Annotated in this window: 204 protein-coding genes and 6 pseudogenes (1 of these 210 running past the window's edge); 110 read left to right on the forward strand and 100 right to left on the reverse strand. The window is 73.6% G+C overall.

Features of this window, described 5'->3' with window-relative positions:
* Positions 1-39 precede the first annotated feature (39 nt).
* From ngcE to ACF07S_RS16590, 9 genes are all read left to right on the forward strand, one after another.
* Positions 40-1,497, forward strand: a complete 1,458-nt coding sequence (ngcE, locus tag ACF07S_RS16550) for an N-acetylglucosamine/diacetylchitobiose ABC transporter substrate-binding protein (RefSeq protein WP_391964803.1) — start codon at positions 40-42, stop codon at positions 1,495-1,497.
* Positions 1,498-1,576: 79 nt separating this feature from the next.
* Positions 1,577-2,506, forward strand: coding sequence for a carbohydrate ABC transporter permease (locus tag ACF07S_RS16555; RefSeq protein WP_391964804.1), 930 nt, complete (start codon positions 1,577-1,579; stop codon positions 2,504-2,506).
* A 15-nt stretch (positions 2,507-2,521) separates the two neighbouring features.
* The gene (locus ACF07S_RS16560; RefSeq protein ID WP_391964805.1) at positions 2,522-3,454 is read left to right on the forward strand and encodes a carbohydrate ABC transporter permease; all 933 of its coding nucleotides are present in this window, start codon (positions 2,522-2,524) and stop codon (positions 3,452-3,454) included.
* Positions 3,455-3,647: 193 nt separating this feature from the next.
* A complete protein-coding gene (locus tag ACF07S_RS16565; RefSeq protein ID WP_391965005.1) occupies positions 3,648-4,859 on the forward strand; it encodes an ROK family protein in 1,212 nt (403 codons plus the stop codon).
* Positions 4,860-4,993: 134 nt separating this feature from the next.
* Entirely contained in the window at positions 4,994-6,094 is a 1,101-nt protein-coding gene (locus tag ACF07S_RS16570) for a sugar ABC transporter substrate-binding protein (protein WP_391965006.1), read from the forward strand.
* 180 nt (positions 6,095-6,274) lie between these two features.
* Positions 6,275-7,066 carry an ATP-binding cassette domain-containing protein gene (locus ACF07S_RS16575; RefSeq protein ID WP_391964806.1) on the forward strand — a complete coding sequence of 264 codons (792 nt, stop codon included), beginning with the start codon at positions 6,275-6,277 and terminating at the stop codon, positions 7,064-7,066.
* Positions 7,063-8,355 (forward strand): sugar ABC transporter permease, encoded by a 1,293-nt coding sequence (locus ACF07S_RS16580; RefSeq protein WP_391964807.1) that lies wholly within the window; start codon positions 7,063-7,065, stop codon positions 8,353-8,355. The genes ACF07S_RS16575 and ACF07S_RS16580 overlap by 4 nt, the downstream gene beginning before the upstream one ends.
* Positions 8,356-8,615: 260 nt before the next feature.
* On the forward strand, positions 8,616-10,547 hold the full coding sequence (dxs, locus tag ACF07S_RS16585) for a 1-deoxy-D-xylulose-5-phosphate synthase (RefSeq protein WP_391974448.1): 1,932 nt from the start codon (positions 8,616-8,618) through the stop codon (positions 10,545-10,547).
* A gap of 149 nt (positions 10,548-10,696) precedes the next feature.
* Positions 10,697-12,199, forward strand: coding sequence for an amino acid permease (locus ACF07S_RS16590; RefSeq protein ID WP_391964809.1), 1,503 nt, complete (start codon positions 10,697-10,699; stop codon positions 12,197-12,199).
* Positions 12,200-12,232: 33 nt separating this feature from the next.
* Here ACF07S_RS16590 and ACF07S_RS16595 read toward each other — a convergent pair whose 3' ends face one another.
* The 5 genes from ACF07S_RS16595 to ACF07S_RS16615 form a co-directional block, all read right to left on the reverse strand.
* The gene (locus ACF07S_RS16595) at positions 12,233-12,604 is read right to left on the reverse strand and encodes an NTP pyrophosphohydrolase (protein WP_391964810.1); all 372 of its coding nucleotides are present in this window, start codon (positions 12,602-12,604) and stop codon (positions 12,233-12,235) included.
* A 235-nt stretch (positions 12,605-12,839) separates the two neighbouring features.
* On the reverse strand, positions 12,840-14,978 hold the full coding sequence (locus ACF07S_RS16600; protein WP_391974449.1) for a 3-hydroxyacyl-CoA dehydrogenase NAD-binding domain-containing protein: 2,139 nt from the start codon (positions 14,976-14,978) through the stop codon (positions 12,840-12,842).
* Positions 14,975-16,201, reverse strand: a complete 1,227-nt coding sequence (locus ACF07S_RS16605) for a thiolase family protein (protein WP_391964812.1) — start codon at positions 16,199-16,201, stop codon at positions 14,975-14,977. The genes ACF07S_RS16600 and ACF07S_RS16605 overlap by 4 nt, the downstream gene beginning before the upstream one ends.
* 314 nt (positions 16,202-16,515) lie before the next feature.
* Entirely contained in the window at positions 16,516-17,550 is a 1,035-nt protein-coding gene (locus tag ACF07S_RS16610; protein WP_391974450.1) for a LacI family DNA-binding transcriptional regulator, read from the reverse strand.
* Complete coding sequence (locus tag ACF07S_RS16615; RefSeq protein ID WP_391974451.1) at positions 17,547-19,964, reverse strand: glycoside hydrolase family 2 protein; 2,418 nt, start codon at positions 19,962-19,964, stop codon at positions 17,547-17,549. Before ACF07S_RS16615 ends, ACF07S_RS16610 begins: the two co-directional genes overlap by 4 nt.
* Positions 19,965-20,115: 151 nt before the next feature.
* Between ACF07S_RS16615 and ACF07S_RS16620 the strand changes: the two genes are divergently transcribed.
* Genes ACF07S_RS16620 through ACF07S_RS16630 form a run of 3 tightly spaced genes read left to right on the forward strand, consistent with a single transcriptional unit; the run spans position 20,116 to position 23,212 of the window.
* The gene (locus ACF07S_RS16620) at positions 20,116-21,432 is read left to right on the forward strand and encodes an ABC transporter substrate-binding protein (protein ID WP_391974452.1); all 1,317 of its coding nucleotides are present in this window, start codon (positions 20,116-20,118) and stop codon (positions 21,430-21,432) included.
* Positions 21,432-22,385, forward strand: a complete 954-nt coding sequence (locus tag ACF07S_RS16625) for a carbohydrate ABC transporter permease (protein ID WP_391974453.1) — start codon at positions 21,432-21,434, stop codon at positions 22,383-22,385. Before ACF07S_RS16620 ends, ACF07S_RS16625 begins: the two co-directional genes overlap by 1 nt.
* A complete protein-coding gene (locus ACF07S_RS16630; protein ID WP_391974454.1) occupies positions 22,382-23,212 on the forward strand; it encodes a carbohydrate ABC transporter permease in 831 nt (276 codons plus the stop codon). Before ACF07S_RS16625 ends, ACF07S_RS16630 begins: the two co-directional genes overlap by 4 nt.
* Before the next feature lie 16 nt (positions 23,213-23,228).
* Here ACF07S_RS16630 and ACF07S_RS16635 read toward each other — a convergent pair whose 3' ends face one another.
* From ACF07S_RS16635 to ACF07S_RS16645, 3 genes are all read right to left on the reverse strand, one after another.
* On the reverse strand, positions 23,229-24,518 hold the full coding sequence (locus ACF07S_RS16635; RefSeq protein ID WP_391974455.1) for an HRDC domain-containing protein: 1,290 nt from the start codon (positions 24,516-24,518) through the stop codon (positions 23,229-23,231).
* 157 nt (positions 24,519-24,675) lie between these two features.
* On the reverse strand, positions 24,676-25,335 hold the full coding sequence (locus ACF07S_RS16640) for a LuxR C-terminal-related transcriptional regulator (protein ID WP_391964819.1): 660 nt from the start codon (positions 25,333-25,335) through the stop codon (positions 24,676-24,678).
* 269 nt (positions 25,336-25,604) lie between these two features.
* Entirely contained in the window at positions 25,605-26,237 is a 633-nt protein-coding gene (locus tag ACF07S_RS16645) for a DUF3000 domain-containing protein (protein WP_391964820.1), read from the reverse strand.
* A 188-nt stretch (positions 26,238-26,425) separates the two neighbouring features.
* Between ACF07S_RS16645 and hemE the strand changes: the two genes are divergently transcribed.
* The gene (hemE, locus tag ACF07S_RS16650; protein WP_391964821.1) at positions 26,426-27,520 is read left to right on the forward strand and encodes a uroporphyrinogen decarboxylase; all 1,095 of its coding nucleotides are present in this window, start codon (positions 26,426-26,428) and stop codon (positions 27,518-27,520) included.
* A 135-nt stretch (positions 27,521-27,655) separates the two neighbouring features.
* Here hemE and ACF07S_RS16655 read toward each other — a convergent pair whose 3' ends face one another.
* On the reverse strand, positions 27,656-28,420 hold the full coding sequence (locus ACF07S_RS16655; RefSeq protein ID WP_391974456.1) for an alpha/beta fold hydrolase: 765 nt from the start codon (positions 28,418-28,420) through the stop codon (positions 27,656-27,658).
* 340 nt (positions 28,421-28,760) lie between these two features.
* On the opposite strand from ACF07S_RS16655, the gene ACF07S_RS16660 reads away from it, so the two are divergent.
* Positions 28,761-29,903 carry a Vms1/Ankzf1 family peptidyl-tRNA hydrolase gene (locus ACF07S_RS16660; protein WP_391974457.1) on the forward strand — a complete coding sequence of 381 codons (1,143 nt, stop codon included), beginning with the start codon at positions 28,761-28,763 and terminating at the stop codon, positions 29,901-29,903.
* Positions 29,904-30,038: 135 nt separating this feature from the next.
* Here ACF07S_RS16660 and ACF07S_RS16665 read toward each other — a convergent pair whose 3' ends face one another.
* Positions 30,039-30,314, reverse strand: coding sequence for a hypothetical protein (locus ACF07S_RS16665; protein ID WP_391974458.1), 276 nt, complete (start codon positions 30,312-30,314; stop codon positions 30,039-30,041).
* 343 nt (positions 30,315-30,657) lie between these two features.
* Between ACF07S_RS16665 and ACF07S_RS16670 the strand changes: the two genes are divergently transcribed.
* On the forward strand, positions 30,658-31,752 hold the full coding sequence (locus ACF07S_RS16670; protein ID WP_391964825.1) for a glutamate--cysteine ligase: 1,095 nt from the start codon (positions 30,658-30,660) through the stop codon (positions 31,750-31,752).
* 368 nt (positions 31,753-32,120) lie between these two features.
* On the opposite strand, the gene ACF07S_RS16675 is transcribed toward ACF07S_RS16670, so the two are convergent.
* A complete protein-coding gene (locus ACF07S_RS16675) occupies positions 32,121-32,942 on the reverse strand; it encodes a rhomboid family intramembrane serine protease (RefSeq protein ID WP_391974459.1) in 822 nt (273 codons plus the stop codon).
* Positions 32,943-33,072: 130 nt separating this feature from the next.
* Here ACF07S_RS16675 and ACF07S_RS16680 point away from each other — a divergent pair, with 130 nt between their 5' ends.
* On the forward strand, positions 33,073-33,393 hold the full coding sequence (locus ACF07S_RS16680; RefSeq protein ID WP_391974460.1) for a hypothetical protein: 321 nt from the start codon (positions 33,073-33,075) through the stop codon (positions 33,391-33,393).
* 12 nt (positions 33,394-33,405) lie between these two features.
* Here ACF07S_RS16680 and ACF07S_RS16685 read toward each other — a convergent pair whose 3' ends face one another.
* Positions 33,406-34,815 carry an FAD-dependent oxidoreductase gene (locus ACF07S_RS16685; protein WP_391964828.1) on the reverse strand — a complete coding sequence of 470 codons (1,410 nt, stop codon included), beginning with the start codon at positions 34,813-34,815 and terminating at the stop codon, positions 33,406-33,408.
* Between the two features lie 57 nt (positions 34,816-34,872).
* Positions 34,873-35,889, reverse strand: a complete 1,017-nt coding sequence (locus ACF07S_RS16690) for a DUF4349 domain-containing protein (protein ID WP_391974461.1) — start codon at positions 35,887-35,889, stop codon at positions 34,873-34,875.
* A 161-nt stretch (positions 35,890-36,050) separates the two neighbouring features.
* Here ACF07S_RS16690 and hemG point away from each other — a divergent pair, with 161 nt between their 5' ends.
* On the forward strand, positions 36,051-37,508 hold the full coding sequence (gene hemG, locus ACF07S_RS16695) for a protoporphyrinogen oxidase (protein ID WP_391974462.1): 1,458 nt from the start codon (positions 36,051-36,053) through the stop codon (positions 37,506-37,508).
* Between the two features lie 5 nt (positions 37,509-37,513).
* A complete protein-coding gene (gene hemQ, locus ACF07S_RS16700; protein WP_391964831.1) occupies positions 37,514-38,245 on the forward strand; it encodes a hydrogen peroxide-dependent heme synthase in 732 nt (243 codons plus the stop codon).
* On the opposite strand, the gene ACF07S_RS16705 is transcribed toward hemQ, so the two are convergent.
* The 4 genes from ACF07S_RS16705 to ACF07S_RS16720 all read right to left on the reverse strand — a co-directional run bounded on the left by ACF07S_RS16705 (position 38,246) and on the right by ACF07S_RS16720 (position 44,374).
* On the reverse strand, positions 38,246-39,871 hold the full coding sequence (locus ACF07S_RS16705) for an alpha/beta hydrolase (RefSeq protein WP_391974463.1): 1,626 nt from the start codon (positions 39,869-39,871) through the stop codon (positions 38,246-38,248). It lies immediately after the preceding gene.
* Between the two features lie 89 nt (positions 39,872-39,960).
* On the reverse strand, positions 39,961-40,743 hold the full coding sequence (locus ACF07S_RS16710; RefSeq protein WP_391974464.1) for a TIGR04222 domain-containing membrane protein: 783 nt from the start codon (positions 40,741-40,743) through the stop codon (positions 39,961-39,963).
* Between the two features lie 108 nt (positions 40,744-40,851).
* Positions 40,852-42,162 carry a DUF692 domain-containing protein gene (locus ACF07S_RS16715; protein WP_391974465.1) on the reverse strand — a complete coding sequence of 437 codons (1,311 nt, stop codon included), beginning with the start codon at positions 42,160-42,162 and terminating at the stop codon, positions 40,852-40,854.
* A gap of 151 nt (positions 42,163-42,313) precedes the next feature.
* On the reverse strand, positions 42,314-44,374 hold the full coding sequence (locus ACF07S_RS16720; protein ID WP_391974466.1) for a neutral/alkaline ceramidase: 2,061 nt from the start codon (positions 44,372-44,374) through the stop codon (positions 42,314-42,316).
* 436 nt (positions 44,375-44,810) lie between these two features.
* Here ACF07S_RS16720 and ACF07S_RS16725 point away from each other — a divergent pair, with 436 nt between their 5' ends.
* Positions 44,811-46,295: a glycoside hydrolase family 76 protein gene (locus ACF07S_RS16725; protein ID WP_391964836.1), complete on the forward strand. Its 1,485-nt coding sequence runs from the start codon at positions 44,811-44,813 to the stop codon at positions 46,293-46,295.
* A gap of 211 nt (positions 46,296-46,506) precedes the next feature.
* On the opposite strand, the gene ACF07S_RS16730 is transcribed toward ACF07S_RS16725, so the two are convergent.
* The gene (locus tag ACF07S_RS16730) at positions 46,507-46,878 is read right to left on the reverse strand and encodes a MerR family transcriptional regulator (protein ID WP_391974467.1); all 372 of its coding nucleotides are present in this window, start codon (positions 46,876-46,878) and stop codon (positions 46,507-46,509) included.
* Between the two features lie 131 nt (positions 46,879-47,009).
* On the opposite strand from ACF07S_RS16730, the gene ACF07S_RS16735 reads away from it, so the two are divergent.
* Positions 47,010-47,810: an aminotransferase class IV family protein gene (locus tag ACF07S_RS16735; protein ID WP_391974468.1), complete on the forward strand. Its 801-nt coding sequence runs from the start codon at positions 47,010-47,012 to the stop codon at positions 47,808-47,810.
* A gap of 130 nt (positions 47,811-47,940) precedes the next feature.
* On the opposite strand, the gene ACF07S_RS16740 is transcribed toward ACF07S_RS16735, so the two are convergent.
* The 4 genes from ACF07S_RS16740 to ACF07S_RS16755 form a co-directional block, all read right to left on the reverse strand.
* Positions 47,941-48,684: a peptidyl-tRNA hydrolase gene (locus ACF07S_RS16740; RefSeq protein ID WP_391974469.1), complete on the reverse strand. Its 744-nt coding sequence runs from the start codon at positions 48,682-48,684 to the stop codon at positions 47,941-47,943.
* Between the two features lie 33 nt (positions 48,685-48,717).
* Positions 48,718-48,945, reverse strand: a complete 228-nt coding sequence (locus tag ACF07S_RS16745; RefSeq protein WP_391974470.1) for a hypothetical protein — start codon at positions 48,943-48,945, stop codon at positions 48,718-48,720.
* Between the two features lie 18 nt (positions 48,946-48,963).
* The gene (locus ACF07S_RS16750) at positions 48,964-49,809 is read right to left on the reverse strand and encodes a polysaccharide deacetylase family protein (protein WP_391974471.1); all 846 of its coding nucleotides are present in this window, start codon (positions 49,807-49,809) and stop codon (positions 48,964-48,966) included.
* A gap of 99 nt (positions 49,810-49,908) precedes the next feature.
* Positions 49,909-51,432, reverse strand: coding sequence for an FAD-dependent oxidoreductase (locus ACF07S_RS16755; protein ID WP_391974472.1), 1,524 nt, complete (start codon positions 51,430-51,432; stop codon positions 49,909-49,911).
* Positions 51,433-51,518: 86 nt separating this feature from the next.
* Here ACF07S_RS16755 and ACF07S_RS16760 point away from each other — a divergent pair, with 86 nt between their 5' ends.
* Positions 51,519-51,917: an ArsR/SmtB family transcription factor gene (locus ACF07S_RS16760; protein ID WP_391964843.1), complete on the forward strand. Its 399-nt coding sequence runs from the start codon at positions 51,519-51,521 to the stop codon at positions 51,915-51,917.
* A complete protein-coding gene (locus tag ACF07S_RS16765) occupies positions 51,914-52,399 on the forward strand; it encodes an SRPBCC domain-containing protein (protein WP_391964844.1) in 486 nt (161 codons plus the stop codon). The genes ACF07S_RS16760 and ACF07S_RS16765 overlap by 4 nt, the downstream gene beginning before the upstream one ends.
* A gap of 61 nt (positions 52,400-52,460) precedes the next feature.
* On the opposite strand, the gene ACF07S_RS16770 is transcribed toward ACF07S_RS16765, so the two are convergent.
* From ACF07S_RS16770 to zapE, 5 genes are all read right to left on the reverse strand, one after another.
* Positions 52,461-53,855 (reverse strand): alkaline phosphatase PhoX, encoded by a 1,395-nt coding sequence (locus tag ACF07S_RS16770; RefSeq protein WP_391964845.1) that lies wholly within the window; start codon positions 53,853-53,855, stop codon positions 52,461-52,463.
* 89 nt (positions 53,856-53,944) lie between these two features.
* Positions 53,945-54,769 (reverse strand): slipin family protein, encoded by an 825-nt coding sequence (locus ACF07S_RS16775; protein ID WP_391964846.1) that lies wholly within the window; start codon positions 54,767-54,769, stop codon positions 53,945-53,947.
* Positions 54,770-54,919: 150 nt separating this feature from the next.
* Complete coding sequence (locus ACF07S_RS16780; protein WP_391964847.1) at positions 54,920-56,431, reverse strand: SulP family inorganic anion transporter; 1,512 nt, start codon at positions 56,429-56,431, stop codon at positions 54,920-54,922.
* Entirely contained in the window at positions 56,428-57,009 is a 582-nt protein-coding gene (locus tag ACF07S_RS16785) for a carbonic anhydrase (RefSeq protein ID WP_391964848.1), read from the reverse strand. The genes ACF07S_RS16780 and ACF07S_RS16785 overlap by 4 nt, the downstream gene beginning before the upstream one ends.
* A 395-nt stretch (positions 57,010-57,404) precedes the next feature.
* On the reverse strand, positions 57,405-58,508 hold the full coding sequence (gene zapE / locus ACF07S_RS16790; RefSeq protein ID WP_391974473.1) for a cell division protein ZapE: 1,104 nt from the start codon (positions 58,506-58,508) through the stop codon (positions 57,405-57,407).
* Between the two features lie 37 nt (positions 58,509-58,545).
* On the opposite strand from zapE, the gene ACF07S_RS16795 reads away from it, so the two are divergent.
* From ACF07S_RS16795 to ACF07S_RS16830, 8 genes are all read left to right on the forward strand, one after another.
* Entirely contained in the window at positions 58,546-59,349 is an 804-nt protein-coding gene (locus ACF07S_RS16795) for a pyrimidine reductase family protein (protein WP_391964850.1), read from the forward strand.
* Positions 59,350-59,568: 219 nt separating this feature from the next.
* Positions 59,569-60,042: an indole-3-glycerol phosphate synthase gene (locus ACF07S_RS16800; RefSeq protein WP_391964851.1), complete on the forward strand. Its 474-nt coding sequence runs from the start codon at positions 59,569-59,571 to the stop codon at positions 60,040-60,042.
* A gap of 71 nt (positions 60,043-60,113) precedes the next feature.
* Complete coding sequence (murC, locus tag ACF07S_RS16805) at positions 60,114-61,502, forward strand: UDP-N-acetylmuramate--L-alanine ligase (protein WP_391964852.1); 1,389 nt, start codon at positions 60,114-60,116, stop codon at positions 61,500-61,502.
* A 14-nt stretch (positions 61,503-61,516) separates the two neighbouring features.
* Positions 61,517-61,924 carry a peptide-methionine (R)-S-oxide reductase MsrB gene (gene msrB, locus ACF07S_RS16810; protein ID WP_391964853.1) on the forward strand — a complete coding sequence of 136 codons (408 nt, stop codon included), beginning with the start codon at positions 61,517-61,519 and terminating at the stop codon, positions 61,922-61,924.
* 234 nt (positions 61,925-62,158) lie between these two features.
* A complete protein-coding gene (locus ACF07S_RS16815; RefSeq protein WP_391974474.1) occupies positions 62,159-63,289 on the forward strand; it encodes an ABC transporter ATP-binding protein in 1,131 nt (376 codons plus the stop codon).
* On the forward strand, positions 63,286-63,984 hold the full coding sequence (locus tag ACF07S_RS16820) for an ABC transporter permease (protein ID WP_391964855.1): 699 nt from the start codon (positions 63,286-63,288) through the stop codon (positions 63,982-63,984). The genes ACF07S_RS16815 and ACF07S_RS16820 overlap by 4 nt, the downstream gene beginning before the upstream one ends.
* Complete coding sequence (locus ACF07S_RS16825) at positions 63,981-64,646, forward strand: ABC transporter permease (protein ID WP_391964856.1); 666 nt, start codon at positions 63,981-63,983, stop codon at positions 64,644-64,646. Before ACF07S_RS16820 ends, ACF07S_RS16825 begins: the two co-directional genes overlap by 4 nt.
* A gap of 74 nt (positions 64,647-64,720) precedes the next feature.
* Positions 64,721-65,677: an ABC transporter substrate-binding protein gene (locus ACF07S_RS16830; RefSeq protein ID WP_391974475.1), complete on the forward strand. Its 957-nt coding sequence runs from the start codon at positions 64,721-64,723 to the stop codon at positions 65,675-65,677.
* A gap of 45 nt (positions 65,678-65,722) precedes the next feature.
* On the opposite strand, the gene ACF07S_RS16835 is transcribed toward ACF07S_RS16830, so the two are convergent.
* Genes ACF07S_RS16835 through ACF07S_RS16855 form a run of 5 tightly spaced genes read right to left on the reverse strand, consistent with a single transcriptional unit; the run spans position 65,723 to position 70,586 of the window.
* Positions 65,723-66,319: an ATP/GTP-binding protein gene (locus ACF07S_RS16835; protein ID WP_391964858.1), complete on the reverse strand. Its 597-nt coding sequence runs from the start codon at positions 66,317-66,319 to the stop codon at positions 65,723-65,725.
* On the reverse strand, positions 66,306-66,665 hold the full coding sequence (locus ACF07S_RS16840; RefSeq protein WP_391964859.1) for a DUF742 domain-containing protein: 360 nt from the start codon (positions 66,663-66,665) through the stop codon (positions 66,306-66,308). The genes ACF07S_RS16835 and ACF07S_RS16840 overlap by 14 nt, the downstream gene beginning before the upstream one ends.
* 1 nt (position 66,666) lies before the next feature.
* A complete protein-coding gene (locus tag ACF07S_RS16845) occupies positions 66,667-67,098 on the reverse strand; it encodes a roadblock/LC7 domain-containing protein (RefSeq protein WP_145866524.1) in 432 nt (143 codons plus the stop codon).
* Positions 67,095-69,518 (reverse strand): nitrate- and nitrite sensing domain-containing protein, encoded by a 2,424-nt coding sequence (locus tag ACF07S_RS16850; protein WP_391964860.1) that lies wholly within the window; start codon positions 69,516-69,518, stop codon positions 67,095-67,097. Before ACF07S_RS16850 ends, ACF07S_RS16845 begins: the two co-directional genes overlap by 4 nt.
* A 51-nt stretch (positions 69,519-69,569) precedes the next feature.
* Positions 69,570-70,586, reverse strand: a complete 1,017-nt coding sequence (locus tag ACF07S_RS16855) for a substrate-binding domain-containing protein (RefSeq protein ID WP_391964861.1) — start codon at positions 70,584-70,586, stop codon at positions 69,570-69,572.
* Between the two features lie 602 nt (positions 70,587-71,188).
* Between ACF07S_RS16855 and ACF07S_RS16860 the strand changes: the two genes are divergently transcribed.
* From ACF07S_RS16860 to ACF07S_RS16880, 5 genes are all read left to right on the forward strand, one after another.
* Positions 71,189-73,006: a S8 family serine peptidase gene (locus ACF07S_RS16860; protein ID WP_391974476.1), complete on the forward strand. Its 1,818-nt coding sequence runs from the start codon at positions 71,189-71,191 to the stop codon at positions 73,004-73,006.
* A gap of 254 nt (positions 73,007-73,260) precedes the next feature.
* Positions 73,261-73,908 (forward strand): ScbR family autoregulator-binding transcription factor, encoded by a 648-nt coding sequence (locus ACF07S_RS16865; RefSeq protein WP_391964863.1) that lies wholly within the window; start codon positions 73,261-73,263, stop codon positions 73,906-73,908.
* Positions 73,909-73,946: 38 nt separating this feature from the next.
* Positions 73,947-75,125 (forward strand): damage-control phosphatase ARMT1 family protein, encoded by a 1,179-nt coding sequence (locus ACF07S_RS16870; protein ID WP_391974477.1) that lies wholly within the window; start codon positions 73,947-73,949, stop codon positions 75,123-75,125.
* Positions 75,126-75,220: 95 nt separating this feature from the next.
* Positions 75,221-77,371, forward strand: coding sequence for a germacradienol/geosmin synthase Cyc2 (gene cyc2, locus ACF07S_RS16875; protein ID WP_391974478.1), 2,151 nt, complete (start codon positions 75,221-75,223; stop codon positions 77,369-77,371).
* A gap of 29 nt (positions 77,372-77,400) precedes the next feature.
* Entirely contained in the window at positions 77,401-77,994 is a 594-nt protein-coding gene (locus ACF07S_RS16880) for a PDZ domain-containing protein (RefSeq protein WP_391974479.1), read from the forward strand.
* Here the strand turns inward: ACF07S_RS16880 and ACF07S_RS16885 are convergent.
* Positions 77,987-78,208 (reverse strand): annotated as a pseudogene (locus ACF07S_RS16885) (phosphodiesterase); the annotation flags it as partial. The gene ACF07S_RS16880 and the pseudogene ACF07S_RS16885 sit on opposite strands and share 8 nt — an antisense overlap.
* A 316-nt stretch (positions 78,209-78,524) precedes the next feature.
* On the opposite strand from ACF07S_RS16885, the gene ACF07S_RS16890 reads away from it, so the two are divergent.
* Together ACF07S_RS16890 and ACF07S_RS16895 are read left to right on the forward strand one after the other, a co-directional pair.
* Positions 78,525-79,649, forward strand: coding sequence for an aminopeptidase P family protein (locus tag ACF07S_RS16890; RefSeq protein ID WP_391964867.1), 1,125 nt, complete (start codon positions 78,525-78,527; stop codon positions 79,647-79,649).
* A 49-nt stretch (positions 79,650-79,698) separates the two neighbouring features.
* Positions 79,699-80,652 (forward strand): aminoglycoside phosphotransferase family protein, encoded by a 954-nt coding sequence (locus tag ACF07S_RS16895; RefSeq protein WP_391964868.1) that lies wholly within the window; start codon positions 79,699-79,701, stop codon positions 80,650-80,652.
* Positions 80,653-80,736: 84 nt separating this feature from the next.
* Here ACF07S_RS16895 and treZ read toward each other — a convergent pair whose 3' ends face one another.
* A complete protein-coding gene (gene treZ / locus ACF07S_RS16900; protein ID WP_391974480.1) occupies positions 80,737-82,482 on the reverse strand; it encodes a malto-oligosyltrehalose trehalohydrolase in 1,746 nt (581 codons plus the stop codon).
* 171 nt (positions 82,483-82,653) lie between these two features.
* Here treZ and ACF07S_RS16905 point away from each other — a divergent pair, with 171 nt between their 5' ends.
* Both ACF07S_RS16905 and ACF07S_RS16910 read left to right on the forward strand, forming a co-directional pair.
* The gene (locus ACF07S_RS16905; RefSeq protein WP_391964870.1) at positions 82,654-83,205 is read left to right on the forward strand and encodes an FHA domain-containing protein; all 552 of its coding nucleotides are present in this window, start codon (positions 82,654-82,656) and stop codon (positions 83,203-83,205) included.
* A 104-nt stretch (positions 83,206-83,309) separates the two neighbouring features.
* On the forward strand, positions 83,310-83,726 hold the full coding sequence (locus tag ACF07S_RS16910; protein WP_391964871.1) for an SSI family serine proteinase inhibitor: 417 nt from the start codon (positions 83,310-83,312) through the stop codon (positions 83,724-83,726).
* A 30-nt stretch (positions 83,727-83,756) separates the two neighbouring features.
* On the opposite strand, the gene ACF07S_RS16915 is transcribed toward ACF07S_RS16910, so the two are convergent.
* The 3 genes from ACF07S_RS16915 to glgX all read right to left on the reverse strand — a co-directional run bounded on the left by ACF07S_RS16915 (position 83,757) and on the right by glgX (position 89,780).
* Positions 83,757-85,007, reverse strand: a complete 1,251-nt coding sequence (locus tag ACF07S_RS16915) for a M14 family zinc carboxypeptidase (protein WP_391964872.1) — start codon at positions 85,005-85,007, stop codon at positions 83,757-83,759.
* Between the two features lie 122 nt (positions 85,008-85,129).
* Positions 85,130-87,550 (reverse strand): malto-oligosyltrehalose synthase, encoded by a 2,421-nt coding sequence (treY, locus tag ACF07S_RS16920; RefSeq protein WP_391974481.1) that lies wholly within the window; start codon positions 87,548-87,550, stop codon positions 85,130-85,132.
* A 94-nt stretch (positions 87,551-87,644) separates the two neighbouring features.
* Positions 87,645-89,780 carry a glycogen debranching protein GlgX gene (gene glgX / locus ACF07S_RS16925; RefSeq protein WP_391964874.1) on the reverse strand — a complete coding sequence of 712 codons (2,136 nt, stop codon included), beginning with the start codon at positions 89,778-89,780 and terminating at the stop codon, positions 87,645-87,647.
* Positions 89,781-90,051: 271 nt separating this feature from the next.
* Here glgX and ACF07S_RS16930 point away from each other — a divergent pair, with 271 nt between their 5' ends.
* Entirely contained in the window at positions 90,052-91,323 is a 1,272-nt protein-coding gene (locus ACF07S_RS16930; protein WP_391965007.1) for an SAV2148 family HEPN domain-containing protein, read from the forward strand.
* A gap of 130 nt (positions 91,324-91,453) precedes the next feature.
* Positions 91,454-92,176 (forward strand): 3'-5' exonuclease, encoded by a 723-nt coding sequence (locus ACF07S_RS16935; RefSeq protein ID WP_391964875.1) that lies wholly within the window; start codon positions 91,454-91,456, stop codon positions 92,174-92,176.
* A gap of 86 nt (positions 92,177-92,262) precedes the next feature.
* Here the strand turns inward: ACF07S_RS16935 and ACF07S_RS16940 are convergent, their stop codons facing one another.
* Positions 92,263-93,126 (reverse strand): phosphotransferase enzyme family protein, encoded by an 864-nt coding sequence (locus ACF07S_RS16940; RefSeq protein ID WP_391974482.1) that lies wholly within the window; start codon positions 93,124-93,126, stop codon positions 92,263-92,265.
* A gap of 270 nt (positions 93,127-93,396) precedes the next feature.
* Between ACF07S_RS16940 and ACF07S_RS16945 the strand changes: the two genes are divergently transcribed.
* The 3 genes from ACF07S_RS16945 to ACF07S_RS16955 are packed head-to-tail and all read left to right on the forward strand — an operon-like array spanning position 93,397 to position 96,445.
* Positions 93,397-94,335, forward strand: coding sequence for a carbohydrate ABC transporter permease (locus tag ACF07S_RS16945; RefSeq protein ID WP_391964877.1), 939 nt, complete (start codon positions 93,397-93,399; stop codon positions 94,333-94,335).
* Positions 94,332-95,165 carry a carbohydrate ABC transporter permease gene (locus ACF07S_RS16950; RefSeq protein ID WP_391964878.1) on the forward strand — a complete coding sequence of 278 codons (834 nt, stop codon included), beginning with the start codon at positions 94,332-94,334 and terminating at the stop codon, positions 95,163-95,165. Before ACF07S_RS16945 ends, ACF07S_RS16950 begins: the two co-directional genes overlap by 4 nt.
* Positions 95,165-96,445, forward strand: a complete 1,281-nt coding sequence (locus ACF07S_RS16955) for an ABC transporter substrate-binding protein (RefSeq protein WP_391974483.1) — start codon at positions 95,165-95,167, stop codon at positions 96,443-96,445. Before ACF07S_RS16950 ends, ACF07S_RS16955 begins: the two co-directional genes overlap by 1 nt.
* 354 nt (positions 96,446-96,799) lie before the next feature.
* Here ACF07S_RS16955 and ACF07S_RS16960 read toward each other — a convergent pair whose 3' ends face one another.
* Positions 96,800-97,564, reverse strand: a complete 765-nt coding sequence (locus ACF07S_RS16960; protein ID WP_391964880.1) for an SDR family oxidoreductase — start codon at positions 97,562-97,564, stop codon at positions 96,800-96,802.
* Positions 97,565-97,667: 103 nt separating this feature from the next.
* Here ACF07S_RS16960 and ACF07S_RS16965 point away from each other — a divergent pair, with 103 nt between their 5' ends.
* On the forward strand, positions 97,668-98,516 hold the full coding sequence (locus ACF07S_RS16965; protein WP_391964881.1) for a helix-turn-helix transcriptional regulator: 849 nt from the start codon (positions 97,668-97,670) through the stop codon (positions 98,514-98,516).
* Positions 98,517-98,581: 65 nt separating this feature from the next.
* Here the strand turns inward: ACF07S_RS16965 and ACF07S_RS16970 are convergent.
* The 5 genes and pseudogenes from ACF07S_RS16970 to ACF07S_RS16990 form a co-directional block, all read right to left on the reverse strand.
* Positions 98,582-98,830 (reverse strand): annotated as a pseudogene (locus ACF07S_RS16970) (MMPL family transporter); the annotation flags it as partial.
* A 252-nt stretch (positions 98,831-99,082) separates the two neighbouring features.
* Positions 99,083-99,574 (reverse strand): annotated as a pseudogene (locus ACF07S_RS16975) (transposase); the annotation flags it as partial.
* Entirely contained in the window at positions 99,561-100,724 is a 1,164-nt protein-coding gene (locus tag ACF07S_RS16980) for an alkene reductase (protein WP_391974484.1), read from the reverse strand. The pseudogene ACF07S_RS16975 and the gene ACF07S_RS16980, both read right to left, overlap by 14 nt.
* A 65-nt stretch (positions 100,725-100,789) precedes the next feature.
* Positions 100,790-101,392: an NADPH-dependent F420 reductase gene (locus ACF07S_RS16985; protein WP_391964883.1), complete on the reverse strand. Its 603-nt coding sequence runs from the start codon at positions 101,390-101,392 to the stop codon at positions 100,790-100,792.
* A complete protein-coding gene (locus ACF07S_RS16990) occupies positions 101,389-102,435 on the reverse strand; it encodes a zinc-binding dehydrogenase (protein ID WP_391974485.1) in 1,047 nt (348 codons plus the stop codon). The genes ACF07S_RS16985 and ACF07S_RS16990 overlap by 4 nt, the downstream gene beginning before the upstream one ends.
* 81 nt (positions 102,436-102,516) lie before the next feature.
* On the opposite strand from ACF07S_RS16990, the gene ACF07S_RS16995 reads away from it, so the two are divergent.
* Complete coding sequence (locus tag ACF07S_RS16995) at positions 102,517-103,116, forward strand: TetR/AcrR family transcriptional regulator (protein WP_391964885.1); 600 nt, start codon at positions 102,517-102,519, stop codon at positions 103,114-103,116.
* A gap of 217 nt (positions 103,117-103,333) precedes the next feature.
* On the forward strand, positions 103,334-103,882 hold the full coding sequence (locus tag ACF07S_RS17000) for a DUF1697 domain-containing protein (protein ID WP_391964886.1): 549 nt from the start codon (positions 103,334-103,336) through the stop codon (positions 103,880-103,882).
* A 203-nt stretch (positions 103,883-104,085) separates the two neighbouring features.
* Here the strand turns inward: ACF07S_RS17000 and ACF07S_RS17005 are convergent, their stop codons facing one another.
* The 12 genes from ACF07S_RS17005 to ACF07S_RS17060 form a co-directional block, all read right to left on the reverse strand.
* Positions 104,086-104,823, reverse strand: coding sequence for a sirohydrochlorin chelatase (locus tag ACF07S_RS17005; protein ID WP_391974486.1), 738 nt, complete (start codon positions 104,821-104,823; stop codon positions 104,086-104,088).
* A 150-nt stretch (positions 104,824-104,973) separates the two neighbouring features.
* Positions 104,974-106,308, reverse strand: a complete 1,335-nt coding sequence (locus ACF07S_RS17010) for a sulfate adenylyltransferase subunit 1 (RefSeq protein ID WP_391974487.1) — start codon at positions 106,306-106,308, stop codon at positions 104,974-104,976.
* A 2-nt stretch (positions 106,309-106,310) separates the two neighbouring features.
* Positions 106,311-107,246: a sulfate adenylyltransferase subunit CysD gene (gene cysD, locus ACF07S_RS17015; RefSeq protein WP_391964889.1), complete on the reverse strand. Its 936-nt coding sequence runs from the start codon at positions 107,244-107,246 to the stop codon at positions 106,311-106,313.
* A complete protein-coding gene (gene cysC / locus ACF07S_RS17020; RefSeq protein ID WP_391964890.1) occupies positions 107,243-107,779 on the reverse strand; it encodes an adenylyl-sulfate kinase in 537 nt (178 codons plus the stop codon). The genes cysD and cysC overlap by 4 nt, the downstream gene beginning before the upstream one ends.
* Positions 107,780-107,814: 35 nt before the next feature.
* Positions 107,815-108,525, reverse strand: a complete 711-nt coding sequence (locus ACF07S_RS17025; RefSeq protein WP_391964891.1) for a phosphoadenylyl-sulfate reductase — start codon at positions 108,523-108,525, stop codon at positions 107,815-107,817.
* Positions 108,522-108,701, reverse strand: a complete 180-nt coding sequence (locus tag ACF07S_RS17030; protein WP_190165876.1) for a hypothetical protein — start codon at positions 108,699-108,701, stop codon at positions 108,522-108,524. The genes ACF07S_RS17025 and ACF07S_RS17030 overlap by 4 nt, the downstream gene beginning before the upstream one ends.
* Positions 108,698-110,395, reverse strand: coding sequence for a nitrite/sulfite reductase (locus ACF07S_RS17035; RefSeq protein WP_391974488.1), 1,698 nt, complete (start codon positions 110,393-110,395; stop codon positions 108,698-108,700). The genes ACF07S_RS17030 and ACF07S_RS17035 overlap by 4 nt, the downstream gene beginning before the upstream one ends.
* A 138-nt stretch (positions 110,396-110,533) precedes the next feature.
* Positions 110,534-110,617 carry a putative leader peptide gene (locus ACF07S_RS17040; protein ID WP_349817346.1) on the reverse strand — a complete coding sequence of 28 codons (84 nt, stop codon included), beginning with the start codon at positions 110,615-110,617 and terminating at the stop codon, positions 110,534-110,536.
* Between the two features lie 127 nt (positions 110,618-110,744).
* Positions 110,745-111,317, reverse strand: coding sequence for a GNAT family N-acetyltransferase (locus tag ACF07S_RS17045; RefSeq protein ID WP_391964893.1), 573 nt, complete (start codon positions 111,315-111,317; stop codon positions 110,745-110,747).
* 60 nt (positions 111,318-111,377) lie between these two features.
* Positions 111,378-112,667: a hypothetical protein gene (locus ACF07S_RS17050; RefSeq protein ID WP_391964894.1), complete on the reverse strand. Its 1,290-nt coding sequence runs from the start codon at positions 112,665-112,667 to the stop codon at positions 111,378-111,380.
* Between the two features lie 260 nt (positions 112,668-112,927).
* On the reverse strand, positions 112,928-114,217 hold the full coding sequence (locus ACF07S_RS17055) for a GAF domain-containing protein (protein ID WP_391974489.1): 1,290 nt from the start codon (positions 114,215-114,217) through the stop codon (positions 112,928-112,930).
* Positions 114,218-114,465: 248 nt separating this feature from the next.
* Positions 114,466-116,100: an acyl-CoA dehydrogenase family protein gene (locus ACF07S_RS17060; RefSeq protein WP_391964896.1), complete on the reverse strand. Its 1,635-nt coding sequence runs from the start codon at positions 116,098-116,100 to the stop codon at positions 114,466-114,468.
* An 89-nt stretch (positions 116,101-116,189) separates the two neighbouring features.
* Here ACF07S_RS17060 and ACF07S_RS17065 point away from each other — a divergent pair, with 89 nt between their 5' ends.
* The 3 genes from ACF07S_RS17065 (at position 116,190) to ACF07S_RS17075 (ending at position 119,197) form a co-directional block, all read left to right on the forward strand.
* Complete coding sequence (locus ACF07S_RS17065; RefSeq protein WP_391964897.1) at positions 116,190-117,329, forward strand: YihY/virulence factor BrkB family protein; 1,140 nt, start codon at positions 116,190-116,192, stop codon at positions 117,327-117,329.
* 229 nt (positions 117,330-117,558) lie between these two features.
* A complete protein-coding gene (locus ACF07S_RS17070) occupies positions 117,559-118,494 on the forward strand; it encodes an AraC family transcriptional regulator (RefSeq protein ID WP_391964898.1) in 936 nt (311 codons plus the stop codon).
* A gap of 10 nt (positions 118,495-118,504) precedes the next feature.
* Entirely contained in the window at positions 118,505-119,197 is a 693-nt protein-coding gene (locus ACF07S_RS17075) for a helix-turn-helix domain-containing protein (RefSeq protein WP_391964899.1), read from the forward strand.
* On the opposite strand, the gene ACF07S_RS17080 is transcribed toward ACF07S_RS17075, so the two are convergent.
* A complete protein-coding gene (locus ACF07S_RS17080) occupies positions 119,177-119,581 on the reverse strand; it encodes a VOC family protein (protein ID WP_391964900.1) in 405 nt (134 codons plus the stop codon). The genes ACF07S_RS17075 and ACF07S_RS17080 overlap by 21 nt on opposite strands.
* A 290-nt stretch (positions 119,582-119,871) precedes the next feature.
* On the opposite strand from ACF07S_RS17080, the gene ACF07S_RS17085 reads away from it, so the two are divergent.
* Together ACF07S_RS17085 and ACF07S_RS17090 are read left to right on the forward strand one after the other, a co-directional pair.
* Positions 119,872-120,189: an SDR family oxidoreductase gene (locus ACF07S_RS17085; RefSeq protein WP_391974490.1), complete on the forward strand. Its 318-nt coding sequence runs from the start codon at positions 119,872-119,874 to the stop codon at positions 120,187-120,189.
* A 117-nt stretch (positions 120,190-120,306) separates the two neighbouring features.
* Entirely contained in the window at positions 120,307-121,050 is a 744-nt protein-coding gene (locus ACF07S_RS17090; protein WP_391974491.1) for an SDR family oxidoreductase, read from the forward strand.
* Here ACF07S_RS17090 and ACF07S_RS17095 read toward each other — a convergent pair.
* A complete protein-coding gene (locus tag ACF07S_RS17095; RefSeq protein WP_391974492.1) occupies positions 121,037-121,951 on the reverse strand; it encodes a LysR family transcriptional regulator in 915 nt (304 codons plus the stop codon). The two genes, ACF07S_RS17090 and ACF07S_RS17095, sit on opposite strands and share 14 nt — an antisense overlap.
* Before the next feature lie 301 nt (positions 121,952-122,252).
* Between ACF07S_RS17095 and ACF07S_RS17100 the strand changes: the two genes are divergently transcribed.
* A complete protein-coding gene (locus ACF07S_RS17100; RefSeq protein ID WP_391974493.1) occupies positions 122,253-122,900 on the forward strand; it encodes a ThuA domain-containing protein in 648 nt (215 codons plus the stop codon).
* Here ACF07S_RS17100 and ACF07S_RS17105 read toward each other — a convergent pair whose 3' ends face one another.
* From ACF07S_RS17105 to mmuM, 5 genes are all read right to left on the reverse strand, one after another.
* On the reverse strand, positions 122,901-123,794 hold the full coding sequence (locus ACF07S_RS17105; protein WP_391964905.1) for a transporter substrate-binding domain-containing protein: 894 nt from the start codon (positions 123,792-123,794) through the stop codon (positions 122,901-122,903). It abuts the gene before it with no gap.
* Positions 123,795-123,813: 19 nt separating this feature from the next.
* Positions 123,814-124,548: a hypothetical protein gene (locus ACF07S_RS17110; protein ID WP_391964906.1), complete on the reverse strand. Its 735-nt coding sequence runs from the start codon at positions 124,546-124,548 to the stop codon at positions 123,814-123,816.
* A 383-nt stretch (positions 124,549-124,931) separates the two neighbouring features.
* Entirely contained in the window at positions 124,932-125,789 is an 858-nt protein-coding gene (locus ACF07S_RS17115) for a phosphotransferase (protein ID WP_391974494.1), read from the reverse strand.
* A 126-nt stretch (positions 125,790-125,915) separates the two neighbouring features.
* Entirely contained in the window at positions 125,916-126,485 is a 570-nt protein-coding gene (locus tag ACF07S_RS17120; RefSeq protein WP_391964908.1) for a DinB family protein, read from the reverse strand.
* 243 nt (positions 126,486-126,728) lie between these two features.
* The gene (gene mmuM, locus ACF07S_RS17125) at positions 126,729-127,640 is read right to left on the reverse strand and encodes a homocysteine S-methyltransferase (RefSeq protein WP_391974495.1); all 912 of its coding nucleotides are present in this window, start codon (positions 127,638-127,640) and stop codon (positions 126,729-126,731) included.
* 114 nt (positions 127,641-127,754) lie between these two features.
* Between mmuM and ACF07S_RS17130 the strand changes: the two genes are divergently transcribed.
* The 5 genes from ACF07S_RS17130 to ACF07S_RS17150 all read left to right on the forward strand — a co-directional run bounded on the left by ACF07S_RS17130 (position 127,755) and on the right by ACF07S_RS17150 (position 133,247).
* Positions 127,755-128,588, forward strand: a complete 834-nt coding sequence (locus ACF07S_RS17130) for a class II glutamine amidotransferase (protein ID WP_391964910.1) — start codon at positions 127,755-127,757, stop codon at positions 128,586-128,588.
* A gap of 140 nt (positions 128,589-128,728) precedes the next feature.
* A complete protein-coding gene (locus ACF07S_RS17135) occupies positions 128,729-128,989 on the forward strand; it encodes a hypothetical protein (RefSeq protein ID WP_391964911.1) in 261 nt (86 codons plus the stop codon).
* A 1-nt stretch (position 128,990) separates the two neighbouring features.
* Positions 128,991-130,403, forward strand: coding sequence for an RICIN domain-containing protein (locus ACF07S_RS17140; RefSeq protein ID WP_391974496.1), 1,413 nt, complete (start codon positions 128,991-128,993; stop codon positions 130,401-130,403).
* Between the two features lie 616 nt (positions 130,404-131,019).
* Entirely contained in the window at positions 131,020-132,735 is a 1,716-nt protein-coding gene (locus ACF07S_RS17145; protein ID WP_391974497.1) for a PHP domain-containing protein, read from the forward strand.
* Positions 132,732-133,247, forward strand: coding sequence for a hypothetical protein (locus ACF07S_RS17150; RefSeq protein ID WP_391964914.1), 516 nt, complete (start codon positions 132,732-132,734; stop codon positions 133,245-133,247). Before ACF07S_RS17145 ends, ACF07S_RS17150 begins: the two co-directional genes overlap by 4 nt.
* Positions 133,248-133,424: 177 nt before the next feature.
* Here ACF07S_RS17150 and ACF07S_RS17155 read toward each other — a convergent pair whose 3' ends face one another.
* Positions 133,425-134,678, reverse strand: coding sequence for an FAD-binding protein (locus ACF07S_RS17155; RefSeq protein WP_391974498.1), 1,254 nt, complete (start codon positions 134,676-134,678; stop codon positions 133,425-133,427).
* A 155-nt stretch (positions 134,679-134,833) separates the two neighbouring features.
* Here ACF07S_RS17155 and ACF07S_RS17160 point away from each other — a divergent pair, with 155 nt between their 5' ends.
* From ACF07S_RS17160 to ACF07S_RS17180, 5 genes are all read left to right on the forward strand, one after another.
* A complete protein-coding gene (locus ACF07S_RS17160; protein WP_391974499.1) occupies positions 134,834-136,153 on the forward strand; it encodes a radical SAM protein in 1,320 nt (439 codons plus the stop codon).
* A 217-nt stretch (positions 136,154-136,370) separates the two neighbouring features.
* Positions 136,371-137,843, forward strand: coding sequence for a cellulose binding domain-containing protein (locus ACF07S_RS17165; RefSeq protein WP_391964917.1), 1,473 nt, complete (start codon positions 136,371-136,373; stop codon positions 137,841-137,843).
* Positions 137,844-138,136: 293 nt separating this feature from the next.
* Positions 138,137-139,228: a ribosome small subunit-dependent GTPase A gene (gene rsgA / locus ACF07S_RS17170; protein WP_391964918.1), complete on the forward strand. Its 1,092-nt coding sequence runs from the start codon at positions 138,137-138,139 to the stop codon at positions 139,226-139,228.
* A 9-nt stretch (positions 139,229-139,237) separates the two neighbouring features.
* Positions 139,238-140,683: a DNA-3-methyladenine glycosylase 2 family protein gene (locus tag ACF07S_RS17175; RefSeq protein WP_391974500.1), complete on the forward strand. Its 1,446-nt coding sequence runs from the start codon at positions 139,238-139,240 to the stop codon at positions 140,681-140,683.
* 5 nt (positions 140,684-140,688) lie between these two features.
* A complete protein-coding gene (locus ACF07S_RS17180; protein ID WP_391965008.1) occupies positions 140,689-141,189 on the forward strand; it encodes a methylated-DNA--[protein]-cysteine S-methyltransferase in 501 nt (166 codons plus the stop codon).
* 43 nt (positions 141,190-141,232) lie between these two features.
* On the opposite strand, the gene ACF07S_RS17185 is transcribed toward ACF07S_RS17180, so the two are convergent.
* Entirely contained in the window at positions 141,233-141,715 is a 483-nt protein-coding gene (locus ACF07S_RS17185; RefSeq protein WP_391964920.1) for a DUF456 domain-containing protein, read from the reverse strand.
* A 172-nt stretch (positions 141,716-141,887) separates the two neighbouring features.
* Between ACF07S_RS17185 and ACF07S_RS17190 the strand changes: the two genes are divergently transcribed.
* Both ACF07S_RS17190 and ACF07S_RS17195 read left to right on the forward strand, forming a co-directional pair.
* Positions 141,888-143,480: a protein phosphatase 2C domain-containing protein gene (locus ACF07S_RS17190; RefSeq protein WP_391974501.1), complete on the forward strand. Its 1,593-nt coding sequence runs from the start codon at positions 141,888-141,890 to the stop codon at positions 143,478-143,480.
* A gap of 554 nt (positions 143,481-144,034) precedes the next feature.
* Positions 144,035-144,439, forward strand: a complete 405-nt coding sequence (locus ACF07S_RS17195) for an ATP-binding protein (protein WP_391964922.1) — start codon at positions 144,035-144,037, stop codon at positions 144,437-144,439.
* A gap of 97 nt (positions 144,440-144,536) precedes the next feature.
* On the opposite strand, the gene ACF07S_RS17200 is transcribed toward ACF07S_RS17195, so the two are convergent.
* Positions 144,537-145,577, reverse strand: coding sequence for a DUF2637 domain-containing protein (locus tag ACF07S_RS17200; protein WP_391964923.1), 1,041 nt, complete (start codon positions 145,575-145,577; stop codon positions 144,537-144,539).
* A gap of 304 nt (positions 145,578-145,881) precedes the next feature.
* Positions 145,882-146,745, reverse strand: a complete 864-nt coding sequence (locus tag ACF07S_RS17205) for a (2Fe-2S)-binding protein (protein WP_391964924.1) — start codon at positions 146,743-146,745, stop codon at positions 145,882-145,884.
* Between the two features lie 166 nt (positions 146,746-146,911).
* Here ACF07S_RS17205 and ACF07S_RS17210 point away from each other — a divergent pair, with 166 nt between their 5' ends.
* Positions 146,912-147,751, forward strand: coding sequence for a GntR family transcriptional regulator (locus tag ACF07S_RS17210; RefSeq protein WP_391974502.1), 840 nt, complete (start codon positions 146,912-146,914; stop codon positions 147,749-147,751).
* Positions 147,752-147,799: 48 nt separating this feature from the next.
* Here ACF07S_RS17210 and ACF07S_RS17215 read toward each other — a convergent pair whose 3' ends face one another.
* Positions 147,800-148,567, reverse strand: coding sequence for a hypothetical protein (locus tag ACF07S_RS17215; RefSeq protein ID WP_391965009.1), 768 nt, complete (start codon positions 148,565-148,567; stop codon positions 147,800-147,802).
* Positions 148,568-148,726: 159 nt separating this feature from the next.
* Positions 148,727-150,415, reverse strand: a complete 1,689-nt coding sequence (locus ACF07S_RS17220; protein WP_391974503.1) for a PucR family transcriptional regulator — start codon at positions 150,413-150,415, stop codon at positions 148,727-148,729.
* 340 nt (positions 150,416-150,755) lie between these two features.
* Here ACF07S_RS17220 and ACF07S_RS17225 point away from each other — a divergent pair, with 340 nt between their 5' ends.
* The 4 genes from ACF07S_RS17225 (at position 150,756) to ACF07S_RS17240 (ending at position 155,907) form a co-directional block, all read left to right on the forward strand.
* Positions 150,756-151,646 carry an FAD binding domain-containing protein gene (locus ACF07S_RS17225; protein WP_391964927.1) on the forward strand — a complete coding sequence of 297 codons (891 nt, stop codon included), beginning with the start codon at positions 150,756-150,758 and terminating at the stop codon, positions 151,644-151,646.
* A complete protein-coding gene (locus ACF07S_RS17230; protein ID WP_391964928.1) occupies positions 151,646-152,218 on the forward strand; it encodes a (2Fe-2S)-binding protein in 573 nt (190 codons plus the stop codon). The genes ACF07S_RS17225 and ACF07S_RS17230 overlap by 1 nt, the downstream gene beginning before the upstream one ends.
* Positions 152,219-152,220: 2 nt before the next feature.
* Positions 152,221-154,605: a xanthine dehydrogenase subunit D gene (gene pucD, locus ACF07S_RS17235; RefSeq protein WP_391974504.1), complete on the forward strand. Its 2,385-nt coding sequence runs from the start codon at positions 152,221-152,223 to the stop codon at positions 154,603-154,605.
* 147 nt (positions 154,606-154,752) lie between these two features.
* The gene (locus tag ACF07S_RS17240; protein ID WP_391974505.1) at positions 154,753-155,907 is read left to right on the forward strand and encodes an XdhC family protein; all 1,155 of its coding nucleotides are present in this window, start codon (positions 154,753-154,755) and stop codon (positions 155,905-155,907) included.
* A gap of 25 nt (positions 155,908-155,932) precedes the next feature.
* Here ACF07S_RS17240 and ACF07S_RS17245 read toward each other — a convergent pair whose 3' ends face one another.
* The gene (locus ACF07S_RS17245; protein WP_391964931.1) at positions 155,933-156,373 is read right to left on the reverse strand and encodes an SRPBCC family protein; all 441 of its coding nucleotides are present in this window, start codon (positions 156,371-156,373) and stop codon (positions 155,933-155,935) included.
* 262 nt (positions 156,374-156,635) lie between these two features.
* On the opposite strand from ACF07S_RS17245, the gene ACF07S_RS17250 reads away from it, so the two are divergent.
* The 6 genes from ACF07S_RS17250 to ACF07S_RS17275 are packed head-to-tail and all read left to right on the forward strand — an operon-like array spanning position 156,636 to position 161,552.
* A complete protein-coding gene (locus tag ACF07S_RS17250; RefSeq protein WP_391964932.1) occupies positions 156,636-156,872 on the forward strand; it encodes a hypothetical protein in 237 nt (78 codons plus the stop codon).
* Positions 156,869-157,531 (forward strand): D-glycero-alpha-D-manno-heptose-1,7-bisphosphate 7-phosphatase, encoded by a 663-nt coding sequence (locus tag ACF07S_RS17255; protein WP_391974506.1) that lies wholly within the window; start codon positions 156,869-156,871, stop codon positions 157,529-157,531. Before ACF07S_RS17250 ends, ACF07S_RS17255 begins: the two co-directional genes overlap by 4 nt.
* The gene (locus ACF07S_RS17260; protein ID WP_391964934.1) at positions 157,528-158,562 is read left to right on the forward strand and encodes a glycosyltransferase family 9 protein; all 1,035 of its coding nucleotides are present in this window, start codon (positions 157,528-157,530) and stop codon (positions 158,560-158,562) included. The genes ACF07S_RS17255 and ACF07S_RS17260 overlap by 4 nt, the downstream gene beginning before the upstream one ends.
* A gap of 4 nt (positions 158,563-158,566) precedes the next feature.
* A complete protein-coding gene (locus ACF07S_RS17265; protein WP_391974507.1) occupies positions 158,567-159,793 on the forward strand; it encodes a glycosyltransferase family 9 protein in 1,227 nt (408 codons plus the stop codon).
* Positions 159,790-160,659, forward strand: a complete 870-nt coding sequence (locus ACF07S_RS17270; protein ID WP_391974508.1) for a glycosyltransferase family 2 protein — start codon at positions 159,790-159,792, stop codon at positions 160,657-160,659. The genes ACF07S_RS17265 and ACF07S_RS17270 overlap by 4 nt, the downstream gene beginning before the upstream one ends.
* Entirely contained in the window at positions 160,656-161,552 is an 897-nt protein-coding gene (locus tag ACF07S_RS17275) for a glycosyltransferase family 2 protein (protein ID WP_391974509.1), read from the forward strand. The genes ACF07S_RS17270 and ACF07S_RS17275 overlap by 4 nt, the downstream gene beginning before the upstream one ends.
* A 168-nt stretch (positions 161,553-161,720) precedes the next feature.
* On the opposite strand, the gene ACF07S_RS17280 is transcribed toward ACF07S_RS17275, so the two are convergent.
* From ACF07S_RS17280 to ACF07S_RS17300, 5 genes are all read right to left on the reverse strand, one after another.
* Positions 161,721-162,083: a DUF3040 domain-containing protein gene (locus tag ACF07S_RS17280; protein WP_391964938.1), complete on the reverse strand. Its 363-nt coding sequence runs from the start codon at positions 162,081-162,083 to the stop codon at positions 161,721-161,723.
* A gap of 56 nt (positions 162,084-162,139) precedes the next feature.
* Positions 162,140-163,078 carry a polysaccharide pyruvyl transferase family protein gene (locus tag ACF07S_RS17285; RefSeq protein ID WP_391964939.1) on the reverse strand — a complete coding sequence of 313 codons (939 nt, stop codon included), beginning with the start codon at positions 163,076-163,078 and terminating at the stop codon, positions 162,140-162,142.
* 433 nt (positions 163,079-163,511) lie between these two features.
* Positions 163,512-164,303 carry a S1 family peptidase gene (locus ACF07S_RS17290; RefSeq protein ID WP_391974510.1) on the reverse strand — a complete coding sequence of 264 codons (792 nt, stop codon included), beginning with the start codon at positions 164,301-164,303 and terminating at the stop codon, positions 163,512-163,514.
* Positions 164,304-164,501: 198 nt separating this feature from the next.
* Positions 164,502-167,312 (reverse strand): AAA family ATPase, encoded by a 2,811-nt coding sequence (locus tag ACF07S_RS17295; protein WP_391964941.1) that lies wholly within the window; start codon positions 167,310-167,312, stop codon positions 164,502-164,504.
* Positions 167,313-167,468: 156 nt separating this feature from the next.
* The gene (locus ACF07S_RS17300; RefSeq protein ID WP_391974511.1) at positions 167,469-168,323 is read right to left on the reverse strand and encodes a response regulator transcription factor; all 855 of its coding nucleotides are present in this window, start codon (positions 168,321-168,323) and stop codon (positions 167,469-167,471) included.
* 125 nt (positions 168,324-168,448) lie between these two features.
* Here ACF07S_RS17300 and ACF07S_RS17305 point away from each other — a divergent pair, with 125 nt between their 5' ends.
* Complete coding sequence (locus tag ACF07S_RS17305) at positions 168,449-170,119, forward strand: AMP-binding protein (RefSeq protein ID WP_391974512.1); 1,671 nt, start codon at positions 168,449-168,451, stop codon at positions 170,117-170,119.
* A complete protein-coding gene (locus ACF07S_RS17310) occupies positions 170,116-171,732 on the forward strand; it encodes an AMP-binding protein (RefSeq protein WP_391964944.1) in 1,617 nt (538 codons plus the stop codon). Before ACF07S_RS17305 ends, ACF07S_RS17310 begins: the two co-directional genes overlap by 4 nt.
* Positions 171,733-171,858: 126 nt before the next feature.
* Here ACF07S_RS17310 and ACF07S_RS17315 read toward each other — a convergent pair whose 3' ends face one another.
* Positions 171,859-172,095: a hypothetical protein gene (locus ACF07S_RS17315; protein ID WP_391964945.1), complete on the reverse strand. Its 237-nt coding sequence runs from the start codon at positions 172,093-172,095 to the stop codon at positions 171,859-171,861.
* Between the two features lie 297 nt (positions 172,096-172,392).
* On the opposite strand from ACF07S_RS17315, the gene ACF07S_RS17320 reads away from it, so the two are divergent.
* From ACF07S_RS17320 to ACF07S_RS17345, 6 genes are all read left to right on the forward strand, one after another.
* Entirely contained in the window at positions 172,393-172,644 is a 252-nt protein-coding gene (locus tag ACF07S_RS17320; RefSeq protein ID WP_391964946.1) for a thiamine-binding protein, read from the forward strand.
* Positions 172,641-173,009 (forward strand): helix-turn-helix domain-containing protein, encoded by a 369-nt coding sequence (locus ACF07S_RS17325; protein WP_391964947.1) that lies wholly within the window; start codon positions 172,641-172,643, stop codon positions 173,007-173,009. Before ACF07S_RS17320 ends, ACF07S_RS17325 begins: the two co-directional genes overlap by 4 nt.
* 142 nt (positions 173,010-173,151) lie before the next feature.
* Positions 173,152-173,670, forward strand: coding sequence for a 2-oxo-4-hydroxy-4-carboxy-5-ureidoimidazoline decarboxylase (gene uraD / locus ACF07S_RS17330; RefSeq protein WP_391964948.1), 519 nt, complete (start codon positions 173,152-173,154; stop codon positions 173,668-173,670).
* Entirely contained in the window at positions 173,667-174,074 is a 408-nt protein-coding gene (uraH, locus tag ACF07S_RS17335) for a hydroxyisourate hydrolase (RefSeq protein WP_391964949.1), read from the forward strand. Before uraD ends, uraH begins: the two co-directional genes overlap by 4 nt.
* A gap of 6 nt (positions 174,075-174,080) precedes the next feature.
* Positions 174,081-174,992: a factor-independent urate hydroxylase gene (gene pucL, locus ACF07S_RS17340; RefSeq protein ID WP_391964950.1), complete on the forward strand. Its 912-nt coding sequence runs from the start codon at positions 174,081-174,083 to the stop codon at positions 174,990-174,992.
* Between the two features lie 106 nt (positions 174,993-175,098).
* Positions 175,099-176,478, forward strand: a complete 1,380-nt coding sequence (locus ACF07S_RS17345; RefSeq protein WP_391964951.1) for an 8-oxoguanine deaminase — start codon at positions 175,099-175,101, stop codon at positions 176,476-176,478.
* Positions 176,479-176,569: 91 nt separating this feature from the next.
* On the opposite strand, the gene ACF07S_RS17350 is transcribed toward ACF07S_RS17345, so the two are convergent.
* The 7 genes from ACF07S_RS17350 to ACF07S_RS17380 all read right to left on the reverse strand — a co-directional run bounded on the left by ACF07S_RS17350 (position 176,570) and on the right by ACF07S_RS17380 (position 181,714).
* Positions 176,570-177,232, reverse strand: a complete 663-nt coding sequence (locus tag ACF07S_RS17350; RefSeq protein ID WP_391964952.1) for a peptidoglycan recognition family protein — start codon at positions 177,230-177,232, stop codon at positions 176,570-176,572.
* Positions 177,233-177,323: 91 nt separating this feature from the next.
* On the reverse strand, positions 177,324-178,208 hold the full coding sequence (locus ACF07S_RS17355) for a lysozyme (RefSeq protein WP_391964953.1): 885 nt from the start codon (positions 178,206-178,208) through the stop codon (positions 177,324-177,326).
* 311 nt (positions 178,209-178,519) lie between these two features.
* Entirely contained in the window at positions 178,520-178,942 is a 423-nt protein-coding gene (locus ACF07S_RS17360) for an acyl-CoA thioesterase (RefSeq protein WP_391964954.1), read from the reverse strand.
* Positions 178,943-179,000: 58 nt separating this feature from the next.
* Positions 179,001-179,630, reverse strand: a complete 630-nt coding sequence (locus ACF07S_RS17365; RefSeq protein ID WP_391964955.1) for a hypothetical protein — start codon at positions 179,628-179,630, stop codon at positions 179,001-179,003.
* Positions 179,627-179,836 (reverse strand): DUF397 domain-containing protein, encoded by a 210-nt coding sequence (locus tag ACF07S_RS17370; RefSeq protein WP_391964956.1) that lies wholly within the window; start codon positions 179,834-179,836, stop codon positions 179,627-179,629. The genes ACF07S_RS17365 and ACF07S_RS17370 overlap by 4 nt, the downstream gene beginning before the upstream one ends.
* Positions 179,833-180,663 (reverse strand): helix-turn-helix domain-containing protein, encoded by an 831-nt coding sequence (locus ACF07S_RS17375; protein WP_391964957.1) that lies wholly within the window; start codon positions 180,661-180,663, stop codon positions 179,833-179,835. The genes ACF07S_RS17370 and ACF07S_RS17375 overlap by 4 nt, the downstream gene beginning before the upstream one ends.
* A 166-nt stretch (positions 180,664-180,829) precedes the next feature.
* Entirely contained in the window at positions 180,830-181,714 is an 885-nt protein-coding gene (locus ACF07S_RS17380) for a helix-turn-helix transcriptional regulator (RefSeq protein WP_391964958.1), read from the reverse strand.
* Between the two features lie 142 nt (positions 181,715-181,856).
* On the opposite strand from ACF07S_RS17380, the gene ACF07S_RS17385 reads away from it, so the two are divergent.
* The gene (locus ACF07S_RS17385) at positions 181,857-182,762 is read left to right on the forward strand and encodes an oxidoreductase (protein WP_391964959.1); all 906 of its coding nucleotides are present in this window, start codon (positions 181,857-181,859) and stop codon (positions 182,760-182,762) included.
* 72 nt (positions 182,763-182,834) lie between these two features.
* Here the strand turns inward: ACF07S_RS17385 and ACF07S_RS17390 are convergent, their stop codons facing one another.
* Positions 182,835-183,326, reverse strand: coding sequence for an SRPBCC family protein (locus ACF07S_RS17390; protein ID WP_391974513.1), 492 nt, complete (start codon positions 183,324-183,326; stop codon positions 182,835-182,837).
* A 22-nt stretch (positions 183,327-183,348) separates the two neighbouring features.
* Positions 183,349-184,314 carry an MBL fold metallo-hydrolase gene (locus tag ACF07S_RS17395; protein ID WP_391964961.1) on the reverse strand — a complete coding sequence of 322 codons (966 nt, stop codon included), beginning with the start codon at positions 184,312-184,314 and terminating at the stop codon, positions 183,349-183,351.
* A 205-nt stretch (positions 184,315-184,519) separates the two neighbouring features.
* On the opposite strand from ACF07S_RS17395, the gene ACF07S_RS17400 reads away from it, so the two are divergent.
* Positions 184,520-185,386, forward strand: coding sequence for a helix-turn-helix domain-containing protein (locus ACF07S_RS17400; protein ID WP_391964962.1), 867 nt, complete (start codon positions 184,520-184,522; stop codon positions 185,384-185,386).
* Here the strand turns inward: ACF07S_RS17400 and ACF07S_RS17405 are convergent.
* Positions 185,383-185,709: a hypothetical protein gene (locus tag ACF07S_RS17405; protein ID WP_391964963.1), complete on the reverse strand. Its 327-nt coding sequence runs from the start codon at positions 185,707-185,709 to the stop codon at positions 185,383-185,385. The genes ACF07S_RS17400 and ACF07S_RS17405 overlap by 4 nt on opposite strands.
* 42 nt (positions 185,710-185,751) lie before the next feature.
* Complete coding sequence (locus ACF07S_RS17410; protein ID WP_391974514.1) at positions 185,752-186,960, reverse strand: pyridoxal phosphate-dependent aminotransferase; 1,209 nt, start codon at positions 186,958-186,960, stop codon at positions 185,752-185,754.
* An 83-nt stretch (positions 186,961-187,043) separates the two neighbouring features.
* Here ACF07S_RS17410 and ACF07S_RS17415 point away from each other — a divergent pair, with 83 nt between their 5' ends.
* A complete protein-coding gene (locus ACF07S_RS17415) occupies positions 187,044-187,670 on the forward strand; it encodes a winged helix-turn-helix transcriptional regulator (RefSeq protein WP_391974515.1) in 627 nt (208 codons plus the stop codon).
* 47 nt (positions 187,671-187,717) lie between these two features.
* Here the strand turns inward: ACF07S_RS17415 and ACF07S_RS17420 are convergent.
* From ACF07S_RS17420 to ACF07S_RS17430, 3 genes and pseudogenes are all read right to left on the reverse strand, one after another.
* A pseudogene (locus tag ACF07S_RS17420) lies at positions 187,718-187,996 on the reverse strand (hypothetical protein); the annotation flags it as partial.
* Positions 187,985-188,187, reverse strand: a pseudogene (locus ACF07S_RS17425) (alpha-1-antitrypsin); the annotation flags it as partial. The pseudogenes ACF07S_RS17425 and ACF07S_RS17420, both read right to left, overlap by 12 nt.
* A 66-nt stretch (positions 188,188-188,253) precedes the next feature.
* Positions 188,254-189,768 carry an IucA/IucC family protein gene (locus tag ACF07S_RS17430; RefSeq protein ID WP_391964966.1) on the reverse strand — a complete coding sequence of 505 codons (1,515 nt, stop codon included), beginning with the start codon at positions 189,766-189,768 and terminating at the stop codon, positions 188,254-188,256.
* A gap of 109 nt (positions 189,769-189,877) precedes the next feature.
* Here ACF07S_RS17430 and ACF07S_RS17435 point away from each other — a divergent pair, with 109 nt between their 5' ends.
* The 3 genes from ACF07S_RS17435 to ACF07S_RS17445 all read left to right on the forward strand — a co-directional run bounded on the left by ACF07S_RS17435 (position 189,878) and on the right by ACF07S_RS17445 (position 192,812).
* Positions 189,878-191,410: an IucA/IucC family protein gene (locus ACF07S_RS17435; protein ID WP_391974552.1), complete on the forward strand. Its 1,533-nt coding sequence runs from the start codon at positions 189,878-189,880 to the stop codon at positions 191,408-191,410.
* Positions 191,411-191,616: 206 nt separating this feature from the next.
* A complete protein-coding gene (locus tag ACF07S_RS17440) occupies positions 191,617-192,531 on the forward strand; it encodes a HipA family kinase (RefSeq protein ID WP_391964967.1) in 915 nt (304 codons plus the stop codon).
* Positions 192,528-192,812, forward strand: a complete 285-nt coding sequence (locus tag ACF07S_RS17445) for an Rdx family protein (RefSeq protein WP_391974516.1) — start codon at positions 192,528-192,530, stop codon at positions 192,810-192,812. The genes ACF07S_RS17440 and ACF07S_RS17445 overlap by 4 nt, the downstream gene beginning before the upstream one ends.
* A gap of 13 nt (positions 192,813-192,825) precedes the next feature.
* On the opposite strand, the gene aceB is transcribed toward ACF07S_RS17445, so the two are convergent.
* Both aceB and ACF07S_RS17455 read right to left on the reverse strand, forming a co-directional pair.
* A complete protein-coding gene (gene aceB, locus ACF07S_RS17450) occupies positions 192,826-194,451 on the reverse strand; it encodes a malate synthase A (protein WP_391974517.1) in 1,626 nt (541 codons plus the stop codon).
* A 210-nt stretch (positions 194,452-194,661) separates the two neighbouring features.
* The gene (locus ACF07S_RS17455; protein WP_391964970.1) at positions 194,662-195,285 is read right to left on the reverse strand and encodes an NTP transferase domain-containing protein; all 624 of its coding nucleotides are present in this window, start codon (positions 195,283-195,285) and stop codon (positions 194,662-194,664) included.
* A 199-nt stretch (positions 195,286-195,484) separates the two neighbouring features.
* Between ACF07S_RS17455 and ACF07S_RS17460 the strand changes: the two genes are divergently transcribed.
* Positions 195,485-195,799: a DUF5955 family protein gene (locus tag ACF07S_RS17460; protein WP_391974518.1), complete on the forward strand. Its 315-nt coding sequence runs from the start codon at positions 195,485-195,487 to the stop codon at positions 195,797-195,799.
* A 36-nt stretch (positions 195,800-195,835) separates the two neighbouring features.
* Here the strand turns inward: ACF07S_RS17460 and allR are convergent, their stop codons facing one another.
* Positions 195,836-196,642, reverse strand: coding sequence for an allantoin degradation transcriptional regulator AllR (allR, locus tag ACF07S_RS17465; RefSeq protein ID WP_391964972.1), 807 nt, complete (start codon positions 196,640-196,642; stop codon positions 195,836-195,838).
* Between the two features lie 235 nt (positions 196,643-196,877).
* Here allR and allB point away from each other — a divergent pair, with 235 nt between their 5' ends.
* The 4 genes from allB to ACF07S_RS17485 all read left to right on the forward strand — a co-directional run bounded on the left by allB (position 196,878) and on the right by ACF07S_RS17485 (position 200,902).
* Positions 196,878-198,218 carry an allantoinase AllB gene (gene allB / locus ACF07S_RS17470; RefSeq protein WP_391974519.1) on the forward strand — a complete coding sequence of 447 codons (1,341 nt, stop codon included), beginning with the start codon at positions 196,878-196,880 and terminating at the stop codon, positions 198,216-198,218.
* Positions 198,219-198,250: 32 nt separating this feature from the next.
* Positions 198,251-199,366 (forward strand): allantoicase, encoded by a 1,116-nt coding sequence (alc, locus tag ACF07S_RS17475; protein WP_391964974.1) that lies wholly within the window; start codon positions 198,251-198,253, stop codon positions 199,364-199,366.
* A gap of 341 nt (positions 199,367-199,707) precedes the next feature.
* Entirely contained in the window at positions 199,708-200,334 is a 627-nt protein-coding gene (locus ACF07S_RS17480; protein WP_391964975.1) for a dihydrofolate reductase family protein, read from the forward strand.
* 139 nt (positions 200,335-200,473) lie between these two features.
* Complete coding sequence (locus ACF07S_RS17485; RefSeq protein WP_391964976.1) at positions 200,474-200,902, forward strand: ribonuclease domain-containing protein; 429 nt, start codon at positions 200,474-200,476, stop codon at positions 200,900-200,902.
* A 55-nt stretch (positions 200,903-200,957) separates the two neighbouring features.
* Here ACF07S_RS17485 and ACF07S_RS17490 read toward each other — a convergent pair whose 3' ends face one another.
* The gene (locus ACF07S_RS17490; RefSeq protein WP_391964977.1) at positions 200,958-201,158 is read right to left on the reverse strand and encodes a hypothetical protein; all 201 of its coding nucleotides are present in this window, start codon (positions 201,156-201,158) and stop codon (positions 200,958-200,960) included.
* Between the two features lie 179 nt (positions 201,159-201,337).
* On the opposite strand from ACF07S_RS17490, the gene ACF07S_RS17495 reads away from it, so the two are divergent.
* Positions 201,338-202,588, forward strand: a complete 1,251-nt coding sequence (locus ACF07S_RS17495) for a histidine kinase (protein WP_391974520.1) — start codon at positions 201,338-201,340, stop codon at positions 202,586-202,588.
* A gap of 59 nt (positions 202,589-202,647) precedes the next feature.
* Positions 202,648-203,322 carry a response regulator gene (locus ACF07S_RS17500; protein WP_391974521.1) on the forward strand — a complete coding sequence of 225 codons (675 nt, stop codon included), beginning with the start codon at positions 202,648-202,650 and terminating at the stop codon, positions 203,320-203,322.
* 24 nt (positions 203,323-203,346) lie between these two features.
* On the opposite strand, the gene ACF07S_RS17505 is transcribed toward ACF07S_RS17500, so the two are convergent.
* Positions 203,347-204,369, reverse strand: a complete 1,023-nt coding sequence (locus ACF07S_RS17505) for a Gfo/Idh/MocA family oxidoreductase (RefSeq protein WP_391964980.1) — start codon at positions 204,367-204,369, stop codon at positions 203,347-203,349.
* A 129-nt stretch (positions 204,370-204,498) separates the two neighbouring features.
* On the opposite strand from ACF07S_RS17505, the gene ACF07S_RS17510 reads away from it, so the two are divergent.
* The 8 genes from ACF07S_RS17510 to ACF07S_RS17545 all read left to right on the forward strand — a co-directional run bounded on the left by ACF07S_RS17510 (position 204,499) and on the right by ACF07S_RS17545 (position 216,506).
* Positions 204,499-205,236 carry a GntR family transcriptional regulator gene (locus tag ACF07S_RS17510; protein ID WP_391965011.1) on the forward strand — a complete coding sequence of 246 codons (738 nt, stop codon included), beginning with the start codon at positions 204,499-204,501 and terminating at the stop codon, positions 205,234-205,236.
* 379 nt (positions 205,237-205,615) lie between these two features.
* Positions 205,616-206,764, forward strand: a complete 1,149-nt coding sequence (locus tag ACF07S_RS17515) for an ROK family glucokinase (RefSeq protein WP_391964981.1) — start codon at positions 205,616-205,618, stop codon at positions 206,762-206,764.
* A complete protein-coding gene (locus ACF07S_RS17520; RefSeq protein ID WP_391964982.1) occupies positions 206,761-207,339 on the forward strand; it encodes a sugar kinase in 579 nt (192 codons plus the stop codon). The genes ACF07S_RS17515 and ACF07S_RS17520 overlap by 4 nt, the downstream gene beginning before the upstream one ends.
* Positions 207,340-207,443: 104 nt before the next feature.
* Positions 207,444-210,371: a DEAD/DEAH box helicase gene (locus ACF07S_RS17525; protein ID WP_391974522.1), complete on the forward strand. Its 2,928-nt coding sequence runs from the start codon at positions 207,444-207,446 to the stop codon at positions 210,369-210,371.
* Positions 210,368-212,743: an SWIM zinc finger family protein gene (locus ACF07S_RS17530; protein WP_391974523.1), complete on the forward strand. Its 2,376-nt coding sequence runs from the start codon at positions 210,368-210,370 to the stop codon at positions 212,741-212,743. The genes ACF07S_RS17525 and ACF07S_RS17530 overlap by 4 nt, the downstream gene beginning before the upstream one ends.
* Before the next feature lie 280 nt (positions 212,744-213,023).
* Positions 213,024-214,136, forward strand: a complete 1,113-nt coding sequence (locus tag ACF07S_RS17535; protein ID WP_391964984.1) for an acyltransferase family protein — start codon at positions 213,024-213,026, stop codon at positions 214,134-214,136.
* 266 nt (positions 214,137-214,402) lie between these two features.
* Complete coding sequence (locus ACF07S_RS17540) at positions 214,403-214,531, forward strand: hypothetical protein (RefSeq protein ID WP_391974554.1); 129 nt, start codon at positions 214,403-214,405, stop codon at positions 214,529-214,531.
* Between the two features lie 373 nt (positions 214,532-214,904).
* Positions 214,905-216,506, forward strand: a complete 1,602-nt coding sequence (locus ACF07S_RS17545) for a peptide chain release factor 3 (protein ID WP_391964985.1) — start codon at positions 214,905-214,907, stop codon at positions 216,504-216,506.
* Between the two features lie 359 nt (positions 216,507-216,865).
* Here the strand turns inward: ACF07S_RS17545 and ACF07S_RS17550 are convergent, their stop codons facing one another.
* The 3 genes from ACF07S_RS17550 to ACF07S_RS17560 form a co-directional block, all read right to left on the reverse strand.
* Complete coding sequence (locus tag ACF07S_RS17550; protein WP_391974524.1) at positions 216,866-217,531, reverse strand: maleylpyruvate isomerase family mycothiol-dependent enzyme; 666 nt, start codon at positions 217,529-217,531, stop codon at positions 216,866-216,868.
* A gap of 328 nt (positions 217,532-217,859) precedes the next feature.
* Complete coding sequence (locus tag ACF07S_RS17555) at positions 217,860-218,558, reverse strand: hypothetical protein (protein WP_391974525.1); 699 nt, start codon at positions 218,556-218,558, stop codon at positions 217,860-217,862.
* Between the two features lie 106 nt (positions 218,559-218,664).
* Positions 218,665-218,973 (reverse strand): hypothetical protein, encoded by a 309-nt coding sequence (locus ACF07S_RS17560; RefSeq protein WP_391964986.1) that lies wholly within the window; start codon positions 218,971-218,973, stop codon positions 218,665-218,667.
* Between the two features lie 303 nt (positions 218,974-219,276).
* Here ACF07S_RS17560 and ACF07S_RS17565 point away from each other — a divergent pair, with 303 nt between their 5' ends.
* Positions 219,277-219,522, forward strand: a complete 246-nt coding sequence (locus tag ACF07S_RS17565; protein WP_391974526.1) for a hypothetical protein — start codon at positions 219,277-219,279, stop codon at positions 219,520-219,522.
* Between the two features lie 616 nt (positions 219,523-220,138).
* Here ACF07S_RS17565 and ACF07S_RS17570 read toward each other — a convergent pair.
* Positions 220,139-220,348 carry a hypothetical protein gene (locus ACF07S_RS17570; protein WP_391974527.1) on the reverse strand — a complete coding sequence of 70 codons (210 nt, stop codon included), beginning with the start codon at positions 220,346-220,348 and terminating at the stop codon, positions 220,139-220,141.
* Positions 220,349-220,605: 257 nt separating this feature from the next.
* Here ACF07S_RS17570 and ACF07S_RS17575 point away from each other — a divergent pair, with 257 nt between their 5' ends.
* From ACF07S_RS17575 to ACF07S_RS17590, 4 genes and pseudogenes are all read left to right on the forward strand, one after another.
* The gene (locus ACF07S_RS17575) at positions 220,606-221,043 is read left to right on the forward strand and encodes an NfeD family protein (protein WP_391974528.1); all 438 of its coding nucleotides are present in this window, start codon (positions 220,606-220,608) and stop codon (positions 221,041-221,043) included.
* 31 nt (positions 221,044-221,074) lie between these two features.
* Entirely contained in the window at positions 221,075-222,184 is a 1,110-nt protein-coding gene (locus ACF07S_RS17580; RefSeq protein WP_391974529.1) for an SPFH domain-containing protein, read from the forward strand.
* Between the two features lie 476 nt (positions 222,185-222,660).
* Positions 222,661-223,119 (forward strand): CBS domain-containing protein, encoded by a 459-nt coding sequence (locus tag ACF07S_RS17585; RefSeq protein ID WP_391974530.1) that lies wholly within the window; start codon positions 222,661-222,663, stop codon positions 223,117-223,119.
* A gap of 518 nt (positions 223,120-223,637) precedes the next feature.
* A pseudogene (locus ACF07S_RS17590) lies at positions 223,638-225,556 on the forward strand (NAD-binding protein).
* 525 nt (positions 225,557-226,081) lie between these two features.
* On the opposite strand, the gene ACF07S_RS17595 reads toward ACF07S_RS17590, so the two are convergent.
* Positions 226,082-226,273, reverse strand: partial view of a TerC family protein gene (locus ACF07S_RS17595; RefSeq protein ID WP_391974531.1) — the 3' end only. It continues 879 nt past the right edge of the window; only the last 192 of its 1,071 coding nucleotides appear in the window; its start codon lies off the right edge, out of view — the gene reads right to left on this strand; it ends in the stop codon at positions 226,082-226,084.

The raw sequence follows: 226,273 nt of genomic DNA on the forward strand, positions 1-226,273 counted from the left end.
GTTCACCGCCTGAGTCCTGGAGAAGGCGAGGACTTGAGCATGGGATCCACTTCCGCCGAGAACAACGGCACCGGTGACGACGCCCCGGCCGGCGTGGGGCGCCGCGATCTGATCAAGCGGTCCGCCGCGCTCGGCCTGGTGTCCGTGCCGACGATGGGCTTTCTGTCCGCGTGTGCCAGCGGGGGCGGGGAAGGCGACTCCGGCGAGAACGAGGGCAAGACCTCCGAGTCCAATCCGTTCGGTGTCAAGGAAGGCAGCAAACTCGACGTCGTCATCTTCAAGGGCGGCTACGGGGACGACTACGCCAAGGCCTGGGAGGCCGCCTTCGAGAAGAAGTGGGGCGTCACCTCCGTCCACACCGGCACCCAGGAGATCACCGGCAAGCTCCAGCCCCGCTTCAACGCGGGCAACCCGCCGGACATCGTCGACGACTCCGGCGCCCAGCAGATCCCGATCGACGTGCTGGCCAGGAACGGCCAGCTCCTCGACCTCGCCGAGGTGCTGGACGCGCCGTCGGCCGACGACCCGGACAAGAAGGTCCGCGACACCCTCATCCCCGGCACGCTGGACGCGGGCATGCAGGAGGGCAAGGTCGTCGCCCTCAACTACATCTACACGGTGTGGGGTCTGTGGTACTCCGGCAAGCTCTTCCGGGAGAAGGGCTGGGAGGCGCCCCGGACCTGGGACGACTTCCTCGCCATCTGCAAGGACGCCAAGTCCCAGGGCATCGGCGGCCTCGCCCACCAGGGCAAGTACCCGTACTACATCAACGTCGCCATCATGGACCTGATCGCCAAGAAGGGCGGCCTGGACGCCATGAAGGCGATCGACAACCTCGACCCCAGGGCGTTCGCCGGCTCCGACGCCGCCGCGGAGGCCGTCGAGGCCGTCTACGAGGTCGTCGAGAAGGGCTATCTGATGCCCGGTACGAACGGCCTGACCCACAACGAGTCGCAGACCCGCTGGAACCAGTACAAGGCCGCGTTCATCACCAGCGGCTCCTGGCTGGAGAACGAGCAGCTCAAGACGACACCGGACGACTTCGACATGAAGTTCCTGCCGATGCCGCCGCTGCCCGGCAGCGCCCTGCCCTTCGAGGCGATCCGGGCCGGCTCCGGTGAGCCCTTCATCATCCCGTCCAAGGCCAGGAACCTGCCCGCGGCCAAGGAGTTCATGCGGATGATGCTCTCCAGGGAATGGTCGACCCTGTTCGCCAGGGAGGCGAACTCGCTGACCATCCTCCAGGACGGCGTCGACCCGAACGTGCGGCTGCGGCCGGGCACCCAGTCCACCGTGGAGGCCTCCAAGGCCGCCGGCGACAACACCTTCCGCTACCTGTACACCGAGTGGTACAGCGAGATGAACACCGCCATCGAGAACGCCTCCAACGAGCTGATGGCCAGGCGCATCCAGCCCAAGGAGTGGCTGAAGCGGGCCCAGGCCGCGGTCGACAAGCAGGCCAAGGACCCGGCCTCGAAGCAGAACCGCCGCGACTGATCCGGCTCGCTCGACCGACCGTCGTCCGGGCCGGGAGGAATCCCGGCCCGCAGCGGCCACACCCAGGGGCAGGAACGCCATGCGCAAAGGGCAGTACCGGTTCGTCGCGGGTTTTCTCCTCTTTCCCGTGGCGCTCTATCTGATCTTCGTGATCTGGCCGTACATCCAGACGTTCGGTTATTCACTGACCGACTGGAAGGGCCAGTCGCAGACCTTCGAGTTCGTCGGCCTGGACAACTACACCGCGTTGTTCGAGGACGACGTCTTCATGGGGGCCATCCGGCACAACATCCTGTTCCTGGTGTTCATCCCGGTGATCACCATTCTGCTCGCCCTGTTCTTCGCCTTCATGGTGAACGCGGGCGGGCGCGGACGCGCCGGAGGCGTCGCGGGAGTCGCCGGATCCAAGTACTACCGCGTCGTCTACTTCTTCCCGCAGGTGCTCTCCCTGGCCATCATGGCGGTGCTCTTCGGAGCGGTGTACCGAAGCGACGGCGGCGGCATGCTCAACGGCGCCCTGATCGGACTCGGCCTGGTCGACGAGAGCAGCCCCGTGGAATGGCTCAACGAGCCCGGCTTCGTTCTGTGGGCGCTGATCGCGGTGGTCGTCTGGCACGGCGTCGGCTTCTACCTGGTGCTGTTCTCCGCCGCCATGCAGTCCATCCCCCGGGACATCTACGAGGCCGCGCTCATCGACGGCGCCGGCCGCGCCCAGTCCTTCTTCCGCATCACCCTGCCGCTGCTGTGGGACTCCGTGCAGACCGCGTGGGTCTACCTCGGCATCGCGGCGATGGACATGTTCATCCTGGTCTCCACCATGACCGCCGGGGACTACGGCGGCGGCCCCGACCACCACAGCGAGGTCATGTCGACCGTGATGATGCGCAACTTCCTGCTGTACGGCCGCAGCGGCTACGCCTGCGCGATGGGCGTGGTCATGCTGCTCCTCACCCTGATCGTGTCCGTGGTCATGCTGCGCGCCACCCGTCGCGAGCGCATCGAGTTCTGAGGCGGTAAGACGACGATGAGCGCATCTCTCGAGGAAACCGTCCCCACCGGGGACTCCGCCCCGCCCCCGCCGGTGGGCAAGGGCCCCGTCCGCCCCGGCGGCCGGCGCGGCGAAGGCGTCGTGCTGAACGCCTTCTCGCACGGCTTCCTGGCCCTGTGGGCGGTGCTGATCGTGCTGCCGCTGCTGTGGCTGGTGCTCAGCTCCTTCAAGACCGACGCGCAGATCGGCGGTTCGGCCTTCGGCTGGCCGCAGAACTGGGACCCCGGCGTCTTCTCCCGCGCCTGGGAGAAGGGCATCGGGGACTACTTCCTCAACACCGTCGTCGTGCTGGTCTTCTCCGTGCCGCTGACCATGCTGCTCGGCTCCATGGCGGCGTACGTGCTGGCCCGGTACGAGTTCTGGGGCAACCGGTTCCTGTACTACTTCTTCGTCGCGGGCGCGATGTTCCCCGTGTTCCTCGCCCTGGTCCCGCTGTTCTTCATGGTCAGACGGCTCGACATGCTGAACACCTACCAGGGCCTGGTCCTCGTGTACGTCGCGTACTCGATGCCGTTCACGGTGTTCTTCATGCACGCCTTCTTCCGGACCCTGCCCACGGCGGTCTTCGAGGCGGCGGTCCTCGACGGCGCCTCGCACACCCGGACCTTCTTCCAGGTGATGCTGCCGATGGCCAAGCCCGGCCTGCTCAGCGTCGGGATCTTCAACACGCTCGGCCAGTGGAACCAGTACATCCTGCCGACCGTGCTGATGCAGCCGCAGAGCGGTGACGACCCGGAGCGCTACGTGCTCACCCAGGGGCTGATCCAGCTCCAGCAGCAGCAGGGGTACGCCTCGGACCTCCCGGTGCTCTTCGCGGGCGTGACGATCGCCATGGTGCCCATGCTGGTGGTCTACCTGTCCTTCCAGCGCCAGGTGCAGGCGGGTCTCACCTCCGCGACTTTGAAGTGACGCTGCGGAACCGCCCGCGCACACGCCGCTCCCGTCCCTGGGAGCGGCGTCCGTGTGTGCGTCCCGGCGTGCCGGAGTACCCCGAAACGGTTCAACCTCTTGACGGAAGGCGACCCGAACGGCTCAGCTTAGAGTTCACTAGTTGGACATGACCGGGGCCCCGCCGATGCGGCCCCGCGCGCAGGAGGTCGTCGTGGAGACTCCGGGATCGCAGTCGTCGCTGCACCGAGCCAACCTGGAGCGGGTGGTCCGAGCGGTACGTCTTGCCGGTTCCCTCACCCAGGCCGAGATCGCGAGGACGACCGGCCTGTCCGCGGCCACGGTCTCCAACATCGTCCGGGAACTGAAGGACGGCGGGACGGTCGAGGTCACCCCCACCTCGGCCGGCGGACGCCGGGCCCGCGCGGTCTCGCTGAGCGGGGACGCCGGCATCGTCATCGGCGTCGACTTCGGGCACACCCACCTGCGGGTCGCGGTCGGCAACCTCGCCCACCAGGTGCTCGCCGAGGAGTCCGAGCCTCTGGACGTGGACGCCTCCGCGCCGCAGGGCTTCGACCGGGCGGAACAGCTGGTCAGCCGACTGATCGAGGCGACCGGCGTGGACCGCGCCAAGATCGCCGGCGTGGGTCTCGGCGTGCCCGGGCCGATCGACGTGGAGTCGGGCACCCTGGGCTCGACCGCGATCCTGCCCGGCTGGACCGGCACCCAGCCCGCCGAGGAGCTGCGGGGGCGGCTCGGCGTGCCCGTGCACGTGGACAACGACGCCAATCTCGGTGCCCTCGGCGAGATGGTCTGGGGCAGTGGCCGGGGCGTGCGCGACCTGGCGTACATCAAGGTCGCCAGCGGTGTCGGCGCGGGTCTGGTGATCAGCGGGAGGATCTACCGCGGCCCCGGCGGCACCGCGGGAGAAATAGGGCATATTACACTCGATGAGTCCGGCCCGGTCTGCCGCTGCGGCAACCGCGGCTGCCTGGAGACCTTCACGGCCGCGCGCTACGTGCTCCCGCTCCTCCAGCCCAGCCACGGTACCGATCTGACGATGGAGGGCATCGTGCGGCTGGCGCGGGACGGGGACCCGGGCTGCCGTCGGGTGATCGCCGACGTCGGCCGCCACATCGGCAGTGGAGTCGCCAATCTCTGCAACCTGCTCAACCCGAGCCGGGTGGTCCTCGGCGGTGATCTCGCCGAGGCCGGTGAGCTGGTGCTCGGGCCGATCCGGGAGTCCGTCGGCCGCTATGCGATCCCCAGTGCGGCGCGCCAACTGTCCGTTCTCCCCGGGGCACTTGGGGGCCGTGCCGAGGTGCTCGGAGCGCTCGCGCTCGCGCTGAGCGAGATGGGCGATTCGACCCTTCTGGACGGCACCGCGACGGGGTCGCTCACAGCCGCGACCCCTGCCTTCACTTAGAGAACGGATGGCACCGTTGCCATCTCGTTAAGGATTTACTTCTTGACGTCGCACGTGCGGCCGAGTTGACTTCCAGCCACCTCGGCCGCAACGACGCGGCCTCGTCAGGGAGGTTTGTAGAAGTGAACACGCGTATGCGTCGTGCCGCCGTCGCCATTGCCGCGAGCGCGATGGCCGTCTCGCTCGCCGCTTGCGGCAGCGCCGCCGAGTCGGGCGACAAGAAGGACTCCGGCGACTCCGCCGCCAAGGGTGATGACATCAAGGTCGGTCTGCTGCTGCCGGAGAACCAGACCGCGCGGTACGAGAAGTTCGACAAGCCCTTGATCGAGAAGAAGGTCAAGGAGCTCACGAACAACAAGGGCGAGGTCGTCTACGCCAACGCCAAGCAGGACGCCAGCGTGCAGAACCAGCAGGTCGACACGATGGTGACCAACAAGGTCGACGTGCTCATCGTGGACGCGGTGGACTCCAAGGCCATCGCCGGCTCGGTGAAGAAGGCCAAGGACGCCGGCATCCCGGTCGTCGCCTACGACCGCCTCGCCGAGGGCCCGATCGACGCCTACACCTCGTTCGACAACGTGACCGTGGGCAAGACGCAGGGCGAGGCCCTGCTCGAGGCGCTGGGCGACAAGGCCAAGGACGGCCAGATCGTCATGATGAACGGCTCCTCCACCGACCCGAACGCCGCCCTGTTCAAGGAGGGCGCGCACTCCGTCCTCGACGGCAAGGTGAAGGTCGGCCGCGAGTACGACACCAAGGAGTGGAAGCCGGAGAACGCCAACTCCAACATGGAGGGCGCCATCTCCGCCCTCGGCAAGGACAAGATCGTCGGCGTCTACTCCGCCAACGACGGCATGGCGGGCGGCATCATCACCGCCCTGAAGGCCGCCGGCATCGACGACATCCCGGTCACCGGCCAGGACGCCGAGCTCGCGGGCGTGCAGCGCATCGTCACCGGTGAGCAGTACATGAGCGTCTACAAGCCCTACCCGCAGGAGGCGGACGTCGCCGCGGAGATGGCCGTCCTGCTCGCCCAGGGCAAGTCGCTGGACTCCCTCGCCAAGGACAAGGTCGACAGCCCGACCACCAAGGGTGTCCCCTCCGTCCTCGTCCCGGTCGTCTCGCTGACCCAGGAGAACATCAACGACACCGTGATCAAGGACGGCATCTACACCGTCCAGGAGATCTGCACGGGCAAGTACAAGGCCGCCTGCGACAAGATCGGCCTCAAGTAAGCAGTCCGCGCCTCCCGTGACCAGGGAGAGCCCGTGACCCGGGCTCCCCCACGGGACCGGCTGCCCCACGCTCCGCCGGCGCCCCGCACACACCAGCCCCGCAAGCTACGCGGGGCGCCGGACGGAACACCCCCCCGAAAACTTCTGCACAACCTCCCGCCGGGTCAGGCGGCGAAGGAGATGGTTCACGTGTCCGCTACGCCCGTGCTGGCGTTGCGCGGGGTCTCCAAGCGGTTCGGTGCCGTTCAGGCGCTCACCGACGTAGAGCTTGAGGTCCACGCCGGTGAGGTGGTCGCCCTGGTGGGCGACAACGGAGCCGGAAAGTCCACGCTGGTCAAGACGATCGCCGGCGTGCATCCCATCGATGAGGGATCCATCGAGTGGGACGGCAGGCCCGTCCAGATCAGCCGGCCGCACGACGCCCAGAACCTGGGCATCGCGACGGTCTACCAGGACCTCGCGCTGTGCGACAACATCGATGTCGTCGGCAACCTCTACCTGGGCCGGGAGCTGCGCAGGCGCGGCGTCCTGGACGAGGTGGAGATGGAGCGGCGCTCCCGCGAGCTCCTCGACACCCTCTCGATCCGCATCCCCAGCGTCCGGATCCCGATCGCCTCCCTCTCCGGAGGCCAGCGCCAGGTCGTGGCCATCGCCCGGTCCATGCTCGGCGAGCCCAAGCTGGTGATCCTGGACGAGCCCACCGCCGCCCTCGGCGTCGAGCAGACCGCGCAGGTCCTCGACCTGGTCGAGCGGCTGCGCGAGCGCGGCCACGCGGTCATCCTCATCAGCCACAACATGGCCGACGTGAAGGCCGTGGCGGACAAGGTCGCCGTCCTGCGCCTCGGGCGCAACAACGGCGTCTTCGAGGTCAAGTCGACCTCGCAGGAAGAGATCATCTCCGCCATCACGGGCGCCACGGACAACGCCGTGACCCGTCGTGCGGCGCGCACCAATGGGGAGATCAAGAAGTGAGCACCGAAAAGACCTCCACCCCCACCGAGGACCACACCGTGGGGAACCCCGAGGCGGCCGCCGCGGCGGTCACCGTGGTCGACCCCCGACTGCTGGTGCGCGAACAGGGCCTCGCGGGCTACCTCAACGAGTTCAAGCGGAAGATGAAGGCCGGTGACCTCGGCTCCATCCCTGTCGTGGTCGGCCTGCTGGTCATCTGGGCCATCTTCACCAGCCTGAACCCCAACTTCCTCACCGCCGGCAACTTCTCCGACATGTCCGTCGCCATGGTCGGCACGGGCATGATCGCCGTCGGTATCGTCTTCGTCCTGCTGCTCGGCGAGATCGACCTCTCGGTCGGCTCGGTCAGCGGTGTCGCGGGCGCCGCCTTCGCGGTCATGAACGTCACGAACGGGATGAACGAGGTGCTGGCCCTGGTGCTGGCGATCCTCACCGGCACGGTGGCCGGCGCCGTCCACGGCTTCATCTTCGCCCGCATCGGGGTCCCGGCCTTCGCCGTGACGCTGGCCGGACTGCTGTTCTGGCAGGGCTTCATGCTGCAGATCCTCGGCAGCAACGGCACCATCAACCTGGACTCCGAGGGCCTGGTCGTCAAGCTGACCAGCTACTACTTCACCGACGTGGCCGCCGCCTACGGCCTGGCCCTCGTCGCGACCGTGGGGTACTTCCTCGCCGCGTTCTTCGACAACCGCCGCCGCGAGGCCGTGGGTGTGCCGTCCCGGCCGCTGAACGAGATCATCGTGCGGACCGTACTGCTCGCGATCGTGGCCTTCGCCGTCGCGATCGTGTTCAACCAGTACAAGGGCCTGCCGCTGGCCGTGGTGATCTTCCTGGCGTTCCTGGTGCTCACGGACTTCGTGCTGCGCCGCACCGCCTACGGCCGCAAGGTCTTCGCGCTCGGCGGCAGCGTCGAGGCGTCCCGCCGCGCCGGCATCAACGTGGAGCTGGTCCGGATCTCGGTCTTCGCGATCGCCGGCACCTTCGCCGCGATCGGCGGTCTGTTCGTCGCCTCGAAGATCGCCTCCGCCAACCAGGGCGCGGGCACCGGTGAGTTCCTGATGAACGTCATCGCCGCGGCCGTCATCGGCGGTACGTCCCTCTTCGGCGGCCGCGGCCGCACGTGGGACGCGCTGCTCGGCGTGATGGTGATCATCTCGATCACCTACGGTCTGGCCCTGGAGGGCATCGCCTCGCCGGTGCAGTACATGATCACCGGCGGTGTGCTGCTGGCGACGGTCGTCATCGACGCCGTCACGCGCAAGACGCAGAAGACCGCGGGGCGCGCGTAGGACGTACGCCGCGGGTCGCCGTGGCCCGTCGCGCCCGCGCGGCGGAGCCGCGGCGGCCCGGCCCCGCGCCCCTGACGGCGTTGCTGTTGCCCGGTGCCTTCCTGGCGCCGGGCAACAGTCGTGTCGTGGGACGGGCCGATCGCGGGTACCGCCGGAACGGGTGACGCACGACGCACTGCCCCGGGACCGTTCGGCGCGGCGGAACATTAGACTCGACCCGCCCGGCAACAGCTCGAACGCTCTACTGCAAGGAGGCACGGGTGCCGCTGCTGACCCGCATCAGGGGACCGCGCGATCTGGACCGGCTCAGCCCGGAGGAGCTCGACCGGCTGGCCGGGGAGATCCGGACCTTCCTCGTCGACGCGGTCTCCAAGACCGGCGGCCACCTCGGCCCCAACCTCGGTGTGGTGGAGCTCACCATCGCCCTGCACCGGGTGTTCGAGTCGCCCAAGGACAAGGTCCTGTGGGACACCGGCCACCAGTCCTACGTGCACAAGCTGCTCACCGGCCGGCAGGACTTCGCCAGGCTGAAGATGAAGGGCGGCCTGTCCGGCTACCCCTCACAGGCCGAGTCCGAGCACGACGTCATCGAGAACAGCCACGCCTCCACCGTCCTCGGCTGGGCCGACGGCATCGCCAAGGCCAACCAGATCAGGAAACGCGACAGCCACGTCGTCGCGGTCATCGGTGACGGCGCCCTGACCGGCGGGATGGCCTGGGAGGCGCTGAACAACATCGCCGACGCCAAGGACCGCCCGCTCGTCATCGTCGTCAACGACAACGAGCGCTCCTACGCGCCCACCATCGGCGGCCTCGCCAACCACCTGGCGACCCTGCGCACCACCGACGGCTACGAGCGCTTCCTGGCCCGCACCAGGGACCTCCTGGAGCGCACCCCGGTCGTCGGCCGCCCCCTCTACGACACCCTGCACGGCGCCAAGAAGGGCCTGAAGGACTTCATCGCCCCGCAGGGCATGTTCGAGGACCTCGGCCTGAAGTACCTCGGCCCCATCGACGGCCACGACATCGAGGCCCTGGAGTCGGCCCTGACCCGCGCCAAGCGCTTCGGCGGCCCGGTGATCGTGCACTGCCTCACCGAGAAGGGCCGCGGCTACCAGCCCGCCCTCGCGGACGAGGCCGACCGCTTCCACGCCGTCGGCAAGATCCACCCCGACACGGGTCTGCCGATCGCCACCTCCGGCGCCGACTGGACCTCCGTCTTCGGCGAGGAGATGGTCAGGCTCGGCGAGGAGCGCGAGGACGTCGTCGCCATCACCGCCGCCATGCTCCAGCCGGTCGGCCTCGACAGGTTCGCCAAGCGCTTCCCCGACCGGGTCTACGACGTCGGCATCGCCGAGCAGCACGGCGCCGTCTCCGCGGCCGGCCTCGCCCACGCCGGCGTCCACCCCGTCTTCGCCGTGTACGCCACCTTCCTCAACCGCGCCTTCGACCAGGTGCTGATGGACGTGGCCCTGCACAAGTGCGGGGTGACCTTCGTCCTGGACCGGGCCGGCGTCACCGGCACCGACGGCGCCTCCCACAACGGCATGTGGGACATGTCGATCCTCCAGGTGGTCCCCGGGCTGCGGCTGGCCGCCCCGCGCGACGCCGACCAGGTCCGCGCCCAGCTGCGCGAGGCCGTCGCCGTCGAGGACGCCCCGACCGTGGTCCGCTTCTCCAAGGGCGCCGTCGGCCCGGCCGTGCCGGCCGTGGGCCGCGTCGGCGGCATGGACCTGCTGCGCGAGCCGGGCACGGACGCCCCCGACGTGCTGCTGGTCTCCGTGGGCGCGCTCGCCCCGATGTGCCTGGAGATCGCCGCCCTGCTCGACCGGCAGGGCATCTCCACCACCGTCGTCGACCCGCGCTGGGTCAAGCCCGTCGACGAGGCCATGGCCCCGCTCGCCGAGAAGCACCGCGTCGTCGTCACCGTCGAGGACAACTCCCGGGTCGGCGGTGTCGGCTCCACGATCGCCCAGGCCCTGCGCGACGCCGGTGTGGACATCCCGCTGCGCGACTTCGGCATCCCGCCGCGCTTCCTCGACCACGCCTCCCGTGCCGAGGTCATGGCGGAGATCGGGCTGACCGCCCCCGACATCGCCCGCCAGGTCACCGGACTGGTGGCCAAGCTGGACGGACGGTACGAGCGCTCCACGGCCGGCGTCGTCGACTCGGTGGAACCCGCCCGCGACTGACCGGCCGCCCACGCGTCGCCCGGACGGGCCGCCCGTGCCACTGTGAAGAGTGGCGCGGGCGGCCCGTTCGCGTGGCGGCGCCCGTGCCGGGGCATACGACCCGCGCCCCCTCTCGATCATGTCGAGGACGACAAGCGTGGGAGGTACCCGTGACAAGCCCCCTCTTCCGGACGAAGAAGGTCGAGCAGTCCATCCGCGACACCGAGGAACCCGAGCACGCGCTCAAGAAATCCCTGTCCGCGCTGGACCTGACCGTCTTCGGTGTCGGTGTCATCATCGGCACCGGCATCTTCGTGCTCACCGGTACGGTCGCCAAGAACAACGCCGGACCCGCCGTGGCGCTGTCCTTCACCGTGGCCGGTGTCGTCTGCGCGCTCGCCGCGATCTGCTACGCCGAGTTCGCCTCCACCGTCCCCGTGGCCGGCTCCGCGTACACGTTCTCGTACGCCTCCCTGGGGGAGCTGCCGGCCTGGATCATCGGCTGGGACCTGGTCCTGGAGTTCGCGCTCGGGACGGCGGTGGTGGCCGTCGGCTGGTCCGGCTACATCCACTCGCTGCTGGCCAACGCGGGCTGGGAACTGCCCGCCGCGCTCGGCACCCGGGACGGCGCCGAAGGCTTCGGCTTCGACATCCTCGCCGCGGTCCTGGTGCTGGTCCTCACCGGCATCCTCGTCCTCGGCATGAAGCTCTCCGCCCGGGTCACCTCGGTCGTCGTCGCCATCAAGGTGACCGTCGTCCTCGTCGTCATCATCGCCGGTGCCTTCTTCGTCAAGTCCGCCAACTACGACCCGTTCGTGCCGGACGCGAAGCCGGTGGAGGCGGGCAAGAGCCTCGACTCGCCCCTGATCCAGCTGATGTTCGGCTGGGCGCCGGCCAACTTCGGCGTGATGGGCGTCTTCACCGCCGCCTCGGTCGTCTTCTTCGCCTTCATCGGCTTCGACATCGTCGCCACGGCCGCCGAGGAGACCAGGAACCCGCAGCGGGACATGCCGCGCGGCATCCTCGGCTCCCTGTTCATCTGCACGGCGCTGTACGTCGCGGTGTCGATCGTCGTCACCGGCATGCAGAACTACCGGAACCTGGACGTGAACGCGCCGCTCGCCGAGGCGTTCAAGGACACCGGGCATCCCTGGTTCGCGGGCTTCATCAGCTTCGGCGCCGCCGTCGGCCTGACGACCGTCTGCATGATCCTGCTGCTCGGCCAGACCCGGGTGTTCTTCGCGATGAGCCGGGACGGGCTGCTGCCCCGCTTCTTCTCCCGGGTCCACCCCCGGTTCAAGACCCCGCACCGGCCGACCGTCCTGCTCGGCGTCGTGATCGCGGTCCTCGCCGGCTTCACGCCGCTGAACGAGCTCGCCGCGCTGGTGAACATCGGCACGCTGTTCGCCTTCGTGATCGTCGCGATCAGCGTGATCATCCTCCGCAGGACCCGCCCCGACCTGCACCGGGCCTTCCGCACCCCCTGGGTGCCCTTCCTGCCGATCGTGTCGGTCGCCGCATCCCTGTGGCTGATGCTGAACCTGCCGGCCGAGACCTGGGTCCGCTTCGGCATCTGGATGGCGATCGGCATCGTCGTGTACTTCCTCTACAGCCGCGGCCACAGCCGCCTGTCCCGCGACCGGGAAGAGGCTCCCGTCCCGCCGGGCCGCTGACGGTCCCGCCCGGGACCGCCGGCGGCTGCGGGCTCAGCGGCGTACCGCACGCGGTCCCGTGACGTCCGCGCCCAGCGCGGTCACCCGCCGGCGCAGTTCGCGGTCCGCGGTGACGACCAGGACGGGGCGGTCGCCGGCCCCGGCCACCAGGGCGACCAGGTGGTCGTCGCCGCTGCCCGGGGCCGCGGCGACCCGCACGCCCGGGACCGGGGCCACCCCGCGGGCCGCCCCCTCCACCACCATGACGATCTCCACCGGCCCCGGGTGGCCGGGCAGGCCCTCCGCGGCCAGCCGGTCGCGCAGCCGCTCCGCGGCGCCCCGCCGGTCCCGCCACCACCCGTCGGGCACCGACCCGACGACGTTCGCGGCGTCGACGATCACGAGCGGGGCGGCGCTGTCGTTCATGCGCCCAGGGTCCCACGCGGCGGCCTGCGCGTCCGGCGTCCCGGCGGCCGGCCGGTGTCCCCCGTCACCGCGGCCGGTCCCGGTCCGGTCCCCGCCGTGTGCTGCGCCACCGGGGGCCACGGCCGGCCGCACGGTGCCCGCTCCCCGGGCGCGGCAGCCGGTCCGAGGGCTCGCGCCGGTCCGGCGACGAGGGCCCCCGCACGGCGCGGAGGCCCTCGTCGCCGGGGTACGGCCGTTACGCCGGAACCGAAGCCACCCCGGGCTCCAGGAACCGCTTGCCGTTCACCCGCTCGGAGACGCCCTCGCGGTCCAGGTACGGCGTGATGCCGCCCAGGTGGAACGGCCAGCCGGCGCCCGTGATCAGGCACAGGTCGATGTCCTGGGCCTCGGCGACGACGCCCTCGTCGAGCATGAGCCCGATCTCCCGCGCCACCGCGTCCAGCACCCGCGCCCGCACCTGCTCCTCGGTGAGGACGGTGTCGCCCTGCTTCAGCAGCGCGGCGACCTCCGGGTCCAGCTCGGGCCTGGCGGGGTTCTCGGCGGAGTAGACGTAGAAGCCGCGCTTGCCCGCCTCGACGACCGCCTTGAGGTTCGGGGAGACCGTGAAGCGGTCCGGGAAGGCCCGGTTGAGCGTCTCGGAGACGTGCAGGCCGATCGCGGGACCGACCAGCTCCAGCAGCACCAGCGGCGACATCGGCAGGCCCAGCGGCTCGACCGCCCTCTCGGCGACCTCGACCGGGGTGCCCTCGTCGATGACGTTCTGGATCTCGCCCATGAAGCGGGTCAGGATGCGGTTCACGACGAACGCCGGGGCGTCCTTCACCAGCACCGCGGTCTTCTTCAGCTTCTTGGCCACACCGAACGCCGTGGCCAGCGAGGCGTCGTCGGTGCGCTCGCCGCGGACGATCTCGAGCAGCGGCAGCACGGCGACCGGGTTGAAGAAGTGGAAGCCGACGACCCGCTCGGGGTGCTTCAGCTTCGACGCCATCTCCGACACGGACAGTGAGGAGGTGTTGGTGGCGAGGACCGCGTGCGCCGGGGCGACCGCCTCGACCTCCGCGAACACCTGCTGCTTGACGCCCATCTCCTCGAAGACCGCTTCGATGACGAAGTCGGCGTCGGCGAAGCCCTCGGCCTTGTCCAGGACGCCGGTCACCAGCGCCTTGAGGCGGTTGGCCTTGTCCTGGTTGATGCGGCCCTTGCCGAGCAGCTTGTCGATCTCGGCGTGGACGTAGCCCACGCCCTTGTCGATGCGCTCCTGGTCGATGTCGGTCAGCACGACCGGCACCTCCAGGCGGCGCAGGAACAGCAGCGCGAGCTGGGAGGCCATCAGACCGGCGCCGACGACACCGACCTTGGTGACCGGGCGGGCCAGGTTCTTGTCCGGGGCGCCGGCCGGGCGCTTGCCGCGCTTCTGCACCAGGTTGAACGCGTAGATGCCGGAGCGCAGTTCGCCGCCCATGATGAGGTCGGCCAGCGCCCTGTCCTCGGCGTCGAAGCCCTGCTGGAGGTCGCCGTCCTTCGCGGCGGCGATGATGTCCAGCGCGCGGTAGGCGGCCGGGGCCGCGCCGTGCACCTTGGAGTCGGCGACGGAGCGGCCCTTGGCGACGGCCTCGTCCCAGGCCTCGCCGCGGTCGATCACCGGGCGCTCGACGACGAGCTCGCCCTTGAGGACGGCCGCCGTCCAGATCAGCGACTGCTCCAGGAAGTCCGCGCCCTCGAAGATCGCGTCGGCGATGCCGAGTTCGTGGACCTGCGCGCCCTTGAGCTGCTTGTTCTGGTTGAGGCTGTTCTCGATGACGACCGAGACGGCCTTCTCGGCGCCGATCAGGTTCGGCAGCAGGGTGCAGCCGCCCCAGCCGGGGACCAGGCCGAGGAACACCTCGGGGAGCGAGAACGCCGGGATGGCCGCGGACACCGTGCGGTAGGCGCAGTGCAGGCCGATCTCGACGCCGCCGCCCATGGCGGCGCCGTTGTAGTAGGCGAACGTCGGCACGGCGAGCTGCGACAGCCGCTTGAAGACGTCGTGGCCGCCCTTGCCGATGGCGAGCGCGTCCTCGTGCTTCGTCAGCAGCTCGACGCCCTTGAGGTCGGCGCCGACGGCGAAGATGAACGGCTTGCCGGTGACGCCGACGCCGACGATCGCGCCGTCCGCGGCCTCCTTCTCGACCCGGTCGATCGCGGCGTCGATGTTCGCCAGCGACTGCGGGCCCAGCGTGGTCGGCTTGGTGTGGTCCAGACCGTTGTCCAGGGTGATCAGGGCGAACCGGCCGGCCCCCAGGGGAAGGTCGAAGTGGCGTACGTGCGCCCGGGTGACGACCTCGCCCGGGAACAGCTCGGCCGCACCCTTCAACAGCTCTGCGGTGGTGCTCACTTGCTGCCTCCGGCGTTCTCGAAGTGCGGGTTCTCCCAGACGACCGTCGCGCCCATGCCGAAGCCGACGCACATGGTGGTCAGGCCGTAGCGGACGTGCGGCTGCTCCTCGAACTGGCGGGCCAGCTGCGTCATCAGGCGGACGCCGGAGGAGGCCAGCGGGTGGCCGAAGGCGATGGCGCCGCCGTACTGGTTGACGCGCTCGTCGTCGTCGGCGATGCCGTAGTGGTCCAGGAAGGCCAGGACCTGGACGGCGAAGGCCTCGTTGATCTCGAACAGACCGATGTCGGAGATGGACAGGCCCGCCTGGGCGAGCGCCTTCTCCGTGGCCGGGATCGGGCCGTAGCCCATGACCTCGGGCTCCACACCGGCGAAGGAGTAGGAGACCAGGCGCATCTTGACCGGCAGCCCGTTCTCGCGGGCGAAGTCCTCGGAAGCGATGACCGAGGCGGTGGCGCCGTCGTTCAGACCGGCCGCGTTGCCGGCGGTGACCCGGCCGTGCACGCGGAACGGCGTCTTGAGGTTCGCCAGGTTCTCCAGGGTCGTGCCCGGACGCATCGGCTCGTCGGCGGTGACCAGGCCCCAGCCGGTCTCACCGGCCTCTTCGTCGGTGCGGCGCACCGAGACCGGCACCAGGTCGGCCTGGATCCTGCCGTTGGCGTACGCCTTGGCGGCCTTCTCCTGGGAGCGCACCGCGTACTCGTCCGCGCGCAGCTTGGTGATCCCCGGGTAGCGGTCGTGCAGGTTCTCCGCGGTCATGCCCATGAAGAGGGCCGACTCGTCGACCAGCTTCTCGGAGACGAAGCGCGGGTTGGGGTCCACGCCCTCGCCCATCGGGTGGCGGCCCATGTGCTCGACACCGCCCGCGATGGCGACGTCGTACGCCCCGAAGGCTACGGAGCCGGCCACCGTGGTGACGGCGGTCAGCGCGCCGGCGCACATGCGGTCGATGGAGTAGCCGGGAACCGAGGTGGGCAGGCCCGCGAGGATGCCGGCCGTGCGGCCGATGGTCAGGCCCTGGTCGCCGATCTGCGTGGTCGCGGCGATGGCGACCTCGTCGATCTTCTTGGGGTCGAGACCGGGGTTGCGGCGCAGCAGCTCCCGGATCGCCTTCACGACGAGGTCGTCGGCACGGGTCTCGTGGTAGATGCCCTTCGGACCCGCCTTGCCGAACGGGGTGCGGACGCCGTCGACGAAGACGACGTCCCTGACGGTACGAGGCACGATGGCTCTCCTCCAGGGTGCGGGATGCTGAGCGCTTGCTTACGGGCCATGCTACTTGTGGGTAACGTGACTGCACAGTCCCGCTGCCTGGAGCGGCGAACATCACACGTCCGGCCCTGTGCGGCGAGGGGTTTCCGCCCCCGCCGCCCCTCCCCGCTCCCGTCCCCGGGGCGGCGCCCCCAGGCCCTCGCTTCGGCCCTGAACGGGCCCTCGTCCCGAAACGCCGGACGGGCCGATTCCAGTCCCTCCGGCGTTCGAGGAGCGGGGTCCGGGGCGGAGCCCCGGGTCGGGACGGGAAGGGGCGGCGGAGGCGATCACGGTGGGGCCGTGGAGCCCCGCGGGGTCAGGAGCGGGGTCGGCACCGGGTGGGACCCCGGGCCCTCGCCGGTGATCACCCCGAACAGCGTCCGGGCCACCTCCGCCCCGAACCCGTGCACGTCGTGGCTCATCGCGGAGAGCGTCGGACGGGTCAGCCGGCACAGCTGGGAGTCGTCCCACGCCAGCAGGGACACGTCGTCCGGAACCCGCAGCCCCATCTCGGCGGCCACCGAGAGACCGGCCACCGCCATGATGTCGTTGTCGTACACGATCGCGGTCGGCCGCTCCGCCGGCGCGGCCGCGAGCAGCGAGCGGGTCGCCCGCGCGCCCGCGTCCCCGGAGAAGTCGGTGGCCACCTGCCACGCCCGGGCGGCCGGCTCCAGCGCCCGGACCGCCCCGTCGAACGCGGTCGTGCGGATGGAGGTGTGCCCGAGCGCCGCCGCGCCCCCCACCCGGGCGATCCGCCGGTGCCCGAGCGCCGCCAGATACCGCACGGCCTCGGTCACGGCCGTGGCGTCGTCCGTCCACACGGAGGTCAGCCCGCCCGTCAGCGACGGGTGCCCGACGGCCACCACCGGCAGCCCGAGCCGTCCGGCCACCGCCGGACGGGGATCGTCGGCGCGGAAGTCCACGAGGATCGACCCGCCGATCTGCCGCCCCCGCCACCACGACTCCATCAGCCCGACCTCCTCGTCCGGGCTGCGCACCAGCCGCAGCAGCAGCGAGCAGGACCGCTCCACCAGCACGCTCTCCACCCCGGAGATGAACTCCATGTAGAAGGGCTCCAGGCCGAGCAGCCGGGCGGGCCGGCACACCGCGAGCCCCACCACGTCCACCCGCGAGCCGGCCAGGGTCCGCGCGGTCGGGCTCGGCGCCCAGCCCAGCTCCCGCGCCGCCCGGAAGATCCGCTCCCGGGTCGCCTCCGACAGGCCCGGCTTCCGGTTGAAGGCGAGGGACACGGCACCCTTGGACACACCGGCACGGGCGGCGACGTCCTTGATGGTGACGCGAGGGGGCGGCGTTGCCGTCATCGGGTGGGCTCCACGCAGTACAGGGCGGAACGGGCGCTTTCCGGGTCCGGAGTCTTCCAGCCCCGCACCCCGATGGTCACCTCCTCGCCGGGAAGCAGTGTCACCAGCCCCCGGTCGGCCACCGCCCCGGGGTCCAGCCGGTCGGCCTGGAGCAGCAGGTCGCGCACCAGCGTGCGGGCCGTCACCGTGATCCCGCCCGGCGCGAGCGCGACGTCGAACTCCGGCCGGGGGTAGGGGATCTCCCGGTCCGGCACGGGGAAGTGCAGTGCCCTCAGGCCTCCCCCGCCGCCGGCTCCGCCCGGGCGGGGGGACTCCCACGCGTCGGCGACGAGGAACTCCCCGGGGCCCGCCGGCACCAGTTCCCCGGGGACCGGTATCCCGGCGACGGTCCGCCCCCCGGCGGCCAGTGCCGGGCTCGCCTCGGCGATCACCGTGCCCTCGACGGACATCCGGCGCAGCCGCAGCGTGCCGTGCCACTCCCCGGCGGCCTGGTTGACCGCCGCCAGCAGCAGACCGTCACCGTGCGCGCGCACGGTCAGCAGCCGGTCCGCGTACAGCCGCCGCAGTTCGTGGTAGAGCGGCTTCTCCCGTCCGTCCCCGTCGATCGCGGCCCAGGAGGTCACCGGCCAGCAGTCGTTGAGCTGCCACACCACCGTGCCCGCGCACACCGGCCAGTGCGAGCGCCAGTGCTCGATCCCGGCGGCGACCGCCCGCGCCTGGTTGACCTGCGTCAGATAGTGCCAGCGGTCGAAGTCCCCCTCCGGCAGGGTGAAACGGCGGGCCAGCCCGCGCCTCAGCTTGCCGTTGCCGTCGTCCGCCTTCTGGTGGTGCAGCATGCCGGGGGAGTCCGGCGCGAGCTCCTCCCCGGGCAGCGCCCGCCGCAGCGTGGCGTACGCGGGCGGCGCCTGCCAGCCGAACTCGGCCACGAAACGGGGGACGCTCAGCCGGTAGTCGGCGTAGTCGGTGCGGTTCCACACCTCCCAGGAGTGATGCGTGCCGTGCGCCGGATCGTTCGGGTGGTGCCGCCAGGACCCGGACCAGGGACTGCCCGCCGTGTACGGCCGCGTCGGGTCCGACTCGGCCACCACACGCGGCAGTACGCCCAGGTAGTAGCCCTCGCCCCAGGAGTCCCCGGCCAGTCCCTGCTCCCAGCCCCAGTCCCGGAAGCCCCACAGGTTCTCGTTGTTGCCGTTCCACAGCGCCAGCGAGGGGTGCGGCATCAGCCGTACGACGTTCTCCCGGGCCTCCGCCTCCACCTCCCCGCGCAGCGGCTGCTCCTCGGGGTAGGCCGCGCAGGCGAACGGGAAGTCCTGCCAGACCAGCAGCCCCAACTCGTCGCAGGCGTCGTAGAAGTCCTCGCTCTCGTAGATCCCGCCGCCCCAGACGCGGACCAGGTCCACGCCCGCTCCGGCCGCCTGCTCCAGCCGCCGCCGGTACCGCTCCCGGGTGATCCGGGACGGGAAGACGTCGTCCGGGATCCAGTTGACGCCCCGCGCGAACAGCCGCTCGCCGTTGACCACCAGGGTGAAGCCGGTGCCGTGCGCGTCGGCCGAGGTGTCCAGCTCCAGCGTCCGGAACCCGACCCGGCGCCGCCAGGCGTCCAGCGGGTCCCCGCCGTGCAGCAGTGTCAACTCGACGTCGTACAGCGGTTGTCCGCCGTACCCCCGGGGCCACCACAGCGCGACGTCCGGCACCTCGAGGCGTACGGTCCCGTGCGTGCCGTCGATCTGCGCGCGGGAGCGTACGCCGCCGACGGCCGCCTCGACGGCGAGCGGCGCCTCGACCCGGGAGCGCTCCACGTCGACGGCCAGCTCGACCCGGCCCACGCCGTCCTCCACGGTGACCAGCGGGCGCACCCGGGCGATCCGGGCCGTCGACCAGTGCTCCAGCCGCACCGGCCGCCAGATCCCGGCCGTCACCAGGGTCGGTCCCCAGTCCCAGCCGAACGAGCAGGCCATCTTGCGCAGGTACTGGTAGGGCTCGGCGTAGGCGCCGGGCCGCTCGCCCAGCGTGCCGCGCACCGCCTCCGCCTCGGCGTAGGCGGAGGCGAACCGCACCGTGAGCCGGCCACTCAGCCCGGTCACGTCGAAACGGTACGAGCGGTGCATGTTCCGCACCCGGCCCAGCGACCGCCCGTCGAGCAGGATCTCGGCGACGGTGTCGAGCCCGTCGAAGACGAGGTCCGTCTGCTCGTGCGCGGTGGACGCGGCCGTCAGATCCCTCTCGTACGTCCAGTCCCGCCGGCCCACCCAGGCCACCTCCGCCTCGTTCCGGCCGAGGAACGGATCGGGGATCAGCCCGGCCGCCAGCAGATCGGTGTGCACGCACCCCGGCACCGAGGCGGGGAGCGCGTCCCCCGTGCCGTCCGGGTGTCGCAGGATCCATCCGTCGGCGAGTGGTGTGACCTGACGCATGCACACTCCCTAAACCGGTTCACCCATACCTGGGCAGCCTTTTGGCATCGTTGGCGCAATAGAGACTTTACCGGTTCAGTGAGGTGCTGCCAGAGTGCCGAACCAGCCAACCCACTCGTGCTCGTCCGCCCCGTGAACGGAGCTGGTGCACATGAACCGACGCAAGGCACTCGCCGGATCGATCGCCGTCCTCGCCCTCCTGGCCCCGGCCTGCACGGGCACGGGAGGCTCCTCGAAGGGCGCCGACGCGAAGGCGCCCGACGACCCGTCCGAGGCCAAGGGGACCATCACGGTCCTCACCCACCGGACCGACCTGGTGCAGGACGGGACGATGAAGAAGTACGCCGCCGAGTTCAACAGGACCCACCCCGGCGTGAAGGTCGAGTTCGACGCCCTCACCGACTACGAGGGCGAGGTCAAGATCCGTATGAACACGGAGAACTACGGCGACGTCCTGATGATCCCCGCGGTGATCGAGAAGAAGGACTACCCGAAGTTCTTCGCCTCCCTGGGCGGCGAGGCGGAACGCGCCGCCAGGTACCGCTTCACCGACTACTCCACCGTCGACGGCAAGGTGTACGGACAGAGCTCCCTCGGCGTCGTCCCCGGCTTCGTCTACAACAAGAGGGTGTGGAGCGAGGCCGGCGTCACCGACTGGCCCGCCACCCCCGCCGCCTTCCTCACCGACCTGAAGGCGATCAGGTCGAGGACCGACGCGGTGCCGTACTACACCAACTTCAAGGACATGTGGCCGCTGACCCAGTGGACCAACGTCAACGGCTCCGTCGGCTGCGACACGAACGCCACCACGCGGCTCGCCGAGGGCGACCCCTGGGCGGAGGGCGCCGACCTGCGCGTGGCCGACACCCTCCTCCACGACATCGTGCGCGGCGGCCTCGCGGAGAAGGACCCGACCACCACCAACTGGGAGGCCTCCAAGCCGAGGCTGGCCAAGGGTGAGATCGCCACCATGTGGCTCGGCTCCTGGGCCGTCGTCCAGATGCGGGACGCCGCCGAGCAGGCCGGCACCGACCCCGCCGACATCGGCTTCATGCCCTTCCCCGCGCAGAAGGACGGCGCCTTCTGCGCGGTGACCTCCCCGGACTACCAGCAGGCCGTCAACGTCAACTCCGACGACAAGGAAGCCGCCCGCGCCTGGATCGACTGGTTCACCGACAAGTCCGGTTACGCGGAGGCCAACCTCGCCCTGTCCCCGCTGAAGGACGCGCCGCTGCCCGACGTGCTGAAGCCGTACGAGGAGCGGGGCGTGAGGCTGATCGACCTCGACGACACCAAGGGCGCCGAGGTGAAGACCATCGACAACCGGTCCGAGGTCGGCATCTACAAGCCCGACTACCGCCAGGAACTCGTCGACCTGGCCCGCGGCGCACGCGAGGGCGGCCTCGAGGACTTCCTGGGCGACCTCGGCGAGCGGTGGGCCGAGGCGCGCGCGTCCCTGGGGTCCTGATGGCGGACACCACCCGCAGGGCGGCGCGGCCGGTTCCCCCGGCCGCGCCCGCCGGGCCGAAGCGCGCGGCGCCCGCCCCGCGCCGCACCCGGTTCTCGCGCCGCATCACTCCCTGGCTGTTCCTGATCGCCCCGCTGGCCCTGCTCCTGACCTTCACCTACGCGCCGATCGCCAACATGGTGGCGTACAGCTTCACCGACTGGGACGGCGTCAGTCCGGAGCTGAACTACACGGGCACCGAGAACTACACCGAACTGCTCACCCGCCCCGAGCTGTTCGAGGTGTTCCTCGTCAGCGGCTACTACCTCGCCGCCTCCGCGGTGCAGATCGTCGTCGCCCTCTACTTCGCCACGGTCCTCAGCTTCGACGTCCGCTTCCGGAACTTCTTCAAGGGCGTGCTGTTCTTCCCGTACCTCATCAACGGGGTGGCGATCGGCTTCGTCTTCCTCTACTTCTTCCAGGACGGCGGCACCCTCGACTCCGTACTGGGCCTGCTCGGCGCCGGGACCGACCACGCCTGGCTGGGCACGCCGTTCTCCGCGAACACCTCGCTCGCCGGCGTCTCCGTCTGGCGTCACACGGGCCTGAACTTCGTGCTCTTCCTCGGCGCCATCCAGTCCATCCCGGGCGAGCTGTACGAGGCGGCCGAGATCGACGGCGCGAGCCGCCGGCAGCAGTTCCGGCACATCATCGCGCCCGGCATCAGACCCGTGCTGAGCCTGAGCGTCGTCCTGTCCGTCTCCGGCTCGCTGTCGGTCTTCGAGATCCCGTACATCATGACCGGCGGCGCCACCGGCACCGAGACCTTCGTGATCCAGACGGTGAAGCTGGCCTTCCAGTTCAACAAGACGGGGCTCGCCTCGGCCGCCGCCGTCGTGCTGCTGCTGATCGTCCTGGCGGTCACCTGGGTGCAGCGGCGCATCGTCCCCGACGAGAAGGTGGACCTCGTATGACCCGCCGTACCGTGGCCCGCACCTTCGTGTACCTGTCGCTGACCGTCGCGACGCTGGTCGTGCTGCTGCCGCTCGCCGTGGTCTTCCTGACCTCGCTGAAGTCCTCGAAGGAGATGGCGAACGGCAGCGGGGCGCTGGCGCTTCCCGACGACCCGCTGAACCTCGACAACTACGTGACCGCGTTCCGGGACGGCCAGATGCTGTCCGCCTTCGGCAACACGGCGATCATCCTCGTCGTCGCCGTCGGCGGCACGATCCTCATCGGCTCGATGACGGCGTACGCCATCGACCGCTTCCACTTCCGCTTCCGGAAGCTGGTCGTGGCGCTGTTCCTGATCGCCGCGCTGGTCCCCGGGGTGACCACCCAGGTGGCGACCTTCCAGATCGTCAACGGCTTCGGCATGTTCGACAGCCTGTGGGCGCCGATCGCGCTCTACATGGGCACCGACATCGTGTCGGTCTACATCTTCCTGCAGTTCATCCGGTCCATCCCCGTCTCCCTGGACGAGGCGGCCCGACTGGACGGCGCGGGTGCCTTCGCCGTCTACCGCAAGGTGATCCTCCCGCTGCTCAAGCCGGCGATCGCGACGGTGGTCATCGTGAAGGGGATCACCGTCTACAACGACTTCTACATCCCCTTCCTCTACCTGCCCTCCGAGGATCTTGGCGTGATCTCGACGTCCCTGTTCCGCTTCAAGGGCCCCTTCGGAGCGCACTGGGAGACGATCTCGGCGGGCGCGATCCTCGTCATCCTGCCCACCCTGATCGTCTTCCTCTTCCTCCAGCGCTTCATCTACAACGGCTTCATGAGGGGAGCGACGAAGTAGGGGGGGTGCGACCGTCCTACGCCGGCGAGGCGGAGAGTGCCGCGACCAGAACCGGCGTGACCTGCTCGATCTGCCAGGCCCGGGCCCCGAACCCGGCCAGCGCCTCCGCCACGGAGTCCGCGCCGACCGCCTTCGGCGGCTCCCAGCAGACCCTGCGCACGGTGTCCGGGGTGATCAGGTTCTCCTGCGGCATGTTCAGCCGCTCGGCCAGCGCACTCACGCCCGCCCGGGCCGCGGACAGCCGCGCCGCGGCCTCCGGGTCCTTGTCGGCCCAGGCGCGCGGCGGCGGGGGACCGGTCACCGGCTGCCCGGGCTGCGGCAGCTCGGACTCGCCCAGTGCCTTCGCCCGGTCGACGGCGGCCTGCCACTGCTCCAGCTGGCGCCGGCTCACCCGCTGCCCGAACCCGTTCAGCGCGGCCAGGGCGTGGAGGCCGGCCGGCAGGGCGAGCGCGGCCTCCACGATGGCCGCGTCCGAGAGCACCTTGCCGGGGGAGACGTCGCGGCGCCGGGCGATCCGGTCGCGGGTCTCCCACAGCTCCCGTACGACGGCCATCTGCCGGCGCCGGCGGACCTTGTGCATGCCGGAGGTGCGCCGCCAGGGGTCCTTGCGGGGCTCCGGCGGGGGCGCCGAGGCGATCGCCTCGAACTCCTGCCGGGCCCACTCCAGCTTGCCCTGGCGGTCCAGCTCCTTCTCCAGCGCGTCCCTCAGGTCGACCAGGAGCTCGACGTCCAGGGCGGCGTAGCGCAGCCACGGCTCGGGCAGCGGACGGGTGGACCAGTCGACGGCGGAGTGGCCCTTCTCCAGTACGAAGCCGAGCACGTTCTCGACCATCGCGCCGAGGCCGACCCGGGGGAACCCGGCCAGGCGTCCGGCGAGCTCGGTGTCGAACAGCAGGCCGGGCACCATGCCTATCTCGCGCAGGCACGGCAGGTCCTGGGTGGCGGCGTGCAGCACCCACTCGGCGCCGGACAGGGCCTCGCCCAGGCCGGACAGGTCGGGGCAGGCGACGGGGTCGATCAGCGCGGTGCCCGCGCCCTCGCGGCGCAGCTGGACGAGGTAGGCGCGCTGGCCGTAGCGGTAGCCGGAGGCGCGCTCGGCGTCCACGGCGACGGGGCCGGTGCCCGCGGCGAAGGCGGCGACCACCTCGGCGAGGGCGGCCTCGTCCGCGATCACGGGCGGAATGCCCTCGCGGGGTTCGAGCAACGGGATCGGCGCCTCCGAAGCAGAAGATCCGTCGTCGTCCGGAGGGGCGCCTCCGGTGGTTCGCAGGGAACTGTCTGCTGCGGTGTCGTGGGCGTCGGTCACCTGTCAAGGGTATCCGTGCCACGAAGGCGCCCGTCGACGGAACGTTCCGTCGACGGGCGCCGGTAGGTCGTATTCCGGTCAGGGGGGTGAAAGGACGGGTTCGCGTGCCCGTGGTGGGAACCGTACGGGCGGCGGGGGTCGGGGCGGGAGGGGGAGATCAGTGGATGATGCCCGTGCGCAGGGCCACCGCCACCATCCCGGCGCGGTCGCCCGTGCCGAGCTTGCGGGCGATGCGGGCGAGGTGGCTCTTGACGGTCAGTGCGGACAGGCCCATGGAGACGCCGATCGCCTTGTTCGACTGGCCCTCCGCCACCAGTCGCAGCACCTCCACCTCGCGGCCGGACAGCTCGCGGTAGCCGCCCGGGTGGCTCGGAGCACCCGGGGGGCGGCGGTGCAGGCGCGCGGCGGCGCCGATGGGGGCGGCACCGGGACGGGTGGGGAGCCCGAGGTTGGTGCGGGTGCCGGTGACGACGTAGCCCTTCACTCCGCCGGCCAGCGCGTTGCGGACGGCGCCGATGTCGTCGGCCGCGGAGAGGGCGAGGCCGTTGGGCCAGCCCGCGGCGCGGGTCTCCGACAGGAGGGCGAGGCCGGAACCGTCCGGCAGGTGGACTTCGGCGACGCAGATGTCTCGGGGGTTGCCGACGCGGGGACGAGCCTCCGCGACGGACGAGGCCTCGATCACGTCGCGCACACCGAGCGCCCACAGGTGGCGGGTGACGGTGGAACGGACGCGGGGGTCGGCCACGACCACCATGGCGGTCGGCTTGTTCGGGCGGTAGGCGACCAGGCTTGCGGGCTGCTCGAGGAGAACGGACACCAGGCCTCCTGGGGTGCGGGACGGGGCCGGCTCGTGGGGGGTGAAGCCAGGACGAACCGTGCTTTCAAGGTCACAGTCGTCTTCGGCACCAAACCTGGAGTCCTTTAGGAAGTGATCACGATCTGGTGAGTAACAATCCGTACAATTCGGACGCACGGTCGATCACTCGAAGATCGAACGGTTTCGGTATGCGTCGCAACACTTCCGGAAGTGGCCGTATCGACAAAGAGATCGGCATCGATGACTGCCGGGGGCACGGAGCGGGAGGCTCAGCGGGACTGCGGACCCCTGCGCTGCGGCAGCGACACCACCGACGCGTCCCCGGGGGCGGCCGGCGGCAGCCCGGCGACCTGCGCCAGCAGGTCGCACCACGCGACCAGATGGGCGGCCGTGTCCGGCACCCCGCCCATGCCCTCCCGCGGGGTCCAGGAGGCGCGGATCTCGATCTGCGAGGCGGCGGGCCGCGCGGACAGTCCGCCGAAGTAGTGCGAACTCGCCCGCGTCACCGTGCCGCTCGGCTCCCCGTACGTCAGTCCCCGCGCCGCGAGCGCACCGGTCAGCCAGGACCAGCACACGTCCGGCAGCAGCGGATCCGCCGCCATCTCCGGCTCCAGCTCCGCGCGCACCAGCGTCACCAGCCGGAACGTCCCCCGCCAGGCGTCGTGTCCGGCCGGGTCGTACAGCAGCACCAGCCGGCCGTCGGCCAGCTCCTGCTCGCCGTCGACGACCGCCGCCTCCAGCGCGTACGCGTACGGGGCCAGCCGCTTGGGCGCGGGAGCGGGGTCCACCTCGATCTGCGGCCGCAGCCGCGCGCTCCGCAGCGCCTCGACGGCGGTCCGGAAGGGCGGCGGTGGCGCGCCCCCGTGCCCGGTGTCCCCCGTGGTCCCCTTCGGTTCGTCCATATCGCCAGCGCCGTCCGACAGTCGTCCCTGAGCCGCAGCCATGCGGGGAAGATTAAGCGGAATGCGCCCCCCGCGCAGGGAGGGACACCCGCGCCGCCCCGCGCTGTCCGGATCCTGACGAGAGGGCGGGCCCGCGCCGGGTGCCCTGGGGTCCGGGGGCGGCGACGGGGCGTGCGAGACTTGCCGGTGTGAGTGCCAACGCAAGCCCGACGGGCCACACCCCGACAGCCGCCTCCGACCTCGTCAAGGACGACGCGGTCAGGGATTCAGCCTTCCTGAGGGCGTGCAGGCGCGAACCCGTGCCGCACACCCCGGTGTGGTTCATGCGGCAGGCCGGGCGTTCCCTGCCGGAGTACCGCAAGGTGCGCGAGGGCGTCGGGATGCTCGAGTCCTGCATGCGCCCCGAGCTGGTCACCGAGATCACGCTCCAGCCGGTGCGCCGCCACCACGTGGACGCGGCGATCTACTTCAGCGACATCGTCGTCCCGCTCAAGGCCATCGGCGTCGACCTCGACATCAGGCCCGGCGTCGGCCCGGTCGTCGAGGAGCCGGTCCGCACCCGCGCCGACCTCGCCCGGCTGCGCGACCTGACCCCCGAGGACGTCTCCTACGTCACCGAGGCGATCGGGATGCTGACCCGCGAACTCGGCTCCACCCCGCTGATCGGCTTCGCGGGCGCCCCGTTCACCCTGGCGAGCTATCTCGTCGAGGGCGGCCCGTCCCGTACGTACGAGAACGCCAAGGCGATGATGTACGGCGACCCCGAACTCTGGGCCGACCTGCTCGACCGCCTCGCCGACATCACGGCCGCGTTCCTCAAGGTGCAGATCGAGGCCGGCGCCTCCGCCGTCCAGCTCTTCGACTCCTGGGCCGGCGCGCTCGCCCCGGCCGACTACCGGCGCTCCGTGCTGCCCGCCTCGGCGAAGGTGTTCGACGCGGTGGCCGGCTACGGCGTCCCGCGCATCCACTTCGGCGTCGGGACCGGTGAACTCCTGGGCCCGATGGGCGAGGCCGGTGCGGACGTCGTCGGCGTCGACTGGCGCGTCCCGCTGGACGAGGCCGTCCGCCGCGTCGGTCCCGGCAAGGCGCTCCAGGGCAACCTCGACCCCACCGTGCTGTTCGCCGGCCGCGAGGCCGTCGAGGCCAAGGCGGGCGAGGTCCTGGACGCGGCGGCCGGTCTGGAGGGCCACATCTTCAACCTCGGTCACGGCGTCATGCCGTCCACCGACCCGGACGCCCTGACCGGCCTGGTGGACTACGTCCACACACGGACCGCGCGCTGATCCACGGGGCGCGCCCCGGGCACGGCCGGGGTGCTCACCCCGCGTCACGAACCCGGCGTTCCCGGCCGGACGGGCGGACGCGCCGCTTCCCGTCAGCGCCCGCGCGCCCCGGGATCCGCACCTGCCGGGACCGCGTCAGGACCGCCCTGCCCGCGCCGAGGCCAACAGGTCCGCGGTGACGGCGGGATGCGGATGGGGGAACGCGTGGGCTCCCGGCACCCGCACGGCGCGGCCGGACCGTGCCCGGCGCGTCAGGCGGTCGGCCCAGTCCGGCGGGCACAGCGCGTCGTCCTCTCCCGACACGACCGTGACCGGGCAGGTCACCGCCGGCAGGACGTCCTCGGGCGCGTCCGCCTGGGCGGATCGGATGCAGTTCAGGAGCCGCCGGGGGCCGGCCTTCAGGTACGAGGGCAGCACGACCGGCACGACGGCCGGGTCGTCACGGACAGCCGTGCGGGCGAACGCGCCGAGCAGCGGCCGCAACCGTCGCAGGTGGGGCGGGAACGTGGGGGCCAGCAGGACGAGGGCCCGGACCCGCCCGGGCACGCGCACGGCCGCGTGCAGTGCCGCCTGGGCACCGGTGGAGTGACCGGCGAGGACCACCGGTTCCGGCGGGACCTTGGCCAGCCACCGCGCCACCGTGTCCGCGAGCGCACCGAGCGTCTCCGGGCAGACCGGCCCCGAGGGACCACCGAACCCCGGAACGTCCAGCAGACGTGCCGGCCCCGACCGTGCGCAGTGCTCCAGGGTCCGCAGGAGATACCCGGGCGCTCCCAGGCCCGGCACCAGGACCACGGGAGCGTGCGGCTCGTCCAGGCGCGGCGTTCCCAGGCTGCGTACCGTTGCCCGTCCGACGCGGTCATGGCTGACGTACAGGGGGGACACCCGGCGCTGCGGCATGACGGGCGGGTACCCGCCCGCGCCGGACCCATGATCCGCGGAGAGGCCTCGCGGGCGCGGCCGACCGGGCGGGGCCGCTCCGCCGGCAACGGCGCGTCGGGCTGGCGGCCGGGAGCGGGCCCGCTCGGCGTCCCCTGCGGGTGCCTCCCGGACACCGGCGCCGCCGGGTGTCCTCCCGTGGCGTCCGCGGCTTCCGCGGGGGACCTCACCGCGCGGCCGGCCCGATCGCCCGCGCACGGGAGGGCCGTCCGCGTCGTGGCGGAGTCCCGGGGGATCCGCCGCGTGTCCCTCCCGGCCCTTCGGGCACTCGGCCGACATCAGGGACAAACGAGGAGAAGGCATGCAACTGTCATTTTTGGGGCCGTTGTTCGAGCGCCCCGGCCCGTGGGCCACCGTGTACTTCGATTCGGCTCGGAACGACGAGTCGGGGGCCAAGCGGCGCGAGTTGTCCGTACGGCAGGCCTGCCGGACGCTGCAGCAGGAGGGTGCGGACGCGGCGACCGTCCAGGCGGTGCACGACGCCCTGACGGACATCGGCCCCGCGGAGGACCCGGCGGGCCGAGTGGTCTTCGCCGCGGGGGGAGAGGTGGTGCTCAGCCACCGCCTCTCCCGGCCGCCGCGGCGTCAGGTCGCCTGCTGGGCTCCGCTGCCGCGGCTGACGCCCCTGCTGGAGCTGTCCGGCCAGGACCCCGCCTGCCTCGTGGCGTACATCGACCGGACCGGCGCCGACTTCGAGCTGCGCGGGGTGACCGGCCCGCAGGACGCCGGACACGTCGAGGGGCGGCAGCAGCCGGTTCGCCGTACGGCCTCGGCCGACTGGTCCGAGCGGCACTTCCAGCTCAAGGTCGAGAACACCTGGGAGCACAACGCCGGCGAGATCGCCCAGGCACTGTGCTCCACCTACGAGGAGTGCGGTGCCGACCTGGTCGTCCTCGTCGGAGACCCCCGCGAACGGCCCGCCGTGCACGAAAGGCTCCCCGAGGAGGTCCGCAAGGTCACGGTGGAGACCGAACACGGCGGCCGGGCCACCGGCTCGTCCTCCGTCCCTCTGGAGGAGGCCATAGAACGGGCGCGGCGGCAGTACACGCGCCGTCGCGTCGAGGAGGTACTCGACCGCTTCCGCGCCGGACGAGTCGGCACCGACAGGCCGACCGACGCGGTCGAGGGCGTCCCGGCCCTGGTCGAGGCCGCCCGCGAGCACCGCATCGACACGCTGCTCATCCGGCCCGACGGGCCGGAACTGGGTCGTGAGGCATGGGTGGGTGCCGAACCCGATCAGCTGGCGACACGCCGGACCGACGCACGGATCCTCGGTGAGAGCGACCCGGTCTCCGCACGCGCCGACGACGCGCTGCTGCGGTCGGCCGCCGTCACGGCCGCCGACGTACTGATCGTCCCGCCGTCGGACGAGGACGGCCCCGACGTCCCGGCAGGCGGCCTCGGCGCCCTGCTGCGCTGGTCGTACGAACCGAATCCGGTCTGACGGGACGCGCGGGAGGAGAGGGGGCCACGCAGCGGATGCCGGGACCGGCCGGCGTCGACCGGGTCCCCGGCGACCACCCCTCCCCCGGGGTCGCTGCGCACCGACCGGACGGGGAACGGCCGGTCACCCGGGCCGTCATCGCGCACCGTCGGCCGGTTCCCGGAACGTGGGGGCGAGCGGGCCCTCGTCCTGTGCGTCGTGTCCGGTGAAGGCGGCGGTGCCGGTGTCGTCGTCGACGGCCTTGCGCACGGGAGCCTCCTCCTCCAGGGCCTCGGCGGTCTCCTCGGGCAGCGCGTCGTCCACCGCTTCGGTGTGCCGGGGCCAGTCCGCGCCGGCTCGGGTGCGGTGGCCGTCGTGGTCCGCGCGCATGCCGGATGCCGGTGCGGACCGGTGGTCGTCACGGTCGGTCATGGGATTCTCCTCTGTCGGTTCCACGGGCCCCCGGCCGCTCGACGGTCCGGTCCCCGACGGTCCTCGGCACGGCCCGCTCCCGTTCGTGCGGTGGAGAAGGAGCCGGTGTCACGTCCCCGCGGTCCTCCGGATCTCCCCGGCCGGCCCGGGTACCCCGGCAGGGCCCGGCACACGCGCGACGGCGCTTTCCGGACGAGGCGGGACGGGTTTGCGGCGGACCGGTTGCGGCACTCGGGTGTACCCGACACCATTGCACCTCTGTGGAGGTGGTCATCGCCGTGAGGGGTGTCAGCCAGGTCACCGCGAGCCGGATCACGGCACCGGGCGGAACAGACGACCACCGATGACGACCGTCGGCGTGGAAGAGGAGTACCTGCTGGTGGACCCCGTCCTGGGTCTTCCGGTGCCACAGGCGGAGAAGGTGCTCAGGTCGGCCGGTCTGACGGATCTCGTGGGCGGCCAGGAGGTGCAGTTCGAGCTGCTGCAGGCGCAGCTCGAGGTGGCCACCCCGGTGTGCGCCGGCCTGGAGGAGGTCGGGGGCCACCTGCTGCGCCTGCGGTATGCCGTCGGGCTTGCCGCCGAGGCCCACGGCTGTCGGGTCGCGGCCGGCGCGACACCGCCGCTGCGCGGCGACGGTCCGGTGGCCGTCACCGACCGGACCCGTTACCGCACCATGCTCGCGCAGGCTCCCCAACTGGTGGCGGAGCAGCTGGTCAACGGCATGCACGTGCACGTCGCGGTGCCCAGCCGTGAGGCGGGCGTGCAGGTCCTGAACCGGCTGCGGGTGTGGCTGCCGACGCTGACGGCGATGTCGGCGAACTCTCCGCTGTGGGACGGCCACGACACCGGTTTCGCCAGCTGGCGCACCATGATCTTCAACCGCTGGCCCGTCGCCGGGCTGCCGCCGTACTTCCGTGACGCCGCGGACTACGACCGGCGCGTGGGCCGGCTTCTCGAATGCGGTCTGATCGCGGACACCGGGCAGGTGTACTGGCAGGCCCGCCTCTCGGAGCGGTATCCCACCGTGGAGGTGCGGTGCCCGGACGTCCAGCTGCGCGTGGACGACGCGGTCATGCTCACCGGGATCATCAGGGCGCTCGTGGAGACCGCCCTGGGGGAGGCGGCCGCGGGAGTGCCCGCACCGGACTGCGCTCCCGAACTGCTGCGGGCCGGCATGTGGCACGCGGCCCGCCATGGCCTGAGCGGCACCCTGATCGACCCCGGCGGCCGCCGGCGCCACGCCGGTGACGTGCTGAGCCGGCTCCTGCGGTACGTCGCCCCGGCCCTCGACGCCTCCGGCGACACCGGCGAGGTGACGGCCCTGGCCCACCGGCTCCTGCGCCACGGCACCGGCGCGGAGCGGCAGCGCGCCGCCCTCGCCGCGGGGGGCCTGCGCGCGGTCATCGACCTGATCACGAACGACAGCACCATGCCGTGACCCCGCGAAACGCCGGGCCCGACGAGTCCGCGGAAGGGCCGGCCGGGAAGAAAAGAAGCGGATGCACCGCCGGACGGCGGGATGCCGCCGGAGGCCGCCGCGTCTGTCCGGACCGGAGCGCTGGAGGAGACTTCCCCGCGCACGGGCGGCAGCCGACCACGGATTTCCCGGCGGCACAGGGGGGACGCACGGCTGCCGGGGGGTACCTGGAAGTCCTGCTCCAGGGCGCCGGGACACCGGCCTGCCTGCTCGAGGACCTCCCCGACCGCCTGCGCCCCCGACCGGCGGCGGACGGACGCCGGATCGTGGTCCCGCGTCCGGCGATCCGCCGCATCCCTCTGCGTGTCGCCCGCCGGTGCGGCGGGCCCTCACCGGGCCCGCCGGACCCGCCGTCCGAAGAGGATGCCGCGCGGTTCCGGCGGTGGGGGAGTGCCGGGCCTGAGCGGCCGGGCGAGGAGCATGCCGGCCGCGAACCCGGCCACATGGGCCGCGTAGGCGACGGTGCCGGCGTCGGAGACGCCCTGGCCGGCGGAGTAGAGCGCCTGGAGCACGAACCACAGGCCCAGCACGATCCAGGCCGGCAGTCGCAGCGGCAGGAAGACGAGGAACGGGACCAGTACCCAGACGCGTGCCGTCGGGTACAGCACCAGATAGGCGCCGAGCACCCCCGCGATCGCCCCGGAGGCGCCGATCAGGGGTTCGCCCGAGCCGGCGTCGAGCAGGGCGAAGCCGTAGGAGGCCGCGTAGCCGCAGACGACGTAGAACAGCAGGAAGCGCACGTGCCCCATGCGGTCCTCGATGTTGTTGCCGAAGATCCACAGGAAGAGCAGGTTGCCCAGCAGGTGCGGCCAGCCGCCGTGCAGGAACATCGCGGTGAGGACGCTCAGTTCCGGGGACTTGTCGTATCCGGGCGGCCCCACCACGCAGCCCGGGCCGTGCGGCCCCGTCCCGGTGTCGCCGGTGGGGACCAGCGGCGGCATCCGGTGGTGGATCAGTTCCTGCGGCACCACCGCGTACCGCTCCAGGAACGCCTGGAGATCGCAGAGTTGCGCGAGATGGCTCGCACCGGCCGGCGAACCGGGGCCGCCCGGCGTGAGGAACACGAAGACGACGAGGTCGGCGGCGAGCAGCGCGTACGTCACCCAGGGGGTGCGCCGTGCCGGGTTCACGTCATGGACGGGGATGACCACGTCCCCCTTGTGCCCGGGCGCCGGTCGGTGAATCCGCGACGGGCTGAACACCGCCGTCCGGCCGTGCGTATCACCCGTCGACCGCCCACGGCGCCGGGAAGGGGCCGCGGACCGACGTGAAGGACAGGCGATGAACGACCGAGTGACTCCCGCGATGCACGCGCTGCCCGACGGCGAGGCCGAGCTCACGCTCGTGGTGCGCCTCCCTTGGGAGGACGTCGCCCGGCTCGGCCAGGAGGCGGCGCGGCTCGCCTCCCAGACGCAGCGGCCGGTGACGCTGGAGGAGGCGGTGAGCCACCGGCTGCGGTCCGCGCGGGCGGCGGCCCACGCGAAGCCGGCGGGGGAGCAGCCGCCCCCGGTGCCCTCCGCCAGCTCCGTGTCGTCGCTGCCGTCCCGGCCGCCGGCCGAGCAGGCGCGGCAGGCCATCGAGCGGATCAACGGGACGGCGTAGCCGCGCTCCGGTTCAGGCGGAGCCGCGGATCTTCGCCGCCGCCTTGCGGGCCGCCACCAGCACCGGGTCCCAGACCGGGGAGAACGGCGGGGCGTAGCCGAGGTCCAGTGCCGTCATCTGCTCCACCGTCATCCCGGCCGTGAGGGCGACCGCCGCGATGTCGACCCGCTTGCCCGCGCCCTCGCGGCCGACGATCTGGACGCCCAGGAGACGTCCGGTGCGCAGTTCGGCGAGCATCTTCACCGTCATGGGGGAGGCGTTCGGGTAGTAGCCCGCGCGGCTGGTCGACTCGACGGTGACCGTCTCGAAGCGCAGGCCCACGCGGCGGGCGTCCTTCTCCCGCAGGCCGGTGCGCGCGATCTCCAGGTCGCAGACCTTGCTCACCGCCGTGCCGACCACGCCGGGGAAGGTGGCGTAGTCGCCGCCCACGTTGGCGCCGATGATCTGGCCGTGCTTGTTGGCGTGCGTGCCCAGCGGAATGTGCCGGAGCTGTCCGGAGACCAGGTCGAGCACCTCCACGCAGTCGCCGCCCGCCCAGACGTTCTCCTGCCCGCGCACCCGCATCGAGCGGTCGGTGAGCAGCCCGCCGTGTTCCCCCAGGGGAAGTCCCGCGGCCCGCGCCAGGGTGGTCTCCGGGCGCACCCCGATGCCGAGCACGACGACGTCCGCCGGGAACTCGGCGTCCCGGGTGGCCACCGCCCGTACCCGGCCGTCGTCCCCCGTGAGCAGCCCGGTCACCTCGGCGTCGTTGACCATGGTGATGCCCATGCCCTCCATGGCCCGGTGCACCAGGCGCCCCATGTCGGCGTCGAGGGTGGCCATGGGTTCCTCGCCGCGGTTGACGACCGTCACCTCGTAGCCGCGCTTGATCATCGCCTCGGCCATCTCCACGCCGATGTATCCGGCGCCGACCACCACCGCGCGGCGACCCCGGGTGCGCGCCAGCGTGTCGAGCAGGGCCTGCCCGTCGCCCAGGGTCTGCACGCCGTGCACCCCGGGGGCGTCCACGCCGGGCAGCTCCGGCCGGACCGGGCGTGCGCCGGTCGCGATCACGAGCTTGTCGTACGACGTCCAGGTCTCGGCCCCGCTGTCGAGGTCACGCGCGCGCACCCGGCCCCGGGCGGGGTCGAGTTCGGTGACCTCGGTGCGCAGCCGCAGATCGATGTCCCGCGCGCGGTGCTCCTCGGGGGTGCGGGCGATCAGCGCGTCCCGCTCGGTGACGTCACCGCCCACCCAGTAGGGGATGCCGCAGGCCGAGTAGGAGGTGAAGCGGCCGCGTTCGAACGCCACGATCTCCAGCTCGTCCGGGCCCCTCAGCCGGCGGGCCTGTGACGCCGCGGACATCCCCGCGGCGTCACCGCCGATCACCACCAGGCGTTCCCCCGTGCCCCGCGCACCGTCCGTGCCCTCGCTCATACTCATGCGAACACGCTACGGCGCCGGGGGATTTCGGGCCCCGCCGGCCCTCCTCGCCGCCGCTCAGCCCGCTCCGTCCCGCCGTGCGCCGCCGCGCTCCGCGGCCGGGCCGGGAACGGGCGGGGCCACGGGCAGCGACCCGGGGACGCCCACCGGGGGCGCGGTCCGCGGACGCCGGGGCAGCCGGGGACGTACGGCCTTCAGCCAGAGCAGGACGAGCAGCGCCGTCACCGCCGCGAACGGCAGCACCGCGCCGAACGCCACCGCCAGCCAGCGCAGCATCGTCACGAACGCGTTCCAGCCGCCCGCGAGCGCGTCCACGAAGCCGGGATCGCCGTCGTCCCTCGCCGCCTTCTGCGCCGGCGCCTCGGACAGCGACAGGGTGATGGTGGCCAGGCCCGTGCGGTCCTTCAGGGACGCCTGCCGGGCGAGCAGGGACTCCAGGTCGGCCTGGCGGGTGCTCAGTTCGCCCTCCAGGGTGACCACGTCGCTGAGCCTGGTGGCGCGGTCCATCAGCTCGCGGATACGGGCCACGCTGGCGCGCTGCGTGGTGATCCGGCTCTCCACGTCGACCACCTGGTCGGTGACGTCCTGCGCCTTGGCACTGCGCTCGATGAGCTTGCCGGTGCCCTCCAGTTCGGCGAGGACCTCCTCGTACGCGGCGACCGGCACGCGCAGCACCACGCGGGTGCGCTCGTGGCCCCGCCCGTCCCCGGTAGTGGTCTCGTCGCCGATGTAGCCGCCCGCGTCCTCGGCCGCCGCGCGGGCCTGGTCCAGCGCCTTCGGGGCGTCCTCGACCCGCACGGTCAGGGAGGCGGTGCGGATGACGTGGTTCGCGGCGGCTCCCGGTGGCGCGGTCGCCCGGGAACCGTCCGCCGAGCCGCCGGGGGCGCCCTGCCGCGCGCCCTCCTCCGACGCCCCCGCCCGCTCCTCCGCCGGGGCGGCGGCGGCCCTGTCGCCGGCGGCCGCCGAACCGCTGGAGGCGTCGTCCGCGCCGCTGCAGCCGGTGACGGCGAGGACCGCCGCGAGCAGGACCCCCGCCAGGGCGTGGGCGGGTCGTACGGATCGTGGTGTGCGCATGCGGGATTCCCCCCGGGGCCTGGTGACAACTGACGTACCTTCGACGCCGCGGGGGGTGCGGAACGTTTGCGCCGGACGGTCCCGATGCGGTCACGGTAGGGACTCGGCGGGGCCACACGGCCCCGGTGGGACGGCCGGTGGCGGTCTGAGAGGGTGGAGCCATGAGCGGATCACATGCGGGCGAGGGCCGGCGGGTCGTCGTCGTCGGAGCGGGGATCGCCGGGCTGGCCGCCGCGCACCGGCTGCTGGAGCGCGGGGCGCGGGTGACGGTGCTGGAGGCGTCGGACCGGGTCGGCGGCAAACTGCTGCCCGGTGAGATCGCGGGCGCGCGCGTGGACCTCGGCGCGGAGTCGCTGCTGGCCCGCCGCCCCGAGGCGGTCGGCCTCGCCCGCGAGGTGGGCCTCGCCGACCGGCTTCGGCCGCCGGCCACCGCCACGGCCGCGCTGTGGACCCGCGGCGCCCTGCGCCCCATGCCCAAGGGCCACGTCATGGGCGTACCGGGCACCGCCGCGGCCCTCGCCGGGGTGCTGTCCGACGAAGGGCTCGCCCGGATCGGGCGCGACGCCGACCTGCCCCGCACCGAGGTCGGTGAGGACGTGGCGGTCGGCGGGTACGTGGCGGCGCGCCTGGGCCGAGAGGTCGTCGACCGGCTGGTGGAGCCCCTGCTGGGCGGGGTGTACGCGGGCGACGCGTACCGCATCTCGATGCGCTCGGCGGTCCCGCAGCTGTTCCGGGCGGCGCGCGCCCACACCTCCCTGACCGAGGGCGTCCGCGAGATCCAGGCGGAGGCCGCCGCCTCGCCGCGGACCGGCCCCGTCTTCATGGGCATCGCGGGCGGCGTGGGCACGCTGCCGCTCGCCGTCGCCGACGCGGTGCGGGCGCGCGGCGCGGAGATCCTCACCGGCACGCCGGTCACGGAGCTGCGCCGCGCACCCCAGGACGGCTGGCGGGTCGTCGCCGGGGGCCGGGTCCGGCACGCCGACGCGGTCGTCGTGGCCGTCCCCGCCCCGGCCGCCGCCCGGCTGCTGCGGGCCGAGGCGCCGGGCGCCGCCGCCGAACTCGCCGGCGTCGAGTACGCCTCCATGGCGCTGATCACCCTCGCCTACCGCCGCGCGGAGACCGAGCTGCCCGAGGGCAGCGGATTCCTGGTGCCGCCCGTCGACGGCCGCACCATCAAGGCGTCCACCTTCGCCTCGCACAAGTGGGGCTGGATCGCCGAGGAGAACCCGGACCTGGTCGTGGTGCGCACCTCCGTGGGCCGCCACGGCGAGACGGAGATCCTGCGCCGCGACGACGCGGACCTCGTGGAGGTCTCCCGGCAGGACCTGCGGGCGGCCACCGGCCTGGCCGCCGTCCCCGTGGCGACCCGCGTCACCCGCTGGCGGGACGGCCTGCCCCAGTACCCCGTCGGCCATCACGCGCGCGTGGCCCGCGTCCGTGAACACCTCGCGGGCCTCGCCGGGCTGGCCGTGTGCGGCGCGGCCTACGACGGCGTCGGCGTCCCCGCGTGCATCGCGAGCGCGTACGCCGCCGTCGACCGGATCGACGGTGACCTCGGCGGTGTGCGGCGGCTCACCGCCGACCCGGTGGAGAGCCTCCACGGCGGAGCGGGAGAATAAGGGACATGAGTGACGACGCCACCACCCCCGCCCCCGACCGGATCCCCCACAAGGGCAAGCTGGCCAAGGACCTCAACGAGGTCATCCGCTACACCCTCTGGTCCGTCTTCAGGCTGAAGGACGTGCTCCCCGAGGACCGCGCCGGATACGCCGACGAGGTCCAGGGGCTGTTCGACCAGCTCGCCGCCAAGGACGTCAAGATCCGCGGCACGTACGACCTGTCGGGCCTGCGCGCGGACGCCGACGTCATGATCTGGTGGCACGCCGAGACCGCCGACCAGCTCCAGGAGGCCTACAGCCTCTTCCGCCGGACCAGGCTGGGCCGGGCGCTGGAGCCGGTCTGGTCGAACATGGCGCTGCACCGCCCGGCCGAGTTCAACCGGTCGCACATCCCGGCGTTCCTCGCCGACGAGACACCGCGCGACTATGTGAGCGTCTACCCCTTCGTGCGCTCCTACGACTGGTACCTGCTGCCCGACGAGGACCGCCGCCGCATGCTCGCCGACCACGGCAAGATGGCCCGCGGCTACCCCGACGTGCGCGCCAACACGGTCGCCTCCTTCTCCCTCGGCGACTACGAGTGGATCCTCGCCTTCGAGGCCGACGAGCTGCACCGCATCGTCGATCTCATGCGCCATCTGCGCGGCTCGGAGGCCCGGATGCACGTCCGCGAGGAGGTCCCGTTCTTCACCGGCCGCCGCAAGGACGTCGCGGAGCTGGTCGCGGGCCTGGCCTGATCAGACGGCGGGCCGGACCTTCCCGGCCCGCCGGTCCGCCGTCCGCGGCTCCGGTTCCGGGCGCGGGGCGCAGGAGGCGCGCCGCCCCGGGACGCGGCCGGTGAGCAGGTACGCCTCCAGGTGGCCGTTCACGCAGGCGTTGGGCCCGCCCGCGATGCCGTGGCTGCCGGCGTCCCGCTCGGTCACCAGCGCCGACCCCGCCAGCCGCCGGTGCAGCTCCAGCGCACCGTCGTAGGGAGTGGCCGCGTCCCGCTCGGCCGCCAGGATCAGCGTCGGCGGCAGCTCACCGCTCCCGGCGCGCACGTCCAGCGGCCGCTGCCTCGGCGCCCGCCAGTAGGCACAGGGCAGATTGGTCCACACGTTGGCCCAGGTCTCGAAGGGCGCCCGGCGCGCCAGCCGGGTGTTGTCCCGGTCCCACACCGCCCAGTCCGTGGGCCAGGGCCCGTCGTTGCACTCCACGGCGAGGTACACCGCCCGCGCGTTCTCCGCCTCCGCCGCCGCCTGCGGATAGGCCTGGGCCTGCTCGACCAGCGGCCCCGGATCACCCTTCAGGTACGCCGACAGCGCGTGCGCGCGGTGCGGCCAGTGGTCGTCGTAGTACCCGGCGCGCAGGAACGCCGCCTGCAACTGCCCCGGCCCGACCCTCCCGCCCGCCGGTTCCTCCGCCAGCCGCGCGCTCGCCCGGTCGTAGGCGTCCTGCACCTTCCGCGCCGTGCCGCCCAGCCCGTACACGTCGTCGTGCCGGGCGACCCAGGCCCGGAAGTCCGCCCAGCGGTCCTCGAACGCGGCCGACTGGTCCAGGTTGTTGCGGTACCAGATCTCCTGCGGGGCCGGGTCCACCGCCGAGTCGAACACCATCCGCCGCACGTGCGAGGGGAACATCGTGGCGTACAGCGCCCCGAAGTAGGTTCCGTAGGACGCCCCGAAGAACGTCAGGCGGTTCTCGCCGAGCGCGGCGCGCAGCACGTCCAGGTCACGGGCGTTGTTCAGCGAGTGGTAGTGCCGCAGCGCGTCCCCGGCCCGCTCGGCACACCCCCGCGCGTACGCCTTGGCCCGCGCGACGCGTTCCCGCTTGTACGCCGGTGAGGGGTGGACCGGTGCCTCCGCGGGGCCCTCGGCGAACGTCCCGGGGTCCGTGCAGGACAGCGGCGCGGAGCGGCCCACCCCGCGCGGGGCGTAGCCGACGAGGTCGTACGCCGCCGCGACGCGCTTCCACTCGGGGAGCACGCCCGTCATCGGGAAGTACAGGCCGTCGGCGCCCGGACCGCCGGGGTTGTGGACCAGGGCGCCCTGGCGGGGCACCTTGCGCCTGTCGTTGTCCGGGTCCTTCCCGGTGGCCCGGACGCGGCTGACGGTGAGTTCGATCCGCCGGCCGTCCGGGCGGGCGTAGTCGAGCGGGACGCGGAGGGTGCCGCACCGGACGGTGCCCGGCAGTTCCTGTCCCCCGGGGCACGGGCCGAAGTCGATGCCCTCGTCCGCGGCGCGCGCGGCGGCCACGGCGGTGCCGCGCAGTTCGGCCGCGCCGGCCGCGGCGGCCGGCGGGTGCGGGGCGCCGCCGGCCGGGGCGGCGGCCAGGGTGGTGAGCAGCAAGGACCCGGCGGCCGCGTGGACGGCGGCTGTTCTCATGGACTGTCCCTTCGGTGCACGGTGGCGACAAAAGGGATGTTTCGTTCGATGGTGGTGTGAGGCAAGGACCGTCGGCCGCCGTGTCGGTGTCAATGCCTCCCGGGGGGCGTGCGGTGCGCGAAGGCGGCGCGCAGTTCCGGCTCGTCCACCGCGCGGATGCCGCGCACCGCCACACGGGTGAGGTACGCGCGGTCGTCGCCGGTGTCGCCGGTACCGGAGGGCAGGGTGTCCAGCAGGCGCTGTCCGGCCGGGGAGGCCCAGCGCGCGTACGGGTGGACCTCGAACCGGGCGATGGCCAGGCAGCCCACCGCCAGGGTCAGCGGCAGCGCGAACCATAGGGCGAGCAGATGGCGCGGCAGGTCCAGCGGGACGGGCATGAGCAGCGCGGCCGCGCCCAGCCCGGCCACGGCCGTCGCGGCGAGCCGCACCTGCCGTACCGCGTCCGCGACCGTCGTCCCGGCGCCGTCGGGCACCGCCAGTCCGGCGGCGGCCAGCCGCTCGGCGATCCCGCGCACGGGGTCCGCGGTCGCCGCGGCGGCCCGCACCGGCGCGAGGGGCGACTGCCCGTCCGGCCCTATCGCCCCTATCACCGACCGTTCCATCTCGTCCCGCCCGTGCGGATCGACCACCGTCGCCCAGCCGGTGTGCGCCAGCAGCAGCCGCCGCCGGCGGGCCATCGCGACGAGGGCGACGTCGGCGACCCGCCCCGGGCCGCCGGAGAGGAACGCGGCCTCGTACAGCGTCAGGTCGCGTCCCCCTCCCGTGTCGGAGCCGGGCGCGGCGGCGGCCCCGCGCACGGCGGCCAGACACAGCCGCAGGCACGCCGCACCGGCGACGGCCCAGGCCAGGAGCAGAAAAGGGACCCAGAACATGACTCGTTTGTAAGGGACACGGTCGTGGGAACACCATGCCCTGTTCACCATCCGGGCGGAGTGTTGCCGGTATGTGACGTTCCGTCCGGTGCCCCCGGGCGATGCCGGTCAGCGCCGCAGCAACACCCGCCGCGTGGCCCGCGCGAGCCGCACCGCCGGCCCGCGCGAGCGCGGCTTCGGCCCGGACCGCTCCAGCCACCACGCGCGCAGCTCCCGCCGCGCCCGCGCGTCCCCCGGCCGCCCGGCCCCCAGCAGGTGCTCGGCGAAGTCCAGCGCGTCCCGCCGGTAGCCGCCGGTCATCGGCCGCTCCTGGGCGTACGCGAGGAAGGCGGTCCGGTACTCCTCGCCGAGGATCACCGGCACCTCGGGCGCCACCTTGGCGACGACGTCGGCCCGCTTGGCCGCGAGCGCCCGCGCCTGCACCCCCATCCGCACCCGGTCGAAGCCGTCGGGCACGGGCGTCCCGGCGACCAGCGCGGACAGCACCGCGGTCTGCGCGAGCGCGAGCCGCTGCCGGGCGGCCTCGGCGGAGCCGGGCCCGGACCGGGCGGGACGGACGCGCACGCCCCGCGGAGCCCCGTCCTCCCGCTTCCGCGCCCCGTCCTCCACGGCCCCGCGGATCGCCCCCAACTCCCGCTCCATCTCGTCCGCGCCGGGGAAGTTCTCGTCCCGCTCGAGCAGGACGCCGGGCGGGGAGACGCGGGAGGCGAGGTCGGTGAGGATGTCGAGCACGGGCCGCGGGACGGGGTGGGCGTGGCTGTCGTGCCACACGCCGTCCCGCTCGAACCCGCCCGCGACATGGACGTACGCGACGGCCTCCAGGGGCAGTCCGGCGAGCGCCCCGGCCGGGTCCTCGCCCCGGTTGACGTGGTTGGTGTGCAGATTGGCCACGTCGACGAGCAGCCGTACGCCGGTACGGTCGGCCAGCTCGTACAGGAACTGACCCTCGGTCATCTCCTCGCCCGGCCACGAGATCAGCGCGGCGATGTTCTCCACGGCGAGCGGCACGGGCAGCGCGTCCTGGGCGATGCGGACGTTCTCGCACAGCACGTCCAGGGCGTCCCGGGTGCGCGGCACGGGCAACAGGTGCCCCGCCTCGAGCCGCGGGGAGGCGGTCACCGGCCCGCCCGCCCGCACGAACGCGATGTGCTCGGTGACGAGCGGCGACCCGAGTACCGCGGCCCGCTCGGCGAGGGCGGCCAGCCGTCCCCCGTCGGGCCGCTCGGCACCGCCCAGGCCCAGCGACACCCCGTGCGGCACGACGGTCACCCCGCGCTCGCGCAACCGCAGCAGCGAATCGGGCAGATGCCCGGGGCAGACGTTCTCGGCCACGACCTCGACCCAGTCGATCCCCGGCATGCCCTCGACGGCCCCCGCGATCTCCGGCCGCCACCCGATGCCCGTCCCCAACCGCACCATCGTCCCCTCCTCCACCGGCCGTCCGGCCCCCGTACACGCTCCGGACGTGACGTGGGTATGGCCCCGGAGCACGCCCCCGAACCGCGCCGGGGCCACCTTCAGAGCAACATTTGAGGTTCGCGGGGAGGGGCGGCCCCGGCCGCCGGCCGGGTCAGCGCACCAGGAAGGCCGGTGAGGTGCCGGTGAACGGGGTGACGGCGCCGGCGATGCCGCGCGCGTCGCCGTGGTAGACGATCCGGTAGGCGCCCGGGGCGGTCCCCCGCGGGACGTCCCAGACGACGGTGACCTGGGAGGCGGCGACTCCGTCGCGTCTCCAGTGGAAGCGGGTCGACCAGTCGCCGTCGTCGGCGACGGTGCGCCAGGTCCCGTCCGGCTCCCGGCGCTGGACCTCCAGGTACGTCTCCCCGCGGTGCAGGTCGTTGCCGGGGTGGGCGCCCGCGAAGACCGCCTCGGCCCGTTCCCCGGCCCGGTAGGTCTCCCGAGGCCGCACCAGCACGTCCCCGAACTTCCGGAAGGCCGGTGGCGCGTCCAGCACCACCCCCGGCTGCAGGGAGAGCACCGTGCCGGACAGGTCCGGCGGCTCGGGGCCGAGGGGCAGGTCCGTGCCGTCGCGCAGCGCGGTGGCCAGTTCGGCGGCGGTCTGCTGGAGCGCCGGGAGCTGCCAGCGGCCGAAGAGGGTGCTGCCGCCCTCGTACTGCTGCGCGTCGTACTCCTCGGGCGTGGTCACGTAGTGGAAGTACGCGTTGGCGTACCCGGCCACCAGCACGTCGTCGAGGTCCGCGCCGACGATCCCGGCGACCGTGCGCCGCAGCCGCAGGCCCGCGCAGACGGTGACCTCGCCCGGGATGCCGATGAGGTGGAGGCGGCCGATGCGGACCAGCATCACGGGCACCCGCTCCTGCACCCACGGGTAGAGGCGGTTCACCTCGCCGATGGGCACGAACACGTCCTTGGGCGCCTGCGCCTGCGCGAGCTCCGGGGAGACCGTGTAGACCAGGGAGTCGGAGACGGCGTCCCAGAACGGGTTCTCGCCCTCCTGGAACCCGGGGAAGGCCGGCCCGTCCTCCGTGCTGCCCGCCGCCATGGAGGCGCCGACGCAGGGCTTGGAGGTGCGGTGGGTCCGCCCGTCGCCGGTGAACTCGGGGCGCACGGTGACGTCGGAGAGGTCGACGTACACCAGGCGGGAGTCCACCGGGCCGGTGAGCCCGACGCCCGGCAGGTCCACCTGGGCCGCGGCGGCCTCGTACTGCCGGAGCCCACTCGCGCGGGTGTGCTCGAAGTCCGCCGGTGTGGTGGGCGGCTTCAGATCGAGGTTGGGCGACATGTCGCCGCTGTTGGTCTGGGCGAACGCCGCGACGAAGGCCGGGGAGCCGCCGGACAGGTAGTCGACGTCGTGGACCTCGCGCTCCCAGTGGTAGGCCGCGTACCCCTTGTTGTCCGCGCTGATCAGGCGGTTGTCCCCGGACATGCCGGTACTGTGCACGGGGAACCAGTTGACGGCGCCCACCGTCCGGCCGGCCCGCTCCACCCGCAGCAGCGTGGTGTGCGGGTCGACGGCGTCGGGGAAGTGGTCGCGGTCCGCCTTCGGGTTCCGGTCGAAGGCCGGACGGGAGCGGTTGACGCTGGCGCCGGTCAGCGTGCCGTGGCTCAACACCAGTTCGGACGGCGCCAGGTCCTCGTGGGCCCGCTGCGCGGCTTCGAACAGGCCGGCCGCCACCGCGTCGAAGGTCTTGCGGTGGAAGCCGAACGTGGTGGTGTTGTACAGCAGATGGTGCGAGTAGCCCCCGGGACCGGCGTGGGTGTGGGTGGCGGTGACGAGCACGTTCTGCTCGGTGTACAGCTCGCCGTACGCCTCGGCGAGCCGGCGCAGCACCGCCCGGTGCACGCTCTCGAAGATCATCGGCGAGTCGGCGACGATCAGCATCACCCGCCGGCCGCTCGCCTCGTCGACCACGGCGAACGCGCGCGCCCGCAACCGGGTGTGCAGCCCGGCGGCCTGCTGGTCGAACCGGCCGTACCCCATCATGCCGACCTCGGCCACCTCGCCGGTGGCATCGGACAGACCCCGGCCGACGAGATAACCGGTGCCCCGAGCGGGGGCGGCCGCGGCCGGGCCGGGAGCGGCCACCCGCGCGCCCGTCAGCCCGAGGCCGGTGAGAGCGCCCGCGCGCAGGACCGTACGCCGGCGGTGAACGGAACGTTCCGCGGACATCTGCTGCTCCTCCGGCTCGGTCGCCCCGGTGGTGCACGGACGACGGGCGGGCGCACGCGTGCCGGCGGGACCGCCCGCACGCGCCCCGGGACCTGACGGTTCGTGACGTGAGCAACGTTCAGGTTCTGCGCCGCCATTGGACACCGCACGCCACAGCCGCCGCAAGGGGCGTGCGCCTCGGTCACGGCTTTCGGGCTCCGGCGTCCCAGCCGGTCCGGCCGCACGGGCCCGGACGTCCGCGACCGGTCGCCGCACCGCGAGCCGGCTCCCGTACCCGCCCGGCACATTGACGCTCCCCCTGCCCGGTACTACGGTGCGGAAGCGCTCTCATCCCCCCACCTCCGCCGACCCTCCTGCCCCGTGCGCCGGGCCGGCGCACGATCGCGCCAGGTGACTCCGGGGCAGGAAGGCGTCCCCGACAGGGAGCAGTCCGCCCATGAAGCCCTTCGGAAGACTCCGCCGGTGGCAGCCCGCCGCTGCCCTCGCCCTCGCCCTGTGCGCGCTGCTGCCGCAGACCGCGGTGGCCGGTGACACCGGGAGCGGGGCGGGAACGGCCGCCGCGGCGGACATCTGCAACAGGCACTGCGACGGCCGCGACCCCGCCCTTTCCCCCGGCGACCGCGTGCCCGTCACGGCGACCGTCCACGCACGGTCGGTCGCCCTGCACTTCGACGACACCGACGCGATGGGCTGGGCTTCCCTCGGCAACGGCGGCCCGGGCGACGAGGTCTGGCTCGACCGCTCCTTCGACGGCGGCCGGACCTGGAGTTCGGGGAGCCGGCTCGGCCACACCACCGTGCCCTCGGGGCAACGCGCCTGGCGCACCCTCATGTACAACGTGGACGACTGGGGCGCTCACGGCGTCGGCGCGCTGCGGGCCTGCGGCAAGGCCGGCGACCGCCCCGAGATCGCCTGCACCGCCTGGGCGCGCACCACCTGGAACGCCGGCGACCGGCGCACTGCCGCGGCCACCGGACTGATGACGCTGTACAACCACTCGACGGGCCTGTTCGACACCACCGGCTGGTGGAACTCGGCGAACGCGCTCACGGCCGTCGTCGACAACATCCGCGTGTCGGGCATGGGCAGTTACCGGTACGCCATCGCCCGCACGTACGACCTGAACCTGGGCGCCCAGGGCGGGCAGTTCCGCAACGACTACATCGACGACACCGGCTGGTGGGGGCTGGCCTGGGTGGCCGCCTACGACCTGACCGGCGACCGCCGCTATCTCGCCACCGCGCGCGCGGACGCCGACCACATGGCCTCGTACTGGGACTCCAGGTGCGGCGGCGGGGTGTGGTGGAGCACCGCACGCACCTACAAGAACGCGATCGCCAACTCCCTGTACATCCAGCTCAACGCCGCCCTGCACAACCGGATGCCGGGCGAGAGCACGTACCTGGCCAGGGCGCGGGCCGGCTGGGCCTGGTTCCAGGGCACCGGCATGGTGAACGGCTCACACCTGGTCAACGACGGCATCGACCTGAGCACCTGCCGCAACAACGGCGACACGGTGTGGTCGTACAACCAGGGCGTGCTCCTCGGCGCCCTGACGGAGCTGTACCGGGCGACGGGTGACGGCGCTCTGCTCACCGGCGCACGGCGGATCGCCGACGCCGCCACCACCTCCGCCGGCCTCCACACGGCGGACGGCATCCTGCGCGATCCGTGCGAGAACGGCGACTGCGGAGCGGACGGACCGTCGTTCAAGGGGGCGCACGTACGAGGGCTGGGCCGGCTCAACGCGGTGCTCGCGGACCACCCGTACACCGCCTACCTCCGGCGGCAGGCCGACCGCGCCCACGCGAGCGGTCGCAACGCCCTCGACCAGTACGGGCTGCGCTGGTACGGGCCGCTCGACAGGGTGGACGCGGCGCGCCAGCAGAGCGCCGTCGACCTGTTCAACGCCGCGCCCTGACCGGCGCGTCCGGCAGGCCACCCTCCCCCCGGACCGGCGCCGCAGCGGAGGAAGGGAGGGAGGACGATGTCCGGCGGTCCCGCCCGGCACCGGCGGGACCGGCCCCGTCACCGCAGCGCCGGATGGTCCGGGACCACCGTGCAGGAGCCCGGGGCGATCCCACCCGGGGCCGCATGGTGCCCACCTCTCGCGGCGCCGGGCGGCGTGCTCCTCAGCGGGTGGGACCGGCGGGGGAGCGCGCCAGGTAGCCGGCGAGGGTGCCGCGGGTGCGTCGGAGCTCTTCGATGTGGTCGTCCATGGCCGTCAGCTCCTTCTGGAGGACGGCCCGCAGGTCCGCGCACCAGTCGAACTCCGGCATCTCCTGCACCTCACCCCGGACGCAGGGCAGCACCGAGCGGATCACCTCGGTGGACAGGCCCGCGTCCAGCAACGCGCGCACTCGCCGCACGGTGACGACCGCGTCCTCGTCGTAGTCGCGGTAGCCGTTCCGCTCACGCCTGGCGTCCAGGAGGCCCTGCGCCTCGTAGTACCGCAGCAACCGCGCCCTGACTCCGGTACGCCGGGACAACTCCCCGATCAGCATGGTCCCCGCCCGTCGTGCCTGAGCTTCACGCCTTGACCTTCGCACCGATGTTAAGCCTTAACGTCGCCCCACCGAGCGGGCAGTGCGCACAGGTGCCTGACCGACCACCGAGCGATTCCGGGTGATGCAGGATGACTTTCGTTGTTCAACTCAACGGGCTGGCGGCGACTGCCGAGGAGCTGGCGCCCCTCGCCTTCGCGGGCTACGCCCACTTCACCGCCCTGCAGGTCCGCGACGGCCGGGTCCGGGGCCTCGACCTCCACCTGGAGCGGCTGCGCTCCGCGTCGCTGGAGATGTTCGGGCGGGCGCTGCCCGACGGCCGGGTCCGTTCCTGCCTGCGGACGGCGTTGCGGGCCGGCCCGGGCGACCTCTCGCTGATCGCCACGGTGTACTCCCCGGCAGGCGAGTTCACCGTGGCCGGGCCCGAGGTGGAGCCCCGGCTGCTGGTCCGCACGGGACCGGCGGCGACCGGCCCCGAGGGCCCGCTGTCCCTGGCGGTGGTCGAGCACGAACGGGAACTTCCGGCCGTGAAACACGTCGGCGAGGTGGCCAAGACGTATCGCCTCCGCCAGGCCGTCGAACAGGGGTTTGACGATGCGGCCTTCGTCGACCGGCGGGGCCGGCTGAGCGAGGCCACGATCTGGAACCTGGCCTTCTGGGACGGTGACGGCGTGGTGTGGCCTGCCGCCGAGATGCTGACGGGCACGACGATGGGCGTCATCCGCCGCCGACTCGAACACCTCGGGGTCCCCCAGCGCACCGAGGAGGTCTCCCTCGACGACCTGCCCGCGCTGGCCGGAGCGGTCGTCATGAATTCCTGGACCCCGGGAATCCCGGTACACCGCATCGGACCGGTCCCCCTGCCGGACGCCCCCTTCTTCCTGAAGCAGCTGCACCGGGCTTACGAGGCGGAACCTCCCGTGCCGCTGTGACGGGCGCAGTGCCGGAAGCGATGCCCATGCGCCGGATCGCCCGGGAACGGCCCCCCCACCTGGCGACGGTGGTCCGGCGCCCGTACGCGGGCATCCCCCGTACGGGCGCCGGAGCGCGCAAGTGGCCTGCCTACGGCCGCCGCGGTCGCGGGAGAGGGCAGAAGCGATCACCTCCCTCGACCACAAGGGTTCTCCCGGGGGCGATCTCGGTGAAGCCCGCGTCGTGGACCGTGGGGAGGCCGGCGGTCGTCAGGCCGGGCCAGCGGGAGGCGTCGGCGGTGCGGACGGCGAGGGGGAAGCCCGCGGCGTGCCAGGCCGCGCGAGACTCGTCCGGCAGCTCCCACCAGGCCAGTTGCGCGCCATGGCCCGCCTGGGCCATGGCCTTGCCGGCCGACATGCCGAGGGCGGGGTTCAGCCAGAGGACGGGGGTGCCCGGATCCGCCGGGGGAACCGGGTCCGGGTCGTCGAGGTCGGTCCCGGAGACCTGGAGGCGGGCCAGGTCCCTGGGCCAGCCGTCCAGGGGGACGGGCGGGAAGACGCGGACCTCCGCGGACTCGCCGGTGACCGTGATGCCGGGCAGCGCCTCCGCGCGGCGCCATTCCGCGCCGCGCGCCCGGCGCACCACCTTGCGGATGCGGGCGTCCTGCCAGTCGCGCACCGCCCGCGCCCACTCGCCGCCGCCCACCGAGCGCTCGTCGGTCAGCATCACCAGGACCGCGCGGGCCGCCGTCTCCAGGGCGTCCGTGCGGGGCGGGGGCGCGGCCCGCTCGATGCGGACGACCAGGGGCAGCACGAACTGGGGTGCCTCGTCGTGGGCGCCCGGGCCGGGGCGGGAGGGGCGGTCGGGGGCGGGTGCCGTTCGATCGTTGCTCACGGGATCAGTGTGCCAACCCGCGCGGCCCCGCCGTCAGCCCGAGCAGGACGTGCGCTCGGCCTCCCGCCATTCGCAGACCGGGCACAGGGTGATGCCCTTGTACGACTCCGGGTACTCCGTCGGCTCCCGGCACAGCACGCACCGCGCGTACGGAGGCCCGTCGGCCCTGGGCGGCCGGGACGCGTCGATCAGACAGTAGTCGCCGGAACTCTCGGTGCCGGTGCCGGTGCCGGTGCCGGTGCCGGTTTCGGTGTCGCTCATGCTTCCAGCGTAGGACGCTCAGCCCCGGCCGCCGGCCGCCGAGATCAGCTCGGACACCTTCACGAAGCGGTAGCCCTGGCGGCGCAGCTGCGGGACGATCGTGCGGACGGCGCGTTCCGTCGCCGGGGCCGCGCTGCGGGTGCAGTGCAGGACGACCACCGAACCCGGGCGCACGCCGTCCACCACCTGCCGGGCCACCGCTGCCGCGTCCGTGGCGAACGCGTCGCCGCCGACCACGTCCCACTGCACGGCCGTGACGCCGGTCGGGGCCAGTGCCCTGAGCGCCCGGCGGTCGTAACAGCCGCCGGGGAAGCGGAAGTACGGCATCGGGGCCGGCACCCCGATCTCGCGGAAGGCGGTGTACGCCCGTTCCACGTCCGTACGCATCCGGTCCGCGGAGACGGTCGGCAGGCCGTAGCAGCCGCCGGTGAACGCGTGGTGGCTGTAGGAGTGGTTGGCGACCTCGAAGAGCGGGTCCCGGCCGATGGAGCGGGCCTGGTCCGGGTACTCCTCGGCCCATCGGCCCGTCATGAACACCGTGGCCGGCACGCGCAGCGCGCGCAGGGTGGCGATGAGCCGCGGGTCGTCGAAGCGTTCGCCCGCCGCCGCCCTGGGCCCCTGGTCCGCGGTCATGTCGGCGTCGAAGGTGAGGGCCACCGTCCTGCCGCCGGTGCGCGGGCCGTTGCGGAACACCGGGGTCAGGCCCGAGGGGCCGGGGGCGAGGGTGGGCGGTGACGACGGCGCGGCGGGGGAGGCGGAGGGGGCGGGGCGGGGTGGCTGCGGGGAGGTCCGGGCGGTGGCGCAGGCGGCGAGCACGGCACCCAGCGCGCAGACGGCGACTACACGATGTGTAAGTGTGATCACCGTATGAAGGTAGGGGGTGGTGTGCGGCGGCCGATGCGGTTCGCGCGTCGGCGCGGTGGGGTGTCACCCGGCCGGCGGGACCGCCCCGCGCGGGGCGGCTCAGATGTCGCGCCGCTCCAGCGGCCGTGTCGCCGGGCCCTGGACGACCTTGCCGTCCGTGTCGAAACGGGAGCCGTGGCAGGGGCACTCCCAGGCCCGTTCGGCGGCGTTGAAGTCGACCAGGCAGCCCAGGTGGGTGCAGCGGGCGGAGACGGCGTGCAGGGTGCCGTCCTCGTCGCGGTAGACCGCGAGCCGGCCGCCCTCGGCGCGGACCACGGCGCCCTCGCCCGGCGGCAGCGCCTCCACCGGCGGTGAGGGGCGCAGCCGGTCGCCGACGAAGTGCCTGGCGACCTGCGCCTGGTGCTTGAGGAACGACGGCGCCTCCCGTACGGCGGAGGCGAGTCGGCGCGGGTCGTACAGCGCGCTCCAGGCGCACTCCTCGCCGGTGATCTGCGCGGTGAGCAGCCGGCCGGCCATCATGCCGCCGCTCATGCCCCAGCCGCCGAAGCCGGTGGCCACGTAGGTGTGCCGGGCACCCGGGTGCAGCGGCCCGACCAGCGGCACGGTGTCGGTGGGGTCGTTGTCCTGGGTGGCCCAGGAGTGGGTGAGCTCCACCCCGGGGAAGTTCCGGCGGGCCCAGTCGGAGAGGCGGTCGAAACGGGCCCGGGTGTCGCCGGTGCCCGGCGTGAAGTGCTCACCGGTGATCACGAGCAGGCGCCGGGTGCCGTCCTCCCCGTGGGGGGCCGTGCGCACCGAGCGCGTGTTCTCCTCGGTGGTGATGTACATGCCCCCGGGATCCTGGTCGGCCGGGACCGGACCGGCGACGACCAGCTCGCGGCGCGGGGAGAGACGGGTGAACAGCAGGGCCCGGTCGAAGACCGGGTAGTGGGTGGCGACCACGACGTCGCGGGCCGTCACCGTGGCCCCGGTCGACGTCGACAGACGGCACGGCGAGCCCTCCTCCAGGGTGAGGACGGTGGTGTCCTCGTGCACGCGCCCGCCGCGCGCGATCAGGTCGGCGGCGAGGGCCAGCAGGTACTTGCGCGGATGGAACTGCGCCTGGTCCGCCACCTCGACCGCGCCCGCCACGGGGAACGGCAGCCCGGTCGAGGTCACGAACGAGGCCGGCAGACCCGCCTCCCGCGCGGCCCGCGCCTCCGCGCGCAGCTCCTCGACCCGGCCCGGGCCGCGGACGTAGGTGTACGCGCTGCGGCGCTCCCAGTCGCAGTCGATGCCGAGCTCCGCCACGACGTCGGCCGTGTGCTCGATCGCCTCGGACTGCGAACGCGCGTACAGCCGCGCGCCCTCGCTGCCCCGGGTGCGGCGCAGTTTGTCGTAGACCAGCGTGTGCAGGGCGGTGACCTTGGCGGTGGTGTGTCCGGTGACGCCGGCCGCGATCCGCCCGGCCTCCAGCAGCGCCACGCTCCTGCCGGCCCGGGTCAGTTCGAACGCCGTGCACAGGCCGGCGATGCCCCCGCCGACCACGGCCACGTCGACGTCGAGGTCCTCGGCCAGTGCGGCGTGCCGGCCGGCCGGCGTGGTCTGGAGCCAGTAAGAGCCGCTCACCCGCTGCTTCTCCGTCATGCGGGGCCGAGTACCCCGGTGCGTCGGGTTCACCGTCGAGGTCGCCCCCTTGCGCGGGGGGCGGTCCGGAGCTAACGTACAACCAAATGATTGTAGATGGATCGACCGACGAGACCGTGGACCGGCTGTTCCGCGCCCTGGCCGACGCGACGCGTCGCGACATACTCCGTCGCTGTGCACGGGATGGGCTGTCCGTGTCACGTCTGGCCGCGGCGTACCCGATGAGCTTCGCCGCGGTGCAGAAACACGTCACGGTGCTGGAGCGGGCCGGCCTGGTCGGCAAGGAGCGACGCGGACGGGAGCAGCTCGTGCGCACCGATCCCGACGCGGTGGGACGCGCGCGGCAGGCCCTGGACGAACTGGAGTCGGCCTGGCGGGCCCGGGTGGACCGGATGTCCGGTCTGCTCGCGGACGACGCCGGCCCGCCGAGCGGTCCCGCCGCCCCCGCCCCCGACGAGAACACGAGCAAAGGACCGGACGGATGACTGTCACCAGCGTGGACAAGGACGTCGAGACCCTCACCCTCACCATCGTCGCCGACTTCACCGCCCCGGTGGAGCGGGTGTGGCGGCTGTGGGCCGACCCGCGGCTGCTGGAGCGCTGGTGGGGCCCGCCCGGCTACCCGGCGACCTTCGAGGAGCACGACCTGACGCCCGGCGGCGGCGCGAAGTACCACATGACCGGCCCGGAGGGCGAGAAGTACGGCGGCTGGTGGCGGATCTCCTCGGTCACGCCGCCGGCCGCCCTGGAGTTCACCGACGGCTTCTCCGACCAGGAGGGCGAGCCGAACCCCGGGATGCCGACCACCTCGGTACGGATGACGCTCACCGGGCACGACGGCGGCACGCGGATGGAACTGCGTTCCGCCTTCGACACCCGGGAGCAGATGGAACAGCTGGCCGAGATGGGCATGGTGGAGGGGATGAGCCAGGCCGTCGGCCAGATGGACGCCCTCCTGGCGGGCTGAGACCCGCGCCGGGGCGGCCGGGACGCGGGTGGGACACCCGGCCGGCCCGGCCGCCGGGCGGCTACCCGCGCCAGGGGCCCGTCACGGCGAACGTGGTGCCGGGCGCGTAGCAGTTGACGTACATCGTGCGGCCGTCCGGGGAGAAGGCGACCCCGGCGAACTCGCCCCACTCCGGCTCCTCGGGGGTGCCCGTGTTCTGGCGGTTGCGGGCCACCGCGTAGACCTCGCCGCGCCGGGTGACGCCGAAGACGTGCTGGGCGCCCGCCCCGTCCTCGCACACCATCAGCCCGCCGCCGGGCGCCAGGCAGATGTTGTCCGGCGACTCGCCGGGCAGTCGCACGTCGGTGTCCGGGCCGAAGACGATCACGAGGGTGAGGCGGCGGCGCTCCGGGTCGTACCGCCAGACCTGCCCGTGGTGGTCGCCCGCCGACCCCTCCGCGCCACGGGCGAAGGAGGACACGAAGTACACCGAGCGGCCGCCCCAGTAGCAGCCCTCCAGCTTCTGTGCGTGGGTGATGCCCCGCGGGCCGAAGTCCTGGTGCCGGATCGGGGTCCCGGCGGCCGACGGGTCCGGTACGTCCACCCATTCGACGCCGTCGAAGGACGCCCCCGTCTCCTGGATCGAGGACAGGTCGGGCACCCCCGGCACCCGCATCGCCTGCAGCCGGCCGCCGGCGCGCAGCGAACCGGTGCCGCCCAGCGGCTTCTCGGGCAGGAAGCGGTAGAACAGGCCGAAGGGCCGTTCGAAGGCGTCCTCGGTCTCGTAGACGATCCCCCGCCCGGGGTCCACGGCGACCGCCTCGTGCTGGAAGCGGCCCATCGCGGTCAGCGGTACCGCGCCCGTGCGGCGCGGGTCGGCGCCGTCGACCTCGAAGACGTAGCCATGGTCCCTGGTGTAACCGCTGGTGCCCGCCTTCTCCTCGGTCTCCTCGCAGGTCAGCCAGGTGCCCCAGGGGGTCGGTCCGCCCGCGCAGTTCACGGCCGTACCGGCGATCGCGACGCGTTCCGACAGGACCCGGCCGCGGGAGTCCAGGGTCAGCGCCGTGCAGCCGCCCTTGCCCGCCGGGTCGTAGGTCAGGCCGTCGACCGCCGGGACCGGGATCCGGCCGGTGGCGCGGTTCTCGTGGTTGCGGACCAGGTGGACGCGGCCGTGCCGGCCCGCGAAGGCGGCCATGCCGTCGTGGTTGGAGGGGACCGGCCCCTCGCCGGAGCGCATCGGGTCGCCCTCGCGGGAGAGCACCCGGTAGCGGAAGCCCTCCGGCAGGTCCAGCAGACCGCCGGGATCGGGGACCAGCGGGCCGTGGCCGCGGTGGCCGGGTTCCCGGGCGGCGGCGGTGCCGGTGAAGAGTTCGGAGAGGGCGCCGGTGAAGGCGACGCCGATGCCCACGGCACCGGAACGGGCGAGCAACTGGCGCCGGGTCGCCGGGGATCCGGTGGGGGACTCGGTTTCTGACATGGGGAACCTTCCTGCTGGCGGACAGGAACTGCGACCCGGCCGTGTCTATCACCCGCGGCGGGTCCCGGGAACCACGCGCGTCGCTCGGGTCACGCAGCCCGGGTGCGGCCGCCGGACTCCTCGGGGGCCTCCACGCCCCGGTCCGGGGCCGTCTGCTGGGCGGCCCGCTCCAGGAAGCGCAGCAGCTCCACCGGGAAGGGCAGCACGAGGGTGGAGTTCTTCTCGGCGGCGACCGCCACGATGGTCTGCAGCAGGCGCAGTTGGAGGGCGGAGGGCGTCTCCGCCATCTGCTGGGCGGCTTCGGCCAGCTTCTTCGAGGCCTGGAGTTCGGCGTCGGCGTTGATGACGCGGGCCCGGCGTTCGCGGTCGGCCTCGGCCTGGCGGGCCATGGACCGCTTCATCGTGTCGGGCAGGGAGACGTCCTTGATCTCGACCCGGTCGATCTGCACGCCCCAGCCGACGGCCGGGCTGTCGATCATCAGCTCGAGGCCCTGGTTCAGTTTCTCGCGGTTCGACAGCAGATCGTCGAGGTCGCTCTTGCCGATGATCGACCGCAGCGAGGTCTGCGCCATCTGGGAGACGGCGAACCGGTAGTCCTCGACGTTGATGATCGCCGCCGCCGCGTCGACGACCTTGAAGTACACCACCGCGTCGACCCGCACGGTCACGTTGTCCCGGGTGATGCCCTCCTGGGCCGGCACGGGCATCGTGACGATCTGCAGATTGACCTTCCGCAGCCGGTCCACACCGGGCACGACCAGATTGAATCCGGGCCGGCGCACCTCCCCGTGCAGCCGGCCGAGCCGGAAGACGACCCCGCGCTCGTACTGCTTGACGACCCGCGCCGCCGCGGCGACGTAGGCGGTGCCCGCGGCGCCGGCCGAGACGGCGGCGGTGAGCAGTTCCTCCAGCATGACGGCCTCCCGTCCAGAGGTCCGCTGTGTGCGCTTTCGTCCGCTCCTGCCACGATAGGCCCGCCATCCGGCCCGGGGCCATGCCGCCCGTCCGTGCGACGGGCGGCATGGCCGTGGTCCGGGCCGGTCCCGGCCGGCCGGTGTCCCGGGCTAACCCGCCCTGACGGGGGAGTCCTCCCCGCTCGGGGCGGTCCTCGCGCCCTCGGTGAGCTTCACCGGTGCCGTGTCCGCCGTGCTGTGGCGCTCGGCCCAGCTCGTCAGCGCCGTACGGCAGGCGTGGTCGAGATGATGGACCCCGGACAGATCCAGCTCGACCGGGCGGTCCTGGGGCAGCGCCTCCAGGGTGTCGAGGATCTTCGGCAGTCGCAGGAACGTCGCGTTCCCCGACACGTACACCTGGACCGGTCCCGCGCCCTTGTCTATGACCTCCAGCTTCGCGTGCGAGGCCTCCCAGGCGGTCTTGACGATCGACAGGGCCAGACCGATCAGCACGCCCTCGAACATGTTCACCACGACGATCGACACGGCGGTGACCACCAGGATCAGCGCCTCGCCCCGGTGCCCCCGCCACAGCGCGACGACGCCGCGGAACGGGATCAGCTTCCAGCCCGCGTGGATCAGGATGCCGGCCAGCGCGGGCAGCGGGATCAGCGCCAGGGCGGCCGGCAGCAGCGCGGCGAACAGCAGCAGCCACACGCCGTGCAGCACCCGGGAGGCCTTGGTCCTGGCGCCCGCCTGGACGTTGGCCGAGCTGCGCACGATGACCGCGGTCATCGGCAGCGCGCCGAGGACACCGCAGACCGTGTTGCCCGCGCCCTGCGCCATGAGCTCCTTGTTGTACTCGGTGCGCGGACCGTCGTGCAGCCGGTCCACCGCGGCGGCGCTGAACAGGCTCTCGGCGGAGGCGATCAGGGTGAAGGCGACGATCGTGCCGAGGATGCCGATGCCCGCCAGTTCGCCGAAGGCGTCCGCGCCGGGCGGCTGGATGGCGTCGAACAGGCCCTGCACCTCGACCGTCGCGACGGGCGCGCCGAACGCGAGGGTGACCGCCGTCGCCAGCAGGACCGCCGCGAGCGCGCCCGGGACCGCCCCGGCCGGCCCCGGCATCCGGCGCCACAGCACCATCACCACGACGGTGCCCGCGCCGACCGCGAGCGAGACGAGCGCCTCGGTGCTGCCGGCCGCGTCCGCGGCCGCCCCGGGAAGTCCCAGGATCTTGTCGATGCCGGAGGCGGGCGCCTCCAGCCCGGCCGCCGCGTACAGCTGGCCGGCGATGAGCACGAGACCGATGCCGGCGAGCATGCCCTCGACCACCGAGAGCGATATGGCGCGGAACCAGCGTCCGAGCCGCAGGGCGCCCATGACCAGCTGGAGCACCCCGGTGGCCAGCACGATCACACCGAGCGCGGGCAGTCCGAAGGTGTCCACCGCCTCGAAGACCAGGACGGTCAGCCCGGCGGCCGGACCGGACACCTGGAGGCTGCTGCCCGGCATCAGACCGGTGACCAGGCCGCCCACGATGCCGGTGACCAGGCCCAGTTCGGCCGGGGCACCGGAGGCGACGGCGACGCCCACGCACAGCGGGACGGCCACCAGGAACACGACGAGCGAGGCGGCGAAGTCCTGCCTCAGATGGGGGAACCTGGACACGGCGGTGCTCACAGCGCCTCGAACGTGTCGCTGCCGGTGCGGTGCGCGCGCACCGCACCGGTGTGCACCTCGTAGTACCAGCCGTGCAGCCGGAGCCGGCCGGTGGCCAGCCCCTGCTCCACGCAGGGGTAGGAGCGCAGCCGCAGCAGCTGGGCGAGGACGTGGTGCTGCACCGCCTCGGCGCAGGCCGGGTCCGCCGCGTCGGCCGAGGCCGGCTCGTCGGCGGCGTGCGCCAGCCAGTCGCGCACCGCCGGTACGGCGTCGAGGTCGTCGCCGCGCACCAGCGCGCCGACGGCCCCGCAGTGGGAGTGGCCGCAGACCACGATGTCGCTCACGCCGAGCACCTCCACGGCGTACTCGACGGTGGCGGCTTCGGCGGTGGGACGCTCGGAGGCGTACGGCGGGACGATGTTGCCCGCGGTGCGCAGCTCGAAGAGCTCGCCGGGCCGGGCGCCCGTGATCAGGGCCGGTACGACCCGGGAGTCGGAGCAGGTGATGAACAGGACGTCGGGGGACTGTCCCTCGGCGAGGCGGGCGAACTCCTCAGGGCGCTGTCCGAACGTGCGGGCGTTGTCGATGAGGGGCTGCATCTGGTGTTTCCTCCTGGCGCGCGTGGGGGCGCGTCGGACGGGCATGACAGGGGTCGGTTTCGCGGAGACCTGTGGCCCTTGCTTTACGGACCGTATAAGCGGATGTGAGGACCGCGGGGAATATGAAGAACTGATGTGAAGGTAAAGCGACGGCGGGGGCCGAGGGTGTGGCCGTGGTCGCCCGACCTTGGAACATGCGTCCTTCCGGGCACGGTTCGCGTCCCTTCCGCATGTCAACTCTTGGTCAACGGTTGGTCAAGAAACACATTAACCCCGCAAAGTCCTTTGCGGGGTTAACTCTGGGTCTCGTGCTGGAGAGAGCCCGAAAAGAAGGGTGTGTTGGCGCGAATCAGCCTTTGACCAGGCGGGAGTGGTTCAGGTGTGGGAAACCCGGCTCACGGGGCTTCGGCGAGCCGTCCCGCGTCCCGGGCCAGCGCGGTGAGCCGCGAGATCGCCCGGAAGTACTTCTTGCGGTAGCCGCCCTTCAGCATCTCCTCGCCGAACAACCGGTCGAAGGGCAGTCCCGAGGCGAGGACGGGCACCTCGCGGTCGTAGAGCCGGTCCGCGAGGACGACCAGCCTGAGCGCGGTCGACTGGTCCGGCACCGGCCCCACCCCGGTGAGGCACACCGCGGTGATCCCGTCGGTCAGGGCGCCGTAGCGGCTGGGGTGCACCCTGGCCAGGTGGTCCAGCAGGTCCGGGAAGGAGTCCAGGGAGGCGCCCCGGACGGCGTGCGCCGTCCTGGTCACCACGTCGTCGGAGCGGGGCGGGGGCGCCTCGGGCAGACCGCGGTGGCGGTAGTCCTCGCCGTCGATGCGCAGGGCGCGGAAGTGGGCCGACAGGCCCTGGATCTCGCGCAGGAAGTCCGCCGCCGCGAACCGGCCCTCGCCGAGCCTGCCCGGCAGCGTGTTCGAGGTGGCGGCGAGCGCGACGCCCGCCTCGACCAGCTTGCCGAGCAGGGTGGAGACGAGCACGGTGTCGCCCGGGTCGTCCAGTTCGAACTCGTCGATGCACAGCAGGCGGTGCTCGGAGAGGGTCTTCACCGTCTGCTGGAAGCCGAGGGCGCCGACCAGGTTGGTCAGCTCCACGAAGGTGCCGAACGCCTTGAGCGAGGGCTCGGCCGGGGTGGCGTGCCACAGGGAGGCCAGCAGATGGGTCTTGCCGACGCCGTAGCCGCCGTCGAGGTAGACGCCGCGCGGACCGGCGGGCGCCGGCTTCGGCTTCCTGCCGAAGCCGAACAGCCCCCGCCTGCCCGAGCCGGCGGGCGCCGTCCCGTGGAGGCCCGCCGCGAACCCCTCCAGGACGCGCACGGCCTCGGTCTGGCTCGGCCGGTCCGGGTCCGGTATGTAGGTGTCGAAGCGGACCGCGTCGAACCGCGGCGGCGGCACCATCTCGGCGACGAGCCGGTCCGCGGGTACGCGCGGCTCGCGGGCGCACAGGGACAGCGGGGCCACGTCGGCCGGCGGGCCGGGGCGGGAGGCGGCGGAGGAGGACGACACGGTCCCCCATGCTACGGCCCGTGGAACACTGCACGGCATGCGACGCCTGTTCCCTGTGACCGACGAAACAGCAGCTCCCGCCGGGGAGAGCGAGATCCCGGACGGGTCCGCCCGCGAGTGGAGCCCGGCCGAACTGGCCGCCGCGTACGCCTACCCCGGACCGGGGACGGGCGGCGGCCGGCCGTGGCTGCGGGCCAACATGGTGTCCACCCTGGACGGGGCCGCCCAGCACGGGGGCCGCTCGCAGCCCCTCTCCTGCGCGGCCGACATGCGGATCTTCGGCGTGCTGCGGGCCCTCGCGGACGTGGTGGTCGTCGGCGCGGAGACGGTACGGCGGGAGGGGTACCGTCCGGCCCGCGCGCGCGCCGAGTTCGCGGCGGCGCGGGAGGCCGCCGGGCAGGGGCCGGCGGCCGCGATCGCGGTGGTGACCGCCGGCCTGGAGCTGGACTTCTCCCTGCCGCTGTTCACCTCCCCGGCCGTGCCCACGCTGCTCCTGACCGGGGCCGGGGCCGACCCGGAGCGGGTCGCCGCCGCGGAGCGGGCGGGTGCCCGGGTGGTGACCGCGGGGGACGGGGCCGCGGTGGACCCCGCGCGCGCGGTGCGGGCCCTCGCCGCCCTCGGGCACACCCGGCTGCTGACCGAGGGCGGCCCGCGGCTGCTGGGCGCGATGGTGGCGGCCGGGGTACTGGACGAGCTCTGCCTCACGGTCGCGCCGCTGCTGACCGCCGGTGACGCGCAGCGGATCGCCGGGGGACCGTCGGTGACACTTCCGAGTCGTTTCACGCTGAGGTCGATGTTGGAGGAAGACGGCTTTCTGTTCACGCGGTACCAGCGGAACTGATCCGAATCATTCGGGAGTGTCCGGGAATGTTCAGTAATGCGTCGGTGGTGGCCATCGGTCCGGCGATCGGCGGAGCCCAGCCGTCCACCTGGTGCGACGAGGGGTGAGACTGAATCCGGCGGTACCCGTGCGCATACGGGGCAGGATGGTTTCCGCAGGGGCCTGGCTCGGCCCACGGAGCGCAGGGCCCGCGGGCCCTCCGACGAGAAGGGGCGCCTGGTGTTCACCAGCGTACTGATGATCGAGAAGGCCCTGACCTCCGCCGACGTGGAGTTCGTCACCACCTTGCACGGTGACGAGCCGGTCGCCTTCCATGTGCTGCTCCAGCCGCGCGGCGAACAGGCCGACCGGCTGCTGAGAGCCATCGACGACGTCGCGCTCGGCGAGCTCGACGAGGCCGTCCGCGAGGGCGAGACCCCCGAGGGCGAGGAGGCCAAGAGCGTGGGGGAGCGGGCCCTGGAGGTGTCCCTGCAGGCGCTGCGCGCGACCGGCGACGAGGCCGGCGGCCGGCTCATCGAGGACCATCCCCTGGACGCGCTGAAGGCCATGGTCGAGGAGGTCGGGGCGGACGAGGTGATCGTCCTGACCGATCCGCACTACGTGGAGGAGTTCTTCCACCGGGACTGGGCCTCCCGGGCCCGGCACAAGGTCGGGGTGCCGGTGCTGAAACTCTTCTCCCACAGCAAGGCATAGGCTGGGGCGGCGCCTTCCCGCGAGGGCGCGAAGACCGTCGTCCCGCTCGTCGCACCACCTGGAGAACACGCATGGCACCCGGCCTTCCCCCCGCCATGGACCGACCGCACTTCATCGGCATCGGCGGCGCCGGGATGTCGGGCATCGCCAAGATCCTGGCCCAGCGCGGCGCCCGGGTGGCCGGCAGCGACGCCAAGGACTCCGGGACCGCCGACGCGCTGCGCGCGCTGGGCGCGACCGTGCACATCGGCCACGCCGCCGGGCACCTGGCCGACGACGCCAGCTGTGTCGTCGTCTCCTCCGCGATCCGCGAGGACAACCCCGAACTGGCGCGGGCGGCCGAGCGGGGCGTCCCGGTGGTGCACCGCTCCGACGCACTCGCCGCCCTGATGGACGGCCTGCGGCCGATCGCGGTGGCCGGCACCCACGGCAAGACCACCACCACCTCCATGCTGGCCGTCTCCCTGACCGCCCTGGGCCGCGGGCCGTCGTACGCCATCGGCGGCGACCTGGACGCCCCCGGCTCCAACGCGCTGCACGGCGAGGGCGAGATCTTCGTCGCCGAGGCGGACGAGTCGGACCGCAGCTTCCACAAGTACGCCCCCGAGGTCGCGATCATCCTCAACGTGGAGCTGGACCACCACGCCAACTACGCGTCCATGGAGGAGATCCACGAGTCCTTCGAGACGTTCGTCGGCCGGATCGTCCCCGGCGGCACGCTGGTGATCTCGGCGGACCACGAGGGGGCGCGGGAGCTGACGCGGCGCCTGGACGGCTCGGTGCGGACGGTGACGTACGGCGAGGCGCCCGACGCCGACGTGCGGGTCCTCTCGGTCCTCCCGCAGGGGCTGAAGAGCGAGGTGACCGTCGAACTGGACGGCGCCCCGCTCACCTTCACGGTGTCGGTCCCCGGCCGGCACTACGCGCTCAACGCGGTGGCCGCGCTCGCCGCGGGCGCGGCGCTCGGCGTCCCGGCCGCCGAACTGGCCCCGGCGCTGGCCGCGTACACCGGGGTGAAGCGGCGCCTGCAGCTCAAGGGCGAGGCGGCCGGCGTCCAGGTGATCGACTCCTACGCGCACCACCCGACCGAGATGACCGCCGACCTGGAGGCGATGCGCGCCGCCGCCGGGGACGGACGCATCCTCGTCGTCTTCCAGCCGCACCTGTTCTCCCGGACCCGGGAACTGGGCGCGGAGATGGGCCGGGCGCTGTCCCTGGCCGACGCCTCGGTGGTGCTGGACGTCTACCCGGCCCGCGAGGACCCGCTCCCCGGCATCACCAGCGAGCTGGTCATCGACGCGGCCCGGGCGGCCGGCGCGGACGTGACGGCCCTCCACGACCGGGCGGAGGTCCCCGACGCGGTCGCGGGAATGGCGAAGCCCGGTGATCTGGTTCTGACCATGGGAGCGGGCGACGTCACCGACCTCGGCCCGTGGATCCTGGACCGTCTGTCGAAGTAAGGGGCTGGAAGCTCATGCCGTACGACGTGGAGAAGCCGGACGAGCAGTGGCGCGCGGAACTGTCCCCGTCCGAGTACGCCGTTCTGCGCCGGGCCGGCACGGAACCCGCCTTCACGGGTGAGTACACGGACACCATGACCGAGGGCGTCTACTCCTGCCGTGCCTGCGGCGCCGAACTGTTCACCTCGGACACCAAGTTCGCGTCGCACTGCGGCTGGCCGTCCTTCTACGACCCGAAGGACACCGACGCCGTGGAGCTGGTGGAGGACCGCTCGCACGGCATGGTGCGCACCGAGGTCCGCTGCGCCCGCTGCGGCTCCCACCTCGGGCACGTGTTCGAGGGTGAGGGGTATCCGACGCCCACGGACCAGCGCTACTGCATCAACAGCATCTCGCTGAGGCTGCGGCCGGCCGAGGGCTGATCCGCCCCCGCTGCTCGCCGGCCGAGGTGTTCGCCGTGGACACCGGCCGGCGGGCGCTGCGGACGGCCGGGTTTCCCCTGGCGGAACCGGGGCAGGTGGCGGCGTAGCCCGAGGCCGCTCTGGCCGGGGGCGCGGGGTTCCGGGGTTCTGTCGGAGGTGCCGTCTACACTCGACCGGCGACAGAGCGTGCGACCTCGGTCAGAAACTTCCGCCACCCGAAGGGCAATCGGCGTCTTGATACGGATCGACTCAGTCACGAAGCGGTACCCGGACGGCACGGTGGCGGTCGACCGGCTGTCGCTGGAGATCCCCGACCGCTCGATCACCGTCCTCGTCGGACCCTCGGGCTGCGGCAAGACCACCACCCTCCGCATGATCAACCGCATGGTCGAACCCACCGGGGGAACGATCCTGCTCGACGGCGAGGACATCCAGCGGCAGCCGGTCACCACCCTGCGCCGCTCCATGGGCTATGTCATCCAGAACGCCGGGCTCTTCCAGCACCGCACGATCGTCGACAACATCGCCACCGTCCCCCGCATGCTCGGCTGGGGCAAGCAGCGGGCCCGGGAGCGGGCGGCGGAACTGATGGAGCGGGTGGGGCTGGACACCTCGCTGGCCAAGCGGTACCCGTACCAGCTCTCCGGCGGCCAGCAGCAGCGCGTCGGGGTGGCGCGGGCGCTCGCCGCGGACCCGCCGGTGCTGCTGATGGACGAGCCGTTCTCGGCCGTCGACCCCGTGGTGCGCAAGGGGCTGCAGGACGAACTCCTGCGCATCCAGGACGAACTGGGCAAGACCATTGTCTTCGTCACCCACGACATCGACGAGGCGATCAAACTCGGCACCATGGTCGCCGTCCTGCGCGAGGGCGGCCGGCTGGCCCAGTACGCGCCGCCCGCCGAGCTGCTGTCCGCCCCCGCGGACGACTTCGTCGAGGACTTCCTCGGCGCCGACCGGGGCATCCGGCGGCTGTCCTTCTTCGCCTCCGCCGCGCTGGAGCTCACCACCGACGCCGTGGTCCCGGCCGACGCCCCCGCGGAACGGATCGCCGCCGTGCGGGCCCCGCACCTCCTCGTGACCGACCCCGACGGCCGCCCGCTCGGCTGGGCCGAACGCGACGGGCTCACCGCCGGGGACCTCGGCACGGACCGGCTGCTGCCCTACGGGCGCCCGTTCGTGCCCGGCACCGACTCCCTCCGCGTCGCCCTCGACTGCGCCGTGCTCTCGCCCACCGGCTGGGCGGTCGCCGTGGACGACGGCGGCCGGGTGACCGGCGTCGTCTCCCAGCAGAGCATCGGCGAGGCGATCCGCGCCGCCCACACCGGGAGCCGGGCGCACCGGGCCGGGGCCGGGGTCGCCAAGTGAACGGTTTCTTCGACATCCCGAGCGACCTCCAGCACAGCTGGTCCGGTCTCGTCGGACTGCACCTGCGGGAGTCCCTGCTGCCGGTGGCCGCCGGACTGCTGCTCGCCCTGCCGCTGGCCCAGCTGTGCGTGCGCTTCCGCTGGCTGTACCCGCCCGTGCTCGGCCTGACGACCGTCCTGTACGCCATCCCTTCGCTGGCGTTCTTCGTCGTCCTCATCGACTACACCGGCCAGACCGAACTCACCGTGATGATCCCGCTGGCCGTCTACAGCCTGGTGGTGCTGGTCCCGGCGATCGTCGACGGCGTGCGCTCGGTGCCCCAGGAGACCCTGGCCGCGGCCACCGCCATGGGCTTCGGCCCCGTACGCCGCTATCTGCAGGTGCAGTTGCCGATCGCCGCGCCCGCCCTCATCGCCGGGCTCAGGGTGGCCACCGTCTCCGGCATCTCCCTGGTCAGCGTCGGCGCCCTGATCGGCAACCAGGGCGCCCTGGGCAACCTGCTGGCGGCCGCCCAGAAGTACGACCGGCCCGAACTCGCGGTGAACGCCGTGATCACGATGGCCGCCCTGGCGATCGTGTGCGACGCCGCGCTGGTCCTGCTGCGGGTGCTGCTGACCCCGTGGATGCCGCGCGGCGCACGGCCGAAGGCCGCCGCGCGGCGGGAACCGCTCACGGCCCGGGGAGCGGCCCGGTGAACGTCCTGGACTTCGTCAACGCCTTCTTCGGCGACAGCGCCCACTGGCACGGCTACGACGGCATCCCGCAGCGCTTCTGGGAGCACGTCCAGTACTCGCTGCTGGCCCTCGCCGTCGCCGCCGCGATCGGCCTGCCCGTCGGCCTGCTGACCGGCCACACCGGACGCGGCGGGAACGCGCTCGCCCTCATCGCCAACGCCGCCCGCGCGCTGCCCAGTTTCGGCCTGCTGGTGCTGGCCGTGCTCCTGATCGGCTTCGGCCTGCTGCCCGTGATGATCCCGCTGGTCGTCCTGGCCGTCCCGCCGATCCTGGTCACCACCTACGAGGCCGTCCGCTCCGTCGACCCCTCCCCGGTGGACGCCGCGCGGGGCATGGGCATGCGGGAGTCGCGGATCCTGTTCCAGGTCGAACTGCCGGTCGCCCTCCCGCTGGTCCTGAGCGGCCTGCGGTCGGCCGCCGTCCAGATCGTCTCCACGGCCACCATCGCCGCCTACGTCAGCCTCGGCGGCCTCGGCCGCTACATCGTCGACGGGCTCTACCAGCGCGACTACGAGAAGGTGGTGGGCGGCGCCACGCTGGTGGCCGTCCTGGCGCTGCTGACCCTCGCCCTGTTCTGGGCGGCGGGACGGCTCGCGGTGTCGCCCGGGGTGCGCAGGCGCTGACGCCCCGCGCTCCTCGGTGAACCGTGACCACAACGCTCTTGACTGACCGTGAAACGGCTGGATTGGATCGATGAATGACTTCTAGCGCGAAGAGCAGCAGGTCCAGGACGAGGCACACCGGCGCGGCGGCCGTCGCGCTCACCGCCGCCGCGGCGCTGCTCGCGGGCTGTTCCTCCGGGGACACCTCCGACAACCCCCTCGAGGGGGAGAAGGCCGAGGCGGGCACCGTCGTCGTCGGCTCGAACAACTTCGCCGAGAGCACCCTGCTCGCCGACATCTACGGCGAGGCGCTCCGCGCCAAGGGACTCAAGGTCGACTACAAGCACAACATCGGCAGCCGTGAGACCAGCTACGGCCTGATGAGGAACGGCTCCATCACGGTCCTGCCGGAGTACAACGGCTCACTGCTCGCCTACCTCGACCCCGGGGCCGGGCAGGAGTCCGCCGAGGCCGTGAACGAGGCCGTCAAGGCCAAGCTGGACAAGAAGCTGACGCTGCTCCGGTCCTCGCCGGCCGAGAACAAGGACTCGGTCAGCGTCAACGCCCGGACCGCGGAGAAGTACGGGCTCACGTCCTCCTCCACCCTCGAGGACCTCAAGGACGTCGCACCGGAGCTGGTGATCGGCGGCTCGCCCGAGTTCCAGACCCGGCAGCAGGGGCTCAAGGGCCTGGAGTCGGTCTACGGCCTGAAGTTCAAGTCCTTCAAGGCGCTCGACGCGGGCGGCCCGCTGACCCAGGCGGCGCTCACCGGCAACACGGTCCAGGCCGCGGACGTCTTCACCACGGACCCGACCATCGTCAAGGAGAAGTTCGTCGTCCTGAAGGACCCGGAGAACTTCTTCGGATTCGCGAACGTCACCCCGCTGGTGCACAAGGACGGGCTCCCGCAGAAGGGCGTCGACGCGCTCGACGCGGTCTCCGCCGAGCTGGACACCGAGACCCTCCTGGAGCTGGACGCCCAGGTGCAGCTGGAGAAGAAGGACCCCCTGGACGTGGCCAGGGCCTGGCTGAAGTCGGCCGGCCTGGCCTGATCCCCGGTGGGGGTGCGGCGCGCCGGCCGCACCCCCACGGGCACGTCACCGCGCCGGGGCCGCCTCGGCGATCAGCCGGTCGATCAGAGCGATCAGCACGTCCCGGCACGAGTCCCGCTCCCGGGCGTCGCACAGCAGCACGGGCACCCCCTCCGGCAGCGTCAGCGCGTCCCGGATGTCCTCGACCGGGTACGGGTGCTCCCCGTGGAAGCCGTTGACGGCGATCACGAAGGGGATGCCCCGGCGTTCGAAGAAGTCGATCGCGGCGAAGCTGGACTCGGGCCTGCGCACGTCCACCAGGACCACCGCGCCCAGCGCGCCGACGGCCAGGTCGTTCCACATGAACCAGAACCGCTGCTGGCCCGGCGTGCCGAAGAGATACAGCACGAGGTCGTCGGAGACGGAGATCCGGCCGAAGTCCAGCGCGACCGTGGTGGCACGTTTCTCCTCGACGCCCTGCAGGTCGTCGACGCCCAGGCCCGCCATGGTCAGCGGTTCCTCGGTGCGCAGCGGGACGATCTCGCTGACCGAGCCGACCATGGTGGTCTTGCCCACGCCGAAGCCACCGGCGATCAGGATCTTGACCGTGTCGGGTGCCGGACGGTCGGCGGACGCCTGAGCGATGGTGTCAGAGCCGGCCAAGGCCCTCCCTCACTTTCTGCAGCAGGTCCAGATCCGGGGTGGTGCGGTTGACGGGGTGCGGCGGGTGCGCGGTGATCCGGCCCGCCTCCAGCAGGTCGCACAGCATGATGACGACCACGCTCACCGGCAGGTCCAGACGCGCGGCGAGCTCGGCCACCGCGACCGGCCGCTCGCACATCCGCACGATGCGCAGGTGTTCGGGCTGCGGCCGGCCGGCCGCCTCGGGCTGCGGATCCGCCGCCGTCACCGTCGTGATGAGCGTGAAGTCGGCGCGGCTGGGCCGGGTCCGGCCACCGGTCAGGGTGAACGGCCGTACGAGCCGTCCCGCCGAGTCGCTTCCGCCCACCTCACACGCCGGGGTCGACGGCGGGCCCGGCGGTGCCCCGCGGGGCCGCGCTGAGGTGCTCGCCGATCTTCTTCACCAGCATGTTCATCTGGTACGCCACGACGCCGACGTCCGCGCCCGGGCCGGTCAGCACCACCAGGTGGGCGCCGGGACCGGCCGAGGTGAGGATCAGATAGCTGTGGGCCATCTCGATCAGCGCCTGGCGCACCGGGCCGCCGCGGAAGTCCATGCTGACGCCCTTGCTGAGGCTCATCAGACCGGACGCGGTCGCCGCCAGGCGCTCCGCGTCGTCGCGCAGGAAACCGGTGGACTTGCTGACCACCAGCCCGTCCTCCGAGAGCACCACGGCCTGGTTGACGTCGGCGACCCGTTCCACGAGTCCGGTCAGCAGCTGGTCCAGCTGGGTGTGGGTGGCGGGGATGGGGCGTGTCATGACGATGATCCTTCGTGTGCGGTCGGCGGTCGGCGGTCGGCGGGCTGAGTCGGGAACGTCGCGGAGGCGGCGGGAGCGTACGCCGCCGCGCCCGCGTCGTACGACGGTACGGCCTCGTCGCCGGCGTCGTCGTCCCGTGCCTGGAGCGTGCCGCGCTGGAAGCCGGAGAGGGAGGAGGCGGCGCGTTCCGCGGAGAAGTCGGCGGCGGAATCGTCCTCGGCGTCCGGCGCGGCCTCCTCGCGCAGCTCGGCGGCCAGGCTGGTCTGCGGCACCCGGCGGGGCAGCGGCGTGAGCCCGTCCCGGCGGGGGGCGGGCGCCTCGGCGGCCGGCGCGGGGCGGGACCGTACGGCGGCCGCCGGCCGGGCCGTCCGCGTGTCCGCGCCCGCCGGGGCGCTCACGGCGGCCTCCGCGCGCTCGTGCTCCGCCGGGCCGCCGACGGCCGCACGGTGCCCCGCGCTCCCGGTGTCCGTCGTCGCCCGTCCCGCGCCGGACGGCAGGTCGCGCACCACGATCTCGTGCGGGATCAGCACGATCGCCGTCGTCCCGCCGTACGGCGACGGGCGCAGGGTGACCCCGATGCCGTGCCGGTGCGCGAGCTGGGAGATCACGAACATGCCGAGCCGGAGGTCGTCGGCCAGCGCCACCACGTCGAACTGCGGGGGCTTGGCCAACTGGGCGTTGAGGGAGGCGTAGTCCTCCTCCGACATGCCGAGGCCCCGGTCCTCGATCTCGACGGCGAGGCCCTTGGCCACCATCGCCGCCCGCACCCCGACGGGGCTCGGCGACGGCGAGTACACCGTCGCGTTGTCGATCAGCTCGGCCAGCAGATGGATCACGTCGGCCACCGCAGGCGGGGCGACGGACACCTCCTCCTCGGTGTGCACCTCCACCCGCTGGTACTCCGCGACCTCGCCGACGGCGCTGCGCATGATGTCGATCAGCGCGACCGGTTCGCTCCAGGTACGGCCGGGGCGCTCACCGCTGACGATGACCAGGTTCTCCTCGTACCGGCGCAACTGGCTGGCCGTGGAGTCCAGTTCGTACAGCCCCTTGAGGACCTCGGGGTCGGTGTGCCGGCGCTCCAGCGCGTCCAGCTTGCTGAGCTGGAGGTTGACCAGGTTCTGGCTCTGCCGGGCGATGCCGAGGATGACCTTCTGGAAACCCCGCCGGGTGTCGGCGAGTTCGACCGCGGTGTGCACGGCGGTGCGCTGCGCGGTGTTGAACGCCTGGGCGACCTGGCCGAGTTCGTCGTGCCCGTAGTCCAGCGGCGTCGTCGCCGACTCCGGGTCGACCTTCTCGCCGCGCTCCAGCCGGGCCACCACGTCGGGCAGCCGCTCCTCGGCGAGCCCCAGGGTGGCCACCCGCAGGCCGCGCAGCCGGCGGGACAGCGAACGGGTGATGCGCCAGGACAGGCCGACGCACAGCAGCAGCGCGAGCAGTCCGCCGGCGCTCAGCGAGCCGGCCGTCAGCAGCAGGCTGCGGGCCTCGTCGGCGCTGCGGGTGAGCAGCCCGTCGGTCTGCTGCCGGATCATGGTGGCGTACAGCGGGGAGACCCGGTTCACGGCGTCGTCCCACCGGTCCTTCAGGTCCGGCAGCTCGATGGTGTGGTCGTCGGCCGTGGCGTGGGTGGCGAGCACCTGGTCCTCGACCGCCTCCAGGGCGCGCCACTCGGGGCTCTGCAGGATCCGCTCGGTCTGCGTCTTGGTCTCGCCGCGCAGGGAGGGCACGATCTGGTCCTCGACCAGCCAGCGGCGGGTGTGGACCAGCTCCGCGAAATCGGTCCAGTCCTGCTCGTCGAGGCTGCCGGACGGCCAGGCGAGGGTGAGCCGCGCGTTCTCCCGGGACACCAGCTCCGCCGCGTGCTCCAGCGCGATCAGCGGTCCGGCCTGGGAGGTCAGGTCCCCGTCGTCGACCTGCGACAGTTCCTGGAAGGCGTGGATCTGGTCGTCGATGATCGAGGTGTACTGGTCCAGCGCCTCCTCGGCGCTGATGTCGCTGGGGTTGTCCACCTGGCTGCGGTAGTACTCCAGGCTGCCCACCGAGCCGAGCACCGAGTACAGCCGGTCGGAGACGCGCGCCGGTGCCTCGGCGATGGCGTCCGCCTGCCCGGCCAGCTTGGCCACCGCCCGGTCGGTCTTCCCGCGCTGTGTCTCCAGGGCGGACCGGGAGCTCTTCGGCGCGGCGAGCCACGCGGCGGTCAGCCTCCGTTCCTCCTGCAGCGCGAGCGTGGCGTGGGTGCCCATCGCGCCGGTCGACCGGCTCAGCTGCGTCTGGGAACGCAGCTGCAGCCCCTCGGAGAACATCTGGATCGTCGTCAGACCCCACATGCCGGCGAGGGTGACGCTGGGCACCAGTGCGAGGAAGAACAGTGAGAGACGAATGGAGCCGAGACGGCGCCGGGCACCTGTCCGTGGAGACATCGTGGTCCTAGAGCGGTCGGATGGTGGGGGAGGTACGCACGGGCCCGCCGGTCAGCGGGTTCCGTCGGCGGCGAACCCGGCGACCGTGGCCGCGTTGGTCTTCGTGACGAACGCCGGCCCGGTGAGCACGGGCGCGACCCCGCCGCCGCTGATGTTGCCGTTGGTCCGGTACAGCCACAGCGCGTCGACGGCGAGGTAGCCCTGCAGATAGGGCTGCTGGTCGACGGCGAACTGGACGTTGCCGCCCCGTACCGCGTCCACCAGGTCCTTGTTCAGGTCGAAGGTGGCGACCTCGGCCTCGCTGTCCGCCTCCGCGACGGCCTCGACCGCGGCGAGCGCGTAGTCCGCCCCGTTGGTGACGACCTCGTCGATGGTCGGGTCCTGGCGCAGCCGCGCGGTGATGATGCCGGAGACGGCGCGCATGTCGGTGCCGTCCACGTAGAGGTTCTCGCTCGTCCCGGTGAACGTCTTCTTCATGCCGGCGCAGCGGGCCTCCACGGCAACGTTGCCGCGCTCGTGGACCACGCACAGCGCGTGTTCGGCCTTGAGCTCGTTCAGCTTGCTGCCGACCGCCCGGCCCGCCACGCTCTCGTCCTGGCCGAAGTACTCCAGCAGTCCCGCCGACTTCCAGCTGTCGATGCCGGAGTTGAGCCCGACCACGGGGATGCCCGCGGCCCGTGCCTCGTTGACCGCGCCCTTCATGGCCTGCGGCTTGGCCAGCGTCAGCGCGATGCCGTCCACGCCGTCCCGGACCGCCTCGCGGACCAGCTGCGCCTGCTCCGTCGCGTCCGGGTCGCTGACGTACGTCAGGTCGATGCCGTCCTTCTTGGCCGCGTCCTCGGCGCCGCGCTTGACCCGGTCCCAGAAGGCGTCGCCCTCGCTGCCGTGGGTGACCATCGCGACCTTCAGCCGTCCGGAGCCGGCCGGGCCCGCCCCGTCCGAGTCCGAGGACCCCCCGTCCGAGCCGAAGACGGAGCAGCCGGTCATCAGCAGACCGGCCGCGGCGGCCAGGGCCGCGAGGCGGACAGGGCGTCTCGTGAGGCGGTGGGACGGGGGACGATTCTTCATGAGGAGTGCAGACCTCGCTGTACGGCCGAGCCAGAGCAGGGGTGGAGAGCACGGACGGAACCGCGGGCGCGTGCGCCGACCGGGTGATCTCACTGGCCCGGAGCCAACCCTGTCAAACCACTGGTCGTCAAGTGAACAGCCACTTGAAGTGAGGTGCCGCTGCCGCATCGTGATGAACGGTGAGCCGTGGGACGAGGCGGCCGGTGCCGCACCGGCGCCCGGACCGAACGGACGGTACGGAGTCGCGCCTCGCGTCGCCGGGGCGGGCCGGCCGGCGACGCGAGGGGGCGCCGGGGGAGGGGACACCGTCCGGGGGCCCGCCGGTCCGGCGATGCGGGCATAGCGGTCCGTTCCTGGTCAACCGCCGTGCGCCGAGGGTGGGTTCCCGGCCGGATCGAGGGTTTCCCCGCTATCCGGGCGGGCTTCGCGCTGCCTATCGTTCGAGCGCAGTTGGCCCGTGGGTAACCCCCGAGCGGGTCGCTGCGCGCCCGGCCGGCCGATCTGCCGCAGTCCGATTCACCCCGCCGCTTCGAGGACGAAGCGAATCGACCCCCTCTCCCCGCTCCGCGTCGCTGGAGTCCCGGCACGAAAGGCACCCCCCCGTGCGCACCCTCTTGAGCTCATCCGGAAGTTCCTCCCCGAGACGGAAGCTGATATCCGTCGCCGCGCTCTCCGCCGCCCTGCTGACCGCCGCCTCCGCCCAGGTCGCCGTCGCCCGGGACGCTCCCTCCGGCCGGGCCGCCGCCGTCCCCGCGGCCGGTACCGGGGCCGCCCCCGCAACCCCCGTCGAGCGGCTCATCGTCGGCTACGAGTCCGGTGCCGCCGAGGCCCGGTCCGACAGGGCCGCCGCCGCCGACGCGGCCGCCAAGGGCGAGAAGGCCGGCGAGGACGTCGGCTTCCAGCGCCGCCTCGGTACCGGTGCCGCCCTCGTCGACCTGGGCGAGCGGCTCACCGGGGCCGATGTCGCCGACGTCGTCGCCCAGTACCGCGCCGACCCGCAGGTCGCCTACGTCGTGCCGGACCGCCTCAACAAGCCGCTGGCGACCCCGAACGACACCGAGTACACCAAGCAGTGGGACCTGTTCGAAACCACCGCCGGCATGCGCGTGCCGGCCGCCTGGGACCTCGCCACCGGCAGCGGTGTCACCGTCGCCGTCATCGACACCGGGTACGTCGCCCACTCCGACCTCGCCGCGAACGTCGTCGGCGGCTACGACTTCATCTCCGACACCGCCGTCTCGGCCGACGGCAACGGCCGCGACAGCAACCCGGCCGACCCCGGCGACTGGTACGCCGCCGGCGAGTGCGGCCAGGCCACCGGGAGCAACTCCTCCTGGCACGGCACCCATGTGGCGGGCACCATCGCCGCGGCCACCGGCAACGGCAAGGGCGTCGCCGGCATCGCGTACCACGCCAAGGTCTCCCCGGTGCGGGTGCTCGGCAAGTGCGGCGGCTACGACTCCGACATCATCGACGCCATCACCTGGGCCTCCGGCGGCACCGTCTCCGGCGTGCCCGCCAACACCAGCGTCGCCAAGGTCATCAACATGAGCCTCGGCGGGAGCGGCGCCTGCTCCACCGCCACGCAGAGCGCCATCAACGGCGCCGTGAACCGCGGCACCACGGTCGTCGTCGCGGCCGGCAACGAGAACCGGAACGCCGCCAACTCCTCCCCGGCCAACTGCGCCAACGTCATCACCGTCGCCGCCACCAACCGCGCGGGCGGCCGCGCCTCCTACTCCAACTACGGCACCGCCGTCGACATCTCCGCGCCCGGCGGCGAGACCCGGACCTCCGCCGCCAACGGCATCCTGTCCACGCTCAACTCCGGCACCCGGACCGCGTCGACCGAGAACTACGCCTCCTACCAGGGCACCAGCATGGCCGCCCCGCACATCGCGGGCCTCGCCGCGCTGATGAAGTCGGCCGACCCCGCGCTCACCCCGGACCGGATCGAGTCGGCGATCAAGTCCAACGCCCGTGCGCTGCCCGGCACCTGCTCCGGCGGCTGCGGCGCGGGCCTGGCGGACGCCGCGAAGACCGTCCAGGCGGTCAAGGGCGGTACCTCCACGGGCTCCACGTTCACCAGCACCACCGCCGTCCCCGTCCCGGACAACGGCTCCGCGGTCGAGTCGCCGATCACCGTGAGCGGCCGCGGCGGCAACGCCCCCTTCGCCCTCCGGGTGGGGGTGGACATCACCCACACCTACCGCGGTGACCTGGTCGTCGACCTGGTCGCGCCGGACGGTTCGGTCTACCGCCTGAAGGCCGCCGGTTCCTCGGACTCCGCGGACGACGTCAGCGCCACCTACACCGTGAACGCCTCCGCCGAGACCGCCGACGGCACCTGGAAGCTGCGGGTGCAGGACACGGCGGCTCAGGACACCGGCCGGATCAACGGCTGGCAGCTGACCTTCTGATCCACCTCACGAGCGGGCGGGCCGACCGGTGCGTACGGGCACCGGTCGGCCCGCCGTTCTCTTTTGCCGACACACCTGACACACTTAGATACCGGACGTGCTGTTTTCTTTGGGGGAGCACGTTTGTTTTGCCGGATGTGTCCAAGTCCCGTGGCATACCTGCGTGATGAGTGTCATCACAGGGTGAGCTATCGTGTACTGGGCGTCAAAACAAACGGCATGACCCGTTCCTTTCTGGCTCAGGAGTTCAGTCGATGGCGAGGCAGGTACGCGCCGAGCAGACCCGCGCGACGATCATCACGGCGGCCGCCGACCTGTTCGATCGGCAGGGCTATGAATCGACCAGTCTCAGCGACATCGTCGAGCACGCCCATGTCACCAAGGGGGCCCTCTACTTCCACTTCGCCGCGAAGGAGGACCTCGCCCACGCCATCCTGGAACTGCAGTCGGCCACCTGCCGCCGCCTGGCCCGGGACACCGAGATCCGGGGCCACACCTCCCTGGAGGCGCTGATGCGCCTCACCTTCTGCATAGCCAGGATGTCGGCCGAGGACCCCGTCCTGCGGGCCGGTCTGCGCCTCGCCACCGGCGGCGCCCGGCCGCGCCCGCCGCTCAGCCACCCCTTCACCGAGTGGCTCGACATCGTCACGGCCCGGCTCCTGGGCGCGGTCAAGGAGGCCGACGTCCACCCCGAGGTCGACATCGACGTCGTGGCCCACTCGCTGGTCTGCTTCTTCGTCGGCACCCGGGTCGTCGGCCGCTCCCGCGAAGGAGTGGCCCGCCAGCCCCGCCGTACGGCCGAGATGTGGCAGATCCTCATCCGGGGCCTGGTCCCCGTCACCCGGCGCGCGCGGTACCTCAGCCTGGCCGCGCGGCTGGAGCGGGAGATCGCCCCGGTGTGACGCGCGGCGCGCGCCGGCCCCGCGTTACGGTGAGCCGCATGTCCGACACCCCCACCGCGCCCGTGATCGTCGCCGACCGGCCGGGCACGTTCCCGCACAGCGTGCTGGCCGAGCGGCACCCCGCGATCGTCCGGCAGGTACGCGAGGCCTTCCCGTACGGGCCGGAGCAGCGGCGCGCCCTCGACGTGCTGCTCGCCGACTGCGCCGGGGGCACGGTCGAGCCCCTCCCGGCGGACACGCACGACCGGGAGCGCTGGGAGACCTGGGGGACGGGGACGTACGCCGGCCGCTCCTGGTACGACGTTCCCTGGCTGTGGGCCGAGAGCTGGTTCTACCGCCGGCTGCTGCACGCGGTGGGCTACTTCGGCCCCGGCCCCTGGCAGGGCATCGACCCCTTCCGCCCGTCCAAGCTCGCCGAACTCGGCTCGCCCGCCGCCGACGAGGAACTGGCCGCGGCGGACGACCTCGCCGGGCGCCCGGAGGACGAACGGGCCCGCGCCCTGCTGCACGGCTCCCTGTGGGGCAACCGCGCCGACCTCGGGTTCCGGCTGTCCGCCGAGGGGGCCGAGGAGAGAGCCGCCGTCCCCGCCCTGGTGGCCGACGACAGCGACCGGCTGTGGCCGCTGCTCGGCACCTCCGGCACCGGCACGCTGTGCCTGGTCGCCGACAACGCGGGCCGCGAACTCGTCCCGGACCTGCTGCTCGTCGCCCATCTGCTGGCACACGGCCGCATCGGCCGGGCGGTGCTGCACGTCAAGCCGTACCCGTACTACGTCTCCGACGCCACCCCCGCCGACGTCGTCGACGCCGTGCGCCGGCTCACCGGGGCCGAGGGGGCGGCGGCCGCGTACGGGCGCGGTCTGTGGGCCGCCCTCGGCGACGGCCGGCTCAGGGTGCGCGCGCACCCCTTCTCCTGCGCACCGCTGCCGTACCGGGAGATGCCGGACGACCTGCGCGCCGACTTCGCCGCCGCCGCGGTCACCGTCGTCAAGGGCGACCTCAACTACCGCCGTCTGGTGGGCGACCGGCACTGGCCCGCGGCCACACCGTTCGCCGAGGTCACCGGCTACTTCCCGGGCCCGGTCGCCGCCCTGCGCACCCTGAAGTCCGACGTGGTCACCGGGCTGGCCGCCGGCACCGAGGCGTCGCTCGACGCGACGGAGGGCCCGCGCTGGCGCACCGCCGGCACCCACGCGCTGATCCAGGTACGGACCTGAGCCGCACAACTCCCGTACGGGGCAGGGTTCACGCGATGGTGTGATCACGCACCGGCCGGCGGATGCGGACCCCGGGCCACGGGTAGCCCCCGGCCATGACGCAGCCGTTCGAACTCCCGCCCTTCTACCTGCCGCATCCCGCGCGGCTCAACCCCCATGTCGAGCAGGCCCGCGCCCATTCGGCGGCCTGGGCGCGCGAGATGGGCATGCTGGAGGGGAGCGGAGTCTGGGAGCGGGCCGACCTCGACGCGCACGACTACGGCCTGCTCTGCGCCTGCACCCATCCCGACTGCGACGGGCCCGCCCTGTCGCTCGTCACCGACTGGTACGTGTGGGTGTTCTTCTTCGACGACCACTTCCTGGAGAAGTTCAAGCGCACCCGGGACCGCCGCGGCGGCAGGGCCCACCTGGACCGGCTGCCGCTGTTCATGCCGGCCGACCTGGCGGCACCCGTGCCCGCACCCGAGAACCCGGTCGAGGCGGGCCTCGCCGACCTGTGGGCCCGCACCGTCCCGGCGATGTCCGCCGACTGGCGCCGCCGGTTCGCCCTCGCCACCGAGAACCTCCTCAACGAGTCCCTGTGGGAGCTGTCCAACATCGACGAGGGGCGGATCGCCAACCCCGTCGAGTACATCGAGATGCGCCGCAAGGTGGGCGGCGCGCCCTGGTCCGCCGGGCTCGTGGAGTACGCGACCGCCGAAGTGCCCGCCGCCGTCGCCGGGACCAGGCCGCTGCGGGTGCTGATGGAGACCTTCTCCGACGCCGTCCACCTGCGCAACGACCTGTTCTCCTACCAGCGGGAGGTCGAGGACGAGGGCGAACTCAGCAACGGCGTCCTCGTCCTGGAGACCTTCTTCGGCTGCACCACCCAGGAGGCCGCCGACACCGTCAACGACGTCCTCACCTCACGGCTGCACCAGTTCGAGCACACCGCGCTCACCGAAGTCCCCGCGCTCGCCCTGGACAAGGGCCTCGCCCCCGACCAGGTCGCCGCCGTGACGGCGTACGCCAAGGGACTGCAGGACTGGCAGTCCGGAGGCCACGAGTGGCATCTGCGCTCCAGCCGCTACATGAACGGGGGCGCGCGGCGGACCGGCCCGTGGGCGGGCGGGGCGGGAACCTCGGCCGCCGACGTGCGCGGCCTGCTGGCCGCCTCGGGCGCCGGACGCCTGCGCGCCCACACCCACGTGCCGTACCGGAAGGTCGGCCCGTCCCTGATCCCCGACATCCGCATGCCGTTCCCGCTGGAGCTCAGCCCGCACCTCGACGGCGCCCGCGGCGACCTGGCCGCCTGGTGCCACCGCACGGGCATCCTCGCCGAGGGCGTGTGGGACGAGGACAAACTCGCCGCCTACGACCTCGCGCTGTGCTCCGCGGGCATCGACCCGGACGCCACCCCCGAGGCGCTCTGCCTCAGCGCCCGGTGGCTCGCCTGGGGCACCTACGGCGACGACTACTACCCGCTGGTGTACGGCCACCGCCGCGACCTGGCCGCCGCCCGGCTGACCACGGCACGCCTGTCGGACTGCATGCCGGTGGCCGGCGAGCCGGTGCCGGCCCCCGTCAACGCCATGGAGCGCGGCCTGGCCGACCTGTGGGCGCGCACCACGGCGGCGATGACCACCGAGGCGCGCACCACGCTCAAAAGTGCCGTGAACGCCATGACCGAGAGCTGGCTGTGGGAGCTGGCCAACCAGGCGCAGCACCGCGTCCCCGACCCGGTCGACTACCTGGAGATGCGCCGCCGTACCTTCGGGTCCGACCTCACCCTGAGCCTGTGCCGCATGGGCCACGGCCCGGCCGTCCCGCCCGAGGTCTACCGCAGCGGTCCGGTGCGCTCCCTGGAGAACGCCGCCGTCGACTTCGCGTGCCTGCTGAACGACGTCTTCTCGTACCAGAAGGAGATCGAGTACGAGGGCGAGATCCACAACGCGATCCTCGTCGTGCAGAACTTCTTCGGCTGCGACTACCCGCGGGCCCTGGGCGTCGTCCACGACCTGATGAGCAGGCGCCTGGACCAGTTCGAGTACGTCGTGGACCACGAACTGCCGGTGCTGTACGAGGACCTCGCGCTGGCGGGCCCGGCGCGCGCGGTCATGGACGGCTATGTGGCGGACCTGCGCAACTGGATGGCCGGGATCCTCAACTGGCACCGCGCTGTCGACCGTTACAAGGCCGACTGGCTGGCCGGCCGCGTCCACGGCTTCCTCCCCGACCGCTCACCGGCACGGCCGGTACTCGCCTGACGCCCCAGCACTCCCGCCGGAGACGAACCATGGAACAGACAGCGTTGCGGCCCAAACCGATGCCGGGGGAGAGGGGAGGAGCGGCCGGATCCGACGACGGGCCCGGCTCCGGCCGGCCCGGACAGCACGCCGGGCGGAAGCGCGGGCGACGGCTGCTCTCCGCGTCGGCCGGGTTACTGCCCGGCGCGTTCCTGATGCTGTCCGGGATCGGGCTGGGGGCGACGGGTGCCACGCTCGCCGGCACGGGCGGACTCGCCGAGCCGGGGCGGCAGGCGGGGACGGCGCCGGTCACCGCGTCCACGTCGCCGCGTTCCGCCCCGGCCGCCGCCTCCGGCGCGCCGGCGCGGCCCGCGCCCGTCGGCGCGCGGCTGGGGGTGGAGGTGGCCGACGACGGGGGACCGGGGGCCCTGGTCGTCGGGGTGCACCTCCCCGGCCCCGGGGCCTCGGCCGGTCTCGTGCGGGGCGACGTGCTCCTCGCCTTCGGCACCACCCGGGTCGACTCGGCCGCCGCTCTGGCGCGCGCCGTCGCCCGCGCCCGCCCGGGGGAGGAGGTGAAGCTGACCGTGCGCCGCGGCAGCGGCGGCCACCAGCAGCTGACGGCCGTCCCGGGCATCGTCACATGACCACGCGGAAGGGGCCGGTGAGCCGCCCCTCGCCGTCCGGCACATGCGAGGCGGGCCCGACCGGAGCGTCCCGGTCCGCGACCTCCCCGCCCTCCCGGGACGGCCGCAGCGTCCAGGCCGGGCCGGGTCCCACCGGCACCGGGCGACCCGCGAACGCCGTGGCGGCCGGGGTGTGGGCATGAGCGGTGATCAGCCCGGCGGCCTCGGGCCCGCGCACCGGCGGGACGGCCGGCCGCCCCGCCGGCTCCCGCTGCCGGTCGCGCACCCGCCGGGGCGTTCGGCCGCTCGCGCGGTTCCGTCCGGGCGCAGGCCGCCGGTGTGCGCGCGGGCGCGCACGGTCGTGTGCCTCCCGGCCGGGGCCGCCCCATGGCCGCGGATGATCCGGACACCACCGCTCATGGCTGGACAACCGTTCTCCGTCAGCCGGATCGGGGCCGGGACGAACATCGTGAACCGGCTCGCGCCGCCCGCGCCCGCCGGGCAGGATGCTGCCCGTAGCCCCGCTGTCCGTCCGCCCCGGGAGGCCCGGAATGACCGGCACCGCGCCCGTGCCCTTCACCGCCGACGACTACAAGGCCCGCATGGAGCGTGCGGCGCGGCAGGCCGCCGAGGCCGGGCTCGCCGGCCTGCTCGTGGCCCCCGGCCCGGACCTGGTGTGGCTCACCGGCTACACGCCCGCGGTCACCGAGCGGCTGACCCTGCTGGTTCTGGCCGAGGGCCGGGACCCCGTGCTCGTCGTCCCCACCCTGGAGGCCCCGGACGCCGAGCGGGCCGTCGGAGCCGCCGCCCTCACCCTGCGGGACTGGACCGACGGCAAGGACCCCTACGCCGCCACCGCCGCCCTGCTGGACCCCGACGGGCGGTTCGGCATCAGCGACAACGCCTGGGCCGTGCACCTGCTGGGCCTGCAGCAGGCGCTGCCCTCCACCTCGTACGCCTCCCTCACCGAGGCGCTGCCGATGCTGCGCGCCGTCAAGGACGCGGCGGAGCTGGAGCTCCTGGCCGCTGCCGGTGCCGCCGCCGACGCGACGTTCGAGGAGATCCGGACCGTCCCCTTCGCCGGCCGCCGCGAGTCGGACATCGCCGCCGATCTCGCTGCCCTGCTGCGGCGGTTCGGGCACTCCCGGGTCGACTTCACCATCGTCGCCTCCGGCCCCAACGGGGCCGGCCCGCACCACGAGGCCGGGGACCGCGTCATCGAACGCGGCGACATGGTCGTCCTCGACTTCGGCGGCCTGAGGGACGGCTACGGATCCGACACCTCCCGCACCGTCCACGTCGGCGAACCCACCGACGAGGAGCGCCGGGTGCACGACCTCGTCCGCGAGGCGCAGGAGGCGGGCTTCCGCGCGGTGCGGCCCGGCGCCGCCTGCCAGGAGGTCGACCGCGCCGCCCGCGCGGTCATCGCCGGCGCCGGGTACGGGGAGTACTTCGTCCACCGCACCGGGCACGGCATCGGCGTCACCACGCACGAGCCGCCGTACATGATCGAGGGCGAGGAGCGGCCCCTCGTCCCCGGCATGTGCTTCTCCGTCGAGCCCGGTGTCTACCTGCCCGGCCGGTTCGGCGTGCGGATCGAGGACATCGTGACGGTGACCGAGGACGGCGGGCGGCGGTTGAACAACACCGAGCGGGAGATGGTCATAGTGGACTGAGCGGTTCCGCCCGTCCCCCGACCGCCTCCCGAACGGCAATGGCGCGACCATGACCCAGGCACCGACACCCACCGCGGACACCGTCCGCCGGCTGGCCCGTTCCCTGCTCACGGGCAGCGGGCCGGGCGCGGCGTCCGCGGTCGCCCCCGACGTACGGCCCGTCGCCGCGGGGCCCGCCGCCTGGTGGGTCGGCACCCGCCATGTGCTGCGCCTCGCCCCGGACCGTGAGACGAGCGCGCGCCGGCGCCGGGAACTGCGGCTGCGCGACCTCGTCCGCCCGCACGTCCCGGTCGCGCTGCCGTCGAGCGTGGCGCACGGCGAGTGGGCGCCCGGTCTGCTCTGCACCCTGGACACCAGGGTGGCCGGCGGGACCGGGGAGGAGCACGACGTGTCCGCCATCGGCGAGGCCGACCTGGCCGGACTGCTCACGGGGCTGCGCGGGGTGCCCGTACGGCAGGCGGAGGCGCTCGGCGTGCCGCGGGTGTCACCACGCTCCCTGGAGGCGCTGCGCCGGGCCGCCGCAGAGGCCGCCGGACGGCTCGCCGCGGCCGACGAGTTCGACCCCGCCCGGCTGCACCAGCTCGCCCCGCCCGCCGCGGTCCGGCTCGCCGCCCAGCCCGGCACGGCGGTCCTCGTCCACCACGCCCTCACCGAAGGGCATCTGGTGGTCGGCGGGGACGGCCGGGTGCGCGGCGTGCTGGGCTGGGACGCGGTGGTGATCGGCGACCCGGCCGAGGACATCGCGGGTCTCGCGCGGGCCGTCGGCGCCCCGGCCGCCGTACGCGCCGCCACCCTCGCCGGCTACGGCGCCCGCCCCTGCCTGCGTGGTCTGTGGCTGGCCCGCTGCGACGCCGTCCTCCACCTGGCCGAGGCCCTCACCGGCCGCACCACCGGCCCGCCGCACGCGCGGCGCACCCGGCTGCGGCGGGCCTGGGAACCCATCCTGCTGGAACGCGTGACGGACATCGAGGACGGCGCCGGGAACGACGACCCGGTCCCGTGACCCACGCCCGGGCCCGCGGGCCCGGGCGCCCCGCGTGCGGCCCGCGGACCGGGGTACGCCGTGCGCCGCCCCGCGGACCGGGCCTCACTCCTGGAGCAGCACCACCGCGGACTCCCCGGGCACATGCAGCACCCCGTCCGCGCCCGGCGTGTCCACCGGCTCCCATGCCGCGAGCACCCGGGCGCCCGGGACGCCCAGGGGGATGGCCGCGGGCCGGCCGGCGAGGTTCACGGCGATCCGGATGTCACCGCGCCGGAAGGCGAGCCAGCGCTGCTCCTCGTCGTAGGTCACCTTGGTGTCGCCGAGGTCGGGGTCGGTGAGGTCCGGCTGCCCGTGGCGCAGGGCGAGGAGCAGCCGGTACCAGGCCAGCACGCGCGCGTGCGGATCGCGTTCCGGCTCCGACCAGTCCAGGCAGGAGCGGTCGCGGGTGGCCGGGTCCTGCGGGTCGGGCACGTCCTCCTCGGCCCAGCCGTGCGCCGCGAACTCCCGCCGCCTGCCGTCGCGCACGGCCCTGGCCAGTCCCGGGTCGGTGTGGTCGGTGAAGAACTGCCAGGGCGTGCCCGCCGCCCACTCCTCGCCCATGAACAGCATCGGCGTGAAGGGAGCGGTCAGCGTGAGCGCCGCCCCGCAGGCCAGCAGGCCGGGGGAGACGAGCGCGGCCAGCCGGTCGCCCTGGGCGCGGTTGCCGATCTGGTCGTGGGTCTGGCCGTAGCCGAGGAGCCGGTGCGCGGCCACCCGGTCGCGGTCGAGCGGGCGGCCGTGGTGCCGGCCCCGGAAGCTGGAGTACGTGCCGTCGTGGAAGAAACCGCCGGTGAGCGTCTTGGCGAGGGCCGCGAACGGGGCGCGCGCGAAGTCGGCGTAATACCCCTGCGACTCGCCGGTCAGCGCGGTGTGCAGGGCGTGGTGGAAGTCGTCGTTCCACTGCGCGTGCAGCCCGAAGCCGCCGTTCTCGCGGGCGGTGACGATCCGGGGATCGTTCAGATCCGACTCGGCGATCAGGAACAGCGGCCGGCCCGTGTCGGCGGACAGGGAGTCCACGGCCCCGGACAGTTCCTCCAGGAAGTGGCACGCGCGCGTGTCCACCAGCGCGTGCACCGCGTCCAGCCGCAGTCCGTCGATCCGGTAGTCCCGCAGCCACGCCAGGGCGCTCTGCACGAGATACGCGCGCACCTCGTCGGAGCCGGGGGCGTCCAGATTGACCGCCGCGCCCCAGGGAGTGTGATGGGTGTCCGTGAAGTACGGGCCGAACCGGGGCAGGTGGTTCCCCGACGGTCCCAAGTGGTTGTGCACGACGTCCAGGACGACCCCGAGCCCCAGCGCGTGCGCCCGGTCGACGAACCGTTTCAGCCCCTCGGGACCGCCGTACGGCTCGTGCACCGCCCACAGCGAGACCCCCTCGTACCCCCACCCGTGCCGGCCCGGGAACGGGCACACCGGCATCAGCTCCACGTGCGTCACGCCCAGGTCCACCAGATGACCGAGCCGTTCGGCGGCGGCGTCGAAGGTGCCCTCGCGCGTGTACGTGCCCACGTGCAGCTCGTACAGCACCGCTCCGGGCAGCGGGCGTCCGGACCACCGGGCCCGCCACGCGAACCGGTCGTGCTCGACGACCGCGCTGGGTCCGTCCGGTCCGTCCGGCTGGCGGCGCGAACGCGGATCGGGCAGCACGGGACCGTCGTCCAGCACGAAGCCGTACCGGGAGCCGTCGTGCGCCTCGGCCTCCCCCCGCCACCATCCCTCCCGCTGCGGATCGCGCTCCAAGGCGCGCCTGACGCCGTCGCACTGGAGCGCCACTCGGCCGGCCTGCGGTGCCCACACCTCGAACTGCACGGACGGTTCCCCTTCGTCTGTTCACCGTGATGTAGCCCGTCCATCGTGCGCCATGGGAGATCGATGCGCTGGCGTATCCGCCCTTTCGCGGCGGAGTCGCCCGGTGCGCGCGGGGCGGCCGGTCGCCCGCTTCCTGGACAGCCCGGCCGTCGCTGACCGACAATCAGCGGCGTGACGTCGTCCTTCGAGTTCCCCACGTACCCCGCGCGGATCACCGACGCGGAGCGCGACAAGGCGCTGGACGTGCTGCGGGACGGTGTCGCCCTGGGCCGTCTGTCCCACGACACCTTCGTCCGGCGCATGGAACTCGTGCTCGTCGCCCGCCGCGCCGACGAACTCGCCGCGCTCACCGCCGACCTCCCCACGGAAGGGCGCCTGACGCGCCTGGTGCTCGGCACCGTGGCGGCGGTCTCCGGGTTCGGCGTGCGGCTGCGCGGGGCCTGGCAGGCGGAGAAGCTGCCCAGACTGCTGCTGCCGCACCCGGTGGCCGGTCACCCGCTGCGCATAGGGCGCGACCCGGCCAGCGGCCTGCGGCTCAGCCACGGGACGGTCTCCCGGGTGCACGCCGAACTCCGCCACCAGGGTGGCATGTGGGTGCTGCGGGACCTCGGCTCCACCAACGGCACGACGGTGAACGGACGCCGGGTGGTCGGGGCGGCCGTCGTCCGCGAGGGCGACCAGGTCGGCTTCGGGCAGGTCACCTACCGCCTCGCGGTCCGCTGACGCGCGGTGCGCCGGCCGCGGGGACGCCCGCCGCGCACGAAGGCCCCCTCCCGTTCGGGTGAGCGGGGGTGGGGTTCGGGGACCGCCGTGCCGATGCATCGGGCATGACGCACACCTCAGTGAAAACGGTACGGGCGGGGCTGCTCGCCGCCCTCGTCCTGCTCGCCTGTGCGGTACCCGCGCGGGCGCACACCGGGCACCCCTCCCCGGACAGCCGGCTGCTGCTCACCGTGAGCCACGGAGAGACCCCCTCCCCCGCCGCGCGCGGCCGCGTGCTGCACTGCGACCCGCCCGGGGGCCACCGGCACGCCGCCGACGCCTGCGCGGAACTGGCCGCGGCGGACGGGCGCATCGAGGCCATCCCGGCGAAGGACGTGATCTGCCCGATGGTCTACGCCCCGGTGACCGCACAGGCGCGCGGGACCTGGCGCGGGCGGCCCGTCGAGTACACCGAGACCTTCCCGAACTCCTGCATGCTGGCCGCGCGGACCGGTTCGGTGTTCGCCCTGGACGAGTCGTAGAGGCGGACGCGGTGCCGGCGGCCGGCGGTCTCAGACCGAGCGGTGACGCGCGTGGCGGGCCGCCGCCACCACCGTGCGGGACTGGTGCTCGACCTGGTGCTCCACGGGCACCCAGCGGGCCTGGAAGCGCGCGGCGAAGGTGTCGCTCCAGCGCGCGACCAGACGCTCCAGACGGGCCGCCGCCTCCGCGTCGGTCTCCAGCAGCGCCCGCCGCAGCATGGCCGCCGCCCGGAGCGGCACCCGGCGCGCGAAGGCGTCCACGCTGCCCACGTACGCCCGCGTGCCGTCGGCGGGCGGCGTACGGATCAGGTCGGCGGCCAGTCCCGGCACCAGGTCCAGCCCCCAGACGGCCGCCCGCAGCAGCGGGCCGTCGGCGTCCCCGTGCCGCGGTCGCGTGCCGTCCAGCACCCGGCGCACCTCGCCCGCGTCCCGCAGCAGCCGGTCCGCGAGGCGGTGCATCGCCGCGGCCGGCGCCGGATGCGGTGCCGGGTCGTCCACCAGGTCGCTGGCCCACATCGGCACCTCGATCACCGCGGTCACACCGCCGTACCGGTGCACGTCGTACCAGGTGCTGTGCCGCGCGTCGTCGGTGAGACTCGGATACGCCGGCGCCGCCTCCGGCGCCGGCATCACGTGCACCCCGGGGCCGGACGCCGGCCAGCCCGCCGCGTCGGAGGCACCCGTCTCCACCGGAATGTGCAGCCGGGCCGCGGACCTGGCGAACGGCTCGGCCAGTCCGGGCAGGTCCCCGGTCAGCTGCACCCAGCTGCCGCCCAGGTCGGTGCCGTGCAGGGTCACCTGCAGGTAGGGCCGCACCTCGTCGATGACGCCGGTCAGGGCGCGGGTCTCGGGCGGCAGCCGGTCCGGCGGCAGCACCGACGGCGCCCACTCCGGCTGCTCCGGCCCGGCGGGACGGAAGAACCCCAGGTGGTAGTCGTACAGACTGCGCGGCGCCGGCGTCACATGGAGACTCGCCCCGTCGGGGTCCGCGCACAGCAGGAAGTGCCAGGAGGTGCCGTCGCGCAGGTTCCGCTCCCGAAGGGTCCGCCGCGCGAGCGCGAGCAGGGTGCCCCCGCCGGCCGGCTCGTTGGCGTGGGCGCCGGCGACCACCAGCACGGCACGCCGGGCGTGTCCCACGGACAGCAGGTGCAGCGGCCGGCCCGAGCGGGAGACGCCCACCTGCCGCAGGACGCACAGGCCGGGCCACTGGACGGCCAGCGCGCGGGAGGCGGCGACCACTTCGGACACGGTCGGATAGCGCAGCTTGGGCAGCGGACCCACCCCCCGTCACACCTGAATCCGCTCTGCGCAGTACCCCACGGGCGGCAGAAGGTGTCAAGAGCGCGACGGGGAGGCCCCGGGGGCGCCGCAGGCACGTGGACGGCGCGGGCGCCGCGCGGGTGTCAGTCCGGGAGCCGTTCCAGCAGGGCCACCGGCAGCCGCTCGAACAGGTCCGCCGCGCGCGCGTGCCCGGTGAACTCCCGGCCCCGCCCCAGCACGTCGGTCCAGCGTCCCGGTGGCAGGGGCAGTCGCGTCCCGCGCCAGCCGCCCGCCTCCGCCAGCCGCAGCGACAGCCGGGTGACGGCGGTGAGCACCTCGCCGGAGCGCACGAACGCCGGACAGTGGGCCGCGGCGGGCCCCTCGGCGGTCAGCGGCGCGTAGGAGGCCGCGTCGCCGAACACCTCGGGCCGCCGTGCCCGCAGCCGCAGCGCCGCGCGCGTCACCGCCACCTTGACGTCGGAGGCGGTGGCGGCGTCGGCGGCGGCGTCGGCCTCGGTGCCGGGGCCGGCGGACGGCCCCGACGACCCGAGCGGCCCGCTCGGGAAGTCCACCGCGCGCCGGTTGTCCGGGTCGACCAGCGCCCGGTACTCGTGCTCCGTGCCCTGGTAGAGGTCGGGCACCCCCGGCATCGTCAGATGGACCAGGGCGGCGCCCAGCACATTGGCCCGGACGTGCGGTTCCAGCGAGGCGCGGAACGCCGTCACCCTTCCGCCCGGCACCCCGCACGGCCCGGCCGCCACGAACCGCGCCACCGCCTCCTCGTACGAGGGCTCCCGCTCGGTCCAGCTCGTGTACAGCCCCGCCTCGCGCACGTGCTTCAGCAGCGCCTCCCGCACCCGCTCCTCCTCGGCCGTCCCCAGCCCGAACACCGTCTGCCAGGCCGCCCACGCCAGCTGCGCGTCCGGCGCGCCCTCGCCGGCGCCGGTCACCCCCGCCAGCACGTCCGCCCAGCGCTCCGGGCACTCGGTGAGCACGTGCAGCGCCGCCCGCACGTCGGCGCTGCGCTTGGTGTCGTGCGTCGAGACGACCGTCCCGGTCGCGGGCCAGTCGCGCTGCACCCGCGCGCAGTACGCGTGGAACCGCTCCGGGGACACCGCCGGGCCGCCGGGATCACCACCCACCTCGTTCGCCGACAGCAGCGGTACGTAGCGGTAGTAGGCCGTGTCCTCGACGGACTTGGCCCGCAGCGCCGACGCGGTCTGCGCGAACCGCGTACGGAACTCCACGTGCCCCGGCCCGTCCCCGTACCGCCCGAGCACCAGATCCCGTACGACGTCCACCGCCCCGGCCTCCTCCGGGACGGCGAAGGCGAGCCGGGCCTCGGCGGCGGCCTCCTCGGTGACCACGGCGGAGGCGTCCACCGAGGCGTACGGGCGGTACACCTCCAGCCGGACCAGCAGTTCCAGGAGCGCCGTCCGCAGCGCCCAGGGGGCGCGGTCGCGCAGCGCGGGCTCCGGCGACGTCGCGCACAGCCGGCTCGCCACCCGGGTCAGCCGGTCGACCTCGGCCGCCAGCTCGTGCGTGAGCACCTGGTACGCGGCCCGTCGCACCGTGGCGTCCCAGTCGCCGCCGCGGTCCGGCTGCGGGCCCGCGAAACGCCGGTAGCGGCCGAGCAGGTCCCCGGACCCGGCCGGGTCCGTGAAGAGGCCGTCCACGTGCCGCAGGGCGTCGTAGCCGGTGGTGCCCGCGACCGGCCAGGAGGCGGGCAGCGGCTCCCCGTCGGAGAGGATCTTCTCCACCACCGTCCAGCGGCCGCCGGTCGCCTCGTGCAGCCGCCGCAGATAGCCGTCCGGGTCCGCGAGCCCGTCGGGGTGGTCGACCCGCAGCCCGTCGATCACCCCCTCCCCGAGCAGCTGGAGGATCTTGGCGTGCGTGGCCTCGAACACCTCCGGGTCCTCCACCCGCACCCCGATCAGCTCGGAGATGCTGAAGAACCGCCGGTAGTTCAGTTCGGTCCGGGCCAGCCGCCACCACACGGGGCGGTACCACTGCGCGTCCAGCAGCTCGGGCAGCGGCAGCCCTTCGGTGCCCTCGCGCAGCGGGAACGCGTGGTCGTGGTAGCGCAGCACGCCGCCGTCGGCCTCCAGGCGTTCGAGCTCCGCGCCGAGCGGGCCCCCGAGCACCGGCAGCAGCACCTGCCCGCCCTGCGCCTCCCAGTCGATGTCGAACCACCGCGCGTAGCGCGAGGCGGGGCCCTCGCGCAGCACCTCCCACAGGGCGGGGTTGTGGCGCGGGGACATCGCCATGTGGTTCGGGACGATGTCCACGACCAGACCGAGCCCGTGCTCCCGCGCGGCGCGCGCCAGCTCCCGCAGTCCCTCCTCGCCGCCCAGTTCCCCGCGCACACGCGTGTGGTCCACCACGTCGTACCCGTGCCCCGAGCCGGGCACGGCCTCCAGGACGGGGGACAGGTGCAGATGGGACACGCCGAGCGAGGCCACGTACGGCACGGCGCGCGCCGCCGCCGCGAACGGGAAGCCGGGCTGCAGCTGCAACCGGTAGGTGGCCGTGGGCACCGCCGGGTCAGGTCGCTCAGGGGTCATGGGAACCTACGTACCCGCCCCGCGGCCTTTCGTGTCATCGCTCGCCCCACCGGGTCACCCGCCGCCCGGGCGGGCGGCCCGGTGGGGCGGCCGGCTACGCCGGCCGCCGCAGCACCGTCATGCTGCGGTCGGTCAGCGTGAGCCGGGCGCCGGCCTGTACCTCCGGGCCGGTGCCCGGCGGGACGCCGTGCGCGCGGGCGGTGTCCACGACCACCTGCCACTGCCGGCCGTGGTCGACCGGCACCACGAAGTCCAGCGGCTTGTGGAAGGCGTTGAACATCAGCAGGAACGAGTCGTCGGTGATGCGCTCCCCGCGCGGTCCCGGCTCGGAGATCGCGTTGCCGTTGAGGAACACCGTCAGCGCGGACGCCTGCGCGGAGTCCCAGTCCCGCTGGGTCATCTCCGCGCCCTCCGGAGTGAACCAGGCGATGTCGGACAGGTCGTCGTGGGCGCCCTCCACCAGGCGTCCGTGGAAGAAGCGGCGCCGGCGCAGGACCGGGTGGTCCTTGCGCAGCCACACCATCGCGCGGGTGAACTCCAGCAGCTGCCGGCGGACGTCCTCCTCGTCCTCCGCCCGCCCGGGGTCGGGCCAGTCGAGCCAGGCCAGCTCGTTGTCCTGGCAGTAGGCGTTGTTGTTGCCGCGCTGGGTGCGGGCCACCTCGTCGCCGTGGCTGAGCATCGGCACGCCCTGGGAGAGCATCAGCGTGGCGATGAAGTTGCGCATCTGCCGGGCCCGCAGCCGCAGCACGTCCGGGTCGTCGGTCTCCCCCTCGACGCCGCAGTTCCAGGACCGGTTGTGGCTCTCGCCGTCCCGGTTGTCCTCGCCGTTGGCCTCGTTGTGCTTGTCGTTGTACGACACCAGGTCGTGCAGGGTGAAGCCGTCGTGGCAGGTGACGAAGTTGATCGAGGCCAGCGGGCGCCGCCCGTCGTCCTGGTACAGGTCGGAGGAGCCGGTCAGCCGGGAGGCGAACTCCGCGAGCGCCCGCGGCTCGCCCCGCCACAGGTCCCGCACGGTGTCGCGGTACTTGCCGTTCCACTCGGTCCACAGCGGCGGGAAGTTGCCCACCTGGTAGCCGCCCTCGCCCACGTCCCACGGCTCGGCGATCAGCTTCACCTGGGAGACCACCGGGTCCTGCTGCACCAGGTCGAAGAACGACGACAGCCGGTCCACCTCGTGGAACTGCCGCGCCAGGGTCGCCGCGAGATCGAAGCGGAATCCGTCGACGTGCATCTCGGTCACCCAGTACCGCAGCGAGTCCATGATCATCTGAAGGACGTGCGGGGACCGCATGAGCAGCGAGTTCCCGGTGCCCGTCGTGTCCATGTAGTAGCGGCGGTCGTCGGTGAGCCGGTAGTACGACGGGTTGTCGATGCCCTTGAAGGACAGCGTCGGGCCCAGGTGGTTGCCCTCGGCGGTGTGGTTGTAGACCACGTCGAGGATCACCTCGATCCCGGCCTCGTGCAGCGCCTTCACCGCCGACTTGAACTCCAGCACCTGCTGTCCGCGGTCGCCCCAGGACGCGTAGGCGTTGTGCGGGGCGAAGAAGCCGATGGTGTTGTAGCCCCAGTAGTTGTTCAGGCCCATGTCCACCAGGCGGTGGTCGTTCACGAACTGGTGCACCGGCATCAGCTCCAGCGCCGTCACCCCGAGCTCGGTCAGGTGCTCGATCACCGCCGGGTGCGCGAGACCCGCGTAGGTGCCCCGCAGCTCCTCCGGCAGCCCCGGGTGGCGCATGGTGAGGCCCTTGACGTGGGCCTCGTAGATCACCGTGTGGTGGTACTCCGTACGGGGACGCCGGTCGTCGCCCCAGTCGAAGTACGGGTTGACCACGACCGACGTCATCGTGTGCGGCGCCGAGTCGAGGTCGTTGCGCCGCCCGGGCTCGCCGAAGTGGTAGCCGTACACCTCCTCGCCCCAGCGGACCGACCCGCTGATCGCACGCGCGTACGGGTCGAGCAGCAGCTTCGCGGAGTTGCAGCGCAGCCCGCGTTCGGGGTCGTACGGTCCGTGCACGCGGAAGCCGTACCGCTGCCCGGGCATGACGCCGGGCACGTACGCGTGCCGCACGAACGCGTCGCTCTCGCGCAGCTCGATCGCGGTTTCCGAGCCGTCGTCGTGCAGCAGACAGAGTTCTACTCGGTCCGCGGCCTCCGTGAAGACCGCGAAATTCGTTCCGGCGCCGTCGTACGCGGCACCGAGCGGATACGCCTCGCCAGGCCAGACCTGCATGACTACGACTCTTTCAGGTGTACGGCGCCGGTGGGGGACGCCTGGGCTCCGAGTCTTGTCGAGTCTCCCCGAAAGGGCGGGAACCATCCCTCGCACCCGCTCTTTCCCCCGAGGAGGCGTGCCCGCGCCGGTCCCGCTATGAATCCGCTCACTTCCGGGTACCCGCGGAACGGAACGGTCGGGCGCGCGCGGGAAGTTGGGAAGTGACCCTGTCCATCGGGCTGCACCGCGCACCGCATGCGGAGTACTCTCCTTGATCGTCGGGACGGGAGTGCTCGGGGGAGCGGAAGGCGGTGCACGGGTGGGCGCGGGAGGGCTGGAACTGCCCCCTGGTGACGAGGGTCACGAGGGGAGCAGTTCCACGGACGTCCCGCCCGGTGCGGTGTCCCTGGCACGGCCGATGGACGCGGGCTCGATCGGACCGGAACTGGACTGGGGCGCCGACGCCTGGCGTGAGGTGCGCACCCGCGCCCAGCGGGCCGGCCGCGCCTACATCTGGCTCAACCTGGTCGAACAGCGGCTGCGCGCGGTCGTGGCCGCCGTGCTGCGCCCCGTGTACGAGCCGGTGCACGGCGACGACTGGGTGATCGCCGCCGCCGGGCCGGCCGGGCAGGAGTGGGTGCAGCGCGCGGCGGCGGTGCGCGAGGTCAGCCGCCGCAAGGGCTATCTGCTCGACCCGGCCGACGACAACGTCCTGTCCTTCCTCACCCTGCCCCAGCTGCGCGAGCTGATGGTGCAGCACTGGCCCTGCTTCGAGCCCTACTTCGACGACCGCCGGGACGTCGAGCTCGCCCTGGACGAGCTGGAGGTCACCCGGAACGTCGTCTCCCGCAACCGCGCGCTGTCCGAGGCGGTCCTCGGCCAGGCCGAGCGGGCCTCCGCGCGGCTGCTGGAGATGCTCGGCGCCGGCGGTGACGTGCCCTCCGCGCGCCGGCTGCCCGTGGACGCGGTCGAGGACCTGGTCGGCGACCGGTACGCCGATGTCGTCGCCGTCCACCCCGACCGGGTACGGCTGCTGCGCCAGTTCCCGGCCGAGGACATCTTCGGCGGGGCGCGGCGCCTCGACGCGATCGGCATCGGCCTCAACCTGCTGGTGCAGAACTTCTCCGGGCGCCGGCTGGTGCGGCTCGCCGAGTCCGGCTGCCGGGTGCGGCTGCTGTTCCTCAACCCCGCCTCCAGCGCGGTCAAGCGGCGCGAGCGCGAACTCGGCATCAAACGCGGGGAGCTCGGCCGCGCCGTCGAGATGAACATCCTGCACATGCGCCGCGTGCGGTCCAGGCTGCGTGATCCGGGCGCCTTCGAGATCCAGGTCTACGACGAGACGCCCCGCTGCACGGCCTACCTCGTGGACGGCGACGGGTCGGACGGCATCGCGGTCGTCCAGAACCATCTGCGCCGCGTCCGGGGGATGGAGGCGCCCGTACTGGTCCTGCGCAACGGGTCCAGAACGGTCAAGCAGGGCGAAGTGGAAGAGGGGGCGCTGTTCCCCACCTACCGTGAAGAGTTCGAGCTGATGTGGGCGGATTCGCGACCGGTGTCATGAACGCTCCACTGTGGGGCGGTCTGCGGGGAGGTGTTCCGGCCGATAAGCGGAATGCTTTCCTCTGATTGTCAGTGGTGCGTGCGAGGGTGGGAACCACTGGGGGAACGCACCACACGGAAGGGGGCAGTCCATGGGCTGGCACCGGGAGCTGCTGATCGGCTTCGACCTGGAGACGACGGGTACCGAACCGCGCGAGGCGCGGATCGTCACGGGGGCCGTGATCGAGGTCAGGGCGGGGGAACCGGCCGGGCGCCGCGAGTGGCTGGCCGACCCGGGCGTGCCGATCCCCGCCGACGCGGTGGCGGTCCACGGCATCAGCAACGAGCGGGCGGCCGCGGAGGGCCGCCCCGCCGGCGAGGTGGCCGACGCCATCGCCGGCGTCCTCACCTCCTACTGGAAGGCGGACGTCCCGGTCGTCGCCTACAACGCGGCCTTCGATCTCACCCTGCTCTCCGCCGAACTGCGGAGGCACGGACTGCCGTCCCTGCGTGAGCGTCTGGGCGGCACGGACCCCGCCCCGGTCATCGACCCGTACACCATCGACCGCACCGTCGACCGCTACCGCCGCGGCAAGCGCAACCTCGAAGCGGTCTGCGCGGAGTACGGCGTCGTCCTCGACGCCGCGCACGACGCGACCGCCGACGCCCTCGCCGCCGCCCGGCTGGCCTGCGCGATAGCCGTCCGCCACCCCAGGGTCGCGGCCCTCGGCCCGGCGGAACTGCACCGCCGTCAGGTCGAGTGGCACGCCGAGTGGGCGGCGGACTTCCAGGACTTCCTGCGCCGCAAGGGCGACGCCACCGCGGTGATCGACGGCACCTGGCCGCTGCGGGAACCGGCGGGCGAACGGGTCTGAGCCCGCGGGGGCGGGATCCGGGCCGACCGGGATCCGGGCCGACCGGGATCCGGGCCGGCCGGGATCCGGGCCGGCCGGGCGGCGGGTCAGAAGGGATACCAGCGCACGGTCTCGTCCCCGTCCCGCAGGGACGCCACCCGCCGTGCGAACTCGGCCAGCGCCTTCGGGTTGCCCGGCGCGTGCTGGGCCACCCAGGCGCAGCTGGCCGTCTCCCGGGCGCCGCGCAGCACCGGACACCCCTCCCACTCGCGCACGTCCCAGCCGTACGTCCCGGTGAAGGAGGCGTACGCCTCGTCCGGCAGTCCGTAGCGGTCGTGGGAGAGGGCCATCACCACCAGGTCGTGCTCGCGCAGATCGGCCGCGAAGGTCTCCAGGTCGACCAGGACCGGCCCGTCCGGTCCGATGTGCACATTGCGGGGCAGCGCGTCCCCGTGGATCGGGCCGGGCGGCAGACGGGGCGCGAGCGCCGCCGCGGCCGCCGCGAAACCGTCGCGCCTCTCGCGCAGGTACGCCGCGTCCGCGGGGTCGACCGCGTCGCCCGCGAGCCGCAGCCAGCGCTCCACACCGCCCAGCAGATCGCGCGGCGGCAAGGCGAAGGGGGGAGCGGGCAGTGCGTGGACCAGCCGGAGCAGTGCGGCCAGATCCCGGGGTTCGGCGGGCCGCACCGGTTCCGGCAGCCGGTGCCACACGGTCACCGGGTGCCCGTCCGCCAGCAGCGCCTCGGGCACGGCCGGACGCACCGCCGGCACGCCCGCCCCGGCCAGCCATCCCGCGACGGCCAGTTCCCGGCGGGCCCGGTCCAGCAACTCGGCGTCGCGGCCCACCTTGACGACCAGGTCACCGGCGGCGAACACGGCGTTCTCGCCGAGGGCGACCAGCCGCGCGTCCCGTGCCGCACCGGGCAGCACGCCCGCAGCGGCCAGTACGTCCCGCGCCCGTGCCTCGTCCATCCGTCCGCCTCCGTGTCCGTTCTCGTCCGACTGATCGGCCGGCCCGACCGGTCCGGCCGGGTCGGCCGGGCCGGTCCGCCCGCGCGGCCGGCATCGTGCCGGCCCGCGCGGACACCGCGTGGATCCGGCCGGCCACCGGCCGTTCACCGGCCACCCGCCCGCCAGTGTCCCATCGGCGCGGACCGGCCGGTGTGCGCGGTGCCTTGACGAGGCAGACCGCCTTCACGACCATGACCTGGCCCACCCGAGCCGCGCAAAGGGGCTGATTCCGTGACATCGCTGACCGAGGAGAGGAAGCCGGTGGGCCGTGTGCCCGACCCGGGCCCCCGGAAAGGACGCGCGGCCGACCACGGACCCTGGTTCCTGGTGCTGCCCGCGCTGATCCCGATCCTCGTCCTCAGCGTCGGACCGCTGCTCCACGGGATCCTGCTGGCCTTCACCGACGCCCAGTCCGGCCGCACCGAGCCCACCCGGTGGATCGGCACCCTCAACTTCCGGGACCTGTGGCACGACACGCTGTTCTGGGAGTCGTTCCGGATCGGGCTGGTGTGGGCGGTCGGGGTGACGGTGCCGCAGTTCCTGCTCGCCCTCGGCCTCGCCCTGCTGCTGAACCAGGACCTGAGACTGCGCTGGCTCGCCCGCGCCCTGGCGATCGTCCCCTGGGCCATGCCCGAGATCGTCGTCGGCGTCATGTGGCGGCTGGTCTACAACCCGGACGCCGGTGTGCTCAACGAGACCCTGCGCGACCTCGGTCTCGGCGGCGACCGCGACTGGCTCAGCGGCCTGGCGACCGCGCTGCCCGCCGTGATCGTGGTCGGGGTGTGGGCGGGCATGCCGCAGACGACGGTCGCGCTGCTCGCCGGACTGCAGAACACACCGCGCGAACTGCACGAGGCGGCGGCCGTGGACGGCGCCGGCGCCTGGCGCCGCTTCCGCACGGTCACCTGGCCCGCGATCCGCCCCGTCGCCCTCGCCGTCACCGCGCTCAACCTGATCTGGAACTTCAACTCCTTCGCCCTGGTCTACGTGCTGACCAACGGAGGCCCCGGCGGACGCACCCGGCTGCCCATGCTCTTCGCCTACGAAGAGGCCTTCCGCTACGGGCAGTTCGGCTACGCGGCGGCGATGGGCTGTGTCATGGTCGCCGTGATCTCCGTCCTGCTGGCCGTCTTCCTGGCCGGCCGTCTCAGGGGAGGTGACCGCGTATGAGGACCGGCAGGGGAGCCCGCGCCGGCCAGTACGCCGCGCTGCTCGCGTATCTCGTCTTCCTCGCCTTCCCGTTCCTCTGGCTGGTCTCGACGGCGTTCAAGTCGCCGCGCGAGCTGGGCGGTCCGCACCCCACCTGGATCCCGGACGACCCCACGCTCGCCAACTTCCGTCAGGCCTTCGACGAGCAGCCGCTGCTGCGCGCCGCCCTCAACTCGCTGCTCGCCGCGCTCTCCGCGGCGCTGATCGCCGTCGTCCTCGCCACCCCGATGGCGTACGTCATGGCCCGCCGCCGCACCGCGCTCGCCCGGGCCGCGACCGGCTGGGTGGTGGTCAGCCAGGCGTTCCCGTTCGTGCTGCTGATCATCCCGCTGTTCCTGGTGCTGAAGAACCTGCGGCTGATCGACTCCGTGCCCGGGCTGGTGATGGTGTACGTCGTGTGGGCGCTGCCCTTCGCCCTGTGGATGCTCACCGGGTACGTCCGTGCCGTGCCGGCCGAACTGGAGGAGGCGGCGGCCGTCGACGGGGCCGGGCGGCTGCGCATCCTGGTGTCGGTGACCGCGCCGCTGCTCGCGCCGGGCATCGTGGCGACCGCGCTGTTCGCCTTCGTCACCGCCTGGAACGAGTTCTTCTTCGCCCTGGTCCTGCTCAAGACGCCGGAGAAACAGACCCTGCCGGTGGTCCTCACCCACTTCATCGGTGCCGAGGGCGTCGCCGACCTCGGACCGCTGGCGGCCGCCGCGTTCCTCGCGACGCTGCCCTCCCTGGTCGTCTTCGCGATCATCCAGCGGCGGATCACGGGCGGGATGCTCGCCGGGGCGGTGAAGAGCTGATGCGGACCAGGATCCTCGTGGCGGCACTCGCCGTCGTCCTGCTCCTGGCGGGCTGCTCCTCCGGCGGCACCCGCGACGACGGCCGGATCGTCCTGCGCTTCCAGTCCCTGGCCTGGCAGCAGGAGTCGGTCGAGGCCACCAGGGAACTGGTGGCGGAGTGGAACGCCGCCCATCCGGACGTCCGGGTCGACTACGTCCAGGGCAGCTGGGGCAGCGTCCACGACCAGCTCCTCACCTCCTTCGAGGGCGGTGAGGCCCCCGACATCGTCCACGACGCCTCCGACGACCTCGCCGACTTCGCCTACGGCGGCTACCTCGCGGACCTCACCGGCCTGCTGTCCGAGCGGCTGAGGGCCGACATCCCGCCGCGCGGCTGGGAGACCGTCACCTTCGGGGACGGCGTCTACGGGGTGCCCTTCCTCCAGGAACCGCGCGTGCTGATCGCCAACGCGACCTGGCTGAAGAAGTCCGGCGTCCGCATCCCCACGCCCGAACACCCCTGGAGCTGGGACGAGTTCCGCCGGGTGACGAAGCGGCTCGGCGGCGACGGGAAGTACGGAATCGCCTGGCCGCTCAAGGAACCCGTGTCCGCCACGCTCAACCTGTCCCTCTCGGCCGGCGGCCGGCTCTTCCACCGGGGGGCCGACGGCAAGGTGACCGTGCGGTTCGAGGAGGGCGACGAGGTCGTCCCGCGCACCGTCCACGAGCAGGTGAACACCGACCGCAGTGCCTCGCCCGGCACGCTCGGCAGCGGCGGCTCCGACACCCTGCCCGGCTTCTTCGCCGGCCGGTACGCGATGGTGCCGCTCGGCTTCTCCTACCGCCAGCAGATCGTCCAGCAGGCACCGGAGGGCTTCGACTGGCAGGTGCTGCCCGCCCCGGCCGGTGCCGGCGGACTCACCCAGGGGGTCAGCCCGCAGACCCTCTCCATCGCCGAGGACTGCGCCCACAAGGAGGAGGCCGCAGCCTTCCTCGACTTCCTGCTCCGGCCGGAGAACACGGTCCGTCTCGCCCTCGGCGACTGGATGCTGCCGACGGGCCGCACGGCCCTCGCCGACCCCGCCCTGCGCACCGCCGAGCACGGCTGGGCCACCGGCACCGCGCTCGCCGGCCGGCTGCGTCCGGCGCCCGCGCAGACCGTGCGCGGCTACCCCGAGTGGAAGGACAAGGTGGCCACCCCGGCGCTGCAGGAGTACTACAGCGGCGCCATCGGCCTCGACGAACTGCGCGAGCGGCTGGAGGAGGACGGCAACCTGGTGCTGGCCCGCTACCAGCGCTGAGCGCCCCCGCCCGCACACCCGTTGCGCGGGGCCACGCACGGCGCCGTGCCCCGCTGCCCGACGCCGCCGTCCCGGACGGCCGGCGGCACCTGGCCGGCGCGGCGACGCCGGATCAGGGGCTGCGGCCGCACGAGGTGCCGGCCCGGTGAACACCAGACGATCGCACGAGACGTCTCGTCCGTGGCCGGGGCAGGACCGGTCCCGCTCGCATCGCCGTGTCCCATCGCCACCCACGGCCACGTGAGCCCCGGCCCGCAGCTGACCGAGGCCTGCGACGGGGACGAGCCCGGCCTCGTCCTGCACGTCATCACGTCATCCCGTCATCCCGTCATCTCGTCTCTTGTCCCACCCGGCCTACCGCGCGTGCGGGTCGGAGCCGTTGAGGGCCTCGACGACCCGGTCGTAGTCGCCGCGGGCCTCGCCGTGGCGCAGGAACTTCACCCGCTCGACCAGGATCTCCTTCGCGTCGGGCCGGGCCTCCAGCAGAGCGACCGCCTCGGCCACGAACTCGTCGAGCGGCATGGCCTGCTCATTGTCCTCGTGCCCGGGCAGCAGCGCGGTGCGGACGGCCGGCGGTACGAGTTCCACGACCTTCACCGACGTGCCGGCGAACTGCAGCCGGAGGGACTCGCTGAGCATGTGGATCGCCGCCTTCGACGCGTTGTAGCTCGGCGTGACCCTCAGCGGAGCGAACGCCAGGCCCGAGGAGACGGTCATGATCGTGGCGTCCGCCTGCGCCCGCAGATGCTCGATGAACGCGGAGATGAGCCGGATCGGACCGAGCACGTTCGTCGTCACCGTGGACTCGGCGGAGGCGAGGAACGACGCGGGATCGCGCCAGTCCTCCACGCGCATCACACCGGCCATCGTGACCAGGACGTTGAGATCCGGGTGCTCGGCCAGCACCCGCTTCGCGGCGGAGGCGATGCTCGCGGTGTCCGTGGTGTCGATCCGCACGGTGTGCAGGCCGGGGTGCTCGGCCGCGATCCGCTCCAGCAGCTCGGCACGCCGGCCGCCGACGATGACGGTGTTCCCCCTGGCCCGCAGTTCGAGGGCGAGGGCCAGACCGATGCCGCTGGTGGAGCCGGGGACGAAAACGGTGTTTCCGGAGATGTTCATGCTCCCGATCGTCACCGGTGAGCCGCCCCCGGGGGCAGAGACCGGTTGTCGGGGGATCGGCGATCCCTGGCTCGCGCGCCCGCGCCGGGCGACAATCGTCCCCATGGACCGTGCAGCACTGGCCGACTTCCTGCGCCGCCGCCGCGAGGCGCTCCGACCGGAGGACGTCGGCCTCCCCGCCGGCGCGCGCCGGCGGACCCTGGGCCTGCGGCGCGAGGAGGTCGCCTCCCTCGCCGTGATGTCGACCGACTACTACACGCGGCTGGAGCAGCGGCGAGGGCCGCAGCCCAGCGAGCACATGCTGGCGTCGCTCGCCCGCGCGCTGCGGCTGACCCGCGAGGAGAGCACCTACCTGTACCGGATCGCCGGGCACAACGCACCGCTGCCGCTGTCGGCCTCGCCCCAGGTCGCCCCCGCGCTGATGCGGGTCCTCGACCGCCTGGAGGACACCCCGGCGCTCATCCTGTCCGACCTGGGGGAGACCCTCGTGCAGAACAGGATGGCCGCCGCCCTGCTCGGGGACGCCTCGGCCCACACGGGCCTCGCCCGCAGCGCCGTCTACCGCTGGTTCACCGACCCCGCCGACCGGGCGCGCTACCCCGAGGAGGACCGGGACCGGCAGAGCCGCGCCCAGGTCGCGAGCCTGCGCGCCGCCCACGGCCTGCACGGCCCGCGCTCCCGGGCGGGCACCCTCGTACGGGCCCTGCGCAAGGAGAGCGAGGAGTTCGCCGGACTGTGGGAGCGGCACGAGGTCGCCCGGCGCTTCGAGGACCACAAGACGCTCATCCATCCCGAGATCGGGGCGATCGAACTGGACTGCCAGGCGCTGTTCACCGAGGACCAGTCACAGACCCTGCTCGTGCTCACCGCCCCGCCGCGGACCGAGGGCCACGAGAAGCTGCAACTCCTCGCCGTCCTCGGCCTGGACCGCTTCGCCGAGGCGGAGCGGTAGCCCGGCGCGGGCGCGGAGCGGGGCCCTGCGGAGACCGCCGGCCCCGCGTGCGGTGACCGGCCCGGTCAGACCGGCACCCGCTCGTCCTCCTCGTCCCGTGCCACCGGCGGCACCACCGCCTCCGGCGGCACCACCGCATCCTCGTGAGTCAGGTCGGGCATCCGGTGCAGCCACTTCGGCAGGTACCAGTTGCGCTCGCCGAGCAGTGTCATCACCGCCGGCAGCAGCACACCCCGGATGACCGTCGCGTCGATGAGCACCGCCGCCGCGAGGCCGACGCCCATCCGCTTCATGGACTGCGAGGCCGGCGGCCCCTGCGCCCACCGGCATCCCGGGGCCGTGCTCAGGGGCCGCGGCCGCGGTCGGTGACCGTCCGGCGCCCTTGCGCACCCTTTTGTTGAGTGGGTCACAGGTGCGCGTACCGGTTGATCCGCGCCCCGCCCGTCCGTCAGAGTTTCGCCCAGTCCGCCGTGCGCGGACCCGGCCGTCGTGCCCGCCCCCACGGGGCACGACGGCCGCCCTGCGCGGTTCCGTCCGGAACGGCGGGCGGACCAGGGGAAGACGCCTGCGATGTGGAGTCCGGCCGGGTGGATGGCCGCGGTCTTCTCGTAGCGGGTGGCGATGCCGCGCCATTGCTTCAGGCGGTTGATGCACCGCTCGACGGTGTTGCGTTCCGCCGCGGACCGGCCGATGGCGTGGTCGTCCGGCTCGCCGGCCGGGGCCCCCTTTCGCGGGCCCCGGCCGCATGCTGGTGAGCCCGCACGACCGTGGAGTCCACGGACACGGCCCAGCCGGCGTCCTCGTCGGCGTCGGCCCGAGCCACCAGGGCGGTGGACACCCGCTCCCACGTGCCGGCGACGGCCCACGTCCGCAGCCGGTAACAGACACTCGCCAGTTCCGTACTCCTGCGGCAGGTGCACCCACCGGGTCCCGGTCCGGAACTTGAAGGCGATCGCATCGGTCACCTCACGGCGGTCCCGCCACCGGCCACCCCGCCTCGGCGTCCGGTCCGGGAGCGACGGCTCGATCCGCGCCCACCGCGCATCAGCCGACGGCACACCCGGACCGACGACCGGCCGACCCGAACGAGATGGCCTGGGACCCGGTCGCGGTGGGGTAGTCCGTGTACCCCTTCGCACCACCGGCGTAGTACGTGTCGCGGTCGCCGGCGGCGACGGGATGACCGTGGGTGAACCGATCGACGAGGTCCGGATTGGCGATGAAGGGAGCACCGAAGGAAACCGCGTCAGCCAGCTCCCGTTCGAGCAGCTCGTTGCCGGTCGCCTGCGTGAAGCCGAGATTGGCGATGACGGCACCGCGGTAGTGGGTGCGGAAGCGGGCGAACGCGGTGAAGGCGTCGTCGGTGTCCGTGCGGGGTTCCGGCCCCAGGAGGTGGAGATAGGCCAGGTCGGTGTCGCTGAGGCGCTTGAGGAGCAGGTCGTAGTCGGCCAGCGTCTCGGCGTCCGCGGTGAAGGCCGGCTCGCGTCGCCAGTAGGGGGACAGCTTGACGCCGATGCGGTCGCTGCCCCACACGCTGCTGACGGCATCCACGACGTCGAACAGGAACCGGGCCCGCTTCTCACTGCTGCCGCCGTAGGCGTCGGTGCGCTGGTTCAGGCGGGGGTTGAGGAACTGGGCCACGAGGTGGGATGCCTGCGCGTGGATCTCCAGGCCGTCGAAGCCGGCGCGCAGAGCGTTGGCGGCGGCCTGCCGGTAGGTGTCGATCGTGGTGGCGATCTCCGCCGCGGTCAAGGCGCGGGGCGTGACCGTGTCCTTCGGGCCGTCGGGAGTGAAGGACATCTCCCGGGGGTTGATCGCCGAGGGACCGGCGGGGAGGCGGCCACCGAGGTGGTCGGGATGGGAGACGGCGCCGACGTGGCCGATCTGCGAGATGATCCTGCCTCCCGCGGCGTGCACGGATTCGGTGACCTTGGCCCAGCCGGCGGTCTGGGCGTCCGTGTAGATGCCGGGGACGTCGGTGAAGCCGATCGCGTCCGGGCTGACCCAGGTTCCCTCGCTGATGATCAGGCCGGCGCCGGCGCGCTGCGTGTAGTAGGTGGCGTGCAGGGCGGTGGGGGCCAGTTCCGCGTTGGTGGCCCGGGAGCGCGTCATGGGAGCCATGACGACGCGGTTGGGCAGTTCGAGCGCGCCCAGTCGAACGGGCTGCAGGAGGGGCTGGGTGCCGGATGCCGAAGTCGGGTCGGACATGAGGATCTCTTTCGTGGAGGAAGGCGCTCCTCGCGGACGCGGGGAGTACGAGCGGCTGGGTGGGATCAGTCCTGCTTGAGGGCGTGGAGGCCGGACAGGGGCCCGCCGAGCTGGATGAGGCGGCCTCCCTCGCGCAGCGTTCCGAGGTCGACGGGCGCGAAGCCGAACTGGGAGGCCAGGCCCATCACGGTGTTCTTGGCGTCCGTGTCGTCGCCGGCCAGGAACAGCACCTGACGCCCGGCCGCGTGGCGGGGATCGGGTGCGATGAACCGCGCGAAGAGGGCGTTGAAGGCCTTCACCACGCGCGCGCCGGGAAGCAGGGAGGCCACGTATTCGCTTCCGGTGAGAGCGCCCAGGTCGGCGATCCTCGCGTTCGGGGGAGGGGAGTCGAACTGGTTGGTGGCGTCGATGACGACGGTCCCGTCCAGGGGAGGGAGCCGGGCGGCGACGTCGGGGACGTGCGGCCAGCCGACCGCGAGCACGACGAGGTCTGCGACAGCGGCCTCGGCGGGGGTTGCGGCCGTCGCGCGTGCGCCGAGGTCCTTCACCAGCGGAGCCAAGGAGGCGGGTCCTCGGCTGTTGCTGAGCACGATCTCGTGGCCGTGCCGGATCGCGTGCCGGGCGATGGCCTGGGCGACGGTTCCGGCTCCAAGCGTTCCGATCTTCATCGGGCCGCCCCCTGCCCGGGGTCGGCCGCCTGCGGTGTGGTGAGCAGGACGGTCCCGGTCCTGGCCGGGCGGCGGGCGTGTTCGATGGCCGCCTCGAAGTCGGCGAGGTCGTAGCTGGCCGCGACTTCGAGCAGATCCGGTGTGTTCCGTGCCATGTCCAGGGCGAAGGCGACGTCCTGGGCCCGCTCCTGCGGGGTGCGGCTCATCCACTGCAACACGGTCACGCCCTGCACGGTCAGCGCCCGTTGGATGAGTGGCAGCCTCTCCAGCGGGGTGGTGCCGGAGCCCAGTTGCCCGTAGGAGATGAGGGTGCCGCCGTCGGCGAGCAGCTCGGCGAGGTCCCAGGTCAGGGCACCGCCGACGCAGTCGAGGACGACCCGAACGCCCTGCTCGCCGGCTTCGTGGCGGACCCGCTCCCGCCAGTCGTCGTCGCACGTCGCGATCACGGGCAGCGTGGGGTACAGCGTTCGCATCCTCTGGGCACCGGATGCGCTGCGTACGAGGTTGATCAGGGGCAGGCCGTGCCGGACCGCGGCCGCGCTGACCAGCCGGCCGACGGAGGAACCGGCGGCCGTCTGGAGGACGGGGCCCTGCCGGCCGCGCAGGGCACTGTCCAGCGCGCGGTACAGCATGAGCAGCGTCAGAGGATTGACCAGCATCAGGGCCGCGGTCTCGTCGCTGACCTCATCCGGCACCGCCACGGCCCGGTCGGCCGCGACCACGACATACTCGGCCCACGTCCCCAGCGCCGGGAAGACCGCCACGCGCTGACCGGGACCGAGTGTGTGCACGTCCGGCCCGACGCTCTCGACGACGCCCATCCCCTCCACTCCGGGAGTTCGGGCGCCCGACTGCTGTTCCGGGAGTCCCGGCAGTCCCTCCACACCGGCCAGGTCGCCCGGATGGACGGGCCGGACCCGCATGCGAACCAGAACCTGCCCGGTGCCGGGACGCGGTCGCTCGGGCTCCTCCCTCAGCGTGAGTACCTGTGCGGGTTCTCCTTGCCGGGTGTGCACCAGGGTGCGCATGGCCCCTCCACTCATCTATTAATGATGGACAACATTAAAATAATGATGAGGGGTAACCTTGAAAAGGTCAATCACAGTCGAGGCGGGAGGACGGGCATGCCGCGGATCACCAGGGAAGACAAGGCCAGGAATCGGCAGAACATCGTCGAGGCGGCCGGGCGCATGTTCCGCGCGCAGGGCATCGACACCGTCGGGATCGCGGACCTGATGAAGGAAGCGGGCCTGACCCACGGCGGCTTCTACAACCACTTCGCATCCAAGGACGACCTGGCCGCCGAGGTGTGCAACGCCTCGTTCGCGGCGTCCCTGGGCGTCCTGGAGCAGGCCGTCGAGGAAGGGGACGATCCCGCCGGCCCGCCGCTGAGGCGAGTGGTGGACGACTATCTCTCGGCCGCCCACCGCGACGCTCCGGACGGCGGCTGCCCCTCCGCCTCCCTGGTCACCGACGCCGGGCGGCACAACGACACGATCCAGCGCTCGTACGCAGCCGGCGTGGAAGGGTACCTCGCGGGCTTCGCCGCAGAACTCGCCCGTGAGCAGGACGGGGAGATCACCCCGCAGCAGGCGCGGGACCGGGCGGTGCTGCTGCTCAGCAGGCTGGTCGGGGCGATGGTGCTCGCCCGGGCGGTCCGCCGCGTCCGGCCCGAACTGTCCGACGAGATTCTGCGGACCTGCCGCGCTCACGCTCTCGACTGATCAGCTCGGGCGGCACGGCCACGGCGGCGTGCCCAGAGGACGCTTTCCTGCCCACGGGGCGACCGGGCACCTCATCAAGGTCGTCTTCGCGACGCCGGGGCGGCCGCATCCCTCCTCCGCCTTGCAGCCACCCGCACCGGACCCCGCTCACCGGCACTGACAAGGCACCGCCACCTCTCCGCGACCTGATCCGGACGACCGGCCCTAGGGTGTGGGCATGGCGAGGAGATACGCGGCGCTGCTGCGCGGGATCAATGTGGGCGGCAGCAGAAAAGTCCCGATGGCGGAGCTGCGCACCCTGGTGGAGGGCCTCGGGCACGAGGAGGTGCGCACCCATCTGCAGAGCGGCCAGGCGGTGTTCACCTCCGGGCACGGCGACGAGGAGTCGCTCGCCGCCGAGTTGGCGGCGGCGATCGAGCGGCACTTCGGCTTCGGGGTGGACGTGATCGTGCGCGACCACGCCTATCTGAGGGCGGTCGTCGACGCCTGTCCCTTCCCGGCCGCCACCCTGGCGGCCAAGCAGCTGCACGTCACCTACTTCTCCGCGCCCGTCACCCCCGAGCGCTTCGCCGAGGTCGACCGGGCGGCGTACCGGCCCGAGGAGTTCCGCCTCGGCGACCGCGCGCTCTACCTGTACGCCCCGGACGGCCTGGGCCGCTCCAGGCTCGCCGAGTACCTGGCCAGACCCCGCCTCACCAAGGGCGTCGTCGCCACCAGCCGCAACTGGAACACCGTCGTGAAGCTCGCGGAGCTCACCGGCGGCTGAGCGGGAACGGGGACGGCCGCGCCCGGCCGGTCACGGCCCCGGCGGGCACCGGTACGACGGTGAGCGGCGGGACCGATCGCTCAACGGCCCGGCGGCGGGTCCCGACGCTGCCGTACCGGACGATGCGGCGCCGGTCGGCGTCCACCTCCAGCAGGCCGGTGGCGACGCGTTCCCGGCCATGACGTCCGAGGCCCCGGGGCCGGTCAGGCGCCGACCGCCGTCGGCAGCGGCAGCCGCGCCCGGTCGTAGCGTTCCAGCAGCACCCGCGCCACCTCCGGCGCCGGACCCAGCACATCCGCCAGGACGTCCGCCTCGGCGGCCCCCCGGGCGATGCGGTCCGGGAGGAAGCCGGGGGCCAGGACGTAGGGCGCGACGGCGACACGCGCGCAGCCGAGGGCGCGCAGCTCGCGTACCGCCTGCCCGGTGCGGGGAAGGGAGGCGGAGGCGAACGCGGGCCGCACGGCGCACCAGCCGGTGTGCCGCCACTCCCGCGCGATGTCCGCGATCACCGCGATCGCCTCCGGGTCGGTGGATCCCGCCGAGGCCAGGACGACCCCGGTCGAGGACCTGTCGGCGGGCGTCAGGCCCGCCTCGTACAGCCGGCGCTCCAGCGCCGCGAGGAGCAGCGGGGAGGGGCCCAGCACCTCGGCCTGCCGGATCCGCAGCCGCGGCGGAGCCTCGGCCAGCACCGCCGGGATGTCCGCCTTGGCGTGGAAGGCGCGGGTCAGCAGCAGGGGCAGGGCCACCACGTCGCGGACGCCCTCCGCCGCGAGGGACTCCAGCACCTGCCGCACCGAGGGGACGTCGAAGTCGAGGAAACCGGTCTCCACACGTAGCCCCGGCCGCAGCGACCGCACCCGCCGCACCAGGGCGTGCACGGTCGCGGCGTGCCGCGGATCGCGGCTGCCGTGGGCGATGACGAGCAGAACCGGACGGCGCATGGTGTGCCTCAGCCCTTCACCAGCAGACCGCGGCTGCGCAGGACCCACCGCTCCAGCGGGCTGTCGAGGGTGATGTCGTCCAGCACGAGCTGCTGCCCGGCGGGGCCGCCCTCCTTGGTGGACAGGCGGTGGAAACCGGGGAGTTCATGCTCAGAAGTCCCACCCGTCCGCCTTGGCCTCGTCCTTGACCGGCTCCGGCGCGGCGAAGGACTCGCCGACCATGCCCGCGGTGAGCGTGGTGCCGTCGCTCGGGTCGATGAGGATGAACGATCCGGTGCGCCGCGAGTCCGAGTAGGAGTCGGCCGGCAGCGGCTCGGCGGTACGGATCTTCACCCGCCCGATGTCGTTGGCGACGAGCCGCTCCGGGTGCGGGTGCAGCGACAGGTCGTCCAGCGTCAGCCGGGACGGGATGTCCTTCACGATCGCCTTGACGGTGCGCGTGCCGTGCTTGAGCAGCACCCGGTGCCCGACGGTCAGCGGCTGGTCGGCGACGTGGCACACGGTGGCCTCGACGTCCTGCGAGATGGCCGGCGCGTCCTTGCTGGGGACGATCAGGTCACCGCGGGAGACGTCGATGTCGTCGGCCAGCAGCAGCGTGATCGACTGCGGCGTCCAGGCGACGTCGACGGGCTCGCCCAGCAGGTCGATCCCGCTGATCGTGGTCGTCCGGCCGGACGGCAGCACGGTCACCCGGTCGCCCACCCGGAACGTGCCCGCGGCGATCTGGCCGGCGTAGCCCCGGTAGTCCGGGTGCTCGGCGCTCTGCGGCCGGATCACGTACTGCACGGGCAGCCGGGCGTGGCAGTGCGCCAGGTCGTGGCTGACCGGCACGGTCTCCAGGTGCTCCAGCACGGTGGGGCCGCCGTACCAGTCCATGTGCGCGGACGGCTCCACCACGTTGTCGCCGACCAGTGCCGAGATCGGGATCGCGGTGACCTCGGGGACGCCCAGCTCGGTCGCGTACGCCGTGAACTCCCCGGCGATCGCGGCGAAGACCGGCTCCCGGTAGTCGACCAGGTCCATCTTGTTGACGGCGAGGACGACGTGCGGGACCCGCAGCAGGGCGGCGATGGCGGCGTGCCGGCGGGTCTGCTCGACCACACCGTTGCGGGCGTCGACCAGGACCACGGTCAGTTCGGCCGTCGAGGCACCGGTGACCATGTTCCGGGTGTACTGCACGTGCCCCGGGGTGTCGGCGAGGATGAACCGGCGCCGGGGCGTGGCGAAGTAGCGGTAGGCCACGTCGATGGTGATGCCCTGCTCCCGCTCGGCCCGCAGGCCGTCGGTGAGCAGCGCGAGGTCGGGGGTGTCCTGGCCGCGGCTGGCCGAGACCCGCTCCACGGCCTCCAGCTGGTCGACGAGGACCGACTTGGAGTCGTGCAGCAGCCGGCCCACCAGGGTGGACTTGCCGTCGTCGACGGAGCCGGCGGTGGCGAACCGCAGCAGGGTGGTGGCCGAGAGCTCCTCGGTCGTGACGGTGCTCATGTCTAGAAGTACCCCTCACGCTTGCGGTCTTCCATCGCGGCCTCGGAGAGCTTGTCGTCGGCGCGGGTGGCACCGCGCTCGGTGAGCCGGGAGGCGGCGATCTCGGTGATCACCTTCTCGATGGTGTCGGCGTCGGAGTCCACCGCGCCGGTGCAGGACATGTCGCCCACGGTGCGGTAGCGGACCAGCCGCTTCTCGACGGTCTCGCCGTCCTTGGGGCCGCCCCACTCACCGGCGGTCAGCCACATGTCGCCGCGCCGGAACACCTCGCGCTCGTGGGCGTAGTAGATCTCCGGCAGTTCGATGTTCTCGCGGGCGATGTACTGCCACACGTCCAGCTCGGTCCAGTTGGACAGCGGGAAGACGCGGACGTGCTCGCCGGGGGCGTGCCGGCCGTTGTACAGGTTCCACAGCTCGGGGCGCTGGCGGCGCGGGTCCCACTGGGAGAACTCGTCGCGCAGCGAGAACACCCGCTCCTTGGCCCGGGCCTTCTCCTCGTCCCGGCGGCCGCCGCCGAAGACGGCGTCGAACCGCTCGCTCTGGATCTTCTCGGTGAGCGGGACGGTCTGCAGCGGGTTGCGGGTGCCGTCCGGGCGCTCCCTGAGCACCCCGCGGTCGATGTAGTCCTGCACGGAGGCGACGTGCAGCCGCAGCCCGTACCGGGCGACCGCGCGGTCCCGGTAGTCGAGGACCTCGGGGAAGTTGTGCCCGGTGTCGACGTGCAGCAGCGAGAACGGGACCGGCGCCGGGGTGAAGGCCTTCAGCGCCAGGTGCAGCATGACGATGGAGTCCTTGCCGCCGGAGAACAGGATCACCGGCTTCTCGAACTCGCCCGCCACCTCGCGGAAGATGTGCACCGCCTCGGACTCCAGGGCGTCCAGGTGGGAGAGGGCGTACGGGCTGTCCGTGCCCTCGTCCACGGTGGCCACAGTCGTCATGCCAGTCCCCTTTCGCTGAGCAGGGCGTACACCGACGCCGCGGACTCCTGCACGGTCTGGTTCTGCGACTCGATCCGCAGATCGGGCCTCTCGGGCTCCTCGTACGGGTCGTCCACACCGGTGAGCCCGGTGAGTTCGCCCGCGGCCTGCTTGGCGTACAGGCCCTTCACATCACGTACGGAACACACCTCGACCGGGGTCGCCACGTGCACCTCGACGTACGGCGTGCCGTTGGCCCCGTGCCGCCCCCGGACCGCGTCCCGGCTGTCCGCGTAGGGCGCGATCACCGGCACCAGCGTGGTGACGCCGTGGCGGGCGAGCAGTTCGGCGACGAAGCCGATGCGCTGAACGTTGGTGTGCCGGTCCTCGCGGCTGAAGCCGAGGCCCGCGGAGAGGAACTCACGGATCTCGTCGCCGTCGAGCACCTCGACACTGCGGCCCCGCTCGCGCAGCCGGGCGGCCAGCTCGTGGGCGATGGTGGTCTTGCCGGCGCTCGGCAGACCCGTGAGCCAGACGGTGGCTCCGGTCGTCACGTCGGTCTCCTGGTTGGTAGAGGGCGCGGTCATGGTCAGCCGTGCAGTCCGCACTCGGTCTTGGAGCGGCCCGCCCAGCGGCCGGCGCGCGCGTCCTCGCCCTGGAGCACCCGGCGGGTGCAGGGTGCGCAGCCCACGGAGGCGTAGCCGTCCATCAGCAGCGGATTGGTGAGGACGCCGTGCTCGGCGACGTACGCTTCCACTTCTTCCTGTGACCACCGGGCGATGGGCGCGACCTTCACCTTCCGCCGCTTCTCGTCCCAGCCGACGACCGGGGTGTCCGCCCGGGTCGGGGACTCGTCGCGGCGCAGGCCGGTCGCCCAGGCCAGATAACCCTCGAGACCCTCCTCCAGGGGCTGCACCTTGCGCAGTTTGCAGCACAGGTCGGGGTCGCGGTCGTGCAGCTTCGGCCCGTACCGGGCGTCCTGCTCGGCGACCGTGCGGCGCGGTGTCAGCGTGATGACGTTGACATCCATCACCGCCTCCACCGCGTCCCGGGTTCCGATGGTCTCGGGGAAGTGGTACCCGGTGTCGAGGAAAAGTACGTCGACGCCGGGCAGCGCACGGGAGGCGAGGTGGGCGACGACCGCGTCCTCCATCGAGGAGGTGACGCAGAACCGCTTGCCGAAGGTCTCGGCGGCCCACCGCAGGATCTCGGGCGCGGAGGCGTCCTCCAGCTCCCGGCCCGCCCGCTCGGCCAGCGACTTCAAGTCCTCGGCGGCGCGCTCTTCCTGAACAACCGTCATGTCCGGTCCCCTCCCGTGTCGGATCGCTCAAGCCCGCGGGCGAGCAGCCCGAGGAACTTCAGCTGAAAGGCTCGGTTGCACGCGCCGCATTCCCAGGCCCCGTGGCCCGCTTCGCCCGGGCGCAGGTCCTCGTCGCCGCAGTAGGGGCAGTGGAACGGCGCCGCACGCTCGCTCACGACAGCGCCTCTTCCGACGCACGGCCGACCCAGGCCGCGAACCGCTCGCCGTCCTCGCGCTCCGCACGGAAGCGCCTGAGCACCCGCTCGATGTAGTCGGGCAGTTCGTCGGCGGTGACCTTGAGGCCGCGCACCTTGCGGCCGAAGCCGGCCCGGAGGCCGAGCGCGCCGCCGAGGTGCACCTGGTAGCCCTCGACCTGCTCGCCCTCGTCGTCGAGCATGAGCTGGCCCTTGAGACCGATGTCCGCCACCTGGATGCGGGCGCAGGCGTTCGGGCAGCCGTTGAGGTTGATGGTGAGCGGTTCGTCGAAGTCCGGGATGCGGCGCTCGAGTTCGTCGATCAGCGAGGCGCCGCGTGCCTTGGTCTCGACGATGGCGAGCTTGCAGAACTCGATCCCGGTACAGGCCATCGTGCCGCGCCGGAACGGGGAGGGCCTGGCGCTGAGGTCCAGCGCCTCCAGGGACTCGACGAGCGAGTCGACCCGTCCCTCCTCGACATCGAGGATGATCATCTTCTGTTCGACGGTGGTCCGCACCCGGCCGGAGCCGTGCGCCTCCGCGACGTCGGCGATCTTCGTCAGGGTGGTGCCGTCGACGCGGCCGACGCGCGGGGCGAAACCGACGTAGAAGCGGCCGTCCTTCTGGCGGTGCACGCCGATGTGGTCGCGCCACTGCCGCACCGGCTGCTCGGGCGCGGGTCCGTCGGTCAGTTCGCGCCCCAGGTACTCGTCCTCCAGCACCTGGCGGAACTTCTCCGCGCCCCAGTCGGCGACCAGGAACTTCAGCCGGGCCCGGTTGCGCAGCCGGCGGTAGCCGTAGTCGCGGAAGATCGACAGGACGCCCTCGTAGACGTCCGGGACGTCCTCCTCCGGCACCCAGGCGCCCAGCCGCACACCCAGCTTGGGGTTGGTGGACAGGCCGCCGCCGACCCACAGGTCGAAGCCCGGCCCGTGCTCGGGGTGGCGGACGCCGACGAACGCGACGTCGTTGATCTCGTGCACCACGTCCAGTGCGGGCGAGCCGGAGATGGCCGTCTTGAACTTGCGGGGGAGGTTCGAATAGGCCTTGTTGCCCAGGACGCGCCGCTTGATCTCCTCCAGCGCCGGCGTGCCGTCGATGATCTCGTCCTCGGCGATGCCGGCGACGGGGGAGCCGATCATCACGCGGGGGGTGTCGCCGCAGGCGGTGACCGTGGACAGGCCGACGGCCTCCAGGCGGTCCCAGATCGCGGGCACGTCCTCGATGCGGATCCAGTGGTACTGGACGTTCTGCCGGTCGGTGATGTCGGCGGTGCCCCGCGCGAACTCCTGCGAGATCTCGCCGACCACCCGCAGCTGCCGGGTGGTCAGCGCGCCGCCGTCGATGCGCACCCGCAGCATGAAGTACTCGTCGTCCAGTTCCTCCGGCTCCAGGACCGCGGTCTTGCCGCCGTCGATCCCGGGCTTGCGCTGGGTGTACAGGCCCCACCAGCGCATCCGGCCGCGCAGGTCGTTCGGGTCGATCGAGTCGAAGCCGCGCTTGGAGTAGATCGTCTCAATACGTGTCCGCACGTTGAGACCGTCGTCGTCCTTCTTGAACTGCTCGTTGCCGTTGAGGGGGGTGAAGTGACCCGCGGCCCACTGGCCCTCGCCGCGGTGACGGCTCACCTTGCGGCGGGAAGTCTCGGCGGCAGGCTTCGGCGGGGTGGCGGCCATGGGGGACACGTCCTTCGGGCAGGCGGGAATGCGGCTCTGACCTGCGCATACGGGCGCATGGGCAGGCATGCGCGTCATTGCGCGGGAGGTGGAGCGAGAAAGAGGATGTCGGGCGCTGTCGGGTGCTGCTGGTTGCTCTCAGCGCACCGGACAGATGGCGCTGGACATGCGGCCGAGGTCGACGTGCCGCCGACTCACCAAGGCGATTCCAGTTCCGGACATGACGGAAGCGTGTCACGGCGATCTGGACACAGTCCAGCTTCATCCATGATGCGGACACCTTGGTCTCGGATCACGAGACAAGGGTGTCCTTGGTCACAAGAGCTGCGGAAACTCTTGTCCGCGCAGGTCAGGCCGGGTAGGCGCCCGGCCACGGGCCCGGAGTGGGCACGTCCGGCTCCTGTCCGACCCGGGTGTCGAAGAGGGTGAAGCCCCGGCGCCGGTAGTTGTCCAGGGCGTGCTCGCCGTCCTTGCTGCACGTGTGCAGCCACACCCGGGCGGTCGGCTCCAGCCCCGGCCACCGCTCCGCCAGGTCCCAGGCCCGCGCCGTCCCGTACGACAGCAGGTGACCGCCGATGCGGCGGCCCCGGAAGCCGGGCAGCAGCCCGAAGTAGACGATCTCCACGCTCCCGCCGTCCTGCGCCTGGAGCTCCACGTATCCCGCGGGCGTCCCCCGTTCGTAGGCGACCCAGGTCTCCACACCCGGCCGGTCCAGATGCTCCATCCACTGCGCGTACGTCCAGCCCAGCCGGTCGGTCCAGCGGATGTCGCCGCCGACCGAGGCGTACAGGAAACGGCTGAACTCGGGCGAGGGCACCTCGGAGCGGACGACCCGCACCTCGCCCTCGGGCACGCCGGCCCGACGGAGATCGGTGGGCGCGGTCTGCTCCAGGGACCAGGTGGTCACGGCGATGGTCGTCATGCCCGAAAGGGAACCATCCGGCACGAGCCCGTGTCGAACGCCCGCCCGGGGAGGGGACGGCTACCGGTCGAGGGACCTCTCGACCGAGGCCAGCGGCAGGGCGAACAGCGCCCGGCCGGACTGGGACCACAGGACGCCGGTCTCCTGCCAGTAGGACAGCGACGTCGCCCCGCCGCTCCAGCAGCGGTGCGTCTCGTCCGCCCCGCAGCGGGTGGGCCGGGCCCCGTCGGTGTCCTGCCGCCACAGCGTGCCGCGCTCGTCCGGCGCCCCGGCGGTCCGGCCGAGATACCAGCCCGACCGGTACGACAGCACACTGTGCACACCGGTCAGCTCGGTCTCGTACGCCGCGACCGCGTGCGCGTGCGCCACCGGATCCGTCTCCAGCAGCCCTCTCCGCTCCGGGTCGGTGCTGAACGCGTACCGCCACAGCCGGGTGGGCCCGTCGTCGTCCGGGGGCGCCGCCTCGTGCGCGACCAGGCTGTCGGGCGCGGTGCTGCGATCCAGGGAGATGCCGCCCGGCCGGGGGGAGCCGGCCCCGTCCGCCCGGTAGGAGGCGACGGCCGGCAGCACGTAGCGCGCCCCGGCGGCCGACCAGCCGCCGGGCACCCGGCCCACCGGCGTGCCGTCCACGGTGGCCCGCTGGACCCGGTCCACGTCGTACACGTACAGCGTGCTGTTCTCGCCCCGGCCTGCGGTGACCAGCAGTTTGTCCTGGTACCAGACCATGCCGGACACGGCGGAGCCGAGCCCGCGGTAGTCGTGGCCGCCGTCCACCGGAACGGTCAGCAGGGCCCAGGTGTAGCTGAGGCGGTCCGGGTCACCGGCGTCGACGAAGGCGACGCGGGCGAGACCGCCCTCGGCCGTCGTGCCCGCCCGGCTCCAGCCGGAGAGGATCACCCGGTGCTCGCCCCAGCGGCCGTCGTCGTCGGCGTCCCCGGAGGTGGTCACCGCGCCGGACCGCCAGCCGTCGGTGTCGGCGCCCGGCCAGCAGTACGCCCGCGTCGCGGCCGGTTCGACCGGCAGGGCACGCCGGTCGTCGGCCGTGCAGTCGTCCGCGTCGCGCAGGGAGCCGTCGGGGTCGGCGAGCACGGCACCGACGCCGACGGGCCGGCCCATCCCTTCGGAGAGCCGGTCGAGCGTGCCGCGCGGGACGCCGCGCTCGGTCAGCCGCAGCGGAGTGGTCTCGGCGGACGCGGTCAGCGGTTTCAGCGCCCCGGGGTCGGCGGCGTCGGTGGCCTGCGAGGCACTGATCATCGTGGCGGCCGCGGTCAGCGCGAGGGCGGTCCCGGCCAGCGTCGCCCGCAACACCCTGCTCCGCCTGCGCCGGCGGTGTCTGCCGCGATGCTTCATAACCGTCCTCCCGAGGCGAGTCAACTGCGTCCGGTGAGCCGCGGGTTGACCGTGAAGCAGATGGGATGGCCCGTACCTGGATGCTACGTCAGACGCACCCGGCGGGTGACGAAGACCCCGTAATTGCACGCCGGCCGGCCGTCCGGAGCCCGCCCCCGGGCACGGGTGTGCGACAGCGGGCGGTCCCGGCGGGGGCCCGCCCACCGGGGGCGACGGCCCCGGTCACCCGCGGGGTCCGCAGCGGGACCGGCGTGCCGGGATCAGCGGTCCGGAGACGGCGGGTGGCGCCGCCTCAGGGCCGGGGCCGCAGAACGGGGGAGGAGGTCGCGGGGGTCGTCCGGAAGGAGGAGGTCGACCGCGGTGCCCTCCGCGAAACGGTACGGCCGGTGGTCCAGGAGGGTGCCCAGATAGCGGCGCACCCGGGACATCTCCGCGCGCACCGTCACCGTACGGGCCGGGTCGCCGAAGACGTCCCGGGCGAGGTCCGCGGCGCTGCGGCCGGCCCGGTGGACGGCCAGCAGGTACAGCAACTCGGCGTGGCGGGGGCTCAGTTCCCGGCTCCACGAACCCGTCCCGCCGGACACCTCCACCGACCGGCGGCGCGGGTCCCCGAGGTCCAGCACGATCCGGGTCGCGGCACGCGCCACCGGCTCGTCCGCCGCCCGCACCAGCCAGCCCCCGGCCAGCGGCTCCAGCGAGCACCGGCCCAGCGCCGGCAGCCACCGCATCCCCGCCGACGCCGACTCGGGCAGCGCGAGCCGCTCCGTGTACGGCGTCCCCGTCACCGCCGCCGTCCACCCGTCGCGGTCCACCACCAGCGCCCGCCCGTCGATCCGGGCCAGCACCGGCGTCGCCACCGCGCGCAGCCGTTCCAGCGACCGCGCGTGCGTCTCCCGCAGCCGCGCCTCGGCGAGCCTGGCCACCGAGTCGACCCAGGCCAGCGTGGCCGGATGCATCGTCTCCAGCGGCCCGCTCACATCCACCACACCGATCAGCCGCCCGTTCCGCGGGTCCGTGATCGGCGCCCCGGCACACGTCCACGCGGCGTGCGAGCGCACGAAGTGCTCGGAGGCGAAGACCTGCACCGGACGCCCCGTCACCGCCGGGGTGCCCACCCCGTTGGTGCCGACCACGTCCTCGCGCCAGTCCGCGCCGACCTCCAGGCCCAGCCCGTCGGCCCTGCGCAGCACCGGCGCGCTGCCCTCCCGCCACAGCACCCGGCCCTCCTCGTCGGCCACCACCATGATGTGGTGGGCGACGTCCGCGACCGACAGCAGCCCCTCCCGCAGCACCGGCAGCACCTGCCGCAGCGTCGAGGACTCCCGCCGCCGCTGCACCTCCTCGGCGGACAGCAGACCACTGCGCAAGCCGTGGTCCGGGTCCACGCCGCTGCGCAGCATCCGCTCCCAGGACTGCCCGATCACCGGCCGCGGAGCCACCGGCGCGCGCTGCCCGGCCAGCGCGGCGGAGCGGACCTCGCTGAGCACCCGGGCCGCACGGGTGGTGTCGAGGGCCGCCAGCTGCGTCACGTCCATCGGCGAGAGTGCCACCGGTCCTCCCGGGAGAAAGGGCTGTCCGTCCCATACTGCCGCCCGCTCCCGGTGTCCACGCCCGGTACGGCCGGTGCGGCGCCGAGTTGCAACCCACTGCAACCCTGGCGGGACGGCCCACGGCTGATCGAGACTTGAGCGACGCCGTCCCGAGCGGCGGCGTCCACGGCTCGCAAGGGGCCAAGTGCGGCGGGGGTGGTGCCGTGTCGGCGCAGCACCACCCCCGCGTCGCGCCCGCGCGCCGTCCCTCAGGAGACCGGCCGGGCCCGCTCCACCACCGCCGCCAGATCCAGCGTGTGCGGCAGCGTCCCGAAGGCCGCGCCCCCGTCCCCGCCCAGTCGCGCCGCGCAGAACGCGTCCGCCACCTCCGGCGGCGCGTACCGCACCAGCAGCGACCCCTGCAGCACCAGCGCCAGCCGCTCCACCAGCCGCCGCGCCCGCCCCTCGACGCCCTCCAGGTCCGCCAGGTCGGACAGCAGGTTCTTGATCGCCCCGTCCAGCCGGTGGTCGGCCCCCCGTGCCTGCCCGACCTCCCGCAGATACGCGTCCAGCGCCCCCGGCTCCCGGCGCAGCGCCCGCAGCACGTCCAGCGCCTGGACGTTGCCCGCGCCCTCCCAGATCGAGTTCAGCGGCGACTCGCGCACCAGCCGGGGCATCCCCGACTCCTCGACGTACCCGTTGCCGCCCAGGCACTCCGCCGCCTCCACCGCGAGCGGCGCGCACCGCTTGGTCACCCAGTACTTGGCCGCCGGCACCGCGATCCGCAGCAGCGCCCGCTCCTGCTCACCGCCGTCGTCGTAGGCCGCCGCCAGCCGCAGCGCGAGCGTGGTGGCCGCCTCCGACTCCAGCGCGAGGTCGGCGAGCACATTGCGCATCAGCGGCTTGTCGGCGAGCCGCCCGCCGAACGCCTCGCGGTGCGTGCAGTGGTGGACGGCCTGCGCCACGGCCTGCCGCATCAGCCCCGCCGAGCCCAGCACGCAGTCGAGCCGGGTCGCCGCCACCATGCCGATGATGGTGCGCACCCCCGCCCCCTCGTCCCCGACCCGGCGCGCCCACGTGCCGTCGAACTCGACCTCGGCGGAGGCGTTGGACCGGTTGCCCAGCTTGTCCTTGAGCCGCTGGACGAGGAACACGTTGCGCGTGCCGTCCGGCAGCACGCGCGGCACCAGGAAACACGTCAGGCCCCCGGGCGCCTGCGCCAGCACCAGGAAGGCGTCCGACATGGGCGCCGAGCAGAACCACTTGTGCCCGGTCAGCTCGTACGCGCCGTCCTCCGCCAGCGGCCGCGCGGCCGTCGTGTTGGCCCGTACGTCGCTGCCGCCCTGCTTCTCCGTCATGCCCATCCCGAACAGGACGCCGGCCTTCTCCCCGGCCGGCCGCAGGGCACGGTCGTAGACCATGGAGGTCAGCCGGGGTTCCCACTCCGCCGCCAGCGCCGGGTCGGCGCGCAGCGCGGGGACCGCCGCGTGGGTCATCGACAGCGGGCAGCCGTTGCCGGCCTCGACCTGCGTCCACACCAGGAACGCCGCCGCCCGCCGCACATGCCCGCCCGGCCGTCCCCAGGCCGCCGTCAGCCCCGCCGAGACGCCCTTGCCGAGCAGCCGGTGCCAGGCGGGGTGGAAGTCGACCTCGTCGACCCGGTGACCGTAGCGGTCGTGGGTGCGCAGCCGCGGCGGATGCTCGTTGGCCTGCACCCCCCACTCCTGCACCTGCGCGGAGCCGGCCGTCCGTCCGAGCCCCGACAACTCGGACCGGCCCTCCTCCAGCACATCCGGGTCCAGATGCCGCTCGACCGCCTCCACCAGGGCGCGGTCGGCGCCGAACACGTCGTACTGCACCAGCGGGGGAGCCTGGTTGGTCACGGTGTGCGTGGTGCCTGCCATGTCCCGAACCTACCCCGCGGTACGCCCGCCTCACCCGGCGAACCGGCCTGTGGGTGAGTGCGACCAGGCACGACGGATACCTTTAGGTCGTGCAGCCAGCAAGCGAATCCCCCGACGCGCCCTCCGGCCGCCTCCACCGGGCCCGGGCCCTGTACCGGAACGTCTCCAAACGCAGGACCGCCTGGCTGCTGCTGAAGGACACCGTCAACTCCTGCATCGAGTACCGCATCCTGGGCCTGGCGGCGGAGGCGGCGTTCTTCACCCTGCTGTCCGTGCCCCCGCTGCTGCTCAGCATGATCGGCCTGCTGGGCTACGTCGACGCCTGGACCGGCGCCGACACCATCCAGAGCCTGCAGCGCAACCTGCTCGACGCCTCCCGCACGGTCCTCTCCGACCGGGGCGTGAACCAGATCGCGGAGCCGATCCTGGCGGACGTGACGAAGGGCGGCCGGCCCGACGTCATCTCCCTCGGCTTCCTGCTCGCCGTGTGGTCGGGCTCCCGCGCGGTGAACGTCTTCATCGACACCATCACCGTGATGTACGGCCTCGACGGCGTCCGGGGCATCGTCAAGACCCGGCTGATGGCGTTCCTGCTGTTCATCGTCGCCCTGCTGATCGGCTCGATCGCGCTGCCGCTGATGGTCGCCGGCCCGGACGCGGTCGTGCGGATCGTGCCCTGGTCCACGACCGTCGTCCAGATCCTGTACTGGCCGGTCGTGATCCTGCTGTCGATCGCCTTCCTCACCACCCTGTACCACGTGTCCGTGCCGGTGCGCTCCCCGTGGATCGAGGACGTGCCCGGCGCGCTGGTCGCCCTCGGCATGTGGGTGCTCGGCAGCTTCCTGCTGCGGATCTACCTCACCAACACCGTCGAGGGACCCACCATCTACGGCTCCCTCGCCGCCCCCGTCGCCGTACTGCTGTGGATCGGTGTGGCCGCGTTCGCCGTGCTCGTCGGCGCCGCCGTCAACGCGGCCATCGACCGGGTCTGGCCGGCCGCCGCGACCGCCGCGGCCCGCGAGGCCAACGAGCGGCTGCGGCAGGCGCAGGTCGCCGAGTACGTGGCCCGCACCGCCGCGGCCGGCGGGGCGGACCCCGACATGCCCTCCGAGTTCCCCGAACGCTGGTCCCGCTTCCTGCCGCCGGAGGACGTCACGGCCCGCCTGCGCACCCATGCGCGGACCGCCCACCCGAGGAGCGGCGACGAACCGGACCACGAGGAGAAGTGAGCCCCGGCCGCCCGCGACGCGGCCCGCACCGTCGGCCCGGCCGCGCGGGCGGCGTGCGCCACCCGCGCGGCCGGCATCCGGCACGTCCCGAGGCGCCCGCGGCGACCGGGGGGATGCCCGCCGTGCCCGCGCACTCCGCCTCCGTGTCATGCGCCGGGTCGGCTGCCGTGCGCCGCGGGGAACCGCCGCCGGACGGCTCGTCCCACGAGCCCGCGTCTACGCTGACCCCATGGACGCACTCACCGGCCTGCTCGAGGGCCCCCGCGCCCGCGGCGCGTTCATGATCAGGGCGTGTTTCGACCCGCCGTGGGCGGTACGGGTGGAGGACCGGGCCCCGCTGACGGTGATGCTCCTCGCCCGCGGCGAGGCGTGGATCGTGCCCGACGCGGGAGAACGGCTGCGGCTGCGCCCCGGCGACCTCGCCATCGCGCGCGGCCCCGACCCGTACACCTGCGCCGACGACCCGGACACGGCACCGCAGGCGCTGATCCTGCCGGGCGGCGGGTGCCACCACCCCGACGGACGCCCCCTCGACGGCGTGATGGACCTCGGCGTCCGCACGTGGGGCGACCGGCCGGACGGCGAGGCGGTGATGCTGATCGGCACCTACCGGATGCGGGGCGAGACCGGCGGCCGGCTCCTCGACGCGCTGCCGCCGCTGCTCTCCCTCACCACCGACGTGTGGGACTGCCCGCTCACGCCCCTCCTCATGGAGGAGGTCGTGCGCGACGCACCGGGTCAGGAGGTCGTCCTGGACCGGCTGCTGGACCTGCTGGTCATCGCCGCGCTGCGGGCCTGGTTCGCCCGTCCGGAGGCGGAGCCGCCCGCCTGGTACCGGGCGCGGGCGGACCCGGTCGTGGGGCCCGTGCTGCGCCTGCTCCAGGACGATCCCGCGCACCCGTGGACGGTCGCCGCACTCGCCGCGAAGGCCGGCGTCTCCCGGGCCGCCCTGGCCCGCCGCTTCACGGAGCTCGTCGGCGAACCCCCGATGACCCACCTCACCGGCTGGCGCCTCGCCCTCGCCGCCGACCGGCTCCGCGACACCGGCGACACCGTCGGCGCGATCGCCCGCGGGGTCGGATACGGCAGCGCCTTCGCCCTGTCCGCGGCCTTCAAACGGGCCTACGGCGTCAGTCCCCAGGAGTGGCGGACGCGGGGCGCGTAGCCTGGGCCGCGTGTACAGGGAGCGGGCCTCACGGCTGCTGCCGGGCGCGGTCGTGTGGACCAGCACCCCGGCCGGGGACGGGCAGGGCAGGGTGCTGCCCGACGGCTGCATGGACCTGCTCTGGAACGAGGGCCGCCTGCTGGTCGCCGGTCCCGACACGCGCGCGCACCTCACCGGAGGGGCGCCGAGCACCTGGGCGGGCATCCGCTTCCGCCCCGGCACCGCGCCCGCCCTGCTGGGCGTCCCCGCGCACGAACTGCGCGACCGCCGCGTCGACCTGGCCGACCTGTGGCCGGCGGCCCGGGTCCGCCGGCTGGCCGCCCGCGTCGACGCGGCGGTCGACCCGGCGCACGGCCTGGAGGAGCTGGCGCGGCGCCGGGCGGCGGAGACCGCCCCGCCCGACCCCCTGCTCGACCACCTCGTGGCCGCTCTCGGCGCGGGCCGCCCGGTCGCCACGATCGCCGGCGAACTGGGCCTGGGAGCACGTCGGTTGCACCGCCGTTCGCTGACCGCGTTCGGCTACGGGCCCAAGACGCTGGCCCGCATCCTCCGTCTGCGCCGCGCCCTCGCCCTGGCCCGGGCGGGTGTCCCCCTCGCGGAGACGGCGGCCCGGGCCGGCTATGCGGACCAGTCGCATCTCGCCCGAGACGTACGGCAGTTGACCGGACTGCCGCTGAGGGACCTACTCGCCGCCCGCGGGTAGCGGCGCGAACAGGTCCACCCCGTTCCCGTCCGGGTCGAGGACGACGGCGTACCGCTGTCCCCACACCGCGTCCCACGGCTCGAGTTCGCCACGGCTGCCGGTGCCGGTCATCCCGGCGAACAGCGTGTCGACTTCCGCGGGACTGTCACACCGCAGCGCCAGGGACGCCCGGCCCCCGCCCTTCGGGGGCTCCCGGTCCGGGTGGAAGGACCGGACCACCTCCTCCGTGTCCAGCAACAGCCGCAGTCCTCCCGGAAGCGCGGCCTCCGCGTGTCCTTGCTCCTCGGCCCCCTCCGGGAAGGCGAACCCGAGCCGCCGGTAGAAGGCGACGGAGGCGGTCATGTCGGAGACCACCAGCCCGATGGCATCGAATCGTGCACTCATGCGGCCACCGTAGGACCGGCCCGCCGGACCGGTCTTGAAGGAATCGGACACCGGCCCCCGCCGCACCCGTCCACCGGAGCCACCCGGACGGGGCCGGAGGACCGCCATAGGACATCCCTATACCCCCTGCTCATATTTCGTCTTTGCCTCCCGTTCTTTCCCGAACGTACCGTGAAACCGCTCGACCGGGCGTTCGCCGTGGTGTCTCTCCGAATTCCGGAATTCGCGCTCCGCGCACGCCCGTCCTTTTCCGTCGAGCGCACGGATGAACGATCGAAAGGACCGGTGGCATGGCCACAACCGACAACGGATCGGGAACGCGGGAACTCGCCGGCAGGCGGGCCCTGGTCACGGGCGGTTCGCGCGGCATCGGAGCGGCCGTCGTGCGCCACCTCCTGGACGCGGGCGCCCAGGTGCTCACGACCGCCAGGTCGGCGAGGGGCACGGTGCCGGACGGGACCGCCGCCGCCACGGCCACCCCGCCGCTGGGGCGCGAGGGCCGGCCCGAGGACATCGCCCACGCGGTGCTGTTCCTGGTGTCCGACCGGGCGGGCTGGCTGACCGGAAGCAATCTCGTCGTGGACGGCGGCGAATTTCCCAGGGGATGACGCCGACTCCATTTCGGAACGTCGCCGATTTTCGCGCGATGGAATACGGCGACGTGCGCCCGACCGGTAATCGAGTACGGCACCGGTCCGCGAGAGAAAGAACGGAGGAACCCCGTCATGGGTGAATACAGCGACAAGAACGCGGTGATCACGGGCGGCGGCAGCGGCATGGGATTCGCGATGGCGCGGCTGCTGGTGGACGGCGGAGCGCGCGTGGTGATCACCGGCCGCTCCCGGGCCACGCTCGACGCCGCGCGGGAGCGGCTCGGCGGCAACGCGGTGGCCGTCCGGGGCGATGTGGCCTCCCTGCCCGACCTGGACGCCCTGGCCGACCGGGTGAAGGACGAACTCGGCACGCTGGACGCCCTGTTCGTCAACGCCGGCATCGCACCCCCCACGCCCTTCGGGTCGACGACCGAGGAGGCGTACGACGAGCTGTTCGCGATCAACGTCAAGGGTGCCTTCTTCACCGTGCAGAAGCTCGCCCCGCTGCTGGGCACGGGCGCCGGCGTCGTCCTCACCACCTCGGCCGCGAACGTGATCGGCATGCGGGAGACCAGTGTCTACGCGGCCGGCAAGGCGGCACTGCGCTCGATGGCCCGCAGCCTCTCCAGCGAGCTGCTGCCGCGCGGCATCCGCGTCAACGCGGTCAGTCCCGGTCCCGTCGACACCGGGATCCTGGACAGCGCGATGACCCCGGAGGCCGCCGAGCGGTTCAAGGCGGAGCGGGTCGCGGACAATCCCATGCGGCGCTTCGGCACCCCCGAGGAGGTCGCCAGGGCCGCCGTGTTCCTCGCCTTCGACGCCACGTACACCGCCGGCGCCGAGCTGGCCGTGGACGGAGGTGTCACCCAGCTCTGAGCCGGTCCCGCCGTACCGCCGCGGAGGCGGACTCCGACCAGGTCTCCTCGCGCAGGAGGCCGAGCAGAGCCGTCTCCGCCGGGCCCGCGTCCCGCCGGACCACGGCGATGACGGGGTGGGTCACCACCGGCGACACCGGGCGGGCCAGGTGCCGGTGAGCGTCGGGCACCACGGAGGCCGGGACGAGCGTCACCCCCAGTCCGTGGGCGGCCCAGCGCACGGCCGTCGCCGTCTGGGACACGCGGGCGGCCGTGACCGGGGTCAGGGCGTTGTCCCGCAGCACGTTCTTCAGTACCCCGTCGAGCGCGCTGTCACGGTCGAACCTCACCCACGGCTCGCCCTCCAGCGCGCGCAGCTCGACCCGGTCCGCGGCGAGCTGCGGGTGCCCGGCGCACAGCACCACGACGAGCTCCTCGTCACCGAGGTGGTGGGCGTCGGCGGGGCTCCGCTCGCACGCCGCCATCAGGGCGAGGTCCAGCACGCCCCGGCGGCACAGCCGGTCCAGCTCGGCGGAGCTCGGCTCCTCGAAGACGGTGACCTCCAGCCGCGGGAAGCGGCGGCGCAGCGTGCCCAGCGCGTTCGGCAGCTGCCGCGTGCCGAAGCCCATCTGCACCGCGACCGTCAGCTCGCCCACCAGCTCGTCGGCACCGGCCCGCGCCGTCGCCCTCGCCCGCCGCGAGGCGCTCACCGCGACCTGCGCCTCCCGCAGGAAGGCGCGGCCGACCGCGGTGGGCACCAGGCCGGCCGGCGTGCGGGCGAACAGCCGCACACCGAGGTCCCGTTCCAGGCCGCGGATCTGCTGGGACACCGACGGCTGGGCGACGCGCAGCCGCTCCGCCGCCGCCGTCACCGAGCCCTCCTCGGCGACGGCCAGGGCGTACTCGTACTGACGAAGGCTCATCGGCTCCCGTACCCTCCCCGCGGCGGACCGCCGGTCCGCCCCGTTGCGATCGTCGTCATCGTGAGTGGTCCTCCCCCTGGGGCGCCCGGCGGCGACGCGGGCGGAGGCCGGCCGGGCGGCAGCCGACGTCACGGACGAAGGCGTGCCACCGGGTTCCGGGGCGTGTCCGCCGTGTGCCGTGCGCCGTCCGCCGTGCGCGAGGTGATCCGGTTGCCGGTCGTCCGCACGGTCCGGGCGGTCCGGACGGTCCGGACGACCGTCCGGCGCCGGGTTTCCGCCGCCCTCGCATAGGCTCCGGCGCATGGCAGCCCCCGCACTCCTCGTCCACACCCGCACCACGGACTACCGGCACGATTCCATCCCGGCCGGTGTCGCCGCCCTGCGCGGCCTCGGAGCCTTCGACGTCGAGGCCACCGAGGACCCCGCCGCCTTCGAGGGCCCCCTCGACCGGTACGCCGCCGTCGTCTTCCTCTCCACCAGCGGCGAGGTGCTCACCCCGCCCGGCCGGGAGCGGCTCAGGTCGTACGTCGAGGCGGGCGGCGGCTTCGCCGGGGTGCACGCCGCAGCCTGCACCGAGTACGACTGGCCGTACTACGGCGAGCTGCTCGGTGCCCGCTTCGACCGCCACCCCGCCCTCCAGCCGGGCCGGGCCCTGGTCGAGGACCACGACCACCCGGCCACCCGGCACCTGCCGCGCGTCTGGCACGTCACCGACGAGTGGTACGACTTCCGCGCCGGCCCCCGCGGCCGGGCACGGGTCCTGCTCCGCGCCGACGAGTCCTCGTACGACGGTGGCGGCATGGGCGACGACCACCCCCTGGCCTGGTGCCGCGGCCAGGGCGAGGGCCGCGTCTTCTACACGGCCCTCGGCCACACCCCCGAGATCTACGCCGACCCGGACTTCCGCGCCCACCTGCTCGGCGGGATCACCTGGGCGGCCGCTCGCTGATCACGGCTTGCAGGAGGAGTACGTGTCCACGTCCTCCGGGTCGGGACGGAACCGGTTCTCCCAGTCGCCGGGGTAGGCGGCGACCAGCGCGGGCAGCTGGGCCTTGACGTCACTGGCCCACTCCTCGGTGAGGTACCCGCGCAGGGCTTCGCGGAGCCGGGCGCAGTTCTCCGGCCGGCCCTCCGGCAGCCCGATGCCGTACCGGTTGATGCTCCCGAACGAGACGTCCCGGACGACCTCGAGCGGCACCTTGCTGTTCCGGTACTGCTCCACGTATCCGTAGAGCAGCGCCTCGTCGGTGAACACCGCGTCCACGTCCTTCTGCTGCAGCTTGCGCACGCAGGTCGAGTAGTCGCTCTCCGTGTGCGGCGTCGTGCCGCCGGGCAGCTGCGCGATGGCCGACGTCGATCCCTCGACGGTGCAGACGACCTTGCCGGCCACGTCCTTCTCGTTCCTGATGCCCCGGTAGTCCGCACGGACCAGGAAGCCCTGCTTGGTGATGAAGTAGGGGCCGACGAAGTCGACCCGGTCATCCCGCTCCGGGGTGATGGAGTACGTGGCGATGATCATGTCCAGCGACTTGTTGACGAGCTCCTGTTCCCGCTCGGCGGACACCACGTCGTGGAACTTCGGGGCGAAGCCGATCTCCTCACCGAGGTAGGAGGCCAGGTCGACCTCGAAGCCGCGGTCGTTGTGTTCACGGTGCTGGCTGAATCCCGGCTGGTCGGTCTTGACGCCGATGTAGACCGTGCCGGTGAGGGACTTGTCGTCCGGTTGCGGGTCCGCCTGCTGGCAGGCCGCGGCGGTGAGCAGCAGCAGGGCGGTCACCGTGATGCGCGTGCGCCGGTGGCCGGGGGAGCGGCGCGGGAGCGGGTGACGTCGGGTACGGGTCATGGCTGTCACTGGGGCTTTCCTAATCATCCAAGTGCGCCGAGGCGACGGACAGGTTCAGTTCGCAGCCCTGTTCCGCCCGGAGCCGGACGGACAGTTCGGCATCGGTCGTCCCGCGCCCCAGGTCGAAGGTGAACTCGGTGCCGGGGGCGCCGCTCTGGATCCGGTTCTTCCCGGCGCCGCCCTTGAGGCGCACGGTCAACTCGCTGCCCGGCACGCACACCGGAGCGGCGGGGTCGTGCGGGGCCACGTCGAAGGTGATGGCGAGCCGCGGTTTCGGGTCGCCGGCGTGCACGGTGGCGACGGCGGTGTCGCCGTCCGTCAGGGGCGGGGTGAAGTCGAGGTCGACGTCATGCGTCACGTTCACGGGACGGCTGTCCCAGTACGCCCACGCGGCCAGGGCGGGCAGTCCCACGGTCAGGACGGCCAGCGGAATGACCACGAGGACGAAGGGCGGCCACTGGTGCGGCGCCCTGCCCGGGGCCCGGCGCTCGATGAGCGGCAGCATGGCGGCGGCGAAGGCCAGCAGGGCCCCGGCCGTCACGCCGACCACCGTGGGGTCCCCGCCGAGCGCCAGCCAGACGGCACCCGCGCCGAGGACGGTCACGAGATCGGCCAGGAGCAACAGGGTGAGCCCACGGGTGCCGGCGGTGGCGTCGCGCACCCGCCGAGCCGCGTCCTGGAGCCAATGGGCCGGCGGGTCGGTGCCGCTCGGGGGATCCTCACCTGCCGATGTGCTCGATGTGTCGCTGGTCACGCGGGCAGCATAAGGAGACACGAGGTGGCGCAACAGGCGAAGTCGGAAAAGTGGCTGGGTATGACGCGACATGACCCGTAATCGCGTGCCGATGTGCTACGAGGTGCCCGGTGGCGCCGTACTCGCGCGCTCCACCGGCCGCGTCGACGGTTCCGTGCGGGTGCCCTCCGGGTGGTGGCCGTCCCTCGTGCGCGGCAGGAGGTGCAGGGCCGTCGCCGACGGGTCCTCGAGGACCACGGCACCCGGGTGGAGCAGGTCATCGGTGCCTGGGTCCGGGTGCCACGGTGACCCGGACGGGTTCGTGCGGCTCCCCGTCACCGCGCGGCCGCCCCCTTGCCGCCGACGGCCTCGGGGGACGGCATGCCCGGCGGTGCCGTCTCCGGTCAGCTCCCCGTCGCGATGCCGAGGCCGTCGGGGCCGAGTGCCGCTCGGATCCGTTCGAGCCACCGCGTGCCCAACCGGTGTCCGTCCGGGAGCCGGTCGTCACGGTCCCAGCGCCATGTCGTGATGATCGCCAGTGCGAGCAACCGGCAGGCGCGCAGCAACTCCCGGTCGACGCCCGGATAGTGCTCGCCGACCTCCTCGGGCGCGTGGGCGAGGTCGAATTCGACGGGCCCACGGCAGCACGTCTCCAGGTCGACGAAGAGCAGCCCCTCCTCCGTGGTGAGCACGTTCCCCGGGTGCGGCTCGCCGTGCAGCAGCTGCTCGGCGCCGCCGCGCCCGGCGATCACCCGTCCCGTGCTCCGCAGGGTGTCACCGAGCAGTTCCCGGTCCGCGTCGGCGAGCGCCGGGGTGCGGTCGCGGTCGGCCAGGAGTTCCCGGGCGCAGGCGACCCGCTCCGTGAAGTGCGGCGCCGGGACGTCGAGCGTGCGCATGCCGGCGTGCAGCCGCTCGAGGGTGGCGGCGAAGTCGGCGGGCGGGACCTCGTGGGGGGCCGCGGGTGCGTAGTAGGTCCACAGCGTGATCACGAAGCCGTCGCGTTCGTGGACGCGTGGCTCCACCCGGGGGTCGAGGGCGGCCACCGGGCACCCGGACGCGACGAGCCGCCGGGCGAGGTCGACCTCGAACTGTGCGACCTGCCGCGCCGCCGGTGCGACCCGGGCCAGGACGTCACACGGCAGCAGCCGCAGCGTCACCTTGTTCGAGTCGTGGAGAACGGTCGCGCCCTCGGCCGTGAGGCCCAGTGCCGAGGCGGCCGACAGGGCCGCGGCCGTCGCACGCCGGACTTCCGACGCCTGCATGTCGCTGGTCCTTCTCTCCGTCGTCCATGGGTCCGAAGTCCGTGCCGCACCGCCGGGCAGGGGCCGGCCGGCGATCCCGCGGCCCCGGCGCCGTCGTGCCGGGACCGCGGTCACGGCACGGCGCGGTCACTGCCCCACCCGTCCGTCGACGCACTCGCGCAGCAGGTCGGCGTGGCCGCAGTGGCGGGCGTACTCCTCGATCCTGTGCACCAACAGCTCCCGGACCGCGATCTTCTCCCTCCCCAGGCGTTCACCCAGGTCCGGGTGCCGGGCCAGCGCGGCGTCGGTCGCGGCCTGCTCGCGCTCCAGGTCGGCGTAGGCGGCGTCGACCACGGCCTGGTCGGCGACGGCTCCGTCGAAGTCCCCGTCCCGCCTGCCGTACAGCTTCGGCAGCGGCTCCCCGTCACTGATCCAGTTGAGCCAGTCCCGTTCGGCCTCGGCGAGATGCCGCAGCAGGCCGAGCAGCGACATCGTCGACGGCGGTACCGACCGACGCGCCAGCTGCTCCGGGTCCAGTCCCTCGCACTTCATCCGCAGGGTCAGGCGGTAGTCCCTCAGTACGCCTTCCAGCGTGGGGAGTTCACCGTCCGGACCGGGCCCCTCGTTGTCGCGGGGATCGTCGTCGGGGTCGGTCCACATGTCGGGGTGGACGGTCGCCCGGGTCCAGCGTTCGGGTTGGTCGGTCATGCGGGCCATGGTCGTCGGCGCGGGCTCGGGCCCGCCAGTTCTTTTCGGGCGGCCGGGGGCCCGCGCCCTCGTCTGCCGTACGCCGACGGCTCGGGTGTACGCGTCGAGGGGACACGGCGGCGGGGGCGGTGTGCCCGCCTCCCGGAGGGGGAGGGCGGGCGTGGGCCGTTCCTCGCCGGCGAGCCGGCGAGCCGGCGGACGCGTGGGTGCCGGGGGAGCGGGCGCCCGGGAGGGTCGTCCGGTGCGAGTTCGCTACGGCGTCCGCAGGGCCGTCGCGACCGACGTGATCGTCTCCGGTCCCACCCGGCAGCAGCCCCCGATCAGCCGTGCTCCCGACGCCCGCCACGCCGTCACCCGCTCGCCCGTGAACGTCGGGCGGCCGGTCCACGCCCGCGCCCCGGCGTCCCAGCCCTCCCCGCTGTTGGGGTAGACCACGACGGGTCCGCCGGTGACCCGGGCGGCGAGGGCGACGGCGTGGCCGGCGTCCTCGGGGGTGCAGCAGTTCACGCCGACGGCGATCACCTCGTCCGCCCGCGCGGCCAGGGCGAAGGCGTCCTCCAGCGGCTGCCCGGCCCGGGTGCGGTCGCCGGCGGCCGAGTACGACAGCCAGGCCGGTACGCCGAGCCCGCGCACCGCGCGCAGCAGGGCCTCGGCCTCGTCCGTGTCCGGGATCGTCTCCAGGGCGAGGACGTCGGGGCCGGCGGCGGCCAGGACCTCCAGGCGGGGGCGGTGGAACGCCTCCAGTTCGGACACGGTGAGCCCGTAGCGGCCCCGGTACTCGGAGCCGTCCGCGAGCATCGCCCCGTAGGGGCCGACCGAGGCCGCCACCCACAGCGGGCGCGCCACCCGGGCCCGGCGGGCCGCCTCGCGGGCGCATCCGACGCTCAGGGCGAGCAGTTCGCGCGCCCGCTCACGGCCGATCCCGCGCCGGGCGAAGCCCTCGAACGTCGCCTGGTAACTGGCGGTGATCGCCACGTCCGCGCCCGCCTCGAAGTAGGCGAGGTGGGCGGCCGTCACCGCCTCCGGGTCCTCCGCGAGCAGCCGTGCCGACCACAGCTCGTCGCCCAGGTCGTGCCCGGCCGCCGCGAGCTGGTTGGACAGGCCGCCGTCGAGGACGACGGTGCCCGTGGTGAGGGTCTCGGCGAGGGAGGGGATGCCGCTCATGTCGCCGACGGTAGCCGAGGCGGCACACAGCGGCCCGCACGGCGCGCGCCCGCCCGGGAGGGCTGGAATCCTGAAGGGAAGAGGCGGCGAACCGCGCCGGGAGGGTGGTGGACCATGTGCCGTTGGCTGGCGTACTCGGGCGCCCCGATCCTGCTCGACGGCCTCCTCTACAAACCGGCGCACTCGCTCATCGACCAGAGCCTGCACGCCAAGATGGGCGTCGAGACCACCAACGGCGACGGCTTCGGCCTCGGCTGGTACGGGACGCACACCGTCACCCCGGCGGTCGTGCGGGACATCGGTCCGGCCTGGAGCAACCGCAATCTCCAGGAGATCGCCGGACACGTCCGCTCCTCCCTGTTCTTCGCCCACATCCGCGCGTCGACCGGTACGTCGGTGCAGCAGACCAACTGCCACCCGTTCCGCCACGGGCGCTGGATGTGGATGCACAACGGCGCGATCGCCGAGTTCCACCGCGTCCGGCGGGAGCTCGCCCTGACCGTCGACCCGGAGCTGTTCCTGTCCATCGAGGGGTCCACGGATTCCGAGCTGATGTTCTACCTCGCGCTCACCTTCGGCCTGGAGGAGGACCCGCCGGGCGCGGTGGCACGGATGGCGGGACTGGTGGAACGGGTCGGCCATGAGCACGGCGTGGAGTTCCCGTTGCAGATGACGGTCGCGGTGACGGACGGGCAGCGGCTGTGGGCGTTCCGCTACTCCAGCCGGAAGGCGTCCCGCTCGCTGTTCTACAGCACCCGGGTGGAGACGCTGCGTGCGCTCCACCCGGACCTGGAGCTGCTGCACGAGATGTCCGACGAGGCCCGCCTCATCGTGTCCGAACCCCTCGGCAGCCTGCCGGGCGTCTGGAACGAGGTCCCGGAGGGGAGGTACGGCGTCGTCCAGCCGGAAGGGGACCGGATGGGTCACTTCGAGCCGGTGGCGGCATGAGGGCCGGTTCCTTCTCCGTCCCGCCGGACCCGTTGACCTCCCCGTGAGACGCCCCTACCTTTCTCGGCGTTCGCGATGTCAGATGATGTTCGGCATGCCGGACGTCATGGATGTCGTCTTCCCCACGAGAGGCAGACCGCATGAGCCGCGCCGCCGACCTGCCCGACCCGCCGCCCCCCGCCCGCAGACTCCTCCTGAAGGGCACCCCCGCCGCCGCGCCAGCCGAGGACGGCCGCACCGACGTCCTCGGCCACCACGCCCGCCGGTACAAGGAGAACACCGGCGCCCCGCGGCACGACCCCGACCGGCGCACCCGGATCCGGGAACTCGGCTGGAAGGCGGACGGCACCCCCGACTTCGGCATTCCCGTGGCCGACGGCGCGACCGCTCGGGAGGCCTGACATGAGACGTGCGCACGCGGTGCTGCTCGCCCTCTGTCTCGCGCTCGCCGTCGCGCAGGCCACCGCGGGGCCCGCCCGGGCGGATCCCCGGACGGTCGCCAACGGCACACAGTTCACCGACGTCTCGGACAACCCCGTGCACGCCCACGGCGGCGGGATCCTCAAGGCCGGCGCGTACTACTACTGGTTCGGCGAGCACCGCAACGCCGACAACACCTTCCGCTACGTGGACGCCTACCGCTCCACCGACCTGAAGAACTGGGAGTTCCGCAACCACGTGCTGACCGAGGCCAGTCACCCGGAGCTCGCCACCGCCAACATCGAGCGGCCCAAGGTCATGTACAACGCGTCCACCGGCCAGTTCGTGATGTGGATGCACAAGGAGAACGGCAGCGACTACAGCGAGGCCCGCGCCGCCGTCGCCGTCTCCGACACCGTGGACGGGAACTACACCTGGCGGGGCAGCTTCCGGCCGCTCGGGCAGCACATGTCCCGTGACATCACCGTCTTCACGGACACCGACGGCGCCGGCTACATGGTCTCCGCCGCCCGCGAGAACTACGACCTGCACCTCTACCGGCTCACCGCCGACCACACCGGCATCGCGAGCCTGGTCGCCAACCCCTGGCCCGGCGGCCACCGCGAGGCCCCGGCGCTGTTCAAGAGGAACGGCGTCTACTTCATGCTGACCTCGGGCGCCACCGGCTGGAACCCCAACCAGCAGCGGTACGCCACCGCCACCAGCCTCTCCGGACCGTGGTCGGCGATGCGCGACGTCGGCGACCCGACCGCGTTCGGCTCGCAGACCGCCTTCGTGCTGCCCGTCCAGGGCTCCTCCGGCACCTCGTACCTGTACCTGGGCGACCGCTGGGGCAACTCCTTCGGCGGGAGCGTCAACGACTCCCGCTACGTGTGGCTGCCGCTGAGCTTCCCGTCCGCCACCTCGATGTCCATGTCCTGGTCCCCGGAGGTCACCGTCGACACGACCGCCGGGACGGTCACCGGCACCGGCGCCGCGTACGACACGCTGGCCGCCCGGCACAGTGGCCGGTGCGCGGACGTGACCGGCCAATCCCTGTGGCAGGGCGCGCAGATCAAGCAGTACGACTGCAACGGCGGGGGCAACCAGAGGTTCTGGTCCAGGTCCGTCGGCGGCGGCCACCACCAGCTCGTCGCCCGGCACAGCTCCCTGTGCCTGACGGAGAACGCGAGCACGGTCACCCAGGAGAACTGCTCCGCCACCGCCACCGCCCAGCAGTGGGCGCTCACCACCTCCGGCTCCTACGTGACCCTCAGGTCGCGGGCGACCGGCGAGTGCCTCGACGTGACCGGGGGGTCCACCGCCAACTCGGCCGCCCTCATCACGCACACCTGCAACGGCGGGGCCAACCAGCAGTGGACGCGGGGGACATAGACCGGGCCGGCCGAGCGGCCGGCGACCGCCCCGGTACCCGCGCAAGGGCCTGTCCGTGGCCGACTGCGCCGATTCCGGGGGGAGTACGGTCAGCCGTCTCGGGAACCCGCGGTCGTGGGGCACCGGCGGTCCGCTGCTCCGGGGCGGACGAAAGCGCTGGTGGAGTCCCTCGGCGCCGAGGGCTCCGGGGCGCTCCGCCTCCACGACGGGAAACGGGACGACACGCACGCCTCCGTCCACGGCGCCACCGTGTGCGCGAACCCGGTCCGCGAGGAAATCGCCCGCCCGCGTCCGGTGCCCGAGGGGGAGCCGGGGTGGGACGAACCCCTGGGGCGTTCCGACCGGAACCGGGGCGCCCCAGGCCCCGCGCAGCGGCCGTGACGAGCCGGCCGGCGGTGAGTCCGGCGCGGGACATGCGGCCCCCGGGAGAACCGGGGAAGTCTAGGGGACGAAATCCGGCCCCCGCACACCGAACGGGCGAGCCGCCGTGTGCGGGGCATGTGCCGCTCATCCGGTGGCCGTCCCGTGTTCATCCGTCGCCTTGATCCTCCACGAGCGGCGTGTTCACGCCGCGGAAGGCAGCCGCGCGCACACCGCGGCGATCAGGAGGCACTCCATGGGTCACGGGCACGCACACGGGCACCATCACCACGGACACGACCACCGGCACGAGACGACGGCGCCGCTGCCCGCCGCCTTCGACACCTCCGTGCCCGACGAGGCGCTCAACCCCGAGCAGAAGTCCCGCCGCACGCTGCTGCGCCGGGCCGGCCTGCTCGGCGCCGGACTCGCGGCCGGCACCGTGCTGTCCGCCGGCGCCGGTGCCGCCACGCCCGCGCACGCCGCTCCCGCCACCGGCAACGGCCGTCGCGGCAAGGGCTTCCTGTGGCTCGCCGGAGACCACCACATCCACACCCAGTACAGCAGCGACGGCAAGTACCGCGTCGTCGACCAGGTCCGCCAGGGCGCCAAGCACGGCATGGACTGGCTGGTCATCACCGACCACGGCAGCACCACCCACGCCAAGATCGGCGTCGAGAAGGTCAACCCGGACATCAGGGAGGCCCGGGCCGCCTACGAGGACACCCTCGTCTTCCAGGGCCTGGAGTGGAACATCCCGGCCGCCGAGCACGGCACCGTCTTCGTCCACCCCGGCCGCAACGAGGTCGCCGTCCTCAAGCAGTTCGAGAACGACTACGACGGCAGCGTCAGGGGCGCCGGCGACTCGACCCCCGCCAACGAGGCGCTCGCCGTCGCCGGCCTGAACTTCCTCGCCGAACAGGTCAGGCGGCGCAAGGTCGGCGACGCCCTGATGCTCGCCAACCACCCGGCACGGCGCGGTGTCGACTCCCCGCACGAGATCCGCGCCTGGCGCGACGCCACCGGCACGAACCCCCAGATCGCCGTCGGCTTCGAGGGCGCCCCCGGCCACCAGGCCGCCGGCCTGCCCAAGCCGCTGGGCATGGGCCGCGCCCGCGGCATCTACGACAACAACCCCAGCGCCAACTCCTTCCCCGGCTACCCGCTGGAGAGCTACCGCACCTGGGGCGGCTTCGACTGGATGACCGCCACCGTCGGCGGCCTGTGGGACAGCCTCCTCGCCGAGGGCCGCCCCTGGTGGATCACCGCCAACTCCGACTCCCACCAGGTCTACGGCGACACCGCGGCGCGCGGCACGGGCGGCGACTTCGCCACCGAGGGCAGGTACCGCGACCCCGTCTACGCCGGGCAGATCGACATCACCCAGGGCGACTACTGGCCCGGCCAGTACAGCCGCACCCACGTCGGCGCCGACGGCTTCTCCTACGCCGCCGTCATGGACGGCATCCGCGCCGGCCGCATCTGGGTCGACCACGGCCAGCTCATCAGCGGCCTCGACGTCCGCGTCTCCGGCGGCAGCCGCTGGGCCACGCTCGGCGGGGCGCTGCACGTGAAGAAGGGCACCAAGGTCACGCTGACCGCCGACGTGGCGCTCGCCGGCGGAGCCAACTGGGCCGGGTTCGTCCCCCGGCTGGCCCGCGTCGACGTCATCCAGGGCGACATGACCGGCCCCGTCGCCGACCAGGACACCTTCACCGCGCCCACGGCCAGGGTCGTCCGGTCGTACGACATCGACAAGTCGGCCGGCACCGTCCGCGTCACCTTCGACCTCGGCCGCGTCGACCGTCCGCTGTACGTCCGGCTGCGCGGCAGCGACGGCAACCGGTCCGCGGTCGGCGCCATGGGCGCCCAGGTCGACCCGGCGGGACCCGCCCTCGACGTCGTCGGCGACGCCGACCCGTGGCGCGACCTGTGGTTCTACACCAACCCGGTGTGGGTCCTGCCGTCATGACGCCGTACGCCCTCACCGTGGACGCGGGGACCGGCGACCTGCGCGCGGCCGACCACCTGCTGCACGCGATGGCGGCCGGACTCGCCCTTCCCGAGGGCACGTTCGGCTGCACCCACCTCGTGCGCGGCGACCGCCCGCGCGTCGCGGTGTCGCTGTCCCTGCCCTCGCGGACGCTCCTGGACACCCTCCGGGAGCGGCTCACGGCGGCGGGGTACGGCGCCGTCACCCCGGGACTGCCCGACGCCGTGGGGCGCGCGGTGCTCTACCCGGGGGCCACGGCCCTCACCGGCACCATGACGGTCGCCGAGCTGCTCGCGAGCTCCGCGATCGACCGGGTGACGGTGCTCGGCACACCGGAACCGCCCGGCCCGGAGACCCGGATGGTGACGCGCGACCACGTGCGGCCGCAGTGGCAGCGGGACGGACTCGTCCTCGCCGCCACTCCGGCCATGGGCGGCACCCTCGTCCCCTTCGAGGCCCCGGACCCCACCCCCTGCTGCGCGGACCACTGAGGGGACGGAGCGGGCACCGGGACCCCGGCCGTCCGGCACCGGGAGGACGAACGGGAACCCGGCGGACCCGGGCCACAGCCGGTACGGGGGCAGCGGGCCCGGGCCGCAGGACCGGGAACCGGCGCCGTGGTGCCGGTGGCCCGGCGCACCCACACCGTGTCCCCGCGGCGGGACCGGTCAGTCGCCCAGGACGTCCCGGACGAAGGCGTTGGCGAAGGTGCCCGCCGGGTCCACCTCGCGGGCGAGGGCCCGGAAGTCCGCCAGCCGCGGGTAGCGGGCGCGCAGCGCCGCCGCCGGGGTGGTGAACACCTTGCCCCAGTGGGGCCGCGCGTCGAACGGCGCCAGCGCCTCCTCCACCCGGCGCACCACCGGCAGGACCGCCGCGGTGTTCTCGATCCAGGTGAAGTGAACGGCCACCGTGTCCCGGCCGTAGGAAGGGCCGAGCCACTGGTCGTCGGCGGCGACCGTGCGTATCTCGCAGGTCTGCAGCACGGGGGCGACCGTCTCCCGGATCCCGTCCAGCGCGCGCACCATCCCGGCGGCCGACTCCCGCGGCATCAGGTACTCCGACTGCAGCTCCGCCCCGCTGCTCGGCGTGAACTCCGCCCGGAAGTGCGGCAGCCGCTCGTGCCAGGGCCCCGGCACCCCGAACTGCTCGGTGCAGTTCACCGCCGGCATGCCCGGCACCGGGTGCATCTTCTCGGCCGCCGGAGCCGCCCAGGGGAAGTCCGGCAGCGGCTGGTCGGTGCGCCGCTTCAGCCACACCTGCCGGAAGCCCGGCGCCCGCCAGTCCGTGAACACGCTCACGCTGTACGCCGCCGACATGACCGTCTCGAACCCGTCCCGGTCCAGCCCCTCCAGGGGCATCTCGGTGAACACGTGCTGCTCGACCTCGAACGCCGGCTCGAGGTCCAGCACCAGCGCGGTGACGACGCCGAGCGCGCCCAGCGAGGTGACCGCGCCGCCGAACCGCTCCTCGCCCCGCGCGAGGGCCAGCGCCGAACCGTCCGCCGTGACCAGTTCCACCTCCCGCACGGACGAGGAGAGCGGCCCGTTGCCGACCCCGGAGCCATGGGTGCCGGTGGCCACCGAGCCGGCCACCGAGATGTGCGGCAGCGACGCCATGTTCGGCAGCGCCAGCCCGTGCCGGTGCACCTGCCGGGCCAGCTCGGCGTAGCGCACGCCGCCGCCGACCCGCACCGTCCGGGCCGCCGTGTCCACGTCGATCTCGGGAGGCAGCGCGTCGAGGGAGAGCAGGACACCGTCCTCGCCGGGCTCGGCGATCTCGTTGAAGGAGTGCCCGCTGCCCAGGGCCCGCACCCGGTGGCTGCCGGCGACCAGCGCGCGCAGCGCGTCCAGGGTGTGCGGGCGGTGCAGCCCCGCGGCGGCGTACGTGATGTTGCCCGCCCAGTTGGTCACGGTCTCGGCCATCCCTCGTCCTTCCTGAGCACCGGGGCCGAAAAGGGCCCCCGTCGGAACCTACCCCGGGGACCGGCCGGCCCTCGGCGGGGGACCCGGCGCCACGGACGCCCGAGCGGGGGCATACCGTGAGGAGTCGTACGTCCGAACCGGGAGGAGACACTTCGATGGGCAGCCGTACCGCGCTGGTCGAGGATCTGATGGAGCGGTTCCCGCACGTGCCGCGCGAAGCCGTCCTCAAGGAGGACCTGCTGCGCGGCGGCGTGGCCTTCGACCCCTCCGCGCTCAGCGACAACGAGAGCGGCGAGGTCAAGCCGAAGTCGTACTTCATCTTCTCCTTCGACCACGGCACCCTGCCCGAGCTGGGCGAGGCCGCGCTGCGGCGCCCGCCCGAGGAGATCATCCTCACCGGCGGCCCGTACGGCCTGCGCCGCACCGTGGTCTCGGTGCGGGTGAACCCGTCCTCGCCGTACCGCGTCGCGGCGGACGCGGAGGGGATGCTCGGCCTCTACCTCGACGGGAAGCGGATCTCGGACGTCGGCGTGCCGCCCATGCCCGAGTACTACCGGCACACCCTCGCCAACGGGAAGTCGGTCATGGAGGTCGCGCCGACCATCCAGTGGGGCTACCTGATCTACCTCACCGTCTTCCGGGTCTGCCAGTACTTCGGCGCCAAGGAGGAGTGCCAGTACTGCGACATCAATCACAACTGGCGCCAGCACAAGGCGGCCGGCCGGCCCTACACCGGAGTGAAGGACGTCGAGGAGGTCCTGGAGGCCCTGGAGATCATCGACCGCTACGACACGGCGAAGACGTCCACCGCCTACACCCTCACCGGCGGCGCCATCACCAAGACCGTCGCCGGACGCGACGAGGCCGACTTCTACGGCCACTACGCCAAGGCCATCGAGGAGCGCTTCCCCGGCCGCTGGATCGGCAAGGTCGTCGCCCAGGCGCTGCCCAAGGACGACGTGCGGCGCTTCAAGGACTACGGCGTGCAGATCTACCACCCCAACTACGAGGTGTGGGACCGCCGCCTGTTCGAGCTGTACTGCCCCGGCAAGGAGCGCTACGTCGGCCGCGACGAGTGGCACAGGCGCATCCTCGACTCCGCCGACGTCTTCGGCGCGCGCAACGTGATCCCCAACTTCGTGGCGGGGGTGGAGATGGCCGAGCCGTTCGGCTTCACCACCGTCGACGAGGCCATCGCCTCGACCACCGAGGGCCTGCGCTTCTTCATGTCGCACGGCATCACGCCCCGCTTCACCACCTGGTGCCCGGAGCCGACCACCCCGCTCGGCAGGGCCAACCCGCAGGGCGCGCCGCTGGAGTACCACATCCGGCTGCTCGAGGCCTACCGCGCCACCATGGACGACTTCGGCCTGTCCTCGCCCCCCGGCTACGGCCCGCCCGGACCCGGCCGCGCGGTGTTCTCCGTCAGCTCCTTCATGGACAGCCTGTCGGCGCAGGAGCCCGCCGAGGTGTGAGAAGCGCTCCGGAGGAAGACCGGGAAGGCCGGAACCGAGACGTTCCGGCCTTCCCCGCGTATGGTCCCCGCGAGGGGTGGCCACGCCGCCACGGCATGTGACGGCGGCGCTTGTCAGGGGAGCGGAGCGCGTGCGAAGCTCTTCCACTGCCGCGAGGTTTACCCCAACTCCACTTTCGATGTAGCGAGTTGACCTCGTTCGTGGATGCAGGAGACTCATGCCCGACCTGCCGAGCCCTCAGGACGCCACCGAGGCGGCACTGTTCTCCGAGTGCTGGGACGCGGTGCTCTCCTACGCCGACCTGTGCACGGCCGGCTCCACCGCCGCCGCGCAGCTGGCCCGCGAGGCGTTCGCCCAGGGCATCCGGGAGCTGCGCGCGGCGGAGTCGGGCACCGCCCGCCGCGCGGCCCGGCTGCCCCGGATACCCCTGCTGCTGACCGCCGTTCGCAGTACGGCGGCGGCCTGGGAGGACGCGGGGCAGGGCCACGGACTCGACCCCGGCCTGCGGCTGTGGCTCCACTCCGACCGGGCCGCCCGCTACACCGGGCCGCCGCTCGAGCGCCCGGTCGCCCTGCGCGGACTGCGCGATCTGCAGCCGGCCGACGCCGAACTGCTGTGGCTGGCCGAGGCGGAGGCCCTGCCGCTGCCCCTGGCGGCCCGCCGGCTCGGCCTCGATCCCGCCACCGCGGACGACGAACTGACCCAGGTGCGCCTCCTGTTCCGGGACCGCTGCCACCGCGGCCACCTCGACTCCCCGATGGACGCCGAGTGCCGCGGCTACGCCCGGCTGCTCGACGCCGTGACCCGCTCGCCCGCCGCGGACACCCCCGACGACCTCTCCCGGCACCTGGCCGCCTGCCTCCGGTGCGCCGAGGCCGCCGCCTGTCTGCGGCTCGACGGCGGAGGACTTCCCGGGGCGCTGGCCGGCGGGGTCATCGGCTGGGGCGGCCTCGCCTATCTGGAACGCCGCCGGCGCGCCGCCGAGGTGCGGCTCGGTGCCGGCCGCCCGGACCGGCCCGACCCCGACAGCGACCCGGCCGACGGCGGGGGTGGGCCGCGCGTGGCCCGGCACGCCCTGCCGGCCGCCGCCGGCCTGGTCTCCCTGCTCGCGCTCGCGGTCACGCTGATGCCCTTCGGTGACAGGGCCGAGGAGCGCGCCGCCCACCCCGGCACCGGGAGCCGGCCGGTGGCCGGCCCCGGCCCCTCCCTGCCGCCCGCGCCCTCCACGCGGCCCGCCTCCCCCCGCTCCCCGGAGCCGGCCCCCGAACACACCCCCGAGCGCACTCCCGAGCACGCGAAGGACCCGGAGAACCCCGACCCGGAACCGCAGGGCACCGCCTCCGCCGCGCCCGAGACCGCCGACCGCGGCGGCCCGGCCGCCTGCCGCGCCGACTACGACCTGGTCAACCAGTGGCCCGAAGGGTTCCAGGCCACCGTCACCGTCACCACACGCGACCCCCTCGACTCCTGGCGCGTCGGCTTCGCCTTCCCGGACGGCCAGCGGGTCACGCAGATGTGGGACGCCTCGGTGAGCCAGCGCGGACCCCGGGTCACGGCCACCGCGGCCCACTACAACAGGACCGTCACCGCCGGCGGGAAACTCGCCTTCGGCTTCCTGGCGTCCTGGCACGGCACCAACTCCGCGCCCCACGCCATCACGCTCAACGGCCGGCCCTGTGCGACGGTGTGACGCGGCGGTCGGGCGTCGCCGGAAAAGGAGTTGACGGGCCACGGCGGCAGCGGGCTACTGTGACCGCAGATCACGCGGTGGCCGTGCGCCGCCGCACCGGAGCGTCGCCGGGGCGACGCGTGAGCGGAGCGAGGAGGTGTCGACCGATGGCTGTCACTGCGCCGGGCGCTGCCCGCATCCCGGAAACCATCACGTCCACCTCCGTGGCCACCGGCTGACCTCACCCCTTCCTGCCCGCGGACGCGCCTGCGTCCGGGCGGCCGCCGGGGCCACCCGCTCGAAGGGCCACCCCCTTGAGTTCCACCTCCGACCTCTCCGCGCTCGCCCCTTACGGCTGGGACGACGCCTGGGCCGACGCGTTCGCCCCGTACGCCGCCGAAGGGCTGCTGCCCGGACGCGTGATCCGGGTCGACCGCGGCCAGTGCGACGTCCTCACCGCCGGCGGGACCCTGCGGGCCGACACCGCCTTCGTCACCCCGCACGACCCCCTGCGGGTCGTGTGCACGGGCGACTGGGCCGCCGTCGAACCCGGCGGGAACCCGCGCTACGTACGCGCGTATCTGCCGCGCCGTACCGCCTTCGTGCGTTCCACCTCCTCCAAGCGGTCCGAGGGGCAGATCCTCGCCGCCAACGTCGACCACGTCGTCGTCGCCGTCTCGCTCGCCGCCGAACTCGAACTGGCCCGCGTCGAACGGTTCCTCGCGCTCGCCTGGGAGTCCGGGGCGCAGCCGGTGGTCGTGCTGACCAAGGCCGACCTCGTCCCGGACGCGGTGACCCGGGCGCACCTCGTCCAGGACGTGGAGACCAGCGCGCCGGGCGTGCCCGTGCTCACCGTCAGCGCGAGGGACGGGGACGGTCTCGACGTCCTCGCCGCGATCGTGTCCGGCGGCACGGCGGTGCTGCTCGGGCAGTCCGGGGCGGGCAAGTCCACCCTCGCCAACGCGCTCCTCGGCGAGGACGTCATGGACGTCCGGGCCGCCCGGGACGTCGACGGCAAGGGCCGCCACACCACCACCACCCGCAACCTGCTGGCGCTGCCCGGCGGGGGAGTCCTCATCGACACACCGGGACTGCGGGGCGTCGGCCTGTGGGACGCCGGCACCGGCGTCGGGCAGGTGTTCGCCGAGATCGAGGCGCTCGCCGGGGGCTGCCGGTTCCACGACTGCGCCCACGAGAGCGAGCCGGGCTGCGCGGTCCTCGACGCCATCGAGGACGGCACCCTCCCGGAACGCCGCCTGGAGAGCTACCGCAAGCTGCTGCGGGAGAACCAGTACATCGTCGCCAAGACCGACGCCCGGCTCCGCTCGGAGATCCGCAGGGACTGGAAGCGGAAGGGGGCGATCGGCCGGGCCGCGATGGAGGCCAAGCGGGGCCGCCTCCGATAGCACGCCTCCATGTCCGATTTCCGCCAGCCGGAAGGCGCCGGGTGGCGGAGACTGGACGGCGTGAGGGACGAGGACGGCAGGTACGAGGCGGTGCGCAGCCGGGACGCCCGGTTCGACGGGGCGTTCTTCTTCGCCGTGCGGACCACCGGCATCTACTGCCGGCCCAGCTGCCCCGCGGTCACCCCGAAGCGGCACAACGTGCGCTTCTTCGCGACGGCCGCCGCCGCGCAGGGCTCCGGTTTCCGGGCCTGCCGGCGGTGCCGCCCGGATGCCGTGCCCGGCTCCGCCGAGTGGAACGTGCGGGCCGACGCCGTGGGCCGGGCCGTGCGGCTGATCGCCGACGGCGTCGTCGACCGCGAGGGCGTCGCCGGACTCGCCGCACGGCTCGGCTACAGCGCCCGCCAGGTGCGGCGCCAGCTCACCGGCGAGCTCGGCGCCGGGCCCGTCGCACTCGCCCGGGCCCAGCGGGCGCACGCCGCGCGCGTACTGCTGCAGACCACCGAGCTGCCGGTCACGCAGATCGCCTTCGCCTCCGGGTTCGCCAGCGTGCGCCAGTTCAACGACACCGTGCGCGCCGTGTACGCGGCCACCCCCAGCGCCCTGCGCGCCGCCGCGCCCCGCGCCGGCCGCCGGGTGCCCACCCCCACCGCGGGCATCCCCCTGCGGCTCGCCCACCGCGGTCCCTACCGGACCGGACCCGTCTTCGACCTGCTGGAACACGAGGCCGTCCCGGGCATCGAGAACGTCAGCGGCCCGCCGGGCACCCGTACCTACCGGCGCACGCTGCGGCTGCCCCACGGCACCGGCATCGCCGCCGTCGACGAACGTCCCGGCACCGCGCGCACCGGATCGGGCGCCCACCCCGGCGGCTGGCTCGACGTCCGGCTCCACCTCACCGACCCCCGCGACCTGACCACCGCCGTGCAACGGCTGCGGCGGCTGTTCGACCTCGACGCCGACCCGTACGCCGTCGACGAACGGCTCGGCGCCGACACCCGGCTCGCCCCGCTGGTCGCCGCCCGGCCCGGACTGCGCTCACCGGGCACCGTCGACCCGGAGGAGCTGGCGGTGCGCGCCCTGGTGGGCCGCGACGAGGCCGCGCGGCTGGTCCAGCGCTACGGCAAGAGGCTGGACGCCCCCTGCGGGGGCCTCACCCACCTGTTCCCCGGGCCGGACGTCCTCGCCGGGGCCGAACCCGAGGGCCCCCTGGGCGCGCTCACCGCCGCCCTCGCCGACGGCGCCCTGCGCCTCGGGCCCGGGGCCGACCGGGACGAGGCCCGGGACGCGCTCGCCGCCGTCCCCGGTCCCGACGCCCGTACCGTCGCCGCGATCCGCACCCGTGCCCTCGGCGACCCCGACGTGGCGCCGCCCGGCGCGGACGTCCCCGACAGCTGGCGCCCCTGGCGCTCGTACGCCCTGAACCACCTGCGCGCCGCAGGGGAGTTGGAGTACTGATGACCATGACGACGACCACCGGAACGTACTGGACGAGTGTGTCCAGCCCCGTCGGGCCGCTGCTGCTCACCGCGGCCCCGACCGGCGAGCTGACCTCGCTCTCCGTGCCCGGGCAGAAGGGCGGACGGACCGTGCGGGAGACCTGGAAACGGGATCCGGGACCGTTCCGCGAGGCCGAACGGCAGCTCGCCGCGTACTTCGCCGGCGAGCTCGAGGAGTTCCGGCTGGCCATGAGCGCGGTCGGCACACCGTTCCGGGAGAGGGTCTGGGCCGCGCTCGACGACGTGCCGTACGGGGCGACCGTGTCCTACGGCGAGATCGCGGCGCGGATCGGCGCGCCCCGGGCCGCCGTACGGGCCGTCGGCGGCGCGATCGGGGCGAACCCGCTGCTCATCGTCCGCCCCTGCCACCGCGTGATCGGCTCCGACGGATCGCTGACCGGGTACGCGGGCGGACTGGAGCGCAAGGTGCGGCTGCTCACCCACGAGGGCGTGCTGCGCGCGTGACCCGCGGCGGGGCCGTGACCCCGGCGCGGGTCACGCGGGCGGGTCAGCCCCAGAACACGGCGCCCAGCCACGCCGCCGTGATCAGCTGGCAGGTGAACAGCTCCGCCAGCACACCGGCCCCGCCCGAGCGCATCGCCGTACGCAGCGCGGTGACGGCCTCGCCGTGACGGCCGAGCCGCAGCCGCTCGCAGAGGTAGGCGCCGGCGAGGAACCCCGGGACCGCGCCGACCACCGGCAGCAGCACGAAGCCGAGGAACGACCCCCAGCCCGCGTACGCCAGCATCCGGCCGTCGTCGCCGCCCGCCCGCAACCGGCGCGGCGGCAGCGCCCAGCGCACCACCTGGGACAGGAACAGGACGGCGGTCGCCCCCACGAGCACCCACCACGCGACCGGCCGGGGCTCCTTCAGCGCCCACCACAGGACCGCGGCCCACACCAGCCACGACCCCGGCACACCCGGCAGCAGCACTCCGCACAGGCCGAGCAGGAGCACCATGCCGACCAGCAGGAGGTCCCACGCTCCCATCTCTCCAGGGTGCAGGAGGCCGGGGAACGGCGCAGGAGGGACGGCGGCGGCGCATCCCGTGGCACGACAGCCGGCCCGCCGTTCACCCGGCCGGCACACGGGGCGCGGCACCGTTCGGGGATTTTCCCGATGCCCCCTGTCCACCGCGCCCGCGCGGTGGACAATCGGGGACATGAGTCAGCAGGGGGGAAGGCCCACCGGTCCCGACGACGACTGGTGGGGGCAGCTGTACGACGGCACCACCGGTGACACGGGTCCCGCGGCGGCGCCCGATTCCCTGGACGACCGCTTCGCCTCGGCGTCCGGCACGCTGGGGCCGGGGCCTGCCCCGGACCCCGCGCCGAAACTCCCCGCCCCCCGCGCGACACCGGCCTCCGGTCCGGGCCCGGCTTCCGGTCCGGGTCCGGCTTCCGGTCCGGACCCGGACCCGGCCCCCCGTCCTGACACCCCGCCCGAGTCCGCCGCCACCCCGCCCCGGGCGCCTTCGGGTCCGCCGGCCGCCCCTTCCGTGCCGCGCGCGCCCTGGGAGCCGCCGCCCGCCGCTCCGCCGGGCCCGGTGACGTTTCCGCCGACGGCCCGGGGGCCGCGCAGGCCGCCACCTCCCGCGAGCGCCGCACAGGGCACCCCGCCCGGCTCCTCGCCCCCGCCGGCCGCCCCCTCCGAGGATCCGTCACCCTCGTCCGCGGCCCCCTCGCTCCCGGCGGCCTTCGGCAACTGGACGCCCGCCCCGGCGCCTCCGCCCGCGTCCCCTCCCGCCAGCCCCCGCCCGTCCCGCCTCGACGTGCCGCCGGGCCCGCCGCCCTCCCGCGCCCACGTGGGCTCCCGGCCCCCCACCTACGACGCCGAACCCACCGCCCTCCCCGCCGCCGACCCCGACGCGCTGGACGATCTGGTACCGGACACCGTGCTGGACGGAGCCCGCTACGGGGCCTGCACCCTGCGCGCCGCCTCGGTGCGCGGGGACTCCGCGCGCTACCGGGGGGAACCGCGCCGCGACGCACTGCTGACCGCCCGCTTCGGCACGGGGGAGCGGGCACTGGTCCTCGTGGCGCTGGCGACCGGCGCCCGGACCGCCCCCGGTGCGCACCGTGCCGCCGCCGAGGCCTGCCGGTGGATCGGCGCGGCGGTGGGCCGCAGCCACGCCCGCCTCGTCGACGACATCAGGGCCGCCCGGCGCGGCGACCTCAAGTCCGGCCTGCACCGCCTCGTCGACCGCAGCCTCGGCAGGCTCCGCGCGAGCGCCGCCGAGCGGGGCCTCGAACCCGGCGCCTACGCGGCCACCCTGCGCTGCCTGCTGCTGCCCGCCGACCCCGAATGCCGCACCCGGGTCTTCTTCGGGGCCGGCCCCGGCGGGCTGTTCCGGCTGCGGGACGGCGAGTGGCAGGACATCGAACCGGAGGTCGCCGAGATCAAGGGCGAGCCCGTGGTCGGTTTCGGCTCGCCGCCCCCCGGCACCCCCGGCGGTGACCTCCTCACCGTGGACCTGGGCATCCCCACACCCCCGAGCCCGTACGAGCCGGCCCCCGGGCCGCCCCGCGAACCCTTCCGCTTCCGCACCTCCGTGGCCCGCCCGGGCGACACCCTGCTGCTCTGCGGCGCCGGACTCGCCGAGCCGCTGCGCGGTGAGGCGCAGCTGCGCGCCCACCTGGCCGACCGGTGGGCCGGTCCCGAACCGCCCGGCCTCGCGGCCTTCCTCGCCGACACCCAGGTACGGGTCAAGGGTTACGCGGACGACCGTACGGCCGCCGCCGTCTGGGAGGCGTGAACGCGCCCGGTGTGAATTCCCCGTCGGCATCGTCACCGATCCCGACGCGCTGTCCATCCCGCCGAAGATCAGCGCGGAGACGGTGACCGGATTCGCACTGTCGGCCTCCAGGACCGTGCTGGACCCAGGAGCCGGCCGGATGCCGCAGATGGCACGGTCCGACCTGCGCAACGTGCCCCGGCCGCAGGCGGGTTCACCCCGTCCGGGGCTTTTGGCCCCGGGCCGGGGCGCCGTACTCACAGCGCGGCAGGTCACCGGTGCCGCTGGTGCGCAACGGGCGGCTTCGAGGAGGCCCCGGCCGCCGCCTTCGGGAAGACCACGACGAAGGCCGCCGACCAGCTCCGCCGACACCGCGCGACCACCACGGAAGCCGGGCTCGTCCTCCCGCCACGGAGGTCGGGAGGACGGCCCCGCCCGCTCGCGTGGCAGCTGCACTTCGGCCAAGAACCGGTCGTTGACGGTTCGACATGACTGCCGCGTGGGTGACGGGGCAAGGATTCCCGTGTACGTGTTCGAGCGCAGGGGGAATCGACGTCGGCACGCGGGCGGGGGCCATGAAGAGTGAGGTGTCGGCGGCTCAGCTGAGGCGCACACTGGGGCGGGCGGATCTGCGGGCGGTGCCCGAGTCCCGCCGGGCACTGCGGGAACTGCTCAGGCACTGGGCCACCCCGGAACGGTCCGAGGTGGCGGAACTGCTCACCAGCGAGCTCGTCACCAACGCGATCGTCCACACCGACCACGAGGCGGTGCTGACGGCCGTCGTCGGACCACGGGGACTGCGGGTGGAGGTGCGGGACTTCGTGGCCCGCGAGCCCCGGCCGCGCCTGCCGTGCTCCGACGACGGCACCCACGGAAGGGGCCTGGTGCTGGTCGAGTCCCTGGCCGACGGGTGGGGGGTCAGGAGGCACGGGGTGGGCAAGTCCGTCTGGTTCGAACTCGGCGGGGGAGCCGCGGCCTGAAGCGCGCGCGGCCGGCCGGGAACGCGAACGGGACGGGGCGCGGCCCGAATGGACCGCACCCCGTCCCGTGGTACGCCGTGATCCGCCCGTCGCGAGGTCAGCCGAACTGCTGCTCCAGGTCCTTGAGCTTGCGCTCCAGGGAGTCCAGGCGCGGCAGGGCCTGGGTGTCGTCCTCCGCGGTGAGGTCGACGGTCATCGGGTCAGCGCCGGTGCGCACCGGCTGCAGGGAGTGGCGCGGGTGCACGGGCAGGGCCTCCTGCGCCGGTATGGCAGGCTCCGCGGAGACCACGTCGGAGGCGCGCTCCACCGTCGGCGCCTCCAGCTCGCGTCCGCCGCGGCCCACGAAACCGCGGTGGCCCCGGCTGATCGCCTTCGCCCGGGCCCGCTCCACGCGCTGCTGGTCCCGCCGGCGCTGCTTCGCCTCGTTCTTGCGGATCTTGTCCTCGCGTACTTCCTCGACCGCCTCCTCGAGGCTGCGCACGCCCTCCAGCAGCATCAGCGACCAGGCCCCGTAGGTCTCCCGGGGGGCGCGCAGCCAGCGGACGATACGGATCTGCGGAAGCGGACGCGGCACCAGGCCCTGTTCGCGCAGGGCGGCCCGGCGGGTCTGCTTCAGCGCCCGGTCGAACAGCACTGCGGCCGACAGGGACATGCCCGCGAAGAAGTGGGGGGCGCCGTCGTGTCCGATGCCCCGGGGCGCGTGCACCCAGTTGAACCAGGCCGCGGCGAAGGCGAACGTCCACACGAGTATGCGCGAGCCGAGGGCCGCGTCACCGTGGCTGGCCTCGCGCACGGCGAGGACCGAGCAGAACATCGCGGCGCCGTCCAGGCCGAAGGGGACGAGGTACTGCCAGCCGCCGGACAGGCCGAGGTTCTGTTCGCCGAAGCCGACCAGTCCGTGGAAGGAGAGCGCGGCGGCCACCGCCGCACAGCAGAACAGCAGGATGTAGGAGACCGTGCCGTACAGGGCCTCCTTGCGCCGGCGGCGCTCTTCGCTGCGCTCCCACGAGTCGTCCGCGCTCGTGTCCTTGACCGAGGAGCGCTTGCCGCGCGCCAGCACCGCCACCGCCGCCAGCATGCCCAGGAGCAGCACGGCGCCCGGAAGCAGCCAGTTCAGCGATATGTCGGTCAGTCTCATCTAAGGGGTCCCTTGCATTGGGATAGGGCGTAACGCCCGCCATAGTGGCCCAATCCCAGCAGCCCTCAGGGGGTTTCGGGGCAAGAGCCCGCCAAGGGAGTGCGAGGGGGTGTCCCAGGGCGGCGTTCTGCTCGAACGGCCGAGTGAGGGGCGGGAGTTGGGTTCGAATAAGACTACTCGTACGGGTGGTTCGACGGAAAGTTCCCGCGAGAGGTGAGGAAATTGTGAAGTACCTGTTACCTCTGCGGTGTACTCACCGGATGATCTTACGGTGCGAAAGGAGGTGCCGGTGTCCGGCGTGCCGTCAGCCGGCCTGCGCGGTCAGGGCGGTGGCCCGTTCGGCCGTCCGGCCGGTGGCGCAGGCGCGCGGGCAGGTGGCGCAGTAGTCGTCCGGGCGCAGGGTGTAGAACATGCAGCAGCTGACCCGGTCCCGGGTGGCGCGCGCCGGTTCCCCGCCGGACGGCCCGGCCGGCCGGCGGAAGGTGGCCGCGCCCACGTACGGCTTGGTCGCGCCCGGCAGCAGCAGCTCCAGCTCGGCGAGCCCGCGCTCCTCCTCGCCGAGCAGCTGGGAGACGTACCACAGGCTCTCGACGATCTCGTCGGTCGCCGTGGCCCACAGCGCCCGGCCGCGCCGGCGCATCAGCGGGCCGAACCCGCCCAGGACGGGCTCGAGGTGCTGGGCCACCGCCGCGCGCACCTCCGCCCGCAGCGCCTCCTCGTCGGGCACCACCCGGGCGCCGGGCAGCGCGGCGGCGGGGTCGCCGGGCAGGCAGGCGAAGCCGTCCGGCCGTACGGCCATGCGGCCCACGGCCAGGCCGGGGGCGGCGCGGTCGAACGAGACGTGCGTCACGGGGTAGCGCGGCACGCGGCGGTGCAGGAACCACGGCACGGTGATCAGCAGGCAGGCGGGCCAGGCGTAGCGGTGCAGTCCGAAGCCGGCGATCACGTCGGGGCGGGCCTGCTGTCCGTAGTCCCGCCGCACCTGCGTGTCGTCCCAGGCCAGGAACGCCTCCAGGGCGGTCCCGCCCTCGGCGAGCTCCGCCGCGGCCACCCAGCCCCCGCCCCGGGGCGTCTCCTCGCCGGCGGCGAGCTCGGTGACGGCCAGCGCGGGGAAGGCCTCCGCCAGGCGGGCGTACGCGTCCGCGACAGCCGAACCGGGCACGGGCATGGGAGCACCCCTTCACGTCTCGAGGAGCCGGTCGATAAAAGGTAAGGCTCACCTTACCCAAGATCGGTGAGATGTGAACTGGCGTCCGATGCGCTTATGGTGCTTGACGGACAGGTGACAACCCGCCGTAATGGCCCCAAGTGCCGACACGTCCCAGGAGGACCTCGTGAAGCAGGACACGCAGGGCTCCGCCGCAACGGGGGGCGCGGCGACCGGCCGGGACCGTTTCCGGGTGCCCGCCCAGCCGGCCGCGCAGGACGCGGCCCGGGCCTGCGAAGAGGTACGGGACCGGTGGCGCGGCCGGCCCGGCGACACCGGGGGCGGAGCCGTGCGCGGCGAGCACACGCACGGCGAACCGGCCCCTTCCCGGCCCCGGCCCGTCGTCCGGCGCTCCTCCGTACGCGGGCAGATCCTCACCGCGCTGCGCACCGCGCTGGTGACCGGCGACCTGCGCCCCGGCGAGGTGTACTCCGCTCCCGTGCTGGCCGAGCGGTTCGGCGTCTCCGCCACGCCCGTGCGGGAGGCCATGCAGCAGCTCGCCCTGGAGGGCGCGGTCGAGGTCGTGCCGAACAGGGGCTTCCGGGTCGTCGAGCGGGGCGCGCGGGAACTGGCCGAGCTGGCCGAGGTGCGGGCCCTGATCGAGGTCCCGGTGATGCTGCGGCTGGCCCGGACCGTGCCCCCCGAGCGCTGGGCCGAACTGCGCCCGCTCGCCGAGGCCACGGTCCGCGCCGCCTCCTCCGGCTGCCGGGCCGCGTACGCCGAGTCCGACCGCGCCTTCCACGGCGCCGTGCTGCGCCTCGCCGGCAACGAGGAGCTGGTCCGGATCGCCGAGGACCTCCACCGCCGCGCCCAGTGGCCCCTGGTCGGCAGCGTCCCCGGCGCCCGGGGCCGGGCGGAACTGGTCGCCGACGCCCACGAGCACACGGCCCTGCTGGACGCGTTGGTCGCGGGCGACCTCGACGTGGTGCGCGCGCTGGTCGGGGAGCACTTCACCGGGGCGGCCTGAACGAGGGCCGCCGCCGCGCCGCCGCTACGACGCCCCCGGTTGCCGTGGCTAAGCCGTCGCCGTCCCCGGGGCCGGCGGCGCCAGCTGGCGGGCCAGCCAGGTGGGGACGCCGCCCAGGAGCCGGAACAGCCGGCGGGCCTCCTCGCGCAGCCGGGACGCCTCGGGCTCGGTCTCCGTCTCGGCGAGCGAGACCAGGGCCGGAGCCGTGCCGACGAGATAGCCCAACTCCTCACGGATCCGCAGGGATTCGGCGAAGCCGTGCCGTGCCTCGGCCAACTCTCCCTCGCGCAGGGCGAGTCCCGCCAGGTGGCGCCAGGTCCCGGAGAGCAGCAGCGGGTCGGCGTGCGCGGTGGCGCCCGCGTGGGCGCGGCGGTAGGCGGCTCGCGCCGCCTGCGGGGACCGGGTGAGGTTCTCGGCGATCAGCCCGCGCCGGAAGTCCAGCAGCGCCCGCCCCGCCGCCCCCGGGGCGATCAGCGCGGCCGCCCGGCCGAACGCGGCCCGCGCCTCGTCGGCCCGGTCACGCACGGCGAACAGGGTGGCGGCGTAGGCCAGGTAACCGCGTTCACAAGCGGCGGCGCCCCGCTCCTCGTCGCTGTGCGCCAGCGCCTCGGCCGTACGCAGCGCGTCCTCGGCCTCCTCCCAGCCGGCCTCGGTGTACAGGCACCGCTCCACCAGCAGCGACGCCCGCTGCAGGGCCGCGCCGGGGGTGCCGGCCGTGAGCAGGGCGGCGGCGTCGGCCCAGCAGGCGCGGGAGCGCAGCCGCCACACCGCGGTCCGGAGGGCATCGTCATCGGCGGTCGTTCCGTCACCGGACATGGCGGTATGCGCCACGTTGCCCTCCCCGAGCACGCCATCGAGCTGTTGAGTGGTGGCCGCATCTCAGCACGAACCACGGGGCCCGGCCAAGAGGGCGGGTGAAGGATTTCACAAAGTCGTGGGCCGGGGGCCCGGACCCGCGGAACGGCCCGCGGCGGCTCAGCTCATGCGCAGGGCCAGGAAGAAGTCCAGCTTGTCCTCCAGGCGGGACAGGTCACGGCCCGTCAACTGCTCGATGCGCCCGACGCGGTAGCGCAGCGTGTTGACGTGCAGGTGGAGGCGGGCCGCGCAGCGGGTCCAGGAGCCGTCGCAGTCGAGGAACGCCTCCAAGGTGGGGATCAGCTCGGCGCGATGGCGGCGGTCGTAGTCCCGCAGGGGGTCCAGGAGGCGGGCGGTGAAGGCGCGTCGTACGTCGTCGGGGACGAAGGGAAGCAGCAGGACGTGCGACGCCAGCTCCTGGTGGCCGGCCGCGCAGACCCGGCCCGTGCGGGCCGCGGCCACGCGCCGGGCGTGCCGTGCCTCCTCCAGCGCCCCGCGCAGCCCCTCCGCCGAGTGCACGGCGGCGGAGACACCGAGGGTGAGCCGGCCGTCGTCGCGCAGGCCGGCCGTCAGCGGGCCGCGCACGGATTCCAGCAGCGCGTCGGCGAGGACGCCCGTGCCGGAGCCGTCGTGCTCGCCGGTCACGGCGGGCAGCGGCACCAGCGCGACCGCCTCGTCCCCGGTGTGCGCGACCGCGATGCGGTCGAAGTGCTCGGGCCCGGTGGACGCCGGGTCGACCAGGATCTCCTCCAGCAGTGCCTGGGCCACCGGCCCGCCCTCGACCTCCCCGCCGTCCCAGTCGACCCGGGCCACCACCACCTGCCAGTGCGGCGCGGTCCCGAGCCCGGGCAGCAGCACCGGAGCGGCCACCCGCAGCCGTGCCGCGATCTCGGCGGGCGCGGCGCCGGTCTGCACCAGCTCCAGCACCTCCTGCGCGAGCCGGCGCCGGACCGTGCGCGCCGCGTCCCGGCGGTCCCGTTCCACGGCGATCAGCTGGGTGACGCCGTGCAGCAGGTCCAGCCGCTCCTCGGCCCAGTCCCCGGCGTCCGCCTCGACCGCCAGCAGCCAGTCCGACAGCACCGTCTCGCGCACGTCCCGTGCCGCCGGCGCGGTGCGCCCGCCGCCGTGCACCGGGAAGAGGCTGTACGTCGTCTGGCCCAGCGTGACCCGGTGCGGTCCGCGCCGGCCGGTGCGGGCGGCCGCCAGCTGCTCCGCGGCGAGCCGCGCGCACACGTCGGCGGGCAGCACGGGACCCGCTCCCCGCGACCCGTCGGCCCCCGGGCCCGCGATCGGCCGGCCGGCCGGCGACAGCACCCAGGCCCGCAGGTCCAGGTCGGAGCCGAGCAGGTCGAGCACCACGTCGGGGCCGCCGCCGGCCGGACCCGAGGTCATCATCCGCCGGTGCCGGTCCACCACGGCCGCGAGATCGCCGGCGCGCTCCCCGGACACCTGCCGCACGACGTGCTCGGTGACGGTCGCGAAGGCGACCGACTCGTGCACCGCGAACAACGGCAGCCGGTGCCGCGCGCAGGCCACGACCAGGTCCTCCGGCACATCGCCCAGCTCCGCCTCACCGGCCGCGAGCGCGGCCACCCGGGCCTGCACCAGGATCCGTACGAACGGCTCGGAGTCCGCCGCGCCGCGGCGCCAGGCCAGACCGGTGAGCACCAGTTCCCCGCCCGAGAGATAACGGCTGGGGTCCCTGAGGTCGGTCGTCATCACCCCGCGCACCGTGCGGTCCAGCTCGTCCTCGCCGCCGAGCAGCTTCAGACCCAGCGCGTCGGTGTCCAGCAGTGCGCGCAGCCGCATTGTCGTCGCCGCCGTTTCTCGTCTCGGTACCTGCGATGGACCGTGGGGGATCGTCGGGTGAGGGCCCGGTGGGTGGCCGGGCAGGGGCGTCGGCCGTTTCCCGGACCGCGTCCTCCGCTTCCGGAGGAAGGTGGGAGGTGACAGACGACCCCCGTTCATACGAATCTACAAGATGGCCGTGCTGGCCAGCCAACTCCTTCATGGTTTCCGTGACTGACCCCGGCGCCGCGCCCGGCGGTGTACTGACCCCATCGCGAGTGCACCGCACAGGACGAGCCGGGCCCGCCGGATCCGGATCGGCTCGATCCGGACGCCCCACAGACGAAGAAGAGAGCCGGTCATGGACTTCCTTCGCCCCGCCAGCTGGGAGGAGGCGCTCGCCGCGAAGGCGGAGCATCCCACCGCTGTGCCGATCGCGGGCGGCACCGACGTGATGGTCGAGATCAACTTCGACCACCGGCGGCCCGAGTACCTCATGGACCTGAACCGCGTCGCCGACCTGTACGCATGGGAGGTCGGCGAGGAGAGCGTGCGGCTCGGCGCCTCCGTCCCGTACTCGAAGATCATGGAGCACCTGCGCGCCGAGCTGCCCGGGCTCGCCCTCGCCTCCCACACGGTCGCCTCCCCGCAGATCCGCAACCGCGGCGGCGTCGGCGGCAACCTCGGCACCGCCTCCCCGGCCGGCGACGCCCACCCGGCGCTGCTCGCCGCCGGTGCCGAGGTCGAGGCCGAGTCGGTGCGCGGATCGCGCCGCATCCCGATCGACGACTTCTACACCGGCGTGAAGCGCAACGCGCTGGCGCCCGACGAGCTGATCCGCGCCGTCCACATCAGGAGGGCCGACGGCCCCCAGCAGTACTCCAAGGTCGGCACCCGCAACGCGATGGTCATCGCCGTGTGCGCCTTCGGGCTGGCCCTGCATCCCGGGTCGCGGACCGTCCGCACCGGCATCGGCTCCGCCGCCCCGACACCCGTCCGGGCGAAGACCGCCGAAGAATTCCTGAACGCGGCGCTGGAGGAGGACGGCCTCTGGGACAACGGGAAGATCATCCCCCCGTCGGTCGCCAGGCGGTTCGCCGACCTGTGCGCCGCCGCCTGCAACCCGATCGACGACGTACGCGGCACCGCGAGCTACCGCCGCCACGCGGTCGGCGTCATGGCCCGCCGCACCCTGACCTGGACCTGGGAGTCGTACCGCGGCGCCCACCGCAGCACCGAAGGGGCCGCGTGATGCGACTCAACCTCACCGTCAACGGACGCCCCCAGGAAGCCGACGACGTCTGGGAGGGCGAGTCCCTGCTGTACGTGCTGCGCGAGCGGCTCGGCCTGCCCGGTTCCAAGAACGCCTGCGAACAGGGCGAGTGCGGCTCGTGCACCGTACGGCTCGACGGCGTGCCGGTGTGCTCCTGCCTCGTCGCCGCGGGCCAGGCCGAGGGACGCGAGGTCGTCACCGTGGAGGGCCTGGCGGACTTCGCCGGGGAACGCTCCCGCGGGTCCGGGGCCCGCGGCACCCCGCTGGACGAGGCCCGGCGGTGGCGGCCCGGGGGCACCGGTCCGGAGACCGGCGGGGGCACCGAACTGGCCCCCGTCCAGCAGGCGTTCATCGACGCCGGCGCCGTGCAGTGCGGCTTTTGCACCCCGGGCCTGCTGGTCGCCGCCGACGAGATGCTGGAGCGCAACCCCGACCCGACCGACGCGGACATCCGCGAGGCCCTGTCGGGCAACCTGTGCCGCTGCACCGGCTACGAGAAGATCATGGACGCGGTCCGCCTGGCGGCCGCCCGCCGGTCCGAGGGGGTCTGAGCATGGCGACGAACGGCGTTCCCACCAGGATCACCCAGGGCTCGGGGACCAAGGGCGGCATCGGCGAGTCCACCCTCCGCCCGGACGGCACCCTCAAGGTCACCGGCGAGTTCGCGTACTCCTCCGACCTGTGGCACGAGGACATGCTCTGGGGCCAGATCCTGCGCTCCACCGTCGCCCACGCCGAGATCGCGTCGATCGACACGAGCGAGGCCCTCGCACTGCCGGGCGTGTACGCCGTGATGACCTACGACGACCTGCCGACCGACGTGCGGAACTACGGCCTGGAGATCCAGGACACCCCGGTCCTCGCGCACGGCAGGGTCCGCCACCACGGCGAGCCCGTCGCGATCGTCGCCGCCGACCACCCGGAGACCGCGCGTCGCGCCGCCGCCAGGATCAAGGTCGACTACCGCGAACTCCCCGTCGTCACCGACGAGGCCTCCGCGCTCGCCCCGGACGCGATCCTGGTCCACGAGGACCGCGACGACCACCATGCCGGCCGCGTCCCGCACCCCAACGTCGTCCACCGCCAGCCCATCGTGCGCGGTGACGTCGGCGCGGCCCGGCGCCGCGCGGACGTGATCGTCGAGGGCGAGTACACCTTCGGCATGCAGGACCAGGCCTTCCTCGGCCCCGAGTCCGGCCTCGCCGTGCCCGAGGAGGACGGCGGCGTCCACCTCTACGTCGCCACCCAGTGGCTCCACTCCGACCTGCGCCAGATCGCGCCCGTGCTCGGCCTGCCCGAGGACAGGGTACGGATGACGCTGGCCGGCGTCGGCGGCGCGTTCGGCGGGCGCGAGGACCTGTCCATGCAGATCCACGCCTGCCTGCTGGCGCTGCGCACCGGCAAACCCGTCAAGATCGTCTACAACCGGTTCGAGTCCTTCTTCGGCCACGTCCACCGCCACCCGGCCAAGCTGTTCTACGAGCACGGGGCCACCGCGGACGGCAGGCTGACCCACGTCAAGTGCCGCATCGTCCTCGACGGCGGCGCGTACGCCTCCGCCTCCCCGGCCGTGGTCGGCAACGCCGCCTCGCTCGGCATCGGCCCCTACGTCGTCGACGACGTCGACATCGAGGCCATCGCCCTCTACACCAACAACCCGCCCTGCGGCGCCATGCGCGGCTTCGGCGCGGTCCAGGCGTGCTTCGCCTACGAGGCGCAGATGGACAGGCTGGCGCGGCGGCTCGGCATGGACCCGGTGGAGCTGAGGCAGCTCAACGCGATGGAACAGGGCGCGGTCATGCCCACCGGGCAGCGGGTCGACTCCCCGGCACCGGTCGCCGAACTCCTGCGCCGCGTCAAGGCGATGCCGATGCCGCCGGAGCGCCAGTGGGAGTCCAGCGAGGGCACCGACGTGCGCCAGCTGCCGGGCGGCCTGTCCAACACCACCCACGGGGAGGGCGTCGTCCGCGGGGTCGGCTACGCGGTCGGCATCAAGAACGTCGGCTTCTCCGAGGGCTTCGACGACTACTCCACCGCCCGCGTCCGCATGGAGGCGGTCGGCGGGGAGCCGGTCGCCACCGTGCACACCGCGATGGCGGAGGTCGGCCAGGGCGGTGTCACCGTCCACGCCCAGATCGCCCGCACCGAGCTGGGCGTCGCCCGGGTGACGATCCATCCCGCCGACACCCGGGTGGGCTCGGCCGGTTCGACCTCGGCGTCCCGGCAGACGTACGTCACCGGCGGCGCGATCAGGAACGCCTGCGAACTGGTCCGCGAGAGGGTGCTGGAGCTCGGCCGGCGCAGGTTCGGCTCGTACCACCCGGCGTGGGCGACCGCCGAACTCCTGCTGGAGGGCGGCAAGGTCGTCACCGGCGGCGGCGAGGTGCTCGCCGACCTGGTGGACGTCCTCGGCGACGAGGCCGTGGAGGTCGAGCAGGAGTGGCGGCACCGGCCGACCGAACCCTTCGACCCGCGCACCGGCCAGGGCAACGGCCACGTGCAGTACTCCTTCGCCGCGCACCGCGCCGTCGTCGAGGTCGACACCGAACTCGGCCTGGTGAAGGTGATCGAACTGGCCTGCGCGCAGGACGTCGGCAAGGCGCTCAACCCGCTGTCCGTCGTCGGCCAGATCCAGGGCGGCACCACCCAGGGCCTGGGCATGGCGGTCATGGAGGAGATCATCGTCGACCCGAAGACCGCGAAGGTGAGGAACCCGTCCTTCACGGACTACCTCATCCCCACGATCCTCGACACGCCGACCATCCCCGTCGACGTGCTCGAACTCGCCGACGACCACGCGCCGTACGGGCTGCGCGGCGTCGGCGAGGCGCCCACCCTGTCGTCGACCCCGGCGGTCCTCGCGGCCATCCGCGCCGCGACGGGCCTGGAGCTGAACAGGACCCCGGTACGCCCGGAACACCTCACCGGGACCATGTGACCCGCCCCGGCGCCGGGCGGCCCGGCCACCCCACGGCCGTCCCGGCGCCGGTCCCCGCCCACGCCGAGATCAGGACCGCCCGGGGCGAGGCCCGGGCGACCGGCGCCTCCACGTGGGGCTTCCACGCGATCCCGAGGAGACGGAGAGATGCTGGACATCGCCGAAGAGCTGAACCGGTGGGTGGAGCAGGGCCGTGACTTCGCGGTCGCCACCGTGGTGGCGACCGGCGGCAGCGCGCCCCGGCAGCCCGGCGCCGCGCTCGCGGTGGACGCCGAGGGCACGGCGATCGGGTCCGTCTCCGGCGGCTGTGTGGAAGGCGCCGTCTACGAACTGTGCGCGCAGGCCCTGCGGGACGGCGCGCCCGCCGTGGAGCGCTTCGGGTACGGCGACGGGGACGCCTTCGCCGTGGGCCTGACCTGCGGCGGCGTCATCGACGTGCTGGTGGCGCCGGTACGGGCGGCGGACCCCGCCCGGCCGGTGCTGGCGTCCGCGCTCGCCGCCGCCGCGCGCGGCGAGGCGGCGGCCCTGGCGCGGATCGTGAGCGGCCCGGCGGCGCTGGCGGGCCGGGCGCTGGTGGTCCGCCCGGACGGCTCCCGCGAGGGCGGTTTCGGCGCCCACCCGGAGCTGGACCGCACGGTGGCGGCGGAGGCCGGCGCCCTGCTGGACGCGGGCCGCACGGGCACCCTGGAGATCGGGGAGCACGGCTCACGGTGCGGAGCACCGCTGACGCTGCTGGTCGAGTCCTCGGTGCCGCCGCCCCGGATGATCGTCTTCGGCGCGATCGACTTCGCGTCGGCGCTGGTCCGGGTCGGCAAGTTCCTCGGCCACCACGTCACGGTGTGCGACGCGCGCCCGGTGTTCGCCACCCGGGCACGCTTCCCGGAGGCGGACGAGGTCGTCGTCGAGTGGCCGCACACGTACCTGGAGCGCACGTCCGTGGACGCCCGCACGGTGCTGTGCGTCCTCACCCACGACGCGAAGTTCGACGTACCGCTGCTGAGGCTGGCCCTGCGCCTGCCGGTGGCCTACGTCGGCGCGATGGGTTCCCGCCGCACTCACCTGGACCGCGCCGCGCGCCTGCGCGAGGTCGGCGTGACCGACCTGGAACTGGCACGGCTGCGGTCGCCCATCGGCCTGGACCTGGGCGCCCGTACGCCGGAGGAGACCGCCCTGTCCATCGCCGCCGAGATCGTGGCGAACCGGCGGGGCGGCAGCGGGGTGTCCCTGACGGGCGCCCGCACCCCCATCCACCACGAGGACGGCGGAACCGCGCCGACGGGCCGGATCGGGTCGGTGGCCTGAGCGGCCCCGTCCGCCGGCGGGGCCGTCAGGGGCGGCGGAGCAGCCGGTTCACCGCCCGTCCGAACACCTGGCGGCCGGCCCGCGCCACCACGCCGTCCATGGCGGCCGGCAGGAAACGGAGCCGGATCTCCTCCCGCCACCGCACCCGCGCCCGGCCACCCGGTCCGGGCCCCACCTCGATCTCCGCCCAGCCCAGGACGACGCGGCCGCGTTTCTCCAGGCGGCACAGTCCCGGGGAGCCGTCCACCGGGGGCTGCCACAGCGTCACTTCCATCGGGTCGTCGAAGGCGAGCGGACCGAGGCCCGTGCGGGCGAGGATCCTCGTGCCCTCGCCGGTCGGCGGGGGAGTGGTCACGGTGATCCGGGTGAGGGGGACCCCGTCGTCGTGCCGGGGCCACTCGGTGAGCCGGCGCCAGGCCTCGTCGACGGGGAGGGGTGCCGTGCGCTGCACGAGGAAAGTGGCCACGGACCGATCCTAGGGAATCCCCGCCGGACTCCGGCACGTCCCCGGTGGGCCTCACCCGGTCGGCCCAGTCACCGGCCCTCCGCACCCACCGGTACGCCTCTCCCGGCCCGGCCTCCCCGGGGACGAGGAGCGGAGGACCGCCCGCGCCGCGGGGAGCCCGCGGCCGGTGGACGCCCGCGCCGGTGGCCGCCGCCCCCGGCGACACGGACGAAGGACCGGGAAAGGTCGCACAGCGGCATCAATCATGCTGAGCTGTCTCCAAGTGTTTGAGACAGCTGCGAACGCGGCACCCGCCACCCCGCGGCACCACAGGTCCCGCGGGGACGGAGGAGCCGCCGAGTCCGCTCGCGCCCGCATCGTTCCCGGCCCGCGCACCCGCGAGGAGGTGACGGCCGTGCCGGCCACCAGCGTGGTCATCCCGCCCGCCGCGGCCCGGCCCCGGCCGGCCGGGGCCGGGCGCCACCGCGGCGCCCCCGCCCGGCGGGAGGCGGCCCGGTGAGCCCGGTGAAGGCGGTGCTGTTCGACCGCGACGGCACACTGGTCCACGACGTCCCCTACAACGCCGACCCCGGCCTGGTGCGGCCCGTCGAGGGCGCCCGCGAGGCACTCGACGAACTGCGCGCACGCGGTGTCCGCACCGGCGTCGTCACCAACCAGTCCGGCATCGCGCGCGGACTGCTCACCGGGGCGGACGCGCGCCGCGTCAACCGCCGCGTGGAGGAACTCCTCGGCCCCTTCGACGTGTGGGCGCTGTGCCCGCACGGCCCGGACGACGGCTGCCGCTGCCGCAAACCGCGGCCGGGCATGGTGCTGTGGGCGGCCGGCCGGATCTGCGTGCACCCCGCCGACTGCGTCGTCATCGGTGACATCGGTGCCGACATGGAGGCCGCGCGCCGCGCCGGCGCCCACGGCATCCTCGTCCCCACCCCGCAGACCCGCCCCGAGGAGATCACCGCCGCACCGCACCGGGCCCCGGACCTCACGACGGCGGTACGGCTGCTGCTGACCGCCCCACCGTGGGACCGCCCCGGGGCCATCCCCCCGCCGGGTGATCCCGGAGGCACCTCCGGCCCCGCCCGGACGACGCCGGCGCGGCGGCTCGGCACGGACCCGTCCGCGTCCCGCACGGGGCGTGCCGGGCAGGGGAGGCGGGGGTGAAGGCACTCGTGACCCGGCTCGACAGCTTCGGCGACGTGTTGCTCGCCGGACCGGCCGTGCGCGCCGTCGCCGCCCGCGCCGACACCGTCACCCTGCTGTGCGGACCGCACGGGGCCCCCGCCGCCCGGCTGCTGCCCGGCGTGGACGAGGTGCTCGTGTGGGACTCCCCCTGGACCGGGTTCCAGCCGCCCGCGGTCGACCGCGGGGCCGTCGACGCACTCGTCGCCGCCGTCGACGCCGACACCGCGCTGATCCTCACCTCCTACCACCAGTGCCCGCTGCCCACCGCCCTGCTGCTGCGCCTGGCCGGGGTCCGCCGCATCGCCGCCGACAGCGAGGACCATCCCGGCTCCCTCCTCGACGTACGCCACCACCGCGCCCCCCACGCCCACGAGGCCGAGGCCGCGCTCGACCTCGCCGAGGCAGCCGGTTTCCCCCGGCCCGGCGACGGGCGGCTGCGGGTCCTGGCGCCCCCGGCGACCGAGGCGCTGACCGGTCCCGGCCGCTACGTCGTCCTCCACCCGGGCGCCAGCGTGCCCGCCCGCGCCTGGAGCCCCGGCAGGTGCGCGCAGGCGGTGCGCGAACTCGCCGCCGCCGGGCGCAGGGTGGTGGTCACCGGCGGCGCGGGGGAACGGGACCTGACCGCGTACGTCGCCGGCGGCCGGGCCCTCGACCTCGGTGGCCGCACCGGCGCCGCCGAACTCTCCGGGGTGCTGGCCGGCGCCGACTGCGTCGTGACCGGCAACACCGGCCCCGCGCATCTCGCCGCCGCGGTCGGCACCCCGGTGGTCTCCCTGTTCGCGCCGGTCGTCCCCGCCGAGCGGTGGCGGCCGTACGGGGTGCCGTACGTGCTGCTCGGCGACCAGCACGCGCCGTGCGCCGGCACCAGGGCGCGGCGGTGTCCGGTACCCGGCCATCCGTGCCTGGACGAGGTGACCGCGCACGACGTCGTCGCCGCCGTCGACAAGCTCGTGGAGGCGCCGGGCTGTCCGGCTTCCTGGACGCCCCGGAACGGCCGTGCGGGGAGGTGAACCGATGAGGAGCGCCGTCGCGACGCCCCGCGGGCGTGCTGTGGCACCGCCGGCGTCACCGGGCGTCGGGAACCCGGCACCGGACGGCGCCGCGCCGGTGCCGGGCACCGCGGGGGCCGCGCGGGACGGCGAGCCCGTCGCGGCGGACGGCACCGCGCCCGCCGCGGCAGACGGGAACGATGCCGTGCCGGAGGGGCCGTGGGGGCCCCTCGGCCCCTTCGCGGGACCGGCCCCCGACGGTCCGGTGGACGGGGCCGCCGCGCCGCGGGCCCGGGTCCTGGTGCTGCGGGCCCTGGGGCTCGGCGATCTGCTGGCGGGGGTTCCCGCGCTGCGGGCCCTGCGGCGGTCGTTCCCCCGCCACGAACTGGTGCTGGCCGCGCCCGCCGGGCTCGCGCCGGTCGCCCGGGCCACGGGAGCCGTGGACCGCCTTCTGCCCGCCTCCGCCCCCGGACGCGCCGTACCCCGTGCCCTCGACTGGACCGGGCCGCCCCCCGACGTCGCCGTCGACCTGCACGGCGACGGGCCGCCCAGCCACCGCCTGCTGCAGCGGCTGCGCCCCCTGCGGCTGCTGGCGTTCGCGCACCCCGGGACCCCGGAGATCGAGGGCCCGCCCCGGTACGCGCGGGAACACGAACGGGACCGCTGGTGCCGGCTCCTCGGCTGGTACGGCATCGACGCCGACCCCACCGACCTGCTGCTGCCCCGCCCGCACACCGCGTCCCCCGCCCCCGGTGCCGTCGTCCTGCACCCCGGCGCCGGAGCCCCGGCCCGCTGCTGGCCGGTCGAGCGCTACGCGGCCGTCGCGACCGCGCTGCGCGGGCACGGCGTACGGGTCGTGGTCACGGGCGGCGCGGACGAGGACGATCTGGTGGCGCGGCTCGCCGAGCGGGCCGATCTGCCCGACACCGACGTCTTCGCCGGCGGCCCGCCCCTCGAGCTGCTCCGCGCCCTCGTCGCCGGCGCCCGCGCCGTCGTCAGCGGCGACACCGGCATCGCCCACCTGGCGGTCGCCCACGCCGCCCCGACCGTCACCCTCTTCGGCCCGGTCCCGCCCAGCCACTGGGGCCCGCCCCCGCACCCCCGCCACATCGCCCTGTGGCACGGCCCGCGGGGCGATCCCCACGGCCGCCGCCCCGACCCGGCGCTGCTGCGGATCACCCCCGAGGAGGTCCTGCGCGCCGTCCGCCGGCTGCCCGGCACCCCGAACCCGGGAGGAGGAAACGCGCCATGACCGACCACCGCACCCTCGGCGTCGTCATCGCCACTCGCGACCGGTGCGACCGGCTCGCCGTCACCCTCCAGCACCTCCTCGCCCTGCCCGAACGGCCCGAGATCCTGGTCGCCGACAACGCCTCCACCGACGGCACGCGCGCCATGCTCGCCCGGGACTTCCCCGAGGTGCGGGTACTGGCGCTGCCCGTCAACCACGGCGCCCTGGCCCGCAACCACGGCATCCGCGTCCTCGACACCCCGTACGTGGCGTTCAGCGACGACGACTCCTGGTGGTCGCCCGGTGCCCTGGCCCACGCGGCCGAGCTGTTCGACGCCCACCCCCGGCTCGGCCTGATCGCCGCCCGCACCCTCGTCGGCCCGGCCGCCGAGCCGGACCCGCTCAACGACGTCCTCGCCGGCTCCCCGCTGGGCCCGGCCACCGACCTCCCGGGCACCCAGGTGCTGGGCTTCCTCGCCTGCGGCGCCGTCGTCCGCCGCCGCGCCCACCTCGACGCGGGCGGCTTCCACCGGCTGCTGTCCATCGGCGGCGAGGAGACCCTCCTCGCCTACGACCTCGCCGCGCGCGGCTGGGGCGTCACCCACTGCCCCGACGTCGTCGCCCACCACCACCCGGCCCCCGCCCCCCGCCCCGGCCGCCCGGCGGTCCAGCGCCGCAACGAACTCCTGACCGCCTGGCTGCGCCGCCCCCTCCCCTACGCCGTCGCCCGCACCGGAGCCCTCGCCACCGAGGCCCGCGGCGACCACCAGGCCCGGCGCGCCCTGCGGGAGACCCTTCCCCGGCTGCCCGCCGCCCTGCGCGAGCGCCGGCCGCTGCCCCCGCACGTGGAACGGGCCGCCCGCCTGCTGGAAGGGGCGCCCGCATGAGCGACCCCCGCACCACCGTCGTCGTCATCACCCACAACCGGCGCCCCGAACTCCTGCGCACCCTCGGTCACCTCGTCTCGCTCCCCGAGCGGCCGGCGGTGATCGTCACCGACAACGGCTCCACCGACGGCACCGCCGAGGCCGTCGCCCGTCACCACCCGGGGGTCCGGCTGCTGTGCCCCGGCGGCAACCTCGGCGCCGTCGGCCGCAACCTCGCCGTCCGCGAGGTCCGTACGCCCTACACCGCCTTCTGCGACGACGACTCCTGGTGGTCGCCCGGCTCCCTCGCCGGTGCCGCCGACCTGCTCGACCGGCACCCGGCGCTCGGCTCGGTCACCGCGCGGATCATCGTCGAACCCGGCGGCACCGAGGACCCGATCGTCCGCGAACTGCGCGACTCCCCCGTGCCCGGCCCGCCCTGGCTGCCCGGGCCGGCCCTCGGCTCGTTCCTGGCCGCCGCGACCGTGCTGCGCACCGACGCCTTCCGCACCGCGGGCGGCTTCCACCCGCGCCTCTGGCTCGGCGGCGAGGAGGAACTGCTGGCCGCCGACCTGGCGGCCGGCGGCTGGTGGCTCACCTACGCCGACCACCTGACGATCCACCACCAGGCCTCCGTGGCACGCGACGCCACCCTGCGCCGGGTGCACGGCATCCGCAACACCCTGTGGTTCACCTGGCTGCGCCGCCCGGCCGGTCCCGCCCTGCGCCGCACCCTGGACCTGGCCCGCACCGTCCCGCGCGACACGGCCTCCCTGCGCGCCTTCGCGGAGGCGGCCGCCGCCCTGCCCTGGGTCCTGCGGGAACGCCGCGTCCTGCCCCGCGAGGTCGAGTCCCGGTTCCGCCTCCTGGAGCCCGTCCAACGTGCCTCCACGGCCCGCCGCTACATCGGCTGACACGAGAAGGGAACCGGGAACCCGGCGGGACACCGGCCGGTACGCGCCGTGCGGCCCGCGGGCCGCGCCACCCCTCGCCCTCCCGGCGTTCCCCGCCGACGGCCGCGTTCGCGTCCCGTCTCCCGGCCCCGCCTCCCGTCCCCGAACCCCGGCGTCCAGGTGCGGCCGTCACCCCCCGCCGCGCCGGACCACTGTCCCGGAGGGCACACGCTCGGCGCCCGACCACCGGCACAGCAGCCGGAACACGGCGAAGAGCGTGGGCGGCCACACCGCGGCGAACGCCCAGATCGCCCACGGTGCCGAGGTGACGATGCCGGTCACCATCAGCGTGACGGACACCGTGAGCGCAACGGCCACCGTCCGCCCGCGCGGGCGGTAGCAGGCCGCACGCACCAGCAGCCGCGTCGCGTGGGAGCCCCGGCGCGACCCGAACGTGCGCAGGCGCCGGTCGAGCCGGCGGTCGCGGCGCAGCGCCCGCTCGATCTCGTCGAGGATGTGCTGTTCGTGCTCGGGGAGCCGACCGACGGACACCCTCTCTCCTTCCAGGACCACCGTGGGGGCGTCCGAGTGCCCGGGCGGATCCCGGGCTAACCGGCGTCGGCGCGCGGTGCCAGCGCCTCCAGCAGCCGGTCCGCGCCGTCCGGCACGCGGCCCTCGCGGAAGGTGTCGCGGACCTGCCGGGCGGCCACCCGGCCCGAGGTCAGACACCAGTCCCACCACCGCTGGAGCCGGCGCGCGTCCACCTGCTCCGCGGCCAGCAGCGCGGGCCAGCCGCAGGCGCGGGCCTGCGCGGTCACCTTGGCACCGCCCGCCACCGGGTCCACCGCCAGCACCGGCGTGCCGACCCGCAGCGCGAGCACCAGTCCGTGCAGCCGGTCGGTGACCACGAGGTCCAGCCGGGCCAGCACCGACTGCACCTGCGCCGGCGTCGCGCTCAGATGCCAGTCCCGGGTGTCCAGCCTGGTGTCCAGCTCCAGCCGGGCACAGTCCTTGCCGGCCAGCCAGCGCGTCACCCCCTCCGCGACCTGTCCGTGCCGCCGCTGCCGCCCGTACTCCCGCTGGCCGTGGGTGAGGATCACCCCGACCACGGGCCGCGCCGGCAGGGCCGGGGCGCGGGCCGCCAGGTCCTCGGTCGGCTCGCCACCGGGGGCGTCCCGCGCCAGCACGCGGTGGAAACCGGTCACGGCCGCGCCCGCGGGGTCGATGACGGACGCCCCCACGGCGATCCGCACACAGTGCGCGAAGCGCCGGTGCAGCTCCTCGACCTGGGGCCCGTGCAGCGGGCCGCACACGAACACCAGATGGGAGTAGTCGGCGGGCCGCAGCCCGCCGAAGTGCGGGGCGTCCGGCCGGAACCCAGGGCTCCACACCACGTCGTACGGCATCCCGGCGGCCCGCAGCACCTCCTCCACCCGGCGCAGCGCCAGCACGTCCCCGGCGGTCACCTCCCCGTCGTGGAAGCTGAACCACCCGGTCAGCAGGATCCTTCGCGGTCCCGCGCGCTCGCGTCCGTGCACAGTGCGCACCGGGTGCCCCCGCCGCCGGAACACAATCGGCCCCGCCGCGCCTCCCGCCCGAGTACGCCGCCCGCTCCTCTCCCACGCCGGCCGCACCCGCGTCGTGCCGGCCGCGTTCCGGGGCCGCGGCCGGCAGGGCGACGCCGCCCACCGCGCCCTCCCGGCCGGCGGGTTCCCGGCGGGGCCGTGGCGGCCGGGGACACCCCCTCGTCATCGGGCCGTCCGGCCGGCTCGGCACCGCGCGGCGGCAGGAGGCCACCGCGGAGGGGGAGCGGACGCCGAAGGCGCTGCACCCGGGCACGGCGTACGACATCCGTTCCGGGACGGGTGCGCGTCCGGCCCCGGCCCGGTCCACGTGGAGAGGGGGCGCTGCGGGCTGCTCGTGGAAGCCCGCAACGCCCCCTGGTTCGCTGCCTGAGGGTTACTCAGGATGCTTGTGGGACTAAGAGTTGACCTGCGCCGTGACCTGGGAGGAGAAGGTGGTCAGGCGGGTGTAGACACCCGGGTAGCCGGCCGCCGCGCAGCCGTCGCCCCAGGAGGTGATCCCGGCGAGGCGGCCGCCGATCAGCAGCGGTCCGCCGCTGTCGCCCTGGCAGGTGTCCACGCCGCCGGAGGTGTATCCGGCGCACACCATGTCGCTCTGCACGAACCGGGAGCCGTAGGAGCTGCGGCAGCTGGTGTCGGAGACGGTCGGCACGGTCGCGGTGCGCAGCTGGTTGGAGGAGCTGCCGTTGGAGGAGGTGGTGCCCCAGCCGAGGACGCGGGCGGTGGCGCCGGCCGTGTACACCGAGGTGTCCGCCGACGACACGTACGACGCCGGGGTGTACGGCATCGACGCCGACAGCGTCAGCACCGCCACGTCGTCGCCCCGGGTGGCGCTGACGTAGTCCGGGTGGATCCAGATTCTGCTCACTCTGGCCACGGTGCCGTTGGTGCCGTTGCGGTAGGTGCGCCCCCCGACGACGCGCACGCTGCTGGTCGTCTCGCCGACCATGCAGTGCGCGGCCGTGACCACCTTGGTGGGGGAGACCAGGGTGCCGCCGCAGAACTGGTTCTGCGAGGCGTCGGTGATCTGCATCATGAACGGGTACGCCGATGTCGTGGTCGTCGTACCACCGACGATCGGCTGCGGAGCGGCGACGGCTGAGGGGGCGGCGAGCAGCGCGGTGGCGGCGGCGGCAGCGGCCGCGACGCCGACGGCGGCGGCCTTCTTGACACGGGTGAGCCCGAACATGGGTCTCCTCACGGGATTGCCGGTGGGGTTCGCACGGGGTGGGGGTCGAACACGAGGGCCCGGGGAGGCCTCCGTGTGCCCGACGAGCGGCACGTGACGACGCTACGATCCCCGGTCCGGCCGTCCCAATGAGGGAACCCCCTAGGGGAGTTGCACAGGGAAAACCCTCGGTCGCCCCGAACCGCCGCCGTGCGGAGGTCAGTTCGTGCGACGGCCTGCCGCCAGGCGGACGATGTCGACCCGTGAGCGGATGCCCAGCTTGCGGTAGACCCGGGTGAGGGTCGCCTCGACGGTCTTGACGCTGATGAACAGGCGGGCCGCGATCTCCCGATTGGTGGCACCCTCCATGACCAGCGCGGCGACCTGACGTTCCATCGAGGCCAGGCCGTCCAGGACGGCCGGAGGGGCGGCGGGCACGGTCTCCGCCTCCGCGGGGCCGGCGGCCACGGCCCGGTCGACCTGGCGCAGCCACGGCAGCGCCCGGCAGCGCCGGAACAGCCTGGCGGCCTCCTCGTAGGCGGCCGGTACCGGGCCCCGGGCGCGCAGCCGGGCCAGCGCGAACGCGGCCCGCGCCTCCTCCAGGCCGTACCCCAGCCGGGCGAGCCGCTCCTGAGCCGACATCAACTGGGCCTGAGCGGCCTGGTGTTCACCACGGGCCGCGCGCACCAGCGCCTCGGCGCGGTCGAGTACCGCCAGCACACTCGCGCGGTTCAGGCGCAGCGCGTGCACCCGGGTGACGTTGATGAGTTCCTGCGCCTCGCCCGGCTCGCCGATCCGCACCAGCGCCTCGGCGAGATCGCCCTGCCAGCGGCCGCGCGCCGGATCGATGATGCCCATGGCCTGCTCGAGATCCCGCACCCGGCGCAGCGAGCCGACCGCGGCCCGCGCCTCCCCGGCCACCAGCTGGGCGTAGCCGAGGGCGGCCAGGGCCAGGGAGAGGTACAACTGGTCGCCGTCCACCTCGGCGTGGTCCGCGGCCTCGCGGGCCAGCGTCAGCGCCCGGTCCACGTCCCCGCCCGACGCCTCCGCGAGCGAGGCGAGCATGGCGGAGGCGCTCTCGCCGATCCCGGAGTCCCGGGCCAGCCGCAGGCTCTCGCGGGCCAGGTCCAGGGCCCGGCCGCAGTGCCCGACGCGCAGCTCGGTGTCGGCGAGCAGGCGCGAGAAGTGCACCTCGCTCTCCACCATGCCGCGCCGGCGCGCCTCGCGCAGCAGCGAGGTGATGGCCGTACGGGCCTCCGGCAGCTGGTCGCTCATGAGCAGCCACCGGAACCTCGACATGGCGGCGCCGTTGTGATGGCAGGTCACATCGGGGTCCTGGGGCTCCTGGAGCGCCCGCTGGATCGTGGCGGGGGCGTCCGGGTGGCCCATCAGGGTCTCGGTGGACGACTGGAAGGCGAGGGCCATCAGCTCGGTGCGCCGGTCCCCGCCCCGGGCGGCCAGCTCCGCCGCGTGCGCCGCCTCCTGACGGGACTTGGCGAAGTCGCCGTCCACCACCACCTCCCGCCAGGCCAGCTGGTAGTGGACCAGCGCGAGCAGCCGGGGGTCGTCGCCGGCGTCGGCCAGCACCTGCGGGAACACCGCGTCGACCTCGCCGAGCGCCTGCCCGGCCGCCTCGATGACCACCATCCAGGCCCGCACCCGCTCCGCCGGAACCGTCGCCCGGGTCAGCACCTCCCGCGCTATGTCCCGGGCCAGGTCGGCCTCGCCCGCGGTGATCGCGTCCTCGGCGGCCTGGAGCCGCCGCTCGTCCGGGCCCGGCTCGCCGTCGGCCGGGGTGTGCCGGGCGGCCAGCAGCCCGAGCGAGGCGGCGACCGAGGGCGCGCCGCGGTCCCGGGCCAGCGCGGCGGCCTCGGCGAGCCGGGCCGCCACCTCCGGGTCGGGGCCGGTGGCGGCCAGCGCCAGGTGCCGGGCCCGCTCGATGGGGTCGGAGGCCGCCGTGGACAGCGCCGTGTGCGCGGCCCGCCGCTCCTGGGCCGGGGCCTCCGCGTAGAGGGCGGCCGAGATCAGCGGATGCGCGAACCGCACCGCCGACTCCTCCGCGTCCGTCGCCAGCAGCCCCAGCGCGGCGGCCTGGGCCGTCTCCGCCTCGGCGTGCTCCCGGCCGGCCGCGTGCAGCAGCGTCAGGGTGGGACGGGCGCCCGCGCTGGCCACCAGCAGGGTGCGGCGCGCCTCGTCCGACAGCATCTCCAGCCGGCTGAGCACCAGCGCCCGCAGCGAGGTCGGCACCGGCAGCGGCTCGCCCGGCCGGGGTCTGGTGGGGCTCTCCGCCAGGGCACGGCCCAGCTCCAGGGCGAACAGCGGGTTCCCGGCGCTGGTGCGGTGGATGTCACGGACCGTGGAGCGGGACAGGCCGGTGTAGCCGCGGTGGTCGAGCAGCGCGGACACCTGGGTGCGGGAGAACGGGCCCAGCCGCACCGCCACCGTGTCCGGCGGGCAGGCGCGCAGCTGACGGTCGTACTCCTGGCCGTCCGTGCGCACCGCGCACAGCATCCGCACCGGGCTGTCGCCGAGCCGCCGGGCGGCGAAACCGAGGAGTTCCGCGCTGGCCGGGTCCAGCCACTGCAGATCGTCGGCGACGACGAGGACCGGCCCCTCGTCGGCCAGCGCCCGCAGGGTGGACAGCACGGCGAGACGCAGCGCCAGCCCGTCCCGCTGGAGGCTGGACTCGCCGCGTCCGGTGAGCGCCGACTCCAGGGCGGTGCGCTGGGCGGCGGGCAGCCGCGCGGAGACCCGGTCGAGGACCAGACCGAACAGATCGGCCAGCGCCAGGAACGGCAGATGGGATTCGGACTCCGTGGCCGAGCAGCGCAGCACCGTGCGGGCCGCACCGGCGTTTTCGGCCGCAAGTGCCCGCAGCACGGTCGACTTTCCTATTCCCGCGGGGCCGTGGAGCAGCACGCTGCCCCCTCGGGCCAGCTGCTCCCGGGCGCCGGAGAACAGCTCCTCCCGGCCGATGACCAGGTCGGGGCGGCACCTGGCAGGCTCCTTGAAGTCCCGTCGCACGGTCACCGCTCCCCTCCGTGTGGCGTGTCCTGGCCAATATTAGGCAACGGGTTCCTTAATTCCGGGCGGACGGTGTAGTGAGGCAAATTACAGCGGGCGGGGCAACGGTAAATCCGAAGTCCTTCTGCCGGTAATGGCTCCTGATGGGAAAACACCGCAAATCTATGGCAACCACCCGGCCCGGCGGGCCGCGACCACGGCCTGCCCCCGGGTCCGCACCCCCAGCTTCCGCATCGCCGACCGCAGATACGCCTTGACGGTCTCCGCCGTCACCCCCAGCCTCCCGGCCGCCTCCCCGTTCGTCGCCCCGGCCGCCACGCAGGCGAGCACGTCCACCTCACGGGGCGCGAGCCGTACCGCCGCGGCCGGTGAGGGGCCGGCGGTGAGCAGGGCGCACGCGTCGAGCAGCTCGGCGCGCAGCACGGGATCCGCGATGCGCGGCGCCAGCGCCCGCAGCGCCGCGTGCGCCTCCCGCACCCGCTCCCGGGCGGCCCCGGCCCCGTCCGGCACCCCGGACACCGGCGGCTCCGGCCGGGCCGCCGTCATCAGCTCGGCCACCTCCTCCCGCACCACCAGGGCCTGCTCCACGTCCCGCGCGGCCTGGACCGCCGCGCCGAGCGTGCGGTCGCCGAGAGGCCGGGCCGTCCGCAGAGCGCCGTAGAGCACGGCCCGCACCCGGCGGCGTACGACCACGGGTACGGCGACGACGGCGCGCAGGCCCTCGGCGGCGACCGGGGCGTCGTACTCGTGGCTGATCCGCCGCGAGACCGAGTAGTCCGCCACCGCGCACGGCCGGGCGAGCGCCACCGCCTTGCCGCCCAGGCCGTTGCCCGGCGTCACCGCGAGCGCGCTCAGCGCGGGCGTCGCGGTGCCGCTCAGTTCGCTGATGCGCATCTGCCGCCGGCCGGGCTCCACCAGTCCCCCGAAGGCGACCGGCAGCCCGGTCGCGTGCCGCAGCCGGGCCAGCGCCCCGCGGATCTCCACCGCGTCGCCCGCCCCCACCGGATCAGCTGTCACCCGTTCGCCCCTTCACCACGACCCCCGCGCGGACCACACCCCCGTTCGGGGGTAGTGAGACACGCATCACGGATTACACGATGGGGGAGAGCCGCCCGGCAATGCCCGGGAACCGAGGAGGACAGATGACGGCGACGGAAGAGTTCCGCAGGGCCCGGGACTTCCTGCTGGAACACCGTGAGGACTACGCCACCGCCTACCGGGACTTCGCCTGGCCCCGGCCCGAGCGGTTCAACTGGGCGCTCGACTGGTTCGACGTGATCGCCGACGGCAACGGCCGCACCGCGCTGCACCTCGTCGAGGAGGACGGCGAGGAGACCCGGCTGTCCTTCGCCGCGCTGGCCCGCCGCTCCGACCAGGTCGCCAACTGGCTCCGGCAGCGGGGCGTGGGCGCCGAGGACCGGGTGCTCGTCATGCTCGGCAACCAGGCCGAGCTGTGGGAGACCGCCCTGGCCGCGATGAAGCTGCGCGCCGTGGTGGTCCCGGCCACCCCGCTGCTCGGCCCCGCCGACCTGCGCGACCGCGTCGCCCGGGGCCGCGTCCGCCATGTGATCACGCGCGCCGCGGACACCGGGAAGTTCGGCGAGGTGCCCGGCGGCTACACCCGGATCGCGGTGGGAGCGGGGGCCGGCGACGACTGGCTGCCCTACGAGGACGCCTACGGCGCCGCCGAGCACTTCGCCCCCGACGGGCCCACCCTGTCCGACGACCCGCTGATGCTGTACTTCACCTCGGGCACCACCGCCCGTGCCAAGCTGGTCGAGCACACCCACACCTCGTACCCGATCGGGCACCTGGCCACCATGTACTGGATCGGCCTGAGACCCGGCGACGTGCACCTCAACATCTCCTCGCCCGGCTGGGCCAAGCACGCCTGGTCCAGCCTCTTCGCCCCGTGGAACGCCGAGGCGACCGTCTTCCTGCACCACTACACCCGCTTCGACGCGACCCGGCTGATGGGCGAGATGGACCGGGCCGGCGTCACCACCTTCTGCGCACCGCCGACCGTGTGGCGCATGCTCATCCAGGCGGACCTGGACCGGCTGCGCACCCCGCCCCGCGAGGCCGTCGCCGCCGGCGAACCGCTCAACCCCGAGGTCGTCGAGCAGGTGCGGCGCGCCTGGGGCGTGACTGTCCGGGACGGCTTCGGCCAGACCGAGACCGCCGTACAGGTCGCCAACAGCCCGGGCCAGGTCCTCAAGACCGGTTCCATGGGCCGCCCCAGTCCCGGCTACCGCGTCGTCCTGCTCGACCCGGTCTCCGGCGCGCCCGGCGTCACCGAGGGGGAGATCGCACTCGACCTCTCCGGCCGCCCGGTGGGCCTGATGGCCGGCTACCACGGCGAGCCCGACCGCATCGCCGAGGCGATGGCGGGCGGCTACTACCGGACGGGCGACATCGGCTCCCGCGACGAGGAGGGGTACATCACCTACATCGGGCGCACGGACGACGTCTTCAAGGCGAGCGACTACAAGATCTCCCCGTTCGAGCTGGAGAGCGTCCTGCTGGAGCACGAGGCGGTCGCCGAGGCGGCGGTCGTGCCCGCTCCGGACGAGCTGCGCCTGGCCGTGCCCAAGGCCTACATCGTGCTCGCGGAGGGCTTCGAGCCCGGCCCGGACACCGCGAAGGCGCTGTTCGAGCACTCCCGGGAGGCGCTCGCCCCCTACAAGCGGATCCGGCGCCTGGAGTTTGGGGAACTCCCCAAGACCGTCTCCGGGAAGATCCGCCGTATCGAACTGCGCGAGGCCACGGCCGCCGGTTCCACGAGCGAGTACCACGAGGAGGACTTCCGGTGACCGCACTCCTGTCGTACAGCCACGGCACCAGCACGACCCCCCTGCTCGGCGAGACCATCGGCGCCAGTCTCGGCCGGGCGGTCGCCGCGTGGCCCGGCCGCGAGGCCCTGGTCGACGTGCCCTCCGGACGGCGCTGGACCTACGCCGAGTTCGGCGCCGCCGTCGACGAGGTGGCGCGCGGGCTGCTGGCGAAGGGGATCACGAAGGGCGACCGGGTCGGGATCTGGGCGGTCAACTGCCCCGAGTGGGTCCTCGTGCAGTACGCGACCGCCCGCATCGGCGTCGTCATGGTGAACATCAACCCGGCGTACCGCGCGCACGAGCTGGAGTACGTGCTCAAGCAGTCCGGTGTCTCGCTGCTGGTCTCCTCGCTCGCCCACAAGGGCAGCGACTACCGCGCGCTGGTGGACCAGGTGCGCGGATCGTGCCCGGGCCTGCGGGAGACCGTCTACATCGGCGATCCGTCCTGGGACGCGCTGACCGAGGGCGCGGCCGCCGTACCGCCGGAGCGACTCGACGTGATCGCCGCGGGGCTGAGCTGCGACGACCCGGTCAACATCCAGTACACCTCGGGCACCACCGGCTTCCCCAAGGGCGCCACGCTCTCCCACCACAACATCCTCAACAACGGCTACTGGGTGGGACGTACCGTCGGCTACACGGAGCAGGACCGGGTCTGTGTGCCGGTGCCGTTCTACCACTGCTTCGGCATGGTCATGGGGAACCTGGGAGCCACCTCGCACGGCGCCTGCATCGTCATCCCCGCCCCCTCCTTCGAGCCGGGGGCCACCCTGGAAGCCGTCCAGCGGGAGCGCTGCACCTCGCTGTACGGCGTGCCCACGATGTTCATCGCCGAGCTGAACCTGCCCGGCTTCGCGGCGTACGACCTCACCTCGCTGCGCACCGGCATCATGGCGGGCTCGCCGTGCCCGGTGGAGGTGATGAAGCGGGTGGTCACCGAGATGCACATGGAGCAGGTCTCCATCTGCTACGGCATGACCGAGACCTCCCCGGTGTCGCTGCAGACCCGGATGGACGACGACCTGGAGCACCGCACCGGCACCGTCGGCCGGGTGCTGCCGCACATCGAGGTCAAGGTCGTCGACCCGGCCACCGGGGTGACACGGCCGCGTGGCACCGCGGGCGAGCTGTGCACCCGCGGCTACAGCGTGATGCTCGGTTACTGGAACGAGCCCGACCGGACGGCCGAGGCGATCGACGCGGGCCGCTGGATGCACACCGGGGACCTCGCGGTGATGCGCGAGGACGGTTACGTGGAGATCGTCGGCCGCATCAAGGACATGATCATCAGGGGCGGGGAGAACATCTACCCGCGCGAGATCGAGGAGTTCCTCCACGCCCACCCGAAGATCGCGGACGTCCAGGTCGTCGGGGCGGCGCACGAGCGGTACGGCGAGGAGGTGCTCGCCTGTGTCGTCCCGCGCGATCCGGCCGACCCGCCCACCCTGGAGGAACTGCGCGCCTTCTGCGCCGGCCGCCTCGCCCACTACAAGGTCCCCAGCCGTCTCCAGCTCCTCGACGCCTTCCCGATGACGGTGTCCGGCAAGGTCCGCAAGGTGGAACTCCGGGAGCGGTACTCCTCGGCCGGTTAGGCCCGTCGTCCGGGCCGGGACGCCGGCGAACCGGCGGACCGGCGGCGCCCCGTCAGCGCCGGTGCGCGGGCCGGCCGCCGTGCTGGTCCGCCGCCGCCCCCGCCCACCCCGATGCAGTGGAGACGCTCACGTCCCCTGGTGCTCCGACAGTCCCGGCCAGTCGTCGGGACCGCCGCCCTGCCACTCGATGAGGTCGGTTCCCCCGACATCGGTGACGTACAGGTCGGCCAGCCGCAGGATCTCGCCCACGTCGTCGGCGTGCGTGGCGATGCCCAGCGTCTCGTCGCCGGAGGTGACCCGCCGGGAGCCGTCCAGGGCGGGGGAGTGCACCACGATGTGCGGTTGCTCCGTGGGATGTGCCATGCCCCCAGGCTGCTGTGCCCGGGGCGGATCCGCACCCCGGACGCCGGTGAGCGCCCGGGGTGCGGGACCGTCCGCGTCCGGGCGGCGCAAGGGCGGGGAGGGCCGGTCGCAGCGCGTCGGCGGCGCTCACCTCCGCGCGGCACGGGGCCGGGTCCGTCGTCCGGGACCGGGGGTTTCCCGCGGGGCGCCGTCCGGCACCGCGGTCCGTTAAGGTCTCCCCAGGCGGCCGGGTGGTCCGGGCCCGGGGCGCGGACCCGGCGCGACGCGGGGGCCGGAGCGGATGCCGATGGGGGCACAGTGCGGCTGACAGTGGAGTTCACGACCGAGCCCTTCGACCTCGACGAGGCGCCCGCGCACGCGGTGGTGGCCCGCGAGGTCATCGAGGCGGCCGGGCTCGACGCGGTCGACGTCGGGCCGTTCGGGAACACCGCCGAGGGCGGCGCCGACGCGGTGCTCACCGCCGTGGACGCGCTGCTGCGCAGGGCGCTGACGGCCGGCGCCACCCGGATCTCGCTCCAGGTCAACGTGGTCGAGGAGCGCGACCGGTGACCGGCGGCGGTGAGGAGGACTTCATCGCGGCGGTGAAGCCGCTGGTCGACGCCATGGGCGGCGAGATGGTCCCGCCGGACGAGGCGGGGACCGACGACGTCGTGCTCTCCTGGGCGGGTGCGGGCGTCGTCGCCGTACGCCTGCCCCAGCTCGCGGACTCCCTCGACCACATCCTCGCGGCCCTCGAGCGCGGGAAGGGCATGCCGCTGGCGGACCTGGACCGCAGGACGAAGCAGGAGATCGTACGGGGGCTGGAGGCGCGCGGCGCCTTCGCCGTACGGCACGGAGTGGAGACCGTGGCGAGCGCGCTGGGGGTCAGCCGCTTCACCGTCTACAACTACCTCAACCGGGAGAAGGGCTCCTGATCCCGGGCACCCGGTCCTCCCCGGCGTGCTCCTCCTCGGCACCCGGAATTCTCAACAAACTGTTGACGTCCTGCGCGTGACGGGCGTTCACTGTCGGCACGCCCGTACAGCACCAGGGCCGCTCGCGACCACGGAGGCTCACGTGACGCCGACTTCCATGCCCCCGGGACTGGCCCGTCTCAACGCCCTGGAGGAGCAGGCGGCCCTCGCCGCGCTCCACACCGCGTGCGCCTCCACGGCGTGGGCCCGGAGCCTGCTCGCCGCCCGTCCCTACGCCACCGCCGAGGACCTGTACGCCGCCAACGACGCCGCCGTGGCCCGGCTGACCCCGGCCGACCTGGAGGAGGCGGTGGCCGGGCACCCGCCGATCGGCCGCCCCGAACCGGGGGACCCCGCCTCCGCCCGGGAACAGAGCGGCATGGCCGGCGCCCCGGACGGGCTCAGGGCCGAGATGCTCGAACTGGACCTGGCCTACCGGGAGAGGTTCGGCCATGTGTTCCTCGTCTGCGCCACCGGCCGGACCGGCGAGCAGTTGCGGGACGCCGTCAGGGAACGCCTCGGCAACCCGCCGGAGCGGGAGCGCGAGATCGTCCGCACCGAACTGGGGAAGATCAACCGCATCCGGCTGGCCCGACTCGTCGCAGAGGACCGACACACATGAGTACCGACACCACCGCGTCCGTGTCCACGCACATCCTGGACACCAGCGCCGGCCGCCCCGCCCGGGGCGTCGCCGTCCGCCTCGCCGCCCGCTCGGGCCGGCAGGACGGCTGGCAGCCGCTGGGCGGTTCCGTGACCGACGCGGACGGACGGTGCGAGGACCTGCCGGCGCTGCCGGAGGGAACCACCCGGGTACGGCTCGACTTCGCCGTCGAGGCGTACTTCGGGGAATCCGCCGAGAACCGGGCCGATGCGCAGCAGGACGCCCCCGCGAACCGGGACGGCGGTGCCGCACGCGTGTTCTTCCCCGAGGTCGTGATCACGTTCGCGGTCGAGCCCGGGGAGCACTACCACGTACCGCTGCTGCTCAACCCGTTCGGCTACTCCGTTTACCGAGGGAGCTAGCTGCCCATGCCCACCATCCTGGGACAGAACCAGTACGGCAAGGCGGAGACCCGAGTCGTCAGGATCACGCGGGACGGCGCCACCCACCACATCAAGGACCTGAACGTCTCCGTCGCCCTGTCCGGCGACATGGACGAGGTCCACTACTCCGGATCGAACGCCAACGTCCTGCCGACCGACACCACCAAGAACACGGTGTACGCCTTCGCCAAAAAACACGGCATCGAGTCCGCCGAGCGGTTCGGCATCCACCTCGCCCGCCACTTCGTCACCTCGCAGGGGCCCATCCACCGGGCGCGCATCCGGATCGAGGAGTACGCCTGGGAGCGCATCGCGGCCTCCGGCGCCGACGGGGGCGAGCACTCCTTCGTCCGCCGGGGCCAGGAGACGCGGCTCGCCCAGGTCACCTTCGACGGGGAGAGGTGGGAGGTCGTCTCCGGTCTGACGGACCTGACGGTGATGAACTCCACGAACTCCGAGTTCCGGGGCTACCTCAAGGACGAGTACACGACGCTCCAGGAGGCCCACGACCGCGTCCTCGCCACCTCGGTCTCCGCCCGCTGGCGGTTCAACTGGACCGACGACGGGCAGGAGATGCCCGACTGGGAGCAGTCCTACGAGCAGACCAGGAAGCACCTGCTCCAGGCGTTCGCCCGGACCTACTCCCGCTCGCTCCAGCAGACGCTGTACCGGATGGGCGCGGACGTCATCGACCACCGCGGCGAGATCGACGAGGTTCGCTTCTCCCTCCCGAACAGCCACCACTTCCTGGTGGACCTGGAACCGTTCGGACTGGAGAACGACACCGCCGACGGAGCCGTCTACTTCGCCGCCGACCGGCCCTACGGCCTGATCGAGGCCACCGTCCTGCGGGACGGCTGCGAGCCGCGGATACCGGTGGACCTCACCAACCTCTGACCGCACCCCGTCGGCACCCGTGGCCGGGGAACCCCTCCCCGGCCACGGCACCCGAAGGCCCCGGGGCCCTGCCGCGCCCTCTCCCCGTACGCGAAAAGGACGAACCATGGCAGCAGCCCAGCGCATCGTCATCGACCACTGCGCGATCGCGACCGTCGACGCGCGGGACACCGAGTACGCCCGCGGTCACCTCGTCCTCGCCGGCAACCGCATCGAATCGCTCGGCGCGGGCCCGGCCTCCGAGGACCTGGAGAACGTCGTACGCCGCATCGACGCCACCGGGCATCTGGTGACCCCCGGTCTGGTCAACACCCACCACCACTTCTACCAGTGGATCACCCGGGGCCTGGCCACCGACCACAACCTGTTCGACTGGCTCGTCGCCCTCTACCCGACCTGGGCGCGCGTCGACGAGCCGATGGTGCGCGCGGCGGCCCGGGGCTCGCTCGCGATGATGGCCCGCGGCGGCGTCACCACCGCCATGGACCACCACTACGTCTTCCCGCGCGGCTCCGGCGACCTGTCCGGCGCCGTCATCGCAGCCGCCCACGAGATGGGCGTCCGCTTCACCCTCGCCCGCGGTTCCATGGACCGCGGCGAGAAGGACGGCGGACTGCCCCCGGACTTCGCCGTCGAGACCCTGGACGGCGCCCTCGCCGCCACGGAGGAGACCGTACGCCGGCACCACGACGCCTCCTTCGACGCGATGACCCAGGTCGCCGTCGCCCCCTGCTCCCCCTTCTCCGTCTCCACGGACCTGCTCCGCCGGGGTGCCGAGCTGGCCCGCCGCCTCGGCGTGCGCCTGCACACCCACGGCTCGGAGACCGTGGAGGAGGAGAAGTTCTGCCACGAGCTGTTCGGCATGGGCCCGACCGACTACTTCGAGTCCACCGGCTGGCTCGGCGAGGACGTGTGGATGGCGCACTGCGTCCACATGAACGACTCCGACATCGCCGCCTTCGCCCGCACCCGGACGGGAGTCGCCCACTGCCCGTCCTCCAACGCGCGCCTGGCCGCCGGCATCGCCCGGGTCCCCGACATGCTCGCGGCCGGCGTCCCCGTCGGCCTCGGCGTGGACGGCACGGCCTCCAACGAGTCCGGCGAACTCCACACCGAACTGCGCAACGCCCTCCTGGTCAACCGTCTCGGCGCCCACCGCGAGCGTGCCCTGGACGCCCGTCGGGCGCTGCGGCTCGGCACGTACGGCGGAGCCCAGGTGCTGGGCCGCGCGCGCGAGATCGGCTCCCTGGAGCCCGGCAAGCTCGCCGACCTGGTGCTGTGGCGGATGGACACCCTCGCGCACGCCTCCATCGCCGATCCGGTGGCCGCGCTGGTCCTCGGCGCCGCCGCACCGGTCACCGCGTCGTTCGTGAACGGCCGGCAGATCGTGGAGCACGGCCGGCTGCTCACCGCCGACGAGGACGCGATCGCCCGCGAGACCCGCTCCGAGGCGCGGCGGCTGGCCCGGATCGCCGCGGGGGACTGAACGCGCGGGACCGGGGACCCCGACGGCCCCGGCCGGGAGGGGCGGCTCCCGGCCGGGGCCGTCGGGGCGTCCGCGCCGCGACGGGCACCGGTCAGGCCGACCGGGCCGCTGCCACCTCCTCCCGCAGACGGGGCAGGCGGTCGTGGTAGACGCCCGGGCAGAGGGTGTCGCCGTAGTCCTTGTGGCCGTAGATCTGCGCGGAGGGAACGCCGTACCGGGCGCACACGTACGCGCACAGGGTCACCAGGACCTCCCACTGGGCGGCGGGCGGTGACGCGCCGTCGTGGTAGGCGCCCTCGCACGCGATCCCGATGGCCTGGTTGTTCTGCCCGGAGGTGTGGGAGCCCTGGACGAAGTTCTTCCCGCCGGTGAGCGCCCGGAGACTGCCGTGCCGCCCCTCGGTGATCCAGCCGCCCCGGCTGACCAGGAAGTGGTAGCCGGTGTCGGCCCAGCCGTTCTTGTCCATGTGCAGGTCCTGCACCCAGTGGGCGTGGGAGTGCGCCTGGGCGCGGGAGAAGTCGGAGGTGTTGGCGCCGACCGTGTGGTGGATGACGAGCCTGCTGGGCCGGTACTGCAGGACACCGATGGTTCCCCCGGGGGGCCGGGCGCCCCAGGCCGAGGTGCTGTCGATGTCCGGCTCGACGGCGCCGGTCCGCGCGTGCGCGGGGCCCGGCAGGGCGGTCGCGGCCGCCAGGCCGGCCGCACCGGCGATCAGGAGGCGGCGCCTCGTGGCGTATTCGGGATGCACGATCACTCCTCGTGGAGGGAGGGGCGGCGGGGGAGGCGGTGGAGCGGGCGGCGGACGGCCGCCGGCTCTACCGCGTGATCGCGTACTGCCCGGGCCGTCACGTGTTGTTGGCCAGCGCCAGGAGCCGGTCGCGGGAGCCGTTGAACTGGTTGCGGTCCACGTGGCCGGCGACGCCGCCGACCGAACCGGTGCTGGTGTACTGCCACACCGTCCAGGTGGGGAACCCGCTCGGGATCGTCGGGGACGACGCGCCGGTCCAGTGCGCCACCCACAGCGGGCTCTTGCCGTACATGCCGGACCAGTTGCCGGTGCAGGTGTTCCACCAGCCCGCCGTCGTGTAGATCACCACGTCACGGCCGGTGCGTGACGCGTAGGTGTTGTAGAAGTCGGTGATCCAGGTGCGCATCTGCGTGGTGGACAGGCCGTAGCACATCGCCCCGTACGGGTTGTGCTCGATGTCCAGGACACCCGGCAGGGTGAGGTTGTCGCGCGACCAGCCGCCGCCGTTGCTCACGAAGTAGTTCGCCTGGACGGCACCGCCGGAGATGTCGGGGCGGGCGAAGTGGTACGCGCCGCGGATCACGCCCGCGTGGTGCGCGGCGGGGTAGTTGGTGTTGAAGCTCGAGTCCTTGTAGCCGGTGCCCTCGGTCGCCTTCATCCAGGCGAACTGGATGCCCGCGTTGCGCACGGAGGTCCAGTTGACGGCGCCCTGCCAGTGCGAGACGTCGATGCCCTGGACGCCGTCGGTCGGGGCCATGACGCCCATCGACGGCTCTCCGGCCGGGGCGCCCTCGTGGACGCGGGCGCCCACACCCATGTACGCCTGGCCCGGCTCGACGGTGACGCGGTCCTGGGCGGGCCGGGGCGCGGCGCTCGCGCCGCTCGCGGTGGTGGCCGTCAGGGCGAGCGCGGCGCCCAGGACGCCGAGCGCCGTGGCCGTCCGTCTGAGGGTGCCGGTCGACCGGCGGGGGAGAGAGAACATGGCTGCCTCCTGAACACACGTGGGGATGAGCGAAGGAGGTGACGTCGGCCGCTGTCACCTGGCAGATCCGTGCTGGTGGCCGTGCTGATTGACGTGCACGCGTCATCAGTTACGCATGGGGGCTCTACGCGTGTAAAGGTCCTTCGTCGCTCTCTGTGGTCTGGTCCACTGCAGAAACGGATGGCCTGGAGACTTGGGTCCGGGCGGCGGAAATTTTCACCGGATGAAACCGGAACCGGGCCCCGGTCCACCGGGCCCCGGTCCACCGGGCCCCGGTCCACCGGGGCCCGGCCCTGTGCGGTCGCGCCGTGCTACAGCCCCAGCCGGGCCGGTTCCCTCGCCGGCCACCGGAAGGCGTCCCGGGGGTCCGGCACCAGTTGGCGCCGCTCGAGGTCCAGGAGGCCGCCGACCGCCGTGATCTCGGCCGCCACCGTGCCGTCGGACCTGGTGATCGTCTGCTCGATGTCGAAGACCTTGCCACCGCGCCGGACGAAGACGCAGCTCACGTCCACCTCGTCACCGGCGAGCAGTTCACGCCGATAGCGGATGGTGGTCTCCGGGGTGACCGGCCCCACGCCCCCGGCGACGAGGCCGGACTGGGAGATCCCCGCCTCCTGGAACAGCGACCAGCGCGCGTGCTCGGCGTAGTTGAGGTACACGGCCTGGTCGAGGTGGCCCTGCACATCGGTCTCGTACCCGCGCACGGTCACCCGTACGGCGAACGGCTCGCTCACCGCGTCCCCTTCACACCGGCCCGATCCGTTGCTCAGCACACCGATCCTGGCACGCCCCTCACACCCGGCGCGGGGAGGCGAGCAGATAGCGCGCTCGCGTCCTCGGCTCCGTGTACTCCCCGACCTGCCACCCGGCCCGCTCCAGCGTGGCCGCGCAGGCCCGCAGCGCCTCGCCGTCCGCTTCGTGCACGGCGACCGCCTCCGGCTGCGGGGTCTCCCGCACCCGGTAACCGGCCTCGGCGTCCGCGTCGGCCGGAGGGTGTCCGGCGGCCTCCAGGGCGAGCGCGGCCGCCCGCACCAGGTGCGAGCGCTCCCAGCCGCACGGCCGGTCCGTGGCACCGTCGGGGTTGGTCATCCTGCGCAGCTCCAGCATCCCCTGCCAGGCGCTGCGCACCTCCCGGAGCCGGGCGGGCCCCTTCGCGGGCGCCTCCTCACCGCCGGCCCGCGCGGCGAACCCGCCGCCGGTGTCCAACTCCTCCGCCCGCCCGGGCACGGGCCCGGGCTCCGCCTCCCGCACCCGGTGCCCCGCCGGGGTCAGGAAGTGATCGTGCGGCGGCCTCGGATGCCGGAAGGCGAGCCCGCGCTTCACCAGCGCCGCGAGCTGCGCCGGCGTCCCCCTCAGCCGTCCGGTCACCGGATCGGCGGCGTCGACGAGACGGCGCTGCGCGGCGGTGAGCGGTCGGTTCACCGGCGTCCGGAGGCGTAGGGGAGAAAGGCGGCCCATTGCCGGGGGGCGAAGGCCAGGCGGGGGCCGTGTATGTGCTTCGAGTCCCGGACGTGGATGCTTTCGGGGGTGAGGGCGACCTCGACGCAGGCAGCGCCGTCGGGGTTGCTGTAGCTGCTTTTGCGCCACATCAACGCGGTGCCGTCACCGGTCAGGGGCGTCAGGCTCATGTCTCTCCAAGCAGTTTCTCGATGTAGGTCAGTGACTTTCGAGGCGTGAGGGCCTGGGCCCGGATGATCCCATAGCGCAGTTCCAGAATCTGGATCTCCCTGCGGTCCGAGGTCAATCGGCTGACGAGCTGGATGTCGCTGTGTCCCACGGTGGCGCCGTCCTTGAGTCGCAGCAGGTGGAAGGGGCCATCGAGCCCGCCGTTGTCCTCGGAGTCCAGTGGCAGTACCTGAATCTCGATGTTCCGCATCCGGCCGACCTCCAGCAGCCTTTCGAGCTGGCGCCGCAGGACCATCTTGCCCCCAACGGGTCGTCGCAGCGCGGCCTCATCATGTACGAAGCTGAAAGCCGTCCTCACCTGCCGACGCTCGATGATCTCCTGGCGGGTCAGTCTGGCTGTGACGAGCTCGTCCATCTCCTCCTCGGAGAACGCCGGGCGCCGTGACCCGAACACTGCCCGCACGTATTCCTCGGTCTGCAGCAGCCCGTTGACTACGGAGTTGTCATAGGCGCAGATCTCCACGGCCTCCGCCTCCAGCTTGGCCAAGTCCCGCACCTTCTTCGGGAAACGGGCCTTCGCCACCTCCTTCTTCAGCCCCGAGATCAGCCCACCCGCCTCGAGCACCCGGTCCGCCGCGTCGAGGAACTCCTCCATCGGCGCCCTGCGCCCGCGCTCGACGGACGACACCTGCTCCTCGCTGTACCCGATGTGTGTTCCGAGACCGGCTTGCGTCATCCCCTCCCGCTCCCGGCACATCTTGATGACCCGCCCGACGGTCCGCAGGACGGCCGCCGACTCCTCGTCCGCGCCGTAAGGTTCCACGCTCATGTCCTCACACCTCCATGTCCCGTCCGTGCCCAACCCGTCGTCGGTGCGCAACGTCACGCGGCACGGCCTGGACAGCAGGCGTACGGAGCCCCTGTCTACCGGCGCTGTCTCCGTGCGGGTCAGGGGCGAATGGCCACGCCGAGTGACAGGAACGTCGGCATCGGGCTCAGTGCGAGGCGGCCGGAGGGGCCGCCTTCCCGTGCGAGCGGCTCGCGCGCAACGACGCGAGGAGGTGCAGTCGGTCCGCGTCGGCGCTGCCCGGCTCGGCGGTGAAGACCAGCATGACCGGACCGGGTCGGCCGGGCAGCGGATAGGTGTCCCAGTCCAGGACGACGTCGCCGACCTCGGGGACCCGGAAGGTCTTGGTGCCGCTGACCGAGGCCCGTACGTCGTGCCGGGCCCACAGTCGCCGGAACTCGGCGCTGCGGATGCTCAGTTCGCCGATGATCGCGGTGGCGCGCGGATGGGTGGGATCGGTGGCGACGGCGGCGCGCATCATGCCGATGTACTCCAGGGCCTGACGCTCCCAGTCCGGGCAGCTCCGCTCGCCGGTCTGCGTGTCGTCGAACAGCAGCAGGAGCATGTTGAGCCGGTCGGGCGGGTAGCCGTCCGGGCTGCCGAGCAGTGTTTCCGCCATCGGGTTCCAGGCGAGCAGGTCGAGGTGGCGGCCGAGCACGACCGCCGGGGTGTCCATGACCCGCAGCAGCCGCCGGGTGCTGTCCGGGACCCGCTCCGGACCGCGGTCCGGCCGGGCGGGCACCGGCCGGCGGGCGGCACGGGCCAGGCCGAACAGGTGCCTGCGTTCCGCTTCGTCGAGGCCGAGCGCGCCGGCCAGCGCGTCCAGGACGTCGTCGGACGGGCGTACCTCCCGGCCCTGCTCCATCCGCTGGTAGTAATCGGTGCTCAGCCCGGCCAGCAGGGCCAGCTCCTCGCGCCGCAACCCGGTGACCTTGCGCCGGCCGCCCGGCTCCAGACCGACGTCCCGCGGGCGCAGCCGGTCGCGCCGGGCGCGCAGGAAATCACCGAGCTCACGGGCGTACGGATGGGCCATGCCCCCAGTGTGTCTTCTCACCGGGCGTCCAAGGTAGGTCCCGCAGACCTAGGGAAAACGGAACGACCGAACCGGCCTGCACCGCTCCTAACGTCGTCGGTGCACCCCACGCACACCCCGCCGACACCCTCAGGAGCAGCGCATGGCCGGATGGACCGCCGACCGCATCCCCGACCAGCAGGGCAGGACCGCCGTCGTGACCGGCGCGAACTCGGGCCTCGGCCTGATCACGGCCACGGAGCTGGCCCGCCGGGGCGCCCACGTCGTGCTCGCGGTCCGTGACACCGCCGCCGGTGCAAAGGCCGCCCGCCGGATCGGCGGTGACACGGAGGTGCGCGAGCTGGACCTGGCCTCGCTCGACTCCGTCCGCGCGTTCGCCGCGAAGCTGGCCGCCGACCGTCCGGCGGTCGACCTGCTGGTCAACAACGCCGGCCTGGTGCTGCTCGGCCCGCGCCGCACCACCGCCGACGGCTTCGAGCTGCACCTCGGCACCAACATGCTGGGGCACTTCGCGCTGACCGGCCTGCTGCTCGACAGGCTGGAGGCGGCGAGGGAGGCCCGGGTGGTCAGCCTCAGCTCGATCACCCACAAGAACGCGCACCTCGACTTCGACGACCTGATGTCGGAGCGTGACTACCGGGCCGCTCCCGCCTACGGCCGGTCCAAGCTCGCCACCACGGTCTTCGGCGTCGAACTGGACCGGCGCCTGCGCGCCGCCGGATCACCGGTCATCAGCACACTGGCTCACCCCGGTCTCACCCGCACCAACCTGACTCCGCGCGCCTGGGAGCACCGTGGCCGGCTCGGACAGGTGATCGCGCGGGCCGGCCTGTTGGTCACGCAGCCGGTGGAGCAGGGCGCGCTGCCGCAACTGCGCGCCGCGGCCGATCCCGGTGTGCGGGGCGGTCAGTTCTTCGGGCCGTCCGGGCTGGGGGAGACACGCGGCCGGGTCACCGAGGCCCGGCTCAGCCGGGAGGCGGCCGATCCGGCCGTGGGCAGGCGACTCTGGGCGGTGGCCGAGGAACTGACGGGCGTCCGCTACCTGTGAGCCGTCGCCGCCCCGGAGGGAGCCGCGAGCCGGTCGGTGTGGTGCGGGCGCGTCCCGGGACGGGACGCCGGGTCATCGGGCCGTGACGTTGCCGGCCACCCAGTCGGCGAGCGACGTCAGCGTGGCCTCGACGCCGGCGACGGTGGCGTCGCGCAACCGGTCGAGGTCCTCGTAGGTGCTGCCCAGGACGGGGTCGGCGACGAGCAGGCGCCATGTCTGCGCCACCAGGGTTCCCGAACCGTGCGCGGTGAACGTCCAGCGCCATTCGACGACGGGCACGGAGGCGGAGCCGAGCACGGTGAAGGCGAACACGGCGCCGGGTTCGGCCACGGTGACCTGGGAACGGCTCTCCCACTGTCTGCCCGACCCGTGGTTGCGGCCGCGGAACCAGGCGCCCGCACGGGGCCCGGCGCCGTCCTCGTACTCGGCGTGCAGGGCGTTGGGGCTCCATTTGCTGATGTTCGACACCGTGCTGACCAGGTCGTAGACCTGGTCCGGGCGGGCCGCCACCCGGATGTGCCGGGTGAATCCGTAGGAGGAGACGTCGAGAGGCGTGCTGGACATGGGGGTTCCTTCGATCCGGTGGTCAGGTGCGGGAGAAGGGCGCCCAGCCGGAGAGCTCGAACCCGGCGCCCCCGCGCCTGATCTCGAAGGCCCCGTGGCCGGGCAGGTGGGCGGGCAGCACCAGGGCGTTGTGGTCGGCCGCGTAGGCGAACATCCGGGCCCGGCTGGCGCGGGCGCCGTCCTCGTCCTCCTCGAAGCAGCTGTTGAGGTGGGGCTCGTGGACCTGGATCGCGCCGTGCAGCAGGTCACCGGCGAAGACCGCGCGGTCGCCGCCGGAGGCGAGATGGACGACCGAGGAACCCGGAGTGTGCCCGGGCGCCGGTTCGAGCCGGAGGTTGGCGTCGATGACGTAGGAGTCGTCCCAGGTCGTGACGAGCCCGGCGTCGATCACCGGGTCGACGCTGTCCTCGTAGACGTTCTGGTTCCCCCGGCCGAACACGGTGTTGTGCAGGTTCTCCGGATGCCAGTACTCGACGTCGGGCCGCGGCATGAGGTAGGTCGCGTTGGGGAAGGTGGGCACCCAGTCGCGTCCGTCGAGCCGGGTGTTCCAGCCGACGTGGTCGTCGTGCAGATGGGTGTTGACGACGAGGTCGACGTCCTCCGGCTCGATGCCGGCCGCGGCGAGGTTCTCCAGGTAGTTCGTGTTCAGGTACGACCAGATCGGTTGCAGCGGACGGTACTTGCCGTTGCCCGCGCCGGTGTCGATCAGGATGACCCTGCCTTCGCTGCGCAGCGCCCACGACTGGGTGGCGACGCGCGTCAGGTCGGTGCGGGCGTCCCAGTGGTCCGGGTCCAGCAGTGCGGCGTGCCGCTGCCATTCCTCCGGTTTGCTGCCGGGGAAGAACACGTCGGTCGTCATCGGTGAGGTGTCCGAGAACTCGATGACGCGGGTGATCTCGACGTCGCCCAGTTCGATCGTGGTGACCTGGGGTGCCGTGGAGACGGCCGCCTCCGTGGGCGGGAGCGGCGCGGGCGGGGTGGTGGGCATGTGTCTACCTCGTTCGGGTACGACGCGCGGGGCCGGTGCGCGGTGCGTCCGGCGGCGTCGTGGACGGAGGGGCCGGATGCGGAGGGCTTGTGCCGTGATCCGTGCGACCGACTCTGAAGGCTCCGGGCCGAGGTGACCAGACCCGCTCCTGCCTACCCCTGACAGGTGCAGGCGACGGACACGGCCGCCGCGCATACTTGCCGTCATGGACCGCAGATCACCGCTCGGCGAGTTCCTGATGGCGCGGCGGGCACGACTGGGCCCGGACGACGTCGGCCTGCCCCGCTACGGGGACCGGCGCCGGGTGCCCGGGCTGCGCCGGGAGGAACTCGCGATGCTCGCCGGGGTCAGCGCCGGCTACTACACCCGGCTCGAACAGGGCCAGTCGCTCAACGCCTCGGCCGAGGTCCTCGACGCGATCGCGACCGCCCTGCGGCTGACCGCGGCCGAGCGGGAACACCTGCACGTCCTGTCGGCGACGGCGAGCCACCGGACCGGACCGGCGGCGCCTCCCGAGGAGCACGCCTCCGCCGATCTGCGTACGCTACTGGCCGCCATGGGCGACGTGCCCGCACTCGTCGCGGGCCGCCGCAACGACGTGCTCGCCTGGAACGGGGCCGGGCACGCCCTGCTCGCCGGACACCTGGACCCCGCCTCGCCCGACGACCCGGACACCCGGCCCAACCTGTCCCGGCTGGTCTTCCTGGACGCGCACACCCGCGCCCTCTACCGTGACTGGCCCGCCAAGGCCCGCACCGTGGTCGGCAACCTGCGCATCCTGACGGCCCGTAACCCCGACGACGCCTGCCTCGCCGCGCTGGTCGGCGAACTGGCGATCCACAGCCCCGAGTTCGCCTCACTGTGGGCCGAACACACCGTCGAGCCCTGCGGCCGGAACGTCCACGACCTGGCCCATCCGCTCGTCGGGGACCTGACCGTCACGCAGCAGACGTTCCAGGTCCCGCAGGAACCGCACCAGTCCCTCGTCACCTTCACCGCGGAGCCCGGATCCGCCTCCGCCGCGGCGCTGACGGTGCTGCGCCAGGCTCGCGGCATCGGCAGGGGCGCCTAACCCGTGAACTCGGGCCGCCGGTAAGGCGTCCACCAGCTGAGCAGGCCCCAGATGCCGAGGGCGAGCATGCCCGCCGCGATCACGGCCGCGAGCCATGGGCGGCGCAGTGTGCGCAGGACGAGCAGCCAGGCGGTGAACGGGAGGAGCGCGCCGCCGACGGCGATGAGCGGGAGGTCGACGTAGAGGACGCTCAGATCCCGGTGCATGCCCTCGAACCCGCCGTGGACACTGCCCCGCGCCTTCGGCGCCCAGGCGAGCACCGCCGCGACGGCTCCTGCGGCCGCCAGGAGGATGCCCACGCAGCCCTGTTTCTCTTCTCGCATACCTTGGTCCGACGTGATCGCCCCGCTGGTGGTTCCTGGCCCCTACTGCCGATAGCCGCTCAGGAACCGCCCGATCCGGCCGATCGCCGTCTCCAGGACGTCCGCGTGGGGGAGGGTGAGGATGCGGAAGTGGTCGGGGGACGGCCAGTTGAAGCCGGTGCCCTGGACGACCTGGATCTTCTCCCGGAGCAGCAGGTCGAGGACGAACTTCTCGTCGTCGTGGATCTTGTGTACGGACGGGTCGATGCGCGCGAACGCGTACAGCGCGCCCTTCGGCTTCACGCAGCTCACGCCGGGGATCTCGTTCAGCTTCTCCCAGGCCACGTCCCGCTGTTCGCGCAGCCGTCCGCCGGGCGCGGTGAGCTCGCGGATGGACTGCCGGCCGCCGAGCGCGGCCTGGATGGCGTACTGGGCGGGCGCGTTGGCGCACAGGCGCATGGAGGCCAGCATGGTCAGGCCCTCGAGATAGTTCCGCGCGTGCTGCTTCGGGCCGGTGACCACCAGCCAGCCGGAGCGGAAGCCCGCCACGCGGTAGGTCTTGGACAGCCCGCAGAAAGTGAGGACGACCAGGTCGGGGGCGAGCGCGGCGGCCGAGTGGTGCACGGCGTCGTCGTAGAGGATCTGGTCGTAGATCTCGTCGGCGAGCACCATCAGGCCGTGGCGGCGGGCCAGGTCGAGGATGCCCTCGACGACCTCCTTCGGGTAGACCGCGCCGGTCGGGTTGTTGGGGTTGATGATGACCACGGCCCTGGTGCGGTCCGTGATCTTCGCCGCCATGTCGTCCAGGTCCGGGTACCAGTCGGCCTGTTCGTCGCACAGGTAGTGGACCGCCGTGCCGCCCGCGAGGGTCGTCACGGCCGTCCACAGGGGGAAGTCCGGCGCGGGGACGAGGACCTCGTCGCCGTCCTCCAGCAGGGCCTGCACGGCCATCGACACCAGCTCGGAGACGCCGTTGCCGAGGAAGACGTCGTCCAGGTCGACCTCCAGGCCCAGCGTCTGGTAGCGCTGGGCCACCGCGCGGCGGGCGGAGAGGATGCCCCGCGAGTCGGTGTAGCCGTGGGCCCGCGGGAGCATCCGGATCATGTCCTGGAGGATCTCCTCCGGCGCCTCGAACCCGAACAGCGCCGGGTTGCCGGTGTTCAGGCGCAGCACGCTGTGCCCCGCCTCCTCCAGCGCGTTGGCGTGCTCTATCACCGGACCGCGGATCTCGTAACAGACCTCGCTGAGCTTGCTCGACTGCCGGAACTCCATGTGCCGCTTCCCCTCGCGTGGTGTTGCTTGGTTTTACCAAGTCCGCGCTTGGAAAGTCCAACAACGTGTCTAGACTGCGTCGCATGTCACCACGCCGAAGCTACGACCAGTACTGTTCCGCAGCCCGCGCGCTCGACGTCGTCGGCGACCGCTGGACCCTGCTGATCGTCCGGGAGCTGCTCGCCGGCCCGCGCCGCTACACCGACCTGCACGCGGACCTGCCCGGCGTCAGCACGGACGTACTGGCCTCGCGGCTGAAGGACATGGAGCGCGACGGGCTGACCACCCGGCGGCGGCTGCCCCCGCCCGGAGCGGCGTACGTGTACGAACTCACCTCGCGTGGGAGCGCGTTGCTGCCCGTTCTCCAGTCCCTCGGCGCCTGGGGCGAGGCCGAACTGGGCGAGCGGCGTCCCACGGACGCGGTACGCGCCCACTGGTTCGCACTGCCCCTGCTGCGTGCCCTGGAGGGCGAGGGCCTCGTCGAAGTCCGCTTGGAGGAAGGCCGGTTCCATCTGCACGTCGGCGCCGAGGACGGTCCCGTGTACGGCGACGGCCCCGCCCCCGGGGAGCCCGACGCCCTGTTCTCCCTGGACACCGCCACCTGTACGGCGATCGGCCGCGGCGAACTGACCCTGGCCGAGGCGGTCCGCGCCGGGCGGGTCGGGGTTTCCGGCGAGGGCACGCTCGCCAAGGCCCTGCGGGAGAGGTGACACGAAGAGGAGGAAGGCCCGCACGGGGCGGGCCTTCCGGGAGGACGTCACGCGGTCGGTGGCACCCCGGGCGGGCGCCCGGACCCCCGCGTCAGGCGGTGGCCGGCGCCGCCCGCCAGGGCGGCCAGCGCGCCGCCCGCCGCCGTCCGGATCCAGCGGTCGGACCACCAGCCGGAGGTCCAGCCGTCCTCGGGCTCCGGGTCGGCCAGTACGGCCGGGCCGTCATTCTCCCCGTCCGGCTCGGCGCGCGTCGCGATGCCCGGCACCAGCGGCTCGGCCGGCGCGCCGTCCACCGCCGCCGCGCCGCCCATGTCCCTCATCCTGATGTTCGGCACCAGGCCCAGGTGTCGATGGTCAGGCCGATGCCCTCGGCCGCGATCTCCCGGGCCACCTCGCACGGGTCGAGCGGGGCGCAGGTGTCCTCGCCGTCGCTGATCAGCACGATGCGCTTGGAGCCGTCACCGCCGTCGAGGTCGTCGGCCGCCTCCAGCAGGGCGGGGCCGATCGGTGTCCAGCCCGGCCGTTTTCTTCTGATCATCGGCGGATCCTATTGATCAGGAGTGCCGCCCTCCCAAACGTGCGCTCACACGGACGAGTACCGGAAGGGGCCGGGCAGTTGGGCCCACTGGTCCCCGGCCGCCCCGGGCGACAGCCGCATCAGCGTCAGCGCCTTCGCCGGCAGGGGCCCGTCGACCAGCGCCGCCCGGTCCGGGGTGCGCGGCAGGTCCCCGGCGACCCGCTCCAGGGCCGCCCGCAGCACCGGTCCCGACCCCGCCGTCCCCGCCAGCGCGCCCGCGACCAGCGAGCCGAACAGCTTGCGCCGCAGGACCCGCTCGTCGTCCGTGACCATGCGCGCGGGCAGTTCGGGAAGCGCGACGCCGTGCCGGGCCAGCCGGGCGGGACCGACCCGGAGATCGGCCAGGTCGCGGTAGACCAGCCGCACCGGCTCCCCGGCCGGCGACAGCACCACCAGCAGATTCTGGCCGTGCGCCTCCAGGGCCACCCCCAGCTCCAGCAGCCGCAGCCCGACCGTCAGGGCGAGCCGGGCGAAGCGGCCCAGCCAGGCGGGGGAGCGGGGCAGTCCGGTCGTCGCCAGCGCCGCCACCGGGACCACCCGCTCCCCCTCCGCCGCGTATTCCCGCGGCGACTCGCGCAGCACCGCCGCCAGATCGGGGGACCCGGCCGCGACCGCGCCCAGGGTGCGGGTGATGTGCAGCAGTCCGTCCGTCCGCGCCGCCACCGCCTCCCCGAACTCCGACAGCACCGCCGAGGCGGCGACCGAGCCGAGCGAGATGTCCCGCACCGAGGACGTCAGCCGGGCGCTCAGCGCCGTCTTGACGTGCGGCCCGTCCGGCAGCGCGAGCGTGCGCAGCGCCATCAGCGGATGCGCCGCCAGTCGCCGTACGCCCTCCCGTCCCTTCCTCTTCAGCACGTGCGCCGCCTGCCAGGGATGCACCGGCACCAGCAACCGCCCCTCTTCCCGGAGCCATTGCGGCCACATCCCCGTCACCAGGCACTCCGCGGCCGGCACCGGCACGAGCGCCAGCTCCACGACCGGCCGGTGCTCGGGTCCGTAGGCCAGTTGCTCGGCCACCGAGAAACCCGGCCTGGAACGGCAGTTGGGGTGGAACGGATGCCCGTCGACCACCCGCTGCTCCCACTCCCAGTCCCGCGCCGGCCACTCCCGCGGGGGTACCTGTCCGCCCGCCCGGGACAGCGCCAACGACGCGACACTTCCGTCGAGTTCGGCGGCGAAGACCGCCGAGTGCGGCACGGCGAGGTCCGTCATCAGCCGCGCCGGATCCTCGTACGCCGTCCCGTCCAGCCGCACGGCGGTGACGTACGCGTCCGTCGCGTACGGATCCGCCCGCGGCCCGTGCAGCCGGCGCCCGTCCCCCAGCAGCAGGGTGAGCCCGTCACGGCCCGGTTCGCGACGGTCGACCCACGGCAGCGGCTCGTGCGCGAGACCGCGCCACAGCCGGGTCAGCACGGCAGCGCGAGCGCCGGGCAACGCGCCCGTGTACCGGGACACGAGGCCGGGCCGTACGACGGTCAGCTCGTCGGCGATCTCGGCCTCGGCGGTGGAGGGACGGTGCACGGGCGGACTCCTCGGGTGCGCACGGGGCGGGACGTACGAGTGGACGATGACAGACATACTGATCGTCTCCGTCCGGACAGACCGTAGGGAACCAGAACGCGTGGACCTCATGCCCCCGCCCGCAGACGACGGCGCGGCGAGCCGCGCCGATCTCGCCGACGCCTACGCGGCGGCGCCGCTGCTGAACTGCCTGCTGCGTGAACTGGCCCGGCCCCTGCCGGACGCCGGCCCGGACGAGCGGCGGACGTACCGTCTGCCCGGCACGGATCGCCTGCTGCGGGTGCGCGGCGCCCGTCGCCCCACCGAGCCCGAGGTGTACGCACGGGGCGCCTGGCGCCGCGTCGGCCACGCCGGACTCGTGGAACTCGCCGCCGGGGAACTGCGCCGGCACACCGGCCTGTCCAACACCGAACTGCCCGCCGAGATGCTCGACAGCCGGGACACGGTGGCGGCGCTGCTCGCCGCCCGCGCCCGGGCCACCCCGCCCGAGGACGTGTATCTGCGCTCCGAGCAGTCGCTGCTCACCGGTCACAGCCATCACCCGGCCCCCAAGGCGCGCGGCGGCGGCCCCACGGCGGGCTGGCTGCCGTACGCGCCCGAGGCGTACGCCCGTTTCCCGCTGGCGCTGCTCGGAGTGCGCCGGGACGCGGCCGTCGAGGAGGGCGACACCGGGGCCCTCGACCGTCTGGGCACCGCCCCGCCCGGCTACCGCCTGCTGCCCGCCCACCCCTGGCAGCTGGACCTCGCGGCCCGCGACCTCGCCCCCGCCTTCGCCGACGGCCGTCTGATCCGGCTGGGCACGACCGCCTTCGAGGCGTGGCCGACGGCCGCGATCCGCACCGTGTACGCGCCCGGACCGGACCTGTTCCTGAAGTTCAGCCTGGATGTGCGCATCACCAACGACGTCCGCCGGCTGTGGCGCCACGACCTGCTGAAACTGCGCGGGACCGACACGGCCGCGCGTTCCGCCCTCGCCGCGTTCGAGGGACCGGCGGCCTGGCTGAGCGACCGGGGCCACCGCACCGCGGGCTTCGCCTACGAGCAGCTGGCCGTCGTCGTGCGCGACGGGCTGCGCGGACATCTGGTGCCCGGCGCGACGCCCTGCCTGGCGGCCGCGTCGGCCGAGGGCTTCGACGGCGACCCGCTCGCCCGCACCTCCCGTCCGGCCGCCTGGTGGGAGGCGTACCTGGCCCAGGTGGTGCCCCCGGCGCTGACGGCCTTCGCCGAGCACGGCGTCGTCCTGGAGGCCCATCTGCAGAACACGCTGATCGCCGTGGACCCCGACGGCATGCCCGTACAGGCCCTGTTCCGGGACGCCGAGGGGGTCAAGCTCCTCCCGGACGCGACCCGCGGGACGTCGCTGCCCTCGGTGTCCCGGGCGGCCGGCTGGGAACGGCTGGTGTACTGCCTGGTCGTCAACAACCTCGCCGAGATCGCCGCCGCCCTGGCCGAGCGTCATCCCGGGCTCGACCCCTGGCCCGCCGTACGCCGTGAACTGGCCCGCCACGACCTCCCCGAGGCCACCGCCCTGCTCACCGCGCCCACCCTCCCCGCCAAGACCAACCTGCTGCTGCGCTGGACCGGTGCGGACGGCGCCGACGCCCGCTACCTGCCGCTGCCCAATCCGCTGGCCGGCGGGTGAACGCCGCACGGGCGGCCCGCGACGCGCCTCCCGCGGGACGGCTCCCGGCCGCGCCGGTGCGCGGCGGCTCGGAAACTCCTCGCCAACTGTCACGCTCGGTTACTATGCTCGCTTCATGCCGGAGGCCGGAAGCAAGGGGTGCGCCGCCGCATCCGTGGGGGGTTCGTCGTGAATCGTAAGGCGCGAGGCCTGTGGGGCCTTCGAAAATGCTGAGGAAGGTCACCGCCACCCGCTACGTCGAACCACTGCACTCCGGTGGCTCCGTTCCCGGTGTCGTCGAGGCCGACGACCTCGGCACGTACGTCGTGAAGTTCACCGGCTCCGCGCAGGGCCGCAAGGCGCTGGTCGCCGAGGTGATCGTGGGGGAGCTGGCCCGTGCCCTGGGACTGCGGTTCCCGGAACTGGTGCTGGTGCGCTTCGACCCGGAGATCGCCGCCGGGGAGGTCCACCAGGAGGTGCGGGAGCTGCACGCCTCCAGCGCCGGCGTCAACCTCGGCATGGACTACCTGCCGGGCGCCCGGGACTTCGCCCCCGAGGTCGCGCGGGACTTCGACGTCGATCCGCTCGAGGCGGGCCGGATCGTGTGGCTCGACGCGCTGACCGTGAACGTGGACCGCACCGTCCACAGCTCCAACCTGATGGTCTGGCCGACGCTCGGCGTCGCGGCTCCGCGCCTGTGGCTCATCGACCACGGGGCCGCGCTCGTCTTCCACCACCGCTGGGACGGCTCCGATCCCGCCAGAGCCTACGACTTCCGCCACCACGCCCTCGGCCGCTACGGCCCCGACGTCCGCGCGGCCGACGCCGAGCTGGCGCCGAAGGTGACCGGGGAACTGCTGAGGGAGATCACGGCGGAGGTCCCCGACGACTGGCTGGCCGGCGAACCGGGGTTCGCCACGCCCGACGAGGCCCGGGAGGCGTACGTGGCGTTCCTCCTCGCCCGCGTCCGGGCGTCCCCGGCCTGGCTGCCCACCGACTTCCCCAGCGCGCGGGAGCTCGCCGAGGAGAACGCCCGGCGTGCGGCGCGGACGCGGCGGGGCCGCCCGGACTGGCTGAAGCGGGTGCCCGATCTGCACGGCAGACCGGCGGCGGAACAGGATTGGTCGGTGCACCTGGAATGACGGACGTCCGGCGGGTGGAGACCGAGTACCGCACCCGGTGCCGCCGGCTGCCCCGGGCGACCTGGCCGGCGCGGGAGCTGCTGACGACCTTCGAGACGGAACTGACGGAACTGACGGAGCTGTCGCTGGAGCCCGGCACGGGCGGCGTCCTCGTCGTCCGGGTCGGCGAGGAGGTGGGGTGGGACCGGCGTGAGCAGGGATTCCCGGAGCCGACGGCCGTGAAGCGGGCCGTCCGCGACCGAGTGGCCCCGGGGAAGACCCTGGGCCACTCGGAGAAGTGACGCCCCTCCCCGCTCAGCCCTTGAGCTGCTCGTACGCCGGCAGGGTCAGGAAGTCGGTGTAGTCCTCGTCGAGGGAGACCCTCAGCAGCAGGTCGTGCGCCTGCTGCCAGGTGCCCGCCGTGAACGCCTCCTCGCCGATCTCGGCGCGGATGTCCGCCAGTTCCCCGGCGGCGACCCCGCGGGCCAGCTCGGCGGTGACCTGCTCACCGTTGTCGAGGACGACACCCGCGTTGATCCACTGCCAGATCTGGGAGCGGGAGATCTCCGCGGTGGCGGCGTCCTCCATCAGGTTGAAGATGGCCACCGCACCGAGCCCGCGCAGCCAGGCCTCGATGTAGCGGATGCCGACCTGGACGGCGTTGACCAGGCCCGCGTACGTCGGCCTGGCGTCGAGGGAGTCGACGGCGATGAGGTCCTCCGCCCGGACGTCGACGTCCTCGCGCAGCCGGTCCTTCTGGTTCGGCTTGTCGCCGAGCACCCGGTCGAAGGACTCCATGGCGACCGGGACCAGGTCGGGGTGGGCGACCCAGGAGCCGTCGAAGCCGTCGTCCGCCTCGCGGTCCTTGTCGGCGCGGACCTTCTCGAAGGCGACCCTGTTGACCTCCGGGTCCCGGCGGGAGGGGATGAACGCCGCCATGCCGCCGATCGCGTGCGCGCCGCGCCTGTGGCAGGTGCGTACCAGGAGGTCGGTGTACGCGCGCATGAACGGGGCGGTCATGGTGACCGCGTTGCGGTCCGGCAGGACGAACCTCGGTCCGCCGTCACGGAAGTTCTTGACGATGGAGAAGAGGTAGTCCCAGCGGCCGGCGTTCAGCCCGGAGGCGTGGTCGCGCAGTTCGTAGAGGATCTCCTCCATCTCGTAGGCGGCCGTGATCGTCTCGATCAGGACGGTGGCGCGCACGGTGCCCCGGGGGAGGCCCAGGTACTCCTGCGCGAAGACGAACACCTCGTTCCACAGCCGTGCCTCGAGGTGGGACTCGGTCTTCGGGAGGTAGAAGTACGGGCCCTTGCCGAGGTCGATCAGCCGCTTGGCGTTGTGGAAGAAGTACAGGCCGAAGTCGACGAGCGCGCCGGGCACCGGGGTGCCGTCCGGGCCGGTGAGGTGACGCTCGTCCAGATGCCAGCCGCGCGGGCGCATGACGACCGTCGCCAGCTCCTCGTCGGGGCGCAGGGCGTAGGTCCTGCCGGACCCCGGATCGGTGAAGTCGATGTTCCGGGTGTAGGCGTCGATCAGGTTGAGCTGGCCGAGGACCACGTTCTCCCAGGTAGGTGCCGAGGCGTCCTCGAAGTCCGCGAGCCAGACCTTCGCGCCCGAGTTGAGCGCGTTGACGGTCATCTTGCGGTCGGCGGGGCCGGTGATCTCGACGCGGCGGTCCTCCAGGGCGGCCGGGGCCGGGGCCACCCGCCAGGAGTCGTCCGCGCGGACGGCGGCCGTCTCCGGGAGGAAGCCGAGCGTGGAGGTGCGGGCGATCTCGGCGCGGCGCTCCGCGCGGCGGGCCAGGAGCTCGTCCCGCCGGGGCGTGAACCGCCGGTGCAGCTCGGCCACGAAGACGAGTGCCGCCTCGGTGAGGACCTCCTCCTGCCGGGGCAGGGGCTCGGCGTCCACGACGGCCGGCGGGGACGGCGCTGGTGCGGACATCGGCTGTCACTTCCTTCGACGTGCAGGGCACCGGGTGCCGGTCGGCCCGGGTACGGCGGCGGACGCCCGGACCGGGAGCGGGCGCTCCCGGGAAGTGGATAATAGTTTCCTCATGATGGAAGTTCAATGTTCCGCTGGCGTCGGGACCGTCCGAGGCCGGCCGGGGAAGGCGGCGCTCGGTGCAGCCCCGCCCCCGCACCGGCGCCCGGCTCACTCGAGGTGCGCCAGATCCGCCTCGGTGTCGATGTCGTACGCCTCGGCCACGTCGCCGCACTCGACGAGCGTGAGCCGGTGCGCGTGCTCCTTCAGATAGGCACGTGCCCCCAGGTCGCCGGTGGCAGTCGCGGCGATCCCCGCCCAGTGCGCCGCGCCGAACAGGACGGGATGGCCGCGTACGCCGTCATAGGCGGCCGAGACCAGCGACCGCGGTGACGTGTAGGCGCCGAGCACCCGGGCGACCGCCGCCGGCCCGATGCCCGGCTGGTCGACCAGTGAGACCAGCGCGGCCCGCGCGCCCGTGCCGGCCAGCGAGTCGAGTCCGGCCCGCAGCGAGGTGCCCATGCCCCGCTCCCAGGCGGGGTTGTCGAGGAGGACGCAGTCCGGCAGCAGGGCGCGGGCGCGCACCTCCTCCGCCCGTGCGCCGAGCACCACGTGCACGCGTGCGCAGCCGCCCGCGCGCAGCGCCTCCACCGCGTGTTCCACCAGTGGCCGCCCCCGGTGGGTGAGCAGCGCCTTGGGCCGGCCGCCGAGCCGCCGTCCGCCGCCCGCGGCGAGCAGCAGCCCCGTGACGGCCGCGGTGTCCGGACCGCTGGGGCCGGTGTGAGGTGTCGTCATGCCTCCTGCATACCGCACCGGTGGCGGGACGCCGGGGGTCGGCGGGGAACCGGTGCCGGGGACCGCGGTGTCACGCTGTGGAACAAGTCGATGACGCAGCGGACTGGCGCAAAGGCCCCGGGGTGGCGTTTACTGGCGCGCACCGGTCGGCGGGCTCGGCCGGCCGGGGAGGCGCACGACGGTGTTCTGGGGGAGGACTGTGTTGCGGAGCGTGGAGCAGAGGCGTGTACCAGGCAGTCAGGTGGACCCGCGGGTGAGGGAGCTGCGGTCCGCGGTCTCCCGGTTACGCCGTCAACTCGCCGCCCACCCGGCGGAATTCAGGGACCGGAGCATCGCGGAGGAGGAACTCTCGGCACTGGATGCCATGGCCGCCGCCGGCGACCCGGACGTTCTCCGGCTGCGCCGCTGCCTGCTGCTGATCGCCGGCGCGATCGGCTCGGTGAGCGCGCTGGGGCAGGGCGTGCGCGAACTGCGCGAGGCGGTCGACCTGTTCGGCCGGTCACCGCACGGCTGACGCGCGTCCGTACGGCCGTTCGCCCCGGCGGGGCGGTCAGCCGGCCGGGGTGGCGCCCGGCGTGGTGAGCACCTCGGAGAGTTCCGCCGCGACCTGCTGGAGCACCGGCACGATCCGCTCCGTCGCCGACTCGGTCACCCGGCCCGCGGGACCGGAGATCGAGATCGCCGCCGCCGTGGGGGAGTCCGGCACCGGCACGGCCAGGCAGCGGACGCCGATCTCCTGCTCGTTGTCGTCGATCGCGTAGCCCTGGCGGCGTACCTCCTCCAGGGCCGCGAGGAAGCCCTCCGGCGTGGTGATGGTCCTGTCGGTCGCGGCGGGCATGCCGGTACGGCCGAGCAGGGCACGCACCTCCTCCGCCGGGAAGCCGGCCAGCAGGGCCTTGCCCACGCCGGTGGAGTGCGGCAGGACGCGCCGGCCGACCTCGGTGAACATCCGCATGGAGTGCTTGGACGGCACCTGCGCCACGTAGACGATCTCGTCGCCGTCGAGCAGCGCCATGTTCGCCGTCTCGCCGGTCTCCTCCACCAGCCGGGCGAGATGAGGCCGCGCCCAGGTGCCGAGCAGCCGGGAGGCGGATTCGCCGAGCCGGATCAGCCGAGGACCCAGCGCGTACCGGCGGTTGGGCTGCTGGCGCACATAGCCGCACGCCAGGAGGGTGCGCATCAGGCGGTGGATGGTCGGCAGGGGCAGCCCGCTGCTCGCGGACAACTCGCTCAGGCCGACCTCGCCGCCCGCGTCCGCCATCCGTTCGAGCAGGTCGAAGGCGCGCTCGAGGGACTGTACGCCGCCGCCGGCGGCGGACCGGGCGGAGTCGGTGGTGCTGGCGCTGGACGTCGGCACGGCGCGTTCCTTTCGGGCTGGCGGAAGGCAGAAGCCTACCCGGCGGCCGGTCGGCCGCCCGCTTGCGCATGGCTGTGCCCCGCTTCCCGAAAGCATGATTCCGTCTCGTGGAATCCTCCAGGGGGTGTCCCGCGGCGGGCCGCGCGGCGGGCGTCCCCTTGACGAGGGGGAGGCAGGGGGGAAGACTCCTTCAACAGAACGTTGAATTCTGTCGCGGAAGTGCAGGAGGATGCGGGTGTCCGACACCGAACTGGTGCTGCGCTCGACGCGTGTCGTCACTCCCGGGGGAACGCGTCCCGCGTCCGTCGCGGTCGCCGGCGGCACGATCACGGCCGTGCTGCCGTACGACGCGCCCGTTCCCGGGGACGCCCGCGTCGAGGACCTAGGCGACGACGTCCTGCTGCCCGGCCTGGTCGACACCCACGTGCACGTCAACGACCCGGGCCGCACCGAGTGGGAGGGCTTCTGGACCGCCACGCGGGCCGCGGCGGCCGGCGGCGTCACCACGCTGATCGACATGCCGCTCAACTCCCTCCCGCCGACCACGACCGTCGGCCACCTGCGCACCAAGCGGCGCGTCGCCGCCGACAAGGCGCACGTGGACGTCGGTTTCTGGGGCGGCGCCCTGCCGGACAACGTCGAGGACCTGCGCCCGCTGCACGAAGCCGGCGTCTTCGGCTTCAAGGCCTTCCTGTCGCCCTCCGGCGTGGACGAGTTCCCGCACCTCGACCAGGGGCAACTGGCCCGCTCCCTCGCGGAGATCGCCGCCTTCGACGGGCTGCTGGCCGTGCACGCCGAGGACCCGCACCGCCTCGCCGCCGCCCCGCAGCACGGCGGCCCCCGGTACGCCGACTTCCTCGCCTCCCGCCCGCGCGACGCCGAGGACGCCGCCATCGCCCACCTCGTCGACCGGGCGCGGCGGCTGGACGCGCGGGTGCACGTGCTGCACCTCTCCTCCGGCGACGCGCTGCCCGCGATCGCCGCCGCCAAGGCCGACGGCGTACGCCTCACGGTCGAGACCTGCCCCCACTACCTCACCCTCACCGCGGAGGAGGTCCCGGACGGCGCCAGCGAGTTCAAGTGCTGCCCGCCCATCCGTGAGGCCGCCAACCGGGACCTGCTCTGGGAGGCCCTGGCGGACGGCACCGTCGACTGCGTCGTCACCGACCACTCCCCCTCCACCGCCGACCTCAAGACGGGCGACTTCGCCACCGCCTGGGGCGGCATCTCCGGCCTCCAGCTGAGCCTGCCGGCCGTCTGGACCGAGGCCCGCGGGCGCGGCCACGGCCTGGAGGACGTCGTGCGCTGGATGTCGACGCGCACGGCCGCGCTCGTCGGACTCGACGGGCGCAAGGGCGCCATCGCGCCCGGACACGACGCCGACTTCGCCGTCCTCGCCCCCGACGAGACCTTCACCGTCGACCCGGCGGCCCTCCAGCACCGCAACCGCGTGACGGCGTACGCGGGCCGGACCCTGTACGGCGTCGTCAGGTCCACCTGGCTGCGCGGCCGGCGCGTCGTGGCCGGCGGCGAGTTCACCGAACCGAAGGGCCGCCTGCTCACCCGATCCCCCTGACACCGGCACCCGAAAGGCAGGACCAGATCACCGTGACGGCGATCGAGAGCTTCACCGGCGACGCGCGTCCCTACGGCGGCGGCGACCCGTACGCGGACTACCGCACCGCCGACCTCCCCTTCACCCACCTCGCCGACCTCGCCGACCGCCGGCTCGGCGCCGGTGTCATCGCCGCCAACGACGAGTTCTTCGCGCAGCGCGAGAACCTGCTGCTGCCGGGGCGCGCCGAGTTCGCCCCCGGGCACTTCGGGCACAAGGGCAAGATCATGGACGGCTGGGAGACCCGGCGGCGGCGCGGCACCCGCGCCGAGCACCCCTGGCCGACGGCCGGGGACCACGACTGGGCGCTGATCCGGCTCGGCGTGCCCGGCGTGGTCCGCGGCATCGTCGTGGACACCGCCCACTTCCGCGGCAACCACCCGCAGGCCGTGTCGGTCGAGGGCACCTCGGTGGCGGGCTCCCCGTCCCCGGAGGAGCTGCTCGCGGACGGCGTGACGTGGACGACGCTGGTCCCGCGCACCCCCGTGGGCGGCCACGCGGCCAACGGCTTCGCCGTCGCCGCCGAACGGCGCTTCACCCACCTGCGTCTCAAGCAGCACCCCGACGGCGGCATCGCCCGGCTGCGCGTGTACGGCGAGGTCGTCCCGGAACCGGCGTGGCTCGCGGCGCTCGGCACCTTCGACGTCGTCGCCCTGGAGAACGGCGGCCGGGTCGAGGACGCGTCGGACCTCTTCTACTCGCCGGCCGCCCACACCATCCGGCCCGGCCGTTCCGGCAGGATGGACGACGGCTGGGAGACCCGGCGCCGCCGCGACCGGGGCCACGACTGGATCCGCTACCGGCTGGCCGCCCAGGCGCGGATCCGGGCCCTGGAGATCGACACGGCGTATCTCAAGGGCAACAGCGCCGGCTGGGCGTCGGTGTCCGTGAGGGACGGCGCGGACGGCGACTGGCGGGAGATCCTGCCCCGTACCCGGCTCCAGCCCGACACCAACCACCGTTTCCCGCTGCCGGAACCGGCGGTGGGCACGCACGCGCGCGTGGACGTCTTCCCCGACGGCGGTATCTCCCGGCTGCGCCTGTTCGGCTCCCTGACCGAGCGGGGGGCGACCGCCCTGGCGGCCCGCCACCGGGAACTGGGCGGCTGACCCCGCAACCCGCCGCCTCCCGGCGGGACGGCGTCCGCCGTGATCCCGCGTCCGCCCGGTTCCCGTGCCGGGGCCTCGGCCGGACCCGCCGGTGCCGGCCTGCTCATGGCGTGGAGGGTTCCGCCGGGCCCCAGCACGCGCCGGGTCGTACAGGTGCCGGCGGTGATGAACCGGTGTCTTCCCGGAGACGTGCGTCCTCACGCGTCCCTCCCAGCGCCCCCGCCGCCGGAACACCGGAGGCGAACGGACGTCGACCTGTCGCCCGACCGATGAGTTGCGGGCTCCGCCGGGGTCTGAGCCGATGACGGTACAACCCGCCCACCGAAAGACAGGAACCCCTCATGGGCAAGCTCGTGGTCACCACCTTCGTCAGCCTCGACGGCGTCTACCAGGCGCCCGGCGGTCCCCAGGAGGACACCAGGGACGGCTTCGGCCAGGGAGGCTGGAGCGTTCCCTACGGCGACGAGGACTTCGGCCGGTTCGTCGACGAGGTCTTCTCCCGGGTGGGCGCCTTCCTCCTCGGCCGTCGCACGTACGACATCTTCGCCGGGTACTGGCCGAAGGTGACCGACCCCGCCGACCCGGTCGCCGGCAAGCTGAACGCCCTGCCGAAGTACGTCGTCTCCACCACCCTCACCGACCCCGGATGGGCCGGCACCACGGTGCTCGGCGGCGATCTCGCCGAGGAGGTCACGGCCCTCAAGGAGCGCACCGAGGGCGAGCTCCAGGTGCACGGCAGCGGTGCCCTCGCCCGGTCCCTGTTCGCGCTCGACCTGGTGGACACCCTCCACCTGCTGACCTTCCCGGTCGTCCTCGGCGCCGGGCGCCGCCTGTTCCCGGAGGGCTCGGCACCCACCGCGTTCCGGCACACCGGCGGCCGGATCACCGCCGCCGGTGTGTCCGTCCAGACCTACGACTTCGCGGGCCGCCCCGAGTACGGCTCGTACGAACTCCCGGAGAACGCCTGACCGCGGCGGCACCCTCCGACCTGCCGCCCGGACGGGGGTCGAGCGGCAGGTCACGTCCCGGAAAACTCACCGGATCCGACGGGAAAATTCTCATACTTGTCATTGACATGCCAGCATCTACGCGCGTCATCATGGGGTCATGCGATTCCCCCCACGCGCCGCTCGGACCGGCGCCGCAGCCGTACTCCTGTCCACCCTCCTCCTGGGCGGCACGGTCTCCGCGACCACCGCCCACGCCGCCGCACCCGCCGCCGGCCCGGTCGCCTCCGCCTCCGTCCCGGCGGTCGGCGACATCTGCTACAGCGACCTGCCCCCCGAGGCGCACGACACGCTCGACCTGATCGGGCGGGGCGGCCCCTATCCGTTCGAACAGGACGGGACCGTCTTCCAGAACCGGGAGGGCCTGCTGCCCGGCCGGTCCAGCGGTTACTACCACGAGTACACGGTGATCACGCCCGGTTCCCCCACCCGTGGCGCGCGCCGCATCGTCACCGGTGAGGAGTACCAGGAGGACTACTACACCGCCGACCACTACGCCTCGTTCGACCTGGTCGACCACGGCTGCTGACCGCCGGCCCGGAGGCCCGGCGGGTGACCGGCCGGGCCTCCGCTGCCGTGGGTGATCAGCCGGACTTCCGGCGCCCGGCGGCGGCGAACAGGGCGATGCCCAGCACGAGCAGGGCGAAGCTCCCGTAGATCTCGTGGCCGTCGAGGAAACCGATCCGCCGCACGAGCCCCCCGTCCCAGCCGGAGAACTCGCTCACCAGACCGGCCACTCCCTGCACCACGGCGAGGAAGCCCGCAACCTCCAGCAATTGCTTCATGCCGTCGACTCTCGCCCCGCGGACCCCCCACCCGCATCGGCCGCGGGGCGAGCCCCTCCCGACGCATGTCCACCGTCCGGGCCGGCCGGTGCGCCGAAAGTCTGCGGTGCCGCGACTTCGGTAGCCGATCCCGTCCGGCACCCGGCGCCCCGGGCGCCCACTGCGTAGATTCGTCGACCGTGACAGGTGACAAGGCGGCGCGGAACCCCCATGAGTTCACGGGGCGCCGGTGGTACTTCCCGTCCGCCCTCATGCACGAACTCGCCCCCGACACGGCCCGCACCGGGAGCCGGCCCCGGCGCACCGCGCGCGACTGGCTCGTCGACTTCTCCTGCTTCCTGCTGGCCGTCGGTGTGGGCCTGCTCGGCGCCGACGCGCTCAGCACCAACGACCGTGTCCCGGAAGCGGTGGCCGCCGCCGACCAGGTGTTCGGCGCGTTGTCCTGCGCCGCGGTCTGGCTGCGCCGGCGGTGGCCGCTCGGACTGGCCGCGGTCATGGTCCCGGTCGGTTTCGTCTCGGAGACATCCGGCGGCGTGGTCGTGATCTCCCTGTTCACGCTCGCCGTGCACCGGCCCTTCCGGTACGTGCTGTGGGTGGGCGGGGCCCAACTGGTCCTCGTACCGGTCTACTTCTGGTGGCGCCCCGACCCGGATCTGCCCTATCTCGCCTCGATCCTCCTGTTCGTGGTGCTGGAGGTCGCCGTCGTCGGCTGGGGCATGTTCGTACGGTCCAAGCGGCAGCTCGTGCTGAGCCTGCGGGACCGGGCCCGGCGGGCCGAGACGGAGGCGCGGCTGCGGGCCGATACGGCGCAGCGGCTCGCCCGCGAGGCCATCGCGCGGGAGATGCACGACGTGCTCGCGCACCGGCTGACCCTGCTGAGCGTGCACGCCGGCGCGCTCGAATTCCGGCCCGACGCCCCGCGCGCGGAGATCGCCCGGGCGGCCGGCGTCATCCGGGAGAGCGCGCACGAGGCGTTGCAGGACCTGCGGGAGATCATCGGCGTGCTGCGGGCCGGCGAGTCCGACGACGCGGGCCGGCCGCAGCCGACGCTCGCGGCGCTCGGTACCCTGGCCGCCGAGTCCCGGCAGGCCGGCATGAAGGTCACCCTGGAGAACCGCGTCACCGCCCCGGAGCACGTCCCCGCCTCCGTCGGCCGCACCGCCTACCGGATCGCCCAGGAGGGCCTGACCAACGCGCGCAAGCACGCCCCCGGCACGGAGGTCACCGTCACCGTCACCGGCGGACCGGGGGAGGACCTCACCGTGATCGTGCGCAATCCCGCGCCCGAGGGGGACGTACCTCCCGTGCCCGGCGCCGGACAGGGACTGATCGGCCTCACCGAACGGGCGAGCCTCGCGGGCGGCACCCTGAAGCACGGGCCCGCCCCCGACGGCGGTTTCGAGGTACGGGCACGGCTGCCGCGGGGGTGAACCGGGACCGTGGCGCGCGGTGTGTCCCGGCCCGGCCCGGCCGTGATTACCTACCGCCCATGACTGCGATCAGAGTGCTCCTCGTCGACGACGACCCGCTGGTGCGGGCGGGGCTGTCCTTCATGATGGGGGGCGCCGACGACATCGAGATCGTCGGTGAGGCCGCCGACGGGGGCGAGGTCGAGGCGCTCGTCGACCGCACCCGCCCGGACGTCGTCCTCATGGACATCCGCATGCCGACGGTGGACGGTCTCACCGCGACCGAGTCGCTGCGCCGGCGCGAGGACGCCCCGCAGGTCGTGGTGCTCACCACCTTCCACGCCGACGAGCAGGTGCTGCGGGCGCTGCGCGTGGGCGCCGCCGGGTTCGTGCTCAAGGACACCCCGCCCGCCGAGATCGTCGCCGCGGTGCGCCGGGTCGCGGCCGGCGATCCGGTGCTGTCGCCCGCCGTCACACGGCAGTTGATGGCACACGCGGCCGGCTCCGCCGCCGGCACACGGCGCACCCGCGCGCGTGAGCGCATCGCCGGCCTCAACGACCGCGAACGCGAGGTCGCCGTCGCGGTCGGGCGGGGCCTGGCCAACGCCGAGATCGCCGCGGAGCTGTACATGAGCGTGGCCACCGTCAAGACCCACGTCTCCCGGATCCTGGCCGGGCTCGGCCTCAACAACCGCGTACAGATCGCCCTGCTCGCCCACGACGCGGATCTGCTGGAGGAGACCGACACTCCGTGACGGCCCGTGCCGGGTGCGGGGATGTCAGGTGAACGCCGCTGCCGCCCCGCTCAGGGGCTCCGTCGGCCGCACCGGTCTGCGCTCCCGGCGGGACGTCTCGCACGCCTGCGCGATCAGCAGCGCCTGGAGGGCCTCGCGCCCGTCGCAGGGGTTGGCCCGCTCGCCCCGGACCACCTCGACGAACGCGGTCAGCTCCGCCTCGTAGGCGGGCCCGAACCGCTCCAGGAACCCGGTCCACGGCTTGTCGGCGGCCGGCGGCCCGGTCGGCTCGGTGGAGGCGATCGGCGTACGGTCGTCCAGGCCGACGACGATCTGGTCCCGCTCCCCGGCGAGTTCCATGCGTACGTCGTAGCCCGCGCCGTTCAGCCGGGTGGCGGTGACCGTGGTGAGCGTGCCGTCGTCGAGGGTGAGGAGCGCCGCGCCGGTGTCGACGTCGCCCGCCTCGCGGAACGCGGCGGGCCCGGCGTCGCTCCCGGTGGCGTAGACGTCCACGACCTCCCGGCCGGTCACCCAGCGCAGGATGTCGAAGTCGTGGATCAGGGTGTCCCGGTACAGCCCGCCGGACTGCGACAGGTACCCGGCCGGCGGCGGCTCCGCCTCACTGGTCATCGCCCGTACGGTGTGCAGCCGCCCGAGCCGTCCCGAGCGCACCGCCTCGCGCGCTCCCGTGTAGCCGGCGTCGAACCGGCGCTGGAAGCCCATCTGCAGGACGGTCCCGGCGGCCTCGACCTCCGCGATCGCCTGTAACGTGCCCGCGAGATCCAGGGCGATGGGTTTCTCGCAGAACACCGGCAGGCCCGCGCGGGCCGCCCGGCCGATCAGCTCGGCGTGTGCGGACGTGGCCGCCGTGATCACCACGGCGTCCACCCCCCAGGTGTAGATCTCGTCCACCCCGGGCGCCGCCGTCTCGCCGAGCCGGTGGGCGAGGGCCTGGGCCCGCGCCGGATCCACGTCCGTGAGGATCAGGGAGCCGACGTCGCGGTGCCTGCTGAGCGTGTGGGCGTGAATGGTGCCGATACGGCCCGTACCGATGACCCCGATGCGCATGGAAACAAAGTGGGCCCGGCGCCGCTCCCTGTCAATGTGCATGTCCGGACAACCGAACTACACGACTTCCCGTCAACAGCGCACGGAGTTACGCTCGGGCCCGTGCCGAAACCAGAAGTGGACCCGACCGTGCAGCTCGAACTCAGCGTGGACCGCGGTTCCCCCGTGCCGTTGTACTTCCAGCTGTCGCAGCAGCTGGAGTCCGCCATCGAGCACGGCGTGCTGACCCCCGGCACCCTGCTGGGCAACGAGATCGAGCTCGCCGCGCGGCTCGGCCTGTCCCGGCCGACCGTCCGCCAGGCCATCCAGTCCCTCGTCGACAAGGGGCTGCTCGTACGCCGTCGCGGGGTCGGCACCCAGGTGGTGCACAGCCAGGTCAAGCGCCCGCTGGAACTGAGCAGCCTCTACGACGACCTGGAGGCGGCCGGTCAGCGCCCCGCCACCACGGTGCTGGTCAACACCGTCGTCGCCGCGTCCGCCGAGGTCGCGGCCGCGCTCGCGGTGGCCGAGGACAGCGAGGTGCACCGGATCGAACGGCTGCGGTTCACGCACGGGGAGCCGATGGCCCACCTGTGCAACCACCTGCCGCCCGGCCTCCTCGACCTGGACACCGGGCAGCTGGAGGCCACCGGCCTGTACCGGCTGATGCGGGCCGCCGGGATCACCCTGCACAGCGCCCGGCAGACCATCGGCGCCCGTGCCGCCACCGCCACCGAGGCCGAGCGGCTCGACGAGCCGGCCGGTGCCCCGCTGCTCACCATGCAGCGCGTGACCTACGACGACACCGGGCGCGCGGTGGAGTTCGGGACGCACACCTACCGGCCCTCCCGCTACTCCTTCGAGTTCCAGCTGCTCGTACGGTCCTGAGCGCCGCGCGGGGTTCCGTCGCAATGTCCGGACAATGTGACCGCCCCCGGCAATGCGACCGACCCCCTGGCGCTGCGGCCGTCCCCCGGCCCTCCGGCCGCCTCCGGCACTGCGGCGCCCCCTGCGGCACTGCTGTCCCGGGCTCCCGCCTCCGGGGCCCTCCGCCCGGGGCACGGACCGTCCGGCTCGTCGCCGCCCGCCCTCGGGCCCCGTGGCCGCCTGATCCGGGACCACGTCCCCGTGCGGGGGGCCGTGACGCCGCCGGGGCGCGGCAAACCGTGCGAACCACCACGACGCGCCCACGTCCGGCGATGACGCGCACCACCCCCGACCTGCCCCGCACCACGATCGGCGCACGCGTGCGGCACAATCGCACACGATGAGCACCTACCGCGACTTCTCCGCCCCCATCGGCTCCCGCCGCGCCACGGTCCTGAGAACCGTCGGGACGCGGGAGCGCCGTTCCCACCTGACGGCGCCCCGTGTCCCGACGGTGGGCATCGACATCGGCGGCACCAAGGTCATGGCGGGCGTCGTCGACGCCGACGGCAACATCCTGGAGCGGCTCCGCACGGAGACCCCGGACAAGTCCAAGAGCCCGAAGGTGGTCGAGGACACCATCGTCGAACTGGTGCTGGACCTCTCCGACCGGCACGACGTGCACGCCGTCGGCATCGGCGCGGCCGGCTGGGTCGACGCCGACCGCAACCGCGTGCTGTTCGCCCCCCACCTGTCCTGGCGCAACGAGCCGCTGCGCGACCGCCTCGCCGGCCGCCTCGCCGTCCCCGTCCTGGTCGACAACGACGCCAACAGCGCCGCCTGGGCCGAGTGGCGCTTCGGCGCCGGGCGCGGCGAGGACCACCTCGTCATGATCACCCTCGGCACCGGCATCGGCGGCGCGATCCTGGAGGACGGCCAGGTCAAGCGCGGGAAGTTCGGCGTCGCGGGCGAGTTCGGCCACATGCAGGTGGTCCCCGGCGGCCACCGCTGCCCCTGCGGCAACCGCGGCTGCTGGGAGCAGTACAGCTCCGGCAACGCGCTGGTCCGCGAGGCACGCGAACTGGCCGCCGCCGACTCGCCGGTCGCCTACGGGATCATCGAGCACGTCAAGGGCAACATCGCCGACATCAGCGGCCCGATGATCACCGAGCTGGCGCGCGAGGGCGACGCCATGTGCATCGAGCTGCTGCAGGACATCGGGCAGTGGCTCGGCGTCGGCATCGCCAACCTCGCCGCCGCCCTCGACCCCTCCTGCTTCGTCATCGGCGGTGGCGTCTCCGCCGCCGACGACCTGCTGATCGGCCCCGCGCGGGACGCCTTCAAACGCCACCTCACCGGGCGCGGCTACCGACCCGAGGCACACATCGTCCGCGCCCAGCTCGGCCCCGAGGCCGGCATGGTCGGCGCCGCCGACCTCGCCCGGCTGGTCGCCCGCCGCTTCCGCCGCGCCAAGCGCCGCCGGGTCGAGCGGTACGAGCGCTACGAGCGGTACACGGAGGCCCGTCGCACCACCCAGGAGTTGCTGTGACCGGCGAGTCTCCCCAGCCCGCGCATCTCCCGGGCACGCCCCGCCCGGCCGAGGACCGGCGGCACATGATCCGCCGCAGGGCGCTCACCCTGCTGATCATCGTGCTGCTCATCGGCATCCCGGCCGGCTACCTGGTGATCTCCGCGAACCAGAGCCGGGCCAGCGGCAAGGACAAGGAGGCGAAGTACTCCGCGACCGGCCTGACCTACGGCTGGCCGTCGAAGCTCCAGCGCCGCCTCTACCAGGTGCCCGTCCCGCACCCCGCCTGGTGGGTGGCCACCTACGAGACCAACAACTGGAGGACCAGCCGCCTGTACGTCGAGTTCGAGACCACCGACGCGGGCCTGAGCGCCTTCCTCACCAGCCTGGGCGTGCGGCAGACCGATCTGGAGCGGGACCGCATCCCCATCAGCGAGCGCGCCCGCAAGGTCACCGGCTGGACCTTCGACGGCCCCGGCACCTGGTCCGGCCTCGTCCACGAGCAGAGGAACCCGGCACCCACGCACGACATCGTCGTCAACCACGACAAGCCGGGCTACCCGAGGGTGTACCTCGTCTCCCGCACCGTGCCCTGAGCCCGCACACCCGGCCCGCACCGGCCGCCGGGGCCGATTGTCGGACCCCGCCCGTAGAGTCGTGGACGACTGGTCCGGCACACGGGCGGGAGGTGACAGGACGTATGGGCGAGCGGACCGTGACGGCCGGGCGGAGCATGCCGGGACCCGGCGCCGCGGACGGGGCGGACATCCCCGTCCGGCTCGCCGCCGTCTTCCTTCCCGCGCCCCTCCCGCGCGAGGGACGCATCGCCTTCTACGACCCCCGGGGCGGCCCCGGACCGCTCGACGACGGACACGCGTCCGACGAGGGACACGAGCCCGACGGGGCGGCCGGATTCGAAAGCGCGCGACGCACCGAACTCACCGTCGTCCGCCCGCACGGCGCCGGGATACGGCGGCGGACCGTCCCCGCCCTGTCCCTGCCCGTCGACGAGGCACTCCCGCTCCTGGTCCGCGCCCGGCACGATCCGGCCGCCCACCCCGCCACCGCCTGCTGGGGCGCCGCCGCCCTGCACGCGCTGCGGCTCACGGCCCGGGGCCGGCTGCTGCCCGGCCTGACCGCCGCGGGCCACGACGCCTGGCGCGCCGGACCGCTCGACCCGGAGGACGTGGCACATCTGCGCGCGGTGGCCGCCGCCCTGCCCCACGAGGGCCACGCCGTCCCGCTGCCCGGACCGGGGCCGCTCCGGCTGCCCCGGCCGGAGGCGCTGGTGCGCGCCTTCCTGGACGCGGTCGCCGACACCCTGCCGCGCACCCCGGCCGCCGCCTGCGCCTCGGGACCGCCGTTCGCCGCGCGGAAGGCACAGCGGCTGCCCGACGCCCACGACTGGGCCGCCGAGGTCGCCGCCGGCATGGACGCCGGGGTGCGGATCTCGCTCCGCCTGGACCTGTCCGCGTACGACCTCTTCGACACCGGCCCGGGAGCCGGCGGGGACGGCGGCGCGCGCGGCGCGGGTGCCGCGATCGTGCAGGTGCACAGCCTCGCCGACCCGACCCTGGTGGCCGACGCGGCGGCCCTGTGGGCGGGCGACGCGGACAGCGCCTTCGGCCCCCGCGCGCGGGTGGACGCCGCCCTCGCCGTGCGCCGGGCGGCCCGCGTCTGGCCGCCGCTGGACCGGCTCTCCGACCAGGACGTGCCCGACGCACTGGCCCTGTCCGAGGACGAGCTGAACGACCTGCTGGGCGTGGCCGCCACCCGGCTCGCCGCGGCCGGCGTCGCGGTGCACTGGCCCCGGGACCTCGCGCAGGACCTGACCGCCACCGCGGTGGTCCGCCCGGCGCCCGGCTCCGCGACCGACGGCACCGGCTTCTTCGAGAGCGAGGACCTGCTGCGGTTCGGCTGGCGGCTCGCCCTCGGCGGCGACCCGCTCACCGAGGCGGAGATGGACGCGCTGGCCGAGGCCCACCGTCCGGTGGTGCGGCTGCGCGACCAGTGGGTGCTGGTCGATCCGGCCCTCGTCCGCAAGGCCCGCAAACGGGAGCTGGGGCTGCTCGACCCGATCGACGCGCTGTCCGTCGTCCTCACCGGCACCGCGGAGATCGACGGCGAGACGGTCGAGGCGGTCCCGGCCGGTGTCCTCGCCGCCCTCCGCGACCGCCTGACCGCCGGCGTACGGCCCGCCGAACCGCCGCCCGGCCTCGACGCCACCCTGCGCGACTACCAGCTCCGGGGCCTGGGCTGGCTCGACCTCATGACCTCCCTCGGCCTCGGCGGCTGCCTCGCCGACGACATGGGCCTCGGCAAGACGATCACCCTCATCGCGCTGCACCTGAAACGGGCCCGCACCGAACCGACCCTGGTGGTCTGCCCGGCCTCGCTGCTCGGCAACTGGCAGCGGGAGATCACCCGGTTCGCGCCCGGCGTCCCCGTGCGCCGCTTCCACGGCCCCGACCGCAGCCTGGACGATCTGACCGGCGGCTTCGTCCTCACCACGTACGGCACCATGCGCTCCGCCGCGCCGGCCCTGGCCGCGCAGCCGTGGGGCATGGTCGTCGCCGACGAGGCACAGCACGTCAAGAACCCCCACTCCGCGACCGCTAAGGCGCTGCGCACGATCCCGGCCCCCGCGCGGGTGGCCCTCACCGGCACACCGGTGGAGAACAACCTCTCGGAACTGTGGGCCCTCCTCGACTGGACGACCCCGGGACTCCTCGGCCCGCTGAAGTCGTTCCGCGCCCGGCACGCCCGCGCGGTGGAGACCGGCGAGGACGAGGAGGCGGCCGAGCGGCTCGCCCGCCTGGTGCGTCCCTTCCTGCTGCGGCGCAGGAAGTCCGATCCCGGCATCGTCCCCGAACTCCCGCCCAAGACCGAGACCGACCACCCCGTCCCGCTCACCCGCGAACAGGCCGCGCTGTACGAGGCGGTGGTACGCGAGTCGATGATCGCCATCGAGACCGCGCAGGGCATGGGCCGGCGCGGTCTGGTGCTGAAACTGCTGACCTCGCTGAAGCAGATCTGCGACCACCCCGCGCTGTTCCTGAAGGAGGAGCACGCGCGGGCCGGGGGAGACCGGCTCGCCGCCCGGTCCGGCAAGCTCGCCCTGCTCGACGAACTGCTGGACACCCTGCTCGCCGAGGACGGCTCGGCCCTCGTGTTCACGCAGTACGTCGGCATGGCCCGCCTGATCACCGCGCACCTCACCGAGCGCGCCGTCCCGGTCGACCTCCTCCACGGCGGTACGCCGGTGCCGGAGCGGGAGCGCATGGTGGACCGCTTCCAGAGCGGGTCGACCCCGGTTCTCGTCCTGTCCCTGAAGGCCGCCGGCACCGGCCTGAACCTCACCCGCGCGGGCCACGTCGTCCACTTCGACCGCTGGTGGAACCCCGCGGTCGAGGAACAGGCCACCGACCGTGCCTACCGCATCGGCCAGACCCAGCCCGTCCAGGTCCACCGCCTGGTCACCGAGGGCACGGTCGAGGACCGTATCGCCGAGATGCTGGAGTCCAAGCGGGCCCTCGCCGACGCGATCCTCGGTTCCGGCGAGTCGGCCCTCACGGAACTGTCCGACCGGGAGCTCTCCGACCTGGTGTCGCTGCGGAGGCCGGCATGACCCCCCACCCGTCCGAGGAGGCCCGCGAGGCCCTGCGCGCGGCCCGCGCACGGGTGCGCCGCGATCCGCCGCCCACCGCGCCCCCGGATCGGCCGGCCACCACCGCGCCACCGGCCACCACCGCGCCGCCCGCCACCACCGCGCCGCCCGCCGGGCAGGCGCACCGCCCGGGTGACGTCGCCCGCGAGGCACTGCGCCGCGCGGTGCGGGCCCGGCGCGGTGCGGAACCGGTGCCCGGCGACCTCGGCGGAACCGACGCCGTCCCCACGGGGCGGGGCGCCCCCGAGGACGCGCCGGCCGCGGGGGGAACGCAGTCCGTGGCGGCGGCCTGCGACGAGACGTCGCCTGATGGGACGCCCCCCGGTGAGGCGGCAACGGGCGGCGTCATGCCGCCCGGCGGGTCCGCACGGGGCGAGTGCCCGGCGTCACGTGAGGCCGTGCCCCATGAGGCGGTGGGCGGAGGCGTTACGTCCGGTGGGTGGGCGTCCGGCGAGGCGGGTGGAGGGCTCTCGTCCGGCGGGCCGACGGACGGGGCGGCGGCCGGCGGGGAGGTGTCCGGCGGGACGGGGTCCGGCGGGACGGGGTCCGGTGACCGGGTGGCCCCTGGAACCGACGGCCGCGGCGGGCCGGCCGAGGACGGCGGCCGGGGCGGCGCGGTGCCGGCCGAAGCCGTGTCCTCCGGAACCGGGGCGGCCACCGCCCCGGACGATGCGCCCCGGCGCCCCGGCGACATCGCACGGGAGGCGTTGCGTGCCGCCCGCGAGGAGGCGTCGCGCGCCCGCGCGGAGACCGACGGCCGGCACGGGCCGGCCGGGGCACCGGGCCGGCCCGCCCCCCGGGTCCCGCGCACCACACGGGGCGACCGTGCCGCCGACGACCGTGGGCGTCAGGTACGCGCGGCGCTCTCCGACGCCTTCCACCTGCCCGCCCCGGCGGACGACCCGCAGCGGGAGCCCACCCCCGGGACCCGTACTCCGCAGCAGGCCTCGGCCACCCCGGCCCCCGCCGCACCCGTCCCGCCCCGCCCGCCCGGCAGCGCCTGGGTCACCGCCCCCGGCGCCCCGCCGCCGACGCCCGCCTCCCGGGCCACGCCGCCCTCCATGGCGGCCCCCGCCCGCGACGGCGACCACCGCCGCACCTTCCCCGCGTTCGCGCCTCGCCCCTCGCCCGGGGAGGAGCCCGCCGGGACCTGGTGGGGCAGGGCGTGGGTCACCGCACTGGAGGACGGCGCGCTGGACGCCGCCCGCCTGGCCCGCGGACGCGGATACGCCGAGCGGGGCCACGTCGACGCCATCACCGTCACGCCGGGACTCGTCCTCGCCTACGTGCGGGGCAGCCGCCCGCGCCCGTACCGCGTACAGGTGCGGCTGCGGACGTTCGGGGACGCGGACTGGGAGAGGTTCCTGGACGCCGCCGCCGAGCGGCCCGGCCACATCGCGGCACTCCTGGACGGGGAGATGCCCCAGTCCCTCGCCGACTGCGGAGTCCCGCTGCTGCCCGGCCCCGGCGACCTCGCCCCGCAGTGCAGCTGCCCCGATTCCGGCCACCCCTGCAAACACGCCGCCGCCCTCTGCTACCAGACCGCCCGGATCCTGGACGCCGACCCGTTCGCACTGCTCCTGCTGCGCGGGCGCGGTGAGCGCGAGGTGATCGACGCGCTGTCCCGGCGCAGCGCCGCCCGTGCGGCCCGCGCCGCCCGGGCGAAGGAACCGGAGCCCCTGCCCGGCGTACGGGCCGCGGAGGTCCTCGCCCGGCGCGACCGCGACCTCCCGTCGCTCCCGGCCCCGCTGCCCCCGCCGCCGCATCCCGGGCCCCCGCCCGTGTACCCGGCCGCTCCGGGCGGGCCGGACCCGTTCGCGCTGGACCAGCTGGCCACCGACGCCGCCGCCCGCGCGCACGCCCTGCTCACCACCGGCCGCGACCCCGTCGGCGGGCTCACCCTGTGGCACGACGCCGTGCGCCTGGCCGCCGCCCGCCCCGGCTCCGGCCTGACCGCGGCGACGCGCGCGCTGTACTCCTCCCTCGCCACCGGCGTCGGCCGCACCCCCGCCGAGCTGGCGCGCGCGGTCGCCGCCTGGCGGCAGGGCGGCCGGGCGGGCCTCGCCGTGCTCGAGGAGCCCTGGGACCCGCCGGCCGGCCGTTTCGACCGTGCCCGCCCCCTCCTCCTCGCCGCCGACCTGCCGGCGTTCCGCCCCTGGCGCAACCGCCTCACCCACCCCCGGGGCCACGTCCAGCTCCGCCTCGGCCGCGACGCGTTGTGGTACGCCTACGAGTCCGAGCCGGGCCACGACGACTGGTGGCCCCGCGGCACCCCCGATCCGGACCCCGTGGGCGCCCTGACCGGCCTGGACACACCGGCCGACCTGAGCTGACCGGGAGCCGGCTGCTGACGCCGACCGGGGGCGGGTGGCCGGGGGAGCGGGGCGCGGGCGGACGCCCGTGTGTACTCCCCGCCACGCACCGGCGAACCGGGGGTGAACGCGTTGCTAGGGTGGCTGGCCGGCGGCCGCCCGGCTGCTCCTGTGCGCGGGTGGGGCGGGCGTCGCAGGTGCGCGAGAGGGTTGTCGGCCCGCACCGCGGCCGGTGGTCCGAGCCACCGGTACGGTGTCCGAGCGCTCCGGTCAATCTCTTCCGTAACGAGAAGGTTGCATTTTGTCGAACGACATACCGAACGCCGTCACGCCGGTCCGTTCCCCGGCCGAGGAGCCGGCGCCGACGACAGGGGCCGGCCCCTCTCCCGCCGCCGGCGGCCGTGACGCGTTCTTCGACAACGCGAAGTACCTGCTGATCGTCCTGGTGGCCGTGGCGCACGCGTGGGAGCTGGTGGAGAGCAGCCGCGCCACGAAGGCGCTCTACATCCTCGTCTACACCTTCCACATGCCGGCGTTCATCCTCGTCTCCGGTTACCTGTCGCGGAGCTTCGCCGCCCGGCCGCGCCAGATCAGACGCCTGATCAGCGGCATCGTGGTTCCGTACGTGGTCTTCGAGACCGCCTACTCGCTGTTCCGGCGCTACGTCGCCGACGAGCCCGGTTTCGCCATCAGCCTGCTCGACCCCTTCATGCTCACCTGGTTCCTCGCCGCGCTGTTCATCTGGCGGCTCACCACACCGCTGTGGCTGCAGCTGCGCCACCCCCTCGCCGTCGCCCTGGCCATCGCGGTGCTGGCCTCCGTCACCCCCGGCATCGGTGAGGACCTGAACCTCCAGCGCGTCCTGCAGTTCCTGCCGTTCTTCGTGCTCGGCCTGTGCCTCAAGCCCGAACACTTCCGGCTGCTGAACCGCCGCGCGATCAGGATGGCGGCGATCCCGCTCTTCGCGGGCGCGCTCGCGTTCGCGTACTGGGCGGCGACCCGGATGCGCAACGAGTGGTTCTTCCGCCGCTCCAGCGCGCAGGAGATCGGGGAACCGTGGTGGACCGGCGCCGTGATGACCCTCGCGCTCTTCGGTTGCTCCCTGCTGCTGACGGCGGCCTTCCTGGCCTGGGTCCCGCGCCGTCACACCTGGTTCACGGTCCTCGGGGCCGGCACCATCTGCGGGTATCTGCTCCATGGCTTCCTGACCAAGGGCGCCAAGTACTCCGGCTTCATCGACGGCAACGCCTGGCTGCACGAGCCCGCCGGAAAGATCGTCCTGACCGTCGTCGCGGCCGTCGCCGTCACCCTGATGTGCACCCCGCCGGTGCGTCGCGTGCTGCGGCCGGTGACCGAACCGGACATGGCCTGGGCCTTCCGCCGGGACCCGGCCGAACGGCCGGCCAAGGGCTGACACCCGGCCCCGCCTCCGCCGACGAGTGGCACGAACGCGAACGGCCCCGGTCCTCCGGGCGCGCGGACCCACCGAATGGTCCGCGCCGCACCGGGCCCCTCATGCCGTAGCGGACCTCATGCCGTGCCGGACCGAGACTCAGGCGTCCGAGCGGGCGTCGGACTGCAGTCGGCGGCGCAGGGTGGCGGCGGCGAAGTCCTCGGCCATCTCCAGACGGGCGCGCAGCGTCTGGCAGCGGGCGTCGGCCACCAATGGACGCCTCCTCCGTGGCGGTTCCGGACGCGATCGAGACCAGGTACGCCCGGCGCGGCAAGAAGGTCACCCTCGTCGGCCTCGACGGACCCAGCGCCGACATGCACCAGCGCCTGGCCGGACAGCTCACAGGGGGCCACTGACGCGGACCGTCCGTCCCCCGCCGAGCTTCGTGAGCGGCGTCGCCCGGCGACGACGGCGCCCCGTAGGGTGGCAGCCTCGGGGTGGAGCTCGGCGGCCTGCCCCGACGTCACGGCAGCCGGGTGGTCCGGCAACGGAGCCGGCGTGCGGGGCGAGGCGCCGAGGCCGTGACCGGAAGGACGGCTCCCCTCTGCCGGAGAGTAACAGCGAGACACACGAGAAACGGGTGGCACAGTTGCGCAAGTACTGGGTCGAGGCCGACGCGCGGTGCGAGCACCTGCGCCGGCAACCGGGGCAGGCGGAGGACTCCGCCCCTTCCCCGCACGGGCACCTGGCCCGATTCCCCCACGCGGTGACGGACTCGGAGGCGGTGCGATGAGTACCTCGGGCGAGCGGGCGGCCTCCGAAGCGGCCCGGCGGCGGACGTTCGCGGTGATCAGCCACCCGGACGCGGGCAAGTCCACGCTGACCGAGGCCCTCGCCCTGCACGCGCACGCCATCACGCAGGCGGGCGCGGTACACGGCAAGGCCGGGCGGCGCGGGGTGGCCTCGGACTGGATGGAGATGGAGAAGGCCCGCGGCATCTCGGTCACCTCCGCGGTGCTGCAGTTCGCGCACCGCGACCGCGTGCTCAACCTGCTGGACACCCCCGGCCACGCCGACTTCTCCGAGGACACCTACCGCGTGCTGGCCGCCGTGGACTGCGCGGTGATGCTCATCGACGCGGCCAAGGGCCTGGAAGAGCAGACCCGCAAGCTCTTCGACGTCTGCCGGCACCGCGGCATCCCGGTGATCACGTTCATCAACAAGTGGGACCGGCCCGGGCGCGAGGCCCTGGAGCTGCTGGACGAGATCGAGCGCGAGTTCCGCCTCAAGCCCACCCCCGTCACCTGGCCGGTCGGCGAAGCCGGGCACCTGCGCGGACTGATCGACGTACGCCGGCCGGAGCGGATGCTGCGCTACACCCGCACCCCCGGCGGGGCGCGGGAAGCGGCCGAGGAGATCCTCCCGGCCGGCCAGGCGGCCCTGGAAGAGGGCGCGGACTGGCAGGAGGCGGCCGAGGAACTGGACCTGCTGCGGGCCGACGGCGCCGTGCACGACCAGGAGGCGTTCCTGGCGGGCCGCTCCACACCGGTCTTCTTCGGCGCCGCGGTCTCCAACATCGGCGTACGGCTGCTGCTGGACGCCGTCGTCGACCTCGCGCCCGCGCCCGGACCGCGCGAACTGGAGAGCGGTGGTCTCCGGCCCCTCGAGGCGTCGTTCTCCGGGCTGGTGTTCAAGGTGCAGGCCAACATGGACCCCGCCCACCGCGACCGGATCGCCTTCATGCGGGTCTGCTCGGGCGTCTTCGAACGGGGCATGACCGTCACCCACGCCGCCTCCGGCAAGCCGTTCGCCACCAAGTACGCGCACAGCGTCTTCGGACAGGACCGCTCCATGGTCGACATCGCCTACCCCGGCGACGTGGTGGGCCTGGTCAACGCCACCGCGCTGCGCGTCGGCGACACCCTCTACACCGACCGGCCGGTCGTGTTCCCGGCCATGCCCACGTTCGCGCCCGAGCACTTCGCGGTGGTCCGGCCCGTCGACCTGTCCCGCTCCAAGCAGTTCCGGCGCGGCATCGCCCAGTTGGACGAGGAGGGCGTGGTCCAGGTCCTCGTCTCCGACCTGCGCGGCGACCAGGCGCCCGTGCTCGCGGCCGTCGGGCCCATGCAGTTCGACGTCGTCACCACGCGCATGGCCGGTGAATTCTCCGCCGCCGTGAGACTGGAGAGCCTGCCCTACCACCTGGCCCGTGCCACCGACGCCGCCGGCGCGGAGGCACTCAACCGCTCCCGCATCGTCAAGGGCGAAGCCCTCACCCGCATCCGGGACAAGGCCCAGCTCGCCCTGTTCCCCGACCGCTGGCAGGCCAACTCCTTCCAGCGCGAGTTCCCCGACGCACGGCTCGACCACCTCATCGCCGCCCACGACTGACCCCCGTGACCCCGTACGGGGCGCGGCGGCGAGGTCACCGACCTGCCTCCCCGCTGTTCCCGGACGTCGGAGTGCGGCCCTGCCGGGGACGGGGCGCGCGGTGGAGGCGGCCCGCGCGCTCCTGCCGGCCGCCTCGGCGTTCGGGCCGGCCAGGCCCGTGCCGACCGCGATCCAGGTGAGCGCCGGGGAGCGGAGCGCGGGCCCCCGAAGGCCGCCGGCCCCGTGGAGGAGGGGCCGGACCCGCCGGCCGCACCGCGCCGTTGTCAGCGCGCCTGCCCGACGGCAGCCGATCGACCCCGGGCTCCACCTCGGCCACCGGTCCGGAGCCGGGCGGGACGCAGCGATGCCGCGACGCCGCGTCACGCCGTCCCGCAGCGGCTGCGCAGCAGTTCCACACCGTCACCGTCGAGGTCGTCGCAGTACGTCGCGCGTCCGGTCATGGCCATCACCAACGCCAAGGTGGGGCCGGACACGAGCGGCCCGGAACCGGTCGCGAAGGGGCCGTCGTCCGCGACGAGTGCCAGTCCACCGATGCGTCCCCTGGCAACGACCACGAGGTCCGATCCCCGGTAGTACTCGGCGACCCGCGTGACGACCTCGATCGGACGGTCATGACGGATGCCCAGCGGGCGCCGGATGTCCTCGCCGTGCACGATCGTCTCGCCCAGCATGGCGACGGCGGGCAGGGGAGGCTTGGTGTCGCTCGGGACGATGTGCCGGAACCGCTCGAGGGTCTCGGCCGGAGTCGCGCCCAGTTGCTCGGCCAGCCGCATGGCCACCTGCTTGTCGAAGTCGAACCGGCAGCGGATGACACCCGCCAGCCAGCGCACGGTGTCGAGGCTTGCGCCCGCGGTGAGATGGGCCAGCACCTCACGCACCGTCAAACCGGCGCACAGCGACGGCGTTGCCCACTGTGCGGCCGACAGATCCTCGAGATCGGCCGCCAGCGCCGCTCGCTCGGTGTGGATCAGGGGCCGGATCCCGGTCCCGCGGCTGCGGTCTGCTTCCAGTCCCGGATCGGTCATGTGCTCACATCTCTCGTCATGGGCCGTGCTCACATCACACCCGGGCACGGACAGCCGGGCGCCCGGCAGGGGCGTTCGGGGAGGGGACTCCCGCTCCGGAGAGAAGTCATCGCCCGTGGGTGACCTTTCTCCGGCACCCGCACCCGGACCGCACGGGCACCGGCGGCTCCCCGCGGTGGACGTACCAGGTTCTGCAGCGGGTCCGTCAAGGGCGGCGAGCCGGGATCCGAGCAGGGGCGAGCCGATCGCGGCGACGCGTGCCGAGCCGCCGACGGCGAGGGCCGCCACGTACCAGTGCGGATACTCGGGCCGTTCCTTGTCGTACGCGTCAGGCTGCGCGAGCCGGGAGCGGACGTGCCCGAACCCCGCAGCCCGGCACCGGCGACGGCCGCGCCCGACATCGCTCGGCGTCCCGCCTCCTGGTGCAGTGCCCACGCCCTCTCGCGCAGGTCCGCGTCGAGGAGCAGGTCCGCGGCCGTGCAGGCCAGCGCGTCGGTGACGGCGACGAGTACCTCGCGGGCCCGGGGGAGGCGGCCGCCGTGGCGAACTCGGGGGTGTGGTCGGACCCGTCGTCCATGATGGCGACGAAGGGGTGGATGGCGGGCACGCGTGTGCTGACGTTGCCGATGTCCGACGAGCCCAGGTAGACGCCCGGCGCAGGCGGCGTCGGCTCGATCCCCGCCTCGGACAGGTGTTCGGCGAACCTCTCGGGCAGCGGGCCGCTGTCACGGAAGTGCCCGTAGCGGAGCGTGGCCCGTTCCACCTCGACCCCGGTGCCCGTGGCGTGGGCCACGCCCTCGGCGCAGGCGCGCAACTGCCCGGTCGGGCCTTCCCGCGCCTCGCTCGTTGCCGCGCGCCGGCCGAACAGCCCCTCCGCGTACTCCGGGATGATGTTGGTGGCCCTGCCTCCGTCGGTGACGATCCCCTGGATGCGGGAGCCTGCCGGCAGGCGCCTGCCCAGGGCGGTGAGGACGCTGAACAGCTCGAGCAGTGCCAGGAGGGCGTCGCCCCCTCGGCCTTCCGTCAAGACGTTCCGTGTGGTGGCGCGGGACTGAGGACGGCCGTCGGCGGGGCGCACGGCCGCCATGGGGTGCCGCTGACGGACAGGGCCTGTCGCCCTGCCGCCCCCTCGCTCACGGGCGGGGATTGGTGCGGTGCCACCGAGGGCGGGCGTCGCCGCCGCGGCGTCCTGCGACAGAGGCACAGCGGGGACACATGCGTCGGACGCGGTCCGCCGCGCCTCCGGACTCGGGGAAGGCGTCCTGCCAGACCACATGCGGAAAGCGGACGAGTTCCGAGCGGCTCAGGGACAACCCGCAGACCGTCTGGTTCAGGCCCGGTTCCCAGGCGTGCACCTCGCCCGAGGGCAGCCGACGGCGGCCCTCCTCCTGGTCCGTCCACTGTCCGGTGGCGGCCACGGCGTACTGCTTCACGCGCGTCATGACGATCCCTCCTGGCCGTCCGTAGTACCCGAACCGCCGCACATCACGCCGCACGCACGCGGTCTGCGGGCGTCGACCGGGGCCGTGCGAGACGGGAACGGGCGCGGCGCGGGGTGACGTGTCCGCCGCTGAGGGCGCGTGTGCGGCGCTCGGTCCGGTCGTCGAGGCCGCCGGTGCCGGCGGGGAGCGGTGCGGCGACCTGCCGCACGATTCCCCCGCCTGCTCCGCCAAGCGGTTTGAACCGCCGGTCAGGGGCACCCGCCGGCCGCGTACGTGTACCAGCCCACCACCGGAGGCCGGCAGATGATCGACGAAGCCCGTGTCAGGGAACTCCGTGACGCCAGGAACGACGGTGCCACGCTCGTACTGCTGGAAGGCAGGGCCCGGGTGGTCGACACCCCCTCGGGCGAGGAGGACGGCACGCAGGGAGCGCTCGTGGTGATCAGCAAGCGTGACTTGCTGGACCGGCTGGGCGGGGAGCCGACCGACCGTGACCTGAGCGACCTCGCGCAGATCCTCACCGACATGGTCGGCAAACTGGGCGCCTGACGGGTTTCCCGACGACCGCCGGGGGAGCGGGGTGAGGTCTTCGCGGCAGGCGACCGGGTGACGGAGAACGCTGCGAAAGCGAGGCGGCCGCACAGACCTGCGGGGGAGGGCCGGCGGTGACTGGACGATGCCCCATCTGCCGATCCCGCCGCACCAGAGGGCAGTGAGGAGATCGCGGCAGCACGTGACTCCGCCCGCCCGCCCGCTCCTGATCCATGAGTCGACATGGCCTGTGCACCGTGGTCACGATGCGGACAGAGCCGAACGTCTCCGCCGCGAGGCGTCGTCCGCGGCACTGTGCGGAGCCGGCCCCATCGTGCCCTCATCAGGGCGTGACCGGTGTCGGCGACTCAACCCTCCCGGCCTTCGTCGTCGGCCTGACTGCCGCGGTCCCTGCTCCCTTGCTGCCGTTCTGTGATCGAGTGCTCCCTGTTGCCCACGCCCTGGAGGATGCCGCGTAGGCGCTTGCCCCACGCGACTCGGAACTGGAGCGGCCGGGGGAGAAGCACCGTCGGCGCCCAGGTGCCGGCGAGCAGCGGGTATCGGATACCGGCGGAAATGGGTGCTGGGCCCGATGGTGGTGCCGCAAGGCTGTGTGTGACCGTGGTATGAACCCTTACGTGTCGGTTCCCCGGGAGGAGGAACCATGACGCAGTCCGGCACCGATCCGCTGCACGTACTCGCGGCGCAGACGCGGCGAGGCGGTCCTCAGCTCGCCCGCGGTCTGGAGACCAGGACGCCCACGCCAGCCGTGTGGATTGCGGCGACGGCGCGGCCCGGTCTTGACGCCGGTGGCCCTCACTGCGGCGATGTGTTCCATGGTCATCGTCACCGCTCCCGTCCTGGACGGTGCCGCCCGCCCCGGGCGTGCACCGCGGCCGACGTGCTGGGGCCGAACAGTATTCCGACGTACCCGGCGCCCGCTGGTCTGACACCGCCGGCGCGGCCTTCAGTTGCCCGTACGTTCCCCCGCCGGTCAGGGCGAACGCTTCAACGACCAAGAACCACGGCTCCGGTTTCCGTTCTGCCCGGCGTCACGGCGGGTATCCCGGTCGGGAAGGCCCCTGGAAGGAGGGCGATGTGATGTCGTGGTTCGTATGGCTGCTCGCCGCCGGGGTGCTGGGTGCCGCGGAGTTCTTCACATGGACACTGGTCTTCGGGTTGCTGGCGGGTGCTGCGTTGGTGGCCGCCGTAGTCGCAGGTGTGGGCATCGGCGTTCTCGGCCAGCTCGCTGCCTTCGGGGTGGCAGCGGCAGCGGGTCTTGTCATCGCCCGCCCCGTCGCGCTCCGGCACATGGCACAGCAACCCCTCACCCGCGACGGCAGTGACGCGCTGATCGGCAAGCGGGCCGAGGTCATGCAGGAGGTCACCGCGACCCGTGGCCTGATCAAACTGTCCGGCGAGGAGTGGTCCGCCCGCGCCCTCGACGAAAGCCTCGTGATCCCGGTGGGAGCGCTGGTGGACGTCATGGAGATCGAAGGCGCCACAGCCATCGTCTACCCCCGCGAACTCCTTCCGTGAACGGCTGACGACACAGCAACGGAGGCACACTGTGGATCCAGTTGTCATCCTCACTCTTGTGGCGGCCATCGTCGTCGTCTTCCTCGTGGCCTCCACTGTGCGGATCGTCCCGCAGGCACGCCGCTACAACATCGAGCGGTTCGGCCGGTACCGCCGGACGCTGCAACCCGGGCTGAACCTGGTCGTGCCGGTGGCCGACCGCATCAACACCAAACTCGACGTGCGCGAGCAGGTCTACTCGTCCGACCCCAGGCCGGTGATCACCGAGGACAACCTCGTGGTCAACATCGACACCGTCCTCTACTACCAGATCACCGACCCGCGGGCGGCGGCCTACGAGGTAGCCGACTACCTCCAGGCGATCGACCAGCTCACCGTGACCACGCTGCGCAACGTCATCGGCTCCATGGACCTGGAGGAGACGCTCACCTCGCGCGAGGAGATCAACTCCCGGCTCCGCGCCGTCCTCGACGACGCCACCGGCAAGTGGGGCATCCGGGTCAACCGGGTCGAGATCAAGGCCATCGATCCACCGCACACCATCAAGGAGGCGATGGAGAAGCAGATGCGGGCCGAGCGTGACAAGCGCGCGGCCATCCTGCACGCCGAGGGCGAGCGGCAGGCCAAGATCCTCACCGCGGAAGGCACCAAGCAGAAGGACATCCTGGAGGCGCAGGGCACGCAGCAAGCCATGATCCTGCGGGCGGACGGCGAGGCGAAGGCGGTGGAGCTCGTCTTCCAGGCCGTCCACCGCAACAACGCCGACGCGAAGGTCCTGGCCTACAAGTACCTGGAGACGCTCCCGCACCTGGCGAGCAGCGACAACAACACGTTCTGGGTGATCCCGGGGGAGCTGACCGAGGCAGTTCGAACCGTCACCACTGCGTTCGGTGATCAGTCGACGGCGGGCCCTCCCAAGCCCGCCCAACCTGCGGAAGCAGCCACCGCCGACGCCGACGACACGTCGCACGAAAGTCCAGTCCCGGAGCTTGACGCAGGCTCGGCGGTTTCGCTCGACGCGGCTGCTGCTGCTGACGAGGCCGGGAAGCAGGCCGCCGCCGCGGTGAGCGACGCCAAGGCGGAGGCCGCGGCCGCGATGTCGCCCCAGGCGCCGCGCCGGGGGGAGACGTCCGGCGACTGAGGCCACCCGCGGGCTGTCGCCAGGACAGCCGTGACACCACCGGGCGACGATCCGCTGCGGCGCGCCGCCGACCTGCCGGTATTGCCCTCTTGGATCGCGACCGGCCGCCGCTCCTGATCTCCGCCTCGAACGCCTCCACACCCTGACCCGCATCGACCCCTCCGACACGGGCCACCGCTACACCCTTGCAGACCGCGGTCATCGACGCCCGCTTCCTCGACTGGCGGACCGGAGCCCTGATCCTCCACAGACCTCCGCCGAGGGGAATGCCCGGCGGCCCCTGCCGCCACGGCGCATCCGATGACGGGTGGAGGCGACGCCGGTACAGTCGGCAGTCGTGCGCCCGGAAGTCCGGTCGGCAGTTCACGAGATCTCGGCCACGAGCCGAATCCGGCGAGTCCTGGGCGTGCGACAGGTGTGGTACCGCCGAGTTCGTGGCTTCGCTCTCCGGGTCGGCTGAGGAGAGGAGACCGCAAATGCGAGCACGTGACCTGGCCGAGCCGTATCCGGTGGTCTTCACCGACGACGATGCCGTGACGGCGGCCGGGTTGTTCGCAGAACGGCGGCTCCCGGCGTTGCTGGTCCTTGATGCCGATCAGCGGCCGTACGCGATCGTGCCGGGATCGCAGCTGCTGCGCGTCGTGCTCCCGGACTACGCTCTGGAGAATTCCGCTCGGGCCCTTGCCGTCGACGACTCGGAGCTGGAGCGGCTGGCGGAGAAGCTCGAGGGACTCACCGTCGCCCAGTGGCTGCCCGGCCGCCGCACCCTGCCGACCGTCGTCGGGCCGGATACGGGTGTCGCACAGATCGCCGCGCTGATGATCCGTACGCACACGCCGCTGGTGGCGGTCGTCGAGAGCGACGGCCAGGAAACGCGGACGGTGGGAGCGATCACGGCAGCCCGGCTGATGGAACACTTCCTCACCCAGGCATGAGGCAGGCCGTCCGGCTGCGGACCCGGTACTCCTCCCCACACGGCGACGGCGGCCGCTCTCCTTCCTACGGCGGCCCTGCGCAGTTCTTCCCGCTGAGCCGCCGGGACGCCGTACGCCAGGCCAGATGGACGAGGCTCACGGCCCCTCCCTGCCTTACCCCGTCGGGATCTGCATCGTCATATGCGGACCTTGTACACGGCATCGCCTGCTTCCGGCAATGTTTACGCAGCCTCCAGTGCCGAGCTCTCCACAGTCGGCCGACTGGCGGTCAGAAGCCCTGTGGATCGTCTGTGACGGCGCGTCAGGAGCAGGTACGCTTCCCGCGGTGTGCCGGGAAGCCCTGTCGGCGATCTCGACGGACGAAGGCGGAAGTTCCGCCGATCGGGGGCCGCCGGACGTGGTGGTCCTCGCGGTGGTACGTGTCCCTCCGCCCCGCTCCTCCTTCGACTGACACGGGGGTGCCGTACGGCATGATCCAGTTCCCACAGCCCGCACGGGGCGTGCCGCGTCCGGGACACATGATCGTGTGCGGTGACGACGCGCTCGCCGAGCGGCTGGCGGACGAGCTCGCCACGGTGTACCGGGAACGAGTCACTCTCGTCGTACCATCACTGCGGCCCACTGGTGCCACCAGCGGGAGGACGCTCGCCGGGACTCTGCTCGGCCGGGTGCAGGCCACCATGAACCGTACCGAGCCCTCGACCGGCCCCGGCCCCACCACCGCATCCCGCATCGTCGAGGCCGCCGAACTCGACGCGTCCACCCTGATCGCGGCGGGCGCGAGCGAGGCGGCGGCCTTGGCGCTCGTGCATGACGACGACGAGACCAACATCCGCGCCGCGCTGGCCGCGCGTCGCCTCAATCCCAGGCTGCGGCTGGTCATCCGGCTCTACAACCGCAAGCTCGGGCAGCACCTGGAGGAACTCCTCGACCAGGCCGCGGCCCTCGCCGTGCCCGGGCTCGACCCGGAGGCCCTGGACACCTCCACCACCGTTGTGTCGGACGCGGACACGGCGGCGCCCGCGCTGGCGGCCACCGCCGTCGCGGGTACGAGCAAGGTCGTCCAGGCCGACGGACTGCTGCTGCGCGCTGTGGAACGCACGCCGTCTGACCACGGCCGGGCGGCCGGCCCCAGCCTGTGCACCCTCGCCCTTCTCTCGTCGACCACGGACGACCCCGCCGGCGCAGAGGGCTCGGACGTCAGCGGCCGCGAAGCACCCATTCTGCTTCCCGATGACGACACCGTCGCCGGAGCCACCGGACATGGCACGGTGGTCCTCGAAACCGTCACCCACACCGCGTCCGGTTCCGCACAGCGACGGCTGATGAAGCGCGGCCTGCCGCTGGGTTCCCTCTTCTCACGCCGGCTGCGCCGGTCACTGGCCGGTCTGATGGCCTGCGTACTGGGCGTGGCCGTCGCGACGTGGCTCACCACCGGTGACCACCCGCTGCACGCCGCCTACCTCACCCTTCTCGACCTCTTCGCGATCGGTGACCCGGCGATCGGCGAACCAACGGCGCGACAGGTCCTTCAACTCCTCGCCGGTCTGGCCGGCCTGCTGCTCCTGCCCGTGCTGCTCGCGGCCGTCCTGGAGGCGCTCGGCACCTCCCGCGTCGCCTCCTCGCTCCGCCGCCCGCCCCGCGGCCTGTCCGGCCACGTCGTCCTGCTCGGTCTCGGCAAGGTGGGCACCCGGGTGCTGGCCCGGCTGCGGGAACTCGACATCCCCGTGGTGTGCGTCGAAGAGGACCCCGAAGCACGCGGCATCCCCCTCGCCCGCCGCCTGCGCGTTCCCACGGTCATCGGCGACGTCACCCAGGAAGGCGTGCTGGAAGCCGCCAAGATCCACCGCGCACACTCGCTGCTCGCCCTCACGAGCAGCGACACGACCAACCTGGAAGCGGCCCTGTACGCACGCACCGTCACACCGGACCTGAGGGTGGCCCTGCGGCTGTACGACGACGAGTTCGCCACGGCCGTCTACCGCACGCTGCGTGCCGCCCATCCCCGGGCACTCACCCGCAGCCGCAGTGTCTCCAGCCTCGCCGCGCCGGCCTTCGCCGGGGCCATGATGGGCCGCCAGATCCTGGGCGCCATACCCGTCGAGCGTCGCGTGCTGCTCTTCGCCGCCCTGAACGTGGCCGGACACCCACAGCTGGAGGGCGGACGATCACCGAGTCGTTCCGCCCTGGAGCCTGGCGTGTCCTGGCCATCGACATGGCGGCACCGGACGAGCGGGTGCCCGACCTCGCCGCCACACCGACAGCGGACGGCACCCGTCGACCCGGCGGACTCGTATGGGACCTTCACCCCGGATACGTGTTGCGGCCCGACGACCGGGTGGTGCTCGCCGCGACCCGTCAGGGCCTGGCCGAACTCCTCGGCCGCCAGACCCCTCCTGCTCCGCGGGGCCGGCGCATAGTGCTGCGCACACCATGAGAGGCGGGAAGGAGAACAGGCTCTCGACCGGTGGCGCAGCATCAGGGCTGTCACGGACGGCGTGTGGACCGGCGGAAGAGCTGGGCGGTGAGCGCCCCCACCAGACACGCCAGGGCCGGCGCGCCGGTGATTCCGATGCGGTCCCAGCCGAGCAGGACGGTGGCCGCTGTTGCGGCGGCTCCCGCAGTCAGGGCCTTCCCGTCGGCGACGAAGGCTCACTCCTCGCGGGCTGTGCCCGGATGCCGGAGCTCGGTGAGCGCGGTTTTGACCGCCGGTGCGAGTGCGTGCTGAGTTGATCGCCTCCTGCTCGGGCACGTACTCCCGACACAGCGGGTCGTGGCACGGGCCTGCGGTCCAGACGGGAACGAAGACGCCCATGGTCCTGTGTCGTTTCACAACGGCGTGTACGGGCTCTTTGCACGAGCGGCAGACGTACCCGGACGACGTGGCTGCCCTTCTCTGCCCGCTTGCACCCGCAACGCCACTTTGTGAGGTGTTTGCCATCTCTGGGCGAGCGCTCGGGTCTCAGGTGGTGGGTGGCTCGTCGGCGCCGTCGTGATGGGCGGCCGGCTCCTGGTCGGCTGCGTGAGAGGCATCCTCGGCGGAAGCAGACGCAGGTATGGCGTCGGCGTCGGCCCGCGATCGGTCATCAGCGGGGCTGGACGGCAAGGGCCGAGCCATGCTCAGCCCGATGGAAACGGCGAGAATGGTGACGAT

It is taken from the genome of Streptomyces sp. NPDC016640, assembly GCF_043076215.1.
Lineage (GTDB): Bacteria > Actinomycetota > Actinomycetes > Streptomycetales > Streptomycetaceae > Streptomyces.

Coding starts and splice junctions, on each gene's coding strand:
- ACF07S_RS17185 (WP_391964920.1), bottom strand. CDS start 141,715: ATGGGAGCGTGGGACCTCCTGCTGGTCGGCATGGTGCTCCTGCTCGGC.
- msrB (WP_391964853.1), top strand. CDS start 61,517: ATGCCGTACGACGTGGAGAAGCCGGACGAGCAGTGGCGCGCGGAACTG.
- ACF07S_RS17060 (WP_391964896.1), bottom strand. CDS start 116,100: ATGGCAGGCACCACGCACACCGTGACCAACCAGGCTCCCCCGCTGGTG.
- ACF07S_RS16595 (WP_391964810.1), bottom strand. CDS start 12,604: ATGAACGACAGCGCCGCCCCGCTCGTGATCGTCGACGCCGCGAACGTC.
- ACF07S_RS16910 (WP_391964871.1), top strand. CDS start 83,310: ATGACGCACACCTCAGTGAAAACGGTACGGGCGGGGCTGCTCGCCGCC.
- glgX (WP_391964874.1), bottom strand. CDS start 89,780: ATGCAGGTCTGGCCTGGCGAGGCGTATCCGCTCGGTGCCGCGTACGAC.
- ACF07S_RS17395 (WP_391964961.1), bottom strand. CDS start 184,314: ATGCCCACCACCCCGCCCGCGCCGCTCCCGCCCACGGAGGCGGCCGTC.
- ACF07S_RS17140 (WP_391974496.1), top strand. CDS start 128,991: ATGAGACGTGCGCACGCGGTGCTGCTCGCCCTCTGTCTCGCGCTCGCC.
- ACF07S_RS17050 (WP_391964894.1), bottom strand. CDS start 112,667: ATGAAGCATCGCGGCAGACACCGCCGGCGCAGGCGGAGCAGGGTGTTG.
- ACF07S_RS17010 (WP_391974487.1), bottom strand. CDS start 106,308: ATGAGCACCGTCACGACCGAGGAGCTCTCGGCCACCACCCTGCTGCGG.
- ACF07S_RS17570 (WP_391974527.1), bottom strand. CDS start 220,348: ATGACCATGGAACACATCGCCGCAGTGAGGGCCACCGGCGTCAAGACC.
- ACF07S_RS17070 (WP_391964898.1), top strand. CDS start 117,559: ATGGACGCACTCACCGGCCTGCTCGAGGGCCCCCGCGCCCGCGGCGCG.
- ACF07S_RS17550 (WP_391974524.1), bottom strand. CDS start 217,531: ATGACCGATCCGGGACTGGAAGCAGACCGCAGCCGCGGGACCGGGATC.
- ACF07S_RS16995 (WP_391964885.1), top strand. CDS start 102,517: ATGCCGCGGATCACCAGGGAAGACAAGGCCAGGAATCGGCAGAACATC.
- ACF07S_RS17175 (WP_391974500.1), top strand. CDS start 139,238: ATGTCCGATTTCCGCCAGCCGGAAGGCGCCGGGTGGCGGAGACTGGAC.
- ACF07S_RS16620 (WP_391974452.1), top strand. CDS start 20,116: ATGAACCGACGCAAGGCACTCGCCGGATCGATCGCCGTCCTCGCCCTC.
- ACF07S_RS17585 (WP_391974530.1), top strand. CDS start 222,661: ATGCGAGCACGTGACCTGGCCGAGCCGTATCCGGTGGTCTTCACCGAC.
- ACF07S_RS16895 (WP_391964868.1), top strand. CDS start 79,699: ATGACCCAGGCACCGACACCCACCGCGGACACCGTCCGCCGGCTGGCC.
- ACF07S_RS16770 (WP_391964845.1), bottom strand. CDS start 53,855: ATGTCAGAAACCGAGTCCCCCACCGGATCCCCGGCGACCCGGCGCCAG.
- ACF07S_RS16735 (WP_391974468.1), top strand. CDS start 47,010: ATGACTTTCGTTGTTCAACTCAACGGGCTGGCGGCGACTGCCGAGGAG.
- ACF07S_RS17480 (WP_391964975.1), top strand. CDS start 199,708: ATGGGCAAGCTCGTGGTCACCACCTTCGTCAGCCTCGACGGCGTCTAC.
- ACF07S_RS17345 (WP_391964951.1), top strand. CDS start 175,099: ATGGCAGCAGCCCAGCGCATCGTCATCGACCACTGCGCGATCGCGACC.
- ACF07S_RS17160 (WP_391974499.1), top strand. CDS start 134,834: ATGGGCAGCCGTACCGCGCTGGTCGAGGATCTGATGGAGCGGTTCCCG.
- ACF07S_RS17095 (WP_391974492.1), bottom strand. CDS start 121,951: ATGAGCCTTCGTCAGTACGAGTACGCCCTGGCCGTCGCCGAGGAGGGC.
- ACF07S_RS16935 (WP_391964875.1), top strand. CDS start 91,454: ATGGGCTGGCACCGGGAGCTGCTGATCGGCTTCGACCTGGAGACGACG.
- ACF07S_RS17485 (WP_391964976.1), top strand. CDS start 200,474: ATGCGATTCCCCCCACGCGCCGCTCGGACCGGCGCCGCAGCCGTACTC.
- ACF07S_RS17385 (WP_391964959.1), top strand. CDS start 181,857: ATGGCCGGATGGACCGCCGACCGCATCCCCGACCAGCAGGGCAGGACC.
- ACF07S_RS17565 (WP_391974526.1), top strand. CDS start 219,277: ATGATCGACGAAGCCCGTGTCAGGGAACTCCGTGACGCCAGGAACGAC.
- ACF07S_RS17135 (WP_391964911.1), top strand. CDS start 128,729: ATGAGCCGCGCCGCCGACCTGCCCGACCCGCCGCCCCCCGCCCGCAGA.
- ACF07S_RS17090 (WP_391974491.1), top strand. CDS start 120,307: ATGGGTGAATACAGCGACAAGAACGCGGTGATCACGGGCGGCGGCAGC.
- ACF07S_RS16610 (WP_391974450.1), bottom strand. CDS start 17,550: ATGACGGCAACGCCGCCCCCTCGCGTCACCATCAAGGACGTCGCCGCC.
- ACF07S_RS17100 (WP_391974493.1), top strand. CDS start 122,253: ATGGCAGCCCCCGCACTCCTCGTCCACACCCGCACCACGGACTACCGG.
- ACF07S_RS17120 (WP_391964908.1), bottom strand. CDS start 126,485: ATGGCCCGCATGACCGACCAACCCGAACGCTGGACCCGGGCGACCGTC.
- ACF07S_RS17305 (WP_391974512.1), top strand. CDS start 168,449: ATGACGGCGACGGAAGAGTTCCGCAGGGCCCGGGACTTCCTGCTGGAA.
- ACF07S_RS17525 (WP_391974522.1), top strand. CDS start 207,444: ATGGGCGAGCGGACCGTGACGGCCGGGCGGAGCATGCCGGGACCCGGC.
- ACF07S_RS16795 (WP_391964850.1), top strand. CDS start 58,546: ATGCGACGCCTGTTCCCTGTGACCGACGAAACAGCAGCTCCCGCCGGG.
- ACF07S_RS16645 (WP_391964820.1), bottom strand. CDS start 26,237: ATGGACGAACCGAAGGGGACCACGGGGGACACCGGGCACGGGGGCGCG.
- hemQ (WP_391964831.1), top strand. CDS start 37,514: ATGAGTGACGACGCCACCACCCCCGCCCCCGACCGGATCCCCCACAAG.
- ACF07S_RS16705 (WP_391974463.1), bottom strand. CDS start 39,871: ATGAGAACAGCCGCCGTCCACGCGGCCGCCGGGTCCTTGCTGCTCACC.
- ACF07S_RS17200 (WP_391964923.1), bottom strand. CDS start 145,577: ATGAGACTGACCGACATATCGCTGAACTGGCTGCTTCCGGGCGCCGTG.
- ACF07S_RS17435 (WP_391974552.1), top strand. CDS start 189,878: ATGCCCCCGCCCGCAGACGACGGCGCGGCGAGCCGCGCCGATCTCGCC.
- cyc2 (WP_391974478.1), top strand. CDS start 75,221: ATGACGCAGCCGTTCGAACTCCCGCCCTTCTACCTGCCGCATCCCGCG.
- ACF07S_RS16890 (WP_391964867.1), top strand. CDS start 78,525: ATGACCGGCACCGCGCCCGTGCCCTTCACCGCCGACGACTACAAGGCC.
- ACF07S_RS17040 (WP_349817346.1), bottom strand. CDS start 110,617: ATGTCCGGAACTGGAATCGCCTTGGTGAGTCGGCGGCACGTCGACCTC.
- ACF07S_RS16990 (WP_391974485.1), bottom strand. CDS start 102,435: ATGAGTGGAGGGGCCATGCGCACCCTGGTGCACACCCGGCAAGGAGAA.
- ACF07S_RS17145 (WP_391974497.1), top strand. CDS start 131,020: ATGGGTCACGGGCACGCACACGGGCACCATCACCACGGACACGACCAC.
- ACF07S_RS17080 (WP_391964900.1), bottom strand. CDS start 119,581: ATGAGTGCACGATTCGATGCCATCGGGCTGGTGGTCTCCGACATGACC.
- ACF07S_RS17390 (WP_391974513.1), bottom strand. CDS start 183,326: ATGTCCAGCACGCCTCTCGACGTCTCCTCCTACGGATTCACCCGGCAC.
- ACF07S_RS17165 (WP_391964917.1), top strand. CDS start 136,371: ATGCCCGACCTGCCGAGCCCTCAGGACGCCACCGAGGCGGCACTGTTC.
- aceB (WP_391974517.1), bottom strand. CDS start 194,451: ATGTCCGCACCAGCGCCGTCCCCGCCGGCCGTCGTGGACGCCGAGCCC.
- pucL (WP_391964950.1), top strand. CDS start 174,081: ATGCCCACCATCCTGGGACAGAACCAGTACGGCAAGGCGGAGACCCGA.
- ACF07S_RS16685 (WP_391964828.1), bottom strand. CDS start 34,815: ATGAGTATGAGCGAGGGCACGGACGGTGCGCGGGGCACGGGGGAACGC.
- ACF07S_RS17195 (WP_391964922.1), top strand. CDS start 144,035: ATGAAGAGTGAGGTGTCGGCGGCTCAGCTGAGGCGCACACTGGGGCGG.
- ACF07S_RS17085 (WP_391974490.1), top strand. CDS start 119,872: ATGGCCACAACCGACAACGGATCGGGAACGCGGGAACTCGCCGGCAGG.
- ACF07S_RS17315 (WP_391964945.1), bottom strand. CDS start 172,095: ATGGCACATCCCACGGAGCAACCGCACATCGTGGTGCACTCCCCCGCC.
- ACF07S_RS17405 (WP_391964963.1), bottom strand. CDS start 185,709: ATGCGAGAAGAGAAACAGGGCTGCGTGGGCATCCTCCTGGCGGCCGCA.
- ACF07S_RS16575 (WP_391964806.1), top strand. CDS start 6,275: ATGGTTCACGTGTCCGCTACGCCCGTGCTGGCGTTGCGCGGGGTCTCC.
- ACF07S_RS16690 (WP_391974461.1), bottom strand. CDS start 35,889: ATGCGCACACCACGATCCGTACGACCCGCCCACGCCCTGGCGGGGGTC.
- ACF07S_RS17130 (WP_391964910.1), top strand. CDS start 127,755: ATGTGCCGTTGGCTGGCGTACTCGGGCGCCCCGATCCTGCTCGACGGC.
- ACF07S_RS16980 (WP_391974484.1), bottom strand. CDS start 100,724: ATGTCCGACCCGACTTCGGCATCCGGCACCCAGCCCCTCCTGCAGCCC.
- ACF07S_RS16630 (WP_391974454.1), top strand. CDS start 22,382: ATGACCCGCCGTACCGTGGCCCGCACCTTCGTGTACCTGTCGCTGACC.
- ACF07S_RS16755 (WP_391974472.1), bottom strand. CDS start 51,432: ATGACGGAGAAGCAGCGGGTGAGCGGCTCTTACTGGCTCCAGACCACG.
- ACF07S_RS17005 (WP_391974486.1), bottom strand. CDS start 104,823: ATGCGCCGTCCGGTTCTGCTCGTCATCGCCCACGGCAGCCGCGATCCG.
- ACF07S_RS16725 (WP_391964836.1), top strand. CDS start 44,811: ATGAAGCCCTTCGGAAGACTCCGCCGGTGGCAGCCCGCCGCTGCCCTC.
- ACF07S_RS17035 (WP_391974488.1), bottom strand. CDS start 110,395: ATGGCCGCCACCCCGCCGAAGCCTGCCGCCGAGACTTCCCGCCGCAAG.
- ACF07S_RS16570 (WP_391965006.1), top strand. CDS start 4,994: ATGCGTCGTGCCGCCGTCGCCATTGCCGCGAGCGCGATGGCCGTCTCG.
- ACF07S_RS16555 (WP_391964804.1), top strand. CDS start 1,577: ATGCGCAAAGGGCAGTACCGGTTCGTCGCGGGTTTTCTCCTCTTTCCC.
- ACF07S_RS17415 (WP_391974515.1), top strand. CDS start 187,044: ATGTCACCACGCCGAAGCTACGACCAGTACTGTTCCGCAGCCCGCGCG.
- ACF07S_RS17215 (WP_391965009.1), bottom strand. CDS start 148,567: ATGTCCGGTGACGGAACGACCGCCGATGACGATGCCCTCCGGACCGCG.
- ACF07S_RS16670 (WP_391964825.1), top strand. CDS start 30,658: ATGACGACCGTCGGCGTGGAAGAGGAGTACCTGCTGGTGGACCCCGTC.
- ACF07S_RS17545 (WP_391964985.1), top strand. CDS start 214,905: ATGAGTACCTCGGGCGAGCGGGCGGCCTCCGAAGCGGCCCGGCGGCGG.
- ACF07S_RS16850 (WP_391964860.1), bottom strand. CDS start 69,518: ATGTCTCCACGGACAGGTGCCCGGCGCCGTCTCGGCTCCATTCGTCTC.
- ACF07S_RS17155 (WP_391974498.1), bottom strand. CDS start 134,678: ATGGCCGAGACCGTGACCAACTGGGCGGGCAACATCACGTACGCCGCC.
- ACF07S_RS17190 (WP_391974501.1), top strand. CDS start 141,888: ATGAGTCAGCAGGGGGGAAGGCCCACCGGTCCCGACGACGACTGGTGG.
- mmuM (WP_391974495.1), bottom strand. CDS start 127,640: ATGAGCGGCATCCCCTCCCTCGCCGAGACCCTCACCACGGGCACCGTC.
- ACF07S_RS16615 (WP_391974451.1), bottom strand. CDS start 19,964: ATGCGTCAGGTCACACCACTCGCCGACGGATGGATCCTGCGACACCCG.
- ACF07S_RS16730 (WP_391974467.1), bottom strand. CDS start 46,878: ATGCTGATCGGGGAGTTGTCCCGGCGTACCGGAGTCAGGGCGCGGTTG.
- ACF07S_RS17290 (WP_391974510.1), bottom strand. CDS start 164,303: ATGTTCGGGCTCACCCGTGTCAAGAAGGCCGCCGCCGTCGGCGTCGCG.
- ACF07S_RS16955 (WP_391974483.1), top strand. CDS start 95,165: ATGCGGACCAGGATCCTCGTGGCGGCACTCGCCGTCGTCCTGCTCCTG.
- ACF07S_RS17000 (WP_391964886.1), top strand. CDS start 103,334: ATGGCGAGGAGATACGCGGCGCTGCTGCGCGGGATCAATGTGGGCGGC.
- ACF07S_RS16940 (WP_391974482.1), bottom strand. CDS start 93,126: ATGGACGAGGCACGGGCGCGGGACGTACTGGCCGCTGCGGGCGTGCTG.
- hemG (WP_391974462.1), top strand. CDS start 36,051: ATGAGCGGATCACATGCGGGCGAGGGCCGGCGGGTCGTCGTCGTCGGA.
- ACF07S_RS17045 (WP_391964893.1), bottom strand. CDS start 111,317: ATGACGACCATCGCCGTGACCACCTGGTCCCTGGAGCAGACCGCGCCC.
- ACF07S_RS17270 (WP_391974508.1), top strand. CDS start 159,790: ATGACCGACCACCGCACCCTCGGCGTCGTCATCGCCACTCGCGACCGG.
- ACF07S_RS17500 (WP_391974521.1), top strand. CDS start 202,648: ATGACTGCGATCAGAGTGCTCCTCGTCGACGACGACCCGCTGGTGCGG.
- ACF07S_RS17505 (WP_391964980.1), bottom strand. CDS start 204,369: ATGCGCATCGGGGTCATCGGTACGGGCCGTATCGGCACCATTCACGCC.
- ACF07S_RS16785 (WP_391964848.1), bottom strand. CDS start 57,009: ATGCAGCCCCTCATCGACAACGCCCGCACGTTCGGACAGCGCCCTGAG.
- ACF07S_RS16745 (WP_391974470.1), bottom strand. CDS start 48,945: ATGAGCGACACCGAAACCGGCACCGGCACCGGCACCGGCACCGGCACC.
- ACF07S_RS17225 (WP_391964927.1), top strand. CDS start 150,756: ATGGACTTCCTTCGCCCCGCCAGCTGGGAGGAGGCGCTCGCCGCGAAG.
- treY (WP_391974481.1), bottom strand. CDS start 87,550: ATGACCCCTGAGCGACCTGACCCGGCGGTGCCCACGGCCACCTACCGG.
- ACF07S_RS17105 (WP_391964905.1), bottom strand. CDS start 123,794: ATGACCCGTACCCGACGTCACCCGCTCCCGCGCCGCTCCCCCGGCCAC.
- ACF07S_RS16960 (WP_391964880.1), bottom strand. CDS start 97,564: ATGAACATCTCCGGAAACACCGTTTTCGTCCCCGGCTCCACCAGCGGC.
- murC (WP_391964852.1), top strand. CDS start 60,114: ATGGCACCCGGCCTTCCCCCCGCCATGGACCGACCGCACTTCATCGGC.
- ACF07S_RS16845 (WP_145866524.1), bottom strand. CDS start 67,098: ATGACACGCCCCATCCCCGCCACCCACACCCAGCTGGACCAGCTGCTG.
- ACF07S_RS16865 (WP_391964863.1), top strand. CDS start 73,261: ATGGCGAGGCAGGTACGCGCCGAGCAGACCCGCGCGACGATCATCACG.
- ACF07S_RS17440 (WP_391964967.1), top strand. CDS start 191,617: ATGCTGAGGAAGGTCACCGCCACCCGCTACGTCGAACCACTGCACTCC.
- ACF07S_RS17380 (WP_391964958.1), bottom strand. CDS start 181,714: ATGGCCCATCCGTACGCCCGTGAGCTCGGTGATTTCCTGCGCGCCCGG.
- ACF07S_RS17025 (WP_391964891.1), bottom strand. CDS start 108,525: ATGACGGTTGTTCAGGAAGAGCGCGCCGCCGAGGACTTGAAGTCGCTG.
- ACF07S_RS16655 (WP_391974456.1), bottom strand. CDS start 28,420: ATGCCGCAGCGCCGGGTGTCCCCCCTGTACGTCAGCCATGACCGCGTC.
- pucD (WP_391974504.1), top strand. CDS start 152,221: ATGGCGACGAACGGCGTTCCCACCAGGATCACCCAGGGCTCGGGGACC.
- ACF07S_RS17205 (WP_391964924.1), bottom strand. CDS start 146,745: ATGCCCGTGCCCGGTTCGGCTGTCGCGGACGCGTACGCCCGCCTGGCG.
- ACF07S_RS16985 (WP_391964883.1), bottom strand. CDS start 101,392: ATGAAGATCGGAACGCTTGGAGCCGGAACCGTCGCCCAGGCCATCGCC.
- ACF07S_RS16715 (WP_391974465.1), bottom strand. CDS start 42,162: ATGGTGCGGTTGGGGACGGGCATCGGGTGGCGGCCGGAGATCGCGGGG.
- ACF07S_RS16965 (WP_391964881.1), top strand. CDS start 97,668: ATGGACCGTGCAGCACTGGCCGACTTCCTGCGCCGCCGCCGCGAGGCG.
- ACF07S_RS16710 (WP_391974464.1), bottom strand. CDS start 40,743: ATGTTCTGGGTCCCTTTTCTGCTCCTGGCCTGGGCCGTCGCCGGTGCG.
- ACF07S_RS17115 (WP_391974494.1), bottom strand. CDS start 125,789: ATGCAGGCGTCGGAAGTCCGGCGTGCGACGGCCGCGGCCCTGTCGGCC.
- uraH (WP_391964949.1), top strand. CDS start 173,667: ATGAGTACCGACACCACCGCGTCCGTGTCCACGCACATCCTGGACACC.
- ACF07S_RS17275 (WP_391974509.1), top strand. CDS start 160,656: ATGAGCGACCCCCGCACCACCGTCGTCGTCATCACCCACAACCGGCGC.
- ACF07S_RS16660 (WP_391974457.1), top strand. CDS start 28,761: ATGCAACTGTCATTTTTGGGGCCGTTGTTCGAGCGCCCCGGCCCGTGG.
- ngcE (WP_391964803.1), top strand. CDS start 40: ATGGGATCCACTTCCGCCGAGAACAACGGCACCGGTGACGACGCCCCG.
- ACF07S_RS17455 (WP_391964970.1), bottom strand. CDS start 195,285: ATGACGACACCTCACACCGGCCCCAGCGGTCCGGACACCGCGGCCGTC.
- ACF07S_RS16775 (WP_391964846.1), bottom strand. CDS start 54,769: ATGCTGGAGGAACTGCTCACCGCCGCCGTCTCGGCCGGCGCCGCGGGC.
- ACF07S_RS17515 (WP_391964981.1), top strand. CDS start 205,616: ATGAGCACCTACCGCGACTTCTCCGCCCCCATCGGCTCCCGCCGCGCC.
- ACF07S_RS17490 (WP_391964977.1), bottom strand. CDS start 201,158: ATGAAGCAATTGCTGGAGGTTGCGGGCTTCCTCGCCGTGGTGCAGGGA.
- ACF07S_RS17530 (WP_391974523.1), top strand. CDS start 210,368: ATGACCCCCCACCCGTCCGAGGAGGCCCGCGAGGCCCTGCGCGCGGCC.
- ACF07S_RS16560 (WP_391964805.1), top strand. CDS start 2,522: ATGAGCGCATCTCTCGAGGAAACCGTCCCCACCGGGGACTCCGCCCCG.
- ACF07S_RS17230 (WP_391964928.1), top strand. CDS start 151,646: ATGCGACTCAACCTCACCGTCAACGGACGCCCCCAGGAAGCCGACGAC.
- ACF07S_RS17265 (WP_391974507.1), top strand. CDS start 158,567: ATGAGGAGCGCCGTCGCGACGCCCCGCGGGCGTGCTGTGGCACCGCCG.
- ACF07S_RS16830 (WP_391974475.1), top strand. CDS start 64,721: ATGACTTCTAGCGCGAAGAGCAGCAGGTCCAGGACGAGGCACACCGGC.
- ACF07S_RS16950 (WP_391964878.1), top strand. CDS start 94,332: ATGAGGACCGGCAGGGGAGCCCGCGCCGGCCAGTACGCCGCGCTGCTC.
- ACF07S_RS16625 (WP_391974453.1), top strand. CDS start 21,432: ATGGCGGACACCACCCGCAGGGCGGCGCGGCCGGTTCCCCCGGCCGCG.
- ACF07S_RS17445 (WP_391974516.1), top strand. CDS start 192,528: ATGACGGACGTCCGGCGGGTGGAGACCGAGTACCGCACCCGGTGCCGC.
- ACF07S_RS16665 (WP_391974458.1), bottom strand. CDS start 30,314: ATGACCGACCGTGACGACCACCGGTCCGCACCGGCATCCGGCATGCGC.
- ACF07S_RS16680 (WP_391974460.1), top strand. CDS start 33,073: ATGAACGACCGAGTGACTCCCGCGATGCACGCGCTGCCCGACGGCGAG.
- ACF07S_RS17180 (WP_391965008.1), top strand. CDS start 140,689: ATGACGACGACCACCGGAACGTACTGGACGAGTGTGTCCAGCCCCGTC.
- ACF07S_RS16760 (WP_391964843.1), top strand. CDS start 51,519: ATGATTGTAGATGGATCGACCGACGAGACCGTGGACCGGCTGTTCCGC.
- ACF07S_RS17240 (WP_391974505.1), top strand. CDS start 154,753: ATGCTGGACATCGCCGAAGAGCTGAACCGGTGGGTGGAGCAGGGCCGT.
- ACF07S_RS17575 (WP_391974528.1), top strand. CDS start 220,606: ATGTCGTGGTTCGTATGGCTGCTCGCCGCCGGGGTGCTGGGTGCCGCG.
- ACF07S_RS16765 (WP_391964844.1), top strand. CDS start 51,914: ATGACTGTCACCAGCGTGGACAAGGACGTCGAGACCCTCACCCTCACC.
- ACF07S_RS17355 (WP_391964953.1), bottom strand. CDS start 178,208: ATGTTCTCTCTCCCCCGCCGGTCGACCGGCACCCTCAGACGGACGGCC.
- ACF07S_RS16880 (WP_391974479.1), top strand. CDS start 77,401: ATGGAACAGACAGCGTTGCGGCCCAAACCGATGCCGGGGGAGAGGGGA.
- ACF07S_RS17370 (WP_391964956.1), bottom strand. CDS start 179,836: ATGAGCCTGACGCCCCTGACCGGTGACGGCACCGCGTTGATGTGGCGC.
- ACF07S_RS17220 (WP_391974503.1), bottom strand. CDS start 150,415: ATGCGGCTGCGCGCACTGCTGGACACCGACGCGCTGGGTCTGAAGCTG.
- ACF07S_RS16720 (WP_391974466.1), bottom strand. CDS start 44,374: ATGTCCGCGGAACGTTCCGTTCACCGCCGGCGTACGGTCCTGCGCGCG.
- cysD (WP_391964889.1), bottom strand. CDS start 107,246: ATGACGACTGTGGCCACCGTGGACGAGGGCACGGACAGCCCGTACGCC.
- ACF07S_RS17375 (WP_391964957.1), bottom strand. CDS start 180,663: ATGAGCGTGGAACCTTACGGCGCGGACGAGGAGTCGGCGGCCGTCCTG.
- ACF07S_RS16870 (WP_391974477.1), top strand. CDS start 73,947: ATGTCCGACACCCCCACCGCGCCCGTGATCGTCGCCGACCGGCCGGGC.
- ACF07S_RS17560 (WP_391964986.1), bottom strand. CDS start 218,973: ATGACGCGCGTGAAGCAGTACGCCGTGGCCGCCACCGGACAGTGGACG.
- ACF07S_RS16855 (WP_391964861.1), bottom strand. CDS start 70,586: ATGAAGAATCGTCCCCCGTCCCACCGCCTCACGAGACGCCCTGTCCGC.
- ACF07S_RS17410 (WP_391974514.1), bottom strand. CDS start 186,960: ATGGAGTTCCGGCAGTCGAGCAAGCTCAGCGAGGTCTGTTACGAGATC.
- ACF07S_RS17400 (WP_391964962.1), top strand. CDS start 184,520: ATGGACCGCAGATCACCGCTCGGCGAGTTCCTGATGGCGCGGCGGGCA.
- ACF07S_RS17150 (WP_391964914.1), top strand. CDS start 132,732: ATGACGCCGTACGCCCTCACCGTGGACGCGGGGACCGGCGACCTGCGC.